Raw genomic sequence first — 230,686 nt, forward strand, 5'->3', positions numbered from 1 at the left:
TCAGCGGGTGGCGCTGGCGGACATCGAGATCGCCGGCAGCACGATCCGGGCCGGCGACGGCGTCCTCTTCGCGACGTCGGTGATCAACCGGGACACCTCCGTGTACGACGACCCCGACGGCATCGACTTCCACCGCCCAGACCGCCACCACGTGGCGTTCGGCTTCGGCATCCATCAGTGCCTGGGCCAGAACCTGGCCCGCGCGGAACTGGAGATCGCCCTCGGCACGCTCTTCACACGGCTGCCCGGGCTACGGCCGGCCGTCCCACCGGAGGACATTCCCGGCAAACCCGGCGACACGATCCAGGGGATGCTGGAACTCCCCGTGACCTGGTAAGAGGCTCTGCCCATGCACATCGACATCGACAAGGACGTCTGCATCGGCGCCGGACAGTGCGCGCTGGCCGCGCCGAACGTCTTCACCCAGGACGACGACGGGTACAGCGAGCTGCTTCCCGGCAGCGGCGACGGCGCGGAGGACCCGATGGTCCGGCAGGCGGCCCGCTCCTGCCCGGTGAGCGCGATCACCGTGCGGGACAGCGCCGGCTGACGGCCCGGCGGTACGGCGGCGACCACCGTCGTACCGCCGTCTCGCCGTACGGTCAGCCGGCGGCGGCATCGGTCTGACGCACCTCGCGGATGTACGCCGTCTATCGCACCTTGCGGACGTACGCCGCGCTGCCCGGCCTGGACACGTCGCGGTCCCGGCGGACGATGCTCAGCCGGTCGCCCCAGCGGGCGCGGGCCGCGTGCGGGCCGTGGTCGGTGTACTCGATGTCCACCACCCGGTCGTCGAACGCCTTCGCGTACACCTCGCACTCGTCGTACTGCCCGCACTCCTCCGCCACGGCGAAGTCCAGCCCGGCCCGCTCGCGCCACCGGGCCAGTTCCGCGGTGTTCTTCTGCCCGACGGCCAGGTGCCGGGCGTGTGCGTGCCGGGAGAGCAGCGTCATGAACGCGGTCGCGTCGGCCGCGCCGAGCAGCCGGTGGGAGCGGGTGTAGCTGTCGTAGTTGTCGGGCTCTACGGCGTCGAAGCCCTTGTCCGCGCAGTCGTCGATCCACCCGTTCACCCGCCGTGCCACCCGTTCCCGCTTGGCGGGGGTGCGGAGGTCCAGCAGCGGCTCATTCCAGTCCTCGTCGATGACGACCCTGCCGCGCCCGTCGCGCAGCAGCAGGCCGGCCGGCCAGGAGGAGCGCTCGGCGGGCTGAGCCTGGAACGCGTTGACGTAACAGATGTTGTACAGACCGGGCGCGGGGGAGTCGGACCGGTCGCGGCTGACGATCCGCACGCCCGCGGGCGGGGGATAGGCGCCGCCGATCTGGTAGTCGAAGCCGGCACCCCGAGGGGGCAGCCGGACGGCGGCGGGCTTCGGGGAAGCGCCCTTGTCGCCGTGGCCGTTGCCGTCGCGGTCGCCGGAGGCGCAGCCGGCCAGCGCCGTCACCGCGACGACCAGGGCCGCCGACCAGGCGCCCAGGGCCGTGCGCGACCCCGAGGCGCGAAGAACACCCGTGGGGGGCAAGTCCGCTCCATCCTGCCCACGCCGGGCGGCGAGGCACGAGTCGGGATCAAATCGCCCGGACGTTCCCGTCGTCAAGTCGGCTCCCCCGGGGCCGCGTCATAGGCTCGGTCACGACCATCGTCCTGAAGGCAGGAGCAGCAACGATGCAGTACGTGAAGCTCGGTTCGACGGGCCTGGACGTCTCGCGGATCTGTCTGGGCTGCATGACCTACGGACTGCCGGATCGCGGCACGCACGAATGGACCCTGGACGAGGAGGCGTCCCGCCCGCTGATCCGGCAGGCGCTGGAGGCGGGCATCAACTTCTTCGACACCGCGAACGTCTACTCCGACGGCACCAGCGAGGAGATCGTCGGAAAGGCCCTGCGCGACTTCGCGACGCGCGACGAGATCGTGCTCGCCACCAAGGTGAACGAACGGATGCGGCCGGGCCCCAACGGTGCCGGTCTGTCCCGTAAGGCGATCATGACCGAGATCGACCACAGCCTGCGCCGCCTCGGCACCGACTACGTGGACCTCTACCAGATCCACCGCTACGACCACGCCACGCCCGTCGAGGAGACGATGGAGGCGCTGCACGACCTGGTCAAGGCGGGCAAGGTCCGTTATATCGGGGCGAGTTCGATGTACGCCTGGGAGTTCTCCAAGGCCCAGTACACCGCCGAGCGGCACGGCTGGACGAAGTTCGTCTCCATGCAGAACCACTACAACCTGCTCTACCGCGAGGAGGAGCGCGAGATGCTGCCCCTGTGCGCGGACCAGGGCGTCGGCGTGCTGCCGTGGAGCCCGCTCGCCCGCGGCCGGCTCACCCGCGACTGGGGCACGGTCACCGGGCGCAGCGAGAGCGACGACTTCGGCAGCCGGCTGTATCTGGAGAGCGACCGCGAGATCGTCGAGGCCGTCACCCGCATCGCCGCCGAACGGGGTGTGCCGCGCGCCCAGGTGGCCCTCGCCTGGCTGCTGCACCAGGACACGGTGGCCGCGCCCATCGTCGGCGCCGCCAAGCCGCGCCACATCGAGGACGCGGTGGCCGCCGTCGAACTGGAGCTGAGCGACAAGGAGATCGAGGAACTCCGGCAGCCCTACACCCCGCGCGCCGTCAGCGGCCACTGACCGCTCGGCGGGGACCGTGCGGCGCGAACCGCGCGCCTCACGGCCGCGCGATGCCGTTCCGCCCGAACAGGCCGGGGACGGCGACGAGTCCGCCCTCCTCGCCGCCGGGGCCCGTGCTCCGGCGGCCTCCGGCTTCTCCAGGCCTCCCCCTCAGCTTCAGCCGCGTCCTCCGGCGCGGTACGGGGTCCGCCCGGTGCCTGCCGGGCGGGCGGAGGGCGGTAAAGGAAGAATTGGTTGCCTTGACCAATCGTCAATAAGGGCATTGACGAAACGTCAATAGTTCGCCCTTGACGAAACGTCAATAGAGAAACCGCTGCGAGAATTAGTGAGAACCGCACGATCTCTTGTTCGGACGTGTTCGGCTGTGCGAAAGTGTGCGCTGTCGGCGCGCAGGCACGTACATTCCCGCTGTAAGTGCCGGGCCGCTCCCGTACACCCCCCACGCTTCAAAAGAGCCTTCTCAGGTGCACGTCCGAGCTGCCTCACGACTTCCCATACCGGCTGGTATGGACTAATTCCGTAAGTGCGTCTGGAGGAATACGGCCGTGACCGAGGAAGGTCCGTCGGACGAACAGCTGAGTGCTGAACTGAAGAAGTGGACGGGCGCGTCACCCGCTCTGCATCCGGTCGGTGAACTCCTCGACCGGCACTGGGCGGCGGCCTTGGCGTACGCCCGTCTGTGCACCGACGGACCGCGTGCCGCCGGCATGCTCACCACCGCCGCCTTCACCCGGCTCTTCGGCGCGTCCCTCCGGCAGAACGGCCCGAGCGCCGCCTGGCGGCCCCAACTGCTGGTCGCCGTCCGGCAGATCGCCGCCGAGTGGGACGGGGACGGCCGACGAGAGCACCTGCACCCCGCCCTGCGCACCGGCACCGGCGCCGGTGAGCGCGCCGCGGCCCGGTTGCTGCCCCCGCCCGGCCGGCGGCTGTTGTCCCGTGCCTTCCAGCGGGTGCCCGAGATGTCCCGCGCCGTGCTGTGGCACGCCGAGGTCGAGGCCGAGCCCCTGGCCGTGCCCGCCGCGCTGCTCGGCCTGGACGAGGAGGACGCCCGCGTCGAGCTTCGCCGGGCCCGTGAACGGCTGCGCGAGGAATGCCTCCAGGCCCATCGCGAGTTCGCCCCCGAGAACGAGTGCCGGCGCTATCTGCGCATGCTCGACGTGACCTTCCGGCGCGGCGGCACCGAGATCGACCCGGATCTGCGCGAGCACCTGGCCGGCTGCTCCCACTGCGGCCGGACCGCCGAGCAACTCGCCCGTTTCAACGACGGCCTGGGGCTCGCGCTCGCCGAGGCGGTCCTCGGCTGGGGCGCCCTCGGCTATCTGGAGTCCCGGGCGGACCGCGCCGAGGAGTCCGCCGCACCCGCCCCGGCCGGCCCCGGCGCGCCCGCCGACCGGAACGCCGCCGCGCCCCGGGGCGGGGATGCCGGTGCGCCTCCGGCCGGGGAGGCCTTCGCGCCCGTCGCATCCGCCGCGCCGCACGGCGGGGCCGCCCCCCGGCCGGCCGGCGGCGGGGGGCCCGGCCGCCGCCGGGCGGGCGCGTCCTCGGATGCCGCCGAGGGCATCGAACCCGCCCCCGCCTCCCGCCGTTCGCTTCAGCGCGCCGAGTCCGCCTCCTGCCGATCGGCCCAGCGTGCCGAGTCCGCCTCCCGCCGTTCCCCCCAGCGCGCCGAGTCCGCCTCCCGCCACCCCGAGCAACGCGCGGAACCCGCCACCCGCCGTTCCGCCCAGCGCGCCGCCCGTCGGGCCCGGCGTCGCAACCTCGCCCTGGCCATCGGCACCGTCGGCGGTCTGGTCGTGCTGCCCCTGGTGCTGTGGTCGGTGCTCGGCTCCGACGGAACCCCCGCTTCCGGCGCCGCCGGCCGGCCCTCCCGGACGCCGGGCAAGGACGCGGCCTCACCGGGCGGTTCCTGGGCCGGCGCGCCCACCGAGACGCAGGGCGCCCTGCGCGGCCGGCTGAACAACACCGCCTCCGGCCTGTGCGTCGACGTCGTCGGCGAGAAGGCCGTCCAGGGCGCCGAGACGGAACTCACCGCCTGCTCCGCCGACGCGACCCAGCAGTGGACGTACGAGACCGACGGACTGCTGCGCAGCGCCGCCGCACCCGACCTGTGCCTGGACTCCCACCTCGGCTACTCGGTCCGGCTCGCCCCCTGCGCGGCCACCGGCAGGGCCGCCCGCGACATCCACTACGACTTCACGCTCCAGGGCGCCCTGGTGCCCCGCTGGAATCAGGAGCTGGCCCTCACCCCGGCCGCCACCGACGGCTCCGGCGCCCTCGTGCTCAAGACCCGCGCCGCGGGCACCGCCCAGCGCTGGTCCGTCGACGCCGCACACGCGGACCTGCGCATGGAGAACGTCAACTGGGACAGCGACAGCACCCCGGTGCCGGCCGGCGGCGCACCCGGTGGCACCGCCTCCGAGCCGACCGCCCCCGCACCGTCCGCGCCGCCGAAGGCCAGTGCGGCGCCTACGCCGACCGCCCCCGCACCCTCGCCGACCGTCACCGCCGACCCGTGCACGGAGCACCCGGAGTACTGCGGCTGGGGCGGCGGCCGACACCGCCACCGCCACTGAAGCGGCACCACCACTGCCGCTGAACCGGCAGCTGGCGGCGGAGGAAGGGGCGTCGTCCTCGAGTCGGGGTGCGGTGGCAGGCGTCGTCGCCGGCCCAGTGGGGTGGCGAGGGCGGGCGTCGGTGTCCCCGGGCCGGGGATGTGACGGTCGCGGCGTCGTCATGTCCAGGGCCGGGGCGGTGCGGCGGCGGGTGTCGCCAACCGCGGATCAGGGGCGGTGCGGTGGTGGGGGCGGCATCGTCGTCAGGTCCGGGGCCGGTTCCGGCCACACCAGCAGCACCGGGCAGGGCGCGTGGTCGACGGCGAACCGTACGGCCGGTCCGAGGCTCTTCGGCCCCAGCCGGGACCGGTCCCCGTCCCGGGCCAGCACCAGCAGCCCCGCCCCCTCGGCGGCGGCCACCACCTCCCGTTCGACCCGCCCCGACCGCTCCTCGCGCGCGCACGGCCGGCCCAGCCGCTCGGCCGCCGCGTCGAGCAGAGCCGCCGCCGACGTGCCGCCGAGCGCTTCCAGCCGGTCACCGGGATCCCTGCCCCAGCCCTCGGCCGGGCGGTGCCCCCTCGGGTGATCGCGCCCGAGCAGTCCGGCGAAGGCCCCGTGCGCCACCGCGGGCACATCGGGTCCGCTCACGTGGAGCAGCACCACCTCGGCGTCGTCCGGCGCATGGGCGCGCACGGCGTCCACGCAGGCCGGCCAGGTGCCCTCCACCAGCCAGGCGATCACCCGCATCCTCGGCCTCCCTCCGCTCCCGCGCACTCCTAGAGAATCCGCAGCGAACCCCACAGTGCCACCACGGCGACGGCGAGGGAGGAGGGCACGGCGAGCAGACCGAGCCGGGTGAACTCCCCGAGGTCCACGTCGTGCTCGTGCTGGTGCACGATCCGCCGCCACAGCAGGGTGGCCAGCGACCCGGCGTAGGTGAGGTTCGGGCCGATGTTCACGCCGAGCAGCACCGCGAGCACCGCCCCCGGCCCGGTGGGCGCCACCAGCGGCAGCAGGACCAGCACCGCGGGCAGATTGTTGATCAGATTGGCCAGCAGTGCGGCCAGCGCGGCGATCCCGAGCAGCGCGGGCAGCCCGGTGCCGGCCGGCACCACATGCCCGAGGACGTCGGAGAGCCCGTTGTCGACCACCGCGCGCACCACGACGCCCAGCGCCAGGACGAACGCCAGGAAGGCGGGGGCCGCCGCCCGTACGACCGTCAGCGGGCTCGCCTTCCGCCGCACCACCGCCCGCCCGGCCAGCGCCAGCGCACCCGCCGCCGCCACCCAGGCCGGTTCGACGCCGAACGCCGACGCCACCACGAACCCCGCCAGCGTGCAGCCCACGGTCGCCACCGCGAACAGCGGCAGCCGCGGTGCCTCGCCGGTGCCCCGGTCCGCGGGGGCCGCCGCCGCGAGGTCCCGGGCGAAGAACCACCGGAACACCAGGTACTCGGCGCCGATCGCGGCCAGCCACGGCAGCGCCATCAGCGCCGCGAACCGGGTGAAGCTCAGCCCGCTCGCCGAGAACGCCAGCAGGTTCGTCAGGTTGGACACCGGCAGCAGCAGCGACGCCGTGTTCGACAGATGAGTGCAGGCGTAGACATGCGGCTTGGGCCGTACGCCGGTGCGTGCGGCCGTGGCGAAGACCACCGGCGTGAGCAGCACGATCGTCGCGTCCAGGCTGAGCACGGCGGTGATGGCCGACGCCAGCGCGAACACCGCCGTCAGCAGCGGCACGGGACGGCCCGCCGCCCACCGGGCCGTCCACGCCCCGCAGGCCTGGAACAGCCCCTCCACGTCGCAGAAGTGGGCGAGCACCAGCACCGCCGCCAGGAACCCGACCACCGGCCCGAGCCGTTCCGCCTCGGCCCGGGCGTGGTCGAGCGAGATCGCCCCGGTGGCGACCGCGATTCCGGCGGCGGGTACGGCCATGGCCGCCTCCGGCCATCCGAAGGGCCGTACGACGGCCCAGGCCAGCACGGCGGCCAGCAGGACGGCGGACAGGGCCTCGGCGAGCGGGGTGTTCAGGGTGGGTCCTTCCGGAAGTGATCACACAGGGCCCGCTCATGAAAACAGACGACCGGGAACGGACTACGACGACCTGCTGCCCGCCGCGCCCAGGAACTCCGCCCAGCCGCCCGCCGGCGACTGCCCGGGCGACAGGGTGCGCAAGGTGCGCAGCACCGCCGGGTCCTGCGCCTCCAGCCAGGCCACGAGCTGCTTGAAGGACACGAAGCGCACGTCGTCGTACGCGGCCATCTTCTCGATGGCCTCCTCGACGGCGTCCATGTAGATGCCGCCGTTCCAGCGTTCGAAGTGGTTGCCGACGAAGAAGGGGGCGCGGTTGCTCTCGTAGGCCCGCCGGAAACCGGCCAGGTAGGTGTCGCGGGCCTGGGTGCGCCAGACGTCGTACCGCGTGCGGTCGCCGAGCGGGCTGCCGCCCGACTGGTTGTACATCAGGTTGTAGTCCATCGAGAGCACTTGGAAGGAGTGCCCGGCGAACGGTATGGACTGGAGCGGGAAGTCCCAGATCCGGCCGCCCTGCACCTTGCCCGGCCAGATCTGGAGACCCCCGGGGGAGCTGGCGTCGTACTTCCAGCCGAGCGCGGCGGCGGTGGGCAGCAGGGCCGCCTGGCCCTCCAGGCACGGGGTACGGCCGCCGGTCAGCTCCTTGCGGTAGTCGAAGGGGAGCGGTTCCAGGTCGGTGAAGCCGGTGTTGGTCTTCCAGCGCGTGACGAAGCCCACCGCCTGCTCTATCTCGCTGCGCCACTCCGCCGGGGACCAGTTGCGCACTCCGGTCGCGCCGCAGAAGTGCCCGTTGAAGTGGGTGCCGATCTCGTGGCCCTCCAGCCAGGCCGCGCGCACCTGCTGGAGGGTGGCGTGGATGTGCCGGTCGGCGAGGTAGCCGATGTCGGAGGCGCCGACGGGGTGCTGCGGGGGCCGGTAGAGGTGCTTCTTGGACTCGGGCAGGGTGTAGATGCCGCTCAGGAAGAACGTCATCTTCGCGCCGTGGTCGGCCGCCACCCGGCGGAACCGGGAGAACAGCCTGTTGCTCAGCTCGCCCGCGCCGTCCCAGGAGAACACCACGAACTGCGGTGGCTGCTGCCCCGCCTTCAGCCGGTCCGCCTTCGGCTGGTGCGGCTGGGCGCCGGTGTCGGCGGTGGAGCCGTCGCCGATCGGCTTCACGGGCCGGGCCTGCGTGGTGCCCTTCCCGTCCGCCGGGTCCGCCGCGCCGGTCCGCAGACCGGTGCCGGAGGAGCAGGCGGCCAGTGTCCCGAGGGCGCCCGCCGCCGCCCCCGCCGTCAGCACCCGCCTGCGTGAGATCCCGCTCATCTTCTCCCCGATTCCCTCGTCGTAGCCCCTTGCGGGACACGTTCGCCGTACGGTCGACCGGGTTCGATGACCGAAGGCCGGGGAAAGATCGCGGCCGGCGGCGCCTGTTGCCGTGCTGTGACAGTTGTGGCGCCGTCATGACGAACCCCGCCGCCTCGGGGGTGAGGGCGGCGGGGTTCGCGCGGAGGGGAGCGCCGGCTCAGGGGCCGGTGCCGGGGCCGAGCACCGTCAGCCGCACGGACGAGGCGTTCCCGGAGACCGGTACCGGGCCGCCCGCCCAGGTCACCCTCAGCGGGTCCCGCTCGTCGGGCGGGGTGACCAGCAGTGCGGCCGGCGTGGCCTGCTTCGCCCCGCTGACCCCCGGGTTGGAGAAGGTCAGCCCGGACCAGGCGCTCTGCCCGGGCCCGAGCGTCACGCTCACCGGGGAGCCCGGCTCCCGCCGGGGGTCGGCGCCGAGCTGGCCGCCGGAGCCGTTCACGAAGGCCGCGCCCGGATAGCCGCGCAGGGTGCAGGTGCGGCCGGACTTGTTGGTGAGCACCACGGGGAAGTTCTCCTGGCCGGCGCCCGGGTCGTTGCGGCCCACGGAGGCGCCCAGCTCGGAGGTGTGGCAGCGGGTACCGCCCGCCGTGGTCGCCGTGCGCGTCGTGCCCGGGGTCGTACCGGCGCCCGTGGAACCGGTTGTCTTGGGGGCCGAAGCCGAGGCCGACGGGGTGCCGGCCGGCGCGGAGGCCGGGGCGGACACGGAGCCGCTCTTGCCGTCCTGCGCGGGCGCGGCCGTGCCGGACGCCGTGACCGGCGGGTCGCCGACGTCCTTGCCGTTGCCGCAGGCGGTCAGGAGGCCCAGCACGGCGACCGTGCCCACGAGCAGGGTCCCGCGCCGCGCGGACCGGGGGGTGTACACCATGTCGCTCAACACTCCTGGGAAGTCACGGCACACGATCGGGAGGCGTGCCTGCGGCGCCGGGTGCGCCGTCACCACCGTCCGATGCGCGGACCGTCGGAAAAGTTCGGGACTCGTGGGTTCTTTTCCCCGGACCGCCCCTCGGCAGGCCCCTTTCAGGACACCCGAAGCGAACGGAGTACGCCGTCGGTGGCATCGCCGTCACCCCGCTGGCGTATCTGCACGTACACCTGTGGCCGCGCGGCGCCGTCCGCCGGTACCAGCGCGGACTCGGTGACCGAGCCGCCGTCCGGGCAGCCGCTCCAGGATCGGACGAGTCCGTGCCAGTCGGCGTCCGTGAACGTGCGGGCGCCCGTGTAGCGGCAGCCGGCGTGGGCGAGCGCCCTGACCCGGGCCGTGACGTCGCCGGGCGCACCGACCCCGGCGAACACCCCGCTCACCGCCGCATCGAGGTCGGACCAGCGGGACAGGTCGTCGGCCACCACGAGTGCCGGCTCGTGTCCCGCGGCCAGCCCGAGCACGTGCGGATCCCAGCCGGAGTCGCGCAGTTCGCGGGCCCAGCCCGGCGGCACCTCGAGGCTCACCCGCCCGCTCGCGTCCGCGACCCGCACCCCGCCGTCCGCGGTGCCGCCCCGGTGCAGCACCACGGTCACCGTGACCGCGGCGGCGGTGGCGGCGAGGACCGCGGCGAGGGCGAGGGTCACCGTGCCGAGCCGGCCGCGCACCCCGTCCAGCCGCCGCGCCGGCCGCACCGACGACCCCGCGGCCAGCCGGTCCAGCTCGTGCGCGAACGCCAGGGCGCCGGGCCAGCGCCGCGTCCGGTCCGGTTCCAGCGCGCGCAGCAGCGCCCGCTCCACGTCCTCGCCGAGTTCCGGCCGCAGCCGCCGGGGCGGCTCCACCTTCCCGGGCGGCCCGGGCACGGTCCCGGTGAGCAGCTCGTAGCCGACCGCGCCCAGGCTGTAGACGTCCGCCCGCTCGTCGATGCCCTCGCCGGGCTCGGCCTGCTCCGGGGGCTGGTAGCCCGCCGAACCCGCGGCCAGGGTCAGCACCGAGGCCTGCGCGAGGCTCTTGGCCAGGCCCAGGTCGGCCAGCAGGACCCGCCGGGTGCCGTCCGGGGCGGTGTGCAGCAGCACGTTGGTCGGCTTGATGTCGCGGTGCACGATGCCGGCCTCGTGCAGCGCGGCGGCGCTGCGCGCGGCCTGTGCCGTCAGCGCGAGCGCGTCCCGCACCGGCAGCGGACCGCCCGCCAGCAGATCGGCGAGGGTGCCGCCGCCCGCGTACTCCATGACGAAGTACGGTCTGCCGTCCGGGAGTTCACCGATGTCGTAGACCTGCACCACGCGGCTGGAGCCGGCCCGGCGCAGCAGCCGCGCCTCGGACAGGAAACGCTCCCTGATGTCGAGCCGGTGCGCCCAGTTCTCGGCGAGGACCTTGACCGCCACCGGCGCCTGGAGCTCGGGGTCGTGGGCGAGCCACACCGTGGCGAAGGCGCCGCTGCCCAGCGGCCGTTCGAGGCGGTGGCGGCCGATCCGCTCCAGGGGGTGCATACGACTATCATGCCTGGCCTGAGATCGACTTGGAGGGGGGCCCTTCCGTGCAGGAGCAGGCGCCGATGGAAGACCTCGCCCGGCGTGCCGCGGCCGGTGACAGCGCGGCTCTGGACCGGCTGCTGACCGAGATCCGGCCCGAGACGGTGCGCCGCTGCGCGCGCTTCCTGCCCTGCCGGGAGGACGCCGAGGAGGCGGCCCAGGACGTGCTGCTCCAGGTGGCCCGGCACATCTCCGGCTTCGAGGGCCGCAGCCGCTTCGGTACCTGGCTGTACACCGTCGTCGCCAACTGCTGCCGGCAGAAGTACCGCGAGCTGAAGCGGCGGGCCGCCGAGCAGCCCGTCGCCATCGAGCCCGCGCACGCCGTCGACCCGCGCACCACCAGCGTCATCGCCGGCTCCCGGGTGGATCTGCTGGAGGCCCTGGACCGGCTGGAGCGGGAGCATCCGCACCTGGTGGCGCCGCTGGTGTACCGGGACATCTGCCAGCTGGACTACGCCGAGGCCGCCGAGCGCGCCGGCATCCCGCTCGGCACGCTCAAGTCCCGGCTGCACGAGGCCCGCAAACAGGTACGGCCCTGGCTGACGGCTTCCTGAGGCCCGCGGACGGGTGTGGTTCCGGCTGACGGCTTTCGGCGGCTCGCGGACGGGAGTGATTCCGGCTGACGGCTTCCGGAGGCCCGGCCGTCCCGGTTGCGTTCCGCCGTCTCCGTCCGTTCCGCGGGTCCGGTTGCGTTCCGCCGTCTCCGTCCGTTCCGCGGGGCCGGTTGCGTTCCGCGGCCCCGGATCGTTCCGTGGTGCCGTTCCCGGTCTCGTTCCGCGGCCCCGGATCCCTTCCGCCGTGCCGGTTTCCGTTTCCGACCCCGTTCCGCCCGGCCGGTCCTACTCGCCCGGCTCGTCCTCCTCGTACACCGGCAGCTCGGCCCAGATCGTCTTGCCCTCCGGGGTGTGCCGGCTGCCCCAGCGCTGGGTGAGCTGGGCGACCAGCAGCAGGCCCCGGCCGCCCTCGTCGAAGATCTTGGCCCGGCGCAGGTGCGGGGCGGTGTGGCTGGTGTCGGAGACCTCGCAGATCAGCGTGGTCGCGTCATGGATCAGCCGGAGCCGGATCGGATGGGAGCCGTACCGGATGGCGTTGGTGACCAGCTCGCTGACCACCAGCTCCGTCGTGAACGACGCCTCGCTCAGGGACCAGCTGTCCAGCTGCTCCACGACCTGCTTGCGGATCGGCGCGACCAGCGCCGGGTCGGCCGGGATGTCCCAGGTCGCCACCTGGGAGGCGGGCAGCCCCTGGGTGCGGGCGATCAGCAGGGCCACGTCGTCGGCGGCGCCGCCGGAGGGGAGCAGGGCGTGCAGGACACGGTCGCAGGTCGTGTCCAGCGAGTCCGCGTGCGGCGCGTCCGTGTCCTGCCCGAGAGCCCGGTACAGCAGCTCGCGGCTGACGTCCCCGTCCCGCTCCCGGGACAGCACCAGGCCGTCGGTGTACAGGGCGAGGACGGTGCCTTCGGGCAGCTCCACCTCGGCGGACTCGAACGGCAGCCCGCCGAGGCCCAGCGGAGGACCGGCGGGCATGTCGAGCAGGCACGGCCGGTCGCCGGGGCGCATCAGCACGGGCGCCGGATGCCCCGCCCGGGCCATCGTGCAGCGGCGTGACACCGGGTCGTAGACGGCGTACAGGCAGGTCGCGCCGACCTCGCCGGAGCCGTCCTCGCCACCGGACTCGTCCGACAGCCGCAGCACCAGATCGTCCAGGTGGGTCAGCAGCTCGTCCGGGGCCAGGTCGATGTCCGCCAGGGTGCGGACGGCGGTGCGCAGCCGGCCCATGGTGGCCGAGGCCTGGATGCCGTGCCCGACCACGTCCCCGACGACCATCGCCACCCGCATCCCGGACAGCGGGATCACGTCGAACCAGTCACCGCCCACCCCCGCCCGCGCGGCCGGCAGATAGCGGGAGGAGGCCTCCAGCGCGGCGGTACGCGGCAGCGAGCGGGGCAGCAGGCTGCGCTGGAGCGCGAGCGCGGTCTCCCGCTCGCGCGAGTAGCGGCGGGCGTTGTCGATGCAGACGGCGGCCCGTGTGGTGATCTCCTCGGCCAGCAGCACGTCGTCCGCGGTGAACGGGTCCGGGCGACGGTGCCGGGTGAGCACCGCGACCCCGAGGGTCAGCCCGCGCGCCTGGATCGGCACCGACATCGAGGAGTGGATGCCGAACTCCCGCACCCGCTCGCCGCGCTTGCCGTGCCAGGTCAGCCACTGGTCCATGTCACCGGTCGCCATCGAGGTGGCGATGGTGCGGCCCGCGGTCATCGAGTCGGCCTGCGGCGAGAAGTCGGGGTACTCCTCGGCCTGTCCAGGGCCGATCACCGCCTCCGGTACACCGCCGAGCACCGACTGGTGGGCGGCGCGGCGCAGCCGCACCGGAGCGGTGATGCGGGCCGGTGGCTCGCCGCCGTACTCCTGCGGGTCGAGCAGGTCGATGGTGACGAAGTCGGCGAGCGCGGGCACGCACACGTCCGCCAGCTCCTGGGCGGTGGAGGTGACGTCGAGCGTGGTCCCGATGCGCACGCTGGCCTCGTTGACCAGCTGCAACCGCTGCCGGGCCCGCTGGCTGTCGGTGACGTCGTGCGCGGCCATGCACACGCCGCGCACCCGGCCCGCCGGGTCCCGGACCGGCGCCATGCGGGCGAGCCAGGCGCGGGCCCCGTCCTCGCCGTCGCGCAGGAAGGTCTGCACGTCCAGCGGGCGGCCCGACGTCAGCACCCGGAGCAGGCCCTCTTCCAGCTCCTCGCTCTGCGCCTTGCCGCCGATCTCCGTGAGCCGCAGTCCCCGTACCCGCTCCTCCGGCAGCCCCACCACGGCGGCCATCGCCGCGTTCATCCGGCGCAGCCGCAGCCGGTCGTCGTACACGGCGATCGCGCAGGGGGACTGGAGCAGGCCCGCCTCGGCGAGCGAGTCCTGTGCGAGCGGCTCCGTGCCGGTGAGCGGGGTGACCACGAGCCAGTCGCCCGGGTGTCCGTCGCGCGGCGGACGGCGGTGGGCCAGCAGCCACACGGAGAGGGCACGGCCGTCCCGGTGGCGCAGCCCGACCGTGCCCTCCCAGCGGGAGCCGGTGGGCGGGGCCGGGGCGTGGACGGCGGCCAGCAGTTCGGCGGCGGGGCGGCCCAGGACGGCGTCGGCAGGGTGGCCGAGCAGGCGCCGTGCGCCCTCGTTCCACTCCGTCAGCGTGCCGTCGTCGTCGATGACAGCCCGGGCCGTCGCCGCATCGTCGAACGGAAAAGCCCGGCTCATCGTCGCCGCTCCCAAACGCACACTCACAGTGAACGGGTGGCACCACCCGTGGTCCAGAGTAGTGCTTACCGTCCTCCCGTGAGCGCCGTCTCGCGCCACACGGCCGACGGGTCGAACGCGAGGGGGGTCCCGGTCTTGCGGGAGATCCGGCCTGTCCGTGGCCGGAGGGAAACCACGCGCTTACGGACCCTTGACGATCGTGTGTGGCAGGACGTCAAGGTCTGTTCGTTCGCGATCGGTTGCGAGTACTTCTGGGCCTTGATGAGGGAGAGCCGCCCATGACGGTCACGCCGCGTCGTGGAAGACCAGCCCCACCGTCCGCCGCCGCCCGGAGCGCACGGTGCCCACCCCGTGCCGCATGGCCCCGGCCGACCAGCCGCGGCGCGTGCGCACGGGGCGGTCCCGGGTGGTGAAGACCAGTCCGTGCCCCTGCCGCAGGACGTTCGCCGTGCCCCGCGACTGGGCGCGCGGGCGCTGTTCCACCATGAGGAACTCGCCACCGGTGTAGTCGGTGCCGTACGCGTCCAGCGCGATCACCACCTGGAGCGGGAAGACCAGCTCGCCGAACACGTCCCGGTGCAGGGCGTTCCAGTCGCCCGGCCCGTAGCTGAGCAGGATCTGCGCCGACCGGTCCTGGCCGGCCGCGTGGCAGCGCGCCAGCCACTCGTCGAGCGAGTCGGGCCAGGGGGCCGGGCGGTCCAGCCGGGCCGCCCAGTCCCGGGCGACCGGCAGCAGGCGGGGGTAGAGCGCGGCCCGCAACGCGGCGACCGGAGCGGGCAGGTCGTGGGTGAAATAGCGGTACTCGCCGGAGCCGAACCGGTGCCGGGCCAGGTCGACCGTGGTGCGGAACAGCTCGGGCTTCTCGTACAGGGCCGCCAGGTCCGCGCACTCGGCGGGCGTCAGCAGCGCCTCGGTGGGTGCGCTGCCGTGCTCGTCCAGCTCGGCGGCGAGCGCGGTCCAGTCGGTGCGGGCCGTCCGGCGGCGGATCTCGGCCGGGGTGAGCGTCATGGGTCCTCCCCTCACAGCAGGGTCGGCTGCAGCGCACCCTCGTGGGTGAGCAGCCGTCGCTTGTGCTCGATTCCTCCCGCGTACCCGCGCAGCGAGCCGTCCGAGCCGATCACCCGGTGGCACGGGCGGAGCAGGAGGAGCGGGTTCGCGCCGAGGGCGCGGCCCACCGCGCGGATCTCGGCGCGGGGCACGCCGAGCCGGACGGCCAGCTCGCCGTACGACGTCGTCGTGCCGTACGGGATGTCGTCCAGGGCCCGCCACACGGCCCGCTGGAACGGACTGCCGGTGCCGGACAGCGGCAGGTCGAAGCGGGTGCGGCGGCCGGCGAAGTACGCGTCCAACTGCCGGTGCGCCTCGGCGAACGGCCGGTCGTCGCGGTCCTCGGGCCGGGCCGCGGGCGCTCCGCGCTGCCCCGGCAGGGACAGCGAGGTGAGGGTCAGGCCGCCGGCCGGCGACTCCGCGCCGGTCAGCAGCAGGTCACCCAGCGGGCTCGCGTGCACGGTGTGGACGGTGCGGACGGTGGGTGCGTTGTGCGTCGTCATCGGTCCTCCTCGGCTGGTTCCGTGCTGTCGAGTCTGCTGCGCCGCGCGCGGCGTCACCGGCGGGAATCGGACATGGCCCTCCCGCCGCTCCGGTACCGTGACATGTGCCTTCCGACCTGCGGATATTTACGCGTGAGTACCCGCGCGGTACCGTGAGGGGCATGCCAGCTCTCAACGTGGAGTTCAGCGAACGGGAACTTGAGGACCTGCGGCAGATCGCCAAGGAGCGGGGGACGTCGATGAAGGCCCTCGTGCGCGAGGCCGCCGCCGCCGACATCGCCCGGCACCGGGCCCTCCAGGAGGGTGCCGAGGCGTTCCGCCGCTTCTTCGCCGGTCACGCCGAGGAGTTCGCGGCGGCCTTCCCGGACGACGAGCCCGCCGCCAAGGGCGAGGCCGCCTGATCGATGCCCTCCGCCATCCATATCGACGTCCCGTGGCTCCTCCAGCGGCACGAGGAGGTCCTGCCGGACCAGCCCTCCGTGGACGACTTCTCCGCGCTGGTGGCCGCCGTCGCCCGGCACCGGGTGGATCCGCCCCGGCTCGGCGTCGACTCCGACGCGGCCTGGCGTGCCGCCGCGCTGCTGCACACCCTCGCCGTGCTCAAGCCGCTGCCCGCGGCCAACGCGCGCTTCGCCTGCGCGACCGCCGTGGCCTACATGTTCGTCAGTGGCGTCGGCATCGACCCGCCCTACGGCGCCCTCGTCGACCTGGCCCGTGACCTCATCTCCGGCAAGACCGACGTGTACGGCGCCGCCGACCGGCTGCGCTCCTGGCAGATCTGACACGCCGCCGACGGGCTGTGCCGCGAGCGGTTCCGGCGCGCACTCGACCGGCTGTGCCGCGAGGGGATCCGACGTGCCGCCCACAACTGTGCCGCGCGCGGATCCGGTGCGTCGGTGAGCGGCTGATCCGGCGTGCCGCGACCGGCGCCGGTTCGGGTGGATCCGACGGGCCGGCGTCTGTCCCGGCCGGGGCGTCCCCGCCCCGGGCCGGCGGGGGAAGCCGCCGGGGCCGCCGGCCGGGGAGGGGGCCCTTCGAGGAGGACCGGCTCACAGTCCACTACCGGACCGCACGCTCCGGGAGCGTGCGCGTCCGGCCGGCACGTGCGCCCGCTTCACACGGGGCACGCGAGGGGTCCGGCACCCGGCGCGACAAGGCCCGACGGACACAGTGTTTCTGACTTTCCGTCAAAGCGGCCGATGTTCGCACGCGCGCCTTGTTGCTGGTGTGGAAGTTGTGCAAGGGTGCGGGCGCGGTGCACTCTCCGCGTCCTCGCGCAGGCGGGAGCGCGAGGGACGACGCACCACGCACCACGCGCCACGCGCCAAAGGAATCCGCTCAGTGCCCACCCCCCACCCCCCTCGTCCGCCCTATCCGCCGTCCGGCGCCGAACCCGGGGAATCCGACGAATTCCTCGCCGGACCGCTGCGGGCCGGCTCCGACGCGGAGGCCTCCCGGTCCGCCGCCCTCCTGATGGCCCGGCACTGGCAGCCGGCCCAGGAGTACGCGGTCGTCTGCCTGGCCGCCCCGGGACCCCTCGCCCACATGGTCACCGCCACCGCCTTCCACCAGGTCTTCGGCCGGCTGGCGCTCGGCGAACCCGCCGACGCGCTGCGGCCACGCCTGCTGGTGACCGTCCGGGACACGGTCGTGAACTGGTCCGGTACCGACCGGATCACCGCCGTACTGCCCGGACTCGACAAACCGGCCGGGGGCCGCGGGATGCGCGCCGCCCACCCGCCGATACCGGAGAACCGCACCCTGTCGGACCGCTCGTTCCACGGCCTGTCCCGGCTGGAACAGGCGCTGCTGTGGCACACCGAGGTCGAGGCCGAGCCGCCGGAGGTGCCCGCCGGGCTGCTCGGCATGGACGCCGAGAGCGCGCGGGCCGCGCTCGAACAGGCCCGGGAGAAGTTCCGCGAGGGCCTGGTGCGCGCCCACCGGGAACTCGCGCCCGGCAAGGAGTGCCGCTACTACAACCGCCTGCTGGACGTCCCGATCCGGCGGGGCGGCGCGCTGCTGCCCGACGTCCAGGAGCATCTGGCCGGCTGCGCCTACTGCCGGCACGCCGCCGAGCAGCTCGGGCACGCCGAGGCGGCCCTGGGCGTGCTGCTGGCCGAGGCCGTGCTCGGCTGGGGCGCCCGCCGCTACCTCGACTCGCGCCCCGGCCGCCGTCCGGGCCCGGACCGCACCCGCGGCGGTTCCCGGCGCTCGCGCGGACGCCGGCGCGGCGGCGGGGGGCCGGGGCTCCTGGCCCGCGCGGCCGCGTCCGGCGGCCGGCGCCGCGCGGACGAAGCCGGATCCGCGCTGCCCGGCCGGTTCCTCGCCGGTGCGTCCGCGCGCCGCTCACCCGGCGCCGCCCGGTCGTCCCGGACCCTGCTGACCGGCGTCGGCATGGCCTCGGCCGGGCTCCTCGTCACCGTGCTCGCGATCAGCCTGTGGCCGGACGGCGACGACGGTGCCGATCCGGTCGCCACCAGCGCCGTCCCCGGTGCCTCGCGCTCGCCGGGATCCACCGGCGCGGCGGGCACCGCCGAACTGCCCGCCGCCGGCCGGGCCGGCCCGCTGCGCAACGCCGCCGCGGGCCTGTGCCTGGACGTCGAGGGCCCGCCACGCGCCGGGGCGAGCGCCGTCCTCGCCGCGTGCTCCACCGCGGCCACCCAGCGGTGGACGTACGACCCCGACGGGCAGCTGCGCAGCGCGGCCGGTGCCGGCCTGTGCCTGGACTCGCACGCCGACGCCGGCGTGGTGATCCTGGGCGACTGCGCCGACGCCGGGTCGGAGCGGGGCGACGACGTGCGCTACGACCTCACCGCGCAGGGCGAGTTGGTGCCCCGCTGGGACCGGACCCTCGCCCTCGCGGCCGGCGACCGACCAGGTGACGATCTCGTGGTCAAGGTCCGGGACGGGTCCGCCGGCCAGCGCTGGACGACCGACACGCCGACGGCGAGCCCCGGGTCGCTGTCGATCGCCGGCACGGAGGATCCTTCGGCCGGACCGGCGTAGCGCTCGGCGCCGCCGGGCCTGCCGTACGCCGCGGGCCTCGCCGTATACGGCCGGGGCCCGCCGTGCGCCGGCCGTTCACCCCTTCGGAGGGGGGCGGTTCGCCCCTCCGGAGGGAGTCGTCCACCCCTCCGGAGGGAGTCGGCCGTGCGTCCCGGGTGGCGGAGGGACCCGCTCCAGGTGATCCATTCGTGAACACGGGGAGTCATGAAGGGACTTTTCGAGGGCGAAGCGTGAATGTTTCAGGACGATTAACGAAGCGCTGATTTTCGGCCATCTGGCCGCTTCCGGGACGGGGGAACCGCTCTGTTGCGGGGTCACAGCGTTCGAATTCCGTGACTTCACGCCACTGATTCAACACGAAAGGTTACTGAAACCCATGGGTTCGATGTGAGTTTCGCCCGCCGACTCGGCAGAGTGGCGCTCGCCGCTCCGGTGCCCGACCGGGCCCGAGCCGGCAACTCGTCTGTTCGAGCGGAAGGATGCACACAATGCGGAACACCGCGCGCTGGGCAGCGGCCCTCGGCCTCACGGCCGCCGCCGTTTGCGGACCCCTGATCGGGAACGCTGTCGCTGCACCGGGCGCCGCCCCGTCGTCGCTCTACGCCCCTTCGGCGCTGGTGCTCACCACCGGCCACGGAAACGACGCGGCCACGGCCACCCCGGAGCGCGCCGTCACCCTGAACTGCGCCCCCACGGCCTCCGGTACCCACCCCGCCGCTGTCACGGCCTGCGCCGAGCTGCGCGCCGTCGGCGGCGACCTCGGGGCCTTGAAGCCGGCGGGCGACGTGGCGTGCACCAAGATCTACGACCCCGTCGTCGTCACGGTCCAGGGAGTCTGGCAGGGCAAGCGCGTCTCCTACGAGCGCACGTTCGGCAACACCTGCGCGAGGGATGCCGTCGGCGGCAGCCTGTTCGCGTTCTAGAGCCGGGATCGCACGGGTCCTCGTGGACGCCGGATCAGGCCCGCAACTGGGGAGTGCGGCCCCTGCAGCGGGGAACCTGCGATCTCGCACCGGGGCAGGCGGGCGGAGTGGGGCCGCCCGCCGGCTCCGGGCACACAGCCGCTCCCCGGGCAGGTCCGTGGGGGGCCTTCCGGGGAGCGGCGAAAAACAAGCGGTTTCAACAGGGTGTTCAGCCCTTGCGCCGGTGACTCGTGTCGCACCAGGGATAGCGGCGACTGCGCCGGCAGGTACACAGAGCGACGCGGAACCGGTCCGAGGAGACCGTGGTCCCGTCCTCCAGTTCCACTTCCACGGGCCCTTCCACCAGGAGGGGCCCGCGTCGTTGCACGGTGATCCGGCGGGCCCGGCCGGCGGGGGTGTCCCGCGCGGAGTCAGCAGGTTCGGGGTCAGCAGGTTCGTTCGGCACGGATGACCACCAGCTCTTCCCTGTCGTCGGCCGGCGCGAGCAGTCCGCACCGGCGCAACCAGTCCTCCCGGGAGCGCAGTACCGGGCCGAAGGCGATCCGGCGCCGCCGGACCACCGCGGCCTTCAGGCCCGCCGCCCGCAGCAGCTCCAGGGTGCGGTCGGGAGCGCTCAGCGCCGAGTGCACGATCAGCAGCAGCCCTCCGGGACGCAGCAGCGCCGGCGCGTCGCGGCAGATCCGGTCCAGCAGCAGCCGCCCGTCGCTCCCCGCGTCCCAGGCCAGGGACCGGCCGCGCGGCCCCTGCCCGGTGTCGGGCGCCGGCACGTAGGGCGGGTTCGTCAGGATGACGTCGTACGTCCGGCCCAGGACCGGGGCGAAGAGGTTGCCGCGCCGGATGCGCACCGGCAGGCGGGCGAACCATGCGTTCAGCCGGGCAGTCCACACCGCCCGCCGGGACACGTCCACGGCGGTCACCTCGGCTCCCCACCGGGCCGCCTCCAGGGCCAGCACGCCGCTTCCGGTGCCGACGTCCAGGACGCGGGCGCCGGGCGGCGGAGCCTCCTCGCGGAGGACCTCCGTCAGCAGTTCAGTGTCGTCCTGGGGGGCGTACACGCCCGGGAGCAGCAAAGCGATCACATCGCGCGGGTACCCAGGGAATCAGGATGTATGGGATATCTCCTGTTCCCTGGGGGTCTGCCGGGACCCCTCCGCGGCCGCCCGCGGGGACTGTGCCCGGGCCGCCCGCGGCGACTGTTCCGCGGCGGCTCGCCGGGACTGTGCCCGTGCTGTCCGCGGCGACGGTTCCGCGGCTGTCCGCGGCGACCGTTCATGTTCCTGCTCCGGTGCGGGGGGAGACGCGTCGAGGGGCGTGCGCAGGGACGACCGTCCGGAGCGCCAGTCGGCGAGCAGCCGCCGGGCCAGCCGGTCCTCCAGATGCCCGGTGGCGTCGATGCCGAAGGTGATGTCCGGTGCCAGCTCCGGCTCCTCGGCGAGCAGTCCGCCGATCACGTCGTGCCGGACCACCTGTTCGTGCACGGCGTCCGCCTCGACGTGCTCGTCGTAGAAGAACTCCGCCGCCGGGCCGGCGCCGGTGCGGCGCATCGCCTCGGCCAGCCGGCGGGAGGCGGGCGAGGAGGTGATCTCCACCTCGGCGAAGTGGCCCACCAGTGCGCCGCGCAGCTCCCGGTGCAGGCCGAACAGGGACATCATGTTGACCACGGCCAGCATCTCGGCCGGGGCCGCGTCCAGATGGCGGCCGTACCCGGTGTCCAGGCCCAGGTCCGCCATCAGGTCGGCGAACAGGCGGGCGTGCACCCGTTCGGCCCGGCCGCCGCCGAACTCGTCGTACTCCACCGCGGCCATCGCCGCCTTCGCCCGCCCCCACAGCCGCGGCAGCACCCAGGCGTGCGGGTCGGCCTCCTTCAGGTGGTACAGCGAACGCAGCGCCGCGTACTCCCGCAGTTGCCACAACTCGCCCTCGTCGCACAGGAAGTGGCTGACTCCGGTGCCGTCGGCCGGCTCGACCAGGAGGTCGGCGAGCGCCTCGTCCAGGCCGGCGTGGTCCGGGGTGTCGGCACGCAGCGCGGAGTGGAAGCGGTGCTCAAGCGCGGCCCGGACGCGCAGCAGCTCAGGGTCCCACTCGGTGTCCGGCGGCACCCCGGCGAAGCCGCGGTAGTGCAGCTCGTAGCAGACGTACAGGGCCAGCTGGAGGTCGTCGCCGTAGGGGTCGGCGGTGCCGGCGTCCGCGGGGCGGGGGAGCGGGCCCGTGCCGCGCAGGTACGCGGTGACCGCGGCCGACAGCGGGCCGCGGGCGGTGGGCAGCCGGGGTTCTCGCGGGTGGTCGTTCATGCGGCTCGGGTACCCGGCCCGCAGGAAAGCACTAGTGATCAACTGCACGCCGAAGAGATCGCCGGACGCCTCCGGCGCCGAGGCACCGGCCCAGTTCGTCACCGAGCGGCTCGACGAGCGGGGCGTGTCCGTGGTGGTCGTCCGGGGCGTGGACCTGGTCATCGAGCCGGGCGTGGTCGGCGAGGCCGTGCGGGAGGGTGACGCGTGACCGGCCGTCCACGAGAAGCTGCCGGACTCCGAGATCCTGCTGATCGCCTCGCCGACCTGGCGGGGCCGTCCGTCCTCCGTGGCCCAGAGGTGCTGGAGCGGATGGACGCGATGCTGTCGCGGGGTGGCCCGGGCGCCGGCGGAGCGCCCCGTGGGCGCGCCGCCCGGCTGATCTCAGTCGTCCCGCGCCTGTTCCTGCGCCCCGGTGTTCGGGGTGACGGCATCGCCCGCCTCGCCCGAGGCGGTCTCGTCCGCGTCGCGCTTCTCGGCCTCCTCGACCTCCCGGAGCACCTCCTCCAGGGCGGTCTCCGGCCGGTCCTCGTGATCGTTGCCGCCCGGCATGGCATCTCCTTCCGCCGTCGTTGTGATCTCCCCTGCGGGTTACCCGCCGGCGGGTTCCCAAGCGTCGCGCAAGGACACGCCGAGAAGCCGCCGCCCCTGCGGACGGCGGCCGCAAGGACACGCCGAGGGGCCGCCGTTCCCCTGCGGACGGCGGCCCCTCGGCTCGGCAACGGCGGCTACATGTGGACGACGGGTGCGGCGTCCGCGTCCTGCCGCGGCACCCCGCGGCGGTAGAGGAGGAAGGCGATCACCGCGCCCGCGCCGAAGAGGACGGCCGACCACCGGAAGGCGGTGCTGTAACTCTCGATCGTGGCCTGCGCCTGCACCAGCCTGCTGGTGGCGTCGCGGCCGGACAGGTAGTCGGTGGCCGCGCTCGCCGCGAGGGTGTTCAGCAGGGCCGTGCCGATCGAGCCGCCGACCTGCTGCATGGCGTTGACGGTCGCCGAGGCCACGCCCGCGTCCTCGGCCGCGACCCCGCCGGTGGCCAGCTGCATGGCCGGCGGCATGACCAGGCCGAGGCCCACGCCGATCACGATCAGCTGCGGCAGCACCGCGCCGAGGTAGTGGGAGCCGAGGCCGATGCCGGTCAGCCAGGCCATGCCGGCCGTGGCGATCGCGAAGCCCAGCGGGATGACCGTCTTCGGGCCGATCCGGGGGAGCAGGATCGTGGTGCCGGCCTGCGCGGTCGCCATCAGCGCGCCGACCATCGGCAGGAAGGCCACGCCGGTCTTCGTGGGGCTGAAGCCGAGGTTGAGCTGGAGGTAGTAGGTCAGGAAGAGGAACACGCCGAACATGCCCGCGCCGGTGATGAGCACCGCGAGGAAGGATGCCGCACGGTCGCGGTCGAGCAGGATGCGCAGCGGCAGCAGCGGGTGCGCGGCCCGTGTCTGCCACCAGGTGAAGGCTGCCAGCAGCAGACCGCCCGCGAGCAGGAAGCCCCAGGTCAGCGCCGAGTCCCAGTCGTGGGTCTCGGCGTTGGAGAAGCCGTAGACCAGGCCGAACAGGCCGGCGGCGACCAGGATCGTGCCCGGCACGTCGAGTTTGGCGCCGGCCGCGTCCCGCTGGCTGCCCAGCAGCAGCCAGCCGCCCGCGAAGGCGACCACCGCGATGGCGACGTTCACGTACAGCGTCCAGCGCCAGTCCAGCGCGTCGGTCAGCACCCCGCCGAGCAGCAGGCCGACCGCACCGCCGGCACCGGCGATGGCGCCGTACACGCTGAACGCGCGCGCCCGCTCCCGGGCGTCGGTGAACGTGGTGTTGAGCAGCGACAGTGCGGCGGGGGCGAGCAGCGCGCCGAAGGCGCCCTGGAGGGCGCGGGCGGCGACCAGCATGGTGAAGCCGTTCGCGGCGCCGCCGAGCGCGGAGGCCGCGGCGAAGCCGACGACGCCGACCAGGAAGGCGGGCTTGCGGCCGAACAGGTCGGCGATCCGGCCGCCGAGCAGCAGCAGGGAGGCGAAGGCCAGGGCGTAGGCGGTGACGATCCACTGCCGGTTGCCGTCGGAGAAGCCGAGGTCGGTCTGGGCGGACGGCAGTGCGATGTTCACGATCGTGGCGTCGAGCACGACCATCAGCTGGGCGATGGCGATGACCGCGAGGATCCACCACCGCTTGGGCGAGGCCGCGCCGTGTTCTATCGCCACCGCTCCCGCGCGGGAGCCTTCGGCCAGGGTCTTCTCGGGCATGGGGGCCCCTCCAGAGACGTCGTGCGGGTGCGGTGAGGCGAACAGCTCGTAAACGAAACTGTTTCGTACACGTCGAGCGTACGACAGCGCGAGCGAAACGGCAACGTTTCTTTATTTTGTGCATTCCTTGACGGGTATATAACTGGCGAGGCATATTGGGTTCCATGTCCGACGCAGCGCTCTGGACCGCTCTCGCCGACCCCCACCGACGGGCCATCGTCGCGCTCCTGCTGGAGCGCCCCCGGCCCGTGGGGGAGATCGCCGAGGCCTGCGGACTGAGCCAGCCGAGCGCCTCCAAGCATCTGAAGGTGCTGCGCGAGGCGGGCCTCGTCCGGGTCAGTCAGGATGCGCAGCGCCGCGTCCACGCCCTCGATCCGGCGCCCATCGCCGCCCTAGACGCCTGGCTGGAGCCCTACCGCAGGCTGTGGAACCGCAGCCTGGACGCCCTCGGCCGGCGTCTCGACGAGACGCCGGCCGACACCTGACCCCCCACAGCGAAGGACCGACGCACCATGTCCGCCGACCTCACCGGTACCTACCTGACCCTGGCCGACGGCCGCCCCGCCGTCCGCTTCAGCCGCGTCTACGACCACCCGGTCGAGCGCGTCTGGCACTTCGTCACCGACCCCGGGGAACTCGCCGCCTGGTTCCCCTCGCGCGCCGAGATGGACCTGCGCCCCGGTGGCGCCATCCGCTTCAGCGGCGACCCGAACATGCCCGGGTCCACCGGCCGGGTGCTCGGCGTCGACCCGCCCCGGCACCTGTCCTTCGCGTGGGGCGGCGACGAGCTGCACTTCGATCTGGAGGAGGCCGGCCCCGGGCGCACCCGGTTCACGCTCACCGACGTCCTGAGCGCGGCGGACACCGCCGCCCGCAACGGCGCCGGCTGGGAGGTGTGCCTGACCGCCCTCGACGCGAAGGCTGGCGGCGAGCGGCACGAGGGGCCGCACGCCGGGGTGAGCGCTCCGTGGAAGGAGTTCTACGACGGCTACCGCGCCGCCGGCGTGCCCTCCGGCGCCCCGGTGCCGGGCCGGGACTGACCGCGTCCGCCGGTCAGGCGCCGAAGACCCGGGCGAGGGCCCCGGACAGCGCGCCGGGCCCGTCCGGCCGGGCGAGCACCGCACGGGCCGGCCCGGCTCCCATGGTCGCCCCGGCGGTCACCTGCGGCGACCCGGGGACGGGCCCGCCGGCCGACGGGCGGCGGCACCCGGGGCGGGGCTCCGCGTGCGCGGTGTTTCGGCGTGTGGCGCCCTGGATACACCGCGAGGGTTCGGCCCCGCAGTACGCGAACCCGTGCACGCCGTCGCAGTGAGGTCGTCACCATGTCCCATGCCCCGTCCCCCGCAGGACCGTCGAACGGCACCCGGCCGGCCCCTGCCACGGCCGAAGAGCCCGGTGCCGCCCCGCGTACCGGCCGTGCCCGTACCGGCCGGGGCGGTGCCGCCCTGGTGACGGGTGCCTCCTCGGGCATCGGTGCGGCCGTGGCCCGCCGGCTGGCCGCCGAGGAAGGGTGGCGGCTGGCGCTGAACGGACGCGATGTCACCCGACTGGAGCAGGTCGCCGCACAGGCCGGCGCGGTCGCCCTGCCCGCGGACCTGACCCGGCCCGGCGCCGACCGCCGGCTCACCGACCTCGCCCTTGAGCACCTCGGAGGGGTGGACCTGCTCGTGGCGGGCGCAGGCGTCGGCTGGGCCGGAGACTTCGCCGCCATGCCCGCCGCGCGCATCGACGAGATCGTGGGACTCGACCTGCTGGCCACCGTGCACCTGGCGCGCACCCTGCTGCCCCACATGGTCGCGGCCGGATCAGGGCGCATCGTGCTCATCGGGTCCCTCGCCGGCAGCGTGGGCGTGCGCGGGGAGGCCGTCTACTCCGCGGCGAAGGCCGCCCTGGGCACCTTCGCCGACTCCCTGCGGTACGAGCTGCGCGGCACCGGAGTGGGCGTCAGCCATGTCATCCCCGGCGTGGTCGACACGCCCTTCTTCGACCGGCGCGGTATCCCCTACACGCGGTCCTGGCCCCGGCCCGTGCCCGCCGAGCGGGTAGCGGACGCCGTCTGCGCCGCCGTACTGCACGGCAGGGACGAGGTGTACGTCCCCGGGTGGCTGCGCGTGCCCGCCCTGGTGCGCGGCGCCGCACCGGGACTCTACCGGCGGCTCGCCGCCCGCTTCGGATGAGCGGACCATGACCGCCGTCACGGTCCTGCTCGCCCTGCTCGCGGCCCTGTCCAACGCGTCCGCCTCGGTGCTCCAGCGCCGGGCCGCCGTGCAGGAGCCGGACCAGGGCGGCGGGGCGGGGTCCGCCCTGCGGCGGTTCGGCAGCATGCTGCGGCGTCCCTCCTGGCTGGCCGGCGCCGGGCTGCTGGCGCTGTCCAGCCTGCTCCAGGCCGGGGCGCTGGCCACCGGCAGCCTGTCCCTGGTCCAGCCCCTGCTCGCCGCCGAACTGCTGTTCACCCTGGCCGTCGGCAGCGTCGTCTTCCGGCGCCGCCCCGAGGCCCGGACCTGGCTCGCGTTCGTCGCCCTCGCCGGCGGGCTCTCCCTGTTCCTGCTGGCCGCTGCGCCGTCACCCGGGCGGACCACCGCGCGGCCCGGAGCCTGGCTGCTGGGCGGCTGCGGAGCGCTCGGCCTGGTCGTCCTGCTCGTGCTGGCCGCCCGCCCGGTGAAGGGCGCCTCCCGGGCCGCGCTGCTCGGTCTCGCCTCGGCCGTCACCTTCGCCACCACCGCGGCGCTGCTCAAGGAGGCCGTGGGCCGGCTCGGGAACGGGCCCGCGGCGATGTTCGGGCACTGGTCCCTCTACGCCACCGGGGCCGCCGGACTCGTCGCCTTCCTGCTCCTCCAGGGCGCGCTCGCCGCCGGGTCCCTGACGGCGTCGCAGCCCGCCCTCACCCTCGGCGACGCGCTCACCAGCGTCGTCCTCGGCTGGCTGCTGTTCGCCGAATCGATCCACCTGGGACTGAGCCTGCTGCCGGAGGCCATCGGCGTCGCCCTGATCGGCGCCGGCAGCATCGGCCTGGCCCGCGCCTCGTCGGCCGCCGGGGCGTGGGACGCCACGGACCCGGCGGCCTCACCCGGCTCCGCCACCGCTGTGCCGCGCCCACCGAGGAGGTAGGTCACCGATGTCCCTCGTGCCCGGACGCTCCTGGCGGACGGCCGCAGCCCTGCTGCCGGCCGCTGCCGCCGCGGCCCACATCGGCCCGGCGGCCACCTGGCTCCCCGGCCCGCGGCCCCTGCTCTTCCCCGGGTTCGCAGGCACCGGCCGGCGCACGCACATCGCGCTCACCTTCGACGACGGACCGGACCCGGTGTCCACCCCACGCTTCCTCGACGCACTGGACGGACTCGGGGTGCGGGCCACCTTCTTCGTGGTCGGCGAGCAGGTGGTGCGCCATCCGGCCGTGGTCCGCGAGACCGCACGACGCGGACACGAGCTGGGGGTGCACGGCTGGCGGCACGCCCCGCCCTGGCGCCCCGCGTTCGCCCGCGACGCCGAGGAGGTCGCCCGGACCGTCCGCGCGGTACAGGACCTCACCGGGCACCGCCCGCGGTGGTACCGCCCGCCGTACGGCATCCTCACCACGAGCCGCTGGCGGGCCGCCCGGCGGGCCGGACTGCGGACGGTTCTGTGGTCCGCCTGGGGCAGGGACTGGACGGCCGACGCCACGCCGGCGTCCGTCCGCGCGCGGATCGCCGCGGACCTGCGCGGCGGCGGCACCGTCCTGCTGCACGACTGCGACCGCTACTCGGCCCCGGACTGCTGGCACGCGGCACTGGCCGCCCTGCCGGCCGTCGTCCAGGACTGCCGAGAGGCGGGCCTGACGGTGGGGCCGCTGTGCGAACACGGACCGGCCCCGGCGGCTGTGATCCGGACCGCGGTACCGGGGGACGTCCTCGCGGAGTGACCGCGTCCGGGACATCAGGGACAGACGACCAAAACCCGGCCGGCTCACCACTCGGCCAGGCACTCCACCACATCGCGCCGGAACAGCGCCCGGCCCCGGGCCACCCGGTCGGCATGCTCCCGGCCGCCTTCCCGGACCGCGTCCAGTGCCGCCAGCAGCGCGGGGCCGTCCGGGGCGAGTGCGGACAGGCCGAGGCCGGCCATCCGCCGTACGCCGTCCGCCCCGTGGCCGGGCAGCGGGCGGTGGCCGATCACGGGCAGGCCCGAGGCGAGGGCCTGCACGGCGGTCTGCCCCGCGGCGTTGTCCACCAGGGCGTGACACGCGGCCAGCAGCCCGGGCATGTCGTCGACCCAGTCCAGGGCGACCGCCGCGGGCTCCCGCGACATGCGCGCGAACAGCTGCTCGTCCCGGCCGCACAGCACCACCGGGAGCCAGCCGGCCGCCGCCAGCAGCCGGGCGGTGGCTGCGGGCCGGGACGCCGCACCCCAGGCGCCGGCCGACAGCAGCACCGGGGGCCGGCCGGGCGCCCGCGCGGCGAACCGCTCCAGCCACCGGTCCGCCCCGGGGGCCGGGCCGCGGAAGGCGGGCGCGACCACCGGGCCGGTCGTGACCACGGGCGCGGCGACAGCCCGGCGCACCTGCGCCGCCGCCGCGTCGGTGAGACACAGGTACCGGTCGTTGCCCGGATGCAGCCACTGCCGGTGCACCGCGAAGTCGAGCAGGAACACGGCGCTCGGCACCCGCAGCGCGCCCCGCTCCCGCAGGTGCCCGGTCAGCTGCGCGGCCAGATGGAAGACGGACACCACCACATCGGGGTCCAGCCGGTCGACCAGCTCCGTCAGCCGGTCCCCGGCGAGCCGGGCCAGCGGCACCCCGCTGGGCCGCGGGCCGTGCCCCTCGCGCAGCAACGCGCCGTAGACCCCGGCGTACACCCAGGGCAGGTGCCGCACCGACGCCCGGTAGCCGCGGCGCAGCCCCGTGCCCAGGCCGTACGGCAGCAGCCGCAGGACGTCGGTCACCCGGGCCTCGTGCCCCTGGGCCGCGGCCCGCCGCGCCAGCTCGCCGGCCACGGTGTCGTGACCGGCTCCCATGCTCGCGCTCACGATCAGCATCCGCCGCCGGCCGTCCCGCGCTTCGTCGTCGGTGGTCCGCACGGGTTCCGATTCTCCGCCGACACGGGCCCGAACGGCGGATCCCCGGCCGTGTCGCCCGCCGGACGGTCACCCGTGCGCAGCACGCCGCCGTGCCGGTGCCCGCCCTCCGGCTGCGAGTTGCCCGGCGCGTGCCACGCTGGATGAATCGGTACGGGAGAGCGGGTGGGCGGCGAGCACGGGAGGAGCCGTGAAGCGGTTGCGGCACGGCCTGCACCGCGCGTGGGAGTGGCTGCGCGTTCGGGCCCTGTTCGAGCACGGGCGGGAACTGGAGCTGATGCACCGCGCCATGGGGTTCGCCACCCTGGCCCTGGTGACACTGGCGCCGCTGCTGATCGTCGTGGCCGCGGCCGACCCCCTGGTACGGGGCGGCTTCGCCTCCTGGCTCACCGACGGCATGGGACTGTCCGGCCGGTCCGCCCATGTGCTCACCGACGTCATCAGCCCGCCGCGCAAGGTCATCGGCACCACCAGCGTCTGGAGCGCCGTACTGCTCGCCGCGTTCGGCGTGGCCTTCGGCGGCAGTGTGCAGAACGCCTACGAACGCATCTGGGGCCTGGCGTCCGGCCCCTGGCACCGGGTGTGGCGGCAGGCGACCTGGCTGGTGGTGCTGACCGTGTACCTGTACCAGGAGGTGACGACGAAGACCGCGCTGCACGGGGGCCAGCGGATCATGCTGTCCGCCGTGAGCGGTGTGCTCTTCTTCTGGTGGGGGCAGCGGTTCCTGCTGGGCGGCCAGGTCCGCTGGCGCGCGCTGCTGCCCGGCGCGCTGGCCACGGTCGTCGGCCTGGTCGGCCTCAGGGCCTTCTCCTACCTCGTCTTCACACCGCTCATCGTCACCAACGCCCTCAGCTACGGAGCCGTCGGCACCGTACTCGTCGTGGAGTCCTGGCTGATCGGCGTCGGATTCGTCATCTACGGCGGTGCCATCTTCGGCCGCTGGTTCACCGAACACCACTGGATGCCGTCCCACCACGACGCCGAGCCGGACGGGGCGCACGTCGACGGGCCGCACGCCGACGAGCTGCACGCCGACGAGCCGGACGAGCGCGCCCCGGGCGACGACGGCGACCGGCGGCTCTAGACCGGCTGCCCGCGTACCCCGGGCCGGCTGCTGGTGCATTCCGGGCCGGCTGGCGGTGCACCCCGGGCCGGCCGCCCTCGGAACCCGGGCCGGCTGCCCGCGTACCCCGGGCCGGCTGGCGGTGCAACTCGCGCCGGCTGCCCGCGGACCCTAGGCCAGCTGTCGGCGCACCAGTTCGTGCAGGCGGCCCCCGGTGTCCGCGAGGAGTTCGGCCGGGGCGCCCTGCTGGACGACCTTGCCGTCCTCCATCACGATCACCCGGTCGGCGTCCAGGACGGTCGACAACCGGTGGGCGATGACGATCCGGGTGGCGTTCAGCTTGCGGGTGCTGTCGATGACGATGCGCTGGGTGTCGTTGTCCAGGGCGCTGGTCGCCTCGTCGAAGAAGAGGATGCGCGGGCGCCGGATCAGGGCCTGGGCGATCATCAGGCGCTGCCGCTGGCCACCGGATATCGCGCCGTTGCCCGCCACGATCGTGTGCAGCCCCATCGGCATCCGCCGGATGTCCTCCGCCAGCCCCGCCAGCTCGGCCGCCGCCATCGCCTCCTCCGGCGTGTACGGCTCGGTGCCGCAGATGACGTCCAGGATCGAGCCGGTGAACGGCTGCGCGTGCTGGAGGACCACCCCGCACTGGCGGCGTACCGCCGACTGGTCGAGCGCCGCGAGGTCCTGGCCGTCGTACAGGACGCTGCCCGAGACCGGCCGGTTGAAGCCGATCAGCAGGCGCAGCAACGTGGACTTGCCGCAGCCGCTCGGGCCGACGACCGCCACGAACTCGCCCGGCCGGGCGGCGAAGGACACGTCGTCCAGGACCAGCGGACCGTCGTCGGCGTAGCGGAAGGAGAGCCGACGGGCCTCCACGGCACCCGACAGCGGGCCGGGGCGGGTGCTCCCCGTCCGCACCTCGGGCGTGGCCTCCAGGACCGGCCTGATCTCCTCGAACAGCGGCAGCGCCGCCACCGCCGACACGAACGCGCCGGTCAGCTGGGTGACCGAGGTCAGCACCATGGTCACCGACGTGTTGAAGGCGAGGAAGTCCGCCGCCGACATCGCCCCGCGGGCCGGGCCCGCGAGCAGCATGAACATCAGCAGGGTGCACACCGGCAGGTAGACCGCGCCGAGGACCGTGGTGAGGTTCTTGATCCGGCCGACCCGCTGCTGCAGCTCCCGGCTGCGCGCGAACTCCCTGGCCCAGGCCGCGTACGCGTAGTTCTCGGCCGCCGCCACCCGCAGCTTGGGCAGCCCGCGCAGGGTCTGGAACGCCTGGTTGTTCAGCTTGTTGCCGAGCACCACCAGCCGCCGCTGCCAGCGCACCTGCCACAGCCCGAGCGCCCCGAACACCGACGCGATGACGACGAGCATGCCGATCGCAGCGAGCGCCATCGGCACGCTGTACCACAGCAGCAGCCCCAGGTTCATCGCGCCGACGGTCACCGACTGGGCGACCACCGGGCCGACGCCCGCCAGCACCCGGCGGATCGCGCTGATGCCCATCGCCGCACTGGCCAGCTCGCCGGTCGAGCGCTGCGTGAAGAACCGGGTGGGCAGGCGCAGCAGCCGGTCCCAGACGGCGGGTTGCAGTGCCGCCTCGATACGGCCCTCCAGCCGCAGGATCGACAGGTTCTCCAGCAGGGTGAACGCCGCCGCGACCACCCCGCTCACCATCACCGCCAGGCACACCTGGACGATCAGGCCTTCCTGGGCCCTCGGCACGTACTCGCCGAGCACCTTGCCGGTGGCGATCGGCACCAGCGCGCCGATCGCCACCGTCACCAGCCCCGCCAGCAGCAGGTTCAGCAGGTCGGCGCGGGTGCCGCGCAGGCTGAACCGCAGCAGTCCGAGCGGGGAGAGCCGCTTGTCGGGCAGCGGCCGGTAGAACATCACGGCGCGCGGCTCGAACTCCTCCGCGTTCGCCTTCTCGACCGGTGTCTCACGGCCGGTCGCGGGCTGCACGGCGACGTAGCCGCCGCGCCGCCACAGCAGCGCGACCGGCGCCCCGGACAGTGCCCGGTGGCCGACCAGCGGCCCCACGTCCTCCCGCCACCAGCGCCCGTCCAGCCGGACGGACCGGGTGCGCACGCGCGAGGCCAGCGCCACCCGCTCGACCGGATCGAGACGGTCGCTCTCGGTGCCGCTCTGCGCGGGCCCGGCCAGCGTGATCCCGGCCGCCTCGGCGACCAGCTTGCAGGCCGCGTACGTGGCATCCGCGTCGGCGGCCGTCGTACGGCGGGCCGAGCGCTTGCCGATGGAGGCCAGCAGGGTCTGGTCGGCCTGCGCGCGGACCGCCTCACCGGCCTTGATCCCGGCCGCCGTACGCGTCTCGTGAGCGCGTTCCAGCTGCTCGATCCACCGGTCCAGCGCGGTGAGCAGCCGGTACTGCTGGTCCACCATGCTCTGCCACAGCGCCGGGTCCATCAGCAGATCGGCGGCGGCCTCCGCGCCGTACAGCGAGCCGTACTGGACACTGCCCGGCGGCACCTGCATCCAGAACACGTCGTCGTCGGTGGGCGTGGCGGCGCGCTCCTCGGCCATCGGGGCCTGGAAGAGGACGGACAGACCCCGGCCGACACCGAGCGCGACCGCGTACTCCAACGGGCTGGTCGCGGGCGGCACGTACTGCGGGTTGCCGTACTCGTCGTACGACCAGGTCTGCGTCTGGGCCGGCTGGTACAGCTCGCGCAGGTTCACGCGGTGCACCACGCAGTCCCGCACCGGGCGGGCCACCAGGGTGTGCTGGGGGCCGGCGACCGGGCCGAGCAGCAGCGCGCCCGGCTCCAGCCGGCCGAGGTGGTGCCAGTGGCCCTGCTGGGCGGCGTCCACCGCGAACAGGTCCAGGGCGCCGGCCATGACCAGCCACAGCACCTGCGGGCCCGCCAGCTCCAGGCGGCCCAGGCCGGCGCAGTCCAGCCGCGTGCCCATCGAGCCGAGGGCGCCGAGGACGAGGTCGCCCTCGTACCCCTCCTGCACAGTCGTCATCTCACCGCTCCCTGACCAGCGCCGCGTACGCGCCGCCGTGCGCCACCAGCTCCTCGTGCCGCCCGCGCTCCACGACCGTGCCGTGTTCGAGGACGACGATCTCGTCGCTGTCGCGGACCGTGCTCAGCCGGTGCGCGATCACCACACAGGCGCAGCCGCGCCGTCGCAGGTTGTCCATCACGACCAGCTCGGTCTCCGCGTCCAGTGCGCTGGTCACCTCGTCCAGCACGAGGATGCTCGGCCGGCGCACCAACGCCCGGGCGATCTCCAGGCGCTGGCGCTGCCCGCCGGAGAAGTTCCGGCCGTCCTGCTCGACCGCGCTGTGGATGCCGCCGGGCCGGCGCATCACCACGTCGTACAGGGCCGCGTCCCGCAGCGCCTCCACCACGGCCTCGTCGGGGATCGACGGGTCCCACAGGGCCACGTTGTCGCGGACCGACCCCTCGAACAGGAAGACGTCCTGGTCGACGAAGGAGACCGAGGCGGCGAGCGTGCCGCGCGGGATGTCCTCCAGCCGGCGGCCGTCGATGCGGATCACCCCGTCCCACGGTGTGTACAGGCCGGAGATGAGCCGGGAGACCGTGGACTTGCCGCTGCCCGAGCCGCCGACCAGCGCCACCTGCCGGCCGGGGCCGACGGTCAGGTCGAACCCGCTGAGCAGCGGCTGGTCGAGCGGGCTGTAGCCGAAGGTGATGTTCTCCAGCTCGACGTGCCCGTGCAGCCGGCGGGTCGAGTCGCCGCCGCCGGGGCGGGCGTAGAGCGGGTCGGCCCGGAAGTTCTCCACGTCCTTCAGCCGGGCCACGTCGGCCGCGAAGTCCTGGATGCGGCCCGCCACGCCGTTGAGCCGGGTCAGCGGCGCGGTGAAGCGGGTGACCAGCGCCTGGAACGCGACCAGCAGACCGACCGAGATGTGCCCCTCGACCGCGCGCAGGCCGCCGATCCACAGGATGAGCGCGCTGTTGAAGGTGGCGAGCGTCGGGGCCACCACGCCGAGCCAGGCGCTCGGCACGCCGAGCCGCTGCTGCTCCTCCAGCGTCGTGGAGTGCTGGCCGGCCCACTTGCGGAAGTAGCCGTCCTCGCCGCCGGTCGCCTTCATCGTCTCGATCAGCTGGAGGCCGGTGTAGGAGGTGTTGGTGAGGCGGGCGGTGTCCGCGCGCAGCTTCGCCGTCCGGGTCGCGCGCAGCCGTACGACGAGCCGCATGGCCACCACGTTCAGCAGGGCCACGGCGATGCCGACGAACGTCAGCTGCGGATCGTAGGTGTAGAGCAGGAGCGCGTACAGGACGACCACGATCGCGTCCACGCCGGCCGCCGCGAGGTCGCGGGCCAGGGTCTCGGCGACCTGGTCGTTGGACTGGAGGCGCTGCACCAGGTCGGCGGGGGAGCGCTGGGAGAAGAACGTCACCGGCAGCCGCAGCAGATGGCGCAGGAAGCGGGCGCTGGAGAGGGTGGAGGAGATGATCCGCCCGTGCAGCAGGTTGGCCTGCTGGAGCCAGGTCAGCACCAGGGTGAGCAGCACACAGGCGGCCATGGAGGTGAACAGCACGTCCAGCAGTGAGGTGCGCCCGCCGATGAGGAACATGTCGATGTAGGTGCGGCTGAGCGCGGGCACGGCCGCGCCGACCGCGACCAGCAGCAGGCTGGCCAGGACCGCCGCGGGGAGCGTGCCGGCGGTGCCGCGCAGCCGGGCCGGCATGGCGCCGAGCACGCCCGGCCGGCGCCCGCCGCGGGTGAAGCCCTCGCCGGGCTCCAGCACCAGCACGACACCGGTGAAGCTGCCGTCGAACTCCTCCGTGGGCACGAAACGGCGGCCCTTGGCGGGGTCGTTGACGTACACACCGCGCCGGCCGAAGCGGCGGCCCATACCGTCGTAGACGACGTAGTGGTTGAACTCCCAGAACAGGATCGCCGGCGCCCGCACCTCGGCGAGGGCGGCCAGGTCCATCTGCATGCCCTTGGCCGTCAGTCCGTAACTTCGGGCGGCCTTCAGCAGGTTGGAGGCGCGTGAGCCGTCGCGGGAGACACCGCAGGCGATGCGCAGCTCCTCCAGCGGGACGTGCCGGCCGTAGTGGCCGAGGACCATCGCGAGGGAGGCGGCGCCGCACTCGACGGCCTCCATCTGGAGCACGGTGGGCGTACGGACCGTGCCGGTACGGGACTTGGGGACGGGCCGCTTCGCGGGAGCCGCCCGTCTGCGGCCACGGGTTTCCTGGGCATTTCCCACGGGAGGGGTCACGGGAGCAGCCAATCGACGGGGTGCTGGTCGGCGAGGCGGACGGAGCCGGTGGCGAGGGTCATGGAGTCGAGCCGGAACGGCGGCCCGCCGGCGGTCGACCACCGGTAACCGCTCTTCGTGGCCGACGACTCCTCGAGTTCCACCAGGACGGCCACCGGACGGCCCTTACGGGTGAACTGCTCGCCGAGCTGGCTGTCGCCGAGGAACGCGGCGATCGACTGCGCGGACTGCGCGGTGCGGTCCACCGCCTTCACCTCGCCGCGCAGGACGCCGTACTGCTCCGTCGGCACGGAGGACACGGTCAGGTCGACCGAGGCGTGGGCCGGGATGGCGGCGGCGTTCTCGGCGGGCACGTACACGGTCGCGTACAGCGGGTCGGAGGCATGGGCGACCTTCTCGACCGCGGCGATCGTGGTGCCGGTCCGGACGATCTGCCCGATGTCGGCGGCGAGGGTGGTCACCCGCCCGGCGGCGACGGTCCGCACCACGGAGTCCCCCTTGTCCGTACGGACCTGAAGCACCGGGGCGTTCGCGGACAGCCGTTGGCCCTGCTTGGCCAGAACGGCCGTCACCTGCCCGGACACCGGGCTCTGGAGCAGGTAACTGCCCTGCCCGTGGGTGAGGATGGCCGGCGCGCCGACCGTGGAGGCGACCGAGCCGGTCACCGCCCACACGGAGGCGGCGGCCATGACGACGACGGTGACGCCCAGCGCGAGCCAGCCCTGGGGACGGGCGAGCCGCACCGGAAGGTCCAGCTCCTCCGGTGACTGGAGCTTGGCGAGGGCCTGTTGGCGGAACTGCACGGAACTTCCCTCACCTGTGGGAGAGACGCATGTGTTTCAGCGGCACATGTGGTGCGGGGACACCTGTGTGTTTCGGACATCCGAGAGTCCCGGAACCGAGGGACGGCTCCGGGACTCTCGGTTACACCGAGGTGCGATCAGAGACCGGCGACCAGGCCGTTGATCGGGGCGGTGTGCAGGCCGGTGACACCCTCGACGGTGCCGACGACCGTGTTCACCAGACCGGACACGCCCGGGGCAACCTGGTTCACGGTGCCCAGGGTGCTGTTGAGGGTGTTCACGGACAGGCCGCCGGAAACGTTGTCCAGCTCGGCGTCCGAGATCTCGACGGTCTCGACCTGGGGGGTGGAGTTCATGGTGGAACTTCCCTTCATATGGATATTTCACAAGGGGGAGAGCGGCCCCCTCTGGGGACAGACGGACGGCCGCGACCGAGGGCGCCGGGCCTTTCGTCTCCGGAAGGCCCGCCGAACCCCTGCGGTGCGATGGATCAAAGCACGCACGAGGGGCGCGCTTCCAATCAATCAGGCCTCTCACCTGGGCACTTGGCTCACGAAGGGGTACATCCGTGCAGGAGCGCGCACGGCATGTCGGCTACTCCTTCACATGCCGCACGGCATCGTCGCGTCGGGTGCCTTGTCCACGGCAACGCGAATCCGGCACTCCTCGCCAATGACCTGTCAGGGGGCGCGCGGATGTGCAGATCCCCGGACGCCGGTGACGTCACTGGGCATGGGATGTGCAGATTCCCTGAAGGTGGGATTCCGCTTAGGGTTGGGAACTGACCGTTACTGATCGGTAGCCGAGCGTGTCAGCCCAGAATCGCGTAGACCGTGCTCGCCCGGGCGGCGAGCGCCCCCGAGGCGGCATCGCTCAACGTGACATCCGCGAACGCCATCCTCCGGCCCAGTTTCGTCAGGACCGCTTCGATCAGGACATCCGAACCGGTCACCGCCCGCTGGAACGAGGTCGACTGCTGGACCGTCGTCATCGGCACGAACCCGCCCCGGGCGGCCGAGACCGCGATCACCGTCGCCGTGTCGGCCGCCGCCATCAGCGCCTGGCCCGACAGCCCGCCGCCCTCCCGGGCCAGCCGGTCCGACCAGGGCAGACGCAGCACGGCCCGGTCCTCGCCCACCGTCTCCACGGTGAGCCCCAGATCGAGCACCCAGGGGGCGAAGTTGGCGGAGAGGATCTTGTCGGCTTCGGCGGAGGTCATCGTCATATGGGGGATTGTTCCCGGCCGCCCACCACGACACGCGGCGCATGGCCGATTCGCCGCCCCCGGGAAGCGGAATTGAACACGCCGCGCGGCCGGTGCGTACTCACGGCCATCCAGGCGCCCCGATACCAACCCCCCGAACACGAACTGCCCATGAGCGGCAGACCCCCCGTCCCCAGGAGGTCGAGAAGTTTGAGTCACAAGCGAATGCCCAAGCGCAAGGCGGCGATAGCGGTGGGCGGTGTCGCGGCGCTCGGGGCGGCGGCCCTGCTGCTGCCCAACGCCAACGCCTCCCAGGACCAGGACAACGCGACCGCGGGCGGCACGGCGGGCGCCAGGACCATGAAGGCCGCGGACGCCTCGGGCCTCGCCGCCCAGCTGGAGAAGATGCTGGGCGACGCCTTCGCCGGCTCCTACTACGACAGCGGCAAGCAGCAGCTCGTCGTCAACGTGGTCAACGGCGACGACAACCTCGTCGTCCAGGCGAAGAAGGCGGGCGCGGTCGTCCGCCAGGTCGAGAACAGCACCGCCGAACTCAAGGCCGCCGCCAGGACGCTGAAGACCAAGGCGACCATCCCCGGCACCTCCTGGGCCGTCGACCCGCGCACGGACAAGGTGCTCGTCACCGCCGACTCGACCGTCACCGGCGCCAAGTGGGACCGGCTCCAGTCCACCGTGCAGAGCCTCGGCTCCGGCACGGCCACGCTGAAGAAGTCCTCCGGCACGTTCAAGACGTTCGTCTCGGGCGGCGACGCCATCTTCTCCCAGGTGCAGGGCGGCAACGTCCGCTGCTCCCTCGGGTTCAACGTGACCGCATCCGACGGCAGCCCCGCCTTCCTGACGGCCGGTCACTGCGGGGTCGCCGCCAAGGACTGGTCCGACTCCGAGACCGGGCAGCCCATCGCCACCGTCGACCAGGCCACCTTCCCGGGCGCGGGCGACTTCTCCCTCGTCAAGTACAACGACGCGGGCACTCAGGCGCCCAGCGAGGTCAACACCGGCAACGGCCAGACCGTGCAGATCAACCAGGCCGCGGACGCCACCGTCGGCACCACCGTGTTCCGGATGGGCTCCACCACCGGGCTGCACGACGGCCAGGTCACCGGCCTGGACGCCACCGTCAACTTCCAGAGCGAGACCGACCCGGGCGGCGTGGACACCGTCACCGGCCTCATCCAGACGAACGTCTGCGCCGAACCGGGCGACAGCGGAGGCTCCCTGTTCACCCAGGACGGCAGCGCCCTCGGCCTCACCTCCGGCGGCAGCGGCGACTGCAAGAGCGGCGGCGAGACCTTCTTCCAGCCCGTCACCACCGCCCTCCAGGCCACCGGCGCGACCCTCGGCAACGGCGGCAATGGCGGCAACGGAGCCGGCGAGGCAGGCAACGGCAACGGCGCCGGTGACCAGGCCGGTGCGGGCGATCAGGCCGGTGCCGGTGACCAGGCCGGTGCCGGCGATCAGGCGGGCGGCGAGGCCGGGGCTGGTGCCGGTGACCAGGCCGGTGCGGGCGGCGAGGCCGGTGCCGGTGACCAGGCGGGTGCCGGTGACCAGGCCGGTGCCGGTGGCGACCAGATCGGCGGCGGCGCCGACCCGTCCGGCTCGGCCGGCTCCGCGGGCGACCAGTCCGGCAGCGGTACGGCGCACGACGGATCCTCGTCCCTCACCGGGAACCACTGAGCCGATCCTCACGGGTACTCGCCGGGCCGTCCTCCGACGGCAGCCGCTGACGGGGGCTCACCGAGCCGTCCCGCACGGCAGCCGCTCACGGGTACTCACCGGGCCGTTCTTAGACGGCAGCCGCTCACGGGTACTCACCGGGCCGTTCTTAGACGGCAGCCGCTGACGGGGGCTCACCGAGCCGTCCCGCACGGCCGTCGCTGAGCGGTTATCGGACGGCGGCCACCGAGCCCGCCCCTGGTGCCGGCACCGAGCGGACCGGCACCTTGTGCTCCCCGCCGGCCTCCCCCCTCGGTCCGGCCGGCGGGGAGTGGTCCGGCCCTCCGACGGGAGGGCCGGACCACTGTCATGTGGTCAGCCGTCGTCGCGGGCCCGCAGCGGCAGCACCGCCACGTCGTCCACCCGCTGCCGTGCCGCCGCGCTGCCGCGGACCACCTCGTCCGCCGGCCTCTCGGGCAGCTGGTCACCGACGTCCGTGAGCAACTCGCCGAGACCGGCCGGCGCGTCCTCGATGGTCGTCACCAGCCGGGACGGGCCCGGACCGGTCTGCGGCGCGCCGTGCGCCGGCCGCCCGCATGTCCCCGTACGGCGGATGGCTCCTCATACCCCGTCGGGCCGGCGACATGCCCTGGCCGGGGCCGGTCGAGTGAGCCGGGGCGCCTCGGCCGTGCGGGCGAAGCACGCGTGGTGCGCGGGTGCCTCATGTGCGCCCCCGTCGCGCCAGGATGGCTGATTCCATGCGTAGGAAAGTGAGCCGTCGATTCTCGGACCCCGGAGCCGCCGCGTGTCGCGGCCGCGGTGTACAGGGTGGCCGTGTGTGTCGTCGGCGGACCCGCAGCCGGCCCCGGCGTGTCGCGTCGCGGTTCCGGGCGGCGGCCGCGCGGCGGCCACCGGCCGGAACGTCACCCCGCATCAGTGGAGGTCCGGCCCGCCCGTCGAACAGGGTGGCGAAACGCAGGACCCGTGCAGCCCGGGGCCGAGGTGATTCCGGTCGACCTCCCGGCGGCAACTTTTTCCCGCGCGCCCGGTTTGCGGTTGAGGCGCGGGGGCACACGCGGGTGCGACGATCCGGCCGCGTCGTCGTGCGCGCGAGGGGCTTGAGGAAGTGGCCGGATGGTGACGCAAAAGCACAGGGGGAATACTCTCCGTTCAACTTCAGGGGGTTGCTTGCGTGTGACTCGCCGTGAAGACTGTGGCCGAGTTCCATCGAAACGAAGGTGTCCCGAGGTACGCATCATGCCAATCGTGGGGCGGCACGGCATGCGACTGCGTATTCTCACACCGCGTTTCGAACGGGCGGGGGCTGTGGGCCCCGCTGCCCGTGGCCGAGCCGGGAGGGTCCCGCGTGATCGTTGCGCGGGAGGAATCGCCGAGGGGATGGGTTATGTCGGGTTGGCGCGCCACACGACGAGGCTCGCTGCGGGGCCGTGGCCGGCCGCGCGGACGCCACGTTCCGCATCGCATGTGTTGAGGGCCTCCGGCCCGTCCCGGCAGCAGACCGACGGCGGCTGACCGCCCAGCCGCGTAAGAGGAAGGCCACCCGGGTCACGCGCTTTCCCGTCCGCATGTTCTCGGTGGTGGCACAGCCGTGCCCGGACCCGCCCACGGTCCGGCCGGCCCCGCCCCATGACGTCCCCCGTGTGTGACTCCTCCGTGCCCGCACGCGCTAGCAAGGAGACAACGTGATCAGCAGACAATCGACGGGCTCGCGGCCCCTCCTGGACGAGTTACCCGACCGCTGGCGTGGCTTACGCGACGCCGGGCCGGTGCGGTACGACGAGAAACAGGAAGTCTGGCAGGTGCTGGACCACGAGACCGTCGCCACCGTGCTCGCCGACCCGGCGACGTACTCCTCGGACCTCTCCGCCCTCGCCCCCACCCAGTCCGACTTCGAGACCTTCACCCAGGGCAACTTCGTCGGCATGGACCCGCCGGAACACCGCAAGCTGCGCACGCTGGTGAGCCAGGCGTTCACCCCGCGGGTCGTGCAGGGGCTCGGCCCCCGCATCGAGGCAGTCTGCGACCGGCTGCTGGACGCCGTCGCCGACCGCGACCGGTTCGACCTGGTCGACGCGCTGGCCTATCCGCTGCCGATCATCGTCATAGCCGAACTGCTGGGCATACCCGCCGAGGAGCACCGGCTCTTCCAGGAGTGGGCGAGCGTCCTCTTCGGCGGCGACCAGCTCGGCGAGGCGCCCGACATGGCCGACCTGGAACGGGCGCTGGAAGCCATCGCCCCCACGGTGCGCGAGATGAACGGCTACATGCTGGAGCACATCCGTGCCCGCCGCGCCGACCCCGGTGACGACCTCACGAGCAGACTCATCGCCGCCGAAGTGGACGGCGTCCGACTCGCCGACCAGGAAATGGTCGGCTTCGTGGCCCTGCTGCTGGTCGCCGGGCACATCACCACGACGGCGCTGCTGGGCAACGCGGCCGTCACCTTCGACCGGCACCCCGGCACGGACGCCGCGCTGCGCTCCGATCCCGCACGCATACCGGCCGCGGTCGAAGAGGTGCTGCGCTGGCTCCCGCCCTTCCCGGAACTGGGCCGCCGCGTGACCCGGCCCGTGACCCTCGGCGGTCACGACCTCCCGGCGGACACCCTGCTGATGGCTCATCTGGGCGTCGCCAACCGCGATCCCGCCCGCTTCGCCGCACCGGATGTCCTCGACATCGCCCGGACTCCGAATCCCCATCTGACCTTCGGGCACGGCATCCACTTCTGCTTCGGCGCGCCGCTCGCCCGGCTGGAGGCACGGATCGCGCTGCGGAAGTTGCATGAACGATTCCGCATACTGGCGATCCCGTCCTACGAGGACGTCGCCTACCAGAACCCGGCCGTCATCATCGGCGTACGGCATCTGCCCGTCGAGGTCCGCAGACCGTAGCCCGAGCGCGCTCAGCGCCCCCGGCCGGCCCCCACACCGCTCGTCCAGGACCGGACCGGTACACCCGCACATGAGACCCACCCAACGGGAGTCCCCTTCTCATGCCGTACACCATCCCCGCCGCTCCGGCCGCCGCCCCGACGTCGTCCCTGTTACGCCGGGAGCTCCAGGACCGTCTCGACGCCCTCGCCCTCACCCACCGGGTGCCCGGCGCCCAACTGGCGCTGGACACCGGTACGGAAGTCGTCGCCGTGCACACCGGTACGGCCGACGCCGCGACCGGCAGCCCCTTCACCGCAAAGACCGCGGTCCCCCTGGGATCGCTCACGAAGCCCTACACCGCCGCCCTCGTCATGCTCCTGGCCGACGACGGCGACCTCGACCCGGACGAATCCGCCGCCGGGCACCTCCCGGAGCTGCGCGGAACACCCGAGGTGACGATACGTCAACTGCTGAGCCACACCGGCGGGTTGCCCACCGGGCCCGACTCGGACACCGCCGCCGCGACCACCGCCGCCCGCTATCTCACGGCCGTCTGCACCCCCCGGGACCTGCTGTTCGCGCCGGGCACCGACTTCTCCTACTCCAACGCCGGTTACGTCGCCGCCGGGCGGCTGGTGGAGACGGTCACCGGCATGCCGTGGGCCGAGGCCGTCCGGGCGCTGCTCCTCGAACCCCTCGGGATTCCGGCCGCGTTCATCGGCGACGCCTCGCCCGTCCGGCCCGTCGCCGCCGGGCACGCCGTCAACACCGCGACCGGACAGGCCCGTCCGGCCCGGCAGAACCTGGCGCCGCTGGAGGCACCGGCAGGCGCGCTGCTCGCGAGCGCCCTGGACCTGGCCGCGTTCGGCAACGCGCTGATCGGCCGCTCGGACCTGCTGCCACCCGCCGTCGCGAAGGAGATGCGCCGCCCCGAGACCGCCGCCCGGCCGGGAGCGCTGGCCGACGGCTGGGGATCCGGGCTCGCCCTCTACCAGCGGGACGACCGCGTGTGGAGCGGGCACGACGGCAACGCCCAGGGCACCTCCTGCCACCTGCGGACGGACCCGGAGAGCGGCGTGGTGGTCGCCTTCACGGGCAACGCCGGAGGCGCCACCGCCCTCTGGCGCGACCTGGCCGAGGAACTGGCCCGGCTCACCGGCATACGCGTCCCCGTCGGCGCGTGCGCCACGGACCGGGGCCGCCCCGTCGCCCTGCCCGACTGCGCGGGAACCTATCGGAACGGCACCACGACGTACCGCGTCGCGCCCGGACCGGACGGCGCGCCGGCCCTATCCGTCGACGGTGACCTGCCCCTCCCACTGGTCTGCTACGCCGACCTCTCCTGCGACCTGCTCGATCCGGCCACCGGGCGCCCGGAACCCGGGGGGCGCTTCCACCGGGATCCGGCCACCGGCCGGATCGACCGGATGCAGATATCCGGGCGCACGGCGCGCCGCACCGACGACGGCTGAACCGCGGCCCGCGCCGGTTCCGGCTCCGAACCCGGCGCGGCCCCGGCTCGGGTGAACGCCGCCGGCGTGTACGCCGCCCGGTCCCGGCCTGTTCGGGGCGGGTGCCATCGGTCTCGGCCGGTTCGGGCGGGCGCCGCCGGCCACGGCCTGGTCCGTGTGGACGTCGTCGGTCTCGGCCCGGTCCGGGTGGGGGGCGTCGGCTCAGTTCGGTTCGGGTGGGCGCCGCCGGTCTCGGCTCGGTCCGGGGGCGTGGTCGGTCTCGGCCCGGTTCGGGTGGGTGTCGTCGGCTCAGTTCGGTTCGGCTGGGCGCCGCCGGTCCCGGCCTGTTCCGGGCGGGCGTGGTCGGTCTCGGCTCGGTCCGGGGGGCGCCACCCGGTCCGGGCCCGGTCCGGGGGGCGCCACCCGGTTCGGTCCCGGTCCGGCGGGCGCCACCCGGTTCGGTCCTGGTCCGGCGGGCGCCACCCGGTTCGGTCCCGGTCCGGCAGATGCCGCCGGGCTCGGTCCCGGTCCGGCGTACGCCACCCGTGCCCCGGCCGGCGCCGCCTCCGGTTCCGTCAGGCCCCGGGGTCCCGGCCCCGGTGACCACCACCCGACCCCCCGACCACCCGGCAGCCTCGCAGCGACCGGCACCTCCGCCCGCATCACGGGGCTCGCCGCGTAGGCGGCCCCTGCCGGTCCACCGCTTCCCAGCACCGCCGCACCGCCGCACCGCCGCACCGTCGCACCGCCCGGTGTGTCACCCCGGTCCAACGCACCGCCCCGCGGTGGGCCGGGCGCGTCCGCGCCGCATCGTCCCGCTCTCCAAAGGACTTCACCCATGACGGACCTGCACGACAAGCCCGCACCGGCGTCCTCATTGGCACAGGCCGGCCCCGCCGCCGACGCGCCGGAGAGCGCCACGGCCGCGGAGCATCCGACGCTCGGCGAGCTGTTCACCGCCTGGGTGGCCCGCACCCCGGACGCACCGGCCCTCACCGACGGCCGACGGACCTGGACGTACCGCGAACTGGGCGCCCGCGCCGACCGGTTGGCCGCACACCTGGTCCGTCGGGGAGCCGGACCCGACCGGGTGGTGGCCCTGGTGCTGCCGCGCTCCATGGAACTGATCGCGGCGGAACTGGCCGTCGCCCGGGCGGGCGCCGCCTTCCTGCCCGTGGACCCCGCCTACCCCGCAGAGCGCCGCGCGCTGATGCTCACCGACGCCGCGCCCGCGGTCACCCTCGACGACGCGGGCCAGGTCGGCCGGTTGCTGGACGCGGACGAACCGCCGGCCACCGAGGACACCACGGGACACGCGGCCGAAGCGGACGCCGACCGCAGGGCCGGAACGGACGCCGACCGCAGGGCCGGAACGGGCGCCGACCACGGGGCCGGAGCCGAAGCCGACCGCAGGGCCGGAAACGCAGCCGGCCTCGCGATCGAAGCACGCGCCGACCACGGGGCCGGAACCGGCGCCGACCGCAGGGCCGGAACGGGCGTTGATCGCGAGCCCGGAACCGGCGCCGACCATGCGGCCAGAACTGACGCCGACCACGCGGCCTATGTCATCTACACCTCGGGTTCCACCGGCACCCCCAAGGGCGTGACGGTCACCCACCGCGGCATCGGCGGCTTCACCGCGGCCGCCGCCGAACGGTACGCGGTGGGTCCCGGCGACCGCGTGCTCCAGTTCTCCTCGCCGAGCTTCGACGCCTCCGTCCTGGAGCTGTTCATCTCCGTGCTGTCCGGCGCCACACTCGTCGTACCGCCGCACGGCCCCTGGCTGGGTGACGAACTCGCCGCGGTCCTGGACGAGCACCGCATCAGCCACGCCCTCATCCCGCCCGCCGCGCTCGCCACCCTGCCCGACCCGGCGCAGGGCACCGCGCGTCACCTGCGCACGCTGATCGTGGGCGCCGAGGCCTGCCCGGCCGGACTGGTCGACCGCTGGGCACCCGGCCGCCGCATGATCAACTCCTACGGTCCGACCGAGACCACCATCGTCGCCACCTGGACCGGGCCGCTGACCGCCGGCCACGGCACCCCGACGATCGGCGGGGCCCTGCCGCACACCCGGGTGTACGTCCTCGACACCGCGATGCGGCCCGTACCGCCCGGCGTGGACGGCGAGTTGTTCGTGGGCGGCGACGCGGTGGCCCGCGGCTACCTGGGCCGCCCGGGCCTGACCGCCACCCGCTTCGTCGCCGACCCCTTCGGTCGGCCCGGCGCGCGCCTGTACCGCACCGGGGACCGGGCACGCTGGACCGCCGCCGGGGAACTGGAGTTCCTGGGCCGGCTGGACCGGCAGGTGAAGATCCGCGGCATCCGTATCGAGCCGGGCGAGATCGAGGCGGCCCTGCGCCGGGCCGGCGCCGTCGGCGAGGCCGTGGTCGTCGTACGCGAGGACGAGCCAGGACGCCAGCGGCTCGTCGGCTACGTCACGCCGGCCGGACAGCCGGCCCCCACCGATCCGGCCGCCCCCACCGCTCCCGCCGCCCCCACCGATCCCGCCGCCCCCGGCGGGGCGGCCGTGGTTCTGGACCCCGTGGCACTTCGGGCGGCCGTGGCCGCCGTGCTGCCTGCGCACATGGTGCCGTCCGCGGTCGTGGTGCTGGAGCGGATGCCGCTCACCCCGCAGCACAAGATCGACCGGCGGGCCCTGCCCGCCCCCGAACGCGCGACCGCGGCCGGCCACGTCGCGCCGCGGTCACCGCAGGAGCGGGCCCTCGCCAGGATCTGGGCGGACGTCCTGGGCGTCGACACGGTCGGCGTGACGGACGACTTCTTCGACCTCGGCGGCGAGTCGATCCTCGCCGCCCGCGCCCTCTCCCGGATCCGCGACGAACTGGGCGTACGGCTGACCGTACGGGACGTCTTCACCGCGCGTACGGTCGCCGCCCTCGCCCCCCTGCTCGCCGACCCGTCGGCCGCCGCGCCGCCGGAGCCGATCCCGCCGGCCCCGCGCGAGGGCGGCCTGCCCCTGTCGAGCGCGCAGCGCCGGCTCTGGTACCTCGACGACCTCACCGCGGGCGGCACCGAGTACAACACCGGGGTGGCGCTGCGGCTGAGCGGCCCGCTGGACCCGGACGCGCTGGGCCGCTCCCTGCACCGCCTCGCGGCCCGCCACGCCTCGCTGCGCACGACGTTCACCACGGCCGACGGCCAGGGCGTGCAGCGCGTCGCGGCCGAGCCGGACCTGCCCCTGCGGACGGCCGACCTCACCGGCATCCCCGACGCTCGCCGAGCCGAGGCCGCCGAGACACTGCTCACCGAGGAGCTGGGCCGCCCCTACGACCTGGCGGACGGCCCGCTCACCCGGGCCCTGCTCGTCCGGCTCGCCGTCCAGGACCACCTGCTGCTCCTGGCCCAGCACCACATCGTCACCGACGGCTGGTCCGTGGGCATCCTCACCCGCGAACTCGCCGCCCTCTACCATGCGGAGACCACCGGCGAACCGGACGGACTGGCGCAACCCCCGTTGCAGTACCCGGACTTCGCGGTGTGGGAGCGGCGGCAGCGGACCGCCGGGGGCGACGCCGCCGACCTGGCCTACTGGCGACGGCACCTGTCGGGCATCCAGCACCTGGAGCTGCCGACCGACCGGCCGCGTCCGGCCGTGCGCACCACCACCGGGGCGGCGCACCGGCACACCCTCCCCGCGGAGTTGGTGACCCGGCTGCGGCAACTGGCCGCAGGGCGCGGCACCACGGTGTTCACCCTGTTCGCCGGCGCCTCCGCGCTGCTGTTCTCCCGCTACTCGGGCCAGCGGGACGTCGCGTTCGGCACCGTCACCACCGGCCGCGGCCGACGGGACCTGGAGGACGTGCCGGGATTCTTCGCCAACACGGTGGTGCTCCGGGGCGAGGTGGACGAGCGGGTGACCGTGGACCGGTTCGTGGAGACCATGCGGACGACGGTGCTGGACGCCTTCGCCCATGACGCGGTGCCGTTCGACCGGGTGGTCGAGGAACTGGCCCCGCCCCGCGACCCCAGCCGCACCCCGCTGGTCCAGGCGCTCGTCGTGCAGCAGACCGCTTTCGCCGTGCCGCCGCTCTCCGGCGGCCTGCGCTTCGCCGACCACCCGCTGCCCCGCCCGGCCGCCCGCTTCGACCTGGTCCTGGAGTTCACGCCGGACACGGACGGCGGCTGCGTGCTGACCGCCGAGTTCAGCACGGACCTGTTCGAGGCGGCGACCGTGGCCCGGCTGACCGCGCATCTGCACCGCCTGCTGGAGGGCATGGCGGACGGCCCGGGACGCAGGCTGGCCGAGCTGACCATGCTCTCGGCCGAGGAACAGCGCACACTGGTCGACACCTGGAACCCGCCCGCCCGCCGGGCCCGGGACACCGATCACACGACGCTCCCCGAACTGCTGCACGCCCAGGCGGCCCGGACCCCGGACCGTACCGCCGTCGTCTGCGGCCCGGTCCGGCTGGACTACGCCGAGGTGGCCCGGCGCGCCGGCCGGATCGCCCGGCTGCTCGCCGCCCGCGGCGCCGGCCCGGAGCGGCTGGTCGCGCTCTGCCTGCCGCGCTCCGCCGACCTCGTGCCCGTGCTGTGGGCGGTGCTCGCCTCCGGCGCCGCGTACCTCCCCGTCGACCCCGGCTATCCCGCCGAGCGCGTCCGCCTCATGCTCGCCGACGCCCGGCCCGCCCTCGTCGTCGCCACCCGGGAGACCGCCACCGCCCTGCCCGCGGACTGCGCACCGCTGATCCTGGAGGACTGCGCGGACCCGTCCGACACCCACCTGGCGCCGTCCGACATCCACCCGGACCCGTCCGGCGCCCACCCGGCGCCGTCCGACGTCCACCCGGACCCGTCCGACGTCCACCCGGCGCCGCCGGCCGGCGCCGACCGGACCGGGCCCCTGCTGCCGGACCATCCGGCGTACGTCATCTACACCTCGGGCTCCACCGGCCGCCCCAAGGGCGTCGTGGTCACCCACCGCAGCGTCACCGCCCTGGCGCAGTGGGCGCGGGAACGGTTCGGTGCCGAGGGGCTGGCCCATGTCATCTCCTCCACCTCCCTCAACTTCGACGTGTCGGTCTTCGAACTGCTCTGCCCCCTGGTGGCGGGCGGCACCGTCGAGGTCGTCGCCGACCTGCCGGCCCTCGCCGAGGGCGCCGGCCCACGGCATGCCGGGCTGCTCAGCGGCGTGCCGTCCGTCGTCTCCCGGCTGATATCGGGCGGTACGGCGCCCGTGACCGCGGACACCGTCGTCCTGGCCGGCGAGGCCCTGCCCGCGCAGACGGTGCACGACCTGCGGGCCGCCATGCCCGGGAGCCGGATCGCCAACATCTACGGCCCCACCGAGGCCACCGTGTACGCCACCGCCTGGTTCGCCGGTGACCGGCTGCCGGAGCAGGCCCCGCCCATCGGCGACCCGGTGGCGCTCACCCGGGCCTACGTCCTGGACCACGCCCTGCGCCCCCAACCCGTCGGTGTCACGGGCGAGTTGTACCTCGGCGGCGGGGGACTCGCCCGCGGCTACCTGCACCGGCCCGGGCTGACCGCCGCCCGGTTCGTCGCCGATCCGTTCGGCGCACCGGGGGAGCGCATGTACCGCACCGGCGACCTGGTGCGCCGCCGCGCCGACGGCGGGCTGGAGTACGTGGGCCGCATCGACCAGCAGGTCAAGGTACGCGGCTTCCGTATCGAACTGGGCGAGGTGGAGGAGGCACTGCGCGGCTGCGCCGGCGTGGCGGAGGCGGCGGCCACCGCCACCACCGACGGCGACGGCCACCGGCGCCTGGCCGGCTACGTCGTCCCGGCCGCCGGGCAGCGCGTCGACCCCGAGGCCGTACGCCGGGAACTCGGCCGTACGCTGCCCGACTACATGGTCCCCTCGGCCGTCCTCGTGCTGGACGCGCTGCCGCTCAGCCCGAACGGCAAGCTCGACCGCGGCCGGCTCCCCGACCCCGGCCCCGCCGTGCGCGCGGTACGGCACGTCGCGCCCCGCACGCCCACCGAGCGCGCACTCGCCGCGATCTGGGCCGAGGTACTGCGCGTGGAACGGATCGGCGTCGACGACAACTTCTTCGAACTCGGCGGCGACTCGATCCTGAGCATCCAGCTGGTGGCCCGCGCCCGGCAGGAGGGCCTGCCGCTGACCTCCCGGGACGTCTACCGGAACCAGACCGTCGCCGCCCTCGCCCGCTGCGCGGACGCCGCCGCGGGCCCGCGCGAGACGGCCCCCGCCCCGGAGGCGGCCACCGGCACGGCCCCCCTGACCCCCATCCAGCACTGGCTGTTCGCCGCGGCCGCCGAGCGCGCCGGCCACTTCTCCCAGGCGCTGTCCGTCCGGACGCCCGACGACCTGGACCCGGCGGCGCTGGAGGACGCGCTGAACGACCTGGCCGCCCACCACGACGCCCTGCGCTCCCGCTTCGTCACGGACGGCGCGGACGGCGGGGCCGGCTGGTTCATCGACGAACGGGCACCCCGTGTCCGCCTGACCCGCCACACCGGCCCGGAGACGGACACCCCGCACTTCGGGCCCTTCGACCTCGCCCGGGGACCGCTGCTGCGGGCCGTGTTGCACGACTGCGGGCCCGGACTGCCCCGCGTGCTGCACCTCGCCGTCCACCACCTGGTGATCGACGGGGTCTCCTGGCGGGTGCTCCTGGAAGACCTGGACCGCGCCTACCGGGCCCGCCGCGCCGGCGACGACGGCGCCGCCGCGCTGCCCGCGAAGTCCTCGCCGCTGCGGCAGTGGGCCCGCCGGCTGAACGCCCACGCGGCGGACGGCGGCTTCGACGACGAACGGGAGTACTGGGCCGAGGCGGTCCCCGGCACCGAACCCGCCCTCCCCGCCGACCTGCCGGACGGGGACGACACCTACGCCGCCCAGCGCGCGGTCACCGTGCGCCTGAGCCCCGCGGTGACCTCGGCCCTGCTGCGCACCCTGCCCGACACCTACCGCACCCAGGCCAACGACGTCCTGCTCAGCGCCCTCGGCCGGGCCCTGTGCGGCTGGAGCGGGCGGGACCGGGTGCTGGTCGACGTCGAGGGACACGGCCGTGAGGAACTCTTCCCCGAGCTGGACATCAGCCGCACGGTCGGCTGGTTCACCACCCGGTACCCCCTCGCGCTCGCCGTGCCCGAGGACGCCGGCTGGGACACCGTGCTGAAGCGCGTCAAGGAGCAGTTGCGCGCCGTACCCCGGCACGGCCTGGGCCATGACGCACTGCGCCGGCTCACCGGGTCCGGGGCGGCCCCGCACACCCCGGACGCCCAGGTCAGCTTCAACTACCTCGGCCGGATGGGGCTGCCGGACGACCCCGACGGCCTCTACCGCGGCACCGTACGCCCGCTCGAACTGGACGCCGACCCGGCGGCGGAGCGCCCGCACGCCCTGGAGGTCGTCGGCCGGCTGGACGACGACGAGCTGGAGTTCACCTGGTTCTACGCGGACCGGCGGTACCGGGAGGACACCGTCGCCGACCTGGCCGGGCGCTTCGCCGCCGCGCTCGAGGACCTCGCCCGGCACGCCGCCCGGCCGGGGGCCGCCGGGCGCACCCCGTCCGACTTCCCGCTGGCCCGGCTCGACCAGGCGGCCGTGGACCGGATCACGGCGGCGGACCCGGCCGCCGTGGCCGACATCCTGCCGCTCACGCCGACCCAGGCCGGCATGCTCTTCCACGGCCTGTCCCAGGGCGACAGCGGCGTCTACTTCCAGCAGCTGACGTTCGTCCTGGACGGCGTGCCCGACCCGGAGGCCCTCGCCGCCGCCTGGCAGTACGTGACCGACCGCACCGAGGTGCTGCGCGGCCGGGTCGCCTGGCAGGACGTACCCGAGCCGCTCCTCGTGGTGCAGCGCCACGCGGCCGTACCGGTCACCCACCTGGACTGGCGCGACCTGCCGCCCGACGAGTGCCGCGCCCGGCTGGACGACGTACTCGCCCGTGACCGCGCCCAGGGCATCGACCTCGGGCGCGCCCCGCTCCAGCGCCTGCTCCTCGCCCGTGTCTCCGGCACCGCGGTCCGCGTGGTGTGGTCCTTCCACCACCTGCTCCTGGACGGCTGGAGCCTGTTCCAGGTGCTCTCCGACGTCTTCGCCCGGCACGCCGGGGCCGGCCCCGACACCCTCCCGCACCGCCCGCCCCACCGCGACTACGTCGCCTGGCTGAGGCAGCGCGACCCCGCCGAGGCCGAACAGCACTGGCGGCACCGCCTGTCCGGGCTCACCGAGGCCACCCCGCTGCCGTACGACCGTGAGCCGCGCGAGGCCCACCGCGCCGAGTCCACGCACGAGGTCCGCGGCACGCTGCCCGCGCCCGCCACCCGGGCGCTGGAGGAACTGGCGCGCACCTCCGGCCTGACCCTGAACACCCTGGTGCAGGGCGCCTGGGCGCTGCTCCTGGCCCGGCAGGCGAGCCGCGACGAGGTGGTGTTCGGCACCACCGTGTCCGGACGGCCGCCCGAGCTGCCCGGCGCCGAGGCCATGACCGGCCTGTTCATCACCACCCTGCCCACCCGGGTCACCGTCCCCGGCCACGGCACCCTGCTCGACTGGCTGCGCACGCTCCAGCACGACCAGATCGAGGACCGGCGCTTCGACCACCTGCCGCTCACCCGGATCAAGGCGTGCAGCCGGCTCCCCGAGCGGGTCGGCCTGTTCGACAGCATCGTCGTCTTCGAGAACTACCCGGTGGACGACGATCTCGCCGCCTCCCACGGACTGCGCCTGAGCGGCCTGGAGGGCATCGAGACCACCAACTACCCGCTGAGCCTGACCGCCTACCCGGGCGCGGAGCTGACCCTGCGCCTCGGCTACGACCCCGAGCTGTTCGACGCCGGCACCGCCGAGCGGATGGCCGAGTACCTGACCGTCCTGCTCTCCGGCATGGCCACCGGCTCCGGGCGCCCGCCCGCCCGGCTGCCGCTGCTCGCCCCCGACCGCCGCGAGCAGGTGCTGCGCGCCTGGAACGACACCGCCACCGACCTGCCCGGCTCCACCGTCGCCGGCCTCTTCGCCGCGCAGGTGTGCCGTACCCCCGACGCCGTGGCCGTGGAGGCCGGCGACGAGCACCTCACCTACCGCGAACTCGACGCGCGAGCGGCCCGGTCGGCGGCCCGGCTGGCCGGGCTCGGCGTACGCCCGGAACACCCGGTCGGTGTCCTCATGGACCGGTCCGTGGAGCTGATCGTCACCCAGCTGGCCCTCGTCCGCACCGGCGGCGTGTACGTGCCGCTGGACGGCAGGGCACCCGCCGAGCGGCTGCGCCGCACGCTGGCCGAGGCCGGCGCCGGCCTGCTGCTGACCGACGCCGGCTGGGAGAGGACGGCCCGGGAGGCGCTGCCCGGCGGCCGCGTCCTGCGCGTCGACGACGCCTCCGGCGCGGACGGGCCGGCCCCCACCTGCGCGGTCCACCCCGACAACGTCCAGTACCTGATGTTCACTTCGGGCTCCACCGGCACCCCCAAGGGGGTCGCGGTGCGCCAGCGGGACGTCGCCGCCCTCGCCCTGGACCGGGCCTTCGCCGGGCACGACCGGATCCTCGTGCACTCGCCGGGGGCCTTCGACGCCTCCACCTACGAGGTGTGGGTGCCGCTGCTGCGCGGCGGCACGGCCGTCCTCGCCCCGCCCACGGACGTGGACGCCGCCCAGGTCCGGCACGCGATCACCGAGCAGCGGGTGAGCTGCCTGTGGCTGACCGCGGGCCTGTTCCGCCTGCTCGCGCAGGAGGACCCGGGCTGCCTGCGCGGCGCCCGCGAGGTGTGGACGGGCGGTGACGTCGTCCCCGCCCAGGCCGTGCGCCGGGTGCTGGACGCCTGCCCCGGCCTGACCGTCGTGGACGGCTACGGCCCCACCGAGACCACCACCTTCGCCACCCGCCGCGTCTTCAGGTCCGGCGACCCGCTGCCCGCCGTGCTGCCCATCGGCCGCCCGCTCGACAACACCCGCGTGTACGTCCTGGACACCGCCCTGCAGCCGCAACCGCCCGGCATCCCCGGCCAGTTGTACATAGCCGGCGCGGGCCTGGCCCGCGGCTACGCGGGCCGGCCCGGGGCGACCGCCGCCCGTTACGTCGCCGATCCCTACGGCCCGCCCGGCGCGCGCATGTACCGCACCGGCGACATCGTGCGCTGGAGCGCCGACGGCGAACTGCACTTCGTCGGCCGCGCGGACGACCAGATCAAGATCCGCGGCTTCCGCGTCGAACCCGCCGAGATCGAGGCCCGGCTCACCGCCCATCCCGGCATCGCCGAGGCCGTCGTCTCCCTGTACGAGGACGCCGGACGCAAGCGGCTGGCCGCCCACCTGGTGCCGGCCGGCGCCGCCACGGTGCCCTCCGCCGCCGAGCTGCGCGCCCACCTGGCGGCCGGACTGCCCGACTACATGCTGCCCGCCGCCTTCGTCACCGTGCCCGAGCTGCCACTGACCGGCAACGGCAAGGTCGACCGGCGGCGGCTGCCCGCCCCCGACTGGTCGGCGGGCGGCGAACGGGCCCACCGGGCCCCGCGCACCGAGACCGAGCGCATTCTCGCCGGGATCTGGGCCGAACTCCTCGGCGTGGCCCGGGTCGGCGTGGACGACAACTTCTTCATGCTGGGCGGCGATTCGATCCTCAGCATCCAGGTGGTCTCCCGGGCGAGGGCCGCGGGACTCACCCTCACCCCCCGCGATCTCTTCCGGCACCCCACGGTGGCCGAGCTGGCCGGAGCCAGCGGCGGTACCGGGCCCGCCGTCGCCGGTACCGAACCGGTCGCCGGAGCCGCGGACCTCACACCGATCCAGCACTGGTTCCTGGACCCGCGGCCGGCCCACCTCGGATTCTTCAACCAGTCCGTCGTCGTCGAGACGGCCGGCGCCGTCGACCAGGACGCCCTGCGCCGCGCACTGACCGCCCTGTGGACACAACACGACGCCCTGCGCGCCCGGTTCGCGGCCGACCCCGACGGCACCTGGCGCCAGGACATCGCCCCCGCCGACGGCCCGGTCCCCGAGCTGCTCGAGGTCCACGGCCGGCAGGCCGAGGAACGCGTCACGGCGGCGGCACACGGCGGACTCCAACTGGATACGGGCCCGTTGTTCACCGCCCGGCTGTTCACCGCCGACGGCACCCGCCCCGCCGCCCGGCTGCTGCTGGTCGCCCACCACCTGGTGGTCGACGGCGTCTCCTGGCGGATCCTGCTGGAGGACCTGGAGACCGCCTACCGGCAGGCCGCGTCCGGACAGCCCGTACGACTGCCCGCCCGCACCACCTCCGTGCGCGAATGGGCCCGACGGCTGCGCGACCGCGACCGTTTCACCGAGCAGCTCGCCCACTGGGAGCGGACCGCCCGGCACTGCGCCGCACCGCTGCCCGTGGACGGCACCGGCGGCAACACCGCGGCCGACGTCCGCGAGGTCACCGTCCGGCTCGACCGCGAACGCACCGCCGACCTCCTGCGCCGGGTGCCGGGCGTCTACCGCACCCGCGTCGACGACGTCCTGCTCACCGCGCTCGGCCGGGTCCTCGCCGACTGGACCGGACGCGACACCGTCGCCGTCGGCCTGGAGGGACACGGCCGCGAGGACCAGCTCTTCGAGGACGTCGACCTGTCCCGCACGGTCGGCTGGTTCACCTCGCTCTTCCCGGTCGCCCTCGCCGTGCCGCACGGGGACTGGGGCACCGCCCTGAAGGCGGTGAAGGAGCAGCTGCGGGCCGTACCCGAGCGGGGACTCGGCTACGGCGTGCTGCGTCACCTCGCCGGCGAGGAACGGCTCACCGGCGCGCCCGCCCCCGGCATCAGCTTCAACTACCTGGGCCGCTTCGACTGGACCGCCGACGGCGGCGCCCTGATCGGGGCGGTGCCCGGCGGCCTCGGCGGCGCGGAGGCACCCGGCACCGAACGGCCGCACCTGCTGGACGTCGTGGCCCGGGTCGAGGACGACCGGCTGGAGATCACCTGGCACTACAGCACCGGCCGGCACCACGAGGAGACCGTCACCACGCTCGCCGAGGGCATGCTGCGGGCCCTTTGCGACATCGTCGCGCACTGCGCCCGGCCCGAGGCGGGCGGCCGTACCCCGTCGGACTTCCCGCTGGCCCGGCTCGACCAGGCGGCCGTGGACCGGATCGCCGGGGACGGCCGGGACGTCGAGGACGTGCACCCGCTGACACCGATGCAGTCGGGCATGCTCTTCCACAGCCTGCTGGACCCCGGCGGCCGCACCTACGTCAACCAGGTGCAGCTCGTGCTGTCCGGCGTCACCGACCCGCACGCCCTCGCCACGGCCTGGCAGCACACCGCGGACGCCAACCCGGTGCTGCGCACCCACCTGGTGTGGCAGGAGACCCCGGAACCGCTCCAGGTCGTCCGGCACCGGGCCACCGTGCCCGTCACCCACCACGACTGGTCCGGCCGGCCCGCCGACGACGGCGCGCGCGACCTGGACCGGCTGCTCGCCGAGGACCGCGAGGCGGGCATCGACCTGGGCACCGCGCCCCTGATGCGGCTGACGCTGATCCGCCTGGCACCCGACCGGGTCCGCCTGGTGTGGACCTTCCACCACGTCCTGCTCGACGGCTGGAGCGCGGCGCAGGTCTTCGACGAGGTGTGCGAGCGGTACGCCGCCCTGACCTCGGGGCGCCGCCCGCAGGTGCCGGAACGCCGGCCCTTCGCCGACTACCTGCGCTGGCTTGCCGGGCGGGACACCGCCCGGGCCGAGCGGCACTGGCGGGCCGCCCTGGCCGGCTTCCAGGCCCCTACCGAACTGCCCCGGGACCGGCGGCCCGCCGAGGCCCACCACGCCTCCTCCTCCGAGTCGGTGCGGATCACCCTCGGCCCGGACGCCTCGGCACGGCTGCGGGAGACCGCCCAGCGCGCGGGACTGACCCTCAACACGGTCCTCCAGGGCGCGTGGGCACTGCTGCTGTCCCGCTACGGCGGCGGCTCGGACGTGGTGTTCGGCACGACCGTCTCCGGCCGGCCCGCCGAACTGCCGGGCGTGACCTCGATGGTCGGCCTGTTCATCAACACCCTGCCGACCCGCGCCCGCGTCGACGAACGGCGCCCGCTGCTGGACTGGCTGCGCGAACTCCAGGCCGCCCAGTCGGAGGCCCGGCGCCACGACTTCGTCTCCCTGGCCCAGTTGCAGGCGTGGAGCGAGGTGCCCGGCGGCACCGGCCTGTTCGACTCCATCGTGGTCTTCGAGAACTACCCCTTCGACGAGGGGGCGCTGGCCCGGTACGGCCTGGCCATGGAGCAGGAGCGGGACCTGGAGCCGACGAACTACCCGCTCAGCGTGGTCGTCGCGCCCGGCGACACCCTCGCCGTGAACCTCGACTACGACCCGGCCGCCTTCGGCACCGGCACGGTGGAGGCCCTCGGCGAGAGCCTGCGCACCCTGCTGACCGGCATGGCCGCCGACGCGGACCGCCGTCTGGCCGACCTGCCGCTGCTGGCCCCGGCCGAAGGCCGCGCCCTGGTGGGCCGGTTCGGCGGACGCGTGGCCGACACACCGCGGGACACCCTGCCCGAGGCATTCCGGCGGCAGGCCGAGCGCACCCCGGACGCCCCGGCCGTCCGGCACGGCGACACCCGCCTCACCTACCGCGAACTCGACGCCCGCTCCAGCCGGCTGGCCCGGCGGCTCATCGCCGCCGGCGCCGGACCCGAGCGCTTCGTCGCCCTCTGCCTGCCCCGCACCGCCGACCTGATCGTGGCACTCCTCGCGGTGCTGAAGAGCGGCGCCGGCTACCTGCCGGTGGACCCCCAGTACCCGGCCGAACGCGTCGCCTTCCTCTTCGAGGACGTACGGCCCGACGCCGTGATCACCGCCACGGAGACCGCCGGCCGGCTGCCCGACGGGCCCATCACCCGGATCCTGCTGGACGCGGAGCCGGACCCCGGCGTGCCGGACCTTCCGGTCGGCGACGACGAACGGCGCGGCACGCTGCTGCCCGGCCACCCGGCCTACGTCATCCACACCTCCGGCTCGACCGGCCGCCCCAAGGGCGTCGTCGTCAGCCATGCCTCCGTGCTGGCCCTGACCGACTGGGCGGCCGCCGAGTTCACCGGCCGGGCACTGGCCCACGTGGTGGCCTCCACCTCGCTCAACTTCGACGTGTCGGTCTTCGAGATCTTCTCGCCGCTGCTGTCCGGTGGCTGCGTGGAGGTCGTCCGCGACCTGCTGGCCCTCGCCGAGCGCCCCGGCCCCTGGAAGGCCGGACTGCTCAGCGCGGTGCCCTCGGCGCTGGACCGGCTGCTCGCCGAGGACGCCGTGCGGATCACCGCCGACACCGTCGTCCTCGCGGGGGAGGGGCTGCCCGCCCGGACCGTCGGCCGGGTCCGCGAGGCCGTTCCCGGCTGCCAGGTGCGCAACATCTACGGCCCCACCGAGGCCACCGTCTACGCCACCGCCTTCACCTGCGACCCGGCCGACCCCGACCGAGACCCGCCGATCGGCCGGCCGCTCGGCGGCGCCCGCGCCTACGTCCTGGACGAGCGGATGCGCCCGGTGCCCGCGGGCGCGCCCGGCGAGCTGTTCCTCGCCGGAACCGGTGTCGCCCGCGGCTATCTGCGCCGGCCCGGCCTGACCGCGTCCCGCTTCCTGCCCGACCCCTTCGGCCCGCCCGGCGGCCGCATGTACCGCACCGGCGACCTGGTCCGCTGGACGGCCGACGGCGACCTCGTCTACCTCGGCCGCGGCGACGACCAGGTGAAGGTGCGCGGCTTCCGCATCGAACTCGGCGAGGTGGAGGCCGCGCTGGCCCGCCATCCCGCCGTGGCGGCGGCAGCCGCCCGGGTGGTCGAACACGACGGCCACCGCCGCCTCGTCGGCTACGCGGTGCCCCGGACCCCCGGCCTCCCGGCCCCCGCCGGCCCCCCGGCCACCGACCCGACGGGCCCGGGTTCCGTCGCCGGGGAGGTCTCGGGGCCGGCGGGTGCGGGTTCCGTCGGCGGGGCTGTCCCGGGTGCGGCGGGCGTGACTTCCGCCGGTCACCCGGTCTCCGGTCCGGCCGGCCTCCCGGACCCCGCCGAGCTGCGCGCCTTCCTCGCCCGCAGCCTCCCCGACCACCTGGTGCCGGCCCTCGTCGTCCCGCTGGAGCGGCTTCCGCTCGGCGCCACCGGCAAGCTCGACCGGCGCGCACTGCCCGCGCCGCGGTGGTCCGCCCCGACCGCCGGCGCGGCCGGCCGGCCGCCGCGCACCGAGGCCGAGCGGACCCTCGCGGCGATCTGGTCCGACGTGCTCGGCGTGCCCGAAGTCGGCGCCGACGACAACTACTTCACCCTCGGCGGCGACTCCGTCCTCGGCATCCAGATCGTCTCCGCCGCCCGCCGGGCCGGGCTCGCCCTGACCCCGCGGCACCTGTTCACCCACCAGACCCTCGCCGAACTCGCCGCCGTGGCCGAACGGATGCCCGACCCCGCCCTGGCCGCCGTCGCCGCCGAGCAGGGCCCGGTGACCGGCGACACCCCGCTCACCCCCGTTCAGCACTGGCTGCTCGGCACCCTCACCGGAGACCCCGCCCACTTCAGCCAGACCGTCGCCCACGAGCTGGCCGCCGACCCCGACGAGACCCTGCTGCGGGCCGCCCTGGCCGCCGTACTGGAACACCACGACGCGCTGCGGCTGCGCTTCGAGGCGGCCGGTGACGGGCGGTGGCGGCAGCACGGCACCGCGCCCGGCGACGACGCGCACCTGGAGGTGCACCACCGCGCGGCTCCCCACGAGGTGGCCGGCGCCCTGGCCGCCGGCTTCGACCTGGCCCGCGGGCCGCTGCTGCGGGCCGCCCTGTGCCGCCCGGCCGACGGAGGACGGCCGGTGCTGGTGCTGGCCGCCCACCACCTGGTCGTGGACGCTGTGTCCTGGCGGCTGATCCTGGAGGACCTGGAAACCGCCTACCGTGCCCTCCGCGACGGCGAGCGGCCCGTCCTCGCACCCAAGAGCACCTCCTTCCGCACCTGGGCCCGACGGCTCGCCGACCACACCGGGACGGGCGGCTTCGACGGCGAACTCGCCCACTGGCGGGACCTCGACGCCGGCCCCGCCCTGCCCACCGACCACACCGGCGGCGCGAACACCGTCGCCGTCGAGGAGAACCTGACCGCCGGACTCGACGCCGAGGAGACGCGCCGGCTGCTCCAGGACGTGCCGGACGCGTACCGCACCCGCGTCAACGACGTCCTGCTGTGCGCGCTGGGCCGGGTCCTGGCCCGCTGGACCGGCCGCGACCGGGTGGCGGTGACCCTGGAGGGCCACGGCCGCGAGGAACTGTTCCAGGACACCGACCTCGCCCGGACCGTCGGCTGGTTCACCACCATGTACCCGGTCGCGCTGGACGTGCCCCGGAACGCCGGAACCGGCACCGTGCTGAAGGCCGTCAAGGAGAACCTGCGGGCCGTACCGCACGGCGGACTCGGCTACGGCGCGCTCCGCCACCTCCACCCCACGGCCGCGGCCCAGCTGCCCGCGCTGCCGCCGGTCTGCTTCAACTACCTGGGCCGGCAGGACCGCACCACCCCCGCCCCGGGCGGACTGCTGCACGCGCCCCTCGGCGGCCTCACCGGCGGCATGGACCGCTGCGCGGACCGCCCGTACCTCCTCGACGTCCTCGGCCGGGTCGTCGACGACCGCCTGGAGTTCACCTGGTCGTACTCCCGCGAGGTGCACCGGCGGGACACCGTCGCCCGGCTGGCGGCCGAGCTGACCGACGAACTCCGCGAGATCGTCCGGCACTGCGCCGCACCCGGCGCCGGCGGCCGCACCCCCTCCGACTTCCCGCTCGCGCCGCTGGACCAGGCGGCCGTCGACCGGCTCGTCGGCAGCGGAGCGGACGTGACGGACGTCTACCCGCTCACGCCCACCCAGACCGGCATGGTGATGCACGGCCTGGACGAGGCCGAACACGGCCTGTACGTCGAGCAGATCACCTTCGTGGCGGACGGTGCCCGGGATCCGGAGACCCTGGCCGCCGCCTGGCGGCACGTCGTCGACCGCACACCGGTGCTGCGCACCTCCGTCGCCCTGCACGGCGTCCCCGTACCGCTCCAGGTCGTCCACCGGGACGTGACCCTGCCGGTCACCGAACACGACTGGAGCCGGATCCCGGCCGACCGGCACGACGCGGAGCTGGAGCGGCTGCTCGGCGAGGAGCGGGCCCGGGGCATCGCCCTGGAGCGGGCCCCGCTGCTGCGGCTCGCGCTGGTCCGGCTCGGCCCGGACGCGGTCCGCGTGGTGTGGACCTTCCACCACGTCCTGCTGGACGGCTGGAGCGTCTTCCACGTCCTGTCAGACGTCATGGCCGCGCACGCCGCCCTCGCCCGCGGTGAGCGGCCCCGGCTGCCCGGACGCAGGCCGTTCGCGGACTACGCCGCCTGGCTGGCCGCCCGCGACACCGGCCAGGCCGAGGAGCACTGGCGCGGCGCCCTGGCCGGCCTGAGCGCCCCGACCCCGCTGCCGTACGACCGCCGGCCCGCCCCCGGCGAGACCGCCCGCTCCGGCACCTGGCTGTCGCGCCGGCTCGGCGCCGAGGAGACACGCCGGCTCCAGGAGTTCGCCCGCCGGCACCGCCTCACCCTCAACACCCTGGTGCAGGGGGCCTGGGCGCTGCTGCTGTCGCGCTGGAGCGGGGAGCGGCAGGTCTGCTTCGGCACCACCGTCTCCGGACGGCCCGCCGATCTGCCCGGCGCCGACACCATCACCGGCCTGTTCATCACCACGCTGCCCGCACGGGTCGACGTCGACGGCGGCGCGTCCTCGGCCGGCTGGCTGCGCGCGCTCCAGGAGGCACAGGCCGAGGACCGGCGCCACGACCACCTGCCCCTCAACGAGGTGCACGCGCTGACCCAACTGCCGTCGGGCACAACCCTGTTCGACAGCCTGGTGGTGTTCGAGAACTATCCGGTCGGCGACGCGACCGCGGGTGCGCACGGGCTCGCCCTGCGGGACCTGGACGCCCGGGAGGCCACCAACTACCCCCTCACCGTGGTCGTCTCGCCCGGCGACCGGCTGTCCGTCGAACTCGGTTATGACGCCCGCTACTTCGACGCGGCCACCGCCGACTCCCTGGCCGGCCGGCTGCTGCACACCCTGCACGCCCTGGCCGGCACGGACGGCACCGCCCGCCTGGACGACCTCGACGTGGTGCCGCCCGCCCAGCGGGAGCGGCTGCTGCACGGCCCGGCCCGCCCCGGACTCGGCCCGGTACCCACCGCCACCCTGCCCGCCCTCGTCGAGGCCGCCGTCGACCGGTGGCCCACGGCTCCCGCCCTCGACGCGGCCGGCACGACACTCGGCTTCGCCGAGGTGGAGGAGCGGGCCAACCGGCTGGCGCACCGGCTCATCGCCCGCGGCACCGGCCCCGGCGAGCTGGTCGCGCTGCTGCTGCCCCGCTCGGCGGACATGGTGCTGGCACAGCTGGCGGTGACGAAGGCGGGCGCCGCCTTCCTGCCCGTCGACCCCGCCTACCCCGAGGAGAGGATCGCGCTCATGCTGCGCGACGCGGCCCCGGCCCTCACCCTGGACGCCAAGGAGGTCGCCGGCCTGCTCGCCGCCCCGCCGGACGACGTGCCCGCACACCGGCCCACCGACGCCGACCGGACCCGCCCGCTCGACCCGGACGACCCCGCCTACGTCATCTACACCTCCGGCTCCACCGGCCGCCCCAAGGGCGTCGTCGTCACCCACCGGGGACTCGCCGCGTTCTCCGCCGCCGAGGCCGCCCACTACCAAGTGGCCCCAGGGGACCGGGTGCTGGCCTTCGCCACGCCCAGCTTCGACGCCTCCGTGCTGGAGCTGTGCATGTCCCTGCCGCACGGCGCCGGACTGGTCGTACCCCGCCCGGGCCCGCTGCTCGGCCCGGAACTGGCCGGCGTCCTGCGGACCGAGCGCATCACGCACACCCTGCTGCCGCCCGCCGCGCTCGCCACACTGCCGGCCGACACCCCCGGCACCCTGCCGGACCTGAAGACACTGATCGTCGGAGCCGACGCGTGCGGTGCCGAACTCGTCGCCCGCTGGGCCCCGCACCACCGCATGGTCAACTCCTACGGCCCCACCGAGGCCACCGTCGTCGCCACCTGGTCCGCACCCCTGACGGCGGACGGCAGCGCCCCGCCCATCGGCCGCCCGCTGCCCGCCACCGGGGCCTACGTCCTCGACGCCCGGCTGCGGCCGGTCCCCGACGGCGTCGCCGGTGAACTGTGGCTGAGCGGACCGGCACTGGCCCGCGGCTACCTCGGCCGGCCCGGCCTGACCGCGGCCCGGTTCGTCGCCGACCCGTTCGGTCCGCCCGGCACCCGGATGTACCGCACCGGCGACCTGGTGCGCCGCGACAGCGCGGGCGAACTGCACTACCAGGGCCGCACCGACCACCAGCTCAAGCTGCGCGGCCACCGCATCGAGGCGGGCGAGGTCGAGGCGACCCTGGTCCGTCATCCGGGCGTGCTGGACGCCGTGGTGACCGTACGCGAGGACGAACCGGGCCTGCCGCGCCTGGTCGCCCACCTGCTCACGGTCCCCGGCGCCGAACCGCCCACCACCGCCGGGCTGCGGGAGCTGGCCGCCCGCTCGCTGCCGGGGCACATGGTCCCGTCTGCGTTCGTGGTACTGGACCGCTTCCCGCTCACCGAGAACGGCAAGACCGACCGGGCCGCCCTGCCCGCCCCGGCCCCGGCCGACGAGCGGGAGCGGCCGGAGTACGTGGCGCCCCGCACACCCACCGAGGAGGCGCTGGCGGCCATCTGGGAGGAGACCCTCCAGACGGCGGTGGGCGCCGAGGACGACTACTTCCTGCTCGGCGGAGACTCGATGCGCGCCCTGCTCATCGCCTCCCGCGCCAACGACGCGTTCGGTGTCACGCTCACCCCCCGCGACGTCCTGGTCTCCCACACCGTCGCCGCCCTGGCGCAACTCGTGGAGGACCAGGTGCTGAGCGAACTCGAGGAAGCGGCCTACGGCGGTCCCGACACCGAGGAAGAGGCCCATGGCGGCCCCGACACCGAGGACGCGGCCCACAGCGGTCACGACGGCCGGAGGGGCGCGTACGGCGGCCCCGAGGCCGCGGACACCGGGAGGGACGGCGGCCCCGACGCCGAGGACGCCGGGAACGACGGCGGCCCCGACGCCGAGGACGCCGGGAACGACGGTTACGAAGCCGAAGACGCCGCGTACGGCGGCCACGACCACGAACGGTGAGGATCCGACGACCATGACGTCTTCGACACCTTCGAACCCCTCCGGCCCCGCGCGGCGCTCCCCCCGGGACCGGGCCGAGGCACTGCCCGACGAGCTGCGGGAGGCGCTGCGCCGGCGGCTCGCCGGACGGGCCGGCGGCGCGGCACAGGCCGCCCGGCCGGGCATCCCGCGCGCCGACCGGGAGCACCCGCTGCCGCTGTCCTTCGCGCAGCAGCGGCTGTGGTTCCTGGACCGGCTGCGGCCCGGCGACGCCCGCTACAACAGCGCGGTCGCGGTCCGTCTCACCGGCGCGCCGGACCACGACGCGCTGGGCACCGCCCTGGCCGCGGTCGTGGCCCGGCACGAGGCCCTGCGCACCACCTTCGAGGAGACCGACGGCCGGCCGGTGCAGCGTGTGCACCCGGCGGGCCCGGTGCCGCTGCCGCTGCGGGACACCGGTGACCTCGACGCGGACCTGCTCGCCGAGTACTCCCGCCCCTTCGACCTGCGGAACGGTCCCCTGCTGCGCGCCCTGCTGCTGCGCGAGTCGGAGGAATCCCACGTCCTGATCCTGACGGCCCATCACATCGTCACGGACGGCTGGTCGATGGGCGTGGTCCTGGACGAGCTGTGCACCGCCTACGACGCCCTCGCGCGCGGCTCCGCCCCGGAACTGCCCCCGGTGGCCACGCAGTACCCGGACTTCGCGGTGTGGCAACGGGAACGGCTCTCCGGGGCCCGCCTCGAACGCCACCTCGCCCACTGGAGGCAGCGGCTCACCGGCGCCGTGGCACCCGAACTGCCCCTGGACCGGCCCCGGCGCGGCGAGGAGGCGGGCGCGGGTGCCGTCCACACCTTCACCGTCCCCGCCGGCCTCACCGCGCGCCTGCGCGACCTCGCCAGAGAACACCACAGCACCCTGCACACCGCCCTGGTCGCCGCCACCCAGGCCCTGCTGGCCCGCTGGTCCGGCCAGGACGACATCACCGTCGGCTCCCTCACCCCGGGCCGGTCCCGCACCGACCTCGAACGGACCGTCGGATTCTTCGTGAACACCGTCGTGCTCCGCACCCGGGTGGACGCCTCCGGGTCCTTCCGCGACCTGCTGGCCGAGGCGGCCGGCACGGTCAACGACGCCTTCGCGCACGGCGACACACCGTTCGAGCGGATCGTGGAGGCGGTGGGCGCACCCCGCGAGGCGGGCCGCAACCCGCTGTTCGACGTGATGGTGCTGCTGCACCCCGACCCGCCCGCCGCGACCGCCCCGCACGGGCTCGCCACGGCCCCGGTCACCGTGCCCCGGCAGGCGGCCACCTTCGACCTCAGCATCGAGTTCGTGCCGGACGGCACGGCGCTGACCGGTCTGCTGGAGTACCGCACCGACCTGTTCGACCCCGCCACGGCCGAGCGGCTGGCCGGACAGCTGCTGCGCCTGCTCCAGGGCGCCGCCGACGCCCCGGACCGCCCGCTGGGCAGCCTGCCCCTGATGTCCGGGGAGGAGGTGCGGCGTGTCGTCCACGACTGGAACACGCCCGCGCACCACACCGTGGACGACACCCCCTACCCGGCCCTCTTCGAACGCCGCGCGGCCCGCACCCCCGACGCCCTCGCCCTCGTCGCGGGCGGCGAACGGCTGGACTACGCCACGCTCAACTCCCGCGCCAACCGGCTCGCCCACCACCTCATCGCCCACGGCGCCGGACCCGAGCACCTGGTCGCGCTGCGACTGCCGCGCACCGCCGACATGATCGTCGCGATCCTCGCCGTCTGGAAGTCCGGCGCCGGCTACCTGCCGCTGGACCCGGCCCTGCCCGGGGAACGCGTCCGCTTCCTGCTGGACGACGCCCGCCCGGCACTGGTCCTGGACGAGACCGCCCTGCGCGCGGTGCCCGCCACCGCCCCGGACACCGATCCCACCGACGCCGACCGGCGCGCCCCCCTGCACCCCGACCACACCGCGTACGTCATCTACACCTCCGGCTCCACCGGCCGCCCCAAGGGCGTCGCCGTCACCCACCGCTCGGCGGCCCGCCTGCTGGCCGCCCACCGGGCCGGCTTCGTCGCCGAGGCGGGCGGCGGCCCGCTGCGGGTCGCGCTCACCGCGTCCTTCTCCTTCGACACCTCCCTCGAAGGCGTGCTGCTGATGGCCGACGGCCACCCGCTGCACCTGGTCGACGAGACCACGCGGATGGACCCGGCCGCCCTGGTCGAGTACGTCGTCGAGCACCGCGTCGACTTCCTCGACGTCACCCCCTCCTACCTGCGGCAGCTGCTGCCCGCCGGGCTGCTCACCGACCCCCGGCACCACCCCCGGGTCCTCATGCTCGGCGGCGAGGCGGTCGGCCCCGCGCTCTGGCGCGAACTGGCCGCCCACCCGGACGTGGCCGCCCACAACTTCTACGGCCCCACGGAGTGCACGGTCGACGCCCTGTCCTGCCGTATCGAGGGCGGCGACCGCCCGCTGGTGGGCCGCCCCCTGCCCGGGGTACGGGCCTATGTGCTGGACGCCCGGCTCCAGCCGGTGCCGCCCGGTGTCGGCGGCGAGCTGTACCTCGCGGGCGCCCAGCTGGCCCGGGGCTACGCCGGCCGGCCGGGCCTGACCGCGGCCCGCTTCCTCCCCGACCCGTACGGGCCGCCCGGCACCCGCATGTACCGCACCGGCGACCTGGCCCGGTGGACCGCCGACGGCCGACTCGACTACCTCGGGCGCGCCGACGACCAGGTCAAGGTGCGCGGCCACCGCATCGAGCCCGGCGAGATCGAGGCCGCCCTGCTCGCGCTGCCCGGCATCGCCGCCGCCGCGGTCGTCGCGCTGCCCGACGCACACGGCCACACCCGCCTGGCCGCCTACGTCGTCCCCGCGCCCGGCGCGCCCGGGCCCGCCCCGGCCGAGCTGCGGGCGGCCCTGCGCGAGGTCCTGCCGGACGCCCTGGTGCCCTCCTCCTTCACCTCGCTGGACGCGCTGCCGCTGACCACCAGCGGCAAGCTGGACCGCCGCGCCCTGCCCGCCCCCGACCTCGAAGCCGGCGACCCGCACAGGGAGTTCGTCGCGCCGCGCACCCCCGTCGAGGAGACCCTGGCCGCCATCTGGGCCGAGGTGCTCGGGCTGGCCCGGGTGGGCGTCACGGACAACTTCTTCGAACTGGGCGGCGACTCGATCCTGAGCATCCAGGCCGTCTCCCGGGCCCGCGCCGCGGGTCTCGGCATCGGCTCGCAGGACGTCTTCCGGCACCAGACGGTCGCCGACCTGGCCGCGGCCGCGTCCCGGCGCACCGCCGCCGTGCCCGCACCCCGGCGCCCCCACGAGGAGGGACCGGCCCCGCTCACCCCGGTCCAGGAGTGGTTCTTCGCCACCCACGGGCCGCTCGCGCACTTCAGCATGTCGATGCTGCTGGACCTGCCGTACGACCTCGACGAGCCGGCCCTGGAAAGGGCGTTGGAGGCCGTCGTGGCCCGGCACCCGGCGCTGCGGGCGCGCTTCGTCCGCACGGCGGAGGGCCGGCGGCAGCTGCCCGGCACCGGACCGGCCACCACACTGCTGACCCGCCACGGCCCCGAGACCTCACCCGCCGAGGCCGCGGAGGCCGCCCGCGCGGCCCTGGACCCCGAGACCGGAACCCTGCTGCGGGCGGCCCTGCTCACCGGCCCCGAGCGTCCCCGGCTGTTCCTCACGGCCCACCACCTGGCCGTCGACAGCGTCTCCTGGCGCGTGCTGCTGGCCGCCCTGGAACAGGCCTACCGGCAGGCCGCTGCCGGCGAGGAGCCCAGGCCGGAGCCCGAGCACACGCCGTTCGCCGACTGGGCGCGCACCCTGGCCGACCGGGTCCGGGCCGGCGACCTGGACGACGACCTGCCGTACTGGACCCGGGAGACCGCGCATCCGCGCACCCCGCTCCCCGTCGACCTCTTCGGCACCCCGCTCGCCGGGTCCGTGCGCACCGTCCGCACACGGGTGGACCGCGCCACCACGCAGGCGCTGCTGCGGCGGGTCCCGGGCGTGTACCGCACGCAGGTCAACGACGTGCTGCTGAGCGCGCTTGGCCGGGTGCTGGCCGACTGGACGGGCGCGGACCGGGTGACCGTCGCCCTGGAGGGCCACGGCCGGGAGGAGGACCTGGCCGAAGGCGCCGATCTGTCCCGCACGGTCGGCTGGTTCACCACCCAGTACCCGGTCACCCTGACCCCGGCTGGGCCGGACGACTGGGGCAGCACGCTCAAGGCCGTCAAGGAACGGCTGCGGGCCGTGCCCCGCCGCGGCCTGAGCTACCAGGCGCTGGGCCACCTCGGCTCACCCCGGCCCGAAGCCCGCGCCCTCGGCGAACTGCCGCTCCCGCAGGTGTGCTTCACCTACCACGGCCAGTGGGAGGCGCCCGCCGGCGGGGACTTCGCGCCCGTCGCCGACGTACCCGGCCGGGACATGGACCCCGGCGCGCCGCTGGACCACCTCCTGGACGTGTCCGCCCTGGTCACCGACGGCGAACTGGAGATCACCTGGCACTACAGCGACCAGGTGCACCGGCCCGGCACCGTCCGGGAACTGGCCGACGGCATGGTGCGGGCCCTCGCCGGCATCGCCCGGCACTGCGCCCGCCCCGACGCGGGCGGCCGCACCCCCTCCGACTTCCCGCTCGCCCGCCTGGACCAGGCCGGCGTGGACCGCCTCGCCGGCGACGGCCGGGACGTGGAGGATCTGCTGCCGCTCACCCCGCTCCAGGAGGGCATGCTCTTCCACCGGCTGGTCGGCGGACCGGACGACGTGTACGTCGACCAGGCCGCACTCCTGCTGGAAGGGGTGACCGACCTTGACGCCCTCGCCCTGGCCTGGCAACGGGTGACCGACCGCACCCCCGCCCTGCGCACCTCCGTGGTGTGGGAGGGCGTGCCGGTACCCCTCCAGGTCGTGCACCGCCGGGTCGCCGTCCCGGTCACCCTGCTGGACTGGCGGGAGACGGACGCGGGGGAGCGGGCCGAGCGGCTGGCCCGGCTGCGCGCCGACGACCTCGAACGCGGCCTGGACCTCGGCACGGCGCCCCTGATGCGGCTCACCCTCGTCCGGCTGCCCGACGCCCGGCTGCACCTGCTGTGGACCTCCCACCATCTGATCCTCGACGGCTGGAGCCTGGCCCAGGTGCTCACCGAGGTGTTCGAGGAGTACACGGCGCTCACCACCGGTGCCCCGCCACGGCCCACGGCACGCCGGCCGTTCGGCGACTACGTGCGCTGGCTGGCCGGGCAGGACGGCGCGGCGGCGCACGCGCACTGGTCGGCCGTCCTCGCCGGGTTCGCCACCCCCACCCCGCTGCCCGCCGACCGCGTCCGGCGCCCCGGGCACGAGACCCGGTCCGCGGGCGTGCACACGGCCGGGCTGTCCGCCGAGGTCTCCGCGCGGCTGGCCCGCACCGCCCGCGCGGCCGGACTCACCCTCGGCACCGTGGTGCAGGGCGTCTGGGCGCTGCTGCTGTCCCGCTACAGCGCCGAGCGGGACGTGCTGTTCGGGACCACCGTCTCCGGACGCCCCGACGACCTGCCCGGCGTCGAGTCGATGGTCGGCATGTTCATCAACACCTTGCCCACCCGCGTCCGCGTGGACGGCGACCGCACCGCCGTCGCCTGGCTCGCGGAGCTACAGGAGGCACAGGCCGAGGCGCGGCGGTTCGCGGCGGTGTCCCTCGCCGAGCTGACCTCGCTCAGCGACGTGCCCGCCGGCAGCCCGCTGTTCGACAGCATGGTGGCCTTCGAGAACTACCCCTTCGACCAGGCCCGTTCGGCTGGCTCCGCGATACGCCTGGCGGACGTCTCCGCCCGCGACGCCACCAACTACCCGCTCGTGCTGCGGGCCTACCAGGGCGAGCGGTTCGGCTTCGACCTCGCCTACGACCCCGAACTGTTCGACGCCACCACCGTGCAGGGCATCGCCGACCGGCTGTGCCTGCTGCTCACCGAGCTGGCCGACGACCCGGACCGGCCCGTGCGCACGCTCGCCTGGACGACCGCCGGGGAACGGCGGCGGATCCTGGCCGACTGGAACGGCACCGAGGAGGGCCGGCCCGCCGACACCCTGCACGGCCTCTTCGCGGCCCAGGCCGCCCGGACCCCCCACGCCGAGGCCGTCACCTGCGGCGACGACCGGCTCGACTACGCCGGCCTGGACGCCCGCTCCGGACAGCTCGCCCACCGGCTCGCCGAACTCGGCGCCGGACCGGAGAGGTTCGTCGCCCTCGCGCTGCCCCGCTCCACCGATCTCGTCGTCGCCGTCCTCGCCGTCCTCAAGACCGGCGCCGCCTACCTGCCCATCGACCCCGCGCTGCCCGCCGAGCGCGTCCGGCAGCTGCTCGCGGACGCCGGGCCGGTGGCACTGGTCACCACGACCGGGACCCGGGCCGAGACCACCGTGCCGGTCCTGCCGCTGGACGACCCCGAGGTACGCGCCGACCTGACCCGGCGCCCGCCCGCCGCCCCGGCCCGCCCCGCCCTGCCCGAGAGCCCCGCCTACGCCATCTACACCTCCGGCTCCACCGGCCGGCCCAAGGGCGTCGTCGTCCCGCACGCGGGCGTGGTCCGCCTGTTCACCCGCACCCGGCACTGGTTCGGCTTCGGCCCCGACGACGTGTGGACCCTCTTCCACTCCTACGCCTTCGACTTCTCGGTGTGGGAACTGTGGGGCCCGCTGCTGCACGGCGGCCGCCTCGTGATCGTCCCCGAGGACACCGCCCGCTCCCCGGAGGACTTCCTGCGCCTGCTCGCCGACGAGCGGGTCACCGTCCTCAACCAGACCCCCTCCGCGTTCTATCCGCTGATCCGCGCGGACGCCGAACTGCCCGACGTGGGAGCCCGGCTGGCCCTGCGCACCGTGGTCTTCGGCGGCGAGGCGCTGGACGTGACCCGGCTCGCGGACTGGTACACCCGGCACCCGGACACCGCGCCCCGCCTGGTGAACATGTACGGCATCACCGAGACCACCGTGCACGTCACCCACGCCGCGCTCGACCGCTCGACGGTCCGCTCCGGCACCGCCAGCCCCATCGGCACCGGTATCCCCGACCTGCGGCTCTACGTCCTCGACGACACCCTCCAGCCGGTGCCGCCCGGCGCCGTGGGCGAGCTGTTCGTCGCCGGGGAGGGCCTGGCGCGCGGCTACCTGAACCGGCCCGGCCTCACCGCGACCCGGTTCCCCGCCGACCCGTTCGGCCGGCCCGGCACCCGCATGTACCGCACGGGGGACCGGGCTCGCTGGCGGGCCGACGGCACCCTGGAGTACCTGGGCCGCGCCGACCAGCAGGTGAAGATCCGCGGCTACCGCATCGAACCCGGCGAGATCGAGGCCGCCCTGCACAGCCACCCGGGCGTCGCAGCGGCCGCCGTCGGCGTGTACGAGGACACCGCCGGAACACGCCGGCTGGTCGCCCATGTCGTGGGCACCGGCACCGGAGACCGCGTCACACCGCCCCCGTCCGCCGCCGAACTCCGCGCCCACCTGGAGGGGCTGCTGCCCGCGCACATGGTGCCGGCCGCCTATGTGCCGATGCCCGCGCTGCCCCTCACCGTCAACGGCAAGCTCGACCGGCGCGCCCTGCCCGCGCCCGGCCCCGAGGGCTTCGCCGCCGACGGCGCGCGGACCCCGTTGCGCACCCCCGCCGAACGGCTGGTCGCCGCCGCGTGGAGGGACGTCCTGGGCACTGGCGAAGTCGGCGCCGACGACGACTTCTTCGCCCTCGGCGGCGACTCCATCCTCGCCGTGCGCGTCACCTCCCGGCTGCGCACCGCCTTCGGCACGGACGTCTCGCCCCGGCTGCTGTTCACCCACCCCACGCTGTCCGACCTCGCGGCGGCCCTGGGCGAACCCCGGCCCGGCAACCTCGCCGACGCCATCCCGGCCGCCGCCGGCGACACCCCGGCGCCCTTGTCCTACGCCCAGCAACGCCTGTGGTTCCTCGACCGGTTCGAGCCGGGCAGCACCGAGTACACGACCCTGTCCGTGCTGCGGCTGCGCGGCCCGCTCGACACCGCCGCCCTGGGGAACGCCCTGGACGGCCTGGTCGCCCGGCACGAGGCCCTGCGCACCACCTTCGCCGAACACGACGGCCAGGCCCGGCAGATCGTCCATCCGCCGCGCCCCGTGGACCTCCCCGTGGAGGACCTCGCGGACAGCGCGGCCCTCGACGCCCTCCTGGACCGCGCGGCCGCCACCCCCTTCGACCTGGCCGGCGGCCCCCTGCTGCGCGCCCGCCTGGCCCGCCTCACCGCCGACGAACACGTCCTCGTCCTGGCCGTGCACCACATCGTCACCGACGGCTGGTCCATCGGTGTCCTGGCCCGCGACCTGGGCGAGCTGTACGCCGCCGCACTGGAGCACCGCGACCCCGAGCTGCCCGCACTGCCCGTCCGCTACACCGACTACGCGTCCTGGCAACGGGCCCGCGCCGACCGTGCCGAGTCCGAACTGGCCTACTGGCGCCGGACCCTGGACGGCGTGACACCGCTGGAGCTGCCCACCGACCGGCCGCGCCCGGCCGTGCGCACCCGCGACGGCGCCCTGGTGACGTTCACCCTGCCCGCCGCGCTGACCGAGCGGCTGCGCGAGCGCGGCCGGGACGCCGACGCGACCCTGTACATGACCCTGGTGACCGCCTGCCAGGTCCTGCTCGCCCGCTTGGCCGGCCGGCAGGACGTCACCGTCGGCACCGTCACCGCCGGCCGGGAACGCCCCGAACTGCACGACGTGGTCGGCATGTTCGTCAACACGCTGGTGCTGCGCGCCCGGGTCCGCCCCGAACTGCCCTTCCGGGAGCTGCTGGCCGAGGTGCGCACGGGCGTCCTGGAGGCGTTCGCGCACCAGGAGGTGCCCTTCGAGCGCGTGGTGGACGCCCTCCAGCCCGAGCGGGACACCAGCCGCACCCCGCTCTTCCAGGTCATGGTCGCCCTGCACAACCTCGACGCCGAGCCGCCCCGGCTGCCCGGCCTGGCGGTGGAGCCGGTGACCCCGCCGGTCCGCACGGCCACCTTCGACCTCGCCTTCGACTTCGTGGCCGGCGACGACGGCCTCACCGGCTACCTGGAGTACAACACCGGCCTCTTCGACGCCGCCACCGCCGAAGACCTCGCCGCCCGCCTGCGCGTCCTGCTGGAGGCCGCCGCCGAGGACCCCGGTCAGCCCGTGGGCCGGCTGCCGCTGATGACCGACGACGAGCGGCGGCAGGTGCTCCGCCAGGGGCAGGGCGCCCGGCTTCCCGAGCCGGACACCACCTTCCCCGCCCTGTTCGAGGCCCAGGCCGCGCGTACCCCGGACCACACGGCCCTGGCCGCCCGCGACACCCGCCTCGGCTTCGCCGCGCTGAACCAGCGGGCCAACCGGCTCGCCCACCACCTCATAGCCCAGGGCGCCGGAGCCGAGGACGTGGTCGCCGTACGGCTCCCGCGCACCTGCGACCTGATGGTGGCGCTGCTCGCGGTCCTCAAGTCCGGCGCCGCACTGCTCTGCCTGGAGCCCGGACTGCCCGCGGAGCGCGCGGACTTCCTCCTCGCCGACGCCCGGCCGCACACCCTGCTGACCGACCTCACCACCGTGCCCTGGGACCGGCTGCCCGCGCACGACCCGACCGACGCCGACCGCGTCCGGCCGCTGCTGCCGGAGCACACCGCGTACATCGTCTACACCTCCGGCTCCACCGGCCGCCCCAAGGGCGTCGCCGTGGAACACCGGCAGCTGGTCAACCTCTGCCACGACCACCGCACGGGCCTGCTCGCCCCGCACACCGCCGGCGGACGACGGCTGCGGGCCGCCCTCAGCGCCTCCTTCTCCTTCGACACCTCCTGGGAAGGACCGCTGCTCCTCGCCCTCGGCCACGAGGTCCACCTGATCGACGAGGACGTACGCCTGGACCCGCAGGCGTTCTGCGCCCAGGTCGCCGAGCAGCGCCTCGACCTGGTGAACGTCACCCCGTCCTTCCTGCGCGAACTGACCTCGGCCGGTCTGCTCGCCCCCGGCCGCCACCACCCGCGCCTCCTGCTCGTCGGCGGCGAGGCCGTCACCCCGGCCGGCTGGCGCGACCTGGTGCGCGCCGAACGCGAGCTGGGCGTGGCGGTGTACAACATGTACGGGCCCACCGAGACCACCGTCGACGCCGTCTACGGCCGCTGCACCGACCGGCCCGACCGCCCGGTCATCGGCCGCCCCGGCGGCAACCTGCGCGCCTACGTCCTCGACGGCGCCCTGCGCCCGGTGCCGCCCGGGGTGCCCGGCGAGCTGTACCTGGCCGGGTCACAGGTCGCCCGCGGCTATCCGAACCGGCCGGGGCTCACCGCCGCCCGCTTCCTCGCCGACCCGTTCGGGGCACCGGGGGAGCGGATGTACCGCACCGGGGACCGCGTCCGCTGGGACCGGGACGGTCTGCTGGAGTTCCTGGGCCGGGTGGACGACCAGGTCAAGATCCGCGGGTTCCGCATCGAGCCCGGCGAGGTGGAGGCCGCCCTCCTGGACCACCCGGACGTCGCCGACGCCGCGGTCACCGCGCGCGAACACGCCGGCCGCCTCATGCTCGTCGGCTACGTGGTGCCCGCCGACGGCCGCGTCCCGTCCGCCGACGCCCTGCGCCTGGCACTGCGCCGCACCCTGCCCGACCACATGGTGCCCGCCGCGTTCGTCACGCTCGCCCGCATCCCCCGCACCACCAGCGGCAAGACCGACCGGCGCGCCCTGCCCGCCCCGCCCGCACAGCCCGACAGCACCACCCCGTACGTCGCCCCACGGCCCGGCGCGCAGCAGCGCCTGGCCACGATCTGGGCGGAGGTGCTCGGGGTCGAACGCGTCGGCGCGCACGACAACTTCTTCACCCTCGGCGGCGACTCCATCCTGAGCATCCAGATCGTCTCACGCGCCCGGCAGGCCGGACTCGCCCTCACCACCAAGGACGTCTTCCGGCACCAGACGGTCGCCGAACTCGCCCTGCGCGCCAAGGAGTCGGCGCCGCGGACGGAGACAGCCGACGACTCCGCACCCCGCGAGGCGCCGCTCACGCCGATCCAGCACTGGTACCTGGACGGCCGCGACCCCGCGCACAAGCTCCGCTTCACCATGACACAGCGCCTGGAACTCGCCCCGGACGCGGACGGCCGGGCACTCCGGGACGCCACCGACGCCCTCGTACGGCAGCATGCCGCCCTGCGCACCAGGTTCCGCCGCACCGCCGACGGCTGGCGTCAGGAAGTGCTGCCCGAGGCGCCGGAGGGCGTCTTCACCCGCCACGACGTGGCGGGCCTCGACGACACGGCCCTGGAGACCGAGGTCCAGCGGCTCACGGACGAGGCGCAGACCGCCCTCGACCCCCTGACCGGCCGGGTCGTCCGCGTCCTGCTGTTCGACCGCGGCCCGGCACTGGCCGGCCAACTCGTCGTCACCGCCCACCACTTGGTGATCGACGGGGTCTCCTGGCGGATCCTGCTCGCCGACCTGGAGACCGCCCACCGGGCAGCCGCCGCCGGAGACCCGGTCGAACTGCCCGCCACGGGCACCGCCTACGGCCACTGGGCCGCCCGGCTCGACCGGCACACCCGCTCCGGGGCCCTGGACACCGACCTGGCGTACTGGACCCGCGCCGGCGCGGCCCCGGCCGGGCTGCCCCCGGGCCGGCCCGGGCCGAACACCCACGGCACCGCCGCCACCCTCACGGTCACCCTGGACGCGGAGACGACCGACGCCCTGCTGCGCAAGGTCCCGGAGACCTACCGCACCCAGGTCAACGACGTCCTGCTCAGCGCCCTCGGCCGCACCCTGGCCCGCTGGTGCGGACGCGACACGGTCCTGCTGGGCGTCGAGGGCCACGGCCGGGAGGACCTCTTCGAGGACCTCGACCTGTCACGGACCGTGGGCTGGTTCACCGCCGAGTACCCGCTCGCCCTCACCGCCGACCCGGACGCCGGCTGGCACGCCACCCTCCGCTCGGTCAAGGAGCAACTGCGCGCGGTGCCGCTGCACGGCCTGAGCCACGGCGCCCTGCGCCACCTCGTGCCCGGCAGCCCGCTCGGCGGGGCCCCGGCACCCCTCGTCGGCTTCAACTACCACGGCCAGTGGGACACCGGCGGCGCCGACGGCCTGTTCCGCGGCTCCCTCCCCCCGGCCGGCCGGGACACCGACCCGGACGAACCCCGCCCCTACCTCCTGGACATCACCGGAGTGGTCCAGGAAGGCCGCCTGGAACTCGGCTGGACCTACCCGGCGGCCGTCTACGACGAGGCCACCGTCCGCCGGCTCGCCGAGGGCACGCTCACGGCCCTGCGGGACATCGTGGCGCACTGCGCCCGCCCCGGAGCGGGCGGCCGTACCCCCTCCGACTTCCCCCTCGCCGGCCTCGGACAGGACCGGCTGGACACGCTCGTCGGCACCGGCCGGCACGTCGAGGACGTCCTGCCGCTCACCCCGCTTCAGTCCGGCATGCTCTTCCACGGCCTCGTGGACACCGAGCACGCCTACTTCGACCGTACGGCCGTACGACTGTCCGGCGTGGCCGACCCGGGCGCCTTCGCCACGGCCTGGCAGCAGGTCGCCGACCGCACCCCGGCGCTGCGCTCCAGCGTCCACTGGCACGGGCTGCCCCACCCGGTCCAGGTGGTCCACCGCCGCGCCGAACTGCCCGTCACCCACCTCGACTGGCGCACCCTCGCCCCGGCCCAGCGGGCGGAGGCCACCGAGCGGCTGCTCACCGAGGACCGCGCGGCCGGCATGGACCTCACCACCGCCCCGCTCACCCGCCTCACCCTGGCCGCCCTGCCCGGCGACGAGGTGCTGCTGCTGTGGTCCACCCACCACATCGTCCTCGACGGCTGGAGCACCGGGCAGTTGCTCACCGAGGTGTGCGAGCGGTACGCCGCGCTCACCGGCGGCCCGGACCCGGCACCACCGGTACGGCGGCCCTTCGCGGACTTCCTGCACTGGCTGCGCGAACAGGACGAGACGGCGGCCGAGCGGCACTGGGCCGACGTGCTCGCCGGGTTCACCACCCGCACCCCGCTGCCGTACGACCGAACGCCCGCCGAGGCCCACCGCGCCCGGTCCGCCGCCGCCGTCCACCACGAGCTGGACGCGCGCGTCTCGCGGCGGCTGCGGGAGACCGCCGCACGCGCCGGCCTCACCGTCAACACCGTGCTGGAGGGCGCCTGGGCCCTGCTGCTGGCCCGCTCCAGCGGCCGGGACGACGTGGTGTTCGGCACCACCGTCTCCGGCCGCCCGGCCGAACTGCCCGGTGTCGAAGGCATGATCGGCATGTTCATCAACACCGTGCCGACCCGCGTCCGCGTCCCCGCCGGGCCGGTGCTGCCCTGGCTGCGCGGACTCCAGGAACGGCAGAGCGACGCCCGCCGTTTCGACTTCCTCGCCCTGCCCCGCATCCAGGCCGTCAGCGAGGTGCCGTCCAGGGAAGCGCTGTTCGACAGCATGATCGTGTTCGAGAACTACCCCGTGGACGAGTCGGCCACGGCCCGCACCGGCGTCCGGGTCGAGGAGGTCCGCGCCGACGACGCCACCACCTTCCCCTGGTGCCTGCGCGCCCACCTGGCCGAGCGGCTCGGCTTCGACCTGGCCTACGACCCCGCCCTGTTCGACCCCGCCACCGCCGAGCGCGCCGCGGACCGGCTGGCCGCCCTGCTCACCGCCCTCGCCGACGGGTTCGACACCGACCTGGCCGACCTGGACCTGCTCACCCCGGCCGACCGCGACCTGCTGGCCGCCTGGAACACCACCGCCCGCCGGGCCGCCCCGCGCAGCCCCGTGGACCTGTTCACCGAGCAGGCCCGCCGGACCCCGGACGCGACCGCGGTCCGCGACGGCGACCTTTCACTGACCTACCGTCAACTCGACGACTGGGCCCGCTCACTGGCCGGACGACTGGTGGCCGGCGGGCTGGCGGCCGAGGAGCGGGTGGCGCTCCTGATGGACCGCTCCGCCGAACTCGTCGTCGCCGAACTCGCGGTGCTCATGGCCGGCGGAGCCTACGTCCCCGTCGACACCCGGGCCCCCGAGGAGCGCCGCCGCATCCTGCTCGCCCAGGCGGGCGCGGCCGTCCGGCTCACCGCCGCCGAGGTGGCCGCCGCCCGCACCGGCACCCAGGGGGAACGGCCCCCGTCCGCACGGCCCGCCCGTCCGGCCCACGGCACGGGCGAGACCGGGAAACAGGCGCCGCCCGCGACGCCCGGCACCGGTTCGGCGGGTGAGGTGCCGTCGGCCGCGACACCCGGCACCGGTTCGGCGGGTGAGGTGCCGTCGGCCGTGGTGCCTGGTGCCGGTTCGGTGGGTGAGGTGCCGTCGGCCGCGACGCCCGGCACCGGTTCGGCGGGGGTGCAGCCGTCGGCCGTGCTGCCCGGTGCCCGTTCCGCGGCGGGCGGTGCCCGTTCCGCGGCGGAGTGGGGCGCGGCCGCCGATCCCGACCGGCTGGCCTACGTGATGTTCACCTCCGGCTCCACCGGACTGCCCAAGGCGGTCGCGGTCCGGCACCGCGACGTGACGGCGCTGGCCACCGACAGCCGGTTCGCGGGCGGCGTGTGCGACCGGGTGCTGCTGCATTCACCGGTGGCCTTCGACGCCGCCACCTTCGAGGTGTGGGCGCCGCTCCTGAACGGCGGCTGCGTGGTCGTGGCCCCCGGCGAGAGCGTCGACGCGGCCCTGCTGCGCCGGCTGACCGGCGCCGGCGAGCTGACCGCGCTGTGGCTCACCGCCGGGCTGTTCCGGCTGCTCGCACAGGACACGCCCGACTGCTTCCGGGGCCTCGCCCAGGTGTGGACCGGCGGCGACGTCGTCCCCGCCCAGGCCGTGCGCCGGGTGCTGGCCGCCTGCCCCGGCCTGACCGTCGTGGACGGCTACGGGCCCACCGAGACCACCACCTTCGCGACCTCCCACGCCCTCACCGACCCCGCGGCGGTGCCCGGCACCGTCCCCATCGGCCGCCCGCTGGACGACATGCGGGCGCACCTCCTCGACGCCCGCCTGCGACCGGTGCCGCCGGGCTGCCCGGGCGAGCTGTACCTGGCCGGCGAGGGAGTCGCCCGCGGCTACCTGGGCCGCCCCGGAGACACCGCGGCCCGCTTCCTCGCCGACCCCCTCGGCCCGCCCGGCGCCCGGATGTACCGCACGGGCGACCTGGCCCGGCGGCGCCCGGACGGCACCGTCGAGTTCCTCGGCCGCGCCGACGACCAGGTGAAGATCCGTGGCTTCCGGGTGGAACCCGGCGAGGTCGAGGCCGTGCTGGCCGCCCACCCGGACGTCGTGGACGTCGCCGTGCTGGCCCGCGAGGACCGGCCCGGCGCCAAACGGCTCGTGGCCTACGTCGTCGGACCCGCCGGCGCGGACCCCGGGGAACTGCGGGCCTTCGCCGGGCGCACCCTGCCCGACTACCTCGTCCCCGCCGCCTTCGTCCCGCTCACCGCCCTCCCGCTCAGCCGCAACGGCAAGGTCGACCGGGCCGCCCTGCCCGCGCCGGACGCCGGAACCCGGCGGGCGCGGGTCGAGCCCCGCACCGAGACGGAGCGCCGCACCGCGGACGTCTTCGGCGAGGTGCTGGGCAGCGAACCCCCCGGCGTGGAGGACGACTTCTTCCAGCTCGGCGGCGACTCGATCCTCAGCATCCGGCTCGCCTCCCGCCTCGCCGAGACCTTCGACACCGACCTCACACCCCGCGCGGTGTTCACCCACACCACACCGGCCGCGCTGGCCGGGCTGCTCGACGCCCGGCAGGGATCCGGCCGCCCGGCGCTGGTCCCGGTCGCTCGCGACGCGGTCGCGCCGATGTCCCACGCCCAGCAACGCCTCTGGTTCCTCCAGGAGTTCGAGCCCGACGGCGCCGAGTACGTCACCGCGCTCGCCCTGCGCCTGCGCGGCACCCTGGACGCCGATGCGCTCCGCGCGGCCCTTGGCGCCGTGGTGGCCCGGCACGAATCCCTGCGCACCACCTTCGACAGCGTCGACGGCCACGGCATCCAGATCGTCCACCCGCCGCAGGACGTACCGCTGCCCGTGCGCGATCTGTCCCGGGTGCCGGAGGCCGAACGGGAGTCGGCGCTGCGCCGCTTGCTCGCCGGGGAACGCACCCGCCCCTTCGACCTGCGCGAGGGCCCGCTGCTGCGCGCCGGCCTCATCCGGCTCGCCCCGGACGAGCACGTGCTCGGCCTGGCCCTGCACCACATCGTCACCGACGGCTGGTCCACCTCCGTCCTGCTCGGCGACCTCGCCCACTGCTACCGAGCCGAACTCGACGCCGAAGAAACGGAGTTGCCGCCCCTGCCGGTGCAGTACGCCGACTACGCGCACTGGCAGCGCACCGCCGGGGAGACCGGCGCCGACGAGCACCTCGCCTACTGGAAGGAACAACTGGCCGGCAGCGCACCGCTGGACCTGCCCACCGACCGGCCCCGGCCGGCGGTGCGCACCAGCGCCGGCGCGACCACCCGGCTGGTGCTGCCCGCCCGCACCGTACGGCGGCTCACCCGGCTCGCCCGGGACCACGGCACCACCCTGTTCACCACGCTCGTCGCCGCCGCCCAGACCTACCTCGCCCGGATCTCCGGCGCCGAGGACATCGCCGTCGGCACCGTCACCTCCGGCCGCGACCGGCCCGAGACCCAGTCCCTCGTCGGATTCTTCGTCAACACGCTGGTGCTGCGCTCGCGGGCCGAGGCCGAGCGGCCCTTCACCGGCTTCCTGACCGACGTACGGCAGACCGTCCTCGACGCCTTCGCCCACCAGGACGTGCCGTTCGAACGGGTCGTGGACGAGGTCCAGCCCGTCCGCGACACCAGCCGCAGCCCGCTCTTCCAGGTCATGGTCGTCCTCCAGAACACCCCGGCCGCCGGCCTCGACCTGCCCGGACTGGAGGTCACCGACGTCGAACCGGACTCGGAACAGGCCGCGTTCGACCTCACCCTGGAATTCGCCGAGACCGGCTCCGGAGCCCTGCACGGCCTGCTCACCTACAACACCGACCTGTTCGACCCGGCCACGGCCGAGCGCATGGCCGGACAGCTCGGCAGCCTGCTGGGCGCCATCGCCGAGGACCCCGGCCGGCCGCTCGGCGCGCTGCCGCTGACCTCCGACGACGAGCTGAAGACCCTCCTGGACCAGGGCCGGGGCACCTTCCGCCCGGTGCCCGAAGCCACCCTGCCCGCCCTGTTCGAACGGCAGGCGGCCCGCACCCCGGATGCGGTGGCGCTGATCGACGGCGACCGGGAGCTGACCTACGCGGAGGTGGACCGGGCGGCCAACCGGCTGGCCCACCGGCTCACCCGGGACGGCGTAGGACCGGAGCGCGTGGTGGCCCTGGCGCTGCCCCGCTCGGCGGCGACCGTGGTGGCCCAGCTCGCCGTCGCCAAGGCCGGCGGCGCCTTCCTGCCCGTGGACCCCGACTACCCGCCACAGCGCAGGGAGTTCATGATCCGGGACGCCGGTGCCCACCTGGTCCTCGACGACCCGGCCGAGGTCTGGGCCGCCGACGGCCCGGAGACGGCGCCCACGGACACCGACCGCACCACGCCCCTCACCCCGGCCCACCCCGCCTACGTCATCTACACCTCCGGTTCCACCGGCACCCCCAAGGGCGTCGTCGTCACCCACCGGGGTCTCGCCTCCTTCGCCGCGGCAGCCGCCGAACAGTACGCGTCCGGCCCCGGCGACCGGGTGCTCCAGTTCGCCTCGCCGAGCTTCGACGCCTCCGTGCTGGAGCTGTGCGTCTCCCTGCTCGGCGGGGCCGCACTGGTCACCGGCGAGGAGGGGCCGCTGGTCGGGGAGCGGCTCGCGGAGGTGCTCGCCGAACGGCGGATCAGCCACACGCTGATCCCCCCGGCGGCACTGGCCACCGTCCCGCCGGAGACCGCCGCCGCCCTGCCCCACCTGCGCACCCTGATCGTGGGCGCCGAGGCGTGCCCGGCCGACCTGGTCGACACCTGGGCCCCCGGCCGCCGGATGATCAACTCCTACGGGCCCACCGAGGCCACCGTGGTCGCCACCTGGACCGGCCCGCTGACCCCCGGCACCGGCGCCCCGTCCATCGGCCGCCCCTCCGGCGCCACCCGCGTCCGGGTGCTGGACGCCGCGCTGCGCCCCGTACCGCCGGGTGTGACCGGGGAGCTGTACCTCGCCGGGCCCGGCCTCGCCCGCGGCTATCTGGGCCGGCCGGGACTGACCGCCCAGCGGTTCGTGCCCGACCCGTTCGGCGCGCCGGGGGAGCGGATGTACCGCACCGGGGACCTGGTCCGCTGGACCGCCGACGGCCGGCTCCGGTTCGCCGGACGCGCCGACGACCAGGTCAAGCTGCGCGGCTTCCGGATCGAGCCCGGCGAGATCGAGAGCGCGCTGCGCCGCAGCGAACTGGTGCGGGACGCCGTCGTCGTCGTACGCGCGGAGCAGACGCCCGGCGCCCCGGCCCGGCTCGTCGCCTACGTCGTACCCGCGCAGCCGTCCGGCGCCGGGCTGGCCGTCGGCGAGCTGCGGCTGCACCTGGCCGGTCTGCTGCCGCCGCACATGGTGCCGTCGGTCTTCGTACCGCTGGACCGGCTGCCGCTCACCCCGAGCGGCAAGACCGACCGGCGGGCCCTGCCCGCGCCCGGCCCGGTGCAGGCCGCGGACGGCCCGCGGACCGCGCCGCGCACCGACACCGAACGCCGGGTCGCCCGGATCTGGGCCGATGTGCTGGGCATCGAGGAGGTCGGCGCCGACGACAACTTCTTCGCGCTCGGCGGTGACTCGATCCTGAGCATGCAGGTCGTCTCGCGGCTGCGCCGCGACGGCCTGCACGTCGCCACCCGCGACCTGTTCACGCACCAGACCGTCGCCGAACTCGCCACCGTGGTCCGCACCGCGCCCCGGCGGTCCGACGACGGCCCGGTGACCGGCGAGGTGCCGCTCACCCCGATCCAGGAGTGGTTCCTGACCACGCCCCGCGCGGCCCACCACCACTTCAACCAGTCGGCCCTCCTGGAACTCGACGGCACCCCCGACCCGGAGGCGCTGCGGGCCGCGCTCGACGCGCTGCTGGACCACCACGACGCCCTGCGCATGCGGTTCACCCGGGAGGCGGACGGCTGGCGGCAGTTCAACCCGCCGCCCGCCGCCGGCCAGGACATCCTCGTCGGGCACGACCTGACCGGGCTGTCCGCCGAGGACGCCGACGCCGCCATGGCGAAGGCCGCCGACGAACTGCACGCCGGCTTCGACCTGGCCCACGGACCGCAGTTGCGGGCGGCCCTGTTCACCGGCGCCCCGGACCGGCCCGCGTTCCTCCTCCTCGTCGCCCACCACCTGGTGGTGGACGCCGTCTCCTGGCGCATCCTGCGCGACGACCTGGAGACCGCCTACCGGCAGGCCCGCCAGGGCGGTCCGGTCACGCTGGGGGAGCGCGGCACCAGCTTCCGGGAGTGGTCCCGGCGCCTGGCCGCGCACGTGGCCGAGGGCGGCCTCGACCACGAACTGCCCCACTGGCAGCAGGCGGTGGACACCGACGCCAATGCGACCGACCCGGCCCCGGTGTCCGACACCGAGCCCACCGCGGCCGATCCGGTCCCGGTATCCGGCGCGGAACCCACCGCGGCCGACCCGGTCCCGGCGTCCGACACCGAGCCCACCGCGGCCGATCCGGTCCCGGCGTCCGAGGCCGGACCGGCCGCCGTGGTGAGCGTGGAGCTGGGTGAGGAGGACACCACGGCCCTGCTGCGCTCCGCGCCGACCGCCTACCGCACCCGGGTCAACGACGTCCTGCTCGCCGCGCTGGCCCTGGCGCTCGCCCGCTGGACCGGACACGACCGGGTGCGTTTCGACCTGGAGGGCCACGGCCGTGAGGACCTGCTCGACGGCGTCGACCTCTCGCGCACCGTCGGCTGGTTCACCACGGTCTACCCGGTCGCCGTCGAGGTGCCCGACGCCGGCGACCTCGGCCCGGACCGCGACTGGCGGTCCCTGGTGAAGTCGGTGCGCCGGCAGCTGCGCGCCGTACCCGGCAACGGCATCGGTTTCGGCGCCCTGCGCACCTTCGGTCCGCCCGAGGTCCGCGAGCGCCTCGGTGCCCGCGCGCACGGACAGGTGGTGTTCAACTACCTGGGGCAGTGGGATGCCAGGCCCGAGACCGCGGACGGCGGCCTGGTCCGCGCCGAGCACGGATCCTTCGGGCAGGACCACGACCCCCGGGACCCCGGCTCGCACCCGGTGGAGGTGGTGGGCGCGGTGCAGCACGGCCGGCTCGCCTTCACCTGGCACCACCGGCCCGCCGTCCACGACACGGAGACCGTGCGCCGGGTGGCCGAGGAGTTCGCCGAGGCCCTGCGCCACCTCGCCCGGCACGCCAGGGGAGGCCGGTGACGAAACTCCGGCCCCGCGAGGCGCCGCCCCGGCCGCCCGGCCGGCGCGGCCCGCGCTCGCCCCGCGCCCCGACCGGCCACCACGACCCCGCTGCCCATCCGAACCGGACGAGGAAGGAACACGACATGGACGAGAACACCCGCTACCAGGTGCTGCGCAACGACGAGGAGCAGTACTCCCTCTGGCCCGCCGACATCGAGGTGCCCGCGGGCTGGCAGCCCGTCGGCAAGGAGGGCACCGAGACCGAGTGCTCCGCCTACGTCGACGAGGTCTGGACCGACATGCGTCCCAAGAGCCTCCGCGAGCGCATGGAGAACACCGGCGCCTGACCGGGCGCACCCGCACCGACACGCCGGGCCGGCCGCACCCGCGCCGGCCCGGCACCCCCACCGCCCCACACGTCGCCGTCCCGGCCCCCACCGCCCCCACGCGTCGCCGTCCCGGTCCTCATGCCCCCGCGTGTCGCCGTCCGCCCCACGCGTCGCCGTCCCGGTCCCCACCGCCCCCACGCGTCGCCGCCCCGAATCCCCACCGCCCCCACGCGTCGCCGTCCCGGTGCCCCACCGCCCTCGGCCCCCAGCCGCACCGCATCACTCCCGAGGAGCCCGCCATGACCCCCGTCCTGCGTACCGAACGCCTGGAGTTCCTCCCCTACCGGCCCGAGCACGAGGACGTCTTCGTCGCACTGCTGCGCGACGCGGAGGTGTGCCGCTGGATGGGGCAGGACCTCGTGCCCGAACCGCAGATCCGCGAGCTGTTCCGCGCCATCCTCAGCGAGATCTACCCCCAGCGCCGGTTCGACGTGTGGGGGCTGTGGCTCGCGGGTGACTACGTCGGCCACGCCGAGGTGAAGCCGACCGGCAACGTCGACGGCCACGAACTCGTCACCGCGCTCGCCCCCGGGTACTGGGGGCGCGGACTGGGTGGCGAGGCGGTGCGCGGCCTGCTCCGGCACGCCGCCGACAACCTCGGACTCAGCGAGGCGTACGGCATGGTGGGCGCCGACAACACCGCCAGCCTGGCCATGTGCCACCGCCTGGGCTTCCGGCACGTGCGGGACGTGGTCGGCGACGACGGCTCCGTGACGAAGCTCCTCGTCATCTCGACCAGGCACACGGACGGCCCCCCGGCCGCCGAGGACTCGTGCGCGACGACGCCCGGCGAGCGTCCCGAGGGGACGAGCGGCCCCGACGCCCCGGGCGCCCCGGGCACAGGCACGAAGACCGGGGCGCCGACGGGCACGCCGGGCGCCGCGGTCGAGGTGGGTGACGTGGGCGGTGGCGCGCAGGCCGGTGGCCGGGCGGGGCTGCCGGGTGGTGGTGTCACGGCGGGTACCGGGAGCGCGACGGCTGCGGCCGGTGCGCCGGGTGCCGCGGCCGCCGCCGTCGTGTTGGGTGACGTGGGGGAGGGGGCGGTCCCGGGCGGTGGGGGTGCGGTGGACTCCGGTGGAGTGGCCGGGGCCGGGGGCGGTCTCGCGGCGGTGCGTGCCGAGGACTCGGTGTGAGCGGGCCGCCGCTCGCCGAGGGGGCCGCCGGGGAGGCCGGCACCGGCCCGGCGCCCAGCCTGTGGCGCAACCGCGACTTCAACCTGCTGTGGACCGGCCAGTGCCTGTCCGACCTGGGCGGCGCCATGGTGGACTTGGCCCTGCCCCTGCTGGTGCTCCAGCAGACCGGATCCCCGGCCCGGGCCGGGCTCGTCGGCACCGCCGGACTCGTCACCGCCCTGGTGTGCCGGCTGCCGGCCGGTGTCCTCGCCGACCGCTTCGACCGGCGCCGGCTGATGATCGCCTGCGATCTCCTGCGGCTCGCGGTGTACGCCCTGCTCGGCTGGGCGGTGGTGACCGGCACCGCGAGCCTGCCCGTGATCCTCGCGGTGGTGGTCTCCGGCGCCGCCGCCACGGCCGTCTTCAGCACCGCCGAGCACGCCTCGGTGCGCAACCTGGTCCGCCTCGACCAGCTGACCTCCGCCGTCGCCCGCAACGAGGCACGCACGTACGGCGTGTCGCTGGCCGGCCCGCCGCTGGGCGGCCTGCTGTTCGGGATCGGCCGGGCCCTGCCCTTCCTCGGCAACGCGCTGAGCTTCCTGCTCTCCCTGGTGGCCGTCTGCCGTATCCGACGGCCCCTCCAGGAGGCCCGGGAGCGGACGGCGGCGGCCCCGGCCGCGGGCGCGTCCGCGGCGGAGGGCCTGCGCTTCCTGCTGGGACATCCCTTCCTGCGGGCCCTGCTGGTGATCGCCGCCCCGCTGAACATGGCCTTCACCGGCATGATCTTCGCGATGACCCTCGCGCTGCGCCGCGCCGACGTCGCGCCGTACCTGGTCGGCGTCGCCGGCACGATCTTCGCGGTGGGCGGCCTCCTCGGCGCCTTCGCGGCCCCGGCGCTCCAGCGGCGGCTGCGGCTGCCCGTCCTGATCACCCTGCTGTGCTGGGTGACCGCCGCGCTGATGGCGGTCAGCGCGCTGCTGTCCCACAGCGTCCTGGCCGCCGTACCGCTGGCCGCCGCCGTGTTCCTCGGGCCCACGGCGAACGCGGCCCTCTTCGGCCACCAGGCCGCCGTGACACCGGACCACCTGCAAGGCCGCGTGGTCAGCGGTGTGCTGCTCGCCGCCGGTTCGGCCGCCGCGCTCGCCCCCGCCCTGGCCGGTGCCCTGCTGGCCCGCTGGAGCCCGGGACCGGCCATGCTGGTCTTCCCGCTGCTGGTCACCGCCGCCGCACTGACGGCCACCCTCAGCAAGGGCATCCGGACGACGCCCGCCTAAGGATGCCGGCCCCGGCTCTACGCGCGCAGGGCGACGTGGACGATGTCCGCCCGTACCTGCGGCGTGGACGACGTCCGCCCGGCCCACGGCCGCAGGGGACCGCGCCGGCTCCCGGGGCTGCCCGTGCGCACAGGGGCTGCGCGGGCGGCTCACACGCGCTGTAATGGCGACGTGGTGAGTGAGGGCGCTGCGATCAGCAGAACGAGGGCGGAGCGTGCCGAAGTCGCCCTCGCATCGCTGATGGCGGCACCGGCCACGCCCGACCGGCTGCGCCGGGTCCTGGAACAGGCGCTCGTGTTCGCCGGGGCGTCCTTCGCCGGGGTGTACACGCCCTGCGACGACCCCGCGCTGCTCCGGCTCGCCGAGTCGGCCGGACTGCCCCGCACCCTGTACGGCCTGCGGGACGGCTATCCGGCCACCGGCGCGTCCCCGGTCGCCGAGGCGCACCGCACCGGACGGCCGCTGTGGCTCGGTCCCGCCGAGCTGGCCGACGGGCCGGACGCGCGCCGCACCCCGTCCCCCGACTTCTCCGTGGCCGTCCTGCCGCTCGGCCCGGCGGGCGCCGGCTGCCTGGTGGCCGTCGGCGAGCACCCCGGCGGCTTCGGCACCGACGACCGCTCCTGCCTGGAGCTGATCGCCCGCTCCATCGCCGTACCCGTCCCGACCGCCGTCGGCGACGCCGGCGAGCTGCCCGAGGACGCCTTCAGGCTGGCCATGGACAGCGGCCGGGTCGAGGTCGGCGACACGATCCTGCGGCTGTTCGGGATCGACCGGCAGGATTTCGACGGCCGGGTGGAGACCCTGCTCGGCCGTACGGTGCCCGAGGACCTGCCCGCGCTGATGTCCGTGGTCGAGGCCGACCACATGTCGATCGGCGACCGCGAACTGGAGTTCCGTATCCTCCAGCCCGCCGGCCAGCCCAGGTGGCTGCGGCTGCGGGGCCGGCTGCTGCCCGGCGGCGAGGGCCGCCCCGCCAAGCTCGTCGGCACCGTCGCAGACGCCTCCACCCTGCGCTCCGACGTCACCGACGTGGCGCGCGTGCAGCGCCTGGCCGCCGCCCTCGCCACCGCCGGCACCGTCAGGGACGTCGGCCAGGCCGTCGTCGCCGCCCTGCGCAAACCGCTTCAGGCCGACCGGATCGCCCTCGCCGAACTGGAGAACGACCGGCTGGTGGTCACCGTCCTCGACCCGCCCGAGCCCGAGGCCTGGCCCGCGGTGTGGCGCAGCGAGTGGCGCACCGAGTGGCCCGACGCACCGGTGCGTTCCATGCCCACGCTGGCCGCCGCGCTGCGCGAGGGCCGCGCCCGGATCTGGCCCGCCGGCAGCCCGCTGGAACCCGCCCTCGCCGAGGTCGGCCCCGGTGGCCTCGCGGTGCTGCCGCTGCCCGCCGGCGGCCGCATGGCCGGTGCCTGCCTGATCGGCTGGGACCGCCCGCACGACTTCGCCCCCGACGAACGCGCCCTGCTCACCGCCTGCGCCGCCCTGACCGGCCAGGCCCTGCTGCGCGCCCACGCCTTCGACGCCGAGCACGAACTCGTCGGCATGCTCCAGCGCACCCTGCTGCCCCGCCGGCTGCCCCGGCTGCCCGGCGCGGTCGCCGTCGCCCGCTATCTGCCCACCACGGCAGGCCTGGAGGTCGGCGGCGACTGGTACGATGTGATCCCGCTCGCCGACCACCACGTCGCCCTCGTCATCGGCGACGTCCAGGGCCACAACGCGGGCGCCGCCACCCTGATGGGCCAGATGCGCACCGCGCTGCGCGCCTACGCCGCCGAGGGCCACGCCCCGGACGTGGTCGTCGCCCACGCCAACCGGCTGCTGCTGGAGATGGAGACCGACCTGTTCGCCACCTGCGCCTACGTCGACGTCGACATGGAGCAGGGCACCGCCTGGTGCGTACGGGCCGGGCATCTCCAGCCGGTGCTGCGCCACCCGGACGGCACCGTCGAGATCCTCCAGACCGAGGGCGGCCCGCCGCTCGGCGTGCTGGCCCAGGCGGAGTTCCCGATGACCCCGCTGCGGCTCCAGCCCGGCACCGTGATCGCGCTGACCACCGACGGCCTGGTGGAGTCCGCCGACGCCGACCTCGACGCCGGCATGGACCGGCTGGCCCGCGAACTGGCCGCCACCGACCCCGCGCACCTCGGCCTGGTCGCCGACGCCCTGCTCACCGGCGCCCACCGCGGCGACGACGTGGCCCTGCTGCTGATGCGCTACGACGGCATGGCCGTACGCCCGCTGCGGGAGAGCTGGTCGGTGTGGCGGGTACCGGAGGCGGTCCGGCACGCCCGCCGCTTCACCCGGCGCACCCTGCGCGCCTGGGGGTTGCCCCGGGACACGATCGAGGAGGCCCTGCTGGTCGTCTCCGAACTAGTCACCAACGCCCTCGTGCACACCGGCGGCCCGGTCCGGCTCGACATGAGCCTGGTCAACCACCGGCTGCGGCTGGCCGTCGCCGACTCCTCCCCGCGCAGCCCCGTGAAGCCCACCAGCATCGGCTGGGAGGCCACCGGCGGCCGGGGCATCCTGCTGGTGGAGGCCGTGTCGGCGGCCTGGGGGACGGTCCCGGTCAGCGGCGGCAAACAGGTGTGGGCGGACCTCGTACCCTCCGGCTGACCCCCCAATGGCCGAGTACGCACACCGGCACGAACGGCCGAATCGCCAGACCGGTCACGCCCGACCGGGACGCCTCGGCTTCGTTGCCGACCGAGGCCGTCCAGGCATCCCCCGCATCCGACACCGGGTGCGGGTGAGCCGTTCAGACAGGTTGGGGAGGCGCGCTCCGGCAGCCGTGCCTAGGGTCGGTTGATGTGGCACACACCTTCGAAGAACTGGTGCAGAAGCAGCGCGCGGCCCAAGCGGCCCACGCCACGGTCGAGGACCTGCGGCAGACCTACGGCCCGCCCGCCGAGCGACGGATGACGGGTGCCCAGTCGGGCACCTACGAGACCGCCCTGCGCGCCTGGCGCGACCTGGCCCGCGATGTGCAGACGGCGGTCAGCGAGTACGCCAAGGAATCGGGCCGGCCGCGGACGGAGGTGGAGGCCGAAGTGGAGCGCGCCGCCGCGACGGAGGACACATGAGCCGAGCCGGCCGGCGTGCCGAGCGGCTCGTGGACGCGGCCGACGCACGGCTGCCCGTCCTGGAGGGCGGCTCGCTGCTGCGCAAGGCGTTCCCCGAGCACTGGTCCTTCTTCCTCGGTGAACTCGCCCTGTACAGCCTGCTCGTGCTGATCCTGACCGGCGTGTGGCTGACGTTCTTCTTCCAGCCGGAGATGCGCGAGGTCGTCTACGCGGGCTCCTACGTGCCCCTGCGCGGCGTGCGCATGTCGGCCGCGTTCGACTCCACCCTGCGCATCAGCTTCGACGTGCGCGGCGGCCTGCTGATGCGGCAGGCCCACCACTGGGCCGCGCTCGTCTTCGTCGCCGCGATCGGCGTGCACATGCTGCGGATCCTGTTCACCGGTGCCTTCCGCCGGCCCCGGGAACTGAACTGGGTCATCGGGGTGACCCTCTTCATGGTCTCGCTCGCCGAGGGCTTCGCCGGCTACTCGCTCCCCGACGACCTGCTCTCCGGTACCGGGCTGCGCATCGCACAGGGCATCATGATGTCGCTCCCGGTGGTGGGCACCTACGTGGCCTTCTTCGTCTTCGGCGGCGAGTACCCGGGCCACGACATCATCACCCGCCTCTACCCGCTGCACATCCTGCTGCTCCCCGGCGTCCTGATCGCCCTGGTGACGGTGCATCTGGTCCTGGTCTTCCATCTCAAGCACACCCAGTGGCGGGGCCCCGGCCGCACCAACCGCAACGTCCTGGGCAAACCCCTCGTCCCGCAGTTCACCGCCACCTCCACCGGACTGTCCCTGACCGTCTTCGGCGTGCTGGTGCTGATGTCCGGCCTCGCCCAGATCAACCCGGTCTGGACGTACGGCCCCTACCGCCCGGACCTGGTCTCCACCGGCTCCCAGCCGGACTGGTACGTCGGCTTCCTGGAGGGCGCGCTGCGGCTCGTGCCGCCGTGGGAGACGAACGTCGCCGGCCACACGCTGATGTGGAACGTGCTGTTGCCGGCCGTCGTCCTGCCCGGCCTGCTGTTCGCCGTGCTCTACGCCTACCCGTTCGTGGAGCAGCGGCTGACGGGGGAGTGGCACCACGAGCAGCACCTGTGCGACCGGCCGCGCGAACGTCCCGTGCGCACGGGCCTCGGCGTCGCGGGCACCGTCTGCTACGGCGTGCTGCTGCTGGCCGGCGGCAACGACATCATCGCCCTCACCTTCCGTGTCTCCGTCAACGCCCTGACCTGGGTGTTCCGGGTCGCCCTCGTGGTGGCGCCCGTCGTCGCGTTCCTGGTCACCCGGTGGGTGTGCCGCGCCCTGACGGCGGCCGAGCGGGAACGCCTCGCCGAGGGCGTGCCCACCGGCGACATCCGGCAGACCGTCGCCGGCGGCTACGAGAGCGACCACGAGCCCGTGGAGACCTTCCGGCCCGGCGCGCCCCGCAGACCGCTCACCGGCGTGCGTACTGGAACACCATCCCGAACACCCCGCGAGCCAGAACGCCCAGGCCGATGAGGAACAGCCACAGCCCGTAGACGACACCGCCGGCCGTCACCGCGAAGCCGAGCGCGGTGACGATCGGCCAGGGGCTCTCGTCCGGGAAGAACGCCACCGGCCCGGCCCCGTCCGCCACCTCCGCGTCGGTGCGGTCCTGTGGGCGTGAGCCCCCGCGCCGGTACTGGATGAGGCAGAAGAAGGAGACGAGCGCCGCCATCGCGAACGCGACGACCAGCGCGGTCGTGCCCGTCGCGTCCTGCGACCACACCCCGTACAGGGCGGCGGAGCCCCCGAAGAACAGCGCCACGCCGCCGAACAGCATCGCCTCGGCCTTCATCGCACCAGGTCCTCTCCGGCCGGGCTCTCGACCTCCGGATGGTGCAGGTCGAAGGCGGGTGACTCCGACCGGATGCGGGGCAGCGCGACGAAGTTGTGCCGGGGCGGCGGGCAGGACGTCGCCCACTCCAGACCGCGCCCCCACCCCCAGGGGTCGTCCAGGGAGACCTTCTCGCCCTTGGCCGTGGTGCGCCAGACGTTGTAGAGGAACGGCAGTGTGGACACGCCCAGCAGGAACGCGCCCGCCGTCGACAGCGAGTTGAGCAGCGTGAAGCCGTCCCCGGGCAGATAGTCCGCGTACCGGCGGGGCATCCCCTGCTCGCCGAGCCAGTGCTGGACCAGGAAGGTCAGCTGGAATCCCGGGAACAGCAGCCAGAAGTGCACCTTGCCGAGCCGTTCGTCCAGCATCTTCCCGGTGAACTTCGGCCACCAGAAGTAGAAGCCGGCGAACATCGCGAACACCACCGTGCCGAACAGGACGTAGTGCAGGTGCGCCACGATGAAGTACGAGTCGGTCAGGTGGAAGTCGAGCGGCGGCGAGGCGATCAGCACGCCGCTGAGCCCGCCGAGCAGGAACGACACCAGGAAGCCCAGCGACCACAGCATCGGCGTCTCGAACGAGAGCGAACCGTGCCTCATCGTCCCGATCCAGGCGAAGAACTTGATGCCCGTGGGCACCGCGATCAGGAACGACATCACCGAGAAGAACGGCAGCAGCACCGCCCCGGTGGCGAACATGTGATGCGCCCACACCACCGCCGACAGCATGGTGATCGAGATGGTCGCCCCGATCATCGGCAGGTAGCCGAACAGGGGCTTGCGGGAGAAGACCGGGATGATCTCCGAGACGATCCCGAAGAACGGCAGCGCCACGATGTACACCTCGGGATGCCCGAAGAACCAGAACAGGTGCTGCCACAGCAGCGCGCCGCCGTTCGCCGCGTCGAAGACGTGCGCCCCGAACTTCCGGTCGGCCTCCAGCGCCAGCAGGGCCGCCGTGAGCACCGGGAACGCGGGCAGGATCAGGATCGAGGTGAACAGCACGTTCCAGGTGAACATGGGCATCCGGAACATGGTCATGCCCGGCGCGCGCAGGGACAGGATCGTGGCGATGAAGTTCACCGCGGTCAGTGTCGTCGACACACCCGAAACCACCAGGCCCATGGCCCACAGGTCACCGCCGGCGCCGGGGGAGTAGTAGGCGCTGTTGAGCGGCGCGTAGGCGAACCAGCCGAACGCCGCCGCCCCACCCGGCACCAGGGACCCGGAGACCACCATCAGGCCGCCGAACAGGTACATCCAGTACGACAGCGCGTTCAGCCGCGGGAAGGCCAGGTCGGGGGAGCCGATCTGCAGCGGCATGACGGCGTTGGCGAACCCGGCGAACATCGGCGTCGCGAAGAGCAGCATCATGATCGTGCCGTGGACGGTGACGAACTCGTTGTAGCCCTGTTTGCTCAGGAACTGGAGACCCGGCTGGGCCAGTTCGGTGCGCATGGCGAGCGCCAGCAGTCCGGCCAGCAGGAAGAAGCAGAACGCCGTGACCATGTAGAGGCGGCCGATCACCTTGTGGTCGGCGGTGGAGACCCAGCGCAGCAGGGTCCGGCCCGGTCGGGGGGCGGGCGCCGAGTACCGGGCGGTGATCTCCGTGATTTCTGGCATCTGCGGCGATTCGGTCATCGCGGGTGACGCTACTCCCGGCAGCCGGGGGCCCGCCCACGCCACGCCCTGCGCGCCCACCGTGGTGTGGGCGGCCCGTTGCGCCGATCGGCTGACGGGCGGTCCGGCGGGCATCGCCGGCGGGCCCCCGGGTACCCGGCGTTCATGAACACTGCCATGTACGAAGCAGCCGCCGGTGTACAGGTCTTCGGGTACATCGTCATTCTCGTCGTCGGGGTGGCCTGCGCCGCCGGGCTGATCTGGGCCTTCCGTATGGGGTTCAAGGTGCGCCGGCGCGAACCGGGCCCCCCGAGGCCGGAGGAGCAGCCGAGGATGCCGTCGACCGGACCGGTTCGCGAGACCCTTGAGATGCGCGAGCCCGACGAGGTGCCCCGGGCCGCCGGCGACGGTGAGCGGCTCACCCCGTACCAGGTCGGCAACGTCGGCTCCCGGCGCGCCGAGGACCAGCGCCGGATGCGCTGGTCGCCCGGCTCCGGCGGGTCCTTCGGCGGCGGTGGCGGCGGCCGGACCTGACCGCCGCCGCGTGCCGGGGGTTTGCCGGCTCCGCGGAGCGGGGACCCGGGGGGAACCTCAGTGCAGAAGGAAGATGAGCGACGTGACCGCGCGCAGCAGCGAGAAGCCCGATCTGCCCTACGCCGAGACCGGATGGGCCAAGTCCCGCCGCCGAAGCGGCCGGGGGATGCGCACCTGCCTGCCGGCCGTCCTGGACCGCGCGTCCACCGCGCGGCGGGGCGGCCCGGCCGAGGACACCATAGTGCGGGGCGAGGACTGACCCGGCCGTCCGCGGGTCAGACGCGGCTCTTGGCGAGCAGTTCCAGGACCTCGGCGGTCGTGCCGCTCTCGCCGAGCCGCGGGAAGATCCGCCCCACACTGTTCGCGTGCGCGTCGGCGTCAGCGTCGGCCATGGCGTCCGTGGCGAGGGTGACGTGGTAGCCGTGCGCGTAGGCGTCGCGGGCGGTGGACTCGACGCCGATGCTGGTGGCGATACCGGTCAGCACGATCTGCGTGATGCCCCTGCGGCGCAGCTGGACGTCCAGGTCGGTGCCGTGGAAGGCGCTCCAGTTGTGCTTGGTGACGCGGATGTCGCCGGGGTGTCCGGACAGTTCGTCGACTATGACGTCCCAGCCCTCGGGGAAGGCGAGCCCGCGCGCCTGGCGCTCGGTGCGGCCGGGCACGGCGTCCGCCCCGTCGGCCGCGAAGGAGACCCGGACGAGGACCACGGGCAGCCCGTGGGAGCGGAAGGCGTCGGCGAGTTCGGCGGTACGGGCGACGACCTCGGGACCCGGGTACGGCTGGGTGGGCATGGCCACGATGGCCTGCTGCAGGTCGATCGCGACGAGGGCGGTGCGGGCGTCGAGGGTGGTGAGCGACATGGGTCGGTCATGCCTTTCGGTGGATTCGGAGGTCGGTGCGGGGGCGGCGGGCCTCGGGATCACGGCCGGGACAGCCGGTCCATCAGTTCCAGCGCCGCGAGGACCGTCTGCCGCTCCTCCTCGGAGTAGCGGTCCTGGAAGGCGCGGGCCAGCCACTCCTCGCGCACCTGCTTGTTCCCCGCGGTACGGGCGCGTCCGGCGTCGGTCAGGGTGACCAGCTGGCGGCGGCCGTCGTCGGGGTCGGGGGCGCGGCGGATCAGCCCGTGCTGCTCCAGGGCGGCCAGCGTCGTGGCCATGGACTGCGGTCGCACCCCCTCGGCGGCGGCGAGGGCGCTGGCCGTGGCCGCGCCGTGCTTGCCGACCAGGGTGAGCGCCGACTCCTGCGAGGGGCTGAGGTCGGCGTCCTGCGCCACCTCCCGGATGCGGCGCCGGAGCCTGCTGAAGACCACGCGCAGATCGCGCGCGGCGCGGGCGGCGGAGTCGGAGATGTCGGCCATGACCCCAGGCTATGACCGGCAGGTAAAGCTGTCCAGTCATGACTGTTCAGCTTTACCTGTCTATTTGCCGGGTACTCGCCCGGCCTCGGACAGGGCAGCAGGTCGGTGACGACCGAGTCGGTGAAGATCAAGGAGCCCAGATGACCCCTCCGGACAGGTCCGGCCTGGAGGCGGCGCTCCGGGCCGAGGTGGACGGCGAAGTCCGCTTCGACGCGGGCAGCCGCGGCGCCTACGCCACGGACGGTTCGAACTACCGGCAGGTCCCGCTCGGCGTCGTCGTCCCCCGCACCGTGGAAGCGGGCGCGCGGGCGGTTTCGGTGTGCGCACGCTTCGACGCCCCCGTCCTCTCCCGGGGCGGCGGCACCAGTCTCGCCGGACAGTCGACCAACACCGCCGTGGTGATCGACTGGAGCAAGTACTGCACCGGCGTGCTCTCGGTCGACCCCGGGCAGCGCACCTGCGTGGTGGAGCCCGGCATCGTCCTGGACGAACTCAACGCGCACCTGGCCCGCCACCGGCTCCAGTTCGGCCCGAAGCCGTCCACCCACAGCCACTGCGCGCTCGGCGGCATGATCGGCAACAACTCCTGCGGCGCCTCCGCCCAGGCGTACGGCAAGACCGTCGACAACGTCCGGCGCCTGGAGATCCTCACCTACGACGGGCAACGCGCCTGGGTCGGCCCCACCCCGCCCGACGAGCGGGCCCGGATCGTCGCCGGCGGCGGCCGGCTCGCCGGGATCTACGCCGGCCTCGACCGCATCGCCACCGAGTACCTGGCCGACATCCGCCGCGGCTACCCCAAGATCCCGCGCCGGGTCTCCGGCTACAACCTGGACTCCCTGCTGCCCGAGAACGGCTTCGACGTCGCCAAGGCACTCGTCGGCAGCGAGGGCACCCTGGTGACCGTGCTGCGCGCCGAACTGGACCTCGTCCCCGTGCCGCCGTACCAGTCCCTCCTCGTCCTCGGCTACGACGACATCTGCGCCGCCGCCGACGACGTCCCCCGCCTGCTGGAACACTGCGGCCCCACCCAGCTGGAGGCACTGGACGGGCGCATGGCCCAGCTGATGCGCGAGGAGGGCGCCTACCTCGAGTCGCTCGCCGTCCTGCCCGAGGGCGACAGCTGGCTGATGGTGCAGTACAGCGGCGACAGCCAGGACGACGTCGACGAACAGGCGCACGCGCTGCTGCGCGCCATCGGCCGCGAGGAGAAGGACGCGAACGTCGCCTTCTCCGACAACCCCGAGCGCGAGCAGAAGATGCTCAAGGCCCGCGAGGCCGGACTCGGCGTGACCGCCCGCCCGCCCGACGACCGGGAGACCTGGGAGGGCTGGGAGGACTCCGCCGTACCGCCCGAACGGCTCGGCGACTACCTGCGCGACCTCAAGGAGCTGTTCGAGGAGTTCGACTACGACCACCCGTCCCTGTACGGCCACTTCGGACAGGGCTGCGTCCACACCCGCATCCCCTTCGGACTGAAGACCGCCGAGGGCGTGGCCGACTTCCGGCGCTTCGTGGAGCGCGCGGCCGACCTCGTCGTCTCCTACGGCGGCTCCCTCTCCGGCGAGCACGGGGACGGCCAGTCCCGGGGCGAACTGCTCACCCGGATGTTCGGGGAACGGCTCGTGACCGCGTTCGGCGAGCTGAAGGCGCTCTTCGATCCCGGCAACCGGATGAACCCCGGCAAGATCGTCCACCCGAACCCCGTCGACGGGCAGCTGCGGCTCGGCCCCGACTGGCGGCCCGCCACCCCGGCCACCCACTTCGGCTTCCCCGAGGACGACCACTCCTTCAACCGCGCGGTGATGCGCTGCGTCGGCATCGGCAACTGCCGCAGCCACTCCGGCGGCGTCATGTGCCCCTCCTACCGGGCCACGATGGAGGAGGAGCACTCCACCCGCGGCCGGGCCCGGCTCCTGTTCGAGATGCTCGACGGCCACGCGGACTCCGCGATCGCCGACGGCTGGCGCTCCACCGCCGTCCACGATGCCCTCGACCTCTGCCTGGCCTGCAAGGGCTGCAAGTCCGACTGTCCGACCGGGGTCGACATGGCCACCCTCAAGGCGGAGTTCATGTCCCACCACTACGCGGGCCGGATGCGTCCCATGGCCCACTACTCCATGGGCTGGCTCCCCCTGTGGGCCCGGCTGTCGCGCACCGCCCCCTCCCTGGTCAACTCCGCGCTCCACGCCCCCCTCCTGGCCCGCCTAGGCAAGCGGCTCGCCGGCATCGACGAGGCCCGCCCCGCACCGGTGTTCGCCGAGGAGTCCTTCGTCCAGTGGTGGCGGGCCCGCGGCCGGGCGGAGCCGGACCCCGCCGACCCGCGTACCGTCGTCCTGTGGCCGGACACCTTCAGCAATTTCTTCCACCCCGCCATCGCGAAGTCGGCCGTACGCGTCCTGGAGGACGCCGGCTTCCGCGTCACCGTCCCCACCGAGCCGGTGTGCTGCGGCCTGACCTGGATCTCCACCGGCCAGCTCCCCGTCGCCAAGAAGGTGCTGACCCGCACCCTCGAAGTGCTGCGGCCCCACTTGGAGGCCGGCACGCCCGTCGTCGTCCTGGAACCCTCGTGCGCGGCCGTCTTCCGCGCCGACGCCCCCGAGCTGATGCCCGGCGACCAGGACGTGTCACGGCTCGCCGCGCAGACGCGCACCTTCGCCGAACAGCTCGTCCACCACGCCCCCGACGGCTGGCGGCCACCGCAGCTCGCACGGCAGGCCACCGTCCAGACCCACTGCCACCAGCACGCCATCATGAAGTTCGACGCCGACCGCGAGCTGATGCGCCGCGCCCATCTCGACGCAGAGGTGCTCGACGAGGGCTGCTGCGGCCTGGCCGGCAACTTCGGCTTCGAACGCGGTCACCACGAGGTCTCCATGGCCGTCGCCGAACAGGGCGTCCTGCCCGCCGTCCGCGGCGCCGCCCCCGACAGCCTGGTCCTGGCCGACGGCTTCAGCTGCCGCACCCAGATCGAACAGGGCGGCACCGGCCGCCGCGCGCTGCACCTCGCCGAGGTCCTGGCGCTCGCCCTCGACGGCAACCTGCCCAGCGACCGGCCGGAGCGCCTGGCCGACCGCCCCGACGAGCCGTCGCGTACCGCCCGCTGGGTGACCACCGCGGCCGTGGCCGCCCTCACCGCGGGTGCCGTCATGGGCGCCGCGGGCGCGCTGCGGCAGCCGGGGAGGCGGACATGAGCGACCAGCCGGGTGTCGACGCGGTCGACACCGCCGTCTACACCGTGCCCACCGACGCCCCCGAGGCGGACGGCACCCTCGCCTGGAACAGGACCACCCTCGTCCTGGTCACCGTCCGCTCCGGCAGCACGACCGGACTCGGCTACACCTACGCGCCCGCCGCCACCGCCCACGTCGTCCGCGAACTGCTCGCCGGCACCGTCACCGGCCTGCCCGCCCACGACGTGCCGCGCGCCAACGAGGACATGTGCCGGGCCGTGCGCAACGCCGGACTGCCCGGCGTGGCCGCCCAGGCGATCGCCGCCGTCGACATCGCCCTGTGGGACCTGAAGGCCCGGCTGCTCGGCCTCCCGCTCGTCCACCTGCTGGGCGCCGCCCGCGACGAGGTGCCCGTCTACGGCAGCGGCGGCTTCACCACCTACGACGGCGCCCGCCAGGAACGCCAGCTGCGCGGCTGGGCCGAGGAGCAGGGCATCCCCCGCGTGAAGATCAAGATCGGGGAGTCGTGGGGCGGCCGGGAGGACCGCGACCTGGAACGCGTCGCCCGCGCGCGGGCCACCGTCGGCGACACGGCCGAACTGTACGTGGACGCCAACGGCGCCTACACCGGCGGCCAGGCGGTACGGGTCGCCGGACGCCTCGCCGACCAGGGCGTGACCTGGTTCGAGGAACCCGTCTCCTCCGACCACCTCACCACCCTCGCGGACATCCGCGGCCGTACCCCGATGGACGTCACCGCCGGCGAGTACGGCTACACCCTCCCGTATTTCGCGCACATGCTCGCCGCCGGGGCGGTCGACTGCCTCCAGGCCGACGTGACCCGGTGCGGCGGCATCACCGTCTGGCTGCGCGCCGCCGCGCTCGCCCACGCGCACGGGCTCGACGTCTCCGGGCACTGCGCACCCCACGCCCACGCCCATGTGGCAGCCTCCGTGCCCAACCTGCGCCACCTGGAGTGGTTCCACGACCACGTCCGCATCGAACGGCTCCTGTTCGACGGCGTCCTCGACCCCGGCGGCGGCAGCGTCACGCCGGGTGCCGACGGGGCGCCGGGCCTGGGGCTGACCCTCGCGGCGGAACGGGCGGCCCCGTACCGGGTGGAATAGACAGACCGCGTTTTCACAAGGAGAGGACCATGCCCCCCACCGTCGTCATCACCGGTGCCAGCGCCGGCATCGGCCGCGCCACCGCCCGCCTGTACGCCCGGCGCGGCGCGAACGTCGTCCTCGTCGCGCGCGGCGAGGGCGGCCTGGAGGCGGCGGCCGACGAGGTCGCGGCCCTCGGCGGACGGCCCCTGGTGCAGGTGGCCGACGCGGCCGACCCCGCGCAGCTGGAGGCCGCCGCCGAGGCCGCCGAGAAGGCGTTCGGCCCGGTCGACGTATGGATCAACTGCGCGTTCTCCACGGTGTTCGCGCCGTTCGATGAGATCACCGCCGAGGAGTTCAAGCGGGTCACCGAGGTGACCTACCTCGGGTTCGTCAACGGCACCCGCGCGGCCCTCCAGCGCATGCTGCCCCGCGACCGGGGGACGATCGTGCAGGTCGGCTCGGCGCTCGGGGAACGCTCGATCCCGCTCCAGTCGGCGTACTGCGGCGCCAAGCACGCCATCAACGGCTTCACCTCCTCCCTGCGCACCGAACTGCTGCACCGCGGCAGCAACGTGCGCGTCACCGTCGCCCAGATGCCCGCGGTCAACACGCCCCAGTTCCAGTGGGTGCGCTCACGGCTGTCCAAGCACCCCATGCCGGTGCCGCCGATCTACCAGCCGGAGGTCGCCGCGCGGGGCGTCGCGTACGCCGCCGACCACCCGGGCCGCAAGCAGTACTACGTCGGCGCCAGCACCGTGGCCACCATCTGGGCCAACCGGCTCTTCCCGGCGCTGCTCGACCGCTACCTGGCCCGCACCGGCTTCGACTCCCAGCAGACCGACAGCGTCCCTCCGGCCGGCCTGGACAACCTCTTCGAACCGGTCGACCGCACGGCCGCCGACGACCAGGGTGCGCACGGCGCCTTCGACGACGGCTCCCACCCCCGCTCCTGGCAGGCGGCCCTCGTCCGGCACCCCGCCGCCACCGCCCTCGGCGCGGGCGCCGCGGCACTCGGCGTCGCGCGCGGCCTGAGCCGGCTGACCTCCCGGAACGCATAGGCTGACAGGGTGCGCCTCCTGCTCATGTCCGACACGCACCTGCCCAAGCGCGCCAAGCGGCTCCCGGAGCCGCTGCTCGCCGAACTCCCGCACGCCGACGTCGTGTTCCACGCCGGGGACTGGGTCGACACCGCCACCCTCGACCTGCTGGAGGACCGCAGCCGCCGGCTGATCGGGGTCTACGGCAACAACGACGGCCCGGAGCTGCGCGCCCGGCTCCCCGAGGTGGCCCGCGCGGAACTGGGCGGCCTGCGCTTCGGCGTCGTCCACGAGACCGGCCCCGCCCAGGGCCGCGAGACGCGCTGCGCGGCCCGCTTCCCCGACCTCGACGTCCTGGTCTTCGGGCACAGCCACATCCCCTGGGACACCACCGCCCCCGGCGGCCTGCGCCTGCTCAACCCCGGCTCCCCGACCGACCGGCGCCGCCAGCCCCACTGCACCTACCTCACGGCGACGGTCGCGGACGGAGCGCTCACCGACGTCACGCTGCACCGGCTGCCGCGGCGGTGACGGGCCGCGACATCGTCCCCGGATGATCAACAGACCCGGGACACCCGCCGCCGTGCCCGCTGGGCGCCTCGTGCGTGAGTGCGGGTGCGTGGTGGGTTCTCGCGCAGTTCCCCGCGCCCCCTTCGGGGCGCTGGTGGTGCCGTCTGCCGTGATATCTGGGGTCGCCGCGGGGTGTGGTTCGTGGGTGGGTGCGGGTGCGTGGTGGGTTCTCGCGCAGTTCCCCGCGCCCCCTTCGGGGCGCTGGTGGTGCCGTCTGCCGTGATATCTGGGGTCGCCGCGGGATGTGGTTCGTGGGCGGGTGTGGGTGTGTCGTGGTTGATCGTGTTGTTTCCCGTGGCCCTTCGGGGGGGCGTCAGCGGTGGCGTTTGCCGTGGCTTCTGCGGGCGTGGTGCTTGCGGTCGTGGCGGCGCAGGCGCAGGAACACCACGGTCACGGCCGCGAGCGCCGCTGCCACCGCCGCCGCTCGCTTGGCCACCGGGAGGCCGGCGACGTGCAGCAGGTCGAGCGGTTCCGGCTCCGCCGGGGCGGCCGCGGCCGGAGCCGTCTCCTCCTGCCGCGGCTCCTCCCCGGCCGCCGGGGGCCGCTCGGTCAGCCGTTGCGCCAGGCAGTCCGCGAACCGGCCCACCAGGCGGTCGCCCACCTCCGCCAGCACCCCGCGGCCGAACTGCGCCGGACGCCCGGTCACCGTCAGATCGGTCCGCACCGACACCGCCGTACCGCCGTCGCGCCCGCTCAGCTCGGCGGTGACCGTCGCCCTCGCCGTGCCCTGGCCCCGCGTCTCCCGGCCGCTCGCCACGAGCACCATCCGGTGCGCCGACTCGTCCAGCTCCTCGAACACCGCGGTGCCCCGGTAGGTCACGGTGACCGGGCCGACCTTGACCTTCACCGAGCCGGTCACGGTCTTGCCGTCGTACTCCTCCACCGTCGCACCCGGCAGGCAGGGCGCCACGCGCTCGATGTCCAGGAGCGCGGGCCAGGCCTCGTCGACCGGGACCGGGACGGTGAACTCGTGCTGAAGCTCCATGACTTCTCCTCGCTCAGACGGCGGCGGGCGGATGGATGGCCCCGGTGGTCGCGGTCAGCGGCGTGCCGGTGCCGCCCCAGCGCAGGGCGACGATCTCGGCGGCGACGGACACGGCGACCTCCTCGGGCGTACGGGCTCCGAGGTCGAGCCCCAGCGGCGAGCGCAGCCGGGACAGCTCCGCCTCGGTGAGACCGGCCTCGGCCAGGCGCTCGCGCCGTTCGTCGTGGGTACGGCGGCTGCCCATCGCCCCGATGTAGGCCGCGGGCCGGCGCAGCGCCTCCTCCAGCAGCGGCACGTCGAACTTCGGGTCGTGGGTGAGGACGCAGATCACCGTCCGCTCGTCGGTGCCGGTGCTGTGCAGATAGCGGTGCGGCCACTCCACGACGACCTCCACACCCGTGGGGAAGCGCTTGGGCGTGGCGAAGACCGGGCGGGCGTCGCACACGGTGACCCGGTAGCCGAGGAAGTCGCCGATCCGGGCCACCGAGGCCGCGTAGTCGATCGCGCCGAACACCAGCATGCGCGGCGGCGGCGCGAAGGACTGGAGGAACACGGTGACGTCGTCCTCCCGGCGTTCGCCGCGCGGCCCGTAGTGCCGCAGGACCGTCGCGCCGAGGGCGAGTTCGCCCCGCGCGTCGGCCGTGACGGCGGCGTCGAGCCCACTGGTGCCGAGGGTGCCGGACGCGGTGTCCGCCCAGACCGCGCGGGCGGCCCCGCGCGGTGCGGGCCCGTCGACCACCGTGGCCACGGTCACCGGCTCGCCCGCGCCCACCGACGCCGCGACCGACCCGAACACCGGGTCCGTCCCGGGCGTCACCGGCCGCACCAGCAGCGTGATCTCCCCGCCGCAGGTGAGCCCGACCGCGAACGCGTCCTCGTCGCTGTACCCGAAGCTCTCCAGCCGGGCCTCACCGCTCGCCACCACCTCCTGCGCGAGTTCGAACACCGCGCCCTCCACGCAGCCGCCCGACACGCTCCCCACCACCTCGTCGTCCGGGCCCACGGCCATCGCGGCACCGGGCCCGCGCGGCGCGCTGCGGCTGACCGCGACGACGGTGGCGAGCCCGAACGGGGTCCGGTCGCTGTACCAGCGCTCCAGCGCCGGGAGGATCTCACGCACGCTGCGCTCCCTTCATGACGGCCGCGCCGTCCGCGGCACCGCGCACCACCGCCGCCAGTCGCTCCAGTGCCGCGAGGCTGTGCCCCTCGACGAAGGCGTCGACACTGGGCAGGGCCGCGGCCATCCCGGCCGCCAGCGGCGCGTAACCGGGGCGGGCCTTGCGGGGGTTGGCCCAGATCACCTGGTGGGCGAGGGCGTGCAGGCGGCGCATCTGCGCGCCGAGCAGCTCCGGATCCCCGCGCTCCCAGCCGTCCGACATGAGGACGACGACCGCGCCGCGCGCCATGCCGCGCTGTCCCCAGCGGTTGAGGAACTCGCGCAGCAGCTCGCCGAGGCGGGTACCGCCGCGCCAGTCCGGCACGGCCGCGGCGAGGGCGGCCATCGCCAGGTCCGGGTCCCGGTGGGACAGCTCGCGGGTCGCCCGGGTCAGCCGGGTGCCGATGGTGAACACCTCCGTCCGGCCGGCCCGCACCGCCGCGTGCGCGAACCGCAGCAGCACGTCCGCGTACGGCGCCATCGAACCGCTCACGTCGACCAGCAGCACGACCCGGCGGGGACGCTCCACGCGCGCGTGCCGCCGCAGCCGGGCGGGCTCCCCGCCGCGGCGCAGCAGCTCCCGTACCGTGCGGCGCGGGTCGACGTCCCCGCGCCGGGCCGGGCGCCGCCGGGCGGTGCGCCGGGTCTGTCCGTGCAGCGCGAAGGCGGCGAGCAGGCGCCGCAGCTGGGCGCGTTCCGCGGCGTCCAGATCGGCGACGTCACGGTGCCTGAGCACCTCCGCGGAGCTGGCGAGCGTCGCCGTGGGCGGGCCCGAGGGTTCGCTTCCCGCCGGGTCGCCCGGTACGGCGGTCGCCTCCCGTGCGGTGAGCCGCAGCCGGGGCGGGGGAGGGGTACGCATCCTGCGCGGGGCGGAGCCGCCGGGCGTCCCGAAGTAGGCGGCGAACACCCGCTCGTAGCGCTCCAGGTCGTCGTGACCGCCGCACAGCGTCGCCCGTCCCGCCCAGTACACGTCCGCCCGCATCCCGGGCCGCAGCACACCGACGGCGCGCAGGAACGCGTACAGCCGCTCGCTGCTCGCGTCCAGTCCGGCCGCCCGCAGCGCCCGCACGAACCCGACGAGCACGGCGTCGGCCCCGGCCCACCCGGATTCCCTGGCCCGCCCGGATTCCCTGGGCCGCCCGGAGTCCCCCGCCCGCCCGGATTCCCCGGCCCACCCGGAGTCCCCGGCCCACCCGGAGTCCCCGGGCCACCCAGGCGCGCCAGCCCGCCCGGAGTCCCCGGGGGCATCACGTGTTCCGGGAGGGGCGGTCTGGCCGGTGGGTGGCCGGTCCGGTTCGCTCGGTGGCGGGGGCAACGCCCTCACACTCCCCGGGACGCCAGGGCCGCCGTGAGGTCCAGGCTCCGGGCGCGGTCGGTGTCCTCCCGGTACTTCAGCACCGAGCCCAGCGTCGTCAGGGCGAGTTCCGCGTCCACCTCCCGGGCACCCAGCGCGTCCAGGGCCTGGGCCCAGTCGATGGTCTCGGCCACCCCGGGCGGCTTGAGCAGGTCGGCGCCCCGCAGGGCCTGCACCAGCGCGGTCACCTGCTCGGCCAGCCGCGCCGACACCTCCGGGAGGCGGCGCCGCACGATGGCCAGTTCACGGGCGAAGGAGGGATGGTCGAACCAGTGGTACAGGCACCGCCGCTTCAGCGCGTCGTGCACCTCCCGGGTCCGGTTCGAGGTGAGGACGACCACCGGCGGCGACTCCGCGCGCAGGGTGCCCAGCTCCGGGATCGAGACGGAGTACTCGGACAGCAGCTCCAGCAGGAACGCCTCGAACTCGTCGTCGGCCCGGTCGATCTCGTCGACCAGCAGCACCGACGGCTGCGTCTGGAGGGCCTTCAGCAGCGGCCGGGCGATGAGGAACCGCCGGTCGTACAGCTCGCTCTCCAGGCGGTCGGCGTCCGTCACCCCGGCCGCCTCGGCGGCCCGCAGGTGCAGCAGCTGGCGCGGGAAGTCCCAGTCATACAGCGCCTGCGAGGCGTCGATGCCCTCGTGGCACTGGAGACGGATGAGGGGCGCGCCGAGCGCCTCGGCGAGGGCGGCGGCGAGCGCGGTCTTGCCGACGCCCGCGTCGCCCTCGCAGAAGAGCGGCCGGTGCAGTCTCAGGGCCAGGAAGCAGGTGACGGCGAGCCCTTCGTCGACGAGGTACCCCGTCTCCTCCAGGCGGGCCCGCACCTGCTCCGGGTCGTCCATCCGGGTGATCGGCGCTCACCCCCATCCGGTGGCGGTCAGCACCGCCCGCCGGGTCAGCACCCGCGCCAGGTGCTGCCGGTACTCGGGGGAGGCCGCCAGGTCCTGCGACGGCCGGGTGCCCTCGGCCGCCGCCTCGGCGGCGCGGGCGACGGCCTCGGGGCCGTCGGCGCCGGACAGCGCCTCCTCGGCGGCCGTGGCCCGCAGCGGCGTGGAGCCCATGTTGGTGAGGCCGACGCGCGCCTCGGCGATGCGCCCGTCGTCGCGCCGCACGAGCGCCGCGACACCGACGATGGCCCAGGACTGGGCGACCGGGTGGAACTTCTCGTAGTGGAAGCTCCAGCCGTCCGTCTTCGGGATCCGCACCTCCACCAGGAGTTCGTCGGGTGCCAGCGCCGACTGGAGGTAGTCCACGAAGAACTCCCGCGCCGGCATCGTGCGCCGGCCGGCGGGGCCGGCCACCACCAGCTCTGCGTCCAGGGCCAGGGCGACGGCGGGCAGGTCCCCGGCCGGGTCGGCGTGCGCGAGGGAGCCGCCGAGGGTGCCCCGGTGCCGTACGGCGGGGTCGGCCACCGTGGCCGTCGCCTCGGCCAGCAGCCCGGCGTGCCGGCGCACCAGCGGGTCCCGGACCACGTCGTGGTGCGTGGTCATGGCGCCGATGACGAGGGCGTCGCCGTCCTCGCGGACCCCGCGCAGCTCGCCGACCCGGCCGACGTCCACGACGAGTTCGGGGAAGGCCAGCCGCATGCGCAGCAGGGGCAGCAGGCTCTGCCCGCCGGCCAGCACCTTGCCGTCCTCGCCCGCGTCGGCGAGGGCGCGCACCGCCTCGTCGACATCGCCGGGACGGGCGTACTCGAATGCGGGGGGAATCATGCCTGGCCCTCCTTCCCCGAGGGGTCGTACTGGCCGACGTCGCCGGACTGTGCCGCCTGCCCGGACTGGCCGGACTGCGCGGGCCCCGTCCCCTCGACGTCGCCGGCGGCGCCGGACCGTGCCGCCCGGACCGCCTGCCACACCCGGTGCGGCGAGCAGGGCATCCGCACGTCCCGCACACCGAGCGGCCGCAGCGCGTCCACCACGGCGTTGACGACCGCGGGCGTCGACGCGATCGTCCCCGCCTCGCCGACGCCCTTGACGCCCATCGCGTTGTCGACCGCGGGGGTCTCGGTGCGGTCGGTGACGAAGTCCGGCAGGTCCGCCGCCGACGGCACGAGATAGTCGGCCATGGTCCCGGAGACGAGGTTGCCCTGGTCGTCGTAGACGGCCTCCTCGAACAGCGCCTGCGCGATGCCCTGGGCGAGCCCGCCGTGCACCTGCCCTTCGACGATCATCGGGTTGACGACCGTGCCGACGTCGTCCACGCAGACGTACGAACGGATCCGGGTCTTCCCGGTCTCGGTGTCGACCTCGACCGCGCACAGGTGGGTGCCGTGCGGGAAGGAGAAGTTCTCCGGGTCGAGCACCGTCTCGGCGTTGATGGACGGCTCGACCCCGTCGGGCAGGTCGTGCGAGGTGAACGTCTCGAAGGCGATCTCCTGGATGGTCCTGCGGGCCTCGGGCGAGCCCTTCACCGAGAACACCCCGGCGCTGAACTCCAGGTCCTGCTCGCTCGCCTCCAGCAGGTGGGCGGCGACCTTGCGCGCCTTGTCCACCACCTTCACCGCCGCCCGGTGCACGGCCTCGCCGCCGACGGCCAGCGAACGCGAGCCATAGGTGTCCATGCCCATCGGGGACGACTTGGTGTCGCCGTGCACGACCTCGACGTCATCGAACGGCACGCCCAGCACGTCGGCCGCGATCTGGCTCCAGCAGGTCTCGTGGCCCTGCCCGTGCGGGCTGGTGCCGGTGACGACCTCGACCTTGCCGGTCGGCAGCATGCGGATGCTCGCCGCCTCCCAGCCGCCGGCCCCGTACCTGAGGTCCCGCAGCACCCGGCTCGGCGCGAGACCGCACATCTCCGTGAAGGTCGACACGCCGATCCCGAGGCGTACGGTGTCGCCGCGCTCGTTGCGCCGCCGCTGCTCGGCGCGCAGGTCGTCGTAGCCGAACAGGGCCAGCGCCTTCTCGGTCGCGGCCTCGTAGTTGCCGCTGTCGTAGGTCAGCCCGGCGATCGTGGCGTACGGGAACTCCTCGTGCCGGATCCAGTTCCGGCGCCGGACCTCCACCGGGTCCAGGCCGAGTTCCACGGCCAGCTCGTCCATGATCCGCTCGATGGCGAACGTGGCCTCAGGACGGCCGGCGCCGCGGTATGCGTCGGTGGGGGTGCGGGTGGTGAAGACGCCGGTGCAGTTGAACTCGTAGGCGTCCATCTTGTAGATGCCGGGATACATGAAGGCGCCGAGGATCGGGATGCCCGGGGTGACGAGCATCAGATAGGCGCCCATGTCGGCGAGCAGGTCCACCTTCAGGCCGAGCAGCCTGCCCTCGCGGGTGGCGGCGATCTCGACGTCCTGGATCATGCCGCGGCCGTGGTGCGTCGCCAGGTAGCCCTCGGAGCGGGACTCGGTCCACTTCACCGGGCGCCCGATCCTGCGGGCCACCGCGAGGGCCAGGGCCTCCTCGCCGTACACCTGGAGCTTGGAGCCGAAGCCGCCGCCCACGTCCGGGGCGATCACCCGCAGCTTCTGCTCGGGGATCCCGGTGACCGTGGCCAGCATGATCCGCAGGATGTGCGGGATCTGGGTCGCGGAGTGGACGGTGTACTCGCCGGAGGCGGCGATCGGCGTGACGACGACCGCGCGGGGTTCCATGGCGTTGGGGATCAGCCGCTGCTGGTGGTAGCGGCGCTTCAGGGTCACCTCGGCGCGTTCGCGTACGGCGTCGAAGCTCTCGCCGGTGGCGAGCGGCCAGGTGTAGCAGCGGTTGGTGCCCTTGTCGGCGTGGACCAGCGGCGCGTCCTCGGCGAGCGCGGCCTCCAGGTCCAGGACCGGGGGCAGCGGGTCGTAGTCGACCTCGACCGCCTCCAGCGCGTCGGCGGCCGCGTACCGGTCGCGGGCGACCACGACGGCCACCGGGTCACCGGCGTAGCGGACCTCGTCGACGGCGACCGGCGGGTGGTCGGGCAGCACGATGTCCTCGGTCACGGGCCAGGCGCAGGGCAGCGAGCCCAGGCCCTCGGCGAGGTCGGCGCCGCTGAACGCCGCGATGACACCGGGCCGTTCGAGGGCGGGGGAGACGTCGACGCGGGTGAGGCGGGCGTGCGCCAGCGGGCTGCGCAGGATCGCCATGTGCAGGAGTCCCGCGACCTGGATGTTGTCGGTCCAGGTGGTCTGCCCGGTGATCAGCCTGGCATCCTCCTTGCGCAGCCGGGCGCGGCCGATCTCGTGGTCAACGGCCTGGTCGGTCATGCCGTCGCCTCCTCGGTGACCTGCTGTCCGGACGCGGCTCCCGGCCCGGCCTCGTCCCGGCCGGAGGCGCTCTCCTCGTCGGCCGCGGCGAGCACCGCGCGGACGATGTTCTGGTATCCGGTGCACCGGCAGAGGTTGCCCTCCAGTGCCTGCCGGACCTCGTCGGAGGTGGGACGGGGGTTCTCGCGGAGCAGATCGCGTGCCGCCATGATCATTCCGGGGGTGCAGTAGCCGCACTGGAGACCGTGCCGCTCGTGGAAGGCGCGCTGGAGCGCCGTCCACTCGCCGTCCCGGGCCAGCCCCTGGATGGTGGTCACCTCGCCGCCGTCGGCCTGTACGGCCAGCACCGAGCAGCTCTTGACGGTCGCACCGTCCAGGTCGACCGTGCACGCCCCGCAGTTCGAGGTGTCACAGCCGATCGGGGTACCGGTGAGGCCGAGGCGGTCGCGCAGATAGTGGGCGAGGAGGAGACGGGGCTCCACGTCGTCCTCGTACGTCGTGCCGTCCACGTTCACCTTGATGTGGGTCATGCGCCCTCCAAGCCGTGCGGGCCGGAGTGAGGAATCAGCCACGCTTGCGTGATGTAGGTCACTCTATGGCCGCCCCCTGGAGGCGGCGAGCGCTGCGGCGGCGGATTTGTTGAGCGTTAATCGATTGCCGTCGGCGGAGCGGCCCTGCTGCACTGCTGGGGACCCGATGCCCCACGGGATGTCACACGGAGAGGACTCTTCCGATGCGCGCTGCGTGCATGTCCACCCAGGAAGGAACCCACCCCGTGTCGAAGGACATCACGCTCAGTGCATCTGCTCAATCTCGGAATCCTCGCGCATGTCGACGCGGGTAAGACCAGTCTGACCGAACGGCTGCTGCACGCGGCCGGGGTCATCGACGAGGTCGGCAGCGTCGACGCCGGCAGCACCACCACCGACACCCTCGCGCTGGAGCGGCAGCGCGGCATCACCATCAAGTCCGCCGTCGTGTCGTTCCCGCTCGACGGCGTCACCGTCAACCTCATCGACACCCCCGGCCACCCGGACTTCATCGCCGAGGTCGAGCGCGTGCTCGGTGTCCTCGACGGCGCCGTCCTGGTCGTCTCCGCCGTCGAGGGCGTCCAGGCCCAGACCCGCGTGCTGATGCGGACCCTGCGCCGGCTGGGCATCCCCGCCCTGGTCTTCGTCAACAAGGTCGACCGGCGCGGTGCCCGGGACGCGGCCGTGCTCCGCCAGATGGCGCAGCGGCTGGCCGTACCGCTCGTCCCCATGGGGACGGCCGCCGGGCTCGGCACGCGCGCCGCCCGCTTCGTCCCGGGCCTCGGCCCGGCCGCGCTGGAGGCGCTCGCGGACCGGGACGACGGCCTGCTGGCCGCCTATCTCGACGGCGGGGTATCCCAGGGCCGGCTGCGCCGGGCCCTGTCCGCGCAGACCCGCGACGCCGCGGTCCACCCGGTGTACTTCGGCTCCGCCATCACGGGGGCCGGTGTGCCCGAGCTGATCGACGGCATCGAGCGGCTGCTGCCCACCGCCCCCGGCGACCCGGGCGGCCCCCTGTCCGGCACGGTCTTCAAGGTCGAGCGGGGCCCGGCGGGGGAGAAGACCGCCTACGCCCGCCTCTTCTCCGGCACCCTGCGCGTCCGCGACCGGATCCCGTTCGGGGACGGCCGCCAGGGCACCGGTGACGAAGGCCGCGGCACCGGTGACGAAGGCCGCGGCACCGGCGGCGGAGGCCGCGGCACCGGCGGCGGAGGCCGCGGCACCGGCGGCGAAGGCCGCGTCACCGCGCTCTCCGTCTTCGACGGCGGCACGGACAGCCGGGCCGACAGCCGCCGCGGCGGGCCGGATCGTCAAGGTGTGGGGCCTCGGCGGCATCCGGATCGGCGACGCGCTCGGCACGCCCGCCCGGCCGTCCGGGCGGCACTTCGCGCCGCCCACCCTCGAGACGGTCGTCGTGCCCGGCCCCGGCGCGGACCGGCGCTCCCTGCACCTCGCCCTGACCCAGCTCGCCGAACAGGACCCGCTCATCGGCGTCCGCCACGACGAAGTGCGCGGAGAGACCTCCGTGTCCCTCTACGGCGAGGTGCAGAAGGAGGTCGTCCAGGCCACCCTCGCCGACGAGTACGGCCTCGACGTCACCTTCCGCGAGACGACGACCCTGTGCGTCGAACGGCCGTCCGGTACCGGGCACGCCGTCGAGTTCGACAAGAAGGACGCGAACCCCTTCCTCGCCACGGTCGGCCTGCGTGTCGGCCCCGCCCCGCCGGGCTCGGGTGTCGCGTTCCGCCGGGAGGTGGAGCTGGGCTCGATGCCGTACGCCTTCTTCAAGGCCGTCGAGGACACCGTCCGGGAGACCCTCGGCCAGGGGCTGCACGGCTGGGAGGTCACCGACTGCACGGTCACCATGACCCACTGCGGCTACTCGCCCCGGCAGAGCCACGCGCACCAGGGCTTCGACAAGAGCATGTCGAGCACCGGCTACGACTTCCGGGGCCTGACCCCGCTGGTCCTGATGGAGGCGCTGCGCCGGGCCGGCACCCTGGTGCACGAGCCGATGCACCGTTTCCGCCTGGAGGCACCCGCCGACACGCTCGGTGCGCTGCTGCCGGTGCTGGCCCGGCTCGGCGCGGTACCGGAGAGCACCGCCGCCCGGGCCACGGCCTGTGTGCTGGAGGGCACGGTACCGGCCGCCCGGGTGCACTCCCTGGAGCAGCGGCTGCCGGGCCTGACGCGGGGCGAGGGCGAGCTGGAGACGGCCTTCGAGCATTACGCGCCGGTGACCCGCGGCACGGTCCCGCGGCGGCCGCGCACCGACCACAACCCGCTGAACCGGAAGGAGTACCTGCTGAACGTGACCCGCCGGGTGGGGGAGTGAACCGAGTCGCCTGACCGATCGTCAACTTACTGGTCGGTCAGAACCTATTGACGCCGCCCGGAGGGCGCCGGACTGTGGTGGACATGCCGAACTTACGGGCGCGTCTGCTCGCCGTCCTGGTCGTCCTCAGCGGATCCCTGACGGTGGCGGGAGCCCCACCCGCCACCGCCGCCGTGCCTTCAGGCTCCCTCTGGTTCGACGGCGCCCCGCTGACCGTGCGGGACGGCCGGCTCACCGACGGGCAGGGCCGCGAGGTCGTCCTGCGCGGCTACAACGTCTCCGGCGAGGCCAAACTGGCGGAGAACGGCGGCCTGCCCTTCGCCTCGGTGGCCGACGCCCGGAAGTCCGCGACCGCGCTGCGCGCCCTCGGGGGCGGCAACACGGTCCGCTTCCTGCTCTCCTGGGCGTACGCCGAGCCCGAGCGCGGCCGGGTGGACACCGCCTACCTGGCCGCGGCCACGGAACAGATGCGCGCGTTCCTGGACGCGGGCATCCGGGTCTACCCCGACTTCCACCAGGACCTCTACTCCCGCCACCTGTTCCACGCGGGCAGCTGGTACACCGGCGACGGCGCCCCCGAGTGGGCCGTCGAAGCGGGGAACTACCCGAAGGAGTCCTGCGGGATCTGCCTCTTCTGGGGCCAGAACATCACCCGGAACACGGCCGTGCAGAACGCCCAGTACGACTTCTGGCACAACGCCCACGGCCTCCAGGACGCCTTCCTGACCACCGCCCAGGCCACCATGGACCACCTGCGACGGCACCTGTCCGCCGAGGAGTTCGCGGGCATCGCCGGCTTCGACCCGTACAACGAGCCGTACGCGGGCCGCTACGACTCCGGGCAGACCTCCCGCACCTGGGAACGCGACCTGCTCCGGCCGTTCTACGTGAGGTTCCGCGCCCGCATGGACGCCGCCGGCTGGCAGGACAAACCCGCCTTCGTCGAGCCGAACCTCTTCTGGAACGCCAACATCTCCGCCCAGAGACAGGAGAGCGGCCTGCTGGACGCCGGCCCGCTGGGCTCGGGTTACGTCTTCAACACCCACTTCTACGACCAGAAGGCGATCTCCGGCATCCTGATGTGGGGCAAGGCGGCCGACGGCCAGTACGCCGCCGACTACGCCGGCATCCGCGACCGCGCCTCGGCCGCCGGCACCGCGGCCGTGGTCGGCGAGTTCGGCCATCCCCTGTCCGGCACGGTGTCCGACAAGGCGCCGACCGTGCTGAAGGCCATGTACCAGGCCCTCGACTCCCGCCTGCCCGGGGCTGGTTGGTGGACCGGCCCGGCCGCCTCCGGCCCGGTGCTGTCCGGCACCCAGTGGCAGTGGGACCTCTACAGCGGCCGGCACCACGAGCTGATGAACGGCGACCCCGGCAAGGTGCTCACCACCAAGGACGCCTGGAACGACGAGGACCTGTCGGCGGTACGGCTCGACGACTCCGGGAACGCCGTCCTGCGCCAGGACGGCCGCCTCCTGGACCGCGTCTACCCGAGCGCCACGGCCGGCACCACCCTCGCCTTCACCTACGAGGACCGCTCCCGCGACGGCTCCACCACCCTCACCTGGAACCCGGTGCCGGCGTCCCTGCCGAACGTGGCGCGACTGGTCGGCTCCGGCCGGTACGGCGTGCTCGTGTGGCGTTCCGGCGACGGCACCGCACCCACCGAACTGCACCTGCCGGCGTCCTTCCCGACCGCCGCCACCACGGTCGTCTCCGACCTGGGCACCGTGTACGCCCCGTCCGCGTACACCTCCGCCGAGCCGGTCGCGGTGGCCACCGAACCGGGCGGCACCGGCAGCCGCCGGCTGCTGCTCACCGACGCCGACTCCGGTGCGGTGCACTACGCGCTGGTCACCGACGGGGCGACGGCGCCCGCGGGGGACCTGCTGAGCGCGGCGAAGGCCGAGCTGGCCGCGTGGGCGGCGGCCCGGTTCTGAGCTGTGCGGCCTCCGGGGTGAGTGGGGGCACCCCGGAGGCCAGGCCCGACGGCCGGCCGCGCGGTGCTCAGCCGCCGCTCGGGCCCGTCCAGCCGGCCTGCACATGGCCCAGCCGGACGCGCTGCGGGTGGTCGCCGACCGGGACCGACGTCACCTTCCGGCCGGTGGCGAAGTCGATCGCCGTCACCTGGTCGGCGCCGCTCTCGGAGACGATGCAGTCCCTGCCGTCCCCGCTGACCGTCGCCCAGTACGGCTTGGACGTCGTCACCAGCGGACCCTCCTGGAGCGAGGCGCGGTCGACCACGGTGGCGTAGTCGTCCATGGTGCCCGCCACGCACAGCTTGGTGCCCTCGGGGTTCATCGAGATGCCGTGGTGACGCGAGTCGTTGACCCAGGTGGTGCGGTCCTCGCTGGTCGCCGGGTTCTTCGGCAGGGTCTTCATCCGGGTGATCTTGTCGGTGGCGACGTCGTACTCCAGGAAGCCGTTGAAGAACGACACCTGGAAGTACAGCTTGGACTCGTCGGCGGCGAACACGGCCGGGCGGACGGCGTCGGAGAAGTTCCTCAGCCCGAACGCGTCCAGCCGCTGCCGCATGTCGATGACCTTGACCTGCTTGTACGTCGTCGCGTCCACGACCGTGAGGTGCCGGTCGCCCTTGGTCCAGTCCCAGACCGGGTCGTCCAGCGCGGTGTTGACGTCGCCGATGGACATGTTCCAGATGTACTTGCCGTCCTTGGTGAAGATGTTCTCGTGCGGCTTGTCGCCGGTCGCGAACGACCCCAGCTGCCGGCCCGTGCCGATGTCCAGGACGTGCACGGTGTTCGCGGTCGAGGCGGAGACCGCCACCCGGGTGCCGTCCGGGGAGACCGCCATGTGGTCGGCCCGGTAACCGGACACCGGGAAACGCCAGTTGACCTTCCCGCTGGCCAGATCGATGGAGACGACGTCCGCGAAGCTCGGCCGGGACACCACCACCGACCTGCCGTCCGGAGTCGAGTACATGTCGTCGGCGAACTGGTCGTGGCCCTCGCCGACGCTGTTGCGGATCGCCTGGAAGTAGATCCACTTGATCGGGTCCGCGTTGATCTCCGCCATCCGCGCGTCCTTGTCCGGGACGACGTCGATCCGGCCGACCTTCGCGAAGTGGCCGGAGGACTCGATGACATCGGCGGTGCCGTCCCAGTTGTTGCCGACGAACAGCACCTCGCGCAGGCCGTCGGGTGCGGCGGACGCCGCGGCGGCGGCGGTCGCCGGGCCTGCGACGGTCAGGGCGAGGGCGGCGGTCACGGAGCACAGGTGCCTGGTTCTGGAGGCGGCCATGACGGCTCTCTTTCCTCGGGGGAATCTGAACACGGGCGCATTCACAGTGAACTTACTGAAAAGTAAGGAAGGGGCGGCCTACTCGACAAGATGTGTGCACGACAAGATTGGGGTGACCGGTGGGATGACGGAGGGGGACGCGTGGAGGGCAGGCTCAGGGCACCGACGGGACGCTACGGCGGCCGGTCCGCCGAGGAACGGCAGGCGGAGCGGCGCCGTCGCTTCCTCGACGCGGCACTGCGGCTGTTCGGGGAGAGCCCCGGCTACCGGAGCACCACGGTCGCCGCGCTCAGCCAGGCGGCGGGCCTGTCCACGCGCCAGTTCTACGAGGAGTTCCGCACCCTGGAGGACGTCCTCGCCGCGCTCCACCTCCAGGTCAACGGCTGGGCCGAGCAGGCCGTCCTGGCCGCGCTGGCCGACGCGGACGGCCTGCCGCTGGCCGACCGCGCCACCGTGCTCTTCAGGGCCTACGCCCACGACGTCACCTGCGACCCGCGCCGCATCCGCATCACCTTCGTGGAGATCGTCGGCGTCAGCCCCCGCCTGGAGGAGCAGCGCCTCGCCCGCCGGGCCCGCTGGGTCGACCTCATCCGGGCCGAGGCGGACGCGGCCGTGGCCCGCGGGGAGGCGGCGCCCCGCGACTACCGTCTCGCGGCCACGGCCTTCATCGGCAGCGTCAACGGCCTGCTGCACGACTGGACCACCGGCTGGGTGGACGCCACGCTCGACGAGGTGGTGGACGAGCTGGTCCGGCTGCTGCTGGGGATGCTCCGGCCGCAGGGGTGGCGGCCCGGCAGCTCCTGACCCGGGGGCTGCCGGGCCGACGGGGCCCTGACACCAGGCGCGCGGGATCGCCGGGACCGCCCGGGTCGGCGGCGCGCTGCGGTTCGGCGCGGGACCGCCAGACCCCCCGGGTCGGCGGGGCCCGATGGTTCGGCGCGCAGGATCGGGCCCGAGCTGGTCTGCTGGTGGCGAGGACCGTCGTACCCGTTCACCGGAGAGACAGATGAGCACTTACCGAGTTGCGCAGGTGACGACCGCGGGCGGCGCGGTGGAGCTGGCCGAGCGGGAGGTGCCCCGGCCGGGGCCCCGTCAGGTGCGGATCGCCGTGGAGGCGTGCGGGATCTGCCACAGCGACGCCCTCTTCGTGAACGCCGCACTGCCGGGCGTCGGCTTCCCGGTGGTCCCCGGGCACGAGATCGCGGGACGCATCGAGGAGCTGGGCGAGGGCGCGCAGGACTGGGGGTACCAGGCCGGTGACCGGGTGGCGGTCGGCTGGTTCGGCGGCAGCTGCGGCCACTGCGAGCCCTGCCGCCACGGCGACTTCATCGTCTGCGTCAGCCTCAAGGTGCCCGGATGGACGTACGACGGGGGCTTCGCCGATCAGGTGATCGCGCCCGTCGACGCCCTGGCCCGGATTCCCGACGCGCTGGCGGCGAGCGACGCGGGGCCCCTGGCCTGCGCGGGCGTGACCACGTACAACGGGCTGCGCCGCAGCTCCGCCAGGCCGGGTGACCTGGTCGCGATCCTGGGCATCGGCGGCCTCGGCCACCTCGGGGTGCAGTACGCGGTGGCGATGGGCTTCGAGACCGTGGCGATCGCCCGGGGCGCGGAGAAGGCCGACTTCGCCAAGCAGCTCGGCGCGCACCATTACGTCGACAGCACGTCGGGCACCCCGGTCGCGGAGGCCCTGCAGTCCCTCGGCGGTGCCAAGGCCGTGCTGGCCACCGCGGGGAACTCCGAGGCGATCACGGCCACCGCCGACGGGCTCGCGCCGCGTGGGGAGCTGGTGGTCATCGGGGCCGACGTCGCGCCGCTCGGCATCAACCCGGCGCAGCTGCTGATGACCGGGCGCGTGGTGCGCGGCCACCCGTCCGGCACCGCGCAGGACGTGGAGGACACCATGGCCTTCAGTGCCCTGCACGGCATCCGTCCGATGACCGAGACGGTGCCGCTCAAGGACGCGGACCAGGCCTACCGGAAGATGCTCTCCGGCGGGGCCCGCTTCCGGATGGTCCTCACGACCGGCTGACGGGAGCGGCCGAAGGCGGCGGCCCGGCGGCGAGGCGGCCGGGGGTTCAGCCGTCGAGCCGGTCCAGCGCGGCGAGCACCGGTGCGGTGCCGTCCTCCTCGCGGATACGGGCCCCCAGGGCGTCGGCGCGCCGCCGGTACGCAGGGTCCCGGGTGGCCCGCACCAGGGCCGAGGCCAGCGCGTCCACGGTCAGGCGGCGCAGCGGTACGACAGCCGGGGCGACGCCGAGCGCGACCAGCCGGGCGGACCAGAATCCCGCGTCGAACTGGACCGGGACCGGTACGGCCGGCACTCCGGCGCGCAGCCCCGCCGCCGTGGTGCCGGCGCCCGCGTGATGGACCACCGCGGCCATGCGCGGGAAGAGCGCCGAGTGCGGCACCTCGCCGACCGTCAGCATGTCGTCCCCGTCGGCCGCGAGTCCGCCCCACCCGCGCTGGACCACCCCGCGCAGCCCGGCCCGCCGCAGCGCCGCCACCACCCGTGCGCTGAGCCGCCTGGCATCCGGCACGGTGGCGCTGCCCAGCCCGACGAAGACCGGCGGCGGGCCGGCTTCGAGGAACTCCCGCACCGCGTCGGGGAGTTCCGCATCGGCGTCGTAGGGCCACCAGTAGCCGCCCACCTCCAGCCCCGCCCGCCAGTCACCGGGCCGGGGCACCACCAGGGGGCTGAAGCCGTGGTGCACCGGCCAGTGCCGTCGCTCCCGTGCCCGCCAGGCGGCACCGGCCCCCGCCCGGGGCAGGCCGAGCCGTTCCCGCACGGCCGGTACGGCACCGGCGAACACGTGCTCCACGGCCAGGCCGACCCCCTGCCCGGCGAGCCGGTTGACCGGCCCGCCCCAGGCGCCGCCGCCGAGCACCGGAGGCGCGAACTCCCTCGTGCCGGCGATGGGTTGCAGAAAGACACCGAGGCTCGGCAGCCGCAGTCCTTCGGCGATCGTGTGACCGAGCGGGGCCAGCGAGGAGGACAGGAGCAGGACGTCGCTGCGGCGCGCCGCGGCGAGCAGGTCCTCGGTCATCCGTCCGACCGCGCGCCGTGCCAGGTCCCCGACCCGCAGCAGCTTGCCGGGACCGCTGGTGCTGCGGTGCAGTCCCCGGCCCCGCGGGGACTCCAGTTCGGCCAGCGGATCCACCGGCAGTGCGTGGAACCGTACGTCCGAGCCCGCCACCAGCGGCTCGAAACGGCCGTGCGTGACCAGGGTGACCTCGTGCCCGGCCCGCGCGAGCCGGTGCCCGAGCCCGGTGTAGGGGGCGGCGTCGCCCCGGGATCCCGCCGTCATGATCGCAACGCGCACGACGCCCAGTATGACGGGCCGGACCCTCTCCCGGGTGCCGGTCGCCACGAGCCGGCCTAGACGGCGGACACCACCAGGACCGCCGCCGCCGTCAGCGCGCACCCCAGCACACAGCAGGCCAGCAGCCGTCGGCGTAGGGCTCGGTAGCGGGACTCGTACGCCTGCCGCAGCTCCCGCGCCCGCTCGGCCGTGCGGCCCCACGAGAGCCGGGCCAGCGCCACGTACTCGGCCTCGAAGTGCCGCTCCAGGTCCGCCCGCTGGCCCTCGGTGAGCCAGCCCAGCCGGGAGCCGAGGCGTTCCGCGGCGCTACGGCCCTCCTCCTGGGCGGCGGCCAGCAGCAGGTGCCCTTCGATCTGCCGGACCAGCTCCCGCTCGTCGTGGGCGGTCACGGCGCGGTCAACTCCCGCTCCCGCACCTCGGGATGGTGCAGGTCGAAGGCGGGGGACTCGCTGCGGATCCGCGGCAGGGCGAGGAAGTTGTGCCGCGGCGGCGGGCAGGAGGTCGCCCACTCCAGCGAGCGGCCGAAGCCCCATGGGTCGTCCACCCCGACCGGTTCGCCGTACCGGGCCGTCCTCCAGACGTTGTAGAAGAAGGGGAGCAGGGAGGCGCCGAGCAGGAACGAGGAGATCGAGGAGACCGTGTTGAGCGTCGTGAACCCCTCCGCCGCCAGGTAGTCGGGGATCCGGCGCTGCATGCCCTCGGCGCCCAGCCAGTGCTGGACCAGGAAGGTGCCGTGGAAGCCGGTGAACAGCGTCCAGAAGGTGATCTTGCCGAGGCGTTCGTCGAGCATCCTGCCGGTGAACTTGGGCCACCAGAAGTGGAAGCCGGAGAACATCGCGAAGACGACCGTGCCGAAGACCACGTAGTGGAAGTGCGCCACCACGAAGTACGAGTCGGAGACGTGGAGGTCGACCGGCGGGGAGGCGAGCATGACGCCCGTCAGGCCGCCGAAGACGAACGTGACGAGGAACCCCAGCACCCACAGCATCGGCGTCTCGAACGAGAGACTCCCCCTCCACATCGTGCCGATCCAGTTGAAGAACTTCACCCCGGTCGGCACGGCGATCAGGAAGGTCATGAAGGAGAAGAACGGCAGCAGCACACCGCCGGTGACGTACATGTGGTGGGCCCACACGGTCACGGACAGGCCGGCGATCGCGACGGTCGCGGCGATCAGGCCCATGTAGCCGAACATCGGCTTGCGGGAGAACACCGGGATCACTTCGCTGACGATGCCGAAGAACGGCAGCGCGATGATGTACACCTCCGGGTGTCCGAAGAACCAGAAGAGGTGCTGCCACAGCAAGGCTCCGCCGTTGGCGGCGTCGAAGACGTGGGCACCGAACTTGCGGTCCGCCTCCAAGGCGAACAGCGCGGCCGCGAGGACCGGGAAGGCCAGTAGGACCAGCACACCGGTCAGCAGCACGTTCCAGGTGAAGATCGGCATGCGGAACATGGTCATGCCCGGGGCACGCATGCAGATGATCGTGGTGATGAAGTTGACCGAGCCGAGGATGGTGCCGAAGCCGGAGAAGGCCAGACCCATGATCCACATGTCGGCGCCGATACCCGGCGAACGGACCGCGTCCGACAGCGGCGCGTAGGCGAACCAGCCGAAGTCGGCCGCGCCCTCCGGGGTGAGGAAGCCGCCCACCGCGATGAGCGAACCGAAGAGATACAACCAGTACGCGAACATGTTCAGCCGCGGGAACGCCACGTCGGGCGCGCCGATCTGGAGCGGCATGATCCAGTTGGCGAAACCGGCGAACAGCGGCGTCGCGAACATCAGCAGCATCACGGTGCCGTGCATCGTGAACGCCTGGTTGAACTGCTCGTTCGACATGAACTGGAGGCCCGGCCGGGCCAGCTCGGCGCGCATCAGCAGCGCCATCACGCCGCCGATCAGGAAGAACGCGAACGCGGTGATCAAGTAGAGCGTCCCGATCGTCTTGTGATCGGTGCTGGTGAGCCACTGCACGGCCCTGGTGTCTCGGATCCTCTTCACACCCCGCCTGTGTCCGCGCCCGGCCCGCGCGTCACACTCGGGCGACGCGACGAGCATCACGGAAGAAGGGTGTGACGATCCGGGCCGTGCCGGACACGAACCGAACATGAGCAACGACGAGATCTTCGCCGCTGCCTATCGCGAGCACTACTGGGCGGTCAGCCGCTATGTCGCGAGGCGACTCCAGGGGCGGGCCGACGAGGTGGAGGAAGTGGTGGCGGAGGTGTTCACGGTCGCCTGGCGGCGCCGGGCGGACCTGCCGGGCACACCCCTGCCCTGGCTGTACGGGGTGGCCCGCAACTGCCTGGCGAACGCGGTACGCGGTCACGGGCGCCGGCTCCGCCTGATGGACCGGCTCGGCAACGACGAGGCCGCGCACGGCCGGCACATCGCGGCCGGACCCGACGCCGAGGGGCCGGGCGCCTGGGTGCACGAGGCCCTGGACCGGCTCGCCCCGGCCGACCAGGAGGTGCTGCGCCTCGCCGCCTGGGAGGAACTCGGCGCCGAGGAGATCGCGGTCGCCCTCGGCTGCGGCAAGCGCGCGGCGACGATGCGCCTGCACCGGGCGCGGCGCCGGCTCAGGGCCGAGATCGACCGGCTGGGCACCGTCCCGTCCACCCCGCCCGCAGGCCGGCCCACCCCGCAGCCCGGACCCGCCCGCGCGACCCTGTGCAAGGACCACGGACATGGCTGACGAACTCGAACTCCTCCGGTGCGCCGACCCGGTGCCGGCCGACGATCCCAGGTTCCGCGACGGGCCGCTCGACCCGCGCGCGGAGCGGCGGCTGGCGCGGCTGCTCGACCAGGAGCCCGCGCCCCGCCGATCCCGCCTGCTCTCACTGCCTCCCGGCCGTACCCCGCGCGCCCGGCTGGCCTGGGGCCTCGCCGCCACCGCCGTCGTGCTCGCGCTCGCCCTCGACGCCGTCCTCGGCGGCCCGAGCGCGCCGCCGGCCGTCGCCGCGCCGCGCCCGCTGACCGTCCACGCCCGGACCGCGCCCGTACCCCTCGCAGACATGGCCGCCCTCGCCGACGCGGCCGCGGCGGGCGGCTCACCGCGGCTGCGCAAGGGATCCCACGTGCAGTCGTGGAGCCTCGGCATGAGCGACGACAAGCCCCCCGTCACCCTCCCCCAGGAGCGTGTCGTGGTCTGGCGCGCGGACGCCACCCACACCGAACTGGTCGTGGCGACCGACCCGCGCCGGCCCGGGCGCCCCGTCCTCAGCGACGAGGGCGGCGAACCGCGGGAGGTGGCGGACGGCCACGTGATCAGCCGGACCACATTCCCGCCGATGTGGAGCGACGCCCCGCCCGAAGGGCCCCCGCCGCACACCGCGGGGGCCCTGCGTGCCTATCTCACCGAGGTCGCCCGGCCCGGTACCGGCCCCGGCACGGCTCCGCTGAGCACCGCCGAACTCCTCGACGCCACCGCGGAACTGCTCGACCACTGGACCCTCGGCGCCCGCGAGTCGGCGGCCCTCGTCCGGCTGCTGGCGAAGGCCGAGGGGCTGCGGCCGGTCGGCGAGGTGACCGACCGGCTGGGCCGCCCCGGCCACGCGTACGCGTACGACGCCCGCGGCATCCGGCACCTGCTGATCCTGGAACCGCGCACCGGCGCCGTCCTCGGCATGGAGGACACCTTCACCGAGGACGACCCCGAGTACGGAGTGCGGGCCGGCGACGTCATGGACTACCGCGCCTGGATGCGCTGACCCCTCACACCCCGAGCTGCCGGGCGGCGGCCCGGACGGTCTGCTCCAGCAGCGTGGCGATCGTCATCGGCCCGACCCCGCCCGGCACCGGCGTGATCAGCGAGGCCCGCTCCACCGCGGAGTCGAAGTCGACGTCGCCGACGTTCCCCTCGTTGTAGCCCGCGTCGATCACGACCGCGCCCGGCTTGATGTCCTGCCCGCGGATCAGCCGCGGCCGGCCGACCGCGGCGACGACGATGTCGGCCTCGCGGACCGCCGCCGACAGGTCCCGGGTGCGCGAGTGGCAGTACGTCACGGTCGCGTCCCGGGCCAGGAGCAGCATGCCCACCGGCTTGCCGAGGATCGCGCTGCGGCCCACCACCACGGCCCGCTTCCCGGACGGGTCGACGCCGTACTCGTCCAGCAGCCGCAGGATGCCGCCCGGCGTGCAGGACACGAAGCCCGGCAGACCGAAGCTCATCGTGGCGAACGAGGCGAAGGTGACACCGTCCACGTCCTTCTCCGGGGCGATCGCCTCGAACGCGGCCCGCTCGTCGACGTGGTCGCCCACCGGGTGCTGGAGCAGGATGCCGTGCACCCCCGGATCGGCCGACAACTCCCGAAGCGTGCCGACGAGTTCATCCATCGTGGTGCCGGCGGGCAGGGCGACGTGCCGGGACTCGATGCCGGCCTTGCGGCAGCGGTTCTGCTTCATCCGGACGTACGTCACGGACGCCGGGTCCTCGCCGACCAGCACGGTCGCCAGACACGGTGCCGTACCGGTCCGTTCGGTGAGACCGGCGGCCTGTCGCGCGGTGTCCTCCACGATGCGGCGGGCGAGCGCGGTGCCGTCCATCAGACGGGCCTGGGTCATGCTGCACACTCCTGAGCTGGATCGACTCTCCTCGCCCAGGCGCGCGGCAACCACCACGGACCGCTCCCCGGTGGTGCTCCACCTCAGCGCCAGTCACGGCCCGCGTACAGCGTAACCGAGAGTGTGTACGACCCTCGGACCCGCCCTAGGGCCGGTGCCTCACCGGCCCCTCACCGGCCCTCACCGGTGCCGCGCCCGCCGCACGCGCACCGCCCGCGGCAGAACCGGACGCGGGCGCGCCGCCCGCAGCACCGAGCGCAACAGGACCGCCGGCCACACCGGCAGCCGGTCCGCCGGCACCGGTGCCGGGCGCCGGTGCGCCCGCACGAGCCCGGCCCGCGCCGAGAAGGTCCAGGTCAGCCGTGAGGTGACCTGGACCCGCGCCATTCTCCTTCCGGTGCCTGCCATACCGGGCCGGGACCTACTCGTCCCAGGCCTGGATGATCAGCTGTTCGGCGATCTTGCCGTTCCGCAGGGTGATCATCGACTCGGCGAGCACCCGGGTGCCGTCCTCGTACTCGCAGGACTCGCTGTAGGCGGCGTGATCGCCCTGGATCACGCACTGCTCCAGCTTGTGAGTCATGTCGCGGCGGTAGATGTCGTCCAGCAACTCGGCGATCTGGCCCCGGCCTTGCAGGACCGTGGGGTGGCTGGGCTGGTTGTTGCGGTCGACGATGCGGATCTTCGCGTCGTCCGCGTAGAGCGACAGAAGGGTGTTGCCGGTGTTTCCCTCGATGCCCCGGCGCAGCGTCTCGGTGTCGAAAGCGGACCCCGTCGCGGTACCCATGGTGACCTCCTTCAGGCGCCCGCGGCCCGTCCGGGAGCGAGCCGCACGGGTCCCGTCTTCGAGACTCCTCCGCCCCGGCGGCCTCGGCAAGCGCAGCCGCCGCGCTCCGCCTCACGGGTGAGCGGGTACCGCCGCCCGTGTCCGGCCGGGACCCGCGGCCGTTGCTGAGGACATGATCTCAACACGACGTATCGTCGCCGCCCTCGGTCTCGCCGCCGGCGTCACCGGTCTTGCCGCGCCGCTGGCGAACGCGGCCGAGGCGGGCACGCCGGACACCGGGCAGATCAGCCCCATGGCCGTGCTCGACTCGCTCACCGTCAGTGACATCCCGGCGAAGTACAAGACCGGGGTCCCGCGGGTCTCCGAGCAGGCGCGCGCGCTGAACCAGGTCAACGAGCTGAACCGGCTCAACGAGCTGTGGCAGGTGGCCGGTCTGGTGACGCCCGTGACGGGCCTGCTGCCCGCCGTCGAGGCCTGACCCGCCGCCGGACCCGGGGGCCGTCCCGGCAGGGGCGGCCCCACCCCTGCGGGCCGTCCCGGCAGGGGGCGGCCCCCATCCTGCGGAGGGAGCGGGCGGGCGGACCCGTAGCTGCGCGACCCTCGGTCCTTGCCGGGCCCTCCCGTTGCGCGCGGCGGAAAGATTCACGATCACCGTCGTGGTCCGTCCCGCTACCGATCGGTCCCGCGTAGGGTCGGCGGCGAAGGCAATCGAAGAAGGGACCAGACCATGGCGCAGGAAGTACGCGGCGTGATCGCACCGGGCAAGGACGAGCCCGTACGGGTCGAGACGATCGTGGTGCCGGACCCGGGGCCCGGCGAAGCCGTCGTACGCATCCAGGCCTGCGGGGTCTGTCACACCGACCTGCACTACAAGCAGGGCGGCATCTCCGACGACTTCCCCTTCCTGCTCGGCCACGAGGCCGCCGGCGTCGTGGAGTCCGTCGGCGAGGGCGTCACCGACGTCGCCCCCGGCGACTTCGTCGTCCTCAACTGGCGTGCGGTGTGCGGGCAGTGCCGGGCCTGCCTGCGCGGGCGGCCCTGGTACTGCTTCAACACCCACAACGCGCGGCAGAAGATGACGCTAGCCGCCACCGGGCAGGAACTCTCCCCGGCCCTCGGCATCGGCGCCTTCGCCGAGAAGACGCTGGTGGCGGCCGGCCAGTGCACCAAGGTCGACCCGGCCGTCTCCCCGGCGGTCGCCGGCCTCCTCGGCTGCGGTGTGATGGCCGGCCTCGGTGCCACGCTCAACACCGGGAACGTCGGCCGGGGCGACTCGGTCGCCGTCATCGGCTGCGGCGGTGTCGGCTGCGCGGCCGTCGCCGGGGCGAACCTCGCCGGCGCGGCGAGGATCATCGCCGTGGACATCGACGACCGCAAGCTCGACAAGGCCCGCTCCCTGGGTGCCACCCACACCGTCAACTCCAAGGAGACCGACCCGGTCGAGGCGGTCCGCGAGCTGACCGGCGGCTTCGGCGCCGATGTCGTCGTCGAGGCAGTCGGCCGCCCCGAGACCTACAAGCAGGCCTTCTACGCCCGCGACCTCGCCGGCACCGTCGTCCTCGTCGGCGTCCCCACCCCCGAGATGAAGGTCGAACTGCCCCTGCTGGACGTCTTCGGACGCGGCGGCGCGCTCAAGTCCTCCTGGTACGGCGACTGTCTGCCCACCCGCGACTTCCCCATGCTGATCGACCTGCACCTCCAGGGCCGCCTGCCGCTCGACGCGTTCGTCACCGAGACCATCCGACTGGACGAGGTGGAGCAGGCGTTCGAGCGGATGCGCCAGGGCGACGTGCTGCGCTCGGTGGTGGTGCTCTGATGACCGTGCGCATCGAACGCCTCGTCACCTCCGGTCAGTTCACCCTCGACGGCGGCACCTGGGACGTCGACAACAACGTGTGGATCGTCGGCGACGAGCGGGAGGTGATCGTCATCGACGCCGCCCACGACGCCAAGGCCATCGCCGACGCCGTCGACGACCGGCACCTCATCGCCATCGTGTGCACGCACGCCCACAACGACCACGTCAACGCCGCGCCGGCCCTCGCCGAACTCACCGGCGCCACCATCTGGCTGCACCCCGACGACCTGCCGCTGTGGAGGCAGACCCACCCCGACCGCGACCCCGCCCGGCACCTCCAGGACGGCCAGGTCATCGAGGCGGCCGGCACCGACCTCACCGTCCTGCACACCCCCGGCCACGCCCCGGGCGCCGTCTGCCTGTACGCCCCCGGCCTCGGCACCGTCTTCACGGGCGACACCCTCTTCCAGGGCGGCCCGGGCGCCACCGGACGCTCCTACTCGCACTTCCCGACGATCATCGAGTCCATCCGCGACCGGCTCCTCACCCTCCCGCCGGAGACCAAGGTCCTCACCGGCCACGGTGACGCCACGACCATCGGCGCGGAGGCACCCCACCTACAGGAGTGGCTCGAGCGCGGGCACTGAACGGGGCCGGACCACCGGCGGAGCGTGCGGCAGGTCACGCACGCACCGCCGGAAAAGGCGACAGAAGATGTCCGGCTTCCCGGCGACAGTGAGGGACCACGGCAGTCGCACCACACGGGAGGCAGGACATGTCAGGACCGATGGAAGGCAAGGTGGCGCTGGTCGCCGGGGCGACCCGGGGCGCCGGGCGGGGTATCGCCGTCGAACTCGGCGCGGCCGGCGCCACCGTCTACGTCACCGGGCGCAGCACCCGCGCCCGCCGCTCCGAGTACGACCGCCCCGAGACCATCGAGGACACCGCCGACCTCGTCACCGCGGCCGGCGGACGGGGCATCGCCGTACCGGTCGACCACCTGGACAGGTCCGCCGTCCGCGACCTCGTGACCCGGATCGCGGACGAACAGGGCCGCCTCGACGTCCTCGTCAACGACATCTGGGGCGGCGAGAAGCTCTTCGAGTGGAACACCCCCGTGTGGGAGCACGACCTCGACAACGGGCTCCGGCTGCTCCGCCTCGCGGTGGAGACGCACGCCGTGACCAGCCACTGCGCGCTGCCGCTCCTGCTGGCCCGGCCCGGCGGCCTGGTCGTGGAGGTCACCGACGGCACCGCCGACTACAACCGGGACACCTACCGGGTGAACTTCTTCTACGACCTGGCCAAGTCGTCCGTGCTGCGGATGGCCTTCGCCCTCGGGCACGAACTCGGCCCGCGCGGCGCGACGGCCGTGGCCCTGACCCCCGGCTGGATGCGCTCGGAGATCATGCTGGAGGCGTACGGCGTCCGCGAGGACGACTGGCGACGCGCGCTGGAGCGCGAACCGCACTGCGCCATCTCCGAGACCCCCCGCTACACCGGCCGTGCCGTCGCCGCCCTGGCCGCCGACCCCGACGTGTCCCGCTTCAACGGACAGTCGCTGTCCAGCGGCGGCCTCGCCCGGGAGTACGGCTTCACCGACCTCGACGGCAGCCGGCCGGACGCCTGGCGGTACCTGGTCGAGGTGCAGGACGCGGGCAAGCCGGCCGACACCACCGGCTACCGCTGACCGCTCGCGGCCGGCAGCGGCCAGCGGGCCGGGTGGCCCGGCGGCAGCGCCAGGTCCTCCCGCACGGCCGCGTAATAGCCCTCGCGGCCGGCGCGCTGCCGCTCCAGCAGCTCCTGCCAGGTCCGCGGATCACGGGTCTCCGCCCGGAGGAACCGCTCCATCTCCATCGCCGTCACGACCCAGACCCGGGCCTTCTCCACCACCGCCGGGCTGCCCAGCAGGAGCAGCGCCTCCCCGGCCGGGTCCCGGTCGAGGGCCGCCTGGGCCAGCAGCGGTTCCGCCTCCTGCGGCGACAGCGGATGCGGATGCGGGTCGTTGCCGAGATGGGCGGCGACCCGGTACGTCAGCGTCACCGCCCGCTTGAGCGTGCGCGCGTAGTCGGAGTACACCGCAAGCCGCCTCTCCTCCCAGCGGGCCGCCTGCTCGCGCCGGAACCTCGCCCGGTCGCTCCGGACCACCGCCAGGTACGAGCCCAGCGCGCCTATCACGACGCCGATCAGGGCCGGGAGTTGCTGAAGGAAGGACGCCATGCGGGCACGCTACCTGTGGTGTTGATCGTTCCGCTCGTACCGTCTCTCCATGACCGATCTCAAGCGCTTCGCAGGACACGCGGTTCTCGTCACGGGCGCCGCCCGCGGAATCGGCGCGGCCGTCGCCCGGCGGCTCGCCGAGGAGGGCGGCCGGGTCCTGCTGACCGACCGGGACCTGCCCGAGGCGGAGCGGACCGCCTCCGCCCTGCGCCAACGGGGCCTCGCCGCCGAGGCGTTCGCCTGCGACGCGGCCGACCGCGCGGTCGTCCGGCGCCCTTCCTGACCGCCGGTGCGAGTCAGGCGGGCACCGGCGTCAGCCCGAGGCCGCCGCCAACACCGGCTTCCACGCGGCCGTCCGGCGCCCTTCCTGACCGCCGGTGCGAGTCAGGCGGGCACCGGCGTCAGCCCGAGGCCGCCGCCAGAGCCCGGAGCACCCGCTCGGTGTCGGCCTCGGTGGTGCGCCAGTTGCTGAACGCGGCACGCAGCCCGGGCACCCCGCCGTACACCGTCGGCGTCATGTACGCCTCCCCGGACGCGGTGACCGCCCGGGCCAGCCCCGCCACCCGCTCCTGCGACGGGTCCTCGGCGAGGGTGAAACAGACGACGTTGAGCCGGACCGGGGCCAGCAGCCGCAGACCCGGCAGCGCCTCGACGCCCGCGCCGAGCCGCCGGGCCAGGGCGACGTTGCGCTCCACGATCTCCCGGTGCCCCGCCCGCCCGTACGCCACCAGCGAGAACCAGGCCGGCAGGGCCCGCAGCCGGCGCGAGTTCTCCGGAGTCAGATGCAGGAAGTCGGGCTCGCCCTCCGGCAGCCCCAGATACGGCGAGGCGTTGTGGAACACCGCCACCTGGAGATCGCGGCGCCGGGTGAACTGTACGGCCGCGTCATAGGGGACGTTGAGCCACTTGTGCAGGTCCACACAGACCGAGTCGGCCGCGTCCAGCCCGTCGACCAGCGCGGCGTGCTCCGGACTGAGCGCGGCGAAGGCGCCGAACGCCCCGTCCACGTGCAGCCAGAAGTCGTAGCGCTCCTTCAGCGCCGCGATCGCCCGCAGGTCGTCGAAGTCGACGGTGTTCACGGTGCCCGCGTTCGCGACGACGATCACCGGCCGGCCGGCCCGCTCGGTCAGCGCCGCCTCCAGCGCGGCCACGTCAACGGCCTCCCGGTTGCCGGGCAGCAGCGGCACCCGCCGCAGCCGGTCCCGCCCGAGGCCCAGCACCGACATCGCCTTGGCGACACTGGAGTGCGGGCTGCCCGAGAGCACTTCGAGCGGACCCAGTGCCGCGGCACCCTCCCGGGAGACGTCCACGCCCAGCCGTTCCCCGGCCCACTCCCGGCCGATGGCCAGCCCGACCGTATTGGACACCGTGGCGCCCGTCACGAACGCCCCGCTGTGCGCCTCGCCCAGCCCGAACAGCTCGCGCAGCCACACCACCGTCTCCCGCTCCAGCTCCTGCGCCCAGGAGCCGCCGGCCCCGGACAGGTTCTGGTCGAACACGGACGTCAGCCAGTCCCCGGCGACGGACGCGGGCGTCGCCCCGCCGGTCACGAAGCCGAGGTAGCGCGGGCCGGCCGAACCGGAGAAGCCGGGCGCCCACCGCTCGGCGAACCGCGCAAGGGCACCGTCGGCCCCCGCGCCCCCGGCCGGGAGCGGCGCCCGCCCGGGACTTCGGCCGGGCGCGGCGACCGGCCGGCCGGCCAGCCCCGCCGCCTCCCGGGCGGCGACGTCACGGGCGGCCTGGAGCAGTTCGGGGAGCCGGGAGAGATCGTCGGCGAGAGTGCGGTCCATGCGCCGCAGCGTAGACCGCGGCGCACGGCCGGTGCCTGGTCCAATCCGCGCCGACTGGACCAGTAAAAATGGACCGGTGGACTCTGGATTCGTCGCCGCGCTCGGCGACTGGCGCGCCCGGCCCGGCCCCCTCGCCCGCACCCTGGCCGCGGCGGTCCGGGACGCCGTCGTCGACGGCCGGCTCCCGGTCGGCACCCGGCTGCCCTCGGAACGGGAACTGGCCCGCACCCTGCGCCTCAGCCGCGGCACGGTGGTCGCCGCGCTCAGCCTGCTGCGCGCCGACGGCTGGCTGCACACCCGGCACGGCAGCGGCAGCGCCGTACGCCTGCCCGCCCGTCTCACCGAGCGCACCACGCCCTGGTCCCTCGACCGGGGCGGCGCCCCCGACGCCGGCCTGGACCTCACCCTCGCGGTGACCGCCGCACCCCACGACGCCTACCGCGCCGCCCTCACCCGCGCCACCGAGCTGAGCGCACCCCTGCTCGTGGACTCCGGAGTCGCCACGGCCGGCCTGCCCCGGCTCCGCGAACTCCTGGCGGACCGTTACACCCGTGCCGGCCTCCCCACCCGCCCCGAGCAGATCCTGGTCACCGCCGGCGCCCAGGCCGCCCTCACCCTGCTCCTGGAGCACCTGCACACCGACCGCAGGGCACCCGTGGTGGTGGAGAGCCCCACCTACCCCGGCGCCCTCGCCCTGCTCCGCGCGCGCCGGGCCCGCCTGCTGCCGGTCCCCGTGTCGGCCGCGGACGGCTGGGACACCGCCCACCTGGCCGCCGCCGTACGCCGGCACCGCCCCCGACTCGCCTACCTGGTCCCCGACTTCCACAACCCGACCGGCGCCCACATGACGGCGACCGGCCGCCGGACGGTCGCCGCGCTCGCCGACCGCCACGGACTGACGGTCCTCGCCGACGAGACCATGCGCGACCTGGACCTGAGAACTCCGCCCGGCACCGAACCCCACCTCGCCGGGCCCCGGGTGGTCCAGATCGGCTCCGCGAGCAAGACCCTGTGGAGCGGCCTCAGGGTCGGCTGGATCCGGGCCACCGCGGACCTGGTACGACAGCTGCGGGCCGGTCCGCTCCAGGCGCAGCTCGCACCGCCGCCCCTGGAGCAGCTCATCGCCGCCGAACTCCTCGGTGAACCGTTCCCGTCGGTGCTCGCCGACCGGCGCACCCGGCTGCGCGCCCAGCGCGACCACCTCGCCGCGCTGCTCGCCGGCACCGGCTGGACGTACACCGTCCCGGCGGGCGGGCTGACCCTGTGGCTGCACCTCGGCGGCGCGGGCCCGCGGGCCACCGACCTCGCGGCGCGGGCCGCCGCACGCGGTCTGGCGCTCACCCCCGGCCCCCGTTTCAGCGCCGACAGCACCACCCTGACCCGGCACCTCCGCCTGCCGTTCACGGCGACACCGGAGACCCTGACCCGGGCGGTCGGGCTGCTCAGGGCGTGCAGTACGGTCTGAACTTCACCGTTTCGTCACAGCCTGACCGGAAACACAACCATGCCTTGCCCGACCGGGTCTAGTAGTCCGAGACCGCGGGAATCGCGCTGGGGAACACCCGGGGGAGGACCGGGCGAACCACCAGGGAACCGGAAGGGGAAGAGCCGCCATGGGGGGCATACACAGACGAGGTGTCGTCGCACTGGGTGTCACGGGACTGGTGGCGCCGCTCGCGCTCGCCTTCACCGCGGCACCGGCGCAGGCCGCGAGCTGCACCACAGCGACGGGGCCGTACCAGAAGCAGGTGGAGAAGTTCCTGGGCCGACCGGTCGACGGCAAGCAGTCCGCCGCCGACTGCAAGGCCATCCAGGCCTTCCAGAACAAGCACGGCATCACGCCGAACATCGGCTACGCCGGTCCCGTCACGTGGGGCGTGATGGACCTGATGAACAAGCAGAAGGCCGTCGGCAGCAAGCCGAACAGGGACGGCAGGTGCCCGACGAACAAGGGCCGGATCGCCTGCGTGAACCTCACGCTCCAGCTCAGCTGGATCCAGGACGGCAGCCGGCTCGTCTACGGCCCGGTGCCCGTGCGCACGGGACGCGACGGCTACGAGACCCGCACCGGTCTGAAGAAGATCTACTGGCGGGACATCGACCACGTCTCGAACATCTACGACGTGCCGATGCCCTACAGCCAGTTCTTCGACGGCGGTCAGGCCTTCCACTCGGTGGGCCTGAGCATGTGGAACCCGCCGGGCTCGCACGGCTGCGTCAACATGACCACGGCGACCGCCAAGAAGTACTGGTCGCTGCTGAGGAACGGCGACGACGTCTTCGTCTACGGCCGCAAGCCGGGCACCTGAGCCCGCGTCGGTCCCGTCACGCCTCGGGGGCGTCCCCGAGGTCCGGGATCCCCGGCCGCACCCCGCCCTGCCGTGCCTACTCGTGCGCGACGATGCCCGGCAGGGCGTAGCGGGCGGCCACCCACGCGTTCACGGGGTCAGCGTGCGCGTGTCGACGAGGCCGCCCGCGCCCTCGGCACCCTGGTCGCGCAAGACGAGGTCTCCGACTTCCACGACCGGCGCGCGGCGCGGCAGTCCTGGCGATCCAGGTGCTGGTCATCGGCCTGACCGGCCAGTGAATTCCCACTTCCCCTTGACACATTGACGTGATGAGTAACACGGTCCGGAATGTCCGTATCGCGGGTACTTACTCACAGCGCCTTCACCTCAGGCGGCATATGCTTCACAGCATGTCCACCACTGTTGAAACCGCCTCCGAGCGATCGGCCGCGGAGGTCAACGAGGAGATCCGGGCCCTGTGGCGCCGGTCGGGCGGGACACTGACCACCGAGCAGCGCGCCGAGTACCAGCGCCTCGTGATGGAGTGGGCCGCCGCGGCCCCGCGGTCGCGCCGGGCGGCCTGACCGACCCCGCACACGTCGAGGGCACCCGTGACCGCACGGGTGCCCTTCTCGTCGTACCCCCGGCTCCGGGCCGGGGCCAGCGTCGCCCGTCAGCCCCAGGTCGCCGAGTAGTACCGCTGGTAGGCCTTGCGGTCCTGCTCGGCCCGGATGTACCGGGTCGCGACCAGCGCGATCAGACTGCCCGCGATCAACAGCAGTCCGGGCCCGACGTTCCGGGTGTCCGTCAGCCGCGCCAGCAGGGTGCTGCCCTCCGCCCCGCCCGTGACCGGCGCCGAGGAGCCCGGTGAGGCAGCGCTCGGGGCCATCGCGCCCTGGGACGCGCCGGCCGGCGGCGAGGCGGGGCCGCCACCCTGGGCGCCGCCCGCGTTCTGCGCCGACACGATCAGCCGGACCCCGAGCGTGGCCATCGCCTTGGTCACCGGCTGGAAGAACGTCGTACCGCCCGTCGTGCAGTCGCCGTTGCCGCCCGAGGTGACACCGAGCGCGATGCCCTCGGAGAACATCGGACCGCCGCTGTCGCCCGGTTCGGCGCACACGTCGGTCTCGATGAGCCCGGTCACCGTCCCCTCGGGATAGTTGACGGTCGCGTTCAGCGCGGTGACCCGGCCGTCGCGCAGCCCGCTGGTGCTGCCGCTGCGGAACACCCGCTGCCCGACCGACGGATCGGCGGCCCCGGTGATCCGCACCCCCTTGCCGCCGCCGATCGCTACGACGTCGGCACCCGCTCCGGCCTTGCCGCCGGCGTACTGCACGAGCGAGAAGTCGCTGCCGGGGAAGGAGCTGTTGACGGTGTTGCCGAGCTGCCGGTCGCCCTGGTTGTCGGCGAACCAGGTGACCCCGGCGGGCCCGCAGTGGCCGGCCGTGAGGATGAAGTCGGACTGCCCGTTGGTCACGTTGAACCCAGCGGAGCAGCGACCGCCGGTCGACAGGATCGGCTGGGCGCCGTTCAGCCGCGTGGTGAACGAACCCTTCGTACGCTCCATGTGCACGAAACCGCCGATCCTCCCGGCGACCCCGGACAGCCGGGACCAGTCACCGGCGGACACCGTGCGGTCCGCCCGCACCACGACCCGGTTGGTCCGGTAGTCCACCGCCCAGGCCGTGCCCGCCACCCGGGGCGCCGAACGCAGCGCCGCCGTCGCCGACTTCAGCTCGTCCATGCTGTGCGGCACGACCTTCGCCTCGGCCCCGGCCTGCCGGACGGTCCGCGCGGCCGACTCGTCGGTCACCGCCACCACCGGGCGCCCGTCGGCGCCGATCCAGCTGCCCGCCGTACGGGCGGTGCCGAGCCGCGCCACCAGCGCGGTGCCGGTGTCCCCGGCGGAGCCGAGCGTTCTGCCGGACGCCGGCGGAGTCTCGCTCGCCATGGCCGCCTGGGCGACCATCGCACCCCCCAGGAGAAGTCCGCCGACCGCCGCCAGCCGTGTCACTCGCCGGACGACCCGTCGTCGTGCGTGCCGCATGCATGGCTCCCGAAGCCGAACCCGAACGCGCGATGCCCCAACCGGCACCGCGGAGCCCCCGGATCGTCGAGGGCCCGCTCCTCCATACGGCGTCCGTGACGGCGGCGTTCACCCACGGCGAGACTCAGTTCTTGCGGGCCACCCCGCCGAACATGGCGACCTCCTCCGGCTCGGCCCCGTGATCGTGCTGCGGCCGCCATCGCGAGCAGGACACCACGCCCGGCTCCAGCAGCTCCAGCCCGTCGAAGAACCGGGTCACGTCCTCGGGCCTGCGCTGCGTGAGCTTCGGCGTGCCGTGCTCGTTCCAGAACTTCACCGCCTCGTCCACGTCCGGCATCGACGGGCTGGTGATGGTGTGCGACAGCACCAGGTGGCTGCCCGACGGCAGCCGGTCCGTCAACTGCCGTACCAGGCCGTACGGGTCCTCCTCGTCGCCGATGAAGATGACCACGCCGAGCAGGATCAGCGCAACCGGCCGGCTGAAGTCCAGCGTCTTCGCCGCGTGTTCGATGATCGCGTCGACGTTGCGCAGGTCCTCGTCCAGGTAGTCGGTACGGCCCTCGGGCGTGCTGGTCAGCAGCGCACGCGCGTGCGCCAGGACCAGCGGGTCGTTGTCGACGTACACGATCCGGGACTCCGGCGCGATCCGCTGGGCCACCTCGTGCGTGTTGTCGGCGGTGGGCAGCCCGGTGCCGATGTCCAGGAACTGCCGGATGCCCACCTCGCCGACCAGGTGGCGCACGGCGCGGCCGAGGAAGAGCCGGTCGGCACGCGCGTACTCCCCGATCCCCGGGTGCAGTCGGCGGATCTGGTCGCCGGCCGCGCGGTCGACCTCGTAGTTGTCCTTGCCGCCGAGCCAGTAGTTCCAGATCCGGGCGGTGTGCGGCTGGCCGGTGTTGATGCGGGCGCGCAGCGACGCGGCCACGTCGTTGGTGGCTGCCGGGTTGTCGGTCACGAGGGTCAGCTCCTGGGTGCCTGATGAGATGCCTGACAAGAGATACACCGTGCAGGACGCAATCTAGACGCCCCAGTTGATCTCCGCGGCCCGGCCCGGGATTTGCCCGGCCGGAGCGGCCCGGACCGCGGAGCGGTACGGCCACCGGGTGACCGGCCCGGCCGCGCCACGGCGGCGCGGGCCGCCGGCGCGCACGACCGCACGGGCTGTCGGCACGCACGGTTGCCCACGGCGGCGCGGGCCGCCGGCACGCACGGTTCCCCACGGCCGCGGGCGGTACGCCCCACGGCCCCCTATCTTGAGCCCCATGACCAGCATCCCGCACGACACACCCGGCGAACCGGATCCGCTGCGCGCGCTCGGACTGGAGCGGCTGCGACGTCGTACGAGCATGAAATGGCGCACCTACCCCGACGACGTCCTGCCCGTGTGGGTGGCCGAGATGGACGTCCCCCTCGCCGAACCCGTCGTCCGCGCCGTCACGGACGCACTCGCCCTCGGCGACACCGGGTATCCCGCCGGCACCGCCTACGCCGAGGCGCTCGCCGCCTTCGCCGCCGAACGCTGGAACTGGGACGGCGTCGCCCCGGAGCGGACCGCGATCGTCCCGGACGTGATGCTCGGCGTGGTCGAGATGCTCAGACTGGTCACCGGGCCCGGCGACCCGGTGATCGTCAACCCGCCCGTGTATCCGCCGTTCTTCCAGTTCGTGACCCACATGGACCGCCGGGTCGTGGAGGCTCCGCTCGGTGCCGGGCTGCGCCTGGACCCGGGCATCCTGGAGGAGACGTTCCGGGAGGCCACCGCACACGGCGGCCGGGCCGCCTACCTGTTGTGCAGCCCGCACAACCCGACCGGCACCGTGCACACCGCCGCCGAACTCGGCGCCGTCGCCGGCCTCGCCGAGCGGTACGGCGTCCGGGTCGTCGCCGACGAGATCCACGCCCCGCTCGTCACCCCGGGCGTCCCCTTCGTGCCCTACCTGAGCGTGCCCGGCGCCGAGCGCGGCCTGTCGCTGATGTCGGCCTCCAAGGGCTGGAACCTGGCCGGCCTCAAGGCGGCGCTGGCCCTCGCCGGCCCGGCCGCCGCCGCCGACCTCGCCCGGCTGCCCGAGGAGGTGAGCCACGGTCCCAGCCATGTCGGCGTCATCGCGCACACCGCCGCCCTGCGGGACGCCACCGGCTGGCTCGACGCCCTGCTGGCCGGGCTGCGCGCCAACCGGGCCCTGCTCACCGGGCTGCTGGCCGACCGGCTGCCCGGGATCCGCGCGCACGCCGCCGAGGCCACCTTCCTCGCCTGGCTCGACTGCCGTGCCCTCGGCCTCGGAGACGATCCCGCCCGGGTCTTCCTCGACCGCGGCCGGGTGGCCCTCAGCTCCGGCCTGCCCTTCGGCACCGGCGGCAGGGGGCACGCACGTCTGAACCTGGCCACCTCGCCCGAGATCCTCACCGAGGCGGTACGGCGGATGGCGGCGGCCCTCGACTGACCCGCGGCCCTCCGGAGGGCGCCGCCCGCCGCCCCTCCTCGGGCAGCGGGCCGCCTCCTAGACTGCGGGCATGGACGACACGCGGCTCGGCCGGCTCGGCTCCGGCAAATACCTGCTGGTGACCAGCTACCGCAAGGACGGAACCCCCGTCGCCACCCCGGTGTGGGTGGTCCGGGACGACGGCACCCTGGGCGTGTGGACGGCCGCCGACAGCTGGAAGGTCAAGCGGATCAGGCGCCGCCCCGACGTCCTCGTCGGCCCCTGCGACCTGCGCGGCAACCCCACCGGTGACCAACTGCCGGCCACCGCCGAACTCACCGACCCGGCCACCACCGCCCGCTACCGGGGCCTGATCGCCCGCAAGTACGGACTCGTCGGCCGGCTCACCCTGCTGGGCAGCCGGCTCCGGCGGGGTGTGGACGGCACGGTCGGCATCCGGGTGACCCTCGGGGAATGAGGGCCACCCGGGAGGCGCGTCCTACGACGCGTCCAGCACCGAACCCTTCAGTTCCAGGCCGCCGGCCTGCGGCTCTCCGGTCCGCATATCGAGCTGCCGGAACCGCACCGACTCGGTGGACTCCCGGACCCGGTCCTTGACCGTGGGCAGGGTGATGTCCACGCTGGTACGCCCCGACGGGATGTCCGCCCACAGGTAGAGCCCGTCCACCTTGGACAGCGGACGCGCGGGGTCCGGCCTCTCACCGGAGGTGTCCCGCAGCCAGGTCGCCGGCACGTCCTTCGTGGACAGCTCCGGCGCGGTGGCCGGCGCGACCTGGAACATGGCGCTCATGTCCACGTCCACCGCCTCGGACAGCGACACCCGCCACTTCAGCGACTTTCCCTCGGCGACCTTGCCGGCGACGGGCTTGACGGTCATCTTCGGCGCGGGATCGTCGTCGTGGACGGTGAGCCCGCCGCGGTAGGAGCCGACGACCACGCCGTGGACCGCCTTGACCAGGACGTCGTACGACACATCGGTGCCGTACCGCGTGTTGCCCTTCACCTCGACCGGCACGTCGATGCCGTCACCGCCCGGACGCACCGTGACCAGCCGGCCCGTGGCCTTGCCGGTGACCGGGTCCATGACGTACACCCGGACCTGGCCGCTGCCGCCCTGGCCCGTCACCCGCACCGGAACCCGGTAGGTGCGCACACCCGAGTCGCCCTCGTCGACGGTGGTCCGGCCGACGTCCACGCGCGGCAGCGCGTCGGTGCGCACCGCCGGCGTCCCGGGCCGCCAGCCCCACGCGTCCATGAGCCAGGCCCGTCCCGACGCCGAACGAGGCGTCAGCTCCAGGGACTTGACCGATCCCAGGTCGAGTCCGGCACGGGTCGCCGCGGTCAGCGGCAGCCGGACCTCCTGCGCCCAGTACGAGGCGGTCCGCTCACTGCCCGGCAGCCCGTCCGGCTTGACCCGGCCGAGCCTGGCCTTCTTGCCGGAGGCGTCGGTCACGGACACGTCCAGTTGCGTACCCCGCGAGTTCGGCGGCACGAACAGCCGCAGCGACAGTGCCGTGGACCCGGACAGCGAGACCGGCGTCCTGGCGGTCACCCGGGCCGGCGTGCCCGCGCGCGTCCAGCGCAGCGCGATCGCGTGCCGGCCGGCCTCCCGGTCCGTCTCCCACAGTGCGAAGTGCGGCGAGGAGCCCTTGGCGGCCGCGCCCAGGCAGGTCCTGGCCGGGCTCGGGTCCACCGCGGCGCACAGCTTGCCGCCGGTCACCGATACCCCGCCGTCCGGCAGGAACCCGCCGCTCCGGCGGGCGCCCACCGCATGGCTCAGCACCCGGGCCGGGTCCGCCGACGGCACCCGCTTGCCGGAGCCGTCCAGGAGCGGCCGTACCCGGTCGTCCCCGGCGAGGAAGAGCCGCGCGGCGGCGGCGATGTACGTGGAACCGGCGCGGTGCTGCTGGTCGGCGGTCAGCCGGGTCGCGGCCCGCTTGGCGCACACCGGGTCGTGGTGCTGCGGGTCGTCGGAGAAGTCGTCCTCGGCGGGGGCCGCGGCCTGGCCCGGGGTCCACTCCGAGTTGAAGAAGTTGTGGTTGGCGCCGATCACGTACACCGCGCTGTGCAGCGCGGTGCCGTTGCTGACCGCGCGGGTCCCGTCGACGTACACCTGGCCCTGGAGGTCGGAGACGTCGCCGTCACAGCCCGGCAGGATGCTCACCGACGGGACGTCGGGCACCGGGTTCTGTCCGAAGACGGTCGGGCCGATCAGGACCGTGCCCCGGACGTGCCAGCGCACCGGCCCGTGGTAGCCGTCCTGGTCGGCGGGCGGCGGGGCGAGGCTGTCCAGCGCGGCCCGGTTGACGCCCTCGCCGCCCCGCGAGTGTCCGACCAGCAGCACCCGCGACAGATCGGCGCGGGGCGCCTCGCGGACCACCTTCGGCGCGGTCTCGGGGTGTTCGGCCCAGCCGGCCCACCGGGCCAGGTGCAGCCGCACCAGCGACGACCGCGCCTGGGCGCCGCCGTCCTCCGCCGCGAAGTCCTGCCCGTTGATGCCGTTGGCGGAGATGGACACGGTCATGTAGCCCTGGGATGCCAGCAGTTTCTGGTCCCGCAGATACCCGCGGTGGCTCGGCACGGGCTTGGTGCCGGCCTTGCAGGGCCAGTCACCGGTGATGTCCTCGCGCCCCTTGTAGCAGGTGTAGTGACGGCCGTGCAGGAACAGCGCGAGGGGGCGCTTGCCGGACGCGCCGACCGGTGCGACGACCACCGCGCGCATCTCCACCGGAGCCGTGAGGCCCGGCAGCCGGACCGAGTTCAGGGCGTACTCGCCGGTCTTGGTGCGGTACGCGCCGGGCTTGCCCGGGTCCACGCCGTTCGCCGGCAGCGGCGCCGGCAGCCGGGGAGCCGATGCGGCACCGTCCGTCTCCCGCGCGTCCAGCCGCTGCCCGCCGGACCACACCTCCAGCCCGTGCAGCTGCGCCGGCCGGCGTCCGTCGAGCGGCAGCCGGAACGTGTGCCCGTCCGCGCCCGGCCGTGGCACGCCCAACAGCCCGGTCGAGGACCGGAATTCGACGCGCGCGTCCCCCATCGGCACCTGCCGGTCCGACCGCCACACCAGCTGCGGCGCCGACGCCCCGCCGGACAGCCGCCACCCCGGTGGCAGCGGTGTGCCGTCCTGGGCCGTCGACGCCCCTTCCCCGCCCACTGGTTGGGAGTGGGCGACGGCCACCCCCGGGGATGCTCCCGCCACCGCGAACAACGCGGCGGCGGTCACCCATATGTGCCGGGCACGGACCACTGTTCCTCCTCGGACCCCGACCTCGGACGTCCCGGCCGTCCGGGGCGTCCCTCGCTCCCGGAGGATGGAGAGGGGAGGCTGTGGGTTGCCTGTGAGGAGAAAGTGATGGATCACATCGGGGGCCCGCCGGGAGAGCGGGTCGTGCGGGCGCCCCGGACCGTACCGATGCGGGTGGCCGAAAGCGTGCCGTGGGCGGATTCTCGGGCCCCAACGGCGCCTGCGGCACGCCCGGTTCGGCCACCCGCATCGGACTGGCGCGGGTGGCCGAAAGCGTGCCGTGAGCGGAGTCTCGAACCCAACGGCGCTTTCTACGCGCTCGGTTCGGGGCCCGGGCGACCGGTGGCGGGCGGGGGCGCCGCCTGCCGGCCGCGTGCGGCTGTCAGGTCCAGGCCCGGTACGGCTCGTCCAGCAGCTGGAAGACGGGCTCGCCGCGGACCGCGTCCTGGGCGGTGGACAGCCGGACCCGGTCGCCGCTGTGGATGCCGATGGGCGGGCCCATGACCCGGCCCCGCACGACGAACCCCTCGGCCATCTCTATCAGCGACACGTTGCGTGCCACCGGCGTGTTGCGGTGCACCACGGTGGAGTGGCGGACCGTGCCGACACCCTCGCTGCGCTCGGTACGCAGTTCACTGCCCTGACACACCGGACACAGCAGCCGGTGGTACATCGCGGTGCCGCACCAGGTGCAGCGCTGGAAGTGGATGGCGTCCTTGGAGTCCGCGGCGGAGGGTTCGAGAACACCCGTCGCGGATCCGGCCGCCGGGTGCGAGGTGCTTGCTGAGTGGTGGTACACGCTGGTCAACTCCCTGCGCTCGGCCGGAATCCCGCGTGCCCGGGGGCGGACCGTGCACGCGTGTGCATGGTTGCCGTGCCACCGTGCACGCCGACAGAGTATGGCACTCAGTGTCACTCGTAAAGGCACTCCGTACCCCTATTTATGGGCACGGCCGCGTGGGGGCGGCGCAGGCACCGGCTCGCGCAGCGGTGAGCGCCGTCACCGGCCCGCAAGGGGGCGGCGGCCGCAAGTCGGCGGCGCCGTCACCGGCCCGTACGGGGTCAGGTGCGGCCGAGCGTCGTCTCCAGCTCCTGCACCACCCGCCACAGCGGGGCGTCCCGGCGGGTGACCAGCACCACCACGTCGCCGGCCTCCCCGGCGTCCGTGCCGTCGGGGCCGGCCCAGGCGGGCGCCGCCGGGGCGTCCGCCGTCCGGGCGTACGTGGTCTGTACGTATCCCAGTGCGTGGTCCACGGCCGCGCCCGCGTCGCCCTCGCCCTCGGACCGCAGCCAGGACCGCAGGGCGTTGTTGTGCGCGGCGACCACCGCGGCCGCGATCACGTCCGCGCGCAGCGTCCCGTCGGGGCGCCCCGCGAACCGGCCGCGCAGATACTCGGCGAGCGCGCGCTCGTAGCGCCACACGACCGACAGCTCGTAGGCGCGCAGCCCCGGCACCTGCCGGGTGAGGCGGTAGCGCTGCACGGAGAAGGTGGGGTTCTCGGCGTACATCCGCAGTACCAGCCGGGCCGCGTCGCACACCCGCCGCACCGGCTCGTGCTCGGCGCCGCCCGCCGCGAGGAAGGCGGTCATGTCGGCGAGACAGCCCTCGTGGTCGGGGAAGACCACGTCCTCCTTGGAGGGGAAGTACCGGAAGAAGGAGCGCCGGCCGACCCCGGCCAGGGCCACGATGTCGTCCACGGTGGTCTGCTCGTACCCGCGTTCCAGGAAGAGCCGGAAGGCCGCCGCTACCAGGGCGTCCCGTATCGGCGGCTTCGCGGTCGGCGCCGCACTGCTGGAGCTCATGGACGGGAACGTAGCACCCGGACCGGATTTCTGGCACTCAGTGCAGCGCATGTGGCATTTCGGGGGAACTGAGTGCTGTCGGGTGACTGCCGGGGCGTGCCGGCGGCGCCTGCGAGGACAGATATGCGCCTCCCGACCTCCCCTCAGTCGCCGCCGCCCGTCGCCCCCTCCCCGTCGCCCCCTCCCCGTCGCCCCCTCCCCGTCGTCCCCTCTCTGTCGTCGCCGCACTCGCGGGTGTGAGGGACGGGCGGCCGACGGCCGGGGGTGGCCGAAAGTGTTCGCTCCCTGCGGCGTAACCTTTCTCCGCCGTCGCCGTCGCCGCACCACCGACGACGACGCCGATGCGTGCCCCGCACCACCTCCCGTACCACCCGGCACCCGCCCCGAGGAGTCCCCATGCCCGCCGCCCGCCCCCGCCTGCTCTACGTCACCGACCTGGCGTACCAGGCCCGCGGGCGCCGCTACTGCGACGAGGACATCCACCTCGCCTCCCGGCTGCGCGACCGCTTCGACCTGGCCCTGTGCCATCCGCTGGACGCCGCCGCCCTGATGGACGGCTTCGACGCCGTCGTCGTCCGCAACAGCGGGCCCGTCCTCGGCTACCAGCGCGCGTACGACGCCTTCCGCGCCCGGGCGCTCGCCACCGGCGCCCGCGTGTACAACCCGCTCAGCGGCAAGGCGGACATGGCCGGCAAGCAGTACCTCCTCGATCTGAGCGCCGACGGCTTCCCCGTGATCCCGACCGTCGACCGCGTCGAGGACCTGCACCTGCTGCCGTCCGCCGAGCGGTACGTGGTCAAGCCGAAGCTCGGCGCCGACTCCCTGGGCCTGCGGATCGTCCCCGGCGGCCGGCTCGAGGGAATCACCGGCGACGTCCTGATCCAGCCCTGTGTCGACTTCGCCTACGAGGTGTCCTTCTACTTCGTCGACGACGACTTCCAGTACGCGCTGTACGCTCCCGACCCCGAGCGCCGCTGGGAGCTGAGGCCCTACCGGGCCACCGCCGCCGACCTGGAGTTCGCCCGCCGGTTCATCGACTGGAACGACCTCGGGTACGGCATCCAGCGCGTCGACGCCTGCCGTGCTCCCGACGGGGACCTGCTGCTGGTCGAACTGGAGGACCTCAACCCCTTCCTGTCCCTGGACGCGCTGCCGGAGGAGGCCGTGGACGCCTTCGTCACCGCCTTCACGGCGTCCCTGAGCCGGTTCACACAGGAGGAACCCAGCGCGGCCTGACCGCGAGCCGATCGGGGTGTGGTGGGTCAGGTGGTGGGCTGATCGGGGGTGCTGTGGGACAGGGGGTGGGCTGAACGGGGGCGCGGTGGGTCTCGTATCTCAGCGCGGAGGCCGCGAAGGCCACGCCCTGCGGGACGGAAGGAGAGTCCGGTGCCGACACCGCCCGACCCCGAGGAGCCGTCCACAGGACGGATCCTGGAGCCCGTCCGGGTCCTGCGGACCCGCCACTTCGACGGCCTGGCGGAGCTGATGCGGGAGATCCGGCCGGACCCGGTGACCTACGAGCCCCTCGCTGCGCCCCCCGGCCCGCGGCCGGCGCCGCAGAGCCCCACCGGGGAGGACACACAGGAACTCCCACCCGCCCCCGCGGCCCCCCACCGCGCAGGCAACCGCGCCGCGGATCCCGGCCGGGCGGGCCCTCGCACCGCGAACCCCGGCCGGGCAGGCGCCCCCTCCGCGAAGTTCGGTCACGCAGGCACCCGTTCCGCGGATACGTCCGTCGCGGGTGCCGTCGGCTTCGGGTCCGGGCCGCGCCGGGCCGCCGTGGCCGTGGCCGTGGTGGCGGCGGCGCTGGTCGGCTTCGGCTGTGCCCTGTTGCTTCCCGGCCGCCAGCAGGCCGCCGTGACCGCCCGGCCCTCCCAGCCGGTCGCGCCCGCCACACCGGCCGCGACCGCGCCGCCCGCTACCGCGTCGGCCTCACCGCCGCCCGCCGCGTCGGCCGCCCCCACCGGTGCCACCGACCCCGACGGTCCCGGCACGCTCCGCCGGGGCGACACCGGCCCCGGCGTCACCGATCTGCAACGACGCCTGCTGCACGTCCCCGACGTCTACCGCGACGGCTCCACCGACGGCACCTACGACGCCACACTCACCGAGGCCGTGGCCCGCTTCCAGCTCCGGTACGGGATCAGCGGCGACGAGACGGGTGTCTACGGCGACGACACGCGCCGCGCGCTGGAGTCCCGCACCGGCTTCGGCGACGATTCGTGAACGTCACTGCGGGCACACCGGAGGCAGGAGCAACACACACCCGGCCGGGTGTCGGCCGGGGCCGGGCGGGGTGGACGGGAGCGGACTGCATGGCGGACGAGAACGGCACGCGGAGCGCCGACGGTGCGCCGGATGTGGGTAAGCGGCTCGCGGACGGTGGGCCGGGCGCGGATGAGCGGGGCGCGGACGGTGGGCCGGGCGCGGGTGAGCGGGGCGCGGATGGTGCGCCGGGCGCGGGTGAGCGGGGCGCCGATGGTGTGCCGGGCGCGGGTGGGAAGGTCGCCGACGGCGGTGGGGAAGCGGTCGTGGACGGTGGACGGGTGGCGGACACGGGCGGTGGGGGAGGGGCCGGCCCGGGCGGTGGCGGACGGGCGGATCCGGGCAGCAGTGGGGCCGTGGACCTGGGCGCCTTCTTCGATCGGCTCGATCCGGACATGTGCGTGGTCACGGCCGTGGCCGGCGGCGAACGCGCCGGGTGTCTGGTCGGCTTCGCCTCACAGTGCTCCATCCAGCCGCCAAGGTTCGCCGTCTGGCTGTCCAAGGCCAACCGCACCTACCGGGTCGCCCGGACCGCGCAGTGCCTCACCGTCCATCTGCTCACCCGCGACCAGCGGGACCTGGCGGAACTCTTCGGCGGCGAGACGGGCGACGAGGTCGACAAGTTCGCGCGGCTCGACTGGCGGGAGGGACATGCCGGCGCCGCCGTCCTGGACGGCGCGGCGGCCTGGTTCGTAGGCACCGTCCTGCACCGCGTCGACGGTGGTGACCACGTCGGTCATGTGCTCGAACCGGTCCAGTGGGGCGGGGGGCCCGGCGGACCGCTGCTCCGGCTCTCCGACGCCGTCTCCATCGAGGCCGGCCACCCCGTGGAGTGAGCGCGGCCGCCGGAACCCGCCACCGGATCACCTCGCGCGGCGCGGGGTGCGGCACGCGCGTCCACGGCGCTGTCGTCGGTGGCCGGCGCTCCGCGCCGGGCTCCCAGCAGGCCGACCCCTGCGGCCACCAGGGCCCGGCCTGGTGCGGACGGCAGCCCCTAGCGGTTCCCCGCCTCCCCGGTGTCCTGCGCGTCCTGCGTTTCCTCGGCCGGCATCTGCGTTTCCTCGGCCGGCATCCGGATGTCCAGCACGCACACGTCGTCGCGCCGCTCGTCCGCGAGCATGGTCGTGAGCATCGCGTCCAGGGAGCCGGCCGCACCGCAGCCGTGCGTGCGCACCGCCTCGGCCAGCCGGGCGAAGCCCCCGTCGAGGCCCTCACCGGGGCGCTCGACCAGTCCGTCGGTGTAGAGCAGCAGCCGGTCCCCCGGCTCCAGTCGCAGTTCCCGCGACTCGTAGACGGGGGCGCCCGTCGCGCCGAGCAGCATGCCGCCGGGACGCTCCAGGAAGCGCACCTCGCCCCGGCGCACCAGCAGCGGCGGCGGATGCCCGGCCTGGGCCCAGGCCAGGACGTGCCGGTCGGGGTGGTAGTGGGCCAGGACCATGGTGGCGGTCGTCTGGCTGTCGCGGGAGTGCAGCAGCAGCTGGTTGAGCCGGGCCAGCGCCCCGGTGAGCGAGGACCCGGTGCTCACCATGCCCTTCGCGGTGAATCTGAGCTGGGCCATGGTGGCCACGGCGTCGATACCGTGGCCCGCCACGTCGCCGACCACGAACAGCGCGCCGCCGTCGGGCAGTTCGATGGCGCTGAACCAGTCGCCGCCGACATGGATGCCGGACTGCGCGGGCAGGTAGGCGACCTCGACACGCAGCCCGGCCAGCCGCACCGGCTTGCTGGGCAGCGGCAGCAGGGCGTGCTGGAGCCGGGTCGCCAGGGCCCGCTCGGCCTGGAGGATGCCGCGCTGGAGCAGCATCGCGCGTTCGCTCTCCACCAGCGCGAGTTCCGCACTGCGCTGCGCGGTGAGGTCCTGGACGAATCCGTGCACCTCGACCGGGGTGCCGTCGGGTGCCGTGACCGCCTCCGCGACCATCCGCAGGTGCCGGACGCCCGCGGGCGTCTCGGTCCGGAACGGCACGTCGAAGGGGCGGCCGTGGGAGACCAGCCGGGCGATCGCGTGGGCGAGCGGTCCCTTGTCCTCGGGCAGCACCAGTTCGGGCAGCCGCTCCAGCCGGACCGGCCGCCGTCCGGGCTGCCGGCCGAGCACCGCGTACGTCTGCGCGGCCCAGGAGATCTCCTGGGTGACCAGGTTCCAGTTCGCCCAGCCGAGGTTGCCGAGCCGCTGCACGTCGGCCAGACGCTGCTCCTGGCGCTCCGCCGGGTCGTGCCGCAGCCAGGTCACCACCAGGCCCTCGCCCAGCCGGGCGGCCCGCACCGTGTAGGTGGCGGTCACGGGCACGTCGCCGACCACGTCCTGGTACGCGAAGGGCTCGCCCTCGAACGGCCTCCCGGTTTCGAGGGCCTGGAGATAGCCCTGCCACAGCGGTTCGCCCGCGACCGACGGGTAGCTCTCCAGGATGTGCTTGCCGACCATGTCCCGGCCGGTCCGGCCGAACACGTCGACCGCCTCCGGGGTGGCGGCCTCGATGCGGTAGTCCTCCACCTCGCCGGCGGCGGAACGCAGCGGGGTCAGCATGATCACCGCGCCCGGCAGCGCGTCGAACACCGCCTGCACGGTCTGGGAGACGTCCCCGTCCGGGCCGTTCGGCGGGCCGTCGAAGGCGCGCAGCCGGCCCGCGCACAGCCGGGCCACGGCCCGCAGCAGCTCCCGCTCGCGGGGTGTGAACGGCCCGCCGCGCCGGCGCAGCACCCCGAGGGCGACGCTCGCGGCGTCCCCGGCCGGCACGGGCAGCCAGGCCCGGGTGAGCCACTGGTGCGGCGGGTCCCCGATGAGTACGTAGCGTGTGCTGTCCAGGGCCGCGTCCTCCAACCAGCGCGGCTCTCCCGACCGCAGGGCGTCGAGTGCGGGCACACCGGCCACCGGGGGCACGTGATGCCACTGGGCGGCGAGGGTGGGGTCGAGGCCGGCGTGCCCGATCAGTGCGAGCCCGCCCTCGGGCAACCGCTCGTAGAGCAGCACCGCGTCGGCGTCCACCTCGGGTGTCAGGTGGTCCAGCAGGCAGCCGGCCAGGTCGTGCGGCGAGCCGACCCGGACCAGGTCGCGGCCGACGTCCCCCAGTACGTCCGCCAGGTCCAGGGTGCCGGCGGGCGCGCTTCCCCAGGAGCCGGCGACGGCGGGCGGCGCCGTGGGCGGGGCGGCGGGCTGCTCCTTGGGAGGCAGGGCGCCCAGCGTGAGCCAGCACTGTTCGAGAAGGGTGCGGTTGCCGTCCTTCGCCCGCTGGAGCAGTTCCTCGTGGGCGCTGTCCGGTGTGCAGCCGGTGACGGCCATCAGCACGCCCTTGGCCCGCTCCAGGACCGCCGATGTCGCGGCGAGGTCCCTGAGCCGCTCCATCTCGGCGCGCTGCCGTGCCACGACCTTGGCCAGCGCCGCCAGCTCGGTGCTGGTCTCGCGGTCCACCGGAGGCAGAGGCTCGCTCGTCACGCGACGAGCATTGCACATCCGGACCCGTTCGATCACTCGTCTGCCGGGTCGGAATTCGTACGACCTTCCTGCGTGCTCCGCGAACGTGCAGAGGGGGGCGCACGAGAGGGCGCGGGCGGCTCGGGGCGGGTCCCGGGCGGCGTCGCGTCCGGTACCTGATCAGGGCCGGGACGGCGGGGAGCGCGGGACGACGGTGAGGGGCCGGGAGGGATCAGCGGCCCGTGCCGCGGCCGGCCAGGGCCTCGCTGACCGCGCGGACGCTGCGCGCGATGTGCTGGAGTTGCAGCACCTCGGCCGCGTACAGCTTGATCGTGTGTTCGATCACCGATTCCGGCAGCCCGAGCACCGGCAGTTCGGCCCGCGCGGTCTGGAGGGCGGTCCGCGCGACCCGGATCTCCTGCTGCACCTGGATCTGCGCGTGCCGGGCGAGCAGGACCGGGTGCCGGATGAGCGCCGGATAGCTGGCGTAGCGCGCGGGGATCAGCTCGCGCAGCCACTTGGCGGCCGAGCGCTCCCAGTCGTAGCTGCCCGGCGTCTTGACCTGACAGGGCCAGTCGGGGCTGATACGCGTGCTGGTCAGGGTCATCATCATCGCTTCCGGTGTGCGGCGTCGTGAGGGTGGTCGACGGGTTCGGGGCGGCCCCGGCCTAGGGGATGACCGGGGCCGCCACGGGCGCGTCGCGCAGACGATGCGCCCCGCGACACTCCGGGCGCCGACGTGGGTAGGGGACGGCGGCAGGGAGTGTCCGTTCGGGAGCCCCGGAGGCGGGGAACCGGCGCTGCGTGCGGTGGTGCGTGCGCATGGGCGGTCCGTCGGCTTTCTCGGGGCGGTGTGCGTGCGGTGAGTCCGCGGAGCAGTATTTATATATGCCGTCTGGTTTGCAAGACGTATGAAAACATTCATGCGTGATTTGATGTGATTGATCCCCGTCCACGGGGTTGGGGACCGCAAGATCTTCACGAATGCCGGGCCCGGGCGGAAGGATCGGCCGCCCGGGCCGCGCCGCCGGCGAAGGCCCTGTTCAGCCCCCGCCGGCGTGCGTCACGCGGTGACGGGCGCGGGTCTTTGGGCCGTCAGTCCTTGAGGAAGAACTGGTGCCCCTCGGAGAGCTGCTCGTACTTCTCCAGCCGGGCCTGGGTACGCTCCGGGTCGGCGTCGGTCATGGCCTGGAGCAGCGCCGCCGCCAGCACCCCGGGCGCGGCGTAGGAGTCGAACACCAGCCGCGACCCGGTGCCGGTGGCGAAGGCGATGTCGGCCTCGTCGGCCAGCGGACCCAGCGCCAGATCGGTCACCAGGGCGACCTTCAGACCGGCGCCGCGCGCCACCCGGACGGCGTTCAGCGTCTCCTGGGAGTGCCGGGGCATGGCGAAGGCCAGCACCCAGGTGCCGCCGGCCTCACGGGCCTGGAGGAGCGCGTCGTAGGCCACGCTGCCGCCGAGGGTCACCAGCCGCACGTCCGGGTGGATACGGCGGGCGGCATAGCCGAAGTACTCGGCCAGCGACACGGAGATGCGCAGGCCCAGGACGGTCAGCGGAGTGGAGCGGGACAGCTCGCGGCCGACGTGGATGACCCGGTCGGGGTCGGCGAAGTCGCGCCGCAGATTCTCCAGGTTCTGGATCTCGTGGTCGACGGCCGCCTGCAACTCGTTGGCCCGGTTCTCCTCGCCGGGCCCGCCCGCGAGGCTGCTCAGCGCGATGGACTGGAGTTTCTCGCGCAGCGCGGGGTAGCCGCTGAAGCCCACGGCGGCGGCGAAGCGGGTGACGGAGGGCTGGCTGACCCCGACCCGGTCGGCCAGCTCGGTGATCGACAGGAACGCGGCCTCGGTGATGTGCTCGATCAGGTACTGCGCGATGCGCCGCTGCCCCGGCGACAGACGGGGGCCGTCGAACAGTTCCCTGAGCCGCGAGGTCGGGGCGGCCTCGGCCGCGGGCGCCGTCTTGCCCGACGTGATCGCTGATGCCTGCGCGCGTGCCTGCTGCGGCGAGGGCACGGGTCGGCCTCCTTTGTCTGCCACGAGCACTCAACATAGCTCACCGACTGCCGTGACCAGGGGGTTGAGGCGAGAGGCTCACCGCCGGTACAGGGTGATGGAATGACCCACTTCGCCGACCGGCCGGCTGCTCGCGATCAGCTCGGCGAGCCTGCCACGCGCTTTGGCGACGGCCGAGTCCGACACCACCAGCAGCCCGTGCACCCGATCCGGCGGCACCGCGCGCGGATCGGCGGCACGGATGCCGTAGTACGACGGCACTCCGCTGCCCTTGTACACCAGCCACACCCGCTCCCCGGGATACCGTCCGCGCAGCCGGTCGGCGAGCCGGCCCAGATCCTGCCCCCAGTCCACGTTGGAGTCGTGCAGCAGCCGGTGGGTGTGCGCGGGGCCGCCGAACGCCTCGTTGGCGTACGGCAGGTAGTACGGGAACGCGCGCAGCGAACTCAGCGCGGCGAACGCCACCAGCGCGCCGGTCAGGATCCTGTTCCACCGCCGGCGGAGCGTGAGCGCGCACGCCGCCGCCACCGCGAGGAACACCGGCACGAACAGCGCGTACCGGGTGCCGAAGTCCCGGGCCCCGGTCATCGCCGCCGCCAGCAGCACCACGGGCGGCAGCAGCAGATAGGGCGCGGCGGGCCGCAGCGTCCGCCGCGCCGTGACGGCCACGGCACCGGCCGCGCCGAGCGCCAGCAGTCCGAGCGGCGTCTTCACCAGCAGCGCGGCCGGCAGGTAGTACCAGAGCGAACCGGTGTACAGGTGCCCGAACAGATAGCCCTGCCAGGGGTAGTCCTCCAGGCCGAACTGGACCCGCATTCCGGCCCGGTACGCCGGCGGTACGGGGAGAAGGTCCACCAGCCGGCCGCGCAGCCCCGCCACGGCCGGCACCGGCTCGGCGGGCGAGAACCGCATCCGGGGGTCGACGGCCAGATACGCGGCCCACACGACGGCCAGGGCCACGACCGCCACGACGGCCGCGCCCAGGAGAAGCACCGGCACCCGCCCCCGCCACAGCGCGACCGGCCCCCGTTCCCGCCACAGCGCCACCGGCCCCCGTTCCCCTCGGAGCGCGACCGGCTCCCGTTCCTCTCGAAGCGCCACCGGCCCCCGTTGCCCTCGGAGCGCCGCCACCCGGCCGCGTCGGAGTGCCACCGGCCGGCGTCCCCGCCGGAGCGCCGCGGTGATCCGGCCTCGTCCGGGGGGCGCCGGCGCCCGCTCCTGCCGGCCGGCCGGCGGTGATGCGTCACCGGGCCACCGGCGGATACGGCCGGACCGCCCCGCGACCCCGACCGACACCGCCGCCAGCGCCATGACCACCGGCACCGCGGGCAGGGCGCTCATCTTGGTCGCCACGGCCGCCCCCAGCGCCGCGCCCGCCGGCATCAGATACGGCACGGGCCGGAGCCGGGCCCGCCACACCAGCCAGACCGACGTCAGCACGAACCCGGTCGCCGGCAGGTCCAGCGTGGCCAGCGATCCGTGCGCGACCACATCGGGGGAGAAGGCGTACAGGGCGAGCGCGACCAGCCCGCCCGGCCCGCCCGTCAGGTCCCGGGCGAACGCGAAGACGACCAGCCCGAACAGCAGCGTCAGCGCGATCACCGGCAGCCGCGCCCACAGCATCAGCCGCCAGGGGTCGTTGCCCGACTCGTACAGCAGATGCCGGCCCACCTCCCCCTGCGTACCGGTGTACGACGGGTCGTAGTGCGGGTCGGCGACCGCGACCCCCGCCGCGATCAGCAGCTTCCCGAGCGGGGGATGCTCGGGGTTGTAGCGCACCCGGTGCTCGCGCCGATAGTCGGTGGCCGTCGCGACGTACACCGGCTCGTCGATGGTGGGGGTCTGCTGGACGGCCGTGGTGACCATCGCCGCGGCCATCTGCGCCAGCATCAGGACGACCAGGAGCGGCAGCAGCCGGCGCCGGTGCCGGCGCAGCCGGGCGTACGGGCCCGCGCGGACCTGCCGCGGTGGTCCCGCGGCGGGAGCCTCGGGTGGTGTGAGGACCGGGTGCTGTTCGCGTGCCATCATCCGCCCCGCGGTGGCACCCGCCGCGGGACGGCGGGAGGACTGGAGGGCCGGATCACGGCTCTACTGTCGCACCTGTCCCGCCACCGCGGGCGTCACCGCCGCACGAGTCGTACCGGCAGACCTTCTGCCTGCACACGGGTACGGCCCGCGGCCGTTCACGGTTCACCGCTGTCCGCTCGAACCTCCGGGCCGGCCGCCGCCGTCCCGTGCCGTGGACGCGCATACCGAACTCGCGGGGGAGCGGGCCCTCGATGTGCGGAGCCGTCCGGTCCCGGGGCCCGGCCGGCCGGTGCCGCCCGGGCCCTCGTGCCGCGCACCGCGAACTCGCCCGAACCGGGCCGCGTTGGTGCTCCCCGGTGCCGGGCGGCCACGGCGCCGACGCCGGGCGCCCACCGGTCAGCCCTCGGGGAGCGGCGCGGCGGGCAGTGCCGCGGCCGGCACCACCAGGTCCGCCCGCTCCCGTGTCGCCGCGACCAGGTCGGCGTTGCGCTGGTCCGTGCCCAGCACCCAGGCCACGGCCGCCGCACGAGCCTTGCCGAACTCCTCGTGCCGGGCGACCAGCCGGCGGATCCGCTCCTCCTCGGCGATATCGCAGAACCACACCTCGTCCAGGCACGGCCGCACCCGCGCCCACGGCCCGTCCGTCAGCAGCAGGTAGTTTCCCTCGGTCACCACCAGCCGGGCCTCCGGCGGCACGGGGATCGCGCCGGCGAGCGGCTGCTCCAGCACCCGCTCGAACCCCGGCGCGTACACCACCTCGCCGGTCTCCTCGCGCAGCCGCCGCAGCAGGGCCGCGTACCCGGCCGCGTCGAACGTGTCGGGCGCGCCCTTGCGGTCCCGGCGCCCCAGCCGGTCCAGTTCGGCGTCGGCGAGGTGGAATCCGTCCATGGGAACGTGCGCGACCCAGGGCGGCCCGTCGCCGTTCAGGGCGCGTACCAGGCGCTCGGCCAGCGTCGTCTTGCCCGCACCGGGGCTGCCCGCGATGCCGAGCAGGGCGCGCCGGCCGCCTCGGGGCAGGGCGCGGGCGCGTGGCAGGAGGTCGTCGAAGGTCAGGGGCACACGGCAGAGTGTGTCACCGACCGTCCGCCGCGCGTGTGGCGTGCGCCACCCGCTGAGGGCCGCTCCGCGGGGAACAGTTGGGGTATGACTCAGCTCGGTCTGCCCGACACCGTCCAGGCATGTCTCTTCGATCTCGACGGGGTCGTCACCAAGACGGCCGTCGTGCACGCGGCCGCCTGGAAGGAGACGTTCGACGTCTTCCTGCGCGACTACCAGGGCGCGCGGGGACGGCCGTTCGACGCCGTCGACGACTACGACGAGTACGTCGACGGACGCCCCCGCGCCGACGGCGTCCGCGCCTTCCTCGACTCACGGGGCATCCGTCTCCCCGACGGCAACCCCGGCGACCCGCCCGACGCCCGCACCGTGCACGGCCTCGGCAACCGCAAGAACGAACTGCTGCTCGCGAAGATCCGCACCGGCGGGGTGGAGGCGTACGAGGGCACCCTGCGCTATCTGGAGGCGGTCCGCGCCGAGGGGCTGCGCACCGCGATCGTCTCCTCCAGCGCCAACTGCCTGGACGTGCTGCGCTCCGTCGGGGCCGAGCACCTCTTCGACGTGCGCATCGACGGCGTGGTGGCCGTGGAGCGGAACCTGCCGGGCAAGCCGCACCCCGACACCTTCCTCGCCGCCGCCCGCGACCTGGGCGTCGAGGCGTCCCGCGCGGCCGTCTTCGAGGACGCGCTGGCCGGCATGGACGCGGGCCGCGCCGGCCGCTTCGGGTACGTCGTCGGCGTGGACCGGGTGGGCCAGACCGACGCGCTCTACGCGCACGGCGCCGACATCGTCGTCCGGGACCTCGCCGAACTGGGAGGCAAGCAGTGATCACCGACCGGTTCTACGCCGTCGAACCGTGGACCGTCCGCGAGACCGCCCTCGACCTCGACGTCCTCGCCCAGAGCGAGTCGGTGTTCGCCCTGTCCAACGGACACGTCGGCTGGCGCGGCAACCTGGACGAGGGCGAACCGCACGGACTGCCCGGCAGCTACCTCAACGGCGTGCACGAGGTGCACCCGCTGCCGTACGCGGAGGCCGGCTACGGCTATCCGGAGTCCGGGCAGACCGTCATCAACGTCACCAACGGCAAGGTGTTGCGGCTGCTGGTGGACGACGAGCCGTTCGACCTGCGCTACGGCCGGCTGGTCGCCCACGAACGCGTCCTCGACATGCGCCGCGGGGTGCTGGAGCGGACCTGCGAGTGGACCTCTCCGGCCGGTTCGACGGTCCGGGTGCGCTCGACCCGGCTGGTGTCGCTGACCCAGCGGGCGGTGGCCGCGGTGGCGTACGAGGTGGAGGCGGTCGGCAGCCGCAGCCGGGTGGTGATCCAGTCGGAACTGGTCGCCAACGAGAGCCTGCCGGAGCCCGGCGGCGATCCGCGCGCGGCGAAGGCGCTGAAGTCGCCGCTGGAGCAGGAGGACGGCTTCGCCGCCGGCGAGCGGCTGCGGCTGGTGCACCGCACCCGGCGCAGCGGCCTGCGGGTCGCCGTGGCCGCCGACCACGCGATCACCGGCCCCGAGCGCACCACCAGCCGCAGCGAGAGCGGTATCGACGTCGCCCGGCTGACCGTCACCTCCGTGCTGGAGCCCGGACAGACCCTGCGGGTGGAGAAGCTGGTCGCCCACGGCTGGTCCGGCGCCAGGTCGCTGCCCGCGATGGCCGACCAGGTCGACGCCGCGCTCGCCGCCGCCGCGCACGACGGCTGGGAGGGCCTGCTGGCCGACCAGCGGGCCTGCCTGGACGACTTCTGGGCCCGCGCCGACGTCGAGGTGGAGGGCGACGAGGAGATCCAGCAGGCCGTGCGGTTCGCACTGTTCCACGTCCTTCAGGCGGGGAGCCGGGCCGAGCGGCGGGCGATCCCGGCGAAGGGGCTGACCGGCTCCGGCTACGACGGTCACGCCTTCTGGGACACCGAGATGTTCGTGCTGCCCGTGCTCACCCACACCGCGCCCCAGGCCGTCGCCGAGGCGCTGCGCTGGCGGTACGGCACCCTGGACGAGGCCCGCGAACGCGCCGCCCAACTGGGCCTCGCCGGGGCCGCGTTCCCCTGGCGGACCATCGCGGGACCGGAGGGCTCGGCCTACTGGCCGGCCGGCACCGCCGCCTTCCATGTGAACGCAGGCATAGCCGACGCCGTCGTCCGGTACGTCGAGGCCACCGGCGACACCGCCTTCGAGCGGGAGACCGGCGTGGAACTGCTGGTGGAGACGGCCCGGTTGTGGCGGTCGCTGGGGCACCACGACACCCACGGCGTCTTCCACCTCGACGGCGTCACGGGCCCCGACGAGTACAGCGCGGTCGCCGACGACAACACGTACACCAACCTGATGGCCCGCCGGAATCTGCTCGCCGCCGCCGACGCCGTGGAACGCCACCCGGGCGAGGCGCGCCGGCTCGGGGTGGACGAGGAGGAGAGCGCCGCCTGGCGGGACGCCGCCGACGCCATGCACATCCCCTACAACGACGAACTCGGCGTCCACGAACAGCATGCCGGGTTCACCCGCTACCAGCGCTGGGACTTCGCCGGCACCCGGTCCGACCAGTACCCGCTGCTGCTCCACTTCCCTTACTTCGACCTCTACCGCAAGCAGGTCGTCAAGCAGGCCGACCTGGTGCTGGCCATGTACACGTGCGGCGACTGGTTCGAGCGGGAGCATGACGAGGAGCAGATCGCCCGGAACTTCGCCTACTACGAGCCGCTGACCGTCCGCGACTCCTCCCTGTCCGCCTGCTGCCAGGCCGTCATCGCCGCCTCGACCGGCCATCTGGACCTCGCCTACGCCTACACCGCCGAGGCCGCGCTGATGGATCTCCAGGACCTCGAGCACAACACCCGGGACGGGCTGCACATCGCCTCGCTCGCCGGTACCTGGATGGCGCTGGTCGCGGGCTTCGGCGGCATGCGCCGCGAGAGCGAGCGGCTGCGGTTCGCGCCCCGGCTGCCCGAGCGGCTGCGCCGGCTCGCCTTCCACGTCCAGTTCCGCGGGCGCCGGCTGCGCGTGGACATCGGCGCGGACAAGGTGACGTACGTGCTGCTGGACGGTGAGCCGCTGACGCTCCGTCACCACGGGGAGCCGGTCACCGTCGGCACCGAGGAGCCGGCCGTGCGGGCCGTACCGCCGGTGATCCGCCGCCCCGCCCCGGAACAGCCGCCCCACCGCACACCGAACGGCGGTTGAGCCGCGGCGGGGAGGCCGTGATCGAGGACGCCACGGGGGCTCGTCCGCCGGGTGCGTGCCTGGGGGCCTGGGTGTCTGGGTGACTGCGCGTCAGGGTGCCTGGGCGTCAGGGTGCCTGGGCGTCAGGGCCTCAGGCTGGGTGCGGGTGCGGGTGCGGGTGCGCTCCTACGGCCCGCACCTGGCACACGGCCCACACTCCTACGGCCCGCACCGGGCACACGCCCGCACCCTGCGGTCCGCCCCCCCCCACAGCCCGCACCCCTACGGCGTGACCCTCACAGGCCCTCTTCGGCGAGCAGCGTGCGCAGCGCTCGCTCCTCCTCGGCGCTCAGCCCGGTCACGAAGTGCCGGAGCGCGGCGATCGGGTCCGGCCCCCGGTCCAAGGCCTCGTGCATCGCCTGGGCGGTCAGCTCGGCCGCGTTCTTCACCGGCCGGTACGCGCCGCGCCGCCCGTCCGCGTCCCGCAGCACCAGCCCTTTGTCGTACAGGCGCTTGAGGATCGTGTGGACCGTGTTGTAGGCGAGTCCGCCGCCGATCTCGTGCTGGATCTCCGCCGGGGTCAGCGGCCGCTCGGTGGCCCAGAGCGTGGCCAGCACCGCGCTCTCCAGCTCCCCGGCGCCGCGCCGCTCCGCCCTCCCGCGGGCCCCTGTGCCAGCCATGTCCCAACCTTACAGCGCGTAGGGCCGTCGGCCGGATGGCCCTGCCCGCCGGGTACGGCCGGGTGATCCACGTTGGTTTGACCGTGTTTTTTACTGTTCGCGCGACGGCTCCACCGGTTCGGGGGGCGAGAGTGGGCCCTACGACCTGTAGGGACAAAGGGGTGGTCATGGCCGGCAGTGCGCACGCGACACTCGACGCGGTGAGCCGCGAACGCTCGCGCCGCGCGCCCGCCGGCGCCGCGCGGGCCGCCCGGCCGCTCGCTGCCGTCGCCACGGCCCGCACCCCGGACCGACGGCGTGATGCCCGGGACCGGGCATCCGCGGCGGTCGGCACGGTCCGGCCGTACCACGTCGTTGCGGGCGTCGCCTCATGACATCATCGGCCGGCCTCACCGCCCCCCTCGGCCGTCGGCGCGCCTACTGGCACACCGGCGTCTGCCTCACCGTACTGCTCGGCGTGCTGTACCTGGCCCGTCGGCACTGGCCCACGCTGGAGAGCGGGGCCGGGCGGCTGGCGGTCGCCGACCAGGGCTGGCTGCTGACCGGCGCGGCGGCGGCCATGGGCACCTGGATGGCCTCCGCCCTCGCCCAGCAGGGCGCCGTCGTACGGCGACTGCCCGGAGCCCGGCTGGTAGCCGCCCAGTTCGCGGCGTCGGCCGCCAACCACCTGCTGCCCGCGGGGCTCGGCGCGGGCGCCGTGAACCTGCGCTTCCTGATGCGCTGCGGCCTGCCGGCCGGGCGCGCGGCCGGCGCGCTCGCCGTCAAGGCCGCAACGGGCGCCGTGGTCCGCCTGGGGCTGATCGCGCTGCTCGCCCCGGCCTGCCCCGGGCTGCTGCGCCTCCCGCGCGTCTCCGCGGCGGCCGTCGCCGTCGTCCTGGGCGTGGCGGTACTGGCGGCGGTCCTGCTGGCCACCCCCGTGTGGTCACGCTGCCGGCCCGCGCTCGCCGCCGTACTGGCCGACATCCGCGCGCTGCACGGGTGTCCGGCCCGCGCGGCGGCCCTGTGGGGCGGTTCCCTGGCCTTCGCCGCGCTGCACGCGCTGGTCCTCATCACCGTCACCAGGGCCGTCGGGTTGCCGCTCGCCCCGCTCCAGGTGGCCCTGCTGTACCTCGCGGCCAGCAGTGCCGCCGCCCTGCTGCCCACCCCGGGCGGCCTGGGCTCGCTGGACGCCGCGCTGGCCCTCGCCCTCACGGCCGCCGGCGCCCCGGGCGCCGCCGCCGCGTCCGCGGTGCTCGGCTACCGGCTGCTCACCGTGTGGCTGCCCCTCGTCCCCGGCCTGCTGGTGCTCGGGTTACTGGTCCGGCGCAAGTCCCTGTGACGAACGGGGCTCTTGCCGGGCCGACTTCGGGCGGGCCGACGCACGGCAAGCCGACTGCAGACGGGCTCCGGGCGGGCCGGCTCCGGGGCGGGCCGGTGGAGGTGGGCCGGCTGCGGGGCGGGCCGGTGGAGGTGGGCCGGCTGCGGGGCGGGCCGGTGGAGGTGGGCCGGCTGCGGGCAGGCCGCAGGGCCGCGTGCGGGCAGCCGGACTCGCCGGGCACCCGGGGACGCTTACCTGTCAGGTCATCGATCTCGGCGTGGACCCGTGCCACGATCGTCGGCGTAAGCCAGCCCGGCCGACCGGAGGGGACACCATGACCGCCTACGCCATAGCCCACCTGCAAGAGGCCGCTCCGCACCCGGAGATCGCCGAGTACATGGAGCGCATCACCGCCACCTTCGAGCCGTACGGCGGCCGCTTCCTCGTCCACGGCGCGCAGCTCGAGGTCAAGGAGGGCAGCTGGCCGGGGCACGTCGTGGTGATCTCCTTCCCGTCGATCGCCGAGGCGCGGGCCTGGTGGGACTCACCGGCCTACCAGGAGATCGCGCCGCTGCGCTCGCGGCACATCGAAGGCGACATCGTCCTGGTCCCGGGCGTCCCGGAGAACTACGACGCGGCCGGCACCGGGCGGGCGATGCGGGAGGGGCTGCCGACGAAGTAGGGCACCCGCGCGGAGAAGGGCACCCCCGTGGTCCGAGCGTCTCTTGCTCCCCGCTTTCCCTCCGTATGGGGAAGGCCTGCCACGACCTTTACTGCGCATCAGTTGCAGGTGCCGGGAGATGGCACAAGGCTGTGGAGCGCAGCCGTACCCGCACCACCGCAGGAAAGCCCTCCCGTGACGGCCGCCCCTGACTCCGCTCCGCACCTCCCCGCTCAGGCCGGACCCACCCGCTCGGCCTGGCACCGCGTCCGCGGCTCCATGTGACGCGGCGGGAGTGGATCAGGGGCGGCAGCACGGCCGGCTCCGTACCGGCCCACCACGTCGGCGGGACGAGTGCGACGGCCTCCTGCCCGGGCGCCGACGGGATTAATGATCCGGCCGTGGGAAACGCGGACCGGGACCGCCCGCGGATCCCGAAGGAGGCGACCATGAGCGACCAGCAGTCCGAGCAGAGCCCCATGGCGGACGACGTCTACCAGCCCACCGGAACCAACGAGGAACAGGAGGACGCCGGCCCCCTGGACCTCCAGGACGCGGTCGGGGAGCGGACGTACGACGACATGCTCGACGAGGGCTACTCCCCGCCCGAACGCCCCCTGGGCGTCACCAGGCACGGCACCACGGCGGGTGAGCAGCGCGCGGGGGAGACCCTGGACGAGCGGCTCGGCCAGGAGGTCCCGGACGTGACGCCACCGGCCGGTGACGACACCGGCGACCTGCCCGGTGGTGAGGGCGAGCCGGTCGACCCCGAGGCGGGCGAGTTCCGCGCGGGCCGCCTGGTCGCCCCCGACGAGGGCGCCCACCCGGACACCGTCAAGGAAGAGGTCGCCGAGGACGTGGGCATCGACGGGGGAGCGGCGGGCGCGGAGGAGGCCGCGGTCCACGTGATCCCGGACGAGACGGCCCTGCCGGAATAGGCCGACCGCCCCGTCCGCCACCGGCCTTCCTGGTCACGCGGCCCTTCGCGACGGCGCGACGGGCTTGTCCGTACGGGCACGCGACGAATCGCCCCTAGCCGTCCCCGTCCTGGTCGAGGCGGTCGACCTGGCGGAGGCGGTTCGTGGCGTCCAGCGCGGCGACCTTGTAGGACTCCGCCAGCGTCGGATAGTTGAACACCGCGTCGACCAGATAGTCCACCGTGCCCCCGCACCCCATCACGGACTGCCCGATGTGGATCAGTTCGGTCGCGCCCGAGCCGAAGCAGTGCACCCCGAGCAGGGTGCGGTCCACGGGTGACACCAGCAGCTTCAGCATGCCGTGGGAGTCCCCGATGATCTGCCCCCGGGCCAGCTCCCGGTAACGGGCCATGCCGACCTCGAACGGCACCCGGTCCTCGGTGAGCCGGTCCTCGGTCCGGCCGACGAAGCTGATCTCCGGGATCGTGTAGATGCCGATCGGCTGGAGGTGGTGCATGCGTCCGACCGGCTCGCCGCAGACGTGGTAGGCGGCGGCCCGGCCCTGCTCCATGGAGGTCGCAGCGAGCGCCGGGAAGCCGATGACGTCACCGACGGCGTAGATGTGCGGGACCTCGGTGCGGTAGTTCTCGTCGACCCCGATCCGGCCGCGCGCGTCCGCCGCCAGGCCGGCCCGGTCCAGGTCGAGACCATCGGTGAGACCCTGCCGGCCCGCCGAGTACATCACGGTGTCCGCCGGTATCTTCTTGCCGCTCTCCAGCACCGTGAGCGTGCCGCGGGGGTGGCGTTCCACGGCGGCGACGGTCTCGCCGAACCGGAAGGTCACGGCCAGGTCCCGCAGGTGGTACTTGAGCGACTCCACGATCTCCACGTCGCACAGGTCCAGCATGCCGGGGCGCTTCTCGACCACGGTCACCTTGCTGCCCAGCGCGGCGAACATCGAGGCGTACTCCATGCCGATCACGCCCGCGCCGACGATCACCATGGACCGCGGCACCCGCTCCAGCGAGAGCACGTTGTCGGAGTCCATGATGGTCCGCCCGTCGAACTCGACGCTGTCCGGCCGGGCCGGCCGGGTGCCGGTGGCGATGACGATGTGCTCGGCGCCGATCACCCGTTCCCGGCCGGAGACCTCCGACACCGCCACGGTGTGCGGGCCGGTGAAGCGGGCCGTGCCGGAGTACACGGTCACGTGGTTACGGGCCAGCTGGCTGCGGACGACGTCCACCTCGCGGCCGACCACGTGCCGGGTGCGCGCGGTCAGGTCGGCGACGGTGATGTCCTCCTTCAGCCGGTAGCTCTGCCCGTACAGGTCACGCTGGGTGAGGCCGGTCAGATACAGCACCGCCTCGCGCAGCGTCTTGGACGGGATGGTGCCGGTGTGCAGGGAGACCCCACCGACCATGTCGGGGCGGTCGACGACGGCGACCCGGCGGCCGAGCTTGGCCGCGGCGATGGCGGCCTTCTGGCCGCCGGGTCCGGATCCGATGACGAGCATGTCGAAGTCGAAGTCGGGCACGCTCGGGAGTCTGGCAGCCACCGGGCGTCCCGGGGAAGACACGGTCACCGTCCGGATCCCCGCGGTGCGGGAGCGGCGCCCCGCGTGCGAGCGCCCGGCAGGGCTCGGCGCGGCCCACCGTGGCGGCGCACAGGGCGGGCCGGACGCCGTCGCCGTCCGGCCCGCCTCCCCGTTCGCTCGAGTCCGTTCCCCGGACCGCCCTAGGGCAGCAGCTTCTCGATGGCCGCCGAGCCCTCCGACTCCAGCTTGCGACGCGCCCACTCGAGGGTCTTGGGCGTGACGTCCCTGCCTGCCGCCATCACCAGGTCCTCGGGGGTGACCCTCGGGGGCGCGGAGTGGAGCAGGGCGTCCGGGGTGCAGACGTCGTCCGACGAACGGGACTCTTCAGGGGTGGATGTCGCCATGATGCCTCCTCCTCGGTCCGGATGACCGCATCCGTTCCGGTGCCTCCGAACGGGGCACACTCTCACCATTGCCCTCCCTGGCGCACCCTGCATCCGGAAAGCGCCTCGGGAGCGGTGTGGAGCACCTTCCCACCCCACGCGAAACCACGCACGCCCCATCGGAAAACATCCCGCACACTGGAAAACCCACAGCAAGTGGGAGAAAGTACCGCAGGTAGGGAGAAATCTCTGCGGGCCGGAACCGCACCGCACACGGGAACGCCCCGCGGGCGGGCGCGACGCACCACACGCTCACCGGGAGGCCGCCGATGGCCGCGACGCCGTTCGCCGGGGACGCCCCGAGCCCCCGCTACCCGCCCATCGCCGAGCACGGGCTCATCGGCGACCTGCGCAGTGTGGCCCTGGTCGGCACCGACGGAACGATCGACTGGTACTGCTGTCCCTCCTTCGACTCCCCGAGCGTCTTCGCGGCGATCCTCGACGCCGAACGGGGCGGACGCTTCGAGCTGGCCGCCGCCGTACCGGCGCGCACCAAGCAGTTCTACTTTCCCGACACCAACGTGCTGATCACCCGGTTCTTCACGGAGGACGGCGTCGGCGAGGTGCAGGACTTCATGCCCGTGTGCTGCGACGGCTCCGGCGAGGTGCGCCGGCACCGGCTGATCCGGCGGGTGGTGTGCGTGCGCGGCACCGTGCCGTTCCGGGCCCTGATCGCCCCGCGCTTCAACTACGGCGCCGACCCGCACACCCTGAGCGCCGTGGAGGGCGTGCTCGTCTTCGAGTCCCCCGAGCGGTCCCTGGCGCTCACCTCCACCGTCACGGTGGAGAACGACGGCCGGGACGCGCGGGCCGACTTCAAGCTGAGCGAGGGAGAGACGGCGGTGTTCGCCCTCGACCAGATCGGCGAAGAGGTCATGCCCCGCGGCTGCGCCCACGCCGAGGCGGAACACGAGTTCAACGCCACCGTCGCCTACTGGCGGAAGTGGCTGCACCAGTCCCGCTACCGGGGACGCTGGCGCGAGATGGTGCACCGCTCGGCCCTCACCCTGAAACTCCTCACCTACGCCCCCACCGGCGCCATCGTCGCCGCACCCACCACCAGCCTGCCCGAGCAGGTCGGCGGCGAGCGCAACTGGGACTACCGCTACGTGTGGGTGCGCGACGCCGCCTTCGCCGTCTACGCACTGCTCCGGCTCGGTTTCAGCGGCGAGGCCGCGGCCTTCATGAAGTTCCTGACCACGCACATCAGCCCCGGCGACGGCGCCGCCTCCGGACCGCTGCAGATCATGTACGGCATCGACGGCCGGGCCGACCTGCCGGAACGCGAGCTGCTCCATCTGGAGGGACACCTGGGCTCCGCGCCGGTCCGGGTCGGCAACGCCGCCGCCGACCAGCTCCAGCTGGACATCTACGGCGCCCTGATCGACTCCATCTACCTCTACGACAAGTGGGCGCAGCCCATCTCCAGCGGCCAGTGGGACGACGTGTGCCACCTGGTCGACTGGGTGTGCGACCACTGGGACCAGCCGGACGAGGGAGTGTGGGAGACCCGCGGCGGCCGCAAGAACTTCCTGTACTCCCGGCTGATGTGCTGGGTCGCGATCGAGCGCGCCATCCGCCTCGCCACCCACCGCGGACTGCCCGCCGACCACCGGCGCTGGCGCCAGGCCCGGGACAACATCTACCGGCGGATCATGGACCACGGCTGGTCGGACCGCCGCGGCGCCTTCGTGCAGTACGAGGACGCCGACGTCCTCGACGCCTCCGTGCTGATGATGCCGCTCGCCAAGTTCATCGCCCCCACCGACCCCAAGTGGCTGTCCACCCTGGACGCCCTGACCGACGACCTGGTCTCCGACTCCCTCGTCTACCGCTACGACCCCGAGGCCAGCCCCGACGGCCTCCGCGGCGACGAGGGCACCTTCTCCATCTGCTCCTTCTGGTACGTCGAGGCGCTCGTCCGGGCCGGCCGCGTCGACGAGGCCCGCCTGGCCTTCGAGAAGATGCTGACCTACGCCAACCATCTCGGCCTGTACGCCGAGGAGATCGGCCGCACCGGCGAACAACAGGGCAACTTCCCGCAGGCGTTCACCCATCTGTCCCTGATCAGCGCCGCGTTCAACCTGGACCGCGCCCTCGGCTGAGCCGTCCCGCACGTCCAGGCCCGGCGACGGCCGTCAACGCCGGGCCGGAACGGACGGTGTGTGCCCGCAAGTCGCACGGGTACCCGGGGCGTCCGGAAGCGGAATCGACTCAGGGTCGACAGAAGGAGGAGACCCCGGATGACCAGCACCAGCGAGACCGGCGACGTCACCGGCACCCGCGACAAGGACTACAACCTGATCTGGTACGTCGAGGCGTGCCTGAGCAACGCCCTGCGGCTGGAGCAGTACATCCAGGACGCGGAGCGTGACAAGGACAGCGAGGTCGTGGACCTGTTCCGCAAGGCCCAGGCCGACAGCCGCAAGGGTGCCGAGCTGGGCAAGCAGCTGCTGCGCTCGCGGCTGGACGGCGGCTGACCCCAACGCCGCGTCAGGCGAACCGGGAACTCGGAACGGGCCCGGCGGACCGCACGCGCGCCCGGTCACCGCGCAGCCACGTGCCCCCGACGGCCGTGGCGAACGCGGTGAACTCCGCGTCGCCGTCCGCCGGGCCCGTGCCGTCCCCAAGATCCCCGGACGGGTCGGCGCCGGTGATGCCGGCTGCGATCTCCGCCTCCGGGCGGTCGTCGGCCGGGCCCCGCTCCACCCCGCCGTCCGCCCCTTGGCGCAGCTGCTCGCCCCACGGCGCCACCACCGACTGGTGCAGCAGCGCGACGCTGTCCGGGATGACCGCGGGCGGGTCGGTCCAGCAGCAGGCGTGCGCGTGCAGCACCTGCCCCGCGGTGCGCTCGAACAGTTCACCGATCAGCTCCGGCCCGCCGTCGTGCGCCGCGACCCCGTCCAGGTCGTACGCCACGACCACGGTGTCCGCGCGGCCCGGCGCGAACGGCTCGGCCGGCAGGCCCAGCACCTCCGCCGCGGCCAGACCGAGGATCCGTGAGTCCCGGTCCGGCAGCAACGACACCGACGCCGGCCGCACCCCCGTGGCCGTCAGCAGGGCCCGCAGCCGCAGCAGCCCGCGCAGACACTGGCCCTCGGTGTCCTGGAGCCAGGCGTAGCGGCCGTTCATGCCCGCGTCGAAACCGTACGGGGACAGCGTGCCGAGGACCGTACCGCCCATCACGTACTGCCAGCCCCGCAGATCGGCCAGGTCGAGCGGGCCGGCCCGCTCGGCGTCGGCGGCGCGCGCGAGCATCCGGTTCTGCCGTTCCCGCGCCGGCTGCCACCGGGCGTCCTCCGGGTCGGACAGCGGCGCGTGATGCCGCCGGGCGAGGCCCAGGTCGCCCGCCAGCACGGCGTTGAACACCAGCAGATAGCGGTCGGGCCAGTCCTGGAGGCGGCTGTCGTGCCGGGCGAGTGCGGTCGCCGCCTCGCGGTGCCGGCCCTCGTCCTCGTACGCGGACACCAGCTCCCGCAGCACGGGCAGCGCGCCGTCGCTGCGGCGCAGCGCCTCCCGCAGCGCGGGAACCGCCAGATACGGCACCCCGCGTTCGACGCACGCGTACCCGAAGCCGTACAGCGCCCTGGGATCCTCCGGGGCGGCGGCCAGCGCGGCCGAGGCGTCCGCGAGGTCGTCGAAGCCGGCCGAGCCTGCGGCCCGCGCCACCACCCGGGCCACCTCGCCGAGCGGCTGGTCCTCCCCGGCGGCCCGCAGCCGTCGCAACGCACCGGGCACGTCTCCGGCGTCCAGGGCTTCCCAGGCGGCGCTGAGTCCGGGGGCAAGGGGGCGGCGATTCCTGCGCGAGAACATGCCGGAGATCATGACCCGCCGAACGAGGTGTGCTCAACGGAATTCCCGCGCGCGGACGCTCAGGGCAGCGGCTGCTCCGCCCAGATCACCTTGCCGTGCGGGGTGTACCGGGTGCCCCAGCGCTCGGCGAGCTGCGCCACCAGGAACAGGCCCCGGCCGCCCTCGTCGGTGCTCGCCGCGTACCGCAGATGCGGCGAGGTCGTGCTGCGGTCGGAGACCTCGCAGATCAGCGTGCGGTCGCGCAGCAGCCGTACCCCGATCGGGCCGCGCCCGTAGCGGATGGCGTTGGTGACCAGCTCGCTCAGGATCAGCTCCGTCGTGAACGCCAGCTCGTCCAGGTCCCAGTCGGACAGCTGCCGGGTCACCGAGGCCCGCACCTCCGACACCGCGGCCGGGTCGGACGGCACCTCCCACTGGGCGACCCGGTCGGGGCCCAGCTGCCGGGTGCGGGCGACGATCAGCGCCACGTCGTCGCTCGGCCGGGCCGGAAGCCGGTCCAGCACGGTACGGCAGGTGTCCTCCGGGGAGGCGCCCGGCGTCCGGCGCAGGGCGTCGCACAGCAGATCGAGCCCCTCGTCGATGTCCCGCTCCCGGTCCTCCACCAGGCCGTCGGTGTAGAGCACCAGCCGGCTGCCCTCCGCCAGTTCCAGCTCGGCCGTCTCGAACGGCAGCCCGCCCAGGCCCAGCGGCGGGCCCGCGGGCACGTCCGGGAAGTGCACGGTGCCGTCCGGCTGCACCAGCGCGGGCGGTGGATGACCGGCCCGGGCCAGGGTGCACCGCCGGGACACCGGGTCGTAGATCGCGTACAGACAGGTCGCGCCCGTCACCACGGCCGCACCGTTCGCCGGGGTCTCGTCCTGGTCGATCCGGCCGACCAGTTCGTCCAGCAGACCGAGGAGTTCGTCCGGCGGCAGGTCGAGCGAGGAGAAGTTGTGCACGGCCGTTCGCAGCCGGCCCATGGTCGCCGCCGCGTGCAGCCCGTGCCCCACGACGTCCCCGACCACCAGGGCCACCCGGGCACCGGACAGCGGCAGCACGTCGAACCAGTCGCCGCCGACCCCCGACTGGGCCGGCAGATAGCGGTAGGCGATCTCCAGGGCGCCCTGCTCGGGCAGGGTGCGTGGCAGCAGACTGCGCTGGAGGGTGACCGCCATGCTGTGCTCGCGGGTGTACCGGCGGGCGTTGTCGATGGACACCGCCGCCCTGGCCACCAGCTCCTCCGCCAGCGCCACCTCCTCGGCGTCGAACGGCTGGGGCTTCTCCGACCGCCAGAAGTTCGCCACGCCCAGCACCAGACTGCCCGCCCGCAACGGCACGGTGATCAGCGAGTGGATGCCGTACTCCAGTACCCGGTCGGTGCGCTCCGGGTTCTGCGCCCGCCAGCCGGGCTCCGCACGCAGCCGCGGCACGACGATCGACTGCCCGGTCGTCAGCGAGCGGGCCTGCGGCGAGGTGGCCACCCACCGGATCCGCTCGCCGACCGGGTACAGCGGGGCGTCCTCGCGGACGCCGGCGCAGGCCGCGCGGCGCAGCGCCGTCCCCGGCCGCGGCTCCTCACCGCCGAGCACCGCGTCGAAGAGGTCCACCGTCGCGAAGTCCGAGAACCGGGGCACCGCGAGCTCGGACAGCTCCTCCGCGGTCCGGGTCACGTCCAGGCTGGTGCCGATGCCCACCCCGGCGTCGTACAGCATGTTCAGCCGCTCCCGGGCCACCTCCGCACGGCCCGACAGGGCGCGCAGTTCGGTCGAGTCGCGCAGGGTGGTGACGCTGCCGGGCGGGCCGCCGCGCAGGTCCGTCGGTCGCTGGTTGATGGCCAGCAGACGGTCCTTGACCAGGTGCACCTCGTCGGTGGCGACCCGTCCCGAGGACAGCAGGCCCGCCGTCTCCTCGTCCAGGCCCAGCTCCAGCACATGCCGCCGCTCCGCGTCCGCGGGCAGGTTCAGCAGCCGGTGGGCCTCGTCGTTGGCGAGCAGCAGCCGGCCGTCGCCGCCGACGATCAGCACACCCTCCCGGACCGCGTGCAGCACGGCGTCGTGGTGCTCGTACATCCGGGTCATCTCGTACGGCCCGAGCCCGTGCGTCTGGCGCAGCAGCCGTCTGCTCACCAGGGCCGTACCCCCGGTGGCCAGCACGAGCGCGACCGCCGCGGCGGCGAGCAGCAACGGCAGCTGCTGCTCGGCGGTCCCGCCCACGTGCGCGGTGGTGATCCCGGCGGACACCAGACCCACCACCTTGCCGTCCGAGTCCTTCACGGGCACCACGACCTGCACCAGCGGCCCGATGGTGCCGGTGATGTGCTCGGTGACCGTGCGGCCTTCCAGGGCCGGGGTGATGTCCCCGACGAACTTCTTGCCGATGCGGTCGGTATTGGGGTGCGTGTAGCGGATGCCGTCGGTGTCCATCACGACGATGAAGTCCACGCCGGTCTCCTTGCGGGCGGCCTCCGCGCGCGGCTGGAGCACGGCCGTGGGATCGGGGGAGCGCAGGGCGGCGACCGTGCCGGGCGCGTGCGCGAACGTCTCGGCCACGGCGAGGGAACGATTCGCCGCCTCGACGTCGCTGTCGTGCCGGACCTGGAGCACCTGGGCCACCACGGCCGAGACGACCAGCAGCAGCACGATCACCACTTGCAGGACGAACACCTGACCGGCCACGCTGCGTCCGGTCACCGCCGACCGGAGCACCCCGGGCCGGCTGCCGTTCGTGCCCTGTTCCGGCTGCGACGGGCTGTGCGGTGCGCGCGGGTGCCCGAACGATCGGGGCGGCCGAGTCGCGGGCCGGCCGGGCAGTCGCACCATGTGCCCATGTCTACACTGCCCGGCGCCGTCAGGCGAGACTGTCACCCGAGGTGACGACCGCCGACCGGGCGCCACCGGATCCGTACCGGCGTCGCGGGGGCGGTGTGACCCGGTCACGGCCGGTGCGGAAGTGTCGGTCCGCGGGCGGCCTGGCCCCGCCGGCCGTCGCGTGGGAGCGGCGCGCGGCGGGCGGCCAGGAGGAGGGCGACGTCGTCCGGGCGGTCGGTGGCGAGCCGGGCGGTGGCCGTGAGCCGGTCGGCGACCCCGGACAGGGACCGCCCGCCGCGCCGGCCGGCGGCGGCGCCGGCCTTGGCGAGGGCCAGCCGCAGCGCGGTGATGCCGTCGTCGATGTCCGCGCCGGGCCGCTCCACCAGGCCGTCGGTGTACATGGCGAGGATCGCGTCCGGCTCCAGCAGCAGTTCGGTCACCGGATACCGGGCCGACGGGTCCACCCCGAGCACCACCCCGCCCGCGATCTCCAGCACCCGGGTACGGCCGTCCGGGCAGCGCAGCAGGGGCGGCGGATGGCCCGCCCGGGCGATCCGGGCCCGGCCGGTGGCGGGGTCCAGGCGCAGATAGCAGCAGCTGGCGAACTGGCCGGGGTCCAGGTCGATCAGCAGGAGATTGGTGCCGCTCAGGACCTCGTCCGGCGGCCGGTCGCCCAGCGCGAACGCCCGGACGGCGCTGCGCAGCTGGCCCATGGTGGCCGCCGCCTGCACCCCGTGCCCCTGCACGTCACCGATGACCAGGGCCAGTCCGTCCCCGGCCCCGACCACGTCGTACCAGTCGCCGCCCACGTCCATGCCCTGCGTGCCTGGGAGGTAGCGGCCCGCGGTCTCCACCCGCGGATGCGTCGACAGCCGGCGCGGCAGCAGGGCCTGCTGAAGCCCGCGGGCCAGGGCCGCCTCGCTGTCGTAACGGCGGGCCCGCTCCATCGCCTGGGCGATCAGCCCGGCGAGCGCCGTGAGGACCGTCCGCTCCTGCGTGCTGAAGCCGCGCGGGCGGTCGAAGCCGAGGATGCACGAGCCGACCGGCCGGCCGGAGGCGATCAGCGGCAGGAACGCGCGGGCCCCCACGTCGGTGTCGAGCGCGAGGCCCGGATAAGCCGTCGCGAGCTGCTGCATCGACTCGAAGAACAGCGGCCGGCCGGTGGTCAGGGTCTCCACGCCCGGGATCGGCACGTCGAGGCCCACACCGTCGAACGGGGCGAGGAACCCCTGCGGGAACCCGGTCTCCCAGGCCAGGTACAGGTGCCGGTCCTGGAGCAGGTAGATGGCCAGCCGCCGGCCGCCGAACGCGGGCAGCAGCTCCTGCGTGACCACCACCGACACCTGCCGGGCGGTCACCGCGTCCGTCAGGGCGATGGCCAGCGCGATCGGCCGGTACAGCGGCGCCATCGAGCGGTCGCCCACCACGGTGTCCTCGTCCGGGTGCGGCTCCGGCACCGGCTCCGCCGTGGTGTCCATGCGGCTGGCCGGGACGAGCGTGAAGGTCAGCAGGTCCGTGCCGGGATGCACCGACACGGCCAGCCAGTCGCCCTCGGCGGGCCCGTCCCGCTCGCCGTGCGGCCGCTGTACATGGAAGTGCACCGGTTCGGGGGCGAGCAGGGCGCCGCGCAGGTGGTCGTCGTAGGGCGGGCCGGTCAGCCAGGGCAGCGCGTCCCACAGCGCACGCCCGAGCAGCCATTCCCGGGTCCGGCCCGTGAGCCGGGCCAGCGCCGGGTTGGCGTACACGATCACCCCGAGCCGGTCCAGGCAGAACACACCCTGCGGCAGCAGGTCGGCCGCACCGTCCGCGGAGGCCGCCGAACCGGGGTGGAACACCACACCGCCGACCGCCGGCCCGACGGCGTCGGCACCCGCCGGCCACACGGCCAGCAGCCGCGGTGAGCCGTCGCGGGCCCGCAGGACGAGCGGGGCGTTCGGCGGCTTCCCGGCGGCGGCGTCGCGCAGCGCGGCCAGGATCAGGTACGCGTCGGCCGGGGCCACGGCCTCCGCGAGCGCCGTGTCCGTCCCCGCGAACTCTCCGGGGCGCAGCCCCAGAAGGGCGTGCAGCCGGTCGTCGGCGCGCACCACGGCGGCCTCCGGGTCCCAGCTGAACCGTCCCACGGCGGCCTGTGCGGTCCGGCCCGCGGGCGGCCGGACGCACATCGGCTCCCCGTCCCAGAGGACCGCGCTCTCGTCCCCGTCGGCCAGGGCGAGCAGTTCGGCGCCCAGGCCCTCGGCCAGCCGGGCGAGCAGCTCCCGGTCCAGGAGTTCGTCGTCGGCGTCCGTCACCGCCGGGCGCAGCACCGTGAGCACTCCCAGCGGCTCGGTCCCGCCCGGCACCGGGACGTGCACCGACCCGAACGGGAAGGGCAGACCGGCGGCGAACTGCGGATACCGGCGCATGGTCTCCGTGGCGTTCGGCAGGATCACCTGGACGCCGAGCCGGTAGGCGTCGGCGACGGGGAAGGGACGGTCGACGTGCAGCCGCCACCAGGGCCTGAACAGCGGGCCGGGCAGTCCCGCGAGCACGGAGAGGCGCAGCAGGCCCGGGGTGCCGGACCGCAGATAGACGCCGGCCACCCGGCCGCCGGCCGCGCCGAGGGCGCCGGCCGAGGCGTCGACCAGCAGCGCGGCCAGCCGGTCCCGCGTACGGACCGCCTGCTCGTCGCTCCCGGCCATGGGCCCTACCTCGTCCCGTGTGCCTCCGCTGGATGACACAGCAAGAATGCGCCACGAGACACGCCGAATGCACCTGGGCGGCGAGGAGAAACCCGGAAGACAACGGGCGCGCCCCTCCGGACCGGCTTCCGCGCACGAGGCCGGTGTCGCGTGGCCGGGGAGTGGGGGGCGTGCCTGTTCGCGTTCCGCTTATGGGACCGGTGTGGCGTGGGCGGGGGTGGGGGGCGTGCCGGTCGGTGTTCCGCTTATGGGACTGGAGCGGCTTGGTCGGGGGGAGAGGGTGTGGCGCCTCGGAGTGCTGGCTCACGGGCCCGGAGACGGGGGCGGGAGGTAGGGGGCGTGCGGCTCTGTGTTCCGTTTACGGGATCGGAGACGTGTGGATGGGAGGAGGGGGCGTGCCCGTCCGTGTTCCGCTTACGGGGACCGGAGTGGCGTAGCCGGGGGTGGGGGCGCGTGCCTACCCGTATGGCTCACGGGACCGGAGACGTGTGGCCGGGAGGCGGGGGGCGGGCCACGGCCGGGGCGGCGAAGGTGGGCGCCCGGTCGGCTCACACCAGTGCCCCGCCCGAGTGGCGGGGCCCCGGACCCGCTCCTAGTAATGGACTCCGTAACGCCGCGACCGTGTGCGGGGGCGCAGGTGCGGTCGCACGCCTCTCCTGGAGCCGAGATGACGACCCGCCCTTCGTCCACCCGTCCCGACGACTCGCTGATAGCCCCGGCACCGGCCGCCACCGGCCTCGCCACTCCGTCCCCGCAGCTGCTGCTGTGGCCCTTGCGGCCCCCCGAGGGACTTCCCGACCCCCAGCCGGCGGACGATCCCGCATCGGATGGTCCCCGGCCGGCTGATCCCCAGTCGGGAGGTCCCCAGCCGGGTGATCCCGAGTCCGGTGGTCCCCGGCCGGGTGATCCCGCATCGGGTGGTGTCCAGCAGGCTGATCCCGAGTCGGCTGCTCGCAAGTCGGACGATCCCCTGCGCGGCCTGGTCCACGCGGCCGTCGCCGACCGTCCGCTGGAGGACGTCGTTCGGCTCATCACCCTGCTGGAGGGCTCGCCCGAGCACGCCCGGAGCAAGGCCGACGCGCTGCGCGCGGTGGCGGTCGACCGGTCCGTGGAGGACCTCACCCGCCTGGTGACGCTGCTGACCAAGCCGCCCCGGGAGACGGACAGCGCCGACGAGGCGATCCGTGTCGCCGCCGAGTGCCGCCCCTTGGAGGACGTCTCCCGGCTGATGGAGCTGCTGCACCGCAGACCGGTGGAGCCCCACTGCTGGGAGGAGGCCGTACGGGCGGTGGCCGTCCACCGGCCCGTCGAGGAGCTGGCCGAGCTGATCGGCCGGCTGACCGCCGACCGGGAGGCGTCCGAGCGGCGCCTGCCCGATCCGCCGGATCGGGAGCCGGCGGGAATCGGACCCGCAGGTTTCGGGCTGACCGGTGTGGGGTCGTCCGGTGTCGAGCCGATGGGGGCAGGGCCGGCCCGCCCCGAGCCGGCGCGCGCCGAGCCGGCGGATTCCGAGCCCGTCGGCCCCTCCTGGTCCGCGCCCACCGCCCCGGTACCGGCGATCGCCGCGGCCCTGCGGATCCGGCCCGCGGGGGAGCGGCCCGCCAAGGAACGGCCGCAGAAGAAGCGGCAGCCGAGGCAGCGTCAGGTGGCCGGTGAGCGGGCCGCGGACGGCCAGGCCACGGTCGCTTGCGTGTGGGCCGCCCGGGGCGCCGCGCTGCTCGTGCTCCTGTGCGGGCTGGCCCACGTCCCGCGCTACTGGAGCGGGCTGTCCCACGGCGTCCTCGGGGCCACCCTGCTCGCCTCGGCGCTGTGCGGCCTGCTGGCGCTCGCCCTCACGGCGCGCGCGGCCTCGGCCCGCCTCGTCGCCGCGACGGCCGCCGTCGGCGTGACGGCGGTGCTCGCCGCGGGGCACGTGCTCGGCGGACGGTTCGGCCTGCCCGACCCGGCCCGGCTGGAGATGGCGACCCTGGCGCCGCCCTGGCTGGCCGGCCCGGCGGCCGCGGCAGCCGCCCTCGGGGCACTGTCGGTCCTGCTGACCGGCCTGGCCCCCGCCAACGCCCCACGCGACGGCGTGCATTGAGCGGAGGGGGCCGTAGGGCCGGGGCCGGGCGCGTGGTGCGGCATGCCGCAGCCGGTCAGGCCTCGGTCGTCCCCCGCGGCAGCGGCCCTGCGGAGCGCAGGCTCCGCAGGGCGAGGATCAGGACGCCGATGTCGTCCAGGTAGACCGGGTCCGGCAGCAGATCGGCGGGCAGCAGCAGATAGGCGACCGCGCCCCAGAACACCCAGCGCGGGCCCGTCGGCAGCCCTGCCCGCCGCAGCGTCCGCCGGGTCCGGACCAGCCGTACCAGCAGACCGACGGCGACGGCGAGCAGCACCGCCGCGACGCAGGCCGCGATCACCAGCAGGGTCGTGGTCGTGTCCATCCTGGCTCCTTGTCCGCGCTCCTTGTCCGCGCTCCTTGTCCGGGTGGGACGGGAACGACTACGACGAGCCCTCGGGCGCGTCGCCGCCGGCACCCGCCCGGTCGTCACCGTCCCGCACGTCACCGTCCGGCGTTCGGTTCCGCACGGCGCCGTTCCGGTCGTCACCGTCCCGCACGGCACCGGTCCGGTCGTCACCGTCCCTCACGGCACCCGCCCGGTCGTCACCGTCCCGCACGGCGCCCCTCCGGTCGTCACCGTCCCGCACGGCGCCGTCCGGCGTGCCGTTGCGCACGGTGCCGTCCGGCGTGGCGTCCGTGGCGGACTCCGGCTGCTGCCGGCCCTTGGCAGTGAACCTCAGCCGTTCAAAGGTACGCGTCAACTGCTGGAGCGCGCCCGGTGTCCGGGGGCCGGGCCGCTGGGGCGGCACGGCGGGCGCGGGCACGTCCCGGTACGCGGACAGCGCCTCCAGGGCCTGCTCGGCAGCGTGCTTGTACAGGTCCCGGGACTTCGTCATGGCCTCCAGCGCCTCGGCGTACATCGCCACCAGCCGCCGCTCGCGCTCCAGTTCCTCCTGGAGGGTGAGCAGGGTCCAGTTCTCGCGCAGATCCGTCAGTGCCTCCCCGGCGTCCCGCGGCAGCGGCCGGGGCAGTGCGACGAAACGGCGCAGCGCCGCGACGAGTTCCGACGGCTCCGAACCGTCCAGGAAGACGCTGCGCACGCGGTGCTCCCGGCCGTCGTACCCCTCCGGCGCCGGGTCCGGCGGCAGCAGCACCGCGCCGCCGCGCGGCACCTCCACGCCGAGGTCCTTCAGCGCCCAGTTGACGCCCCGCAGTTGCTGCGGTGCGGCCCGGTGCTCGACCACACGGTGGCGCAGACCGGGCGGCAGCAGCGCCGCCAGCGGCAGCCGGCCGCGCTCGTCCGGCGTCATCGCCTCGTGCACGACGACATGCACGCACCACGCCTCGCGCGCCGCGTCCCGCAGCCGGCGCCGCATCTCCTTGTCGTCCTCGGGCAGGGCGTTGACCTGCCGTAGCCGCAGACCGGCAACGGTGGGGTGATGATCCCAGGAGTCGTCGTCGCCGTCGGCGGAGGCGCCCTCCGGCCAGAACAGGGTGACGGGCGAGGGCCACGCGTCGTCCCACGGCCGCTCCGCCTCCGCCACCAGCCGCCACTCGTGGCCCTGCGGCCGGTCCTGACGCGGTTCGAGGGTGAGCCGGGCCCGCACGGTCACCGTGCCGTCGGCCCGCCATCGGGCCTCGAACACCCGCCGGGACGGATCCTCGGCGGCGGGCGGCTCGGCGAAGTCGTCGATGTCCCCGCTCTCCTTGTGCCGGCGCAAGGTGCGGCGGACGACGTCCTCGGGGGCGCGACCGGTGTGGCGGCCCCGGGCCGCCCAGAGGGTCTGCGGGATGGCGGCGCGGTCGGTGGCGGAGTTCGACATGAGCCAATCTGCTGATGGGGGCGGGTGCGCCTCCCAGTATCACCGCTCGCCGGTGCGGCACGGCGCCCGGGGGCCCGGCCCCGCGCGTCGCCCGGGAGCGCGACCGGCGCACGGGGTGCGCGCCGTACGCCCGGGGTGTGCGCGGTACGCGTCAGGTGCCCGCGGTTCACCCGTGCCCGGCCGCCGGGCACCGCGCCCCCAATGGTCCGGCGAACGGGGCCCGCCCGTCCATCCGCTTCGGGGCGGTCCCCGTTCACCCCCCACCCCCCACCCCACCCACACCCACGTCACCCCCCACGCCTCGCCGCGGCCCGTTTCCCCCGGACGGCGGACACGGCGCGCCTGACCGGTTCACTTCGCGCGATATATATCGGTAGCCGATATATACTGAGCGCATGACAGCGAAGGGCATGACCCGTGCGGCGTTCTTCGTCCTCACGGCGCTCGCCGACCAGCCCCGGCACGGCTACGGCATCCTGCGCGAGGTGGAGGAACTGTCCGACGGGGAGGTGCAGCTGCGCGTCGGCACGCTCTACGGCGTGCTCGACCGCCTCACCGCGGACGGCCTCATCGTGCTGGACCGGGAAGAGGTGCAGCAGGGCCGGCTGCGGCGCTACTACCGGCTGACCGACGAAGGCGTGGCGGCACTCGACGCGGAGGCCGAGCGGATGGCCGCCGGCGCCGGGGCCGCCAAGCGGCGCATCGCCGAGGGCCGCCGCGCCGGCACCCCGGCCCGCCCCGCCGCCGAGGGCCCGGCCGGCCTCGAACGCCCCACCCCACCCGGACTCGCGGGAGGCTACGCATGACCACACTGCTGGAAACCCGCTACCGCGCGGTCCTGCGCCTGCTCCCGGCCTACTACCGGCGCGAACGGGAGGAGGAGATGGTCGAGACGTACCTGTGGGACCTCGACCGCGACACCCAGGACCAGAGCCGGCCCACCCTCGGGGAGGTGGCCAGCATCGCGGCGCTGGCCGTGCGCTGCCGGCTCGGCGCGCCCGGCGCGCCCCGCCCGTACGCCCTCCTGGGCTCCGCAGTCCGCCAGTTCGCCCTGTTCGCCGTGCTGCTCCAGGCCACCTCCGCGGTCGTGGACCGGGCCCTGGGCCTGACCTGGGCCTTCACCCGGGGCGCCGACGAACGGCGGATGTTCCTCACCGGGTTCACCGGCCAGGACACGACCGGCACGGTCGTCGCCGTGCTCACCTGGACGCTCCCCCTGCTGTGGACGGTGGCCTACTTCGCGCTGCTGCACGACCACCGCCGCGCGGCCCGGTACGGCGCGCTCGCCGCGGCCCTGCCCACCCTGTGGCCGCTGGCCGGCTCGCTCGCCGACGACCAAGCCGTGCCGTGGATGCCCTGGTACGACACCCCGGCGGCGCTGCTGGCCTGGCTGCCGGTGCTCGCCCTGTGCGCCGCCCATCACCGGGACGCGCCCCCCGCCCGCCTGCCCGCGGGCTCCCCGGGACTGGTGTTCCTGGCCGGGTGCGTGGTGACGGGCGGGTCGATCGTGCTGGTGCCGGCCGCCGCTGACACGGTCTGGGCGCCCGCCACCGGCTTCGTCGTGGGCGCCCTCGGCTGGCTGCTGTGGCGTGCCCGGCGCATGGACCGCACGCCCCCCGGTGCCGCCCTCGCCCTGGCCGCGCTCGGCCTGCTCGTGCTCGTGGTGCGGGTCGCCGCCCTCTACCCCTGGCTGCACGTGCCCGGAGCCGGCGCGCTGGTCGGCGGCGGCCTCGGCCAGACGGCGGCCCTCGTCCTGCTGACCGCGGCACTGACCGTGGTCGCGGGCCGCGACCTCGTCCGGCGCTGACCGCCCGCACCGGCACCCGGTGGCCCCGCCCCGCCCGGCCGGACCTCAGTGCGGGAACGCGCGGGGCGGTCGCTGGCGCGGCAACTCCTCCCGGAATTCGGCGATCACCGTGCTGATCTGGCGCATCAGCACGGTGTTCTCCAGCCGGTCCAGATAGAGGCCGGCGGCCGCCAGCGCGGGCAGGTCGACGCAGAAGTACAGCGCCATCAGCGGATTGACGAACAGTTCGCTGCCCCGGGTGCGTTCGGTGAACCGCACGTCGCCGAAGTCCCCGCGCACCGCCGCGGAGACGGACCCGTGCACGATGCTCGGATGACTCGCGTGGCAGCGCTGGGCGTGGGCCACCGCGTCGAGGTAGGCCGCGCCCTCCGGGCTCTCGCGCGGGAGGGAGAACGCGCCGAGGTAGCCGCCCGCGCGGTCCAGGGCGGCCAGGTTCTCCAGGACCAGGGAGTGGTTGACGCCGTGGTGGGCGTCCACCCCGAAGCCCAGGCAGGCCACCAGCCGCTGCGCCACCTCCGGGAGCCCGGCGACGGCGGCCAGACTGGCCATGTCCTCCTCCGGAGTCCCGAGGCCGTGCTCGTCGCCGCGCATCAATATGTCCGTGCCGCCGTCCACCAGAACGATCGCGTCCACCCCGCCGAGGTGCGCGAGGAGCGCCCGGTACGCGGCGCGCAGCGGCTCGACTCCCGTGCGCGGGAAGGCGTACACGACGTCGGGCAGGTCCTGGGACCGCAGCCACCGGGTGAGGGAACGCTCGGGGAAGTAGTCACCGCGCAGCGGGGTGTCCGGGCGGATCTCGGCGACGTCCTCCTCGACCCAGCTGTCCAGGTCCAGGCCGTACAGGTCGGCGAAGGACAGGCTCGCCAGGTGCACTTCCTTGCCGGCCGAACGCAGCGCGAGGGCGAGCGGGAGCCCGGCGTAGACGTCGAAGCCGCCGCCGGCGCCGGCGACGAGCACGCGACGGGCCTCGCGCAGGCGGGTGAAGAAGGCGGGTTCGGACAAAGAGAACATCGCAGGACCCTAACAGGGCGTAAGCGGGGCCGCGTTGAGGGTTCTCCCGGAACGGCCCCGGACGCGGCCCCGACGGTCCACAGGGGGTGATGCGGTGGCTTGTGCCGGTTGTCCACAGGCCCGGACCGGAGGTCGGACGCTCGTGCCAGGATCGCCACATGCTCACTCACGACCTGCTGCCCGCAGAACCCCACCGGTCCAGGACCTACGCCCGCTGGGTCGCGTCCCACGACCCGGGTGCCGAGAGTGCCGCCGTCGCCCTGCTCGACGAGGTCTCGGCAGCCGTGTCGTCGGCGTACCCCAGGATGGGGCGCTGCCTGGAGCGGCTGCGGCGGCCGGCGAGCGGGCTGCCGCCCGCCCACCGGCCCTGGTTCTGGGACACGGTCGCGCACCGCCTGCTGGGCTTTCCCGGCGGCGCCGCCGCCAAGGCATACACACTGGCCCGCAAGGCGGAACAGGAGCACGCGCTGCCCGCGGACCCGGACTGGCGGCGAGCCAACGCATGGCTGCTCGCGACGCACGGAGCCCTGCCGGTGAAGGAGCTGAGCGACCATCAGCGCTGGCTGGCCGGGCAGCTGACGCCCGCAGAGGCACACGAGGAGTACGTGCGCGTGCTCACCGCCTGGGCGGCCTCACCCGGCGACCTCCCCGCCGACCTCGCCCGCCGGATCGCGGCCTCCGCGCGCTCCGCCGGCCTCGGCACCGACGAGGAGGCCAGGATCCTGGGGCACGTCCTCGGCGCCGCACGCGGCAAGGCGGTCCCGGACGCTCTGCTGGAGGCCGCCGCCGGACCGCTGGGCGACCATCCGCAAGGACCCCGGGTGCAGGCCGCGTTGCTCGACCTGTTCCCGGAGTCCCGCAAGGACGCGGCGGCCTGGCTGCGGCTGCTGCTGCGCGGCGGGATCGTGGACGCGGCCGCGGGCGGCCACCTCGATCCGGAGGGCGGCCCGGCCGGCTGGCTGCGCCGGTACACGCGCACGTACCGGCACCGAAAAGTGGCGTACGGAGGCGTGACGAGCCAGCCCGTGCCCGCCGAACTCCTCCAGATCGTCTCCCGGTTCGCCCCCCGGCTGCGCGCGGCGGGCACACCCGTGGTGATCCACGAGGACAGGTACCGCTGGCCGGGCCTGGACGCCGATCTCCTGGACGCCTGCCTCGCCGAGGGCATCACCGTCGAGGACCCCGGCGACGCCGTGCGGCTGACCTTCTGGGACGACCGGTCGCGCCGCGACCTGAAAGCCCTGGCCGCCCACCCGGTGTTCGGCCGCCGCCTGGAAGGCACCGTGCACGACGGGCTGCGCGGCGCCGGCACGGCGATCACCCGGCTCCCGGCGAACGCCGGCATCGCCGCCGAGGTGCACACCCGCGTGGAGGGCCTGCTCGGCGCGTTGCGCGGCGGCGGGCTCGCCGCGGCCGACGAGGCGGTCGGTGAACTGGCCGGCCTCCTCGACCGGCCCACCGCCACCGCCCTGGACGGCATCGAGGAGGCGCTGGCCGCGCTGGATCTCACCGGCCCGCTGGCCCGCGCGCTGCGCGCCGGGCTGCCCGAGGAACTGGGCTGGCCCGCCCTGGAGGAGGCCCTCAGCGGCTTCGACCCGGCCGACACCCTCCGCGTCACCTGCACCTGGCCCGTCCTCACCGTCTTCGGGGCCGGCCGCGCCGTGGCCGTCGACCCCGTGGGCACCCGTGCGACCTGCACGTTCCGCGTGCCGGACGAGTCGGCCTCGCACGCCGTCCACTACGTCGGCGGGCAGTTCCTCGTCAGCTGGCACACCGGCGACCGCCACTCGTCCGCCGAGGGGGCCTTCTGGGCCGACCGGCCGCACGAGGTGTTCACCCCGGAGGACCGCTTCGGACTGCGGCCGTACGGCGGACTGATCCGGGGCGGGTTCGGGTACCAGTTCGAGACACCGGACCGCGGGGGCCGGTTCGACGGGGAGCGGGTGCTGCGGCCGGGCGGACGCGAGGGCATCGGCGGCCACGACTTCCAGATGAGCGACGGCCTGCGGTTCTTCGGTGCCGAGGTGTTCCACACCCGCGGCAACTGGACGCCCCACGACCCCGTGACCGGCGCCCCCGCGGCCGACCGCACCCTGCCCGACTTCCACCGCGACCGCGAAATCCCGCCGGGCATGGAGGAGTTCGAAGGCGGCCAGTACCTCGCGGAGCTGCCCGAGGGCGCCCCGGCCTCCCCGTTCGGCCAGGACGGACGGCTCGTCGGCTGCCGCGTCCTCAACCGCACCCCCTATCAAGGCCCTTCACCCACCGAATTCCTGCTGGAGTCGGTCGACGGCCGCACCGCCCGCTACCGCAGCCGCCGCTTCGGCCGCCACCCCTGGGGCGTCATCGCCCTCCCCGAGGGCGGCGAGGACGCCGTCACCGTCGGCGAGACGACCATCCGCTGCCACGCCGCCACGGACAACTCGCTGCTGTGGCAGGTGCAGGGCTTCGTCCCGCCCTCCGAACGCGACCGCGACCATCCGCCCACCCTCGGCGAGGCGGCCGGCCCGGTGCCGCCGCCCGCGTTCTGGCACTTCCTCACCCCACGCGACGAACGCTCCTCCAAGGCACTGCGCACCGTCTCCGGCGCGACCGTGCGCGCCCTCCTGGACGCCGCCCTGGACACCCCCGACGACGACGGGCTGCGCACCCGGGTCACCGGTCTGCTGCCCGAGGCCGGCGACGCCCGGGTGCGGGACGGGGTGGCGCGCGCGGCCCGGCTGGCGGCCGATGTCCTGCGCCGCCGCCAGGAGCTGTCCCGGCGCGTCGGCATCATGCGCTCAGGCCCGGTGGTGGACCTCCCCGCCGACATCCCCGACACCGCTCTCCTCCCCGCCCTCAACGGCCTCCTGCCCGACCTGCGCGCCTACGAGGCCCACGTCCCCCAGCCGCACGCCGGCACCCTGACCGCCGTCGCCGCCGACGGCCGCTTCCTGCGCGGCGAGATCGACGACGAGACCCGCCGGCTGGCCCCGCCCGCACGTCCCGCGGAATGGCAGGTGCTGCTGGGGCACGTCGACGCCGTCGCCTGGCGGGCCGCCGTCGAGACCACGTCCGCGGACGAACGCACCGCGCTGAACGCCCTGCTGCGGGCCTGGAGCCGGCAGCCCTTCGCCGAACCCGGCGGCGCCTGGCGCACCGGCCGGGCCCCGGCGCAGGAGGCGGCATCGAGGGCGGACACGGCGGCCGGCCCCGCCCGCGGCGGGCTCTCCCGCTTCCTCCAGCCGGCCGCCGCCCCCGCTCCGGCGGGCACCGAGGAGGAGCGGACCGTGGAGATCACCCGGGACGACGCCGCACGCCTCGTCCGCCTGCTGGAACTGGTCGAAAGCGAGGGACCGGTCCCGCTGACCCCGGAGGCCCTCGCCGTCTTCTCCTGGCGCACCGGGGTACGGCGCCCCGTCGCCACCCTGGCCCTCGGCGGCCTCCCGAGCCGCGAAGGACACCACGAGCACGCCAGGATGCTGCGTTCCAAGCCCTACAAGGCGAACAGGACCACGGCCACGGAGTACGACGGATTCCGGCACCGACTGGGCCCCCACGGCCGGCGCGCCCTGCTCGCCGCCGGGCTCCCGGAGGACCCGGCCGAGCTGTGGACGGCGGACGGCCTGGTCCGGGCCGCGGAACGCATGGCGGCCGTCTGGGCGGAACGGCTCGGCACCCGGCCCTACGTCGACGAGGAGCTGGCGGACGCCCTGGAGGCGGATCTCGGCCTTCCCGCCGACTGGGCACGCGCCCTGTCCGCCGGCCGCCCGCCGGCCGAACCGGGCGGACAGGTCCTGGTCGGCAGCCGCAGCGGCCGGCTCCACCTGCACCAGGCGGAGCCGGACGGCACACCCGGTCCGTGGATACGCCGCGACCGGGCCCCGCACACCGAGACGCTGTCCGTGATCGCCTGGGCCCTGACCGAGCGGCCGGTGGGCGACCCCGCCGCCGACGGCGCGCTGAGGCTGCACGAGCGCCTTCGGGAATGGTTCGCCGCGCCGGACACGCTGGTCGAGCTGCCGGCCTGCCCGGCCCTGGCCGAGGCCGCCGCCGCGGATCCGGCCTTCCGGCCCTACGCGGGCACCGTGGTCCCGTGCCCGCAGCCGCTCCTGGACACCGTCTCGCAGCCCTCCACGGCGGTGGACGACGGAACGTTCGTCGTCGCGGTCCCGAGCGGGGACGTCTTCCTGCGTACGGCCGCCCTCGCCGCACCGGAGAAGGTGACGCGGGCGCTGGCACTGTGCGGCCGGCTGGATCTGCCAGGGCTCCGGCGGGACGTCACCCGCACCCGGGCGCTGTTCGACGGCCTGGCCCGGATGGCGGCCCGCGCGGCCGCGACACCCGTGCCCGTCGGCGGCTACGAGGCCCACCCCGCCCTCAGCGTCCCCGGTCTGGTCGCCGAGGTCGCGGGCCGGCTCGATGTCGGTGCGGACGCCGCCGCGCTCCACCTCCAGCTGCGTGCCCTCGCCCGGCCGACGGACCGCAACGTCCGCCGCTGGAACGGCTGGACGGCCGCCCGGCACAAGGCGGCACAGGCGGAGCTGGTGGCGGTCGGGGCCGTGGAGACCGGCCGGCGGGCCAGGGCCGGGCGCACGGCCTTCGCCCACGGCACATGGGAGACCCTCGACGCGCCCCATCTTCCCGTGGAGAGCGACAAGCTGAACACCCACGGCGCGGTCCGGGCGGGCAAGCTCCTGTACGGCCCCTTCACCCGGCTGCTGTCCCCGGTGCCGCTGCACGAGCTGTTCGCACAGGCGGCGGGGTCCGGACAGGAGGCACCGGCCGCGGGGCCAGGAGAAGAAGCACAGGCGGCGGGCGCCGGACCGGGAGCGCGGGTGGCGAGGTCCTGAACGCCGCGGGGGCCGGCGCCGCGGCGCCGGCCCCCGCGGCCGGAGATGAGCCGGGACCTTACGCCCCGCTGCCGCGCAGCATGTCCTCACGCTCGACGATCTTCACCCGTTCGCGGCCCTGCGGCTCGCCCAGGGCGCGTTCGGCGGCGTCCAGCTTGTACCAGCCCTCCCAGGTGGTGAAGCGGACGTTCTGCTCGGCGAGGAAGGCGTCCACGGCCTCCGGCTCGGGCGCCGAGGGGGCGTGCAGCCGGCCGTTGGCGTAGTCGTCCAGCAGGTTGGCCACGGTCTCGTTGGCGTCGCCCTTGGTGTGGCCGATGAGGCCGACCGGGCCGCGGCGGATCCAGCCGGTGACGTAGGTGGACTGAAGCGGGGCGCCGCCCTCCTCGATCACCCGGCCGCCCTCGTCGGGGACGGTCCCGGAGTCGATGTCCCAGGGCAGCTTGGGCAGCTTCTCGGAGAGGTAGCCGACCGCGCGGTAGACGGCCGTGACGTCCCAGTCCTTGAACTCGCCGGTGCCCTTGACGTTGCCGGTGCCGTCCAGGGCGGTGCGCTCGGTGCGCAGGCCGACGACCTTGCCGTCCTCGCCGAGGATCTCGGCCGGGGACTCGAAGAAGTGCAGGAACAGCTTGTGCGGACGGTTGCCGGTGTCCCGGATCGCCCAGTTCTCCAGCGTCTTCGCGACCATGTCGGCCTGCTTGTTGCCACGCCGGGTCTCGATCGAGCCCTCGTCGTAGTCGATGTCCTCGGGGTCGACGATGACCTCGATGTTCGGGGAGTGGTCCAGCTCGCGCAGCTCCATCGGGCTGAACTTCGCCTGCGCCGGGCCACGGCGGCCGAAGACGTGGATCTCCACGGCCTTGTTGGCCTTCAGGCCGTCGTAGACGTTCGGCGGGATCTCGGTCGGCAGCAGTTCGTCGGCGGTCTTGGCCAGGACGCGGGCCACGTCCAGGGCCACGTTGCCGACGCCGAGCACGGCGACCTTCTCGGCCTCGAGCGGCCAGGTGCGCGGCACGTCCGGGTGGCCGTCGTACCAGGAGACGAAGTCGGCGGCGCCGTAGGAGCCGTCGAGGCCGATGCCGGGTATGGACAGCTCACGGTCGGCCATCGCGCCGGTGGAGAAGATCACCGCGTCGTAGAAGGCGCGCAGGTCGTCCAGGTCGAGGTCCGTCGGGTAGTCGACGTTGCCGAACAGACGGATCTGCGGCTTGTCCAGCACCTGGTGCAGGGCGGTGATGATGCCCTTGATGCGCGGGTGGTCGGGAGCGACGCCGTAGCGGATCAGGCCGAACGGGGCGGGCATCCGCTCGAAGAGGTCGATGGACACGCCGGGGTCGGCGGCCACGTCGGACTTGAGCAGGGCGTCGGCGGCGTAGATCCCGGCGGGGCCGGCTCCGACGATGGCTACCCGCAGGGGGCGCGGCATGATCAGGTTCCCTTCGAGCGTGAATGGGCGACTTGATCACGAAGCCTAAACTAAGGCATCCCTAAGTTGGTACGGGGGTCTGGTCTATGACCTCATAAGCTGACCTTATGGCTTTTCCAGGGGTTGCTTATGTGCGGCGCCGGGCACGGGCCGGCGGCGAGGGGTGAGCCGGGCCCGTACGGCCAGCAGCCCCAGCAGCCGGGTCCGGCCGGGGCAGCCGGGTCCAAGCGCGGGCGGGCGGGGACGGACGCGGCCGGGGCGAGCGTCGCGGTGACGGGCGGCAGCGGCCTCGTGGGCAGCCGTCTGGTGCGACGATCCTGCTCGACCACCGCGAGAGCCGGCGTGCCCGCCGGCGCCGCGGCCGATCCCGGTCAGGCCGGCCGGACGATCCGGCGAATGGCCGCCTCCCCGGCACCGTAGATCGACTCCTCGCGGATGGTCGATCCCGGCCCCGGCGCGTGCACCATCATGCCGCCGCCGACATAGAGGCCCACGTGCCGGTCGTCGTCGAAGAAGAGGATCAGATCACCGGGTTCGATCCCGGCCGTCGTCACCGGGGTGCCGGCCAGGGCCTGCTCGTGTGCGGCGCGCGGCAGCACGACACCGGCGGCCCGCCACGCGGCCTGGGTGAGGCTGGAGCAGTCGTACGAATCCGGCCCCGTCGCCCCCCACACGCACGGCTTCCCGATCTGCGCCCGGGCGAACGCGATCGCCTTGGAGACGCGCAGCGTACGAGGCGACTCCGGTACCGGAGCGCCGGCGAGGGCGGTCGCCGGAGGCGGGGTGCTGGTGAGGCCGGTGGCCGGAGGCGGGGTGAGGCCGGCGTCGGCAGCGGCGGGATACGCGAGGGAACCGGTGTCGACGACGGACGCAGGGGGTGCCGCGTACCCGAAAGTGCCGACGGGTGCGGGGGGTGCCGTGTACGCGAAGGTGCCTGTGTCGGTCGGCATGTCGACGATGGGTGCGGGGGGTGCCGTGTACGCGAAGGTGCCTGTGCCGGTCGGCGCTTCGAGGGGGGTGGGCGGCAGCTCGGTGACCGGTGCCGGGGCCGGCGGCATCCCGACCGCCTGCGCCGGCAGGGCGTGTTGGGTGGTGTGGCGGGTGAGGAGTTCACCGGCGGTGGCGAGTTTGTGCCGGCCGGCCGTCTTGGCGACGGCGGGGGAGAAGCCGCCGGCCCCCGCGGCACCGGGCAGCGGCCTCGGCACCTGCATCCGGTGGCCCTGGGCGGGCGATGACGCGGGCGCCGGGAGGAGGGCCGTCTCCGAGGGGACGCCGGCCACCGCTCCCGGCTCCCCGAGGCCCGGCAGGCCCATCGCGCCGCCGGGGGACGTCGGTTGCGGAACGCCCGGACCCGTCGGCACCGCCGCCGGAGCACCGATCAACTCCGCCGGGGAGTAGGTGAGTCGAGAGAAGCCGACGGCGGCTGGCGGCACCTCGGGCAGTCGGTCCACGGTGAGCCCCGTCGGCAGTTCGGCCGCGGTGCCTCCGCTCGGCAGCACACCCATCGCGCCTCCGCTCGGCAGCACACCCATCGCGCCTCCGCTCGGCAGCGCACCCATCGCGCCCCCGGTCGGCAGTTCGGGCACCGCGCCGCCCCCGGCCGGCAGCGCCGCCACGGCGCCCCCGGCCGGCAGTTCGGCCACCGCGCCCCCGGCCGGCAGTTCGGCCAACGCGCCGCGGGGGCCCCGCTCCAGGGCCTGGGGCGCCGGATCGGACGGCCCCGGCCCCAGGGCCGCCCGCTCGCCGCCCCCAAGCGCTCCACCCCCGTTCCGGTCCGGCGAAGGGGCCGGGGCGGCCGGCAGCTCGGGCCTCCGCTCGGGCATCGGCGCCGGCAGTCGGTCGGCGGGCAGCACGGCGGGCACGGTCGGGCCGAGCGCGCCGCGCGCCGTGTCGAACCACTGCCGGGCGATCTCGTCGAGTGCCGGATCACCGCGCCGGCCGGGCCTCTTGGCCAGCGGAACACCCCGTGAGCGCGACCGCAGGGCCATGGCCCGGGTCGCGTTGAAGTTACCGGTGTCGTTCTCCGCCTGGTTGTACAGGGAGTCGATCCGCTGCCGAACCTCGTCGCGGCTCTCCGGCGCCATGGAAGACGTGCTCCTTCCTTGCCCCGCAGGGCAGTCGGACGGCTCACCGGGGCAGTGCCGGGCGGCGGCCTCGCGACAACCTAGCCAACGTGTGTGCCTCGTGTGAAGGTTGAGGTGTGAAATGTCCGATACGTATTCGTGATGTTCGCAGTGACGTTCGACAGGGAAGGGGTGATGGCCATGGTTTCCTGTGATCTCCCGGTGAATTCGTGATTCCGTTGAACACAGTGGCGACGCCCTCCGTATGACGCCGGGGAACTCCATGTCCGACCGGCGCTCACACACAGGGGACGACCTTGGTACGCAACAGGCGCAGACGCCCGACCGGCGCACGACGCGCGACCCTCGCAGCGGTCGCCCTGATGCTGGGCGGAGCCGGGCTCGTCGCGGCGAACGTCTACGCCTCGGCCTCCGAGGGCTGGGGCGACGGATCCGGCACGGATTCCGCGGCACACGTGCTGTCCACCGGCATGCCGACCATCGACTGCCCCGACGTCGGCAGCCGGCTGACCGCCGTGCCGGACGCGGCGCGTTCGGATGTCGACCGCGAACTCGCCCTGCTCGACCAGCAGACCGCGGAGTCGTACCGACAGCTCCAGCAGTGGAGCCGCGACGGTGGCCGGGACGGCGACTCCGCGGACGACACGATCATGAACCCGCTGGAGGAGAAGCGGTCGGCGTCGCTCGGGCGGATCGGCGACGCCATCGACCGGGCGGGGGAGCGGCCGCAGGGCCTGGACGACCTGGCCCCCTGCACGTTGCGCCCCGGCGACAGCGCCCAGCCCACGGCCGCCCCCAGCGACGGCACCCAGCCGGGTGACGGCCAGGGCCAGGGGCAGAACGGCCAGGGCCAGGGCCAAGGGCAGGGCGGCGCGGGCCAGGGCGGCAACGGGCCCGTCGTCTCCGACTACGTCGACATCACCGGCGTACAGCCCGACGCGCAGGCGCCGCCCCCGCAGGCCGACGCCTCGCGCGGCACCTTCACCTCCGACTGCGGTGTCAACGCGAACGGCCTGTTCAACTCCGACAACGTCATCGTCGCCCCCGGTGTCTCCAACGGCGCCCACCACTTCCACGACTACGTCGGCAACCAGAGCAACACCGCCTTCGCCAGCGACGAGGACCTGGCGAACGCCGACACGAGCTGCGTGGACCAGGGCGACAAGTCGACGTACTACTGGCCGGTGCTCCGTCTCCAGAACGGCACGCAGGAACGCGACGCGGGAGCCCCGGGCGGCGGCACGGAAGGCAACGCGGGCCAGATCGTCACGCCCAAAGAGGTGACCCTGACCTTCGTCGGCAACCCGCGCGGCCAGGTCACCGCCATGCCGCGCCTGCTGCGCATCATCACCGGCGACGCCAAGGCGTTCGTCAACGGTCCCGGCAACGCCAACGCGTCCTGGAGCTGCACCGGTTTCGAGGACCGGCAGCTGAAGGACAAGTACCCGCTGTGCCCGCAGGGCAGCGACGTCGTGCGCACCTTCCGGTTCCAGAGCTGCTGGGACGGCCGCAACATCGACAGCGCCAACCACCGCACCCATGTGGCCTTCGCCGCCCAGGACGGCTCCTGCCCGGCCGGTTTCCAGCCCATTCCGCAGCTGGTGCAGCGCATCGTCTACGACGTGCCCGCGCCGAGCGTCGCGGACGGGGGCCGTACCGTCCCGCTGTTCGCGGTCGACTCCTTCCCCGAGCAGCTGCACAAGCCCGTCACCGACCACGGCGACTTCATCAACGTCTTCGACGAGGACCTGATGCGCGAGATGGTCGACTGCATCAACTCCGGCCGCACGTGCGGGCCGGACGCCGCCGGCGGCGGTGGCAACGGTGACGGCAGTGGCGGCAACGGTGACGGCAGTGGCGGCAACACCGGCACCGGTGACGGCAGTGGCGGCAACACCGGTGACGTGAGCGGCGGCAACACCGGCGATGCCGGTGGCAACGGGGGCGACGCCGGCACCAACGGTGGTGACGGCACCGGCAACGGCGATGACACCGGCACCGGCAACGGCGACAACGGCGGCACGGGTACCGGCAACGGCGACGACGCCGGCACTGGTACCAGTACCGGCACCGGTGACGGCAGTGGCACCGGAGACCACACCGGCTCCGGCACGGGCGCCACCGAGGAAACCGGTGAACCCGGTGGGAACGTCACCTCCGCCCCGGCGCCGACGGCCTACCGCCCCGCCGAGGCGCCGAGGACCGACGCGACGACCTCCCAGGGCCGGACCACCAAGCACCACTCGGCCGACAAGCGCGAGTCGTCCGACAGGCCGGTGCCGGTCAAGTCGGCCGGGACCGCACCCACGTCGGCTCCGTCCGCCCCGGCCGGATCGGCGTCCGCAGCGGCCGAGGGCGGCGCCGGAGACACCGGTGGTCCCGCCGCCCAGGCGGGGGCGGAGACCCAGGCGCAGGCGACCCAGGGCGGTCTGGCGGAGACCGGGGCCCAGCTGTGGCCCGCCGCCATCGGCACGCTGCTCGCCCTGTCGGGCCTGTTCATGCTGCTGCGGGCCAGGCGCATGCGCTACTGACCGGCACACGTGACGGCGGCCCGGCGCCCGGCGCCGGGACCGCCCTGGACCGCCTTGGACCGTCCCCTGGGCCGTCCTGGACCGTACGAGTACGGCGGCCACCCACCCCAGGGGTGGCCGCCGTACCACGTTTCCGCACCCTCCACCTTGTGGGAGCGCTCCCAAGCGATCGAGGATAGGGGCATGCCGTTTCTGGAACAGGCCCCCGTGATCCGGCCCTACCGTCCCGCCGACCGCGATGCCGTCGCCGACGTCTGCGTCCGCACCGCGCACGCCGGCGGCGACTCCCGGGCGATCTACCCCGACGAGCGCCTCATGCCGTCGATCTTCGCCGAGCCGTACAGCCACTTCGCCCCGGACCTCGCCTTCGTCCTGGACGACGGCACCGGCCGGGCCGTGGGATACATCCTCGGCACCGCGGACACCGAGCGCTTCGTCGAGGACTTCCGGCGGACCTGGATCCCCCGGCTGGCCGGCCGGTACCCGGAGCCCGCCGGACAACCGCGCACGCCTACCGAGGAGATGATCCGCCTCCTGCACCACCCGGAGCGGATGCTCGTACCCGAACTCGCCGGCTACCCCGCCCACCTGCACATCGACCTGCTGCCACGCTGGCAGGGGCGAGGGCACGGCCGCCGCTTGCTGCACACCTTCCTGGACGCCCTGAGCGGACTGGGCGTCCCGGCGGTCCACCTGGGCATGGTCACCGCCAACACCGCCGCCCGCGCGTTCTACGACCGGGTCGGCTTCCACGAGATCCCGGTCGCGGACGCCGGCCCGCTCACCTATCTGGGCCGGGCCACGAGCCGGGACTGAGCGGGGCGCGGGCGGCCGGCCTCAGGAGAGTGCGAGGGTCTGCTTGGCGAGGTCGTAGGCGGGCCGCATCTCCTCGTGCTCCTCGGTGTCCATGCCGCCGAGGTGCAGGACGACCGGGCCGTCGGGCGTGCTGACGGCGAAGGCGCTCTCCTTCTTCGTCTCCTCCAGGATCTTGCTCGTGTAGAGGTACTCCACCTCCACCGCGGCGAGGCCGCCACCGGTCTTGAAGGAGCGGTACCGCGGCTTGCTGACGTTGTCCTCCGCGGCCACGAACCCGCGCAGCACGCTGCCCGCGTCCGCGTCGCCGGGCTTGCCGGTCCACACGCGCAGGAAGCCGATGTTGCCGGCGGGCTTGGCGTCGACCTCGCAGGCCGTGGTGACCGGCCCCTGGCGGAGGAGCGCCTCGGCGAGCGCCCCGCTCAGGTCGCCGTCCTCGCCCTTCGAGGATTCGGACAGCTCCTTCCCGGCGTCGATCGACTTCGCCTTCCAGTGCCGCGCGATGTCGAACCTGACGGGCAGCTCACAGGCGGAACCGGCCGGTCCGATCGTGCCGCCGCGGGCCGCCGCCGTGCCCTTGGCCGCCGCACCGTCGGCCGTCGTGTCCTTGGCGCTCGCCGACACGTCCGCGGACTTCTTCCCGTCGTCGTCCGCCGATCCCGCGCACCCGGCGAGCACCGCCGCAAGTGCCGCCGCGACGAACATCCGGCCCCCGACCGTCCCCACCCTGACCTGCACTGCTGTCTCCCTCTCGGTTCAGAGCCGCAACTGTAACCGAGGGCACCTTCAGCGCCGGGCGCGATTTTCCGGCCGTACGTCCCGGGCCCACCGGCCCCGGCTCATTCCGTCTCGCGCCGTGCCAGCAGGAACAGGTGCGGCTCGGGCACGGCCTCGGGATGGGCCGGGGTGAACACCGCCTGCTCCTCGGACAGCACCGTCAGGCCCGCCTCGGTCACCAGGCGGGTGAACGCCTCCGCGGTGAAGCTGGTCACCCGGACCGGCTGCCCCATGAAGACCGCCTCGACCTCCTCCACGTCCAACGGAACGGTGGCCAGCGCGACCAGGCCGCCGGGCCGCACCGCCCGGGCCAGCCGCGCCACCACGGCCGTCTGTTCGGCGCGCGTCATCTGCAGCAGCGAGAAGTAGCCGCACACAGCGTCGAACGAAGCCTCCGCCAGCGGCGTCTCACGGATGTCGGCGAGCCGGAACTCGGCCCCGGGCACCTGCCGGGCGGCCAGGTCGACCATGACGGGGGAGACGTCGACGCCCAGTACCCGGTGGCCGGCCTCGGCGAGGGTCTGTGCGGTCGGCCGTCCCGTGCCGCTGCCCACGTCCAGCACCCGGCTGCCCGGCGCCAGCAGCTCCAGCAGCCGGCCGAGCGACGCCCGGTGCGGCGCGGAGCCGGCGAACGCCCGCTCGTAGGCCGGCCCGAGCGCGTCGAACACCACGGCGGCCGGTGCCCGGCGGTCCTCCTCGGCCACGACAGCTCCTCCCGTCCTCCCCTGGGGCCCGCCCCTCGGCGGCCCCTCACGACACCCGCGGCAGCCCGCCGTTTGCAAGCGGCGGCGGACGCACGGCAGGGTGCCGCATGTGCCTACCCTGCTGATCGTCCATCACACGCCCTCGCCCAACTGCCAGGCGCTGTTCGAAGCCGTCGTGTCGGGCGCCACCACCCCGGAGATCGAGGGCGTCCGCGTCGTACGGCGGGCGGCCCTGTCCGCCACCGCCTCCGACGTGCTCGAAGCCGACGGGTACCTGCTCGGCACACCCGCCAACCTCGGCTACATGTCCGGCGCCCTCAAACACTTCTTCGACCAGATCTACTACCCCTGCCTCGACGAGACCCGGGGCCGCCCCTTCGGCTTCTACGTCCACGGCGGCAACGACGTCACCGGCGCGGTCCGCGCCATCGAGACCGTCACCACCGGCCTCGACTGGCGCCGGACGGCCGAACCGGTGACCGTCACCGGTGAGCCCGGCAAGGCCGACACACAGGCGTGCTGGGAACTGGGCGCCACCGTCGCGGCGGGCCTGATGCCCGACGCCTGAGCGGCCCGCCCCCCGCGCGGCCCCCGGAGTGGCCGATCGCCTCGTCCGGCGGCCGGCCCGTTCCGCGTGGCGTCAGGTCCCGTCGCCGTGGTGTGGTCGGTGCCTGGGCGGCCTTCCGCGGGACGGCCGTACCCGTGTAAGGCCGTCCGCGACCTGGCCGCTCGCGTGTGGGGCCGTCCGCGACCTGGCCGCTCGCGCGGGGCCGGCGTCCGTGGTGCGGCTCGTCCGTGCGCGGTCAGTGGCAGCGGCGGGCCGCCGTGCTGTCGTGCCGGTGCCAGACGGCGTCGACGACGCGGCCGTCGGGCAGGGTGTGCCGGGCCGGGCCCCGGTCGGGGGCGAAGCCCGCGCGGGCCAGCGCCCGCCGGCTCGCGGTGTTCCCCGGCTCGGCCCCGGCCCGCACCGTGACCAGCCCGGCATGGGTATGGGCCAGCTCCACCCCCGCGCGGAACAGCTCCGCGCCCAGGCCCCGGCCCCGGCAGTCCGGCGCCAGCCAGCCGCCCATCTCGCCCGTCACATGGTGGAGTTCGAGACCGCCGGCGTAGCTGAGGTCGGACCGGCGCACGCAGACGAGGAAGAGCGGATCGTCCGGGCCGGGCGTGTACGGCTCGGCCAGCACACGGGGGATCCGGCGGCCGTCGTCGCCTGCGGGCCGCCAGGCCAGCAGGGCCCGGCGGGTGTCCGGGTCGGGCAGCACCTCGTCCGCCTGGGTTCCGAGCCAGCGCTGCGCCTCGGTGTCAGCGCTCGCCGCGAGCCCCGCCGCCACGTCCAGGCGGGTCCGCGGCGTGAACAGCAGCAGCCGCTCGGTGGCCAGCACGTGCCGGCCGGGACCGCACCGCCCCGGCCGGGGGAGCCCGGACGCGGTCCGGCGGCGGATCAGCGACCAGACCATGGGGACCCCTCGGCGGTACGGCGCGCACGGCGGACACGGGGCCCGTGTCACCGGAACCGTCCGGCCGACGGGTGCGGACGGCCCGCACCCGCGGTGAATCTAGCGGGTCGCGGGCCGGATGCCGTAAGGGGGGCGCGGCCTGTCGCCGGCCGGGGCGGACGGCCCCCTCGGGGCGCGGCTCAGCCGGCCTGCTCCTGCGAGCCGGGCTTGGGACGGGTGCGGGTCCAGGACGGGTCGGCGGCCGGAGCGGGGACGGGGTGCGTGGTGGGGTGCATGGCTGTCCTTCGGACGAGTGGGGGATGGTCCGGGGGCGGTGATGGGGGAGGGCACAGGGCCGGCCGGGGCCTCGCGCGCCGATGCGGACGAGGCCCCGCCCGTGCCGGTGTGGCCGCCGGCGGACGGTCAGCGGACGGTGGGGAAACCGCCTCTGCCGCCCGGAGCGGTGCCGGCGGCCGCGTGCCCGCGGGGACGGGGACGGTCGGCGGAGCCGGGGAGTGGGGCCCCGGAGGCGAGCCGGCCGGGGCCGTGGGGCCCAGGGAGTCGACCAGGACGCTCGCCTCCGGGTGGTCCGGGGACCCGGTCCGGGGCCGGCAGCCGGTGCGGTGACCGCCCGCCGTCCGGTATTCGGCCGGGACGTGCCACGGCGTCCGCCGCCCGGTACCGCGGCGCCACCGCCACCAGGAGCAACTCCCCGCGCCGCCAAGCGAGATGCGCCGGTCTGTGCTCGTCGCCCGCCGGGGGGAGCGGTCGGTGGGGCGGTCGGGGGAGGGAGGACGGAGCCATCGCCGTGCGCCTTTCGTCCGGCCTCGCGAGGGGGTTGCGGGTCTCCGGCCGGCCGCTCGGGCAGCAGACGTCCCACCGCCTGCCCGGAGACGGTGGTGGCGGCCGGTCTCCCCAAGTCGGCCACGCCGCCCGCTCCGTGGATCGGCTGGAGCAGTAGGTCCACTTTGGCACCAGCCAACCTGACACCGCAACCAGCAAGTTGAAATTTTCAATTGGCCAAGTGCATGCTGCATCCGCCAGAACGTGATCGAATGGGCGGGGAAACCGATCGCGTGCGAGGGTGATCCCGGGACCTGACGAGGGGGTGGGCGTGACCGCGGAGACCGACTGGGGCGGTGCCCCTTCCGTGCTGCGCATGATCCTCGGCAGACAGCTGGAGGAACTGCGCACCCAGGCCGGCCTCAGCTATGCCGAGGCGGGCACGGCCATCGGCGTCAGCCACTCCACGATCCGGCGCATGGAAGCCGCCAAGGTGGCGCGGCTGCGGCTCGCGGACGCCGAGAAACTCCTACAGGTCTACGGCGTCACCGACCAGGAGGAGATCGACACCTTCCTCCAGTCCGTGCGCGAGGCCAACAAGCGTGGCTGGTGGCACGCGTACCGCGACGTCATGCCCGACTGGTTCGCCGCCTATCTCAGTCTGGAACAGGCGGCCGTGCAGATCCGCGCGTACGAGAACCAGTTCGTGCACGGCCTGTTGCAGACCGAGGACTACGCCCGCGCCCTGCTCACCGCGGCCCACCCGCACGTGCCCGCGGAGGCCGCCGAACGCCGCGTCGCCCTGCGCATGCGCCGCCGGGAACTGCTGGCCAGGCAGGCGCCACCACGCCTGTGGGTGGTGATGGACGAGACGGTGCTGCGCCGGCCGGTCGGCGGCCCCGAGGTGATGCGCGCACAGATCGACCACCTCATCGAGGTCGGCCGGCTGCCCCACGTCACCGTGCAGCTCATGCCGTTCGCCAACGGGCCGCATCCCGCCCTGTGGGCCGGCGCCTACCACCTCTTCCGGTTCCGGGCCCGCGAACTGCCCGACATCGCCTACCTGAACGGTCTCGTCGGGGCGGTCTACCTCGACAAGGCCGACGAGGTCGTCGTCTACCGGGAGGCCCTGGACCGGCTGAGCGCCCAGGCCGCGTCCGGCAGGAAGACCGAGTCCCTGCTGGCCGCGCTGCGCAAGGAGTGGTGACCCGTCGACCCGCACTCGCCGCCCGCACCCGCGCCCCGCTCCGCGCTCGCCGACGCGAGCCCCGACCCCCGACTCGAATGGGAGACACGGCGTTGCCCGACAACGGATGGCCGGCCGATCGCATCGACACCGAGAACGCCCACTCCGCCCGCATCTACGACTACATACTCGGCGGCAAGGACTACTACCCCGCCGACCGGGAGGCGGGCGACGCCATGGCCCGGGAGTGGCCCGCGCTCCCGGTCCACATGCGTGCCAACCGCGACTGGATGAACCGCGCCGTGCGCTGGCTCGCCCAGGAGGCGGGCATGCGCCAGTTCCTGGACATCGGCACCGGCATCCCGACCTCGCCCAACCTGCACGAGATCGCGCAGGCCGTGGCGCCGGAGTCGCGGGTCGTCTACGTCGACAACGACCCGATCGTGCTCACCCTGTCCCAGGGGCTGCTGGCCAGCGCCCCCGAGGGCCGGACGGCGTACCTGGAGGCCGACTTCCGTGACCCGGCGGCCATCCTGGACGCCCCCGAGCTGCGCGAGACGCTGGACCTGAACAGGCCCGTCGCCCTCACCGTCATCGCGATCGTGCACTTCATGCTGGACGCGGACGACGCGGTCGGCGTCGTGCGCCGGCTGCTGGAGCCGCTGCCCTCCGGCAGCTACCTCGCGATGTCCATCGGCACCGCAGAGTTCGCCCCCGACGAGGTGGGCCGGGTCGCCCGGGAGTACGCGGCCCGCAACATGCCGATGCGGCTGCGCACGCTGGACGAGGCCCAGCAGTTCTTCACGGGCCTGGAGCTGGTCGGGCCCGGCATCGTCCAGGTGCACAAGTGGCACCCCGACGGCAACGGCGAGCAGGGCATCCGGGACGAGGACATCGCCATGTACGGCGCGGTCGCCCGCAAGCCGTGACAGACCCGGGGCCGAGGTCCGAACCACCTCCCGGACCTCGGCCCCGCCTCCGCCTCTGCCGGAACCGGAACGACCGGAAGGCAGCGGCAACTTGTCCGGAACTCGGCACAACCTTTCGCGTGCCTCATGTGCCGCCGATTCCCCCGGAAAGAATGCGGAAGGAAGCGGAACCAGGCCGCGGGAAATGCGGTCTTACGGTCCGTCGGCGGCCGTGATCAGACCGGCCGCGAGGAGTCCGGGGGGAACGTGAGACATGTCCGTCCGTAGCCGCAGGACCCCTCGCCGGGTCACGCTCGCCCGGGGTGACGGGCCGCACGCGCAGGTCGGCCGGACCGACGTCCAGTCCGGCCCGAAGACCCTGAAGATCACCGACCCGAAGCCGGCCGGCTGACCTGGGGGACACCGGGTGTGGGTCCCGCCCCGCCCCATTCGGGGCGGGGCTCGCGCTCGCCGCGCCGGTCAGCCGTGACCGTGCGGGTGGTAGGACCGCGGCAGCGGCATGCTGCGGTCGGCCATGACCCGGCGCACCCGGTCTGGGTAGTCGGTGATGATCCCGTCGACGCCCTGGTTCATCAGCGCCTCGACGGTCGCCGGGTCGTCACAGGTCCAGGGCACCACCTTCAGTCCCCGGGCGTGCGCCTCCGCGACCATCGCCGCGTCGGAGTAGAACCGGAAGCCGGGGTCGCCGACCTTGCCGGTCCGCGGGAAACCGTAGTTGGGGGAGAGGGTCGTGACGCCGGGCAGGGTCGCGGCCGCCCGGACGAAGTCCCCGCCGTAGTCGTCCGCGTCGATCCCGCCCAGCCACGGGGACGCGCCGGGCCGGCCGACCTCCAGGAAGTCGTAGTTCGTCAGCGCCACCAGCGGCCACTCGGGCGCCAGCCGGTGCATCACCCGCAGCGCGCCCCAGTCGAACGACTGGATGGTGACCTGCCGCTCGATGCCCGAGCGGTGGATCTCCTCGTACACCCGGCGGACGAACACCTCTCGCGGCGCGGTCTGTTCGGGCGCACCGGCCTCCACCTTGGTCTCGACGTTCAGCCTCACGCCCCACGCGCGGTAGCGCCTGACCAGGTTCAGCACGTCCTTCAGCTCCACCATCCGGAAGCCCTTGACGACCTCCTGCTCCGGGAAGCCGGGCAGCTGACGGTAGCCGCAGTCCAGTGACTCGACCTGGCTGAGCGTCAGGTCCTTGATGTACTTGCCGACGTACGGGTACATCGGGTCGCCGGGCGTCACCGGTCCGGTGTCCCGGCACTTGACGCCGCTGATCTGCCGGTCGTGGTTGACGACCACCTTCAGGTCCTTGGTGATCTGGGTGTCCAGCTCCAGTGTGGACACCCCGAGCCGCATCGCCTTGCCGAAGCCCTCCAGCGACTCCTCGGTCGTCATACCGAGGCCGCCGCGGTGCGCCTGGAGATCGAAGCGGGCCTGGGCGTGCCCGCCCGGCGTCGCGTGCCCGCCTGGCATCGCGCCTGGCGTCGGGTGCCCGCCCGGCGTCGCGTGCGCGGCCGCCGGGGACAGCAGCGCCGGGAGCAGGGACAGGCCGGCGAGCAGACGCCGTACCGCCGGGCGGCCGGGCAGCTGTCGTGCGGCCGGGTGTCGTACGGCCATCGGTACCTCACTCGGGTCGGGGGCGCGTGCGCCCGTCGTCAGGCAGCGGGGTCGAAGGGGATGCCCGACGGCATGGAGCGCGCCAGCGCGTACGAGAAGTCCGCGTCCTTGATCTTGATGGTGGCCGCCCCGAAGTCGGCGCTCAGCAGCTTGTCGCGGTAGCCCGCGGGATAGCCGTTCCAGCCCACCAGGCGCGGGTAGAACCAGCCGCCGGTGGCGTTCTCCGGCGGCTCGTCGTTCGTGTTCGCGAAGCGGAAGCAGTGCGTGGAGACGCCGTCCTTGTGGTACACGATCTTCGGGTGGGTGCCGTCGAAGCGCACCGCGGACCGGCTCGCCACCTGGTAGCCGGAGTGCTGGGACACCGAGACGTACTGGACCGTGTCGTCCTTGACCCACACCACGACGTGCTCCCAGTCGTGGGTGTGCCCGATGGCCGCGGGCCCCAGGGTCGCCTGGTCCTTCTCGAAGTAGCTGGCGTACATCACCGCGCACCAGCCGTTGTTGCACTTCTCGCGCGAGTAGGTGTTGGCGTTCGCGAGCTGGGCGTAGTCGTGGCAGTGGCCGTTGACGTCGCCGCCCAGCCGCAGGCCCGGGTTGATCGTGCCGTCGCTGCCGATGGCGGCCGTGGCGTAGCAGCCGTCGCCGTCGTAGTCGTAGGCGGGGGAGAAGGTCTGCTCCAGGCCGTCGGCGTTCTGCGGCAGCAGCCGCAGGACGCTCGCACCGGCGGTGCCGGGCGCGGTGAGGACGAGCGCGAGCGCGCCGAGGGCGGCGGCGAGCGCGGAGGTCAAGTGACGCACGGGGGCTCCCTGTTGTCGAGGCGCCGCAGATTCTCGCAACGCCCCGGCAGGGCGGGCCACCCTCCGAACTGAACATTGCCGCAAAGCCGGTTGAACACCGGCGTGGATACGGTCGAGGTGTGTGAGGCCGTGGTGCTGATCTCCGGAGGCCGTGCCGTCCCCCCGTGACGGTGGTGCGGCCGGTGCTCGGCTGTGCCGGGGTATCACCAGCGCCGGAGTCGCACCAGCGCCGGGGGCCACACGCGCTGGTGTCCCAGGCGTACGGGGTCTCACGCGGGCCGGGGTCTCACGCGGGCCGGGCTCTCACGCGTACCGGGGTCTCACGCGTGCTGAGGTGTCACCTCGTGCCAGGGGGCGCACCCACCGGGGCGGCGCATCCGGCGGTATGGCTCACCCCGGGATGGCTCACCCGGCGGTATGGCTCAACCCGGTATGGCTCACCCGTGCCGGAGCGTGTCGCCGCGGACGTGGTGGCGGCGGCGCTCGGCCGGGGTGCGGTGCAGGGCGATGAGCGCGGCGTCGTCGCCGAGCCGGCCGCCGGCGTGGGCGAGCAGATCACGCCGCAGGTGGTGCACCAGCGCCTCGGGGCTGTCGTCGGTCCACCGCGCGACCCGGTCGTCGAGCGGATAGAACCGGCCGCGCTCGTCCCGGGCCTCCACGACCCCGTCGGTGTAGAGCAGCAGCGTGTCACCCGGCTCGAAGGAGAACACGTCCAGGGTGTGGTCGGCACCGCTGTACACCCCGAGCGGCGGCGACGGGTGCAGGCTCGGCACCGTGACGACGTGGCCGGGGCTCAGCAGCAGCGGCGGCGGATGGCCGCAGCTGGTCATCCGGGTGACGGGGTCCCGGTCCGGGATCTCCACCAGCAGCGCGGTGGCGAACCGCTCCCCCTCCTCCTCCGGGGACTCCAGCTCGGCCGCGTAGCGGGTGATGCTCTGGTCCAGCGTGGCGGCCAGCTCGGCCAGCGGGATGTGCCGGTGCGCGCTCTCCCGGAAGGCGCCGAGGAGCAACGCCGCCTCGCCGATGGCGGGCAGGCCCTTGCCGCGGACGTCACCGATCAGGACGCGTACGGCGCCGTCGCTGAGGGCCGTGGCGTACAGGTCCCCGCCGATCTGCGCCTCGTCCTCCGCCGCCAGGTACAGCGAGGCGATCCGCAGCGTGCCGATCTGCTCGGGCAGCGGCCACATCAGGACGTGCTGCGCGGCCTCGGCGACGTTGCGGACCTGCGCCAGCTGTGCCTGCCGGCGCTCGCGCAGCGCGCTGTAGATGATGGTGAGCACCACGAGTACCGAGAGCGTGATGATCTGCACGATGTGGTTCGTGGTGCCGATCCCGCCGTGGTGGACGCCGATGAAGATCTGCGCGCCGACCGCCAGGGCGCCGATGCAGGCCGTGGAGCGTGGACCGGCGATGGAGGGGGTGAGGGCGGGTGCGATCACGAGGGCCGGCCCGAGGTGGATGTCGTTGGGGGTGCGCAGGTCCACCACCGTGATCACCACGATGAGCGTGACGGGGAACAGCAGCAGCGCGTGGACCGACTGCCATGGCGGCCGCAGGCCCGCGCGCCAGATCCCGGACTCCATGCCTACCAGCGTGCGCCCGGGCGGAGGGGGCGGCCACTTGCCACGGAAGCGGGCCGTGGAAGCGGGGCCGCCGAAGCGGCGTACGTCACACGGAAGAATTGGAATCGGGCATTCCGGACGGCTCTTCGATTCCCGAATATCGGACAGTGATCGTGCCACCTTCGTTTGATGGATGAAAGCGCGCCATTCTCCATTAGAATGCTTGCTGTATCGACTGTATGGCCTGTGAAATTAAGGTCCTTGCGGGATGGTCTGAGTCATCCTCAACCGAATTCGCAGCATTTAGCGTCTTGTGTCATGACACAGACGGCGATGAGGCCGGACGCCACCGACGCGGCATCCGGCGACGGAGTGCGGGGCAAGGGCCTCGGCGGCAATTCCATCGGCCTGCTGGGCAGCGCGGTCATCGGCGTCTCGACCGTGGCCCCGGTCTACTGCCTCACCTCCACGCTCGGCTCCACCGCGGGCGAGGTCGGCCTGCACATGCCGGCCGTGTTCCTCGCCGGCTTCCTGCCGATGCTGCTGGTCGCCTTCGCCTACCGGGAGCTGAACAAGGCGGTGCCCGACTGCGGCACCTCGTTCACCTGGACCGTCAAGGCGTTCGGGCCGCACGTCGGCTGGATGTGCGGCTGGGGCCTGGTCATCGCCACCGTGATCGTGCTGTCCAACCTCGCCGGAGTCGCCACCTCCTACTTCTGGCTGCTGGCGGGTGAGATCACCGGCAGCGGCACGGTCGCGGACCTCGACGGCGACAAGGCCGTCCACATCCTCACCTGCCTGGCTCTGATCGCTGCCGCCACGGCCATCAGCTATCGCGGCATGACCACGACGAAGGGCGTGCAGTACGCGCTGGTCGGACTCCAGCTCGTGGTGCTCGCCCTGTTCGTCGCCCTGGCCCTGCACCAGGCCCGCACCGGCGCCTTCCCCGGCCACGCCGACTTCTCCTGGTCCTGGCTGAACCCGTTCGCGGTGAAGTCCTTCGCCTCGTTCAGCGCCGGCCTGTCCCTGTCGATCTTCATGTACTGGGGCTGGGACACCTGCCTGACCGCCAACGAGGAGACCGTCGGCAGCGAGAAGACGCCCGGCCGCGCCGCCCTGATCGCCATGGTCGTCCTGGTCGGCTCCTACCTCACGACCGCCGTCGCCGCGCAGATGGCCGTCGGTTCCGGCACCAGGGGACTGGGCCTGGCCAACCCGGCGACCTCCGACAACGTCTTCGCCGCCCTGGCCGGCCCGGTCATGGGCCACGCCCTCGGCATCCTGCTCTTCGCCGCCGTCCTCGCCTCGGCCGCCGCCAGCCTTCAGACCACGTTCATCCCGGTCGCCCGCACGGTCCTCGCCATGTCGACGTACCAGGCGCTGCCCGCCTCCTACGCCCGCGTCCACGAGCGCTTCCGCACCCCCGGCCGGGCCACCGTCACCGCCGGGGTCGGCACCGGTGTCTTCTACGCGGTCATGTCACTGCTCAGCGAGCACGTCCTGGTCGACACCATCTACGCCCTCGGCCTGATGATCTGCTTCTACTACGCGCTCACCGCGTTCGCCTGCGCCTGGTTCTTCCGCCGCGACCTCACACGCTCCGCCCGTGACGCCCTCTTCAAGGGCCTCTTCCCGGTGCTCGGCGGCCTGCTGCTCACCGCCGTGTTCGGCAAGACGCTCTACGACATGTGGAACCCGGCCTACGGCAGCGGCTCCGCCGTCCTCGGCGTGGGCTCGGTCTTCGTCATCGGGGTCGGCCTGCTGCTCCTCGGCCTGGCGATCATGCTGGTGATGCGGCGCCGCAGCCCGGCCTTCTTCCGCGGCCAGGTCCTCACCGCCGGGACGCCGGCACTCGTCGTGGAGGAGTGAACCTCCCCGCGCGCGCTGTGTCGGTGGCAGCGCGCCGGGTACCCGTACTGCCCCCGGGGCCACTCCGGCCGCCCGGGGCCGCAGGGTGCCGAATGGAGAGGCCATGACGCAGAACGGGGAGGAAACCTCGCCCCTCCGGCGACCGGAGGTCACCGGACTCCACCTCGCCCCGGACGGGCCGGGCCGTCAGGCGTGCACACCCATGCACGAGCCGACGGCACTGCCACAGGACCGCAGCCAGGCGATCCTGGAGGCCACCAAGCAGATCGGCGCCATCCTCAAACGCGCCGGCCACCCCTTCGCGCTGGCCGGGAGCGTGGCGGTCTACGCCCACGGCGGCAGCCGCTACCTCCAGCACGACGCCGACTTCGCCATCCTGCCCGACGACGCCGACGCGGTGGCCGGCACCCTGCGCAAGGCCGGCCTCGACGTCCGGGTCCCGCCGGAGGACTGGCTGCTGAAGACCACCTGCCACGGGCAGAACGTCGACATCATCTTCGCGCTGGCACACCAGCCCGTGACCCGGGACATGCTGGACCGGGCCCATGTCCTGCCGGTCGACTCGGTGCTCATGCCCGTGCTGTGCCCGACCGACCTGATCCACAGCCTGATCAGTGCCTTCTCCGAGCACTACTGCGATTTCGGGTCGGTCCTGCCGGTGGTCCGCGCCGTCCGCGAGAAGGTCGACTGGGACGTGGTCCGCGCGGCCTGCGGCGACCAGCCCATGCCCGCCGCCTTCCTCTTCCTCCTCGAACGGCTGAACGTGATCGACGCCCAGGAGGACCAACCATGACCGACACCAGCCCACCGCCCCCGCCGACGGCAGGCAACCTGGACTACCTCGTCGCCCACCTCGCCGACCACCTCGCCTCCGGAGACCTCGGAGAACTCGGTGTGCGGCTCGAACTGCGCGGCGACGCCGTCCTGCTCACCGGCACCGTGCCGTCCACCCGGTGCCGGGACGACATCCTGCGCATGGCGCGGGAGGAACTGGCGGGGCACCCGGTCCACAGCGACCTGCTCATCGCCGGGACCTCCTCGCCCGACCACGGAGAGGACCTGACATGATCCGCGTCGCGGCCGTCGGGGACATCCACATGGGCCCCGAGAGCCAGGGCACGCTCCGCCCCTCCTTCGAGACCCTGCCGCGGTGCGCCGACGTCCTGCTGCTGGCCGGTGACCTGACCCGGCACGGAACGCCGGAGGAGGCCGCGGTCGTCGCCCGGGAGATCAAGGATCTCGGGGTGCCGGTCGTCGCCGTGCTCGGCAACCACGACCACCATGACGAGCGTCCCGAGGAGGTCGCCGCGATCCTCCGGGACGCGGGGGCGCACGTCCTCGAGGGGCAGGCCGCCGTCGTCACCGCAGACGGCACCCGGATCGGGGTCGCCGGCACCAAGGGCTTCGGCGGCGGGTTCGTCGGCCGCTGCGCCGGGGAGTTCGGCGAGCCGCTCATGAAGGAGTTCGTCCGCTACACCCGTCGGTGCGCCGACGCGCTGCACGGCGCCCTGGAGAGCCTTGGGGAGCGGGATTGCGACGTACGGATCGCACTGACCCACTTCTCGCCCGTCCCGGACACCCTGGCCGGGGAGCCGCCGGAGATCTATCCGTTCCTCGGCAGCTACCTGCTCGCCGAGGCGATCGACACCGGCGGCGCCGACCTCGCGGTGCACGGGCACGCCCACGCGGGCACCGAGCACGGCATGACCAGCGGGGGCGTGCGCGTGCGCAATGTCGCCCAGCCGGTGATCGGACAGGCCTTCCACGTGTACCACCTGCCCGGCCGACCCGGCTGACGCCGGTCGGGGCGTGGGGCTGTCGTGCCCAGGGCTCTGCCTGGCCCGCGTGGGTGGCGCCGGGCGGGGTGCGTCAGGCCGCTGTACCCAGGTGCCCGCTCGGCATGAGTGGCGCCGGTCCGGGGGCCCATCGGGCCGCCGAACCCAGGGCCGTGCCCGGTCGACGTGGCTGATGCCGGGCGGGGTGCGTCAGGCCGCCGTGCCCAGGGCCTCGCGGCCGGTCATGTCGCCGTCCTTGGGGGCCAGGGTCAGCGCCACCGGTCCGCCGCGGCGGCGCACCAGCAGGCCCGCGCCGATGGACCCGGCGATGAGCAGTCCGCCCGCGACCAGTGCGCCGCGCGCCCCGGCCCACTCCATGAGCAGACCCAGCAGGGGCGGCCCGCCGAGGCCCCACACCGTGCCGATGCTGGACCACACCCCGAGCACCCGGCCGCGCAGATGCGGCGGCGGATCGGTCTGCAGCACGGCCGTACCGGCGGTGTCGGAGACGGACTCCACGATCGCCATCGGCAGCACCAGCACCAGCAGCACGGCCAGCGACGGCGACAGACCCGCCACCACCTGGAGCAGGGCGCCGGCCGCCGCCAGCAGGCCGACGGTGCGCACCGAAGGCTTGCGCAGGCGGGCGCCCAGGACCGCGCCGAGGATGCCGCCGACGGCCAGCACCGTGGAGACCGTGCCGAACGCCCCGGCGCCGCCGGCCAGCGGCCCGGTGACGAGGACGGCGAGGGTCAGGCCGTAGTTGCGGCCGAAGACGGAGCTGATCCCGGTGATGCCCGCGAGGGCGACCAGGCGGGGCCTGCGCACGAAGAAGGACAGGCCCTCCCGCACGGTCATCCCCGCGCGCGCCGGAACCGGCCGGGGCTCGGGTGCCGGCTCCACGGCGGCCCCGGGGGCCGGGCGCAGGAACGGCACCACCGCGGCCACGAACACGAACGACAGCCCGTTGGCCGCGTAGGCGGCGGAGGTGCCGAGGAAACCGACGGTGATCCCGGCGAGGGCGGTGCCGGCCAGCCGGCCCGCGCTGTGCACCAGGGCGCCCACCCCGATCGCGGACGGCACGTCCGCCACGGGTACGAGATCGTTGCCGAGCAGGGCGCAGGCGGGCCCGTCGACGGTGGCGATGATGCCGGTCACGGCGGCGAGCAGCATGAGCGCCGTCATGTCGATCCGGTCCAGCGCCACGAGCAGCGCCGTGGTGAAGGCCACCGCGCCGAGCAGGGCCTGGCTCACGGTGACCGTCAGCTTCCGGGGCCAGCGGTCCACGGCCGCGCCGCCGAGCAGGCTCACGAACAGCGCGGGCGCCGCCTGGACGGACATCGACAGGCCGGTCGCCGCCGCCGAGCCGGTGATGTGCAGCACGAGCAGGTTCTGCACCGTGAGCTGCATCCAGGTACCGGCGTTGGAGACGAAGTTGGCGGCGGACCACCAGCGCATGCTCCGGTGCCGCAGGGACCGCCACGGCGAACGTGAGGCCGGGGCGGGGGTGGGCACGGACGCGGGCAGGGTGGAGGAAGGGGAAGAGGGCACGGAGGGCTACTCGACAACCGGGAGGGGAGTGACCGGCGGATCCCGTCGGTCCGGCTGCGCTGCACGGCCGGGCCGCCTGGTCAGGGCGCAGACCATCGTGGCAGACGGTCCGGGCCGGCCGCCGCCCGGACCTCCGCCGCCACACCCCCGAAGCCCCGAAAACGCCTGGCTCGCAGGCCAGTTGACCTACGCGTGGGGTTCCTCACAGCCCCTCCCGGACCGTCCGCCCCCGGCCCCGCGACGGGCCACCACACGTGACCAACACCACGCCGACAAGCCCCGCAAAACGGACACCGAGAAACCGAGCCCCAAGCCACGCGCCCCCCGCGGTCGGCCGCGGACCGCGGCGGTCGGCATCGGGAGCCACCGGCCGGTGTCAGAAGGGGGCCGGCCGGAGCGCCCCAAAAGGGGCGCGGGGAACTGCGCGCCAAGCCACGACGCACGGGCGGTCGGCCGCGGACCGTGGCGGTCGGTATCGGGAGCCACCGGCCGTTATCGGAAGGGGGCCGGCTGGAGCGCCCCGAAAGGGGCGCGGGGAACTGCGCGCCAAGCCACGATGCACCGGCGGTCGGCCGCGGACCGTGGCGGTCGGTATCGGGAGCCACCGGCCGTTATCGGAAGGGGGCCGGCCGGAGCGCCCCGAAAGGGGCGCGGGGAACTGCGCGCCAAGCCACGACGGCCCCGCAGACGCCAGCCGACCCCTCTCGGCACCCCCATCCCGCGGCGGCCCCCATCCCGCCGCTAGCGATTCACCGCCCGCATCCCCGCCTCGTCGTACCGCTCACCCGCCGCCTCGGGCAGCTCCGCGTCGATGCGGGCCAGGTCGTCCTTGGTCAGCTCGATGCCGACCGCGCCGGCGTTCTGCTCCAGGTAGGTGCGCCGCTTGGTGCCGGGGATCGGCACCAGGTCCTCGCCCTGCGCCAGCACCCACGCGATGGCCAGCTGGGCCGGCGTCACGTCCTTCTCGGCGGCGATCTCCTTCACCTTCTCCGCCAGCCGCAGGTTCGCCTGGAGGTTGGCGTCCGTGAAGCGGGGGTTGTTGCGGCGGAAGTCGTTCTCGTCCAGCTCGTCGGGCGAGGTGAAGCGGCCCGCGAGGAAACCGCGGCCGAGCGGGGAGTACGGCACGAAGCCGATGCCCAGCTCCCGGCACGCGGGCAGCACCTCGGCCTCCACGTCCCGCGTCCACAGCGAGTACTCGCTCTGCACCGCGGTGATCGGATGGACGGCGTGGGCGCGCCGGATGGTCTCCGCGCTCGCCTCGCTCAGCCCGATGTGGCGCACCTTGCCCTCGGCGACCAGCTCGCCCAGCGCGCCGACCGTCTCCTCGATGGGCACGTCCGGGTCGACCCGGTGCTGGTAGTACAGGTCGATGCGGTCGGTGCCCAGACGCTCCAGCGAACCGTGCACCGAGCTGCGGACATGCTCGGCCGAGCCGTCCTGCCGGCCGACCGTGCTCATGTCGCCGGGGACGGCGTCGTCCATCCGGTAGTTGAACTTCGTGGCGATCACGTACTCGTCGCGGTGACCGCGTATCGCCTCGCCGACCAGCGACTCGTTGGTGAGCGGGCCGTAGACCTGCGCGGTGTCGAGGAAGTCGATGCCGAGATCGAGGGCGCGCCGGATGGTCGCGACGCCCTCGTCCTGGTCGGCGGAGCCGTAGAACGCGGACATCCCCATGCATCCGAGGCCGATGGCCGACACCTGGAGGTCCCGCAGGCTGCGCTTCTGCATGGGAGGTCCTTTCCTGCACACTCGTTCTTCGTTCTCCCGGGCGTTCGTCGTTCTCCCGGGCGCGAGGGCCTTCTTCCATCTAGCGACGGATTCAGGCACCCGGCATCCCGTGGGGGAGGCCGGGCACGGGCGCCTTCCGCGATGTCCGCGACGCTACGAGCTGGAGCGCGCTCGAAGTCAAGACGCGCTCCGGGCGGAACCCCGCAACCAGCCGCGGCGGAAACTCGGGAGCCAGGCACCCGGAACCAGCCGCGGCGGAAACTCGGGAACCAGCCGAGCCAGGCCCCCGGATCCAGCCGCGGCGGCACCCTGGAACCAGCCGCGCCAGGGCCCCGGGGAATCCGCCAGGGCCCCGGGGAATCAGGGAAGGATCCGTGGCGCCACCCGTAACAGGTCACGCATACCGCTGCGTTGACGGTGGAGGGGATGACGAGGGTGTTCCGGGCCCGTGCGCCGGACCGCCGCTCCCGGGGAGCCCCGCGGCCGGCGGACGCGGGCGTGCGGGTGCGGGTTGCCTCCGGGCCCCGGATTTCCCGCGCCGCACGGCTGTGGGTATTCCCACACCGGCGCGCCTGCGCAACGGATGTTGACCCCCGCCGCCCGGCTCGTTGAACTGTCCCTGACCGGGGTCGCGATCCGTGCGTTCCCGCGACGGCGGTCGAAACCGACGGATGGCGGACGAACGCCTCGCACGCCCGGACCGCCGGGAGCGAGGCCGAGGGGGAGACATGCATGGCGAGGAGCCGAAGGCGATGGGCTGCCGTGTCGCATGACCGCTGACGGGTACACCGGGCGGGTTCGCCCGCCGCTCCCGCGGCTCGCCCGGTTCACCTGGCGCACGCTGCGGGCCGAATGGCACTCCATCGTCGTCGACCCGGCGCGGCGGCTCGCGCGGCGCGGACTGTCGGGGCTGCTGCTGGCGTTCGTCGCCGCGTCCGGCGTCGTCTTCTGCCACGACATCGCCCAGCACCCCACCGGAGAGACGTGGGTGCGGCGGCTCGGCGGCGTCCAGGGCGACCTGCCGCTGTGGCTGGCCCTGCTGCGCACGCCCGTGTCGCTGTACGTCCCGGCGCTCGATCTGCCGGTGTGGGCGGGCATCACCCAGGTGTTCCTCGCCTTCGCCCTCGCGGAACTGACCCTCGGCCGGGCCCGCACCCTGGCGATCGCCTACGCCACCACCCTGGCCGGCACCCTCACCGCCCGCCTGATGATCGCGGCGGGGCCCGGCCGTTGGGGGTTCGGACTGCCGCCCGAGGTCGGGCACGTGCTCGACACCGGACCCTCCGCGGCCGTCGTGGGCCTGTTCACCTACCTCGCGGTGATCCGGCGCGCGCCCGTGGTGTTCACGCTGACCGGCGGCTCGATGGTGTGGGAGTCCCTCGCCGTACCCAACCTGGCCGGCCGCGAGCATCTGGTCGCCGTGGGTACCGCGATCGGCCTGGGGCTCCTGCACGGCCGGGGGAAGCGGCGGCGCACCGCCGTACGCTCCCTGCTGTCCGGGCGACGGCCCCGGCCCGCACCCCCGGGCCCCATATCCGCGCTCCCGGGTCTTCTCTCCGCATCCCCCGGCCTCAGCCCCGTACCTCCACGGTCCACCCTCGCGCACACGGGTCCCGCACCCGTACCTCCGCCGTCCACCCCCGCGCACACGGGTCCCGTACCCGAACCGCCGGGGGCCGCCCCCGCGCACACGGGTCCCGCCACCGCACCCCCGGCTCCCGCGCCCGTCCACGTCCCGGCTGCCGCCGACTGTCCCGGAGATGGCCGGCCCAAGCTCTCGGCATCTTTCCTCGAACGCTAGTCCGGCTCGACAGAATCACCTTTCCCAGGAATCCACGGGAATCCTGACCCGGAAATACGGCGACCTCCGGGCATGGCGATCTCGGAACCCCCGCTGCTACGCTCACGCCGTTGCCTGCGGTGACCCCATTCACGGCTCGGGGGGCGAGGGTCCATGAAGGTCGGCATCACTCTGCCCTTGGCGGAATACCCCGGAAAGCAGCCTTCCTACGAAGAGATAAGAGCCCTTGCCCGGCAGGCGGAAGCGGCCGGTTTCGACTCCCTGTGGTGCTTCGACCACCTGCTCTTCCGCGAGGGCGGCGAGCCGGCCGAGGGAATATGGGAATGCTGGACCACGCTCAGCGCACTCGCCGAGGCAACCGCCCGAATTCAGCTCGGAACGCTCGTCCTGTGCACCGCCTTCCGGAATCCCGCCGTCCTTGCAAAAATGGCGGCCACGCTCGACTCGATCAGCAATGGCCGGCTCATTCTCGGGCTGGGCGCCGGCTGGCACCAGCCGGAATTCGAGGCGTTCGGCATCGATTTCGCTGACCGAGTGTCCCGCTTCGAGGAAGCCGTGCACGTCATCGCGACACTGCTGCGCACCGGAAAGGCGGATTTCGACGGCCGTTTCTCCTGGGTCCACGGCGGTGAACTCCGGCCCCGCGGGGTCCGCCCCGCGGGCCCGCCCCTGCTCATCGGCGGCTCGGGCCCCCGCATGCTGCGGGCGACCGCCCGGCACGCCGATCTGTGGAACGCCTGCTGGTTCGGGGCCCCGTCCGGCTTCGAACCGGCGCTGCGCGCGGTGGGCCAGGCCTGTGCCGCCGCCGGCCGCGATCCGTCGACCCTGCGGATCACCGCCGGTGTGAACGTCGTACGCGGCGGCCGCGCGGACCCACCCGACCCGCGGCGGCCCGTCCTCACCGGCACCCCCGCCGACCTCGCCGCGGCCTTCGCCGGCTACCGCGACCTCGGCGTCGACCACCTCGTCTGCAATCCGAACCCCCATCACGCGGCGGCGCAGCGCGCGCTGGCCGACGCCCTGCGGTGCTACCGGAGTCTGCCGGACCCGACCGAGGAGGAGCACCTTCGATGACCTGGACGATCGATGAGGCGAGGGTGATGCCCTTCCTCAAGGCGGCCCACCGCCGGGACCTGCTCTCCGGACTGCGCCGGCCCACTCCCGTCGCGCAGCCCGACGCCGCGCCGGACCAGGCCGCTCCCGGGCCGGAGGCGGAGGACGGGCCGGCCGCCCAGGCCAAGAGCTTCAAGGACTTCAAGGACGGCAAGGAGTTCAAGGACTACAAGGACCGCAAGGACTTCAAGGACTACAAGGACCTGAAGGATCTGAAGGACCGCAAGGACCGCAAGGACGGCAAGGACCGCAAGGACACCAAGGACGGGAAGGACTTCAAGGACTCCAAGGACGTCACCGACGGCGCCTGGACGCCCACCGGGTCCGCCGTGCCGCGTGCCGCACGCCCCGCGGCGGCGGCGCCGGCCACGACCTCCGCCTCCGCCCACCCCGGCGCGACCTCCGGCCCCGTCCACCCCGGCGCGACCTCCGGCCCCGTCCACCCCGGCGTGACGTCCGATTCCGCCGACCCCGGTGCCGACGACGTCCTGTCCGTCCTGCGCGCCTCCCGGGCGAGCCGCTTCCTCAGGGAGCGCGGCCTTGTCATCTGAGACCGCCGGGACCCCGCCGACCGGGTCCGAGACACCGCCCGCGGCGTCCTTCGAAGCCCCGGCCGACCTGGTCGTCGTAGCCGACCCGCAGGACCCCGTCGCCGTCGAACTCGCCGCCTACGTCACGGAGCAGGGCCGCTCCGTCGCCGTCCTCGACGTCTTCGACGCGGCCCAGCTGTTCACCGTCACCACCCGGGCGGGCACGGCGACCGTCGACCCGCCGGTCCCGCTGGTCCTCCTGCTGCCCGCCCCACCCGAACGCCGGACCGGCTTCGACGCGGAGTTCCAGCTGGGCGAGTGCTTCGCCCAGCTGTGGGCGGTGGCCGCGCTCACCCCCGCCCCCGTGGTCAACCGCCCGGCCGGCACCCTGGTGGCCGGACGCACCACCCGCTCCGCCGCGGTGACCGGCCGGCGCGCCGGGGAGCACGGCAACGGCGAACTGTTCTCCCACGCCTACCCGCGCCCCGGCGACCCGGAGGGCGAGGCGTTCTGGGTCGAGGACCTCGGCACCCTGCGCGCGGGCCGCTGGCCCGAGCGGCCCCCGGGAAACGGCCCCTACCGGGCCCGCTGGACGGACGCCGACCCCGCCACGGAGACGGTGGTCGTCCTCGGCGGCCGCGGCTGGCGCTGCACCACCGCCGACCTCGACCACCTCGACCTGGAAGGCCGCAGCGTGGCCGCCGCGACCGCCCTCGGCCTGGACCTGGCCGCCCTGGTCTGGCGGGTGACGGACGGCACGGCCACCGCCCGCCTGGTGCACGCCGAGCCGTTCCCCGCCCTGGAGCAACTGCGCATGGTCTGGCTCGGCCTCGGCCCCCGGCTCCTGGAGGTGCTGTTCCCGTGATCTACGCCCTCGGACTCGCCACGGACGGCACGCTCGCCCACTTCACCGCCCGGGCCGCCGCGGACGTGACGCTCGTCGACCTCGGCGAGCTGGCGGCCGGCGGCGCCTGGCGCCTGGCACTGCCCGACGACGGCGACAGCTGGCTGCTGGCCGGCGACCAGCGCCACGACCTCGGCCCGGGCGACGGCTACTACTGCCGGCTCGCGGACCTGTCCGCCCTGGAGGACGACCTCGCCCGCCGGGTCCGCTGGCGGGGCTTGACGGCCTCACTCACCGCCTGGCTCGACACCGTGCCCGGTGCCGTCGTCAACCGCCCCGGCGCGGCCGGGGACAACGGCTCCAAGCCGCTGCACGAAGTCACCCTGGCCCGCCTCGGCTTCACCGTGCCGGAGAGCCTGACCAGCTCGGACCCCGGCCGGCTGCGCGCGTTCGCCGCCACCGGACCGGCCATCGTCAAGGCGCTGTCCGGCGTGCGCGCCGACAGCAGACTGGTCGCCCCCGAGGAGTTCGACGCCTTCGTACCGCACCAGGGCCCCGTGCACCTCCAGCGGTACGTGGCCGGCAGCGACGTCCGCGTGCACGTCTGCGGGGACGCCGTGCACGCCGAGGAGGCCGTGTCCACCGCCGTCGACTACCGCACGGCACCCCCGCAGGACGTCGAATTCCGGCCCCACGAACTGCCCGCCGTCCTCGCCGCGCACCTCACCGCCCGCACCCGCGAACTCGGGCTCGCCTTCGCCGGCTGGGACTTCAAGCGCGACACGGACGGCACCTACTGGTGCCTGGAGGCCAACCCGATGCCCGGCTACGACTGGTACGACCGCCGGGCCGGCGGCGCCATCACCGCCTCGCTGACGGACCTGCTGACGGGAGGCACCACGTGATCACGGAGCTGCCCCTGCTGACCGCCGAGGGCACCGAGGACGTACGGACGCGCGTGTACGCCCTGCGCGAGCACTGGATCACACGCGGCGGCGAACCACCCGCCTTCCTCACCCTCGGCACCCCGAGCTACCTGGACGTCGCCGAGCGGCCGGAGAGCGGCCACTACGAGCGCCACGGCGTGGCCGCCCGCTCCCTGCTCCTGGCACACTTCCAGGACCTGTACGACCTGATCGGCGAGACGCTCACCGAGCACCTGGACGCGCCCGTCCACTACCCGGACCACCTCGCGCTGCCCGGCTTCCACATCTGGCTGGAGGCCGCCATCTTCACCCGGCCCCAGGCGCCCGTGCACTTCGACCTCCAGTACCAGGCGTTCGACTGGCCACCGGGCACCGACACCGACCGCCTGCTCTCCTTCACCCTGCCCCTGCGGGTGCCCGCGGCCGGCGGCGGACTGAACCTGTGGGAGGTGACGTACCGGGACTTCCGCCGCTCGCTCGCCCGCGGCTGGGTGGAGTCCGCCGCCGACCTGCAACGCTTCCACACCAAGCGGTACGTCCCGTACACGCCCGGCCGGCTGTACGTCCACTCCGGGCACGTCCTGCACCAGGTCGCCCCGAGCAGCAGCGTGCGCGCGGGCGACGAACGCCTCACCCTCCAGGGCCACGGCGTCCGGTGCGCGGACCACTGGCTGCTCTACTGGTGACGCCGTGTCCGTTCTCACCGCCGCCGACCTGGACGACTTCACCGAGCGCGGCTACTGCGTGCTGCGCGGCGCCTTCGACGAGCGCCGCGCCGCCCCGGTCCGCGACGCCGTGTGGCGGCGCATGCGGGACAAGGCCGGCATCGACCGCGCCGACCCGCGCACCTGGCCCGCCGCGTACGACATCCAGGAGCGGCTCGACCTGCCCGAGGTCCGCGCCTGCTTCCCCGACGTCCTCGCGCGCGCGGTCGAGGAACTGGTGGGTCCGGGCCGCTGGCGCGGCGACCGGGACTGGGGGTTCTGGCCGGTGAACCTCGCCCACGGCGCTGACCGGCCGCCCGGCTCGGTGCCCACGGAGGGCTGGCACGTCGACGGCAACTGGTTCCGGCACACGCTCCACGCACCCCACCAGGGACTGCTCCTGATCGGTCTCTTCTCCGACGTCCCGCCCACCGGCGGAGGCACCCTGGTCGCCGCCGGCAGCCACCGCCGCACCGCCCACGTCCTCGCCCGGCACCCCGAAGGACTGGGCCACCGCGAGCTGTTCGACCTGGTGCTGGCCGAACCGCTGGGCAACGTCACCGAACTCACCGGCAGTGCCGGGGACGTCGTCCTCGCCCACCCCTTCCTCTTCCACACCCGCGGCTTCAAGCACACCGGTCCGCCGCGGTTCATCAGCAACACCGAGGCGGGCCTCACCGCACCCCTGCGCCTCGACCGCGGCGACGGCTCGGCCCACTCCGTCCTGGAGGAATCGATCCGCTCGGCCCTCGCCGCGCCCCCGCCGTCCTTCACCGACCCTGTTCGCTGCCGCTTCTGACCCGGTCCGGCCCGCGGGAAACGGCGCGCCTCTGTGGCGCCTGCCACCCTTGCGGTGTGATGGTTTTCGCACATCGACCCGTGCGGGCAGCCCCTAGGGTGTCCGCCAGTACGGCAGGGCGTGGCTGACACCAGGGTGTTCGTCGCCGGCAGGCAGCTGAAGGGAATCCAGAAATGTTCCGCAAGGTGCTGGTCGCCAACCGTGGCGAGATCGCGATCCGCGCGTTCCGGGCGGGCTACGAACTCGGCGCGCGCACCGTCGCCGTGTTCCCGCACGAGGACCGCAATTCGCTGCACCGGCTCAAGGCCGACGAGGCGTACGAGATCGGGGAGCCGGGGCACCCGGTGCGGGCCTACCTCTCCGTCGAGGAGATCGTGGCCGCCGCCCGCCGGGCCGGCGCCGACGCCGTCTACCCGGGTTACGGCTTCCTGTCCGAGAACCCGGAGCTGGCCCGCGCCTGCGAGGAGGCGGGCATCACCTTCGTCGGCCCGAGCACGGCCACTCTGGAGCTGACCGGCAACAAGGCCCGCGCGGTCGCCGCCGCCCGCGCGGCCGGCGTGCCCGTGCTCGGCTCCTCCCAGCCCTCCACCGACGTGGACGAACTGGTGCGCGCCGCCGACGAGATCGGCTTCCCCGTCTTCGTCAAGGCGGTCGCGGGCGGCGGCGGTCGCGGTATGCGCCGCGTGGAGGACCCGGCCCAGCTGCGCGAGTCCATCGAGGCCGCCTCCCGCGAGGCCGACGCCGCGTTCGGCGACCCGACCGTCTTCCTGGAGAAGGCCGTCGTCGACCCGCGCCACATCGAGGTGCAGATCCTCGCCGACGGCGAGGGCAACGTCATCCACCTCTACGAGCGCGACTGCTCGCTCCAGCGCCGCCACCAGAAGGTCATCGAACTGGCGCCCGCGCCCAACCTCGACCCCGAGGTGCGCGCGCGGATCTGCGACGACGCCGTGCGTTTCGCCCGCGAGATCGGCTACCGCAACGCGGGCACCGTGGAGTTCCTGCTCGACCCCGACGGCAACCACGTCTTCATCGAGATGAACCCGCGCATCCAGGTCGAGCACACCGTGACCGAGGAGGTCACCGACGTCGACCTGGTCCAGGCCCAGCTCAGGATCGCCTCCGGCGAGACCCTGGCCGACCTCGGCCTCGCCCAGGACACCATCACGCTGCGCGGCGCGGCCCTCCAGTGCCGCATCACCACCGAGGACCCGGCCAACGGCTTCCGCCCGGACACCGGCCGGATCAGCGCCTACCGCTCGCCGGGCGGCTCCGGAATCCGGCTGGACGGCGGCACCACCCACGCCGGTACCGAGATCAGCGCGCACTTCGACTCGATGCTGGTCAAACTCACCTGCCGTGGCAGGGACTTCAAGGCGGCCGTCGGCCGTGCCCGGCGTGCCGTGGCCGAGTTCCGCATCCGTGGTGTGGCCACCAACATCCCGTTCCTCCAGGCCGTCCTGGACGACCCCGACTTCCAGGCGGGCCGGGTCACCACCTCCTTCATCGAGCAGCGCCCGCACCTGCTCACCGCCCGCCACTCCGCCGACCGCGGCACCAAGCTGCTGACCTTCCTCGCCGACGTGACGGTCAACAAGCCGCACGGCGAACGGCCCGACCTGCTCGACCCGGTCACCAAGCTGCCGTCGCTGCCGGCCGGCGAGCCGCCCGCCGGCTCCCGCCAGCGACTGGTCGACCTCGGCCCCGAGGGCTTCGCCCGGCACCTGCGCGAGTCGCCGACCATCGGCGTCACCGACACCACCTTCCGCGACGCCCACCAGTCCCTGCTCGCCACCCGGGTGCGCACCAAGGACCTGCTGGCCGTCGCCCCGGTCGTCGCCCGCACCATGCCCGAGCTGCTGTCCCTGGAGTGCTGGGGCGGCGCCACCTACGACGTGGCGCTGCGCTTCCTCGCCGAGGACCCCTGGGAGCGGCTGGCCGCCCTGCGCGAGGCGGTGCCGAACATCTGCCTCCAGATGCTGCTGCGCGGCCGCAACACCGTCGGCTACACGCCGTACCCGACCGAGGTGACCGACGCCTTCGTGCAGGAGGCCGCAGCCACAGGCATCGACATCTTCCGCATCTTCGACGCCCTCAACGACGTCGGCCAGATGCGCCCCGCCATCGATGCCGTGCGGGAGACGGGCACGTCGATCGCCGAGGTCGCGCTCTGCTACACCGCCGACCTCAACGACCCCGCCGAGCGGCTCTACACCCTCGACTACTACCTGCGCCTGGCCGAGCAGATCGTGGACGCCGGCGCCCACGTCCTCGCGATCAAGGACATGGCCGGTCTGCTGCGCGCCCCGGCCGCCGCCAAGCTGGTCTCGGCCCTGCGCCGCGAGTTCGACCTGCCCGTGCATCTGCACACGCACGACACGGCGGGCGGCCAGCTGGCCACCTACCTGGCCGCGATCCAGGCGGGTGCCGACGCCGTGGACGGCGCGGTGGCCTCCATGGCCGGTACGACCTCGCAGCCCTCGCTGTCGGCGCTGGTCGCCGCCACCGACCACTCCGAGCGTCCCACCGGCCTGGACCTCCAGGCGGTCGGCGACCTGGAGCCGTACTGGGAGGGCGTCCGGAAGATCTACGCGCCGTTCGAGGCGGGCCTCGCCTCGCCGACCGGCCGGGTCTACCACCACGAGATCCCCGGCGGCCAGCTGTCCAACCTGCGCACGCAGGCCGTCGCCCTCGGCCTCGGCGACCGTTTCGAGGACATCGAGGCGATGTACGCCGCCGCCGACCGCATCCTCGGCCACCTGGTCAAGGTCACCCCGTCCTCGAAGGTGGTCGGTGACCTCGCCCTGCACCTGGTCGGCGCCGGGGTCTCCCCGGACGCCTTCGAGGCGACCCCCGACAAGTTCGACATCCCCGACTCGGTGATCGGCTTCCTGCGCGGCGAGCTGGGCACGCCGCCCGGCGGCTGGCCGGAGCCGTTCCGCACGAAGGCGCTTCAGGGCCGGACCGAGCCCAAGCCCGCTCCCGAGCTGTCCGTGGAGGACCGCGACGGGCTTCAGAAGGACCGCAGGGCCACGCTCAACCGGCTGCTGTTCCCCGGCCCCACGCGGGAGTTCGACACGCACCGGCAGAGCTTCGGCGACACCAGCGTGCTCGACAGCAAGGCCTTCTTCTACGGCCTGCGTCCGGGCAAGGAGTACGCCGTCGACCTGGACCTCGGCGTCCGGCTGCTGATCGAGCTCCAGGCGGTCGGCGAGGCCGACGAGCGCGGTATGCGCACCGTGATGTCCACGCTCAACGGCCAGCTGCGGCCCATTCAGGTCCGTGACCGGGCCGCCGCCACCGACGTCCCGGCGACGGAGAAGGCCGACCGTGCCAACCCGGGCCATGTCGCGGCGCCCTTCGCCGGTGTGGTGACGCTGGCCGTCACCGAAGGCGACGAGGTGGCGGCCGGCGCCACGATCGCCACCATCGAGGCGATGAAGATGGAGGCCACGATCACGGCTCCGAAGGCGGGCCGCGTCTCCCGGCTGGCCATCAACCGCATCCAGCAGGTGGAGGGCGGCGACCTGCTGGTGGAACTGACCTGACGTGAGGCCCGCCTGACGGCGGGGCTTGCCTGATGGCGGTCCCGTCTGATGGTGGGGCCTGGCTGACGGCGGTCCCGTCCGCTGGTGGGCCTTGCCTGACGGCGGTCTCGTCTGATGGCGGCGCCTGGCTGACGGCGGTCCCGTCTGATGGTGGCGCCTGGCTGACGGCGGTGTTTGCCCGACGGGATGACTGCCTGGGCGGCGGTGCTCGTCCGATGGCGGGTGCTGCCTGGTGGCGTGTGTGTCATGGGCCCGTGTCGGGCGGGTGACCGCTCTTGTCGGGCGGGTGACGCCCGGGCTGGTCGCCGGCCGGCCGGGAGGACCGGCCGGCGACGAGCGGTGTCCGGACTGCCGGTGCGGCCGCCCGCTCCCGTTACCCGCGGCCGATGAGGTGGCGCAGGTGCGCGAGGAGGAGGCTCGGGGCGTGCCGGGCGGAGAAGGCGCCGCTCGGCAGGTAGACGGTCCGGCCGCGGACGGCCACGGAGGTCGGCTCCGACAGGCCGTCCTCCGCGGTGAGCAGGGTCGTGACCGTGCCGTCCGGTCGGAGCAGCACGACCTTGTTGCCGGGCTTCAGCGCGACCAGCACGCTCCTGCCGTGCCCGGGAAAGGCGAAGTCGTCGATGCCGTCGAGCCCGTCGCCCCGCGTCTCGACGGGTCCGGCGGAGCCGTCCTGTACGACGGGGATGCGCAGCAGCGTTCCCCGGTCGCTGTTGGACACCCATACGGCGTTTCGGTGGACCTTGACGCCGTTGGCGCCGTAACCGGAGGCGGGCGGCGCCGTGAGCGGAGCGAGCGCCGGGCCCGTCGCCCACGCCGTGGCCGCGCCGCCCGCCTGCGGGACGCGCCAGACGGTGCCGCGGACCGAGTCGGCGGCGTAGAGCACGCCCCGGTGCTCGTCGAGGGCCAGGCCGTTGGGGAAGCCGTCGGGCGGCAGCTGGGCGATCCGCACCGGTGCGGCGCCGGGGGAGATGCGCCAGATGCCGGTCGCGTCGGTGCCGGTGGCGTAGTTGACGTACAGCGTGCCGTCGTGGGCCCGGGCGATGCCGGTCACGACGGCACTGCGCACCATGGGGGTGTCCGGGTTCGCCACCGCCGGCAGTTCCGCGCGGCGCGTGGTGGTCCCGTCGAGGGTGACGTGGGCGACCGTGCGGGCGAAGGCGAAGGTGAGGTCCGCGGAGCCGTCGGGTTCGAGCGCGATGTTCTCGGGTGTCTGCCCGGCGGCCGGGTCGAAGTGGGCGATGACACGCGCGTCGGTGACGAGCGGCCCATCGCCGGCGGCGGGCGCGGCGGGCGCGGCCGCGACGAGGCCGAGCGCGAGGGCGGCTGAGGCGGCACCGGTCAGGCGGGGGAGTCGGGGCATGTGACCTCCTCTTCGGTCGACGTGCGAGACGCCGGCGTGCGGGGTCACACCAACATGACGGGGGACGGACCGCCGGTGGCGGGAGCCGGGGCCGCGGGATCGCCCGCGCGGACCAGCTACACGTGCCGTCCGGGGCGCGGCGGAGTGAGGTGGCCCGTGCCGACCAGCTACACGTGCCGGGGAGCGCGCCGAGTGAGGAGCGGCATCCGGCGGCGAGGTCTCTTCGCGACATCGGTCTCCGCGGTCGCGTCCTGCCATGGCGCTCCACCGTGGGACACCGCCGGGGGCCTGCCGTCGGGGCCTGCCACGACACCCTGCCGTAGGACGCCGCCGTGCGGCGCTGCCGTCGACTCCCGCGGTCGAACCCGCCGTGCGGGCCTGCCGTCGGGTTCGGGCGTCAGCCCCAGAGCGGGTAGGTCATGACCTGCTTGAACCCGTCCGGGCGGGCGTCCGCGTAGGTGATGCTCATCCGGGTGTAGCGCTGGACTCCGGGGTGCTTCTTCCAGGGCTCCGTGCCTTCGAGCCGCACGGTCACCCGGTACGAGTGGAACTTGCCGGCCGCGCAGTACGGCTTGCAGTCGTTGACCATGTTCACGCCCACGGCGGTCGCCTTGTCCGGGCTCCACTGCTCCCAGTGGAGCCCGGTGAGGCGGCTGTTGCCGTCGCCGCAGGCGAGGACGAAGTCGATCGGGCGCACGGTGCGCTGCCACAGGCAGTCGACCAGGACGGGCTGTGACGCGGTGGTCCCGGGTGGCGTCGTGGCGGTGGCAGGCGGACTGGCCGTGGCCGTGGTCATCGCCGCTGTGAGCAGGGCCCCTGCCGTGAGGGTGACTGCCGTTCCCGCCACTGTTGCGCGCATGGCCGCTCCCACCGTAGTGCCGTGTCCGACCGCGTTCACCCGACGCTACGACCGTCCCGCTGTTTGCACCAGTCGCGCAGGTCGGGCCACGTGTCAGCCGTGGGAGACGGTCAGCCCGTAGAAGGCCACGCGGGCGCCCCTGGTGGTGCTGTCCGAGGAGGACTGGTTGTAGGAACCGGCCTTGAAGTACTGCTTGTAGGGCTTGAAGGACGACGGGATGGCGTAGTGCGTCGTGGTGCCGTTCACCGTCAGGTCGACGGTGTTCCCGCCGGAGACGGCGATGGTGTAGCTCCAGGTCCTGCCGACGGACACGTGCCCGACGGGGTGCTGCGTCTGGCCGCCGGCCGGCGAGTCCTCGGTGCCGAGGACTATGTCCCCGTTCGCGTGGTAGTACAGCTCGACCAGCGGTTTGGTGGAGGAGCCGCCGGAGCCGAGGTGGATCTGGCCGACGCAGACGTTCTTGGTCACGGACACCACGCGCAGGGTCGCGCTCATGCGGTGGGAGCCGGTGAGCGGCCAGTCGGCGGCCGAGCCGTTGCGGTTCATCTCGCGCAGCTCGGAGCGGGCGTAGTTCGAGTTCGGCGTGGTCACGCCCTTCTCGGGCGCCCAGAAGGTCATCGCGCCGTCGCGCGTGTCGGTGTAGAAGTACGCGTCCTGGTAGCCGTTCGAGCCCTGGAGCCGGGACGACGGGACGGTGGTCGGCCTGCCGGGGGAGCCGACGGGTTCCTGGAGCTGCCAGACGGACAGGTCGAAGTTGCCGCCCGGGGCGACGTGCGGGTCGGCCGCGTCGGCGCCACCGGTGCCGAGGGCGGTCAGGGCGAGGGCGAGACCCGCGGTGGCCGTCGCCGCGAGGAGCCGTGATCGAGTCATGTGGGGGTCCCTTCGTCGGACCAGGACGCGTTCAGCATCTTGAACGCTGAACGCATCCTTGGTCACCGGTGACCCGAGAAACTAAAGGTCTGAACCTGACACGTCAAGGGGGTCAGCAGGCGCCCTCGTCCTGCCACGGTCCCCACTGCGAGGCGCCGGGTGCCTCGTTCTGGGTCCACCACTTGGCCTTCCAGTTGTGCTTGTTGTAGGAGACCTCGCTGCCGCCCGTGTACGCCGTCGCCGAATTCCAGGCCGTCTTGCAGGCGGTCGGGGTCGGGGTCGGCGTCGGGGTGGGTGTGGTGGTGGGCGGGGTGACCCCGGCGAACTTCACCGAGTACTTGGCGAAGTCCCAGGAGTTCTGGGGCACGCTGGAGCAGGTGCCGGACGTACGGCCGCCGTTGTCGGCCGGGGTGCACTGCCGGTCGCGGTTCAGCGACCAGAACGTGAACCGGTCCATGTGGTGGCTCGTGGCGTAGTCGAGCACGGTCTGGAAGTCGGCCTGGGTGAAGTACTCGCCCGTGTCGCTGCGGCCGTTCATGCCCGAGAAGCCCTCGTGGGCGTAGGCGGTCGCCTCGTCCCAGCCGAAGGTGGACCGGAGGATCGCGTTGAAGTTGGTGAGCGCGCCGGTCTGGCTCGCCGCCCCGTTGAAGCCGCCGTCGAACGGCATGATGGAGAAGTTGTTCGGGGTGAACCCCTGCGACTTGGCCTCCAGCAGCATCTGCTTGCCGAACCAGCCGGTGCCGTCCGCCGTGCCGGCCGTGGTCACGGACACGTACAGCCCCGGGTTGTTCTGCTGGAGGATCTTCGCCGCGCCGATCTCGTTGTGGATGGCCGCGGTGTTCTCGTACTCCGGCTCCTCCAGGTCGAAGTCGATGGCGTGCAGCCCGTACTTGGTGATGACCTGCTGGTAGGCCGCCGCGGTGGCCGCCGGATCGGCACAGGCCTGGCCGAGCTTCGTGCCGCCGTAGCCGCCGATGGAGACCGAGACGTCACCGCCCTTGGCCCGGATGGTGTCGATCACGGACCGTACGGCGGTGTCCGAGGAGACCGGCACCGTGCCGCCCCAGGTCGGCGTGCAGCCGCCGCCGTCGGGAGCGAGCACGAAGGCCAGCTGGAACGCCTTCAGGTCGGTGGCGTCCATGATGGCGGCCGGGTCCGGCGGGTCGTTGTCCAGTGGCATCAGGTAAGGGGCGGCGGCGTACCAGCGGTTGTCGAGCGCGGTGGTCGCGCCCGAGGCGTTGCCCGCGACCAGCGCGGTGCTGCCGGCCGCGGCGAGGGTGACGACCGCCGCCGCGCCCAGACATGCCCGAAGACGTCTCATACATGCCTCCAGAGGGTGGGGACCCCAGAGCGGGGAGCCCCACCCTCCGGGAGCTGTTGCGGTCACGTCAATAAGTTGGACTAGACCAACTTGCTCTTTGGACTAGACCATACGATTCCTTTACCTCTTGCCGACCAGACGCACGGTGAACCCGCGGTCGAGCGGTAGACGTGGCGTGCTGATGGTCGTGACGTGGGTGGAGGCGTCGTACGACCAAGCGGTGCCCGGCAGTTGGCGGCCGCCGAGCAGCACCCGTGCCGGTGCCGTGGCACCGTGCACGGTGAACCCGTACGTCCGGGCGTCCACCTTGCCCGCGTAGCCGCCGCGGCTCGCGCCGACCGTCACGGTCGTGCCCCGGGCGTCTTCGCGCACCGCCACCCGCTGGGTGGCCGCCGCGCCCTTGGCGAAGTCACGGGTCACGCCGTCGTCCTCGTACAGCGTGTAGTGGCTGGTGCCGTGCGCCGCCGGGTACAGGTCCCAGTCCAGCTCGTGCCGGTCGCGGGTCTGCCAACTCGTCGTCCCCTTCGGCCACATGGGGACGATCGCTCCCTCGCGCACGAACAGCGGCAGGGTGTCCAGCGGGGCGTGGTAGCCGTTCACCGTCGTCGGCCCCTCGTAGGTGCGGCCGGTCCAGTAGTCGGTCCAGGTGCCCTTCGGCAGATAGATGCCGTCACGGGTGTCGGAGTCCTCGTAGACCGGCGCGACGAGGAAGTCCGGGCCGGACAGGAACTCGTACTTGGCCTGGGCCCCCAGGGTGCCGGGGTCGTCCGGGTACTCCAGCCACAGCGGTCGCACCGCGCCCACGCCCGTCTTCGCCGCCTGGGCGGAGAGGGTGTACATGTACGGCAGCAGGCGTTCCTTCAGCTGGAGGTACTTGCGGTTGACCGAGGTGTACGGCTCCCCGTCCAGCCAGGGCTGCTGATCGGCCGGCTTGCCCGTGGTGATGTCGCTCGCCCAGCCGTCCATCGTCATGATGGCCGGCAGGAACGCCTTCCACTGAAGGTCACGGGCGTACATCTTGGCGTCGTGGCGGTAGATGCTGCCCACGTCACCGGTGTTGTAGGCGATGCCGGACATGGTCGCCCCGGCATAGGTCGGGATCTGCCAGCGGATGTAGTCCCAGGACAGCTTCTGGTCGCCGGACCACAGCACCCCGCAGCGCTGGGCGCCCGCCCAGGACACCGGCAGCCAGACGAAGCCGCGCGCGTCGCTGTTGTCCTCGATGCCCTTCTTCGCCGCGTCGCAGGCGTCCAGCGCGAACCTGTAGCCGTTGCCGACCCAGGCCACGTCCAGTTTGGCCACCCGCTGGCCGGCCTTCACCTGGTCGGCGAGCTTGTCGATGCCGTCCTGGGTCCACAGGCCGAGCTGGGCGTTGTGGTCCTTCAGCCCCTTGGCGGTCTGCTCCAGGTTCTCGTACCCGCAGCCGTACCCGTCGTTGACCAGCATCCAGCCCAGCGGCATCTGGTGCTCGGTGTAACCGTCGGCGACCTTCAGCGCGTCCAGGGTGTGGCGCTCGCCCCGGTTGGCGTTGTGCAGGTAGCAGTCGGAGTCACCGGGTTCGAGGCCGTACACCGGTGGCATGAAGGGCCTGCCCGTCAACGCCGTGTACTTGCCGATGACCTGCTTCGCGTCACCGAGGAAGTAGTAGGCGTCCAGGCGTCGTTCCTGCTGGCCCGTGGTGACCGGCGAGCCGAAGGTGTAGACGCCCGGTGCGAACGTGTTGCGGAAGACGCCGTAGCCCGCGCTGGAGAGGTAGAACGGCTGGGAGTTGTTGTAGCCGCCCTCGTTCCAGTCGAAGCTGTTCGCCACGTACATCGTGCGCCCGCGGTGCGAGAAGCTGCCGTTCTGCTCGCCGCCGCCGAAGAACTGCTCGTCCGCCCCGCGCGCGAGGCTCTGCCGCATCCCGCCGGTCGACCAGCGCAGCGGCTTGTCCTCCTGCCAGATCCGGGTGCGGTTGTCGGGCTCGTACAACCCGAACCGCAGCGGCTTCTTGTACACGCGCAGCACGGCCTCCGGGGAGCGGATGCCGTAGTACTCGCCGGCGTCGAAGGAGGACGTGTGCCGCTGGAGTGCGGGCCGCTCGCGCACGATGGCGGTACCGGCGGGGTCGCTCAGCGAACCCGAGGGGTCGGCCTGGAGCCGCAGCCGGCCGTCCGTCAGGAAGTCCGCGCGCGCCGTGAGCCGGCCGGCACCGACGGTGTAACTGCCGTCGCCGCCCGAGAAGGACGTGAGATCACCGGCGTCCTCGGTCGCGGGCAGATAGGCGGTCCCGGTGAAGGAGTTGTCGTGCACGTCGTACGGCACCACGATCACGTGGTACGTCCCCGACGCCCGCAGGATCACCGTGGCCTCGGGGTCGGCGGTGCCCGCGCTGGACGCCACCTGCTTGCCGTGGTCGTCGTAGACGTACAGGTCGAAGTCGTCCGAGGGGTGCTCCCACTCGATCGACAGCGGGATGCCGCCCTCGGGGTTGTCGTCCCAGTAGCCGTCCGGCACCGCGACGGTCAGGTCGAAGCGGTCGCAGACCTTGCCGTCGGGGTCGTCGGCCGCGGCGGGGCACTTCTCGGGGCCGCCGCCGGTGCCCTTGGCGTAGACCGGGCTCTGCCAGCTGACGCTGCTGTGAGCGGCGTCCAGCACGGCGCCGGTCGCGGTGGCGGCGGCCTGGGCCGGGGCCGGGCCGGCGAGCGCGGTCCCGGCCAGGACGCTCGCCAGCCCCAGCGGTATCCAGGCCGGCCACGGCACACGGTGTCGGAGTCTTCGCACGGCGGAACAGCTCCCCTCGCACCCTTGCGGACTGACTGTTCGTACGCGATGTTGCTCGCAAGCGCTTGAAATGAGCGTCAATCGAGCAACTTCAAGCACGAAGCCTCGGGGGTGGCGCAGGTTCATGTCAATAGCGCCGGCGGTGGTGGCGGTCAGTCCGGCCGGTCATCACCCCGGTCCGCGGGCGGCCGTCCGGCCACCCGGCGGGCCGGCCGACGTAGGCTGCCTGAACCGTGCCCCTTCGCCGACTGGGAGACCCGCGTGAGCGATCCGACCGTCCCGGACAAGAAGCCCTTCCTCTACGTCGTCGTCTGCGCGAGCGGCATCGCCGGTGACGTGGGCAAGCTGATCACCGCGGCCCAGGAGGCGAATTGGGACGTCGGTGTCGTCGCCACACCGCAGGGCCTCGGTTTCATCGACGCCGAGGCGGTCGAGGCGCAGACCGGCTACCCGATCCGCTCCGCATGGCGCCTGCCCGGGGACCCCCGCCCACTGCCGCCCGCGGACGCCATCGCGGTCGCCCCCGCCACGTTCAACACGATCAACAAATGGGCGGCCGGGATCTCCGACACCCTCGCCCTGGGCATCCTGTGCGAGGCGTACGGCATGGGCGTACCGACCGTGGCACTGCCCTGCCTGAACTCCGCCCAGGCCGCCCACCCCGCCTACCGCCGGAGCCTGGACCGGCTGCGGGAAATGGGTGTCCTGATCGGCTCGTGGGAACCCCTGCGGCCCGGGACCGCGGGTGGAGCGGACCGCTACCGCTGGGAGGAAGCCCTGGAACTGCTGGACAGCGTGGCCGGCACCGCACGCTGACCGCCTCCCCGACGACCGGAGGACGGCGAGGTCTCACGTCGTACTCCCGGCATTCGGACTGGCGCCGGGGAGAGCCGGTCCGGCGGGGCGCTCGAACCGCAGACCGAACAGGTCCGCGTACACCTCCAGACGACGGCGTACCCACTCGGGCGCCTCCGTCACGGCCCGGGCGCAGTGCCCGACCCGGTCCTGCCCGACCGCACCGGTCAGCGCGGGAAGCCTCCCGTCGAGGCGCTCGGAGAGGATCGTCAGGTCCTGCCAGCCGGGTACGACGTCGGGTACGCCGGTGATCGACGGCGGTGCCGCCTCCAGCGCGAGATACGGAAGGAGACGCCGTTGCCAGGTGTCCCGTACCGACTCGCCGAGACGGGCGGCGATGCCGACCAGATCGAGGGGGTGCAGCGGGGCCCCGGGTGCGGAGACGCGGTACGCGGGGTCGGTCGCCACGGCGTCGTGGGCGGTGGGCACGTGGTCCGGCAGGGCCGCCTCAGCCTCCTCGGACAGTTCGGGCACGAGCGCGCCGATGGCCCGCAGGGGGCTGAGTGCCCGGTACGCCGCCCGTGCACCGATGTTGCGGGCGCGGGCGTAGCCCACGAGCCGGTGCGCGGTGAGCGGGACCCAGTGAGGGGTCTCGAACCACTCGTAGTCCACGTCCTCGCGCGGGCCCGCCTCGGTCAGAGCCGCCACCTCGTCCCAGGTCGGGACGAACTTCCGCAGCTCCTTGGGCGGGTGCGGGGCCACGAGAGCGGTGCTCAGCCCCAACTGGCGGGCTTCCCGGTGCGCGGTGCCCCACAGGACCGACAGGTTCTGCCGGAGTCGCTGGCTTCCGGTGAACAGCACGGCCGAGGTGGCCGGTACTGGGTAGTCGGCGCCGTCCCAGCCGGGGTCCTCCCCGGAGAACGCGTACCTGCTGGGAGCGGGCAGATCGTCCCAGGCGCGCAGCAGGTTTCCCGCAGCCGGGATTTCCACCCCGGCCTCCGTCAACTCGTCCATGCAGCAGGCCAGTTCCTCCCACGATGTCTCGTGGGAGCGGACGAACGCGAGGTCCTGGAGCGAGAGGCCGTCCTCCAGGCGGATGTCCGCCTCGTGCAGCCACCGTACGATGTTGGCGGTGTCGGGTGAGGGGACGGCGTCCCGTCCGGGCGAGCGCTTGGTGTACCGCCGGTGGTGGACCAGTCCGAGGGCCTCCGTCCGGCGGGCCAGGACGCGGTCGGCCTCCCACACGGAGAGGTCGCATTCGGCGGCGACCTCGATGGTCGCGGCCCAGGGCAGCACGGGGCGGCCGTCGGCACCGTGGACGACGTACCGTCGCAGGATGTCCAGCAGGTGGGCCGGCACCGAGGCCCATCGGGCCGCCAGGACCGGGTCGGGAACGGGGCGGCCCAGCCAGGCGAACTCGGCCATGCGCCGCTGTACTTCGCCGGCGTCGAGGCCCGTCGCGGCGGCCACGACCGGTACGTCCCAGGGCTGGACGGCGGGCCGCCAGCGGCGCTCGTCCTCCTGGAGGTAGAGAAGCCTCAGTTCGTCGTCCGTGCACACATGGTCACGGTGGTGGTCGGGGACGGCACCCAGCGGCCTGCCCACGAACGGCGCGTACCGAGCGCATGCCTCGGCGAGTTCGCCCAGCGGCTCGCGGAACGTCGCGGAGGCGCGGGCGATGCCGGAGAGGTCTTCGGGGCGGTGCCGGTAACAGATCTCGTCGGCGGGCCGGCGCCTGGGTGGCAGGGGGCGCCCCCAGACCGTGATGGCGAGGCGGCCGTCCAGCGGATCGGGTTCGCTCCCCAGGAGGCCCCTCATGATGGACCAGTCGGTGAAGTCCGGTTTCCAGTCCAGGTCGCCGTCATCGAGAACGGGCGGCCCCGCCAGCCGCGGATGGACGACGCGCAGGCCCCGCGTCGCGTGGAGCACCTCCGCCACGGTCGTCTCCTGCTCCCTGGCCACCGCGACCGCGACCCGCCAGTCGCCCTCGACCTTGGCCGCGATGTCGGACCAGCCCGGTCGTGGCACGGGATGGCCCGAGAGGGACAGGGGCACCGCCTGCTTCCGGGTCCGGAACTCGGGACCGAGGGCGGCCAGCCGCCAGGGCCGGATCACGTCCGCGATCTTCTCCTCCTCACGCCGGACGTGCCGGTCGCGCCGGTCGTCCAAGGAGGCGTCCAGCCGGAACCAGCCGACTTCGTCGAGGTTCACCTGCCGGCCGAGGCCGTCCGACGCGAGCACCCCGTGCCCCGACAGGGCCTGCCACAGGATGCGGGCGATCGACGGCTCGCGGGACTCCATGCTCCACAACCACCGCAGGCTCGGCCCCGGCCCTGCGGGGAGCGCCCGGGCGCCGCGCTGAAACTGCTCACGTGCCCATAGGACGTCGTAACTCTCCAACTTCTTGCGGTTGACACTGAGTTCACCCGCATGCGCCCCCGACAGATTGAGGACGTACCCGAAGGTCCGCTTGTCCGTGGCGATTCCGTCGCACACGATCGCTCCGTCGCCGGAGACCCACCACAGCGTGCCCGGCACCGCCTCGACGGCGAACCGGGTGGAGAACGCGCCCGGACCCTCTCCGGCCTTGAGACACCCGGGCATCCAGGTCTCCTCGGTGCCGTCCTGGTCGCGCACCTCCAGCCGGAACTCGCTGAGCAGGACCAGGGAGCGCAGCACCGACACGGCGGAGTTCCCGCGCAGCGCTCCCGCACGGCGCAGGTGCAGCCGGACGCGGGTGCCGCCTTCGGCCAGCGCCGCGCCCCCGCGCTCATCGTCCTCGCGCACCCGGAAGAGGCTGCCGCTGACCGGGATCTCGACGCGCAGCGCCTTCTCGGCCGGCCGGCCGTCCGGGCCGACCGGCCGGGTCACGATCGTCATCTCGTCGGCGAGCATGAAGTAGCTGAAGACGCCGATGCCGAAACGGCTGTTGGGGTAGAGCCGCAGGGAACTGTCGTGACGCAGCCACGCGGCCTGCTCCCGGCGGAACGAGTGCGACTGGTCGAAGCGGCGGCCGGCCCGGGTGAAGGTGTTCTTCAGCTGGTCGACGGTCATGCCGACGCCGTTGTCCACGCACTCGATGTAACGGCCGCGGCTGTCCTCGCCCACCTCGATGCGGATCCGGCCCTCCCACTGCGCGGGTGCCCGGCCGAGGCCGCGCAGATACCGGACGCGCATCTCCCGGTAGCGGCAGGCGTCCATGGCGTTCTGGTACAGCTCCCGCAGCGCGAGTTCGGGCTCGCCGTCGTACAGTTTCTCGCCCATCAGCAGGCGGCGGATCTCCGTCTGCGACAGGGAGAAACGTGCGAGCGGCACGTCGTACGTGTCCGTGCCGTGCTCGCGGTCCGGCCGCAGCCGGTGGTCGGACAGCCGCGCGGGGAGCGCTCGCAGCAGCGCGCCCTCGTCCTGTGGGAGGTGGCGGGCCGACTCCCGCAGTGCATAGCCGAGGTCGTCGGCGTCCTCGACGACCGAAGCGAGTGCCGCGTGGATCGCCGGGTGCGGGCAGACCGCGTCCAGATGCAGGTACGAGGGACTGTGACAGTCCTGCTCGAGGTCCCAGAAGGCGTCCCGCAGCACGGTGATCAGCTCGCGTGGCACCACCGGATCGGAGACGGCGAGATGCTCGGCGACGACCTCCGGCAGACACCGGGCGTCGAAGGCGAGCAGGCCCGCGAGCCGCAGCAGCGCCGCAAGGGGCCGTACGCGCAGGCGCCACGGAGTCCTGCCCACGACGTGACGGTCCGGCGGCAGCCGCCGGTCGTCCGGCGGAGCCCCGAGCGAGAGACCCGCGGCGACCGTGCGCAACGCCGTGGACAGCGCCCCGGCCCGGCCGCCGGGACGCTCGCCCGCGGTGGGCGGTGCCACGTCGAGGAGCCGGGCCACGAAGCCGTCGGCGAGCACCGCGGGCACGGCCTCCTCCTCGGTCGCGAACCGCTCCTCGATCCAGCGGTGGACCAGCCACAGCGTGACGGCGTGCCGGTCGTCGGCGGGATCCGCCGGCCACAGGGGGGAGTCCTCGAGCTTCTCGGCGATCTGGGGGTAGTGCTCGGTGATCTGCTCGTAGTGCCGCCGCTGGTCGCCGGCCTGGGCCCTGCGCCGCACGAGCCGCGGACGGAACTCGGCGGCCTGGCTCAGCCGTTCGGCCCAGGCCGTCTCGTGCAGCAGGACGCCGGCGATCAGTGCGGTGACCTCCAGCGCGGACAGCTCGGCGTCCTTGGGCAGGAGCAGGGGCAGCCGCTCGGTCAGCAGCCGTACCGGGTACTCGTCGTCGGCCCATGGATCGGGCAGCCGCTGCTGAGCACGGTGGACGTGGCGGGCGGCCTGCGTGGCCAGCGAGGACAGGCAGTCCTGAAGGTGCGCCAGGGTCTCGGTGTCGCAGCCCGGCACCCGTTCCCAGAGGGCCGGTGTGCGTACGGCGTCCTGCCAGGCCTCCAGGAGCCGCCTGCCCTCGGCGACCTCCAGGGACCTGGTCCGCTCCGCCAGGTCGTCGCCGTAGCGGATCACCACCTGCTGGGGTCCGGCCGACGCCCGTCTCGCGAGCGCTGCGGTCTCGCGTTTGACGGCCTCGTACACCTGCTCCACGGTCGTGGCCTCGGTCAGCGGGCAGAAGGCCCGGGCGAGCGCCGACGTGAAGAAGCTGCCGGTCTCGGCGAAGCCACTGAACTCACCGGGGCCACAGCTCGTCAGCACGGCGAAGCCGCTGTGCGGGGGACCCTTGACGATGTAGCTGCCGAAGGCCGGCGTCTCCTCGCCCCCCGCCCGGCGGCAGGCGTCGATCAGCCACAGCACGGTGCCCGCCGTGCAGTTCGCCAGGTACCGGCTGATGTCGGCTTCCAGGAGCGACTCCCGTACGTGGGGCTGCTCCCACGCGGCCGCGTCGTCGCCGGCGGGAGCGCGGGCGTCCGAGGGAACCAGGTAGTCGGTGGTGCCGATCCGGACGCCGTGGCCGGTGAAGTACAGGAGCAGGGTGCTGCCGGGCGGCGCGCTCGCGGACAGGGCCGCGATACGTTCGGTGATCTCGTTCCGGGTGGGGTTCCGCAGCTCCTGCACCGCGTAGCCGCTGTCCTCGAGGGAGGAGCGCAGCGCGTGCAGATCCGCGTCGACCGTCGCCGCCAGGGACGGAAGCAGATGCTCCGCCCCCGGATTCCCGCCCACGCCGATGAGCAGGGCGATTCGTCTGTTGTCCGCCACTCGGCCCCCGTTCCCCTCCGACCCGCCCATGTTTCCATCCGGCCCGGCCGCGGTGGGGGAGTATCGGTCAGGCCGAGGTGGGGGAGTATCGGTCAGGCCGCCGGGGCCCGGTCGTCACACGGCCGGGGCGTGCGCGAACGCCCGGCCGCGCGGCTGGGTCGGCGTCCCGGTGGTGGCCGGGTCGTCACGGGCGGCCGGGGCGGCGGGGACGGCTCAGAGGCCGCCGGTGTTGAGCAGCCGGTTGGGGGTGTCGGAGCGGACGCCGTGCAGGACGCCGCGGGTGGCCGTGTGGTCCAGCCAGACGTGGACCTGGTCGGCCGTGGCGTGCGGGTGTGCCGACAGGTACAGCGCGATCACGCCGGTCGCATGCGGCGCCGCCCAGGACGTCGCGCCGCCGTCCTCCGTGGCCGTACCGCCGCCGGCGAGGGCGGCGGTCACCTTCTGGCCGGGGGCGTACAGGTCCACGCACCGTCCGTAGCCCGAGCCGTAGGAGCCGCCGTCGCTCCACGGGCGGTCGTTCGAGGTGGAGGCCGCCACCACGATCGTGCCGGGGACACCGGCCGGGGAGTGCTTGCAGGCGTCGTCATGGAAGTTGCCGGCCGACACCACCGTCGGGATCCCCGCGTCGACCATCTTCTTCACGGCGGACTCCAGGGCCGCCGACCGGTGGTCGAGGTTGAGCGACATGTTCACCACCGCGGGCTTCTGCGCGTGCGCGGTGACCCACTTGACCGACTTCACCACGGCCGCCTCGGCCGCCGTAGGGGAGCCGCCGCCCTCGCTCTCGCACACGATGCCCTGGACCCGTACGAGGTCCGCCTTGGGTGCCACCCCGTACTTCGCCCCGCCGATGATGCCCGCGACGAACGTGCCGTGGCCCATCCCGTCCTCGCTGAAGCAGTCGCCGGAGTCCTTCGCGCCCACGAAGTCGGCGCCCAGGCGGGCGCGTCCGCCGAACTCCTTGTGGGTGATGTCCATCCCGGTGTCGATCACGTAGACGTGCACGCCCTTGCCCGTGGCGGTGGTGGTGAGCTTCCCGTTCAGCGGCCGGGACCGCTGGTCCAGGATGTCCAGGTTCCACGGAACCTTCCGGGTGATGGCCGACGCCGCGGTCCGCGCGGCCCCGGACATCGTTCCCACGGTGCCGAGAGACGTCTGCGCCGAGGCGGACGACGCTCCGTCCCCGGACGACGCTCCGTCCCCGGACGACGCTCCGTTCTCGGAGGACGTCACGGACGCCCCCGTCCGGTGCGCGGAGGTCTTCCCGCCACTGCCCTTGGCCGCCGCGCCGGCCTGCCCGCTACAGGCCGAGGCTCCGAGCACCGTCGCCACGGCCACCGCCATGAGACCTGCCTTCGTCACGTTCCGCGCCACAACGTCCCCCCACATCCCCGCTTCGTACACAGTCAGCGCACAAGACGACTCCAGGGGGCGGGCGGTTGCAGCGGAGCGGGCGGTTGCAGCGGAGCGCGCGGGCGCGGTGCGCCGGGTTCGGTCGGTCGGGTTCGGTCGGGCGGGGGGCTGCCGAGTGGGGTGTGCCGGGTTCGGTCGGGCGGGGGTGGGGCCCCGAGTGGGGCGTGCCGGGTTCGGTCGGTCGGGGGTGGGGCTGCGGGGGTGGGGTCACCGAGCCGGCATGTGTGCAAGGCCCGGGCGGCCGCAGGTGGGAGCACCGAGCCGGGGTGCCCCGGGGTCGGCCGGGCAGGGGTGGGGGCGCCGCTGCTGCACGGTCACGCCGGCGGGATCGCGATCCGCAGGGGTGCCGTCGGCGACGTCAGCGCGGCGGTCTCGGCGGCGCAGGCGGTGTCCGTCCACCAGTCGGCGCCGTCCTCCGCGTACCGCAGCAGCACGCCCTCGCGGATCGCCCAGGGGGAGACGACGGCCCGGGGCAGGCCCATCAGCTTCAGCGCCGTGTGCCCGACGACCGCTCCGGCCAGACTCTGGGCGGCGCGCGGCGCGGAGATACCGGGCAGTTGGGCCCGTTCGGCGGCGGGCAGCGCGGCGAGGGTGCGCACCGCCTCGTGCAGCTCCCGGCAGACCAGTTCCCGCTCCACGAACGGGCCGAACCGCCCCGGCGCGGCCCCGCAGAGCCGGGCCAGCTGCTGGAACGTGCGGGAGCTGACGGCAGCGGTACGCGGCCTTTCCCAGCGGATCCGTGCGGCCACGTCCCGCAGTTCATGCCGGATCCGGCGGC

158 protein-coding genes, 3 pseudogenes and 1 riboswitch (2 of these 162 cut by a window edge) are annotated in these 230,686 nt (G+C 74.1%); of the genes and pseudogenes, 83 read left to right on the forward strand and 78 right to left on the reverse strand.

The features are described from left to right. Positions 1 to 337 carry the 3' portion of a cytochrome P450 gene (locus JK361_RS05235; protein ID WP_201814471.1) on the forward strand. The gene continues 893 nt to the left of window position 1, outside the view, so the window shows 337 of its 1,230 coding nt (coding positions 894–1,230); its start codon lies off the left edge, out of view; the stop codon is at positions 335 to 337. Between the two features lie 12 nt (positions 338 to 349). Then, positions 350 to 550: a ferredoxin gene (locus JK361_RS05240; RefSeq protein WP_201814472.1), complete on the forward strand. Its 201-nt coding sequence runs from the start codon at positions 350 to 352 to the stop codon at positions 548 to 550. 100 nt (positions 551 to 650) lie between these two features. On the opposite strand, the gene JK361_RS05245 is transcribed toward JK361_RS05240, so the two are convergent. Further along, on the reverse strand, positions 651 to 1,520 hold the full coding sequence (locus JK361_RS05245; RefSeq protein WP_201814473.1) for an endo alpha-1,4 polygalactosaminidase: 870 nt from the start codon (positions 1,518 to 1,520) through the stop codon (positions 651 to 653). A 143-nt stretch (positions 1,521 to 1,663) separates the two neighbouring features. On the opposite strand from JK361_RS05245, the gene JK361_RS05250 reads away from it, so the two are divergent. After that, entirely contained in the window at positions 1,664 to 2,632 is a 969-nt protein-coding gene (locus JK361_RS05250) for an aldo/keto reductase (RefSeq protein ID WP_201814474.1), read from the forward strand. 545 nt (positions 2,633 to 3,177) lie between these two features. After that, entirely contained in the window at positions 3,178 to 5,205 is a 2,028-nt protein-coding gene (locus JK361_RS05255; protein ID WP_201814475.1) for an RICIN domain-containing protein, read from the forward strand. A 207-nt stretch (positions 5,206 to 5,412) separates the two neighbouring features. On the opposite strand, the gene JK361_RS05260 is transcribed toward JK361_RS05255, so the two are convergent. The 5 genes from JK361_RS05260 to JK361_RS05280 all read right to left on the reverse strand — a co-directional run bounded on the left by JK361_RS05260 (position 5,413) and on the right by JK361_RS05280 (position 10,967). Then, the gene (locus JK361_RS05260; RefSeq protein WP_201814476.1) at positions 5,413 to 5,931 is read right to left on the reverse strand and encodes a universal stress protein; all 519 of its coding nucleotides are present in this window, start codon (positions 5,929 to 5,931) and stop codon (positions 5,413 to 5,415) included. 29 nt (positions 5,932 to 5,960) lie between these two features. Continuing rightward, on the reverse strand, positions 5,961 to 7,214 hold the full coding sequence (locus JK361_RS05265; RefSeq protein ID WP_201814981.1) for an SLC13 family permease: 1,254 nt from the start codon (positions 7,212 to 7,214) through the stop codon (positions 5,961 to 5,963). 63 nt (positions 7,215 to 7,277) lie between these two features. Beyond that, positions 7,278 to 8,519: a polysaccharide deacetylase family protein gene (locus JK361_RS05270; protein WP_201814477.1), complete on the reverse strand. Its 1,242-nt coding sequence runs from the start codon at positions 8,517 to 8,519 to the stop codon at positions 7,278 to 7,280. Positions 8,520 to 8,718: 199 nt separating this feature from the next. After that, a complete protein-coding gene (locus JK361_RS05275; RefSeq protein ID WP_201814478.1) occupies positions 8,719 to 9,423 on the reverse strand; it encodes a DUF4232 domain-containing protein in 705 nt (234 codons plus the stop codon). A 152-nt stretch (positions 9,424 to 9,575) separates the two neighbouring features. Beyond that, positions 9,576 to 10,967 carry a serine/threonine-protein kinase gene (locus JK361_RS05280; RefSeq protein ID WP_201814479.1) on the reverse strand — a complete coding sequence of 464 codons (1,392 nt, stop codon included), beginning with the start codon at positions 10,965 to 10,967 and terminating at the stop codon, positions 9,576 to 9,578. Between the two features lie 65 nt (positions 10,968 to 11,032). Here JK361_RS05280 and JK361_RS05285 point away from each other — a divergent pair, with 65 nt between their 5' ends. Then, positions 11,033 to 11,563 (forward strand): RNA polymerase sigma factor, encoded by a 531-nt coding sequence (locus JK361_RS05285; RefSeq protein ID WP_236052495.1) that lies wholly within the window; start codon positions 11,033 to 11,035, stop codon positions 11,561 to 11,563. Between the two features lie 285 nt (positions 11,564 to 11,848). On the opposite strand, the gene JK361_RS05290 is transcribed toward JK361_RS05285, so the two are convergent. The 3 genes from JK361_RS05290 to JK361_RS05300 all read right to left on the reverse strand — a co-directional run bounded on the left by JK361_RS05290 (position 11,849) and on the right by JK361_RS05300 (position 15,798). Continuing rightward, positions 11,849 to 14,248: a SpoIIE family protein phosphatase gene (locus JK361_RS05290; protein ID WP_201814481.1), complete on the reverse strand. Its 2,400-nt coding sequence runs from the start codon at positions 14,246 to 14,248 to the stop codon at positions 11,849 to 11,851. Positions 14,249 to 14,533: 285 nt separating this feature from the next. Then, complete coding sequence (locus JK361_RS05295; protein WP_201814482.1) at positions 14,534 to 15,256, reverse strand: 2OG-Fe(II) oxygenase; 723 nt, start codon at positions 15,254 to 15,256, stop codon at positions 14,534 to 14,536. 11 nt (positions 15,257 to 15,267) lie between these two features. Next, positions 15,268 to 15,798 carry a methylated-DNA--[protein]-cysteine S-methyltransferase gene (locus tag JK361_RS05300; RefSeq protein ID WP_201814483.1) on the reverse strand — a complete coding sequence of 177 codons (531 nt, stop codon included), beginning with the start codon at positions 15,796 to 15,798 and terminating at the stop codon, positions 15,268 to 15,270. Positions 15,799 to 15,959: 161 nt separating this feature from the next. Here JK361_RS05300 and JK361_RS05305 point away from each other — a divergent pair, with 161 nt between their 5' ends. The 4 genes from JK361_RS05305 (at position 15,960) to JK361_RS05320 (ending at position 19,727) form a co-directional block, all read left to right on the forward strand. Next, positions 15,960 to 16,199, forward strand: coding sequence for a hypothetical protein (locus JK361_RS05305; protein ID WP_201814484.1), 240 nt, complete (start codon positions 15,960 to 15,962; stop codon positions 16,197 to 16,199). A 3-nt stretch (positions 16,200 to 16,202) separates the two neighbouring features. Next, positions 16,203 to 16,580: a toxin Doc gene (locus JK361_RS05310; RefSeq protein WP_201814485.1), complete on the forward strand. Its 378-nt coding sequence runs from the start codon at positions 16,203 to 16,205 to the stop codon at positions 16,578 to 16,580. 559 nt (positions 16,581 to 17,139) lie between these two features. Next, positions 17,140 to 18,804 (forward strand): RICIN domain-containing protein, encoded by a 1,665-nt coding sequence (locus JK361_RS05315; RefSeq protein ID WP_201814486.1) that lies wholly within the window; start codon positions 17,140 to 17,142, stop codon positions 18,802 to 18,804. Between the two features lie 488 nt (positions 18,805 to 19,292). After that, entirely contained in the window at positions 19,293 to 19,727 is a 435-nt protein-coding gene (locus tag JK361_RS05320; protein WP_201814487.1) for a subtilase-type protease inhibitor, read from the forward strand. A 208-nt stretch (positions 19,728 to 19,935) separates the two neighbouring features. Here JK361_RS05320 and JK361_RS05325 read toward each other — a convergent pair whose 3' ends face one another. The 3 genes and pseudogenes from JK361_RS05325 to JK361_RS05335 all read right to left on the reverse strand — a co-directional run. After that, positions 19,936 to 20,172 (reverse strand): CDGSH iron-sulfur domain-containing protein, encoded by a 237-nt coding sequence (locus JK361_RS05325; RefSeq protein ID WP_372448685.1) that lies wholly within the window; start codon positions 20,170 to 20,172, stop codon positions 19,936 to 19,938. Continuing rightward, positions 20,153 to 20,806, reverse strand: a complete 654-nt coding sequence (locus JK361_RS05330; RefSeq protein WP_307787172.1) for a HemK2/MTQ2 family protein methyltransferase — start codon at positions 20,804 to 20,806, stop codon at positions 20,153 to 20,155. The genes JK361_RS05325 and JK361_RS05330 overlap by 20 nt, the downstream gene beginning before the upstream one ends. A 210-nt stretch (positions 20,807 to 21,016) precedes the next feature. Further along, a pseudogene (locus tag JK361_RS05335) lies at positions 21,017 to 22,018 on the reverse strand (iron-containing redox enzyme family protein); the annotation flags it as partial. Here JK361_RS05335 and JK361_RS42335 point away from each other — a divergent pair. Further along, positions 22,017 to 22,226 (forward strand): hypothetical protein, encoded by a 210-nt coding sequence (locus JK361_RS42335; RefSeq protein ID WP_201814488.1) that lies wholly within the window; start codon positions 22,017 to 22,019, stop codon positions 22,224 to 22,226. The pseudogene JK361_RS05335 and the gene JK361_RS42335 sit on opposite strands and share 2 nt — an antisense overlap. 173 nt (positions 22,227 to 22,399) lie before the next feature. On the opposite strand, the gene JK361_RS05345 is transcribed toward JK361_RS42335, so the two are convergent. Together JK361_RS05345 and JK361_RS05350 are read right to left on the reverse strand one after the other, a co-directional pair. Then, positions 22,400 to 22,567, reverse strand: a complete 168-nt coding sequence (locus JK361_RS05345; protein WP_201814489.1) for a hypothetical protein — start codon at positions 22,565 to 22,567, stop codon at positions 22,400 to 22,402. A 176-nt stretch (positions 22,568 to 22,743) separates the two neighbouring features. Next, on the reverse strand, positions 22,744 to 24,249 hold the full coding sequence (locus JK361_RS05350) for an MFS transporter (RefSeq protein ID WP_201814490.1): 1,506 nt from the start codon (positions 24,247 to 24,249) through the stop codon (positions 22,744 to 22,746). 164 nt (positions 24,250 to 24,413) lie between these two features. On the opposite strand from JK361_RS05350, the gene JK361_RS05355 reads away from it, so the two are divergent. The 5 genes from JK361_RS05355 (at position 24,414) to JK361_RS05375 (ending at position 28,147) form a co-directional block, all read left to right on the forward strand. Then, entirely contained in the window at positions 24,414 to 24,734 is a 321-nt protein-coding gene (locus JK361_RS05355) for an ArsR/SmtB family transcription factor (protein ID WP_201814491.1), read from the forward strand. Between the two features lie 27 nt (positions 24,735 to 24,761). Further along, positions 24,762 to 25,289: an SRPBCC family protein gene (locus tag JK361_RS05360; RefSeq protein WP_201814492.1), complete on the forward strand. Its 528-nt coding sequence runs from the start codon at positions 24,762 to 24,764 to the stop codon at positions 25,287 to 25,289. Between the two features lie 282 nt (positions 25,290 to 25,571). Then, positions 25,572 to 26,426 (forward strand): SDR family NAD(P)-dependent oxidoreductase, encoded by an 855-nt coding sequence (locus JK361_RS05365; RefSeq protein WP_201814493.1) that lies wholly within the window; start codon positions 25,572 to 25,574, stop codon positions 26,424 to 26,426. A 7-nt stretch (positions 26,427 to 26,433) separates the two neighbouring features. Continuing rightward, positions 26,434 to 27,357: a DMT family transporter gene (locus tag JK361_RS05370; protein ID WP_201814494.1), complete on the forward strand. Its 924-nt coding sequence runs from the start codon at positions 26,434 to 26,436 to the stop codon at positions 27,355 to 27,357. A 7-nt stretch (positions 27,358 to 27,364) separates the two neighbouring features. Next, on the forward strand, positions 27,365 to 28,147 hold the full coding sequence (locus tag JK361_RS05375) for a polysaccharide deacetylase family protein (protein ID WP_201814495.1): 783 nt from the start codon (positions 27,365 to 27,367) through the stop codon (positions 28,145 to 28,147). A gap of 44 nt (positions 28,148 to 28,191) precedes the next feature. On the opposite strand, the gene JK361_RS05380 is transcribed toward JK361_RS05375, so the two are convergent. After that, positions 28,192 to 29,259, reverse strand: a complete 1,068-nt coding sequence (locus tag JK361_RS05380) for an MGDG synthase family glycosyltransferase (protein WP_236052584.1) — start codon at positions 29,257 to 29,259, stop codon at positions 28,192 to 28,194. A 238-nt stretch (positions 29,260 to 29,497) separates the two neighbouring features. On the opposite strand from JK361_RS05380, the gene JK361_RS05385 reads away from it, so the two are divergent. Further along, complete coding sequence (locus tag JK361_RS05385) at positions 29,498 to 30,382, forward strand: YhjD/YihY/BrkB family envelope integrity protein (protein ID WP_236052585.1); 885 nt, start codon at positions 29,498 to 29,500, stop codon at positions 30,380 to 30,382. Positions 30,383 to 30,532: 150 nt separating this feature from the next. Here JK361_RS05385 and JK361_RS05390 read toward each other — a convergent pair whose 3' ends face one another. From JK361_RS05390 to JK361_RS05410, 5 genes are all read right to left on the reverse strand, one after another. Beyond that, positions 30,533 to 33,358 carry an NHLP bacteriocin export ABC transporter permease/ATPase subunit gene (locus JK361_RS05390; protein ID WP_201814497.1) on the reverse strand — a complete coding sequence of 942 codons (2,826 nt, stop codon included), beginning with the start codon at positions 33,356 to 33,358 and terminating at the stop codon, positions 30,533 to 30,535. A 1-nt stretch (position 33,359) separates the two neighbouring features. Next, complete coding sequence (locus JK361_RS05395; RefSeq protein ID WP_201814985.1) at positions 33,360 to 35,582, reverse strand: NHLP family bacteriocin export ABC transporter peptidase/permease/ATPase subunit; 2,223 nt, start codon at positions 35,580 to 35,582, stop codon at positions 33,360 to 33,362. Between the two features lie 8 nt (positions 35,583 to 35,590). Then, positions 35,591 to 36,397 carry a biotin/lipoyl-containing protein gene (locus JK361_RS05400; protein WP_201814498.1) on the reverse strand — a complete coding sequence of 269 codons (807 nt, stop codon included), beginning with the start codon at positions 36,395 to 36,397 and terminating at the stop codon, positions 35,591 to 35,593. Positions 36,398 to 36,534: 137 nt separating this feature from the next. After that, positions 36,535 to 36,753, reverse strand: a complete 219-nt coding sequence (locus JK361_RS05405) for a type A2 lantipeptide (protein WP_201814499.1) — start codon at positions 36,751 to 36,753, stop codon at positions 36,535 to 36,537. A gap of 455 nt (positions 36,754 to 37,208) precedes the next feature. Next, positions 37,209 to 37,622, reverse strand: coding sequence for a PaaI family thioesterase (locus tag JK361_RS05410; RefSeq protein ID WP_201814500.1), 414 nt, complete (start codon positions 37,620 to 37,622; stop codon positions 37,209 to 37,211). Between the two features lie 204 nt (positions 37,623 to 37,826). Between JK361_RS05410 and JK361_RS05415 the strand changes: the two genes are divergently transcribed. Further along, entirely contained in the window at positions 37,827 to 39,296 is a 1,470-nt protein-coding gene (locus JK361_RS05415) for a S1 family peptidase (protein ID WP_201814986.1), read from the forward strand. A 354-nt stretch (positions 39,297 to 39,650) separates the two neighbouring features. Here JK361_RS05415 and JK361_RS05420 read toward each other — a convergent pair whose 3' ends face one another. Beyond that, positions 39,651 to 39,818 (reverse strand): hypothetical protein, encoded by a 168-nt coding sequence (locus JK361_RS05420; protein WP_201814501.1) that lies wholly within the window; start codon positions 39,816 to 39,818, stop codon positions 39,651 to 39,653. A gap of 1,160 nt (positions 39,819 to 40,978) precedes the next feature. Here JK361_RS05420 and JK361_RS05425 point away from each other — a divergent pair. The 10 genes from JK361_RS05425 to qcrB all read left to right on the forward strand — a co-directional run bounded on the left by JK361_RS05425 (position 40,979) and on the right by qcrB (position 91,386). Next, on the forward strand, positions 40,979 to 42,187 hold the full coding sequence (locus JK361_RS05425; protein ID WP_201814502.1) for a cytochrome P450: 1,209 nt from the start codon (positions 40,979 to 40,981) through the stop codon (positions 42,185 to 42,187). Positions 42,188 to 42,288: 101 nt separating this feature from the next. Then, on the forward strand, positions 42,289 to 43,641 hold the full coding sequence (locus JK361_RS05430) for a serine hydrolase domain-containing protein (protein WP_201814503.1): 1,353 nt from the start codon (positions 42,289 to 42,291) through the stop codon (positions 43,639 to 43,641). A gap of 817 nt (positions 43,642 to 44,458) precedes the next feature. Then, positions 44,459 to 63,751, forward strand: a complete 19,293-nt coding sequence (locus tag JK361_RS05435; protein WP_236052497.1) for a non-ribosomal peptide synthetase — start codon at positions 44,459 to 44,461, stop codon at positions 63,749 to 63,751. A 13-nt stretch (positions 63,752 to 63,764) separates the two neighbouring features. Then, positions 63,765 to 84,056: a non-ribosomal peptide synthase/polyketide synthase gene (locus JK361_RS05445; protein ID WP_201814504.1), complete on the forward strand. Its 20,292-nt coding sequence runs from the start codon at positions 63,765 to 63,767 to the stop codon at positions 84,054 to 84,056. A 125-nt stretch (positions 84,057 to 84,181) separates the two neighbouring features. Further along, complete coding sequence (locus JK361_RS05450) at positions 84,182 to 84,385, forward strand: MbtH family protein (protein WP_201814505.1); 204 nt, start codon at positions 84,182 to 84,184, stop codon at positions 84,383 to 84,385. 281 nt (positions 84,386 to 84,666) lie between these two features. Next, positions 84,667 to 85,560 (forward strand): GNAT family N-acetyltransferase, encoded by an 894-nt coding sequence (locus tag JK361_RS41000; protein WP_236052498.1) that lies wholly within the window; start codon positions 84,667 to 84,669, stop codon positions 85,558 to 85,560. Continuing rightward, positions 85,557 to 86,813, forward strand: coding sequence for an MFS transporter (locus JK361_RS05460; RefSeq protein WP_201814506.1), 1,257 nt, complete (start codon positions 85,557 to 85,559; stop codon positions 86,811 to 86,813). Before JK361_RS41000 ends, JK361_RS05460 begins: the two co-directional genes overlap by 4 nt. Before the next feature lie 171 nt (positions 86,814 to 86,984). After that, positions 86,985 to 89,429 (forward strand): SpoIIE family protein phosphatase, encoded by a 2,445-nt coding sequence (locus JK361_RS05465; RefSeq protein ID WP_372448686.1) that lies wholly within the window; start codon positions 86,985 to 86,987, stop codon positions 89,427 to 89,429. A 194-nt stretch (positions 89,430 to 89,623) separates the two neighbouring features. Further along, positions 89,624 to 89,896, forward strand: coding sequence for a hypothetical protein (locus JK361_RS05470; protein ID WP_201814508.1), 273 nt, complete (start codon positions 89,624 to 89,626; stop codon positions 89,894 to 89,896). Then, positions 89,893 to 91,386 carry a cytochrome bc1 complex cytochrome b subunit gene (qcrB, locus tag JK361_RS05475; RefSeq protein ID WP_201814509.1) on the forward strand — a complete coding sequence of 498 codons (1,494 nt, stop codon included), beginning with the start codon at positions 89,893 to 89,895 and terminating at the stop codon, positions 91,384 to 91,386. Before JK361_RS05470 ends, qcrB begins: the two co-directional genes overlap by 4 nt. Here the strand turns inward: qcrB and ctaF are convergent. Further along, on the reverse strand, positions 91,322 to 91,705 hold the full coding sequence (ctaF, locus tag JK361_RS05480; protein WP_201814510.1) for an aa3-type cytochrome oxidase subunit IV: 384 nt from the start codon (positions 91,703 to 91,705) through the stop codon (positions 91,322 to 91,324). The two genes, qcrB and ctaF, sit on opposite strands and share 65 nt — an antisense overlap. Continuing rightward, positions 91,702 to 93,384: an aa3-type cytochrome oxidase subunit I gene (gene ctaD, locus JK361_RS05485; protein WP_443732158.1), complete on the reverse strand. Its 1,683-nt coding sequence runs from the start codon at positions 93,382 to 93,384 to the stop codon at positions 91,702 to 91,704. Before ctaD (JK361_RS05485) ends, ctaF begins: the two co-directional genes overlap by 4 nt. Positions 93,385 to 93,528: 144 nt before the next feature. Between ctaD (JK361_RS05485) and JK361_RS05490 the strand changes: the two genes are divergently transcribed. Both JK361_RS05490 and JK361_RS05495 read left to right on the forward strand, forming a co-directional pair. Continuing rightward, complete coding sequence (locus JK361_RS05490) at positions 93,529 to 93,897, forward strand: DUF6479 family protein (RefSeq protein WP_236052499.1); 369 nt, start codon at positions 93,529 to 93,531, stop codon at positions 93,895 to 93,897. Between the two features lie 73 nt (positions 93,898 to 93,970). Next, positions 93,971 to 94,156 (forward strand): hypothetical protein, encoded by a 186-nt coding sequence (locus JK361_RS05495; protein WP_201815049.1) that lies wholly within the window; start codon positions 93,971 to 93,973, stop codon positions 94,154 to 94,156. 16 nt (positions 94,157 to 94,172) lie between these two features. Here JK361_RS05495 and JK361_RS05500 read toward each other — a convergent pair whose 3' ends face one another. Together JK361_RS05500 and JK361_RS05505 are read right to left on the reverse strand one after the other, a co-directional pair. Continuing rightward, positions 94,173 to 94,757: a hydrolase gene (locus JK361_RS05500; RefSeq protein WP_201814511.1), complete on the reverse strand. Its 585-nt coding sequence runs from the start codon at positions 94,755 to 94,757 to the stop codon at positions 94,173 to 94,175. Positions 94,758 to 94,816: 59 nt separating this feature from the next. Beyond that, positions 94,817 to 95,254: a MarR family winged helix-turn-helix transcriptional regulator gene (locus tag JK361_RS05505; RefSeq protein WP_201814512.1), complete on the reverse strand. Its 438-nt coding sequence runs from the start codon at positions 95,252 to 95,254 to the stop codon at positions 94,817 to 94,819. A 140-nt stretch (positions 95,255 to 95,394) separates the two neighbouring features. Between JK361_RS05505 and JK361_RS05510 the strand changes: the two genes are divergently transcribed. From JK361_RS05510 to JK361_RS05525, 4 genes are read left to right on the forward strand one after another with little or no spacing between them, the layout of a single operon-like run. Further along, positions 95,395 to 98,448 (forward strand): FAD-binding and (Fe-S)-binding domain-containing protein, encoded by a 3,054-nt coding sequence (locus JK361_RS05510; protein ID WP_201814513.1) that lies wholly within the window; start codon positions 95,395 to 95,397, stop codon positions 98,446 to 98,448. Next, positions 98,445 to 99,554 (forward strand): enolase C-terminal domain-like protein, encoded by a 1,110-nt coding sequence (locus JK361_RS05515; protein ID WP_201814514.1) that lies wholly within the window; start codon positions 98,445 to 98,447, stop codon positions 99,552 to 99,554. Before JK361_RS05510 ends, JK361_RS05515 begins: the two co-directional genes overlap by 4 nt. 29 nt (positions 99,555 to 99,583) lie before the next feature. Next, complete coding sequence (locus tag JK361_RS05520) at positions 99,584 to 100,594, forward strand: SDR family oxidoreductase (protein WP_201814515.1); 1,011 nt, start codon at positions 99,584 to 99,586, stop codon at positions 100,592 to 100,594. 9 nt (positions 100,595 to 100,603) lie between these two features. Continuing rightward, entirely contained in the window at positions 100,604 to 101,104 is a 501-nt protein-coding gene (locus JK361_RS05525) for a metallophosphoesterase family protein (RefSeq protein ID WP_201814516.1), read from the forward strand. 352 nt (positions 101,105 to 101,456) lie between these two features. Here JK361_RS05525 and JK361_RS05530 read toward each other — a convergent pair whose 3' ends face one another. From JK361_RS05530 to JK361_RS05560, 7 genes are all read right to left on the reverse strand, one after another. Continuing rightward, positions 101,457 to 102,128: an SRPBCC family protein gene (locus tag JK361_RS05530; RefSeq protein WP_201814517.1), complete on the reverse strand. Its 672-nt coding sequence runs from the start codon at positions 102,126 to 102,128 to the stop codon at positions 101,457 to 101,459. A gap of 13 nt (positions 102,129 to 102,141) precedes the next feature. Further along, positions 102,142 to 103,248, reverse strand: coding sequence for an XdhC family protein (locus JK361_RS05535; RefSeq protein ID WP_201814518.1), 1,107 nt, complete (start codon positions 103,246 to 103,248; stop codon positions 102,142 to 102,144). After that, positions 103,241 to 104,368 (reverse strand): vWA domain-containing protein, encoded by a 1,128-nt coding sequence (locus tag JK361_RS05540; protein ID WP_201814519.1) that lies wholly within the window; start codon positions 104,366 to 104,368, stop codon positions 103,241 to 103,243. The genes JK361_RS05535 and JK361_RS05540 overlap by 8 nt, the downstream gene beginning before the upstream one ends. 236 nt (positions 104,369 to 104,604) lie before the next feature. Then, positions 104,605 to 105,480 (reverse strand): AAA family ATPase, encoded by an 876-nt coding sequence (locus tag JK361_RS05545; RefSeq protein ID WP_201814520.1) that lies wholly within the window; start codon positions 105,478 to 105,480, stop codon positions 104,605 to 104,607. Between the two features lie 15 nt (positions 105,481 to 105,495). After that, positions 105,496 to 106,350, reverse strand: a complete 855-nt coding sequence (locus JK361_RS05550) for an FAD binding domain-containing protein (RefSeq protein WP_201814521.1) — start codon at positions 106,348 to 106,350, stop codon at positions 105,496 to 105,498. Next, positions 106,347 to 108,824, reverse strand: coding sequence for a xanthine dehydrogenase family protein molybdopterin-binding subunit (locus JK361_RS05555; RefSeq protein ID WP_201814522.1), 2,478 nt, complete (start codon positions 108,822 to 108,824; stop codon positions 106,347 to 106,349). Before JK361_RS05555 ends, JK361_RS05550 begins: the two co-directional genes overlap by 4 nt. Next, positions 108,821 to 109,354, reverse strand: coding sequence for a (2Fe-2S)-binding protein (locus tag JK361_RS05560; RefSeq protein ID WP_201814523.1), 534 nt, complete (start codon positions 109,352 to 109,354; stop codon positions 108,821 to 108,823). Before JK361_RS05560 ends, JK361_RS05555 begins: the two co-directional genes overlap by 4 nt. A 267-nt stretch (positions 109,355 to 109,621) precedes the next feature. Here JK361_RS05560 and JK361_RS05565 point away from each other — a divergent pair. Continuing rightward, a pseudogene (locus JK361_RS05565) lies at positions 109,622 to 111,689 on the forward strand (GTP-binding protein). 83 nt (positions 111,690 to 111,772) lie between these two features. Next, positions 111,773 to 113,629 carry a cellulase family glycosylhydrolase gene (locus JK361_RS05570; protein ID WP_201814524.1) on the forward strand — a complete coding sequence of 619 codons (1,857 nt, stop codon included), beginning with the start codon at positions 111,773 to 111,775 and terminating at the stop codon, positions 113,627 to 113,629. A gap of 67 nt (positions 113,630 to 113,696) precedes the next feature. Here JK361_RS05570 and JK361_RS05575 read toward each other — a convergent pair whose 3' ends face one another. Continuing rightward, the gene (locus JK361_RS05575) at positions 113,697 to 114,950 is read right to left on the reverse strand and encodes a YncE family protein (protein ID WP_201814525.1); all 1,254 of its coding nucleotides are present in this window, start codon (positions 114,948 to 114,950) and stop codon (positions 113,697 to 113,699) included. A gap of 141 nt (positions 114,951 to 115,091) precedes the next feature. Here JK361_RS05575 and JK361_RS05580 point away from each other — a divergent pair, with 141 nt between their 5' ends. Further along, entirely contained in the window at positions 115,092 to 115,754 is a 663-nt protein-coding gene (locus tag JK361_RS05580; RefSeq protein WP_201814526.1) for a TetR/AcrR family transcriptional regulator, read from the forward strand. Positions 115,755 to 115,956: 202 nt separating this feature from the next. Further along, complete coding sequence (locus JK361_RS05585) at positions 115,957 to 116,982, forward strand: alcohol dehydrogenase (RefSeq protein ID WP_201814527.1); 1,026 nt, start codon at positions 115,957 to 115,959, stop codon at positions 116,980 to 116,982. Between the two features lie 46 nt (positions 116,983 to 117,028). Here JK361_RS05585 and JK361_RS05590 read toward each other — a convergent pair whose 3' ends face one another. The 3 genes from JK361_RS05590 to ctaD (JK361_RS05600) all read right to left on the reverse strand — a co-directional run bounded on the left by JK361_RS05590 (position 117,029) and on the right by ctaD (JK361_RS05600) (position 120,278). Further along, positions 117,029 to 118,258, reverse strand: a complete 1,230-nt coding sequence (locus JK361_RS05590) for a glycosyltransferase (protein WP_201814989.1) — start codon at positions 118,256 to 118,258, stop codon at positions 117,029 to 117,031. Between the two features lie 71 nt (positions 118,259 to 118,329). After that, the gene (locus tag JK361_RS05595) at positions 118,330 to 118,662 is read right to left on the reverse strand and encodes a hypothetical protein (protein ID WP_201814528.1); all 333 of its coding nucleotides are present in this window, start codon (positions 118,660 to 118,662) and stop codon (positions 118,330 to 118,332) included. Then, complete coding sequence (gene ctaD / locus JK361_RS05600; protein ID WP_201814529.1) at positions 118,659 to 120,278, reverse strand: aa3-type cytochrome oxidase subunit I; 1,620 nt, start codon at positions 120,276 to 120,278, stop codon at positions 118,659 to 118,661. The genes JK361_RS05595 and ctaD (JK361_RS05600) overlap by 4 nt, the downstream gene beginning before the upstream one ends. Positions 120,279 to 120,384: 106 nt before the next feature. Here ctaD (JK361_RS05600) and JK361_RS05605 point away from each other — a divergent pair, with 106 nt between their 5' ends. Then, complete coding sequence (locus JK361_RS05605; RefSeq protein ID WP_236052502.1) at positions 120,385 to 120,972, forward strand: RNA polymerase sigma factor; 588 nt, start codon at positions 120,385 to 120,387, stop codon at positions 120,970 to 120,972. Continuing rightward, positions 120,965 to 121,987 carry a CU044_5270 family protein gene (locus JK361_RS05610; protein WP_201814530.1) on the forward strand — a complete coding sequence of 341 codons (1,023 nt, stop codon included), beginning with the start codon at positions 120,965 to 120,967 and terminating at the stop codon, positions 121,985 to 121,987. Before JK361_RS05605 ends, JK361_RS05610 begins: the two co-directional genes overlap by 8 nt. 4 nt (positions 121,988 to 121,991) lie before the next feature. Here JK361_RS05610 and JK361_RS05615 read toward each other — a convergent pair whose 3' ends face one another. The 3 genes from JK361_RS05615 to JK361_RS05625 form a co-directional block, all read right to left on the reverse strand. Next, the gene (locus JK361_RS05615; protein ID WP_201814531.1) at positions 121,992 to 122,840 is read right to left on the reverse strand and encodes a bifunctional 5,10-methylenetetrahydrofolate dehydrogenase/5,10-methenyltetrahydrofolate cyclohydrolase; all 849 of its coding nucleotides are present in this window, start codon (positions 122,838 to 122,840) and stop codon (positions 121,992 to 121,994) included. 26 nt (positions 122,841 to 122,866) lie between these two features. Then, positions 122,867 to 122,947: riboswitch (ZMP/ZTP riboswitch) on the reverse strand. 73 nt (positions 122,948 to 123,020) lie between these two features. Continuing rightward, a complete protein-coding gene (locus tag JK361_RS05620) occupies positions 123,021 to 123,227 on the reverse strand; it encodes a hypothetical protein (RefSeq protein ID WP_201814532.1) in 207 nt (68 codons plus the stop codon). A gap of 34 nt (positions 123,228 to 123,261) precedes the next feature. Continuing rightward, positions 123,262 to 123,627 carry a nuclear transport factor 2 family protein gene (locus JK361_RS05625; protein ID WP_201814533.1) on the reverse strand — a complete coding sequence of 122 codons (366 nt, stop codon included), beginning with the start codon at positions 123,625 to 123,627 and terminating at the stop codon, positions 123,262 to 123,264. Positions 123,628 to 123,799: 172 nt separating this feature from the next. Here JK361_RS05625 and JK361_RS05630 point away from each other — a divergent pair, with 172 nt between their 5' ends. From JK361_RS05630 to JK361_RS05645, 4 genes are all read left to right on the forward strand, one after another. Next, positions 123,800 to 124,105: a hypothetical protein gene (locus JK361_RS05630; protein ID WP_201814534.1), complete on the forward strand. Its 306-nt coding sequence runs from the start codon at positions 123,800 to 123,802 to the stop codon at positions 124,103 to 124,105. Positions 124,106 to 124,354: 249 nt separating this feature from the next. After that, complete coding sequence (locus JK361_RS05635) at positions 124,355 to 125,443, forward strand: S-(hydroxymethyl)mycothiol dehydrogenase (protein WP_201814535.1); 1,089 nt, start codon at positions 124,355 to 124,357, stop codon at positions 125,441 to 125,443. Beyond that, positions 125,443 to 126,072 carry an MBL fold metallo-hydrolase gene (locus JK361_RS05640; RefSeq protein ID WP_201814536.1) on the forward strand — a complete coding sequence of 210 codons (630 nt, stop codon included), beginning with the start codon at positions 125,443 to 125,445 and terminating at the stop codon, positions 126,070 to 126,072. The genes JK361_RS05635 and JK361_RS05640 overlap by 1 nt, the downstream gene beginning before the upstream one ends. A 128-nt stretch (positions 126,073 to 126,200) precedes the next feature. Next, on the forward strand, positions 126,201 to 127,115 hold the full coding sequence (locus tag JK361_RS05645) for an SDR family oxidoreductase (RefSeq protein ID WP_201814537.1): 915 nt from the start codon (positions 126,201 to 126,203) through the stop codon (positions 127,113 to 127,115). Here the strand turns inward: JK361_RS05645 and JK361_RS05650 are convergent. Then, positions 127,106 to 127,645 carry a hypothetical protein gene (locus JK361_RS05650; protein WP_201814538.1) on the reverse strand — a complete coding sequence of 180 codons (540 nt, stop codon included), beginning with the start codon at positions 127,643 to 127,645 and terminating at the stop codon, positions 127,106 to 127,108. The two genes, JK361_RS05645 and JK361_RS05650, sit on opposite strands and share 10 nt — an antisense overlap. Before the next feature lie 49 nt (positions 127,646 to 127,694). On the opposite strand from JK361_RS05650, the pseudogene JK361_RS05655 reads away from it, so the two are divergent. After that, positions 127,695 to 127,913 (forward strand): annotated as a pseudogene (locus JK361_RS05655) (SDR family NAD(P)-dependent oxidoreductase); the annotation flags it as partial. A 133-nt stretch (positions 127,914 to 128,046) separates the two neighbouring features. Here the strand turns inward: JK361_RS05655 and JK361_RS05660 are convergent. Further along, positions 128,047 to 129,435, reverse strand: coding sequence for a pyridoxal phosphate-dependent decarboxylase family protein (locus tag JK361_RS05660; protein ID WP_201814540.1), 1,389 nt, complete (start codon positions 129,433 to 129,435; stop codon positions 128,047 to 128,049). A 76-nt stretch (positions 129,436 to 129,511) separates the two neighbouring features. Between JK361_RS05660 and JK361_RS05665 the strand changes: the two genes are divergently transcribed. The 3 genes from JK361_RS05665 to JK361_RS05675 all read left to right on the forward strand — a co-directional run bounded on the left by JK361_RS05665 (position 129,512) and on the right by JK361_RS05675 (position 132,307). After that, positions 129,512 to 130,900 (forward strand): aminotransferase-like domain-containing protein, encoded by a 1,389-nt coding sequence (locus tag JK361_RS05665; protein ID WP_201814541.1) that lies wholly within the window; start codon positions 129,512 to 129,514, stop codon positions 130,898 to 130,900. A 148-nt stretch (positions 130,901 to 131,048) separates the two neighbouring features. Then, positions 131,049 to 131,744 (forward strand): L,D-transpeptidase family protein, encoded by a 696-nt coding sequence (locus tag JK361_RS05670; RefSeq protein ID WP_201814542.1) that lies wholly within the window; start codon positions 131,049 to 131,051, stop codon positions 131,742 to 131,744. Between the two features lie 377 nt (positions 131,745 to 132,121). Next, positions 132,122 to 132,307, forward strand: coding sequence for a hypothetical protein (locus tag JK361_RS05675; protein ID WP_201814543.1), 186 nt, complete (start codon positions 132,122 to 132,124; stop codon positions 132,305 to 132,307). 89 nt (positions 132,308 to 132,396) lie between these two features. Here the strand turns inward: JK361_RS05675 and JK361_RS05680 are convergent, their stop codons facing one another. Both JK361_RS05680 and JK361_RS05685 read right to left on the reverse strand, forming a co-directional pair. Beyond that, on the reverse strand, positions 132,397 to 133,770 hold the full coding sequence (locus JK361_RS05680) for a S1 family peptidase (RefSeq protein ID WP_201814544.1): 1,374 nt from the start codon (positions 133,768 to 133,770) through the stop codon (positions 132,397 to 132,399). Between the two features lie 124 nt (positions 133,771 to 133,894). Further along, entirely contained in the window at positions 133,895 to 134,725 is an 831-nt protein-coding gene (locus JK361_RS05685; RefSeq protein WP_201814990.1) for an SAM-dependent methyltransferase, read from the reverse strand. Positions 134,726 to 135,032: 307 nt separating this feature from the next. On the opposite strand from JK361_RS05685, the gene JK361_RS05690 reads away from it, so the two are divergent. Both JK361_RS05690 and JK361_RS05695 read left to right on the forward strand, forming a co-directional pair. Then, positions 135,033 to 136,211: a MalY/PatB family protein gene (locus JK361_RS05690; protein WP_201814545.1), complete on the forward strand. Its 1,179-nt coding sequence runs from the start codon at positions 135,033 to 135,035 to the stop codon at positions 136,209 to 136,211. Between the two features lie 70 nt (positions 136,212 to 136,281). Continuing rightward, positions 136,282 to 136,668 carry a PPOX class F420-dependent oxidoreductase gene (locus tag JK361_RS05695; protein WP_201814546.1) on the forward strand — a complete coding sequence of 129 codons (387 nt, stop codon included), beginning with the start codon at positions 136,282 to 136,284 and terminating at the stop codon, positions 136,666 to 136,668. Between the two features lie 21 nt (positions 136,669 to 136,689). On the opposite strand, the gene JK361_RS05700 is transcribed toward JK361_RS05695, so the two are convergent. The 3 genes from JK361_RS05700 to JK361_RS05710 form a co-directional block, all read right to left on the reverse strand. Then, positions 136,690 to 139,455: a hypothetical protein gene (locus tag JK361_RS05700; protein ID WP_201814547.1), complete on the reverse strand. Its 2,766-nt coding sequence runs from the start codon at positions 139,453 to 139,455 to the stop codon at positions 136,690 to 136,692. A 379-nt stretch (positions 139,456 to 139,834) separates the two neighbouring features. Then, positions 139,835 to 140,251, reverse strand: a complete 417-nt coding sequence (locus JK361_RS05705; protein ID WP_201814548.1) for a Zn-ribbon domain-containing OB-fold protein — start codon at positions 140,249 to 140,251, stop codon at positions 139,835 to 139,837. A gap of 263 nt (positions 140,252 to 140,514) precedes the next feature. Beyond that, positions 140,515 to 141,255, reverse strand: a complete 741-nt coding sequence (locus tag JK361_RS05710; protein WP_201814549.1) for a TetR family transcriptional regulator — start codon at positions 141,253 to 141,255, stop codon at positions 140,515 to 140,517. 396 nt (positions 141,256 to 141,651) lie between these two features. Here JK361_RS05710 and JK361_RS05715 point away from each other — a divergent pair, with 396 nt between their 5' ends. The 3 genes from JK361_RS05715 to JK361_RS05725 all read left to right on the forward strand — a co-directional run bounded on the left by JK361_RS05715 (position 141,652) and on the right by JK361_RS05725 (position 144,356). Then, entirely contained in the window at positions 141,652 to 142,491 is an 840-nt protein-coding gene (locus JK361_RS05715) for an ATP-grasp domain-containing protein (RefSeq protein ID WP_201814550.1), read from the forward strand. Positions 142,492 to 142,641: 150 nt separating this feature from the next. Further along, positions 142,642 to 143,481 carry a peptidoglycan-binding protein gene (locus tag JK361_RS05720; protein ID WP_307787176.1) on the forward strand — a complete coding sequence of 280 codons (840 nt, stop codon included), beginning with the start codon at positions 142,642 to 142,644 and terminating at the stop codon, positions 143,479 to 143,481. 434 nt (positions 143,482 to 143,915) lie between these two features. Beyond that, positions 143,916 to 144,356, forward strand: a complete 441-nt coding sequence (locus JK361_RS05725; protein WP_201814992.1) for a flavin reductase family protein — start codon at positions 143,916 to 143,918, stop codon at positions 144,354 to 144,356. 158 nt (positions 144,357 to 144,514) lie between these two features. Here JK361_RS05725 and JK361_RS05730 read toward each other — a convergent pair whose 3' ends face one another. The 5 genes from JK361_RS05730 to JK361_RS05750 all read right to left on the reverse strand — a co-directional run bounded on the left by JK361_RS05730 (position 144,515) and on the right by JK361_RS05750 (position 152,029). Then, on the reverse strand, positions 144,515 to 146,968 hold the full coding sequence (locus JK361_RS05730; protein WP_201814551.1) for a SpoIIE family protein phosphatase: 2,454 nt from the start codon (positions 146,966 to 146,968) through the stop codon (positions 144,515 to 144,517). 193 nt (positions 146,969 to 147,161) lie between these two features. Then, the gene (locus tag JK361_RS05735; protein WP_201814552.1) at positions 147,162 to 147,542 is read right to left on the reverse strand and encodes a hypothetical protein; all 381 of its coding nucleotides are present in this window, start codon (positions 147,540 to 147,542) and stop codon (positions 147,162 to 147,164) included. A 482-nt stretch (positions 147,543 to 148,024) separates the two neighbouring features. Beyond that, positions 148,025 to 148,942: a MurR/RpiR family transcriptional regulator gene (locus JK361_RS05740; RefSeq protein ID WP_201814553.1), complete on the reverse strand. Its 918-nt coding sequence runs from the start codon at positions 148,940 to 148,942 to the stop codon at positions 148,025 to 148,027. Positions 148,943 to 149,020: 78 nt separating this feature from the next. Next, positions 149,021 to 150,970, reverse strand: a complete 1,950-nt coding sequence (locus JK361_RS05745) for a phospholipid carrier-dependent glycosyltransferase (protein WP_201814554.1) — start codon at positions 150,968 to 150,970, stop codon at positions 149,021 to 149,023. A 396-nt stretch (positions 150,971 to 151,366) separates the two neighbouring features. Beyond that, positions 151,367 to 152,029, reverse strand: coding sequence for a nucleoside/nucleotide kinase family protein (locus JK361_RS05750; RefSeq protein ID WP_201814555.1), 663 nt, complete (start codon positions 152,027 to 152,029; stop codon positions 151,367 to 151,369). A gap of 84 nt (positions 152,030 to 152,113) precedes the next feature. On the opposite strand from JK361_RS05750, the gene JK361_RS05755 reads away from it, so the two are divergent. Further along, positions 152,114 to 152,854, forward strand: a complete 741-nt coding sequence (locus tag JK361_RS05755; protein ID WP_201814556.1) for an HAD family hydrolase — start codon at positions 152,114 to 152,116, stop codon at positions 152,852 to 152,854. Then, complete coding sequence (locus tag JK361_RS05760; protein ID WP_201814557.1) at positions 152,851 to 155,205, forward strand: glycoside hydrolase family 65 protein; 2,355 nt, start codon at positions 152,851 to 152,853, stop codon at positions 155,203 to 155,205. The genes JK361_RS05755 and JK361_RS05760 overlap by 4 nt, the downstream gene beginning before the upstream one ends. 275 nt (positions 155,206 to 155,480) lie before the next feature. On the opposite strand, the gene JK361_RS05765 is transcribed toward JK361_RS05760, so the two are convergent. Next, on the reverse strand, positions 155,481 to 155,864 hold the full coding sequence (locus JK361_RS05765) for a BlaI/MecI/CopY family transcriptional regulator (protein WP_201814558.1): 384 nt from the start codon (positions 155,862 to 155,864) through the stop codon (positions 155,481 to 155,483). 167 nt (positions 155,865 to 156,031) lie between these two features. Here JK361_RS05765 and JK361_RS05770 point away from each other — a divergent pair, with 167 nt between their 5' ends. The 4 genes from JK361_RS05770 to JK361_RS05785 all read left to right on the forward strand — a co-directional run bounded on the left by JK361_RS05770 (position 156,032) and on the right by JK361_RS05785 (position 158,760). Then, entirely contained in the window at positions 156,032 to 156,238 is a 207-nt protein-coding gene (locus JK361_RS05770; RefSeq protein ID WP_201814559.1) for a hypothetical protein, read from the forward strand. Beyond that, entirely contained in the window at positions 156,235 to 157,182 is a 948-nt protein-coding gene (locus tag JK361_RS05775; RefSeq protein ID WP_201814560.1) for a lysylphosphatidylglycerol synthase domain-containing protein, read from the forward strand. Before JK361_RS05770 ends, JK361_RS05775 begins: the two co-directional genes overlap by 4 nt. 313 nt (positions 157,183 to 157,495) lie before the next feature. Beyond that, positions 157,496 to 157,843 (forward strand): DUF1330 domain-containing protein, encoded by a 348-nt coding sequence (locus JK361_RS05780; protein ID WP_201814561.1) that lies wholly within the window; start codon positions 157,496 to 157,498, stop codon positions 157,841 to 157,843. A gap of 428 nt (positions 157,844 to 158,271) precedes the next feature. Continuing rightward, positions 158,272 to 158,760, forward strand: a complete 489-nt coding sequence (locus JK361_RS05785; protein ID WP_201814562.1) for a DUF5709 domain-containing protein — start codon at positions 158,272 to 158,274, stop codon at positions 158,758 to 158,760. A 94-nt stretch (positions 158,761 to 158,854) separates the two neighbouring features. Here JK361_RS05785 and sthA read toward each other — a convergent pair whose 3' ends face one another. Together sthA and JK361_RS05795 are read right to left on the reverse strand one after the other, a co-directional pair. Next, positions 158,855 to 160,276, reverse strand: coding sequence for a Si-specific NAD(P)(+) transhydrogenase (sthA, locus tag JK361_RS05790; protein WP_201814563.1), 1,422 nt, complete (start codon positions 160,274 to 160,276; stop codon positions 158,855 to 158,857). Between the two features lie 200 nt (positions 160,277 to 160,476). Continuing rightward, positions 160,477 to 160,680 (reverse strand): hypothetical protein, encoded by a 204-nt coding sequence (locus JK361_RS05795; RefSeq protein WP_201814564.1) that lies wholly within the window; start codon positions 160,678 to 160,680, stop codon positions 160,477 to 160,479. A gap of 308 nt (positions 160,681 to 160,988) precedes the next feature. Between JK361_RS05795 and JK361_RS05800 the strand changes: the two genes are divergently transcribed. Next, a complete protein-coding gene (locus JK361_RS05800) occupies positions 160,989 to 162,824 on the forward strand; it encodes a glycoside hydrolase family 15 protein (RefSeq protein ID WP_201814565.1) in 1,836 nt (611 codons plus the stop codon). Between the two features lie 138 nt (positions 162,825 to 162,962). Beyond that, on the forward strand, positions 162,963 to 163,199 hold the full coding sequence (locus JK361_RS05805) for a hypothetical protein (RefSeq protein WP_201814566.1): 237 nt from the start codon (positions 162,963 to 162,965) through the stop codon (positions 163,197 to 163,199). Between the two features lie 13 nt (positions 163,200 to 163,212). Here the strand turns inward: JK361_RS05805 and JK361_RS05810 are convergent, their stop codons facing one another. The 3 genes from JK361_RS05810 to JK361_RS05820 form a co-directional block, all read right to left on the reverse strand. Further along, entirely contained in the window at positions 163,213 to 164,532 is a 1,320-nt protein-coding gene (locus JK361_RS05810) for a tetratricopeptide repeat protein (protein WP_201814567.1), read from the reverse strand. Positions 164,533 to 164,591: 59 nt separating this feature from the next. Next, positions 164,592 to 167,330 (reverse strand): SpoIIE family protein phosphatase, encoded by a 2,739-nt coding sequence (locus JK361_RS05815; RefSeq protein ID WP_236052505.1) that lies wholly within the window; start codon positions 167,328 to 167,330, stop codon positions 164,592 to 164,594. A gap of 113 nt (positions 167,331 to 167,443) precedes the next feature. Beyond that, positions 167,444 to 169,996 carry a SpoIIE family protein phosphatase gene (locus tag JK361_RS05820; RefSeq protein WP_201814568.1) on the reverse strand — a complete coding sequence of 851 codons (2,553 nt, stop codon included), beginning with the start codon at positions 169,994 to 169,996 and terminating at the stop codon, positions 167,444 to 167,446. Positions 169,997 to 170,663: 667 nt separating this feature from the next. Here JK361_RS05820 and JK361_RS05825 point away from each other — a divergent pair. Further along, on the forward strand, positions 170,664 to 172,076 hold the full coding sequence (locus JK361_RS05825; RefSeq protein WP_236052506.1) for a hypothetical protein: 1,413 nt from the start codon (positions 170,664 to 170,666) through the stop codon (positions 172,074 to 172,076). 55 nt (positions 172,077 to 172,131) lie between these two features. Here JK361_RS05825 and JK361_RS05830 read toward each other — a convergent pair whose 3' ends face one another. After that, a complete protein-coding gene (locus JK361_RS05830; protein ID WP_201814569.1) occupies positions 172,132 to 172,419 on the reverse strand; it encodes a DUF1232 domain-containing protein in 288 nt (95 codons plus the stop codon). A gap of 58 nt (positions 172,420 to 172,477) precedes the next feature. After that, on the reverse strand, positions 172,478 to 173,860 hold the full coding sequence (locus JK361_RS05835) for a hypothetical protein (RefSeq protein WP_307787178.1): 1,383 nt from the start codon (positions 173,858 to 173,860) through the stop codon (positions 172,478 to 172,480). Positions 173,861 to 174,270: 410 nt separating this feature from the next. Between JK361_RS05835 and JK361_RS05840 the strand changes: the two genes are divergently transcribed. Both JK361_RS05840 and JK361_RS05845 read left to right on the forward strand, forming a co-directional pair. Then, entirely contained in the window at positions 174,271 to 174,666 is a 396-nt protein-coding gene (locus tag JK361_RS05840) for a PadR family transcriptional regulator (RefSeq protein ID WP_201814995.1), read from the forward strand. Further along, positions 174,663 to 175,667: a hypothetical protein gene (locus JK361_RS05845; RefSeq protein WP_201814570.1), complete on the forward strand. Its 1,005-nt coding sequence runs from the start codon at positions 174,663 to 174,665 to the stop codon at positions 175,665 to 175,667. The genes JK361_RS05840 and JK361_RS05845 overlap by 4 nt, the downstream gene beginning before the upstream one ends. Before the next feature lie 45 nt (positions 175,668 to 175,712). Here the strand turns inward: JK361_RS05845 and JK361_RS05850 are convergent, their stop codons facing one another. Then, positions 175,713 to 176,678: a DUF1152 domain-containing protein gene (locus JK361_RS05850; protein WP_201814571.1), complete on the reverse strand. Its 966-nt coding sequence runs from the start codon at positions 176,676 to 176,678 to the stop codon at positions 175,713 to 175,715. A 158-nt stretch (positions 176,679 to 176,836) separates the two neighbouring features. On the opposite strand from JK361_RS05850, the gene JK361_RS05855 reads away from it, so the two are divergent. Next, entirely contained in the window at positions 176,837 to 181,510 is a 4,674-nt protein-coding gene (locus tag JK361_RS05855; RefSeq protein WP_201814572.1) for a hypothetical protein, read from the forward strand. 58 nt (positions 181,511 to 181,568) lie between these two features. On the opposite strand, the gene JK361_RS05860 is transcribed toward JK361_RS05855, so the two are convergent. Continuing rightward, positions 181,569 to 182,933, reverse strand: coding sequence for an FAD-dependent oxidoreductase (locus JK361_RS05860; RefSeq protein WP_201814573.1), 1,365 nt, complete (start codon positions 182,931 to 182,933; stop codon positions 181,569 to 181,571). 371 nt (positions 182,934 to 183,304) lie between these two features. Continuing rightward, the gene (locus JK361_RS05865) at positions 183,305 to 185,017 is read right to left on the reverse strand and encodes a C40 family peptidase (RefSeq protein ID WP_236052507.1); all 1,713 of its coding nucleotides are present in this window, start codon (positions 185,015 to 185,017) and stop codon (positions 183,305 to 183,307) included. 362 nt (positions 185,018 to 185,379) lie between these two features. On the opposite strand from JK361_RS05865, the gene JK361_RS05870 reads away from it, so the two are divergent. Together JK361_RS05870 and JK361_RS05875 are read left to right on the forward strand one after the other, a co-directional pair. Continuing rightward, positions 185,380 to 187,548 carry a DUF1996 domain-containing protein gene (locus JK361_RS05870; RefSeq protein WP_201814997.1) on the forward strand — a complete coding sequence of 723 codons (2,169 nt, stop codon included), beginning with the start codon at positions 185,380 to 185,382 and terminating at the stop codon, positions 187,546 to 187,548. 183 nt (positions 187,549 to 187,731) lie between these two features. After that, positions 187,732 to 188,364, forward strand: coding sequence for a GNAT family N-acetyltransferase (locus tag JK361_RS05875; RefSeq protein ID WP_201814574.1), 633 nt, complete (start codon positions 187,732 to 187,734; stop codon positions 188,362 to 188,364). 21 nt (positions 188,365 to 188,385) lie between these two features. On the opposite strand, the gene JK361_RS05880 is transcribed toward JK361_RS05875, so the two are convergent. Further along, complete coding sequence (locus tag JK361_RS05880) at positions 188,386 to 189,099, reverse strand: lipoprotein (protein ID WP_201814575.1); 714 nt, start codon at positions 189,097 to 189,099, stop codon at positions 188,386 to 188,388. A gap of 101 nt (positions 189,100 to 189,200) precedes the next feature. Then, the gene (locus JK361_RS05885; RefSeq protein ID WP_201814576.1) at positions 189,201 to 189,842 is read right to left on the reverse strand and encodes a class I SAM-dependent methyltransferase; all 642 of its coding nucleotides are present in this window, start codon (positions 189,840 to 189,842) and stop codon (positions 189,201 to 189,203) included. 109 nt (positions 189,843 to 189,951) lie between these two features. On the opposite strand from JK361_RS05885, the gene JK361_RS05890 reads away from it, so the two are divergent. Continuing rightward, complete coding sequence (locus JK361_RS05890) at positions 189,952 to 190,410, forward strand: flavodoxin family protein (RefSeq protein ID WP_201814577.1); 459 nt, start codon at positions 189,952 to 189,954, stop codon at positions 190,408 to 190,410. A gap of 235 nt (positions 190,411 to 190,645) precedes the next feature. Here the strand turns inward: JK361_RS05890 and JK361_RS05895 are convergent, their stop codons facing one another. Then, the gene (locus tag JK361_RS05895; RefSeq protein WP_201814578.1) at positions 190,646 to 191,299 is read right to left on the reverse strand and encodes a GNAT family N-acetyltransferase; all 654 of its coding nucleotides are present in this window, start codon (positions 191,297 to 191,299) and stop codon (positions 190,646 to 190,648) included. A 1,093-nt stretch (positions 191,300 to 192,392) separates the two neighbouring features. Here JK361_RS05895 and JK361_RS05900 point away from each other — a divergent pair. From JK361_RS05900 to JK361_RS05910, 3 genes are all read left to right on the forward strand, one after another. Beyond that, positions 192,393 to 193,268, forward strand: coding sequence for a Sco1979 family transcriptional regulator (locus tag JK361_RS05900; protein ID WP_201814579.1), 876 nt, complete (start codon positions 192,393 to 192,395; stop codon positions 193,266 to 193,268). A 92-nt stretch (positions 193,269 to 193,360) separates the two neighbouring features. Further along, on the forward strand, positions 193,361 to 194,176 hold the full coding sequence (locus tag JK361_RS05905) for an SAM-dependent methyltransferase (RefSeq protein WP_201814580.1): 816 nt from the start codon (positions 193,361 to 193,363) through the stop codon (positions 194,174 to 194,176). Between the two features lie 253 nt (positions 194,177 to 194,429). Further along, on the forward strand, positions 194,430 to 194,567 hold the full coding sequence (locus JK361_RS05910) for a hypothetical protein (protein ID WP_201815050.1): 138 nt from the start codon (positions 194,430 to 194,432) through the stop codon (positions 194,565 to 194,567). Positions 194,568 to 194,635: 68 nt separating this feature from the next. Here the strand turns inward: JK361_RS05910 and JK361_RS05915 are convergent, their stop codons facing one another. The 3 genes from JK361_RS05915 to JK361_RS05925 form a co-directional block, all read right to left on the reverse strand. Beyond that, positions 194,636 to 195,787 (reverse strand): glycerophosphodiester phosphodiesterase family protein, encoded by a 1,152-nt coding sequence (locus JK361_RS05915; protein ID WP_201814581.1) that lies wholly within the window; start codon positions 195,785 to 195,787, stop codon positions 194,636 to 194,638. A gap of 38 nt (positions 195,788 to 195,825) precedes the next feature. Next, positions 195,826 to 196,584 carry an NPP1 family protein gene (locus tag JK361_RS05920; RefSeq protein ID WP_201814582.1) on the reverse strand — a complete coding sequence of 253 codons (759 nt, stop codon included), beginning with the start codon at positions 196,582 to 196,584 and terminating at the stop codon, positions 195,826 to 195,828. Positions 196,585 to 197,021: 437 nt separating this feature from the next. After that, complete coding sequence (locus JK361_RS05925) at positions 197,022 to 198,167, reverse strand: PP2C family protein-serine/threonine phosphatase (RefSeq protein WP_201814583.1); 1,146 nt, start codon at positions 198,165 to 198,167, stop codon at positions 197,022 to 197,024. 297 nt (positions 198,168 to 198,464) lie between these two features. Between JK361_RS05925 and JK361_RS05930 the strand changes: the two genes are divergently transcribed. From JK361_RS05930 to JK361_RS05945, 4 genes are all read left to right on the forward strand, one after another. Then, the gene (locus tag JK361_RS05930; protein WP_201814584.1) at positions 198,465 to 200,015 is read left to right on the forward strand and encodes an APC family permease; all 1,551 of its coding nucleotides are present in this window, start codon (positions 198,465 to 198,467) and stop codon (positions 200,013 to 200,015) included. A gap of 103 nt (positions 200,016 to 200,118) precedes the next feature. After that, a complete protein-coding gene (locus JK361_RS05935) occupies positions 200,119 to 200,808 on the forward strand; it encodes a hypothetical protein (protein WP_201814585.1) in 690 nt (229 codons plus the stop codon). Further along, complete coding sequence (locus JK361_RS05940; RefSeq protein ID WP_201814586.1) at positions 200,805 to 201,083, forward strand: BON domain-containing protein; 279 nt, start codon at positions 200,805 to 200,807, stop codon at positions 201,081 to 201,083. Before JK361_RS05935 ends, JK361_RS05940 begins: the two co-directional genes overlap by 4 nt. Next, entirely contained in the window at positions 201,080 to 201,811 is a 732-nt protein-coding gene (locus tag JK361_RS05945) for a metallophosphoesterase family protein (protein ID WP_201814587.1), read from the forward strand. The genes JK361_RS05940 and JK361_RS05945 overlap by 4 nt, the downstream gene beginning before the upstream one ends. Positions 201,812 to 202,000: 189 nt before the next feature. Here the strand turns inward: JK361_RS05945 and JK361_RS05950 are convergent, their stop codons facing one another. Together JK361_RS05950 and JK361_RS05955 are read right to left on the reverse strand one after the other, a co-directional pair. Further along, positions 202,001 to 203,248 (reverse strand): MFS transporter, encoded by a 1,248-nt coding sequence (locus JK361_RS05950; protein WP_236052603.1) that lies wholly within the window; start codon positions 203,246 to 203,248, stop codon positions 202,001 to 202,003. A gap of 834 nt (positions 203,249 to 204,082) precedes the next feature. Then, positions 204,083 to 205,072, reverse strand: a complete 990-nt coding sequence (locus JK361_RS05955; protein WP_201814589.1) for an aldo/keto reductase — start codon at positions 205,070 to 205,072, stop codon at positions 204,083 to 204,085. A 769-nt stretch (positions 205,073 to 205,841) separates the two neighbouring features. Between JK361_RS05955 and JK361_RS05960 the strand changes: the two genes are divergently transcribed. The 8 genes from JK361_RS05960 (at position 205,842) to JK361_RS05995 (ending at position 215,337) form a co-directional block, all read left to right on the forward strand. Further along, positions 205,842 to 206,873, forward strand: a complete 1,032-nt coding sequence (locus JK361_RS05960; RefSeq protein WP_236052509.1) for a hypothetical protein — start codon at positions 205,842 to 205,844, stop codon at positions 206,871 to 206,873. A 153-nt stretch (positions 206,874 to 207,026) separates the two neighbouring features. Then, entirely contained in the window at positions 207,027 to 207,947 is a 921-nt protein-coding gene (locus JK361_RS05965; RefSeq protein ID WP_201814590.1) for an LLM class flavin-dependent oxidoreductase, read from the forward strand. Further along, positions 207,944 to 208,537, forward strand: a complete 594-nt coding sequence (locus JK361_RS05970; protein ID WP_201814591.1) for a collagen-like domain-containing protein — start codon at positions 207,944 to 207,946, stop codon at positions 208,535 to 208,537. Before JK361_RS05965 ends, JK361_RS05970 begins: the two co-directional genes overlap by 4 nt. After that, positions 208,527 to 209,381 (forward strand): hypothetical protein, encoded by an 855-nt coding sequence (locus tag JK361_RS05975; RefSeq protein ID WP_201814592.1) that lies wholly within the window; start codon positions 208,527 to 208,529, stop codon positions 209,379 to 209,381. Before JK361_RS05970 ends, JK361_RS05975 begins: the two co-directional genes overlap by 11 nt. After that, entirely contained in the window at positions 209,378 to 210,265 is an 888-nt protein-coding gene (locus JK361_RS05980) for an ATP-grasp domain-containing protein (RefSeq protein ID WP_201814593.1), read from the forward strand. The genes JK361_RS05975 and JK361_RS05980 overlap by 4 nt, the downstream gene beginning before the upstream one ends. Then, positions 210,262 to 210,972, forward strand: coding sequence for a hypothetical protein (locus JK361_RS05985; RefSeq protein ID WP_201814594.1), 711 nt, complete (start codon positions 210,262 to 210,264; stop codon positions 210,970 to 210,972). The genes JK361_RS05980 and JK361_RS05985 overlap by 4 nt, the downstream gene beginning before the upstream one ends. A gap of 4 nt (positions 210,973 to 210,976) precedes the next feature. Next, positions 210,977 to 211,789, forward strand: coding sequence for a phytanoyl-CoA dioxygenase family protein (locus JK361_RS05990; RefSeq protein WP_201814595.1), 813 nt, complete (start codon positions 210,977 to 210,979; stop codon positions 211,787 to 211,789). 173 nt (positions 211,790 to 211,962) lie between these two features. Next, the gene (locus JK361_RS05995) at positions 211,963 to 215,337 is read left to right on the forward strand and encodes a pyruvate carboxylase (RefSeq protein WP_201814596.1); all 3,375 of its coding nucleotides are present in this window, start codon (positions 211,963 to 211,965) and stop codon (positions 215,335 to 215,337) included. 373 nt (positions 215,338 to 215,710) lie between these two features. Here the strand turns inward: JK361_RS05995 and JK361_RS06000 are convergent, their stop codons facing one another. The 5 genes from JK361_RS06000 to JK361_RS06020 all read right to left on the reverse strand — a co-directional run bounded on the left by JK361_RS06000 (position 215,711) and on the right by JK361_RS06020 (position 222,510). Then, positions 215,711 to 216,697: an SMP-30/gluconolactonase/LRE family protein gene (locus tag JK361_RS06000; RefSeq protein ID WP_201814597.1), complete on the reverse strand. Its 987-nt coding sequence runs from the start codon at positions 216,695 to 216,697 to the stop codon at positions 215,711 to 215,713. Positions 216,698 to 217,094: 397 nt separating this feature from the next. Then, the gene (locus tag JK361_RS06005) at positions 217,095 to 217,556 is read right to left on the reverse strand and encodes a hypothetical protein (RefSeq protein ID WP_201814598.1); all 462 of its coding nucleotides are present in this window, start codon (positions 217,554 to 217,556) and stop codon (positions 217,095 to 217,097) included. A 93-nt stretch (positions 217,557 to 217,649) separates the two neighbouring features. Next, a complete protein-coding gene (locus tag JK361_RS06010; RefSeq protein ID WP_201814599.1) occupies positions 217,650 to 218,426 on the reverse strand; it encodes a polysaccharide lyase family 7 protein in 777 nt (258 codons plus the stop codon). A 112-nt stretch (positions 218,427 to 218,538) separates the two neighbouring features. Next, positions 218,539 to 219,747, reverse strand: a complete 1,209-nt coding sequence (locus tag JK361_RS06015; protein WP_201814600.1) for a carbohydrate-binding protein — start codon at positions 219,745 to 219,747, stop codon at positions 218,539 to 218,541. A gap of 120 nt (positions 219,748 to 219,867) precedes the next feature. Then, complete coding sequence (locus JK361_RS06020; protein WP_372448687.1) at positions 219,868 to 222,510, reverse strand: glycoside hydrolase family 31 protein; 2,643 nt, start codon at positions 222,508 to 222,510, stop codon at positions 219,868 to 219,870. 261 nt (positions 222,511 to 222,771) lie between these two features. Here JK361_RS06020 and JK361_RS06025 point away from each other — a divergent pair, with 261 nt between their 5' ends. After that, positions 222,772 to 223,326, forward strand: a complete 555-nt coding sequence (locus JK361_RS06025) for a flavoprotein (protein WP_201814601.1) — start codon at positions 222,772 to 222,774, stop codon at positions 223,324 to 223,326. Between the two features lie 33 nt (positions 223,327 to 223,359). Here JK361_RS06025 and JK361_RS06030 read toward each other — a convergent pair whose 3' ends face one another. The 3 genes from JK361_RS06030 to JK361_RS06040 form a co-directional block, all read right to left on the reverse strand. After that, complete coding sequence (locus JK361_RS06030) at positions 223,360 to 228,495, reverse strand: HD domain-containing protein (RefSeq protein WP_201814602.1); 5,136 nt, start codon at positions 228,493 to 228,495, stop codon at positions 223,360 to 223,362. Between the two features lie 213 nt (positions 228,496 to 228,708). Further along, on the reverse strand, positions 228,709 to 229,857 hold the full coding sequence (locus JK361_RS06035) for a S8 family peptidase (protein WP_307787182.1): 1,149 nt from the start codon (positions 229,855 to 229,857) through the stop codon (positions 228,709 to 228,711). A 365-nt stretch (positions 229,858 to 230,222) separates the two neighbouring features. Then, positions 230,223 to 230,686, reverse strand: the end of a protein-coding gene (locus tag JK361_RS06040; protein ID WP_201814604.1) for a Ppx/GppA family phosphatase. The gene runs 547 nt beyond the window's last position; 464 of the gene's 1,011 nt are visible here — the last part of the coding sequence; its start codon lies off the right edge, out of view; its stop codon occupies positions 230,223 to 230,225.

It is taken from the genome of Streptomyces musisoli, from assembly GCF_016741855.1.
In the GTDB taxonomy this organism is placed as follows: Bacteria; Actinomycetota; Actinomycetes; order Streptomycetales; family Streptomycetaceae; genus Streptomyces; species Streptomyces musisoli.

What these genes read in the sequence shown, in the direction of transcription:
- JK361_RS05240 (WP_201814472.1), top strand. Translation starts at nt 350, where the DNA reads ATGCACATCGACATCGACAAGGACGTCTGCATCGGCGCCGGACAGTGC.
- JK361_RS05250 (WP_201814474.1), top strand. Translation starts at nt 1,664, where the DNA reads ATGCAGTACGTGAAGCTCGGTTCGACGGGCCTGGACGTCTCGCGGATC.
- JK361_RS05260 (WP_201814476.1), bottom strand. Translation starts at nt 5,931, where the DNA reads ATGCGGGTGATCGCCTGGCTGGTGGAGGGCACCTGGCCGGCCTGCGTG.
- JK361_RS05270 (WP_201814477.1), bottom strand. Translation starts at nt 8,519, where the DNA reads ATGAGCGGGATCTCACGCAGGCGGGTGCTGACGGCGGGGGCGGCGGCG.
- JK361_RS05275 (WP_201814478.1), bottom strand. Translation starts at nt 9,423, where the DNA reads ATGGTGTACACCCCCCGGTCCGCGCGGCGCGGGACCCTGCTCGTGGGC.
- JK361_RS05280 (WP_201814479.1), bottom strand. Translation starts at nt 10,967, where the DNA reads ATGCACCCCCTGGAGCGGATCGGCCGCCACCGCCTCGAACGGCCGCTG.
- JK361_RS05285 (WP_236052495.1), top strand. Translation starts at nt 11,033, where the DNA reads ATGGAAGACCTCGCCCGGCGTGCCGCGGCCGGTGACAGCGCGGCTCTG.
- JK361_RS05290 (WP_201814481.1), bottom strand. Translation starts at nt 14,248, where the DNA reads ATGAGCCGGGCTTTTCCGTTCGACGATGCGGCGACGGCCCGGGCTGTC.
- JK361_RS05295 (WP_201814482.1), bottom strand. Translation starts at nt 15,256, where the DNA reads ATGACGCTCACCCCGGCCGAGATCCGCCGCCGGACGGCCCGCACCGAC.
- JK361_RS05300 (WP_201814483.1), bottom strand. Translation starts at nt 15,798, where the DNA reads ATGACGACGCACAACGCACCCACCGTCCGCACCGTCCACACCGTGCAC.
- JK361_RS05305 (WP_201814484.1), top strand. Translation starts at nt 15,960, where the DNA reads ATGCCAGCTCTCAACGTGGAGTTCAGCGAACGGGAACTTGAGGACCTG.
- JK361_RS05310 (WP_201814485.1), top strand. Translation starts at nt 16,203, where the DNA reads ATGCCCTCCGCCATCCATATCGACGTCCCGTGGCTCCTCCAGCGGCAC.
- JK361_RS05320 (WP_201814487.1), top strand. Translation starts at nt 19,293, where the DNA reads ATGCGGAACACCGCGCGCTGGGCAGCGGCCCTCGGCCTCACGGCCGCC.
- JK361_RS42335 (WP_201814488.1), top strand. Translation starts at nt 22,017, where the DNA reads ATGCGGCTCGGGTACCCGGCCCGCAGGAAAGCACTAGTGATCAACTGC.
- JK361_RS05345 (WP_201814489.1), bottom strand. Translation starts at nt 22,567, where the DNA reads ATGCCGGGCGGCAACGATCACGAGGACCGGCCGGAGACCGCCCTGGAG.
- JK361_RS05350 (WP_201814490.1), bottom strand. Translation starts at nt 24,249, where the DNA reads ATGCCCGAGAAGACCCTGGCCGAAGGCTCCCGCGCGGGAGCGGTGGCG.
- JK361_RS05355 (WP_201814491.1), top strand. Translation starts at nt 24,414, where the DNA reads ATGTCCGACGCAGCGCTCTGGACCGCTCTCGCCGACCCCCACCGACGG.
- JK361_RS05360 (WP_201814492.1), top strand. Translation starts at nt 24,762, where the DNA reads ATGTCCGCCGACCTCACCGGTACCTACCTGACCCTGGCCGACGGCCGC.
- JK361_RS05365 (WP_201814493.1), top strand. Translation starts at nt 25,572, where the DNA reads ATGTCCCATGCCCCGTCCCCCGCAGGACCGTCGAACGGCACCCGGCCG.
- JK361_RS05370 (WP_201814494.1), top strand. Translation starts at nt 26,434, where the DNA reads ATGACCGCCGTCACGGTCCTGCTCGCCCTGCTCGCGGCCCTGTCCAAC.
- JK361_RS05375 (WP_201814495.1), top strand. Translation starts at nt 27,365, where the DNA reads ATGTCCCTCGTGCCCGGACGCTCCTGGCGGACGGCCGCAGCCCTGCTG.
- JK361_RS05380 (WP_236052584.1), bottom strand. Translation starts at nt 29,259, where the DNA reads ATGCTGATCGTGAGCGCGAGCATGGGAGCCGGTCACGACACCGTGGCC.
- JK361_RS05390 (WP_201814497.1), bottom strand. Translation starts at nt 33,358, where the DNA reads ATGACGACTGTGCAGGAGGGGTACGAGGGCGACCTCGTCCTCGGCGCC.
- JK361_RS05405 (WP_201814499.1), bottom strand. Translation starts at nt 36,753, where the DNA reads ATGAACTCCACCCCCCAGGTCGAGACCGTCGAGATCTCGGACGCCGAG.
- JK361_RS05410 (WP_201814500.1), bottom strand. Translation starts at nt 37,622, where the DNA reads ATGACGATGACCTCCGCCGAAGCCGACAAGATCCTCTCCGCCAACTTC.
- JK361_RS05415 (WP_201814986.1), top strand. Translation starts at nt 37,827, where the DNA reads ATGCCCAAGCGCAAGGCGGCGATAGCGGTGGGCGGTGTCGCGGCGCTC.
- JK361_RS05430 (WP_201814503.1), top strand. Translation starts at nt 42,289, where the DNA reads ATGCCGTACACCATCCCCGCCGCTCCGGCCGCCGCCCCGACGTCGTCC.
- JK361_RS05435 (WP_236052497.1), top strand. Translation starts at nt 44,459, where the DNA reads ATGACGGACCTGCACGACAAGCCCGCACCGGCGTCCTCATTGGCACAG.
- JK361_RS05445 (WP_201814504.1), top strand. Translation starts at nt 63,765, where the DNA reads ATGACGTCTTCGACACCTTCGAACCCCTCCGGCCCCGCGCGGCGCTCC.
- JK361_RS05450 (WP_201814505.1), top strand. Translation starts at nt 84,182, where the DNA reads ATGGACGAGAACACCCGCTACCAGGTGCTGCGCAACGACGAGGAGCAG.
- JK361_RS41000 (WP_236052498.1), top strand. Translation starts at nt 84,667, where the DNA reads ATGACCCCCGTCCTGCGTACCGAACGCCTGGAGTTCCTCCCCTACCGG.
- qcrB (WP_201814509.1), top strand. Translation starts at nt 89,893, where the DNA reads ATGAGCCGAGCCGGCCGGCGTGCCGAGCGGCTCGTGGACGCGGCCGAC.
- ctaF (WP_201814510.1), bottom strand. Translation starts at nt 91,705, where the DNA reads ATGAAGGCCGAGGCGATGCTGTTCGGCGGCGTGGCGCTGTTCTTCGGG.
- ctaD (WP_443732158.1), bottom strand. Translation starts at nt 93,384, where the DNA reads ATGACCGAATCGCCGCAGATGCCAGAAATCACGGAGATCACCGCCCGG.
- JK361_RS05490 (WP_236052499.1), top strand. Translation starts at nt 93,529, where the DNA reads ATGAACACTGCCATGTACGAAGCAGCCGCCGGTGTACAGGTCTTCGGG.
- JK361_RS05495 (WP_201815049.1), top strand. Translation starts at nt 93,971, where the DNA reads ATGAGCGACGTGACCGCGCGCAGCAGCGAGAAGCCCGATCTGCCCTAC.
- JK361_RS05500 (WP_201814511.1), bottom strand. Translation starts at nt 94,757, where the DNA reads ATGTCGCTCACCACCCTCGACGCCCGCACCGCCCTCGTCGCGATCGAC.
- JK361_RS05505 (WP_201814512.1), bottom strand. Translation starts at nt 95,254, where the DNA reads ATGGCCGACATCTCCGACTCCGCCGCCCGCGCCGCGCGCGATCTGCGC.
- JK361_RS05510 (WP_201814513.1), top strand. Translation starts at nt 95,395, where the DNA reads ATGACCCCTCCGGACAGGTCCGGCCTGGAGGCGGCGCTCCGGGCCGAG.
- JK361_RS05515 (WP_201814514.1), top strand. Translation starts at nt 98,445, where the DNA reads ATGAGCGACCAGCCGGGTGTCGACGCGGTCGACACCGCCGTCTACACC.
- JK361_RS05520 (WP_201814515.1), top strand. Translation starts at nt 99,584, where the DNA reads ATGCCCCCCACCGTCGTCATCACCGGTGCCAGCGCCGGCATCGGCCGC.
- JK361_RS05530 (WP_201814517.1), bottom strand. Translation starts at nt 102,128, where the DNA reads ATGGAGCTTCAGCACGAGTTCACCGTCCCGGTCCCGGTCGACGAGGCC.
- JK361_RS05545 (WP_201814520.1), bottom strand. Translation starts at nt 105,480, where the DNA reads ATGGACGACCCGGAGCAGGTGCGGGCCCGCCTGGAGGAGACGGGGTAC.
- JK361_RS05550 (WP_201814521.1), bottom strand. Translation starts at nt 106,350, where the DNA reads ATGATTCCCCCCGCATTCGAGTACGCCCGTCCCGGCGATGTCGACGAG.
- JK361_RS05555 (WP_201814522.1), bottom strand. Translation starts at nt 108,824, where the DNA reads ATGACCGACCAGGCCGTTGACCACGAGATCGGCCGCGCCCGGCTGCGC.
- JK361_RS05560 (WP_201814523.1), bottom strand. Translation starts at nt 109,354, where the DNA reads ATGACCCACATCAAGGTGAACGTGGACGGCACGACGTACGAGGACGAC.
- JK361_RS05570 (WP_201814524.1), top strand. Translation starts at nt 111,773, where the DNA reads ATGCCGAACTTACGGGCGCGTCTGCTCGCCGTCCTGGTCGTCCTCAGC.
- JK361_RS05575 (WP_201814525.1), bottom strand. Translation starts at nt 114,950, where the DNA reads ATGGCCGCCTCCAGAACCAGGCACCTGTGCTCCGTGACCGCCGCCCTC.
- JK361_RS05585 (WP_201814527.1), top strand. Translation starts at nt 115,957, where the DNA reads ATGAGCACTTACCGAGTTGCGCAGGTGACGACCGCGGGCGGCGCGGTG.
- JK361_RS05590 (WP_201814989.1), bottom strand. Translation starts at nt 118,258, where the DNA reads ATGACGGCGGGATCCCGGGGCGACGCCGCCCCCTACACCGGGCTCGGG.
- JK361_RS05605 (WP_236052502.1), top strand. Translation starts at nt 120,385, where the DNA reads ATGAGCAACGACGAGATCTTCGCCGCTGCCTATCGCGAGCACTACTGG.
- JK361_RS05610 (WP_201814530.1), top strand. Translation starts at nt 120,965, where the DNA reads ATGGCTGACGAACTCGAACTCCTCCGGTGCGCCGACCCGGTGCCGGCC.
- JK361_RS05615 (WP_201814531.1), bottom strand. Translation starts at nt 122,840, where the DNA reads ATGACCCAGGCCCGTCTGATGGACGGCACCGCGCTCGCCCGCCGCATC.
- JK361_RS05620 (WP_201814532.1), bottom strand. Translation starts at nt 123,227, where the DNA reads ATGGCGCGGGTCCAGGTCACCTCACGGCTGACCTGGACCTTCTCGGCG.
- JK361_RS05625 (WP_201814533.1), bottom strand. Translation starts at nt 123,627, where the DNA reads ATGGGTACCGCGACGGGGTCCGCTTTCGACACCGAGACGCTGCGCCGG.
- JK361_RS05630 (WP_201814534.1), top strand. Translation starts at nt 123,800, where the DNA reads ATGATCTCAACACGACGTATCGTCGCCGCCCTCGGTCTCGCCGCCGGC.
- JK361_RS05635 (WP_201814535.1), top strand. Translation starts at nt 124,355, where the DNA reads ATGGCGCAGGAAGTACGCGGCGTGATCGCACCGGGCAAGGACGAGCCC.
- JK361_RS05640 (WP_201814536.1), top strand. Translation starts at nt 125,443, where the DNA reads ATGACCGTGCGCATCGAACGCCTCGTCACCTCCGGTCAGTTCACCCTC.
- JK361_RS05645 (WP_201814537.1), top strand. Translation starts at nt 126,201, where the DNA reads ATGTCAGGACCGATGGAAGGCAAGGTGGCGCTGGTCGCCGGGGCGACC.
- JK361_RS05650 (WP_201814538.1), bottom strand. Translation starts at nt 127,645, where the DNA reads ATGGCGTCCTTCCTTCAGCAACTCCCGGCCCTGATCGGCGTCGTGATA.
- JK361_RS05660 (WP_201814540.1), bottom strand. Translation starts at nt 129,435, where the DNA reads ATGGACCGCACTCTCGCCGACGATCTCTCCCGGCTCCCCGAACTGCTC.
- JK361_RS05670 (WP_201814542.1), top strand. Translation starts at nt 131,049, where the DNA reads ATGGGGGGCATACACAGACGAGGTGTCGTCGCACTGGGTGTCACGGGA.
- JK361_RS05675 (WP_201814543.1), top strand. Translation starts at nt 132,122, where the DNA reads ATGCTTCACAGCATGTCCACCACTGTTGAAACCGCCTCCGAGCGATCG.
- JK361_RS05680 (WP_201814544.1), bottom strand. Translation starts at nt 133,770, where the DNA reads ATGCGGCACGCACGACGACGGGTCGTCCGGCGAGTGACACGGCTGGCG.
- JK361_RS05690 (WP_201814545.1), top strand. Translation starts at nt 135,033, where the DNA reads ATGACCAGCATCCCGCACGACACACCCGGCGAACCGGATCCGCTGCGC.
- JK361_RS05695 (WP_201814546.1), top strand. Translation starts at nt 136,282, where the DNA reads ATGGACGACACGCGGCTCGGCCGGCTCGGCTCCGGCAAATACCTGCTG.
- JK361_RS05710 (WP_201814549.1), bottom strand. Translation starts at nt 141,255, where the DNA reads ATGAGCTCCAGCAGTGCGGCGCCGACCGCGAAGCCGCCGATACGGGAC.
- JK361_RS05715 (WP_201814550.1), top strand. Translation starts at nt 141,652, where the DNA reads ATGCCCGCCGCCCGCCCCCGCCTGCTCTACGTCACCGACCTGGCGTAC.
- JK361_RS05725 (WP_201814992.1), top strand. Translation starts at nt 143,916, where the DNA reads ATGTGCGTGGTCACGGCCGTGGCCGGCGGCGAACGCGCCGGGTGTCTG.
- JK361_RS05730 (WP_201814551.1), bottom strand. Translation starts at nt 146,968, where the DNA reads ATGTGCAATGCTCGTCGCGTGACGAGCGAGCCTCTGCCTCCGGTGGAC.
- JK361_RS05735 (WP_201814552.1), bottom strand. Translation starts at nt 147,542, where the DNA reads ATGATGATGACCCTGACCAGCACGCGTATCAGCCCCGACTGGCCCTGT.
- JK361_RS05745 (WP_201814554.1), bottom strand. Translation starts at nt 150,970, where the DNA reads ATGATGGCACGCGAACAGCACCCGGTCCTCACACCACCCGAGGCTCCC.
- JK361_RS05755 (WP_201814556.1), top strand. Translation starts at nt 152,114, where the DNA reads ATGACTCAGCTCGGTCTGCCCGACACCGTCCAGGCATGTCTCTTCGAT.
- JK361_RS05765 (WP_201814558.1), bottom strand. Translation starts at nt 155,864, where the DNA reads ATGGCTGGCACAGGGGCCCGCGGGAGGGCGGAGCGGCGCGGCGCCGGG.
- JK361_RS05770 (WP_201814559.1), top strand. Translation starts at nt 156,032, where the DNA reads ATGGCCGGCAGTGCGCACGCGACACTCGACGCGGTGAGCCGCGAACGC.
- JK361_RS05775 (WP_201814560.1), top strand. Translation starts at nt 156,235, where the DNA reads ATGACATCATCGGCCGGCCTCACCGCCCCCCTCGGCCGTCGGCGCGCC.
- JK361_RS05780 (WP_201814561.1), top strand. Translation starts at nt 157,496, where the DNA reads ATGACCGCCTACGCCATAGCCCACCTGCAAGAGGCCGCTCCGCACCCG.
- JK361_RS05785 (WP_201814562.1), top strand. Translation starts at nt 158,272, where the DNA reads ATGAGCGACCAGCAGTCCGAGCAGAGCCCCATGGCGGACGACGTCTAC.
- JK361_RS05795 (WP_201814564.1), bottom strand. Translation starts at nt 160,680, where the DNA reads ATGGCGACATCCACCCCTGAAGAGTCCCGTTCGTCGGACGACGTCTGC.
- JK361_RS05800 (WP_201814565.1), top strand. Translation starts at nt 160,989, where the DNA reads ATGGCCGCGACGCCGTTCGCCGGGGACGCCCCGAGCCCCCGCTACCCG.
- JK361_RS05805 (WP_201814566.1), top strand. Translation starts at nt 162,963, where the DNA reads ATGACCAGCACCAGCGAGACCGGCGACGTCACCGGCACCCGCGACAAG.
- JK361_RS05810 (WP_201814567.1), bottom strand. Translation starts at nt 164,532, where the DNA reads ATGTTCTCGCGCAGGAATCGCCGCCCCCTTGCCCCCGGACTCAGCGCC.
- JK361_RS05815 (WP_236052505.1), bottom strand. Translation starts at nt 167,330, where the DNA reads ATGGTGCGACTGCCCGGCCGGCCCGCGACTCGGCCGCCCCGATCGTTC.
- JK361_RS05820 (WP_201814568.1), bottom strand. Translation starts at nt 169,996, where the DNA reads ATGGCCGGGAGCGACGAGCAGGCGGTCCGTACGCGGGACCGGCTGGCC.
- JK361_RS05825 (WP_236052506.1), top strand. Translation starts at nt 170,664, where the DNA reads ATGACGACCCGCCCTTCGTCCACCCGTCCCGACGACTCGCTGATAGCC.
- JK361_RS05830 (WP_201814569.1), bottom strand. Translation starts at nt 172,419, where the DNA reads ATGGACACGACCACGACCCTGCTGGTGATCGCGGCCTGCGTCGCGGCG.
- JK361_RS05835 (WP_307787178.1), bottom strand. Translation starts at nt 173,860, where the DNA reads ATGTCGAACTCCGCCACCGACCGCGCCGCCATCCCGCAGACCCTCTGG.
- JK361_RS05840 (WP_201814995.1), top strand. Translation starts at nt 174,271, where the DNA reads ATGACCCGTGCGGCGTTCTTCGTCCTCACGGCGCTCGCCGACCAGCCC.
- JK361_RS05845 (WP_201814570.1), top strand. Translation starts at nt 174,663, where the DNA reads ATGACCACACTGCTGGAAACCCGCTACCGCGCGGTCCTGCGCCTGCTC.
- JK361_RS05850 (WP_201814571.1), bottom strand. Translation starts at nt 176,678, where the DNA reads ATGTTCTCTTTGTCCGAACCCGCCTTCTTCACCCGCCTGCGCGAGGCC.
- JK361_RS05855 (WP_201814572.1), top strand. Translation starts at nt 176,837, where the DNA reads ATGCTCACTCACGACCTGCTGCCCGCAGAACCCCACCGGTCCAGGACC.
- JK361_RS05860 (WP_201814573.1), bottom strand. Translation starts at nt 182,933, where the DNA reads ATGCCGCGCCCCCTGCGGGTAGCCATCGTCGGAGCCGGCCCCGCCGGG.
- JK361_RS05865 (WP_236052507.1), bottom strand. Translation starts at nt 185,017, where the DNA reads ATGGCGCCGGAGAGCCGCGACGAGGTTCGGCAGCGGATCGACTCCCTG.
- JK361_RS05870 (WP_201814997.1), top strand. Translation starts at nt 185,380, where the DNA reads ATGCTGGGCGGAGCCGGGCTCGTCGCGGCGAACGTCTACGCCTCGGCC.
- JK361_RS05875 (WP_201814574.1), top strand. Translation starts at nt 187,732, where the DNA reads ATGCCGTTTCTGGAACAGGCCCCCGTGATCCGGCCCTACCGTCCCGCC.
- JK361_RS05895 (WP_201814578.1), bottom strand. Translation starts at nt 191,299, where the DNA reads ATGGTCTGGTCGCTGATCCGCCGCCGGACCGCGTCCGGGCTCCCCCGG.
- JK361_RS05910 (WP_201815050.1), top strand. Translation starts at nt 194,430, where the DNA reads ATGTCCGTCCGTAGCCGCAGGACCCCTCGCCGGGTCACGCTCGCCCGG.
- JK361_RS05915 (WP_201814581.1), bottom strand. Translation starts at nt 195,787, where the DNA reads ATGGCCGTACGACACCCGGCCGCACGACAGCTGCCCGGCCGCCCGGCG.
- JK361_RS05925 (WP_201814583.1), bottom strand. Translation starts at nt 198,167, where the DNA reads ATGGAGTCCGGGATCTGGCGCGCGGGCCTGCGGCCGCCATGGCAGTCG.
- JK361_RS05930 (WP_201814584.1), top strand. Translation starts at nt 198,465, where the DNA reads ATGACACAGACGGCGATGAGGCCGGACGCCACCGACGCGGCATCCGGC.
- JK361_RS05935 (WP_201814585.1), top strand. Translation starts at nt 200,119, where the DNA reads ATGACGCAGAACGGGGAGGAAACCTCGCCCCTCCGGCGACCGGAGGTC.
- JK361_RS05940 (WP_201814586.1), top strand. Translation starts at nt 200,805, where the DNA reads ATGACCGACACCAGCCCACCGCCCCCGCCGACGGCAGGCAACCTGGAC.
- JK361_RS05945 (WP_201814587.1), top strand. Translation starts at nt 201,080, where the DNA reads ATGATCCGCGTCGCGGCCGTCGGGGACATCCACATGGGCCCCGAGAGC.
- JK361_RS05950 (WP_236052603.1), bottom strand. Translation starts at nt 203,248, where the DNA reads ATGCGCTGGTGGTCCGCCGCCAACTTCGTCTCCAACGCCGGTACCTGG.
- JK361_RS05955 (WP_201814589.1), bottom strand. Translation starts at nt 205,072, where the DNA reads ATGCAGAAGCGCAGCCTGCGGGACCTCCAGGTGTCGGCCATCGGCCTC.
- JK361_RS05960 (WP_236052509.1), top strand. Translation starts at nt 205,842, where the DNA reads ATGACCGCTGACGGGTACACCGGGCGGGTTCGCCCGCCGCTCCCGCGG.
- JK361_RS05965 (WP_201814590.1), top strand. Translation starts at nt 207,027, where the DNA reads ATGAAGGTCGGCATCACTCTGCCCTTGGCGGAATACCCCGGAAAGCAG.
- JK361_RS05970 (WP_201814591.1), top strand. Translation starts at nt 207,944, where the DNA reads ATGACCTGGACGATCGATGAGGCGAGGGTGATGCCCTTCCTCAAGGCG.
- JK361_RS05995 (WP_201814596.1), top strand. Translation starts at nt 211,963, where the DNA reads ATGTTCCGCAAGGTGCTGGTCGCCAACCGTGGCGAGATCGCGATCCGC.
- JK361_RS06000 (WP_201814597.1), bottom strand. Translation starts at nt 216,697, where the DNA reads ATGCCCCGACTCCCCCGCCTGACCGGTGCCGCCTCAGCCGCCCTCGCG.
- JK361_RS06005 (WP_201814598.1), bottom strand. Translation starts at nt 217,556, where the DNA reads ATGCGCGCAACAGTGGCGGGAACGGCAGTCACCCTCACGGCAGGGGCC.
- JK361_RS06010 (WP_201814599.1), bottom strand. Translation starts at nt 218,426, where the DNA reads ATGACTCGATCACGGCTCCTCGCGGCGACGGCCACCGCGGGTCTCGCC.
- JK361_RS06015 (WP_201814600.1), bottom strand. Translation starts at nt 219,747, where the DNA reads ATGAGACGTCTTCGGGCATGTCTGGGCGCGGCGGCGGTCGTCACCCTC.